The following is a 191129-nucleotide window of genomic DNA, read 5'->3' on the forward strand; positions in this document are numbered from 1 at the left end:
ACATGGTCCGCGAGATTGTGACCGACGGCGAGCACCGCCCACACAGCTCCGAACGTCGCGAGAGTTGCGACCTGCTCAATGCTCGTCATCGGGCACCGCCAGCAGCAGCGTTAGTGCAGAGAAGGTCGACCGGCGACGAGCCCGGCGCGAGGGTCGCCCTCGGCCTGGCTCTGCAGGCCGACCCCGATTACCACTTCGCCCAACTCCTGCACCAGGCCTGCAACGAGGGCATCGATCCGGAGGCGCTCCGCCGCTGCCTGCGCCAGGAAAGGGCGGCGCACGGGACGACCGGACCACGGGCGCCACGCGGGCGGCCGGGGCACCGCCACACCCTGCCACCGGTCGGGGGGCGGGTCGCCGCGCGGCGCTCCAAGGGCGACCGGGCCGGGGGGAACCTCGTGAAGGCACGCCCCGGCGCGGCCGGCGCGCGTGGCCGTATCCGTCGACGCGACGGGCGGCGCGGGAGCAGGAGCGGTCGATGAGAGCCGTGACCCGGTCGCCCGTGCGGACGTTCACCGGTGTGACCCCGCCACCACCCCGCGCCCGCCCCGCCGGCACGGCCGCCCCGGGCGCAGAGGAGGCACCGTATGGCCGTCGTAGTCCCGTCCCCTGCCGGCGACCGAAGGCCCCTTCCGGGCAGAGCCGCGGGAGCCCCGCCGCCCGGCGAGCTGCCTTCCGTCCACGCCCTGCTGATCTGCGCCGACCTGCCGGGACTCGCCATCTCGGCGGAGCACGGGCAGCTCACAGGAAAGGGGCTCGAAGGCTTCTATCAATCGGGCCGCCGGCTCCTCTCCCGGTGCGAGCTGCGGGTGGCCGGCCGCGATCCGGTCGCCCTGCAGGGCAGGTTGCTCTCGTCCGACCGCGCCCGGTTCATGGCCGTGGTGCGTACGCCGGTCTGTGTGGGACCGGACCCCGAGATCGCGGTGGAGCGGCTCCGGCACGCCGACGGCACCGAGCGGATCACCCTGCGCAGCTCGGCCGGGCGCCCGCTGTGGCTGCGTGTGGAGATCGCCCTCGGCACGGACCTCGCCGACCTGGGCGCCGTCGCGGCGGGCCGGGCCGGGCCCGTACTGCCCGCGAGCGTCCATGCCTCCGGGCTGCGCTGGTCGGTGCCCGGAGCCCACTGCCGGGTCACCGCCGATCCGCCTCCCGAGGACGCCCTGGCCTCCGCTGGGCTGCTGCGCTGGGAGTTGGAGCTGCTGCCGGGGGACTCGCGCACCATCGAGCTCCTCGTCCGGACCGACCGTGCCGTACGGCCGCTCGCGAAGGCCGGGGCGGGGCCGCTCTCCGCGGCGACGGCGGAAGGGGACGACCCTCGGGTGCGCGAGCTGCTCCGCACCGGCCTCGACGATCTGCGGGCGCTGCTGGTGCGCGCCCCGGACCACCCCGCCGACGTGTATCCGGCGGCAGGGGTGCCCTGGCGCTGTGGGCTCGCGCCCGCCGAGGCGCTGTGGACGGCTCGGATGACTCTGCCGCTCGGCACCCGGCTCGCCGTGTCCACACTGCGGACGCTCGCCCGTACCCAGCTCACGGGCGCGGGGCCCGACCGGGGGCGGATCCCGGGCCCCTTCAGGGACGCGGGCCGGCATCTCCCGCCGAGCTGCACGGGCGTCGAGGCGACCCTCGCCTTTCCCACGGTGCTCGCGGAGGCGCGGCGCTGGGGGATGGCAGAGCAGGACTTGGAGGAGCTGCTGCCGGTGGCCGAGCGCTGTCTGCACTGGCTGCGCGCCGCCGCCGGGGACGACGGCTTCCTGCGGGACCGGGGCTCCGTGGGGCTGCGGCGCGGTGAGACGCAGGCGCACGCTCACCGCGCCGCGCTCCTCGGCGCCGATCTACTGGCGGGGTGCGGCCGGGCGGGGGTCGAAGGGTGGCGCGAGTGGGCCGGTGCGCTGCGCCGCGGCTTCCGGCGGGACTTCTGGCTCGACGATCGCGCGGGCGGACGTCCGGCGGCGGCCCGCACCGCCGACGGTCGGCTCGTGCCGCACATCGGGGCCGGGGCCGCGCATTTGCTGGACACCGGCCTGCTGGGCGCCGGGCAGCTCGCACCCGGGCTTCTGGACAAGGTGCAGACCCAGCAGCTGGCGCGGCTGCTGGGCAGCCCCGCGCTCGACTCGGGATGGGGGCTGCGCAGCCTGGGAGCCAAGGAGGCCGGGCACAACCCGTTCGGCCACCGCGGTGGATCGGTTCGTGTCCACGAGACGGCCATTGCCGTGGCGGGGCTGGCCGCGGCGGGATACGAGAAGGAGGCGACCTCCTTGCTTCGGGGCGTCCTGGACGCTGCGGAATCCTTCGGCCACCGGCTGCCCGAGATGTATGGAGGCGAGCAGCGCACTTCGGGCAGTGCGCCGGTGGGGCACCCCGCCGCCTGCCGGCCGGCGGCCGTGGCTGCCGCCGCCGGGATCCATCTGATCGCCACACTCGCGGGCATCCGCCCCGACGCCCCCGCGGGCACCGTCGCGCTGTCCCCGGTGCGCTGTGCCCCGCTCGGCGCCGTCCGGATCGCCGGGCTGCGCGTCGCCGGGGAGCCCTTCTCCGTACGGATCAGCAGGCTGGGTCTCGGCATGGTCGAGGAAGCCGCCACCAACCTCCAACTGGGAGTCTGAAGATGAGGCCAGACAGCCACTCGGACAGCCACCCCGGCAGGCCTTCCGCCGACGACTCCGACGAACATCAGGAGGGGAGTGCCACTGCCGATCGCGCACCTGGCAGAGGGACTGTTTATCGTCAGGCAGACGACTATGATCGCGGCATGTCGCCCTACGACCCGTCGGCCTTTCCTCCCTTCGCCGTCACAGTGGATCTGGTCGTGCTCACCGTCCGCCGCCACGCGCTCTGCGCGCTGGTCGTACGCCGTGGCGAGCAGCCGTACCAGGGCCGGTGGGCGCTGCCCGGCGGGTTCGTCCGGGTGGATGAGGATCTCGGGGTGGCGGCGGCCCGGGAGCTCGTCGAGGAGACCGGGCTGTGCGCGCACGAGCCGGGAACGCCCTCCATCGGGAACGGGGCGCACCTCGAACAGCTCGGCACGTACGGAGACCCCAAGCGCGACCCACGCATGCGGGTGGTCAGCGTGGCTCATCTGGCGCTCGCCCCCGACCTCCCCGCGCCCCGGGCGGGCGGCGACGCGAACAGCGCCCGCTGGGCTCCGGTCGAGGCCCTGCTCAGCAAGGACGGCGGATTGGACCGCGAGGACGAGCAGCCCGCCCCGCTCGCCTTCGACCACGCACAGATCCTCGCGGACGGCGTGGAACGCGCCAGGTCCAAGATCGAGTACTCGTCGCTCGCCACCGCTTTCTGCCCGCCGGAGTTCACCGTCGGCGAGCTGCGCCGGGTGTACGAAGCCGTGTGGGGCGTTGTGCTCGACCCCCGGAACTTCCACCGCAAGGTCACCGGCACCCCCGGATTCCTCGTCCCGTCGGGCGGGACCACGACCCGGCAGGGCGGGCGGCCCGCACAGTTGTTCAGAGCCGGCGGGGCGCCCCTGCTCAATCCGCCGATGCTGCGCCCCGAGGTCTGATCGAACCCGATCGAACTCGATCAGGTCTGATCGGGCCCGCGATCTCGGACGTGGCCATTGGTGATGGCGGTGACGCACCGAATGTGGCCGAGGGCGTGAGCGACGTCTGACACCCGTAGTTTCTCCGATCCACCAGAAGTCGGACATGTCGCGTTATCTTGCTGCGGTACGTGTCCTGCCGCCGAGCGGTCTCACCTACCGCGAGAGAAGCGATGCTCCAGGCCATCGGACTCACCAGTTTCCCCCGCCGACAGCTTCCCCCGGCCGTGGACGATCTGACCTTCGAGGCCGGATCGGGCCAGGTCACGGCCCTCCTCGGAGCTCCCGGCTCCGGCAAGACCACGGCGCTGCGGCTGATGCTCGAACTCGAACCCGGCCGCGGCGTCACCTATCTGCGCGGCCGGCCCCTGCACCGGGTCGCCCACCCCGCCCGCGAGGTCGGAGTGCTGCTCGGGGACGTCCCGGGCCACCCGGCGCGTACCGCGCGCGGCCAACTCCGGATGCTCTGCGCCGCGGCCGGAGTGCCCGCCGCCCGCGCCGACGACATGCTCGAACTGGTCGGCCTGGCCGGTCTCGGCGACCAGCGCCTCGGCACGTTCTCACTCGGCATGGACCGCCGACTCGGCCTCGCGTCGGCGCTGCTGGGAGACCCCCACACGCTGCTCCTCGACGAGCCGGCCGAGGGCCTGTCCCCGCGCGAGAACAGCTGGTTGTACGGCCTACTGCGCGGCCACGCGGCCCAGGGCGGCACCGTGCTCTACACCACGAGCGAAGCCAAGGAGGCCGCCCGTACCGCCGACCGGGTGGTCACCATCGAGGGCGGCCGGCTCGTGGCGGACCAGGAGGCGGTCGAGTTCGCCCGCACCCGCCTGCGCCCCAGGGTCGCGGTGAGGACGCCGCACGCGGCCCGTCTCGGCGCCCTTGTCAGCAAGGAGGCCCGGGCCGCCCAGCGCTCCGTAGAGGTGGTCGCCGAGGACGGCAACCGCCTCTCCGTCTACGGCAGCGACTGTGCGCAGATCGGCGAGACCGCCTTCCGGCACGGCATCCTGGTCCATCAACTCGCCGACGAGATCGGCGACACCGGCCCGGCCCCCGCCGTGAAACCGCCCCGCGCCCCCGCCGGCGCGCGAACACCGACCACGGCCCCCGGACCGCCCCGGCAGCCCCTCCGTCCGGCCCGCAGCCCCCTGCGCCCCCTGCGCTACGAACTGCGCCGCCTCCTGGGCACCAGGACGACCTTCCTGATCGCGGCGGCCGTGCTCGCCGTCTCGGTCACCCTCTCCGTGCTGCTCGCGCGCACGGTGGGTACCCCGCTGCCCAGCATGCTCGCCGCTTGGCCGGACATCCTGCCCCTGCCGCCCGCCGCGTTCGGCGCCGGCCTGCTCGGCGCCCTCGCCTTCGGCGACGAGTTCCGCTACCCGGCCCTCGCGTCGGCCCGCGGCACGGTCCCCCGCCGCCTGGGCCTGCTCCTCGCCAAGCTGGCCGTCTCCGCCGCCACCGCGCTGCTCCTGGCGCTCCTCGTCGCGGTGGCCGACGCTGAGGCTCTCCACCTCGTGTACGGCAGGGACTTGCTGCAGGTCCCGGGAAAGTGGCCTTCGCTGGTGGCCAGTTGGGTGGGCCTCGCCGTGGGCTGCGCCTGGGCCGGGCTGCTGGGCGCCGGGGTCTTCCGCGCCACGGCCGCGGGGGTGGCCGCGGTGCTCGCCGTCCCGGTCGTCGTCGCCCCCGCCGTGCAGAAGCTGGTCCTGGCTCCGTCCGCGCGTTCGGTCGCCGGGCTGCCGGGCAGGCTGCGCGAACTGGTGTGGTTGGAATGGCCGTATGAACTCGACCGCTGGCTGCTGGCGACGATGCGACTCATGGCTCAACCGGTCGGTGCGGCGTTGGCGTTGTCACTCTCCGCCCTGCTCTGCGCATATCTGTTCGTCGGCCTCCGCCGCAGGGTTCGTTGGTGACCGACTGTCACTCGATGGCCGTCGAACTGCCCGTAACTCCCCCGAGAACGCCCATTTCTTTCCGATAAGGCGTCAATTGTGAGGGGTGCGGCGATCACCCTTTCGTGTGCTTTTCACCAAAGACCTCAAGGGTCGTGGGAGTCACGCCGACAAAGGTTCCGTGAGTACCCTTGCGCACACCATGATGACCGCCGCCCGCACCGCCGAGTCCGGCCTCGCGGCCCCGGGTGAACTCGACCGATATTCCTACCCGCAGGCGCCCGGCGCCGACCGCGTGGGCCTGCCCTCCTGGGGCGGCGACTCGGACCTGGGCCGGGCGGGCCGCCGCTCCGCGGGCAGCCGCGGCCGTGGGCTCCACGGCCAACTCGTCCAGCAGCTCGGACAGATGATCGTATCCGGCGACCTCGGCGCCGACCGCCCGCTCGTCCCCGAGGAGATCGGCCAGCGCTTCGAGGTCTCCCGTACCGTCGTACGCGAGTCCCTGCGCGTCCTTGAGGCCAAGGGCCTGGTCAGCGCCCGCCCCAACGTCGGTACCCGGGTCCGCCCGGTCTGCGACTGGAACCTGCTCGACCCCGACATCATCGAATGGCGGGCCTTCGGCCCGCAGCGCGACGACCAGCGTCGCGAACTGAGCGAGCTGCGCTGGACGATCGAGCCGCTCGCCGCGCGTCTCGCCGCCGGCCACGGCCGCGAGGACGTCCAGCAGCGCCTCTGCGACATGGTGGAGATCATGGGCCACGCCCTCGCTCAGGGCGACTCCCTCACGTTCTCCCGGGCCGACGCCGAATTCCACTCCCTGCTCATCCAGCTCGCGGGCAACCGGATGCTGGAGCACCTCTCCGGCATCGTCTCCGCCGCCCTTCAGGTGTCCGGCGGCCCGGTCACCGGCTGCGACCGTCCCACCGAGGGCGCGCTCGTGCACCACTCCCGCATCATCGACGCCATCGCGGCGGGCGACGCCGTGGCCGCCGAGACCGCGATGCGTCAACTGCTCACCGTCCAACCGGAGGTGGACCGCGTGGTCCCCGCGCCGCGCGAGCACTGACAGCTGTCCGCAGCCAGGGTGGCTGCTTTGCGGCCCTGCCGCGCCGATCAACCCCCTGTCGCCGGATCCCGTCGGGTCCGGCGACAGGACTGTGGCGTGGCGCGGGTGAAATCCCCGGTGTCCGGCCTCGCGGCGTATGGGGTGTGACTCGGGCCACGAAGATTGGGCGTAACACTCCCCGGAACTGTGCGATGACCTAAGAGGTGACAGCCGAGGAGGAATACAGCCGTCGTTCCCGGCGCTGTAACAAGTCCGAGGTTCAACCCGCGCCGTCGGTACATCCGCAGCCGACGGTCGTCGGCTGCGGCCCGTACCCAGGGCGAAGCCGGAAGCCGTTTCCATCGTTCCGAGAGGTTGTTCGTGTCGGCCAGCACATCCCGTACCCTCCCGTCGGAGATCGCCGGGTCCGAATCTGTGATGGCGCTCATTGAGCGGGGAAAAGCTGATGGGCAGATCGCCGGCGACGATGTACGCCAGGCATTCTTGGCAGACCGGATTCCGCCGGTCCAGTGGAAGAACGTTTTGCGCAGCCTCAACCAGATCCTCGAGGAAGAGGGTGTGACGCTGATGGTCACCGCCGCGGAACCCGCCAAGCGCCCTCGTAGGAGCGTGGCGGCGAAGAGCCCGGTCAAGCGCACCGCGACCAGGTCCGTCGCAGCCAAGACGTCCTCCGCGAAGACCGTATCGGCCGCGGCGCTTCCGGCCGCCGAGATGGTGGACGCCGTGACCGACGAACCCGGTGAGGTAGGGGCCGACGAGGCCGTGGCGCCCGCGCCGGTGAAGAAGGCGGCTGTCAGGAAGACTGCGGCGAAGAAGACCGCAGCGAAGAAGACCGCGGTCAAGAAGACGGCAGCCAAGAAGACGGCAGGCAAGGGCGACGGCGACGCGGACGGCGACGACGGCGCAGAGGAGACCACCCCCGCCAAGGCAGGTGCCGAGGAGGAGGAAGAGGGCGGCGAGGCCAAGGGTTTCGTCCTGTCCGACGAGGACGAGGACGACGCACCCGCGCAGCAGGTCGCCGTCGCGGGCGCCACCGCCGACCCCGTCAAGGACTACCTCAAGCAGATCGGCAAGGTGCCGCTGCTCAACGCCGAGCAGGAGGTGGAGCTCGCCAAGCGCATCGAGGCGGGCCTGTTCGCCGAGGACAAGCTGGCCAACAGCGACAAGCTGGCGCCCAAGCTCAAGCGCGAGCTGGAGATCATCGCCCTGGACGGCGGCCGCGCGAAGAACCACCTCCTTGAGGCCAACCTCCGTCTGGTGGTCTCGCTGGCCAAGCGCTACACCGGCCGCGGCATGCTCTTCCTGGACCTCATCCAGGAGGGCAACCTCGGACTGATCCGCGCGGTGGAGAAATTCGACTACACCAAGGGCTACAAGTTCTCCACGTACGCGACCTGGTGGATCCGTCAGGCGATCACCCGCGCGATGGCCGACCAGGCCCGCACCATCCGTATCCCGGTGCACATGGTCGAAGTCATCAACAAGCTGGCGCGCGTGCAGCGCCAGATGCTCCAGGACCTGGGCCGCGAGCCCACCCCGGAGGAGCTCGCCAAGGAGCTCGACATGACCCCCGAGAAGGTCATCGAGGTCCAGAAGTACGGCCGCGAGCCCATCTCCCTGCACACCCCCCTGGGCGAGGACGGCGACAGCGAGTTCGGTGACCTCATCGAGGACTCCGAGGCCGTCGTCCCCGCCGACGCGGTCAGCTTCACGCTCCTGCAGGAGCAGCTGCACTCGGTCCTCGACACCCTCTCCGAGCGTGAGGCTGGTGTCGTGTCGATGCGTTTCGGCCTCACCGACGGACAGCCCAAGACCCTGGACGAGATCGGCAAGGTCTACGGGGTGACGCGCGAGCGCATCCGGCAGATCGAGTCCAAGACCATGTCCAAGCTCCGTCACCCGTCGCGCTCGCAGGTCCTGCGCGACTACCTCGACTAGAAGCGCGCGCAGACCGACTCGGGCCGGGGGCCCGGAGACCCGTACGAGGGACTCCGGGCCCCCGGTTCTTGTGTGCGCGGGTGCGGCGCGCCCCTGTTCGGATGACTCTGGGTGTGCCATGCACAGCAGAGAGTCAGGAGGCGGTATGTGTCGCTCTTACGCCCGGTCGCTGGTGGGGGGGCTGGCGCTGACGGCCGCAGCCGCTGTGGCACCGCAGGTCTCGGTCGCTCCCGCCGCCGCAGACAGCGTGGTGATCGGCGGTCAGCCGGCGCAGGTCTCGAAGACCCCGTGGGTCGTGGCGGTGGCCAGCCGTGACCGGTTCGGGGGTACACGGGCAGGCCAGTTCTGCGGGGGAGTGCTGGTGGCGCCGAACAGAGTGGTGACGGCAGCGCACTGCGTGAGCCAGGACGTGCTCGGCGTGCCCCTCGGCCGGCTGTCGGACCTGCGGGTGATCGCAGGGCGCAGCGATCTGCGGGAGGCCGGCGGCCAGGAGATTCCCGTGAGTGGCGTACGGGTCAATCCGGAGTACGACGCCACGACGAACTCGGGCGACGTCGCGGTACTGACGCTGTCCCGGGCGCTGCCCGCGGACCACGCCGTCACGATCGCGGCGAAGGCGGACGCGGCGTACGAGCCGGGTACGCCCGCCACGGTCTACGGCTGGGGCGATACGACCGGGCGCGGCGCGTATCCGTACGCGCTGCGGGCGGCGCCGGTGAGTGTGCTGCCGGACGCCGCCTGTGAGCAGGCCTATCCGGGCTTCACGAACGGCAGGTATACGGCAGCCACCATGCTGTGCGCCGGGGACCCGGCCGGGGGTCATGACGCGTGCCAGGGGGACAGCGGGGGACCGCTGGTCGCCCGCGGACGGCTGATCGGGCTGGTGTCCTGGGGAAGCGGCTGTGGCGAGGCTCTGAACCCAGGGGTGTACACGCGGATGTCGGCCGTGACCGCCCGGCTCTGGGCCGCCACGGACTGATCGTGCCGATTACGCTTGCAGCGTACGAGAACGGACGGCCTTCCCTGCACACCCAGGGGAGGTCGTCCGTTGAACGGTCAGTGACCGGTCCGTTGCTCGTCGCGCTTGCGAGGCGTCAGTGTTCCTCGTCTTCTGTGGACGCAGGCACGGCGGTCAGCCGGTCTGATTCGTCCTGTATTTCAGCGGCGATCTTCTTGAGTTCCGGCTCGAACTTGCGACCGTGGTGGGCGCAGAAGAGCAGTTCGCCGCCGCTGGCCAGGACAACGCGCAGGTAGGCCTGGGCGCCGCAGCGGTCGCATCGGTCAGCGGCCGTCAGGGGGCTCGCGGGGGTCAGAACAGTAGTCACGTCGCCTCTTCTCTAGCTCGACGAGCTGTCGTACCAGGGTCAACATCCAACCAGGCCGAAAACGTTCCCGCTCGTGGCTTTTCCTTGAAAGTTCTTCCGAGGTGGCTGTCAGTTGCCGGTCAGCGGCGAAGGAGCCGTATTGCGTCGCTTTACGGTTTCGCGTCGATTATTGGGGTTTGCCCTCCCGGCTGGCTTGCCGGTTGTTGATGAGGACGTGCCCGGAGCCTAAATGGTTCATGCGTAGATGGGAACGTGATGTGTGCGTCACCCTCTTGGGGGATCGAACATGCATACGACTCTGGACTAGCATGAGTTTTCCTGAGGGTGGCGTTACATCGGCTCTACCAGGCCTCGATACCCTCTGACCGGTGACCGACGCCGGACCCCTACCCCATCGGGGCCCATTTCAAATTCAGCGAGGAGCGAACCGCGTGACCGCCGAAACGTCCGTGCCGTCCACTGCGCTACTGACCGGTGCAGACCGAGACGGTTCCAACTACACCGCGCGGCACCTTCTCGTACTCGAGGGGCTGGAGGCCGTCCGGAAGCGTCCCGGCATGTACATCGGGTCGACCGACAGCCGCGGCCTCATGCACTGCCTCTGGGAGATCATCGACAACTCCGTCGACGAGGCCCTGGGCGGCTACTGCGACCACATCGAGGTCATCCTCCATGACGACGACTCCGTTGAGGTCCGGGACAACGGCCGGGGCATCCCGGTCGACATCGAGCCCAAGACGGGCCTGGCCGGCGTCGAGGTCGTCATGACCAAGCTGCACGCCGGCGGAAAGTTCGGCGGCGGCTCGTACGCGGCCTCCGGCGGTCTGCACGGTGTGGGCGCATCCGTGGTCAACGCGCTCTCCGCCCGTCTTGACGTCGAGGTCGACCGCAGCAGCGCGACGCACACCATCAGCTTCCGGCGCGGTGTCCCCGGCATCTTCACCGAGTCCGGCCCCGGCGCCCCCTTCGACCCGGCCAACGGGCCGCTCAAGGGCAAGAAGGTCCCCAGGAACCGCACGGGCACCCGCGTCCGATACTGGGCCGACCGGCAGATCTTCCTCAAGGACGCCAAGCTCAACCTGGAGACGCTCCACCAGCGGGCCCGCCAGACGGCCTTCCTCGTGCCCGGCCTGACCCTCGTCGTACGCGACGAGCGCGCCCTGGACGGCGAGGGCAAGAGCGAGGAGACCTTCCGCTTCGACGGGGGCATCAGCGAGTTCTGCGAGTACCTCGCACAGGACAAGGCCGTCTGCGACGTGCAGCGGCTGACCGGGACAGGCATCTTCAAGGAGACTGTGCCGGTCCTCGACGACCGCGGTCACATGACCGCCACCGAGGTCACTCGCGAGCTCGGCGTGGACATCGCGCTGCGCTGGGGCACGGGGTACGACACCACGGTCAGGTCCTTCGTCAACATCATCGCCACCCCCAAGGGCGGCACCCACATCTCCGGCTTCGAGCGGTCCCTCACCAAGACCGTCAACGAGGCGCTGCGCTCCGCCAAGCTGCTGCGCGTCGCCGAGGACGACGTCGTCAAGGACGACGCCATGGAGGGCCTTACGGCCGTCATCACCGTCCGGCTGGCCGAGCCGCAGTTCGAGGGCCAGACCAAGGAGGTCCTCGGCACGTCGGCGGCCACCCGGATCGTCGCCAATGTCGTCGCCAAGGAGCTCAAGGCCTTCCTGACCTCCACCAAGCGCGACGACAAGCAGCAGTCGCGCTCGGTCATGGAGAAGGTCGTCGCCGCCGCGCGGACCCGCATCGCGGCCCGCCAGCACAAGGACGCGCAGCGCCGCAAGACCGCGCTGGAGACCTCGTCGCTGCCCGCGAAGCTGGCCGACTGCCGCAGTGACGACGTGGAGCGCAGCGAGCTCTTCATCGTCGAGGGCGACTCCGCCCTCGGCACCGCCAAGCTCGCCAGGAACTCCGAATTCCAGGCCCTGCTGCCGATCCGCGGCAAAATCCTCAACGTCCAGAAGTCCTCCGTTTCGGACATGCTCAAGAACGCCGAGTGCGGCGCGATCATCCAGGTCATAGGGGCCGGGTCAGGGCGTACCTTCGACCTCGACGCCGCGCGCTACGGGAAGATCGTTCTGCTCGTCGACGCCGATGTCGACGGTGCGCACATCCGCTGCCTGCTGCTCACGCTCTTCCAGCGCTACATGCGGCCGATGGTCCAGGCGGGCCGCGTCTTCGCCGCCGTACCGCCGCTGCACCGGATCGAGCTGGTCCAGCCCAAGAAGGGCCAGGACAAGTACGTCTACACGTACTCGGACAGCGAGTTGCGCCAGACTCTCCTGGAGTACGCACGCAAGGGCGTGCGCCACAAGGACTCCATCCAGCGCTACAAGGGCCTCGGTGAGATGGACGCCGACCAGCTCGCGGAGACCACGATGGACCCGCGCCACCGCACCCTGCGCCGGATCAACATCGGGGATCTCGACTCCTCCGAGCAGGTCTTCGATCTGCTCATGGGCAACGAGGTCGCGCCCCGCAAGGAGTTCATCACCAGCTCGGCGGCGACGCTCGACCGCTCGCGCATCGACGCCTGAGCCTTTCGGGTCCCGGCGCTCGACCCGCCGGGACCCGACCGCACACCCCGTCACCTAATGGGGTGAAGACATCGGATTGAAGAGTCTGGGATCTTCCCAGTCTGTCCATCCTTGGGCGCGCGGCCAATCCGGCCGCGGACAAGGAGAGTTGTTCGGTGGAGAAGCACGTAGGGCGCGATGCCGCGGCGGTGCGGTTCGATGACCCCTGGTACGACGCGCTCGCCTCGGGGTGGGGCGAACTGGACGGTACGGGTGCCCCGGCCCAGGTCGCGCCGCCCGCCGCCGACACCACGGGCAGCGCGCACGGTCACAGCGCGGCCGAGATCTATCTGGAGGTGCAGGCCAGCGCCGCCTTCCAGGAAGTACGCAGGCGCTACCGGCGGTTCGTCGTCCCGGCCACCCTCGCCTTCTTCACCTGGTACGTCGCCTATGTCGTCGCGGCGACCACCGCCCACGGCCTGATGGCCCGCCCGGTCTTCGGCGCGGTGAATGTCGCGATGCTCGCCGGACTCGGCCAGTTCCTCACCACCTTCCTGCTGACCTGGGCGTACGTCCGCCATGCGCGGCTGCGCAGGGACCGGGCCGCGCTCGATCTGCGCTGGAACACCCAGGAGATGACGCGGGGGGCCCAGCGTTGACCGGCGATCACCAGACCTTGGCGCTGCTGCTGTTCAGCGCGTTCGTCGCGGCGACCCTGGCGATCACGACCTGGGTGAGCCGTAACCGGCACGGCTCGGCGGAGGAGTTCTACGCCGGCGGTCGGCTCTTCTCGCCCATGGAGAACGGTTTCGCCATCGCCGGCGACTACATGTCCGCCGCCTCCTTCCTCGGCATCTCCGGACTGATCGCCCTGTTCGGCTACGACGGCATGCTCTACTCCGTCGGCTTCCTCGTCGCCTGGCTGGTCGTCCTGCTGCTCGTCGCCGAACTCGTCCGCAACTGCGGCCGGTTCACCCTCGCCGACGTCGTCGCCTCCCGGATGAGCGAGCGGCCGGTGCGGATCGCTTCGGGAACTTCCTCCGTCACCGTGTCCGTTCTCTATCTGGTCGCGCAGATGGTCGGCGCGGGCAGCCTGGTCGCGCTGCTGCTCGGCGGCAGCAGTGACGTGGCGCGTACCTGGACGGTCATCGGCGTGGGCGCGCTGATGGTGATCTATGTGTCGCTGGGAGGGATGCGGGCCACCACCTGGATCCAGATCGTCAAGGCAGTGCTGCTGATGGCGGGCGCCGTCACGCTCACCGTGCTCGTCATGGTGCGCTTCCACGGCGACTTCAACCAGCTGCTCGTCTCCGCCGCTGACCGCAGCGGTCACGGCAAGGACTTCTTGTCGCCCGGCCTCAAGTACGGCGGGGGCTGGATCGCCCGCTTCGACTTCATCAGCCTCGGACTCGCGCTCGTCCTCGGCACGGCGGGCCTGCCGCACATCCTGTCCCGGTTCTACACCGTGCCGACCGCGCGCGCCGCCCGCCGCTCGGTCGTCTGGTCCATCGGCCTCATCGGCAGCTTCTACCTGATGACGATCGTGCTCGGGTTCGGCGCTGCGGCGATCCTCGGCTCCGACGCCGTGCGCACGTCGAACGCCGCGGGGAACACGGCGGTTCCGCTACTCGCCCTGAATCTGGGCGGCGGCGCCGGTTCCACCGGCGGAACGGTTCTCTTCGCCGTGGTCGCAGCCATCGCCTTCGCGACGATCCTCGCGGTCGTGGCGGGCATCACGCTCGCCTCCTCCGCATCCGTGGCGCACGACCTGTACGCCTCGCTCAGACGCAAACACGCCAAGCAGCGCAGCGAGGTCGCGGTGGCCCGTACCGCCGCGGCCGGGATCGGGGCGGTGGCCATCGCGCTCGGCCTGCTGGCCCGCGACCTCAACGTCGCCTTCCTGGTCGGCCTCGCCTTCGCGGTGGCGGCATCGGCCAACCTGCCGGTGCTGCTCTACTCACTGTTCTGGCGCAACTTCACCACGCGTGGGGCGGTGTGGTCGGTGTACGGCGGCCTCATCCCGGCGGTGCTGCTCGTGCTGCTCTCGCCGGTCGTCTCCGGCAGCCCCGGAGCGCTCTTCCCCGGCGTCGACTTCCAGGTGTTCCCGTTGGAGAACCCGGGTCTTGTCTCCATCCCGCTGGGCTTCCTCGCGGGCTGGCTCGGCACGGTCCTGTCGTCGGAGCCGCCGGACAGGGCCAAGCACGCGGAGACGGAGGTCCGTTCGCTGACGGGCGCGGGGGCGGTCTGAGGGGGTCTGCGGGGCGCGTACGTGACGCACGGTGAGACCGGCCGGTGCAACCTCTGGGGCCTGTCCGGCGGATGAGGGTCGGCCAACCCCTAGGGCTGGCGCCCGCCTGGGTCGTCGGACGAGCCCGTGGCGAGCAGGGCCTCGATCAGCGCGTCGACGGCCAGCTGCCGGGTCTCCCGCGCGGGCGGTACGGCCTTGAAGGAGTGGCCGAGGAAGTGCCGCAGGCCGCGCCGGTCCAGTTCCACCAGCGCGTAGCCCTGCGGCGCGAAAAGCTTCACCGCCACCCACCGTTCGTCGTGCGGCCACACCTGTACGTCGCCGGCCCCGGCGGGCACGTGCAGCCCCGTCGCCAACAGGCTCCGGGCGAACGTCCAGTTCACCGGGGTGCCGTCGCAGGACACGACAGCGGGGAACGACAGGTGCACGGCAAGCGGGTCGTCGCAGTCGTACGTCAGCGAGACGGTCACGTCGCGCCGGACAGTGAGGCGTTCGGCGCAGAGCCTGGCCGGGATCCGGTGGGTCATACCGGGGAGCAAGGGGCTCTCCTTCTCTTCGTACGAGCCCCCGCCCGTGTCGCCGCACACAGGTACACCTGATCGGCCCGGACCTCATGCGGCCCAGGGCAGGCCCCGCGTGGACGGGTGGCAGCCACACCCGTCGCGGGACCTGACCGGAGCCGCATCACCGGGTGCGCCTGGTGCGATGGCCCCGTACCCGGAACCGGACGCTGAGCGCCAGCTGTCCGGTCCCGGCGGCCGTGCGTGCGGCACGCAGCGGCTCCCCGGAGAGCCCGGCCAGCACCGTGGCCGGGCCGGCCCCCGGCTCCAGGAGCACGGCCAGGGCCAGCCGGGAGCGCCCGCGACGGGCGTTGCCCGACAGGCGTACGTGCGCCCGCGCCACCCCCGGAACTGCCTCGGCGTCGGCCCGCACGGCCCGCGTCAGCGCCCGCGTACTCAGCTGAAGGGCCGGCCGGGGCAGCGCCAGCCTGCGGGGGCGGCGGGCAGGGGCCTGGGCCACGAGCCAGCAGAGCAGCCCCACCATGACCCCGGCCAGCACGCCCAGGGTGCCCGGCGCGTCCCAGTCGGGGGCGCCGGGCCGCAGCCCCTCGCCGGGGCGCGGCCACCAGGAGGCGTCGGTGGCCCAGGGGGCGGGGGAACTCGACTCCCGCGTCAGGCCGGTGACGGTCAGCCAGAGACCGCCGCCCAGCACGGCGATGCCCAGAAGCGCCGCCAGCACCCGGTTGGCACTGTCACGCCGGGGCCTGGTGCGCCCCGTTGGGCTGATGGCTTTCGAGAGCTTGCTGGGCTTCCTGGGCTTCATCGTGCGGTCCCGTCTTCTTCGCTTCTTGGCCGGTGCCGGTGCCGGTGCCGGTGGCGTCCGGTGTGCGCCAGCTCCGGTCCCGGACGACCCGGACCCGCAGTCGACCCGGCCGGGCTGTGCCCAGCGCCAGCAGCGCCGCGTCCAGCCGGGCGGTCACCGCTGTGCGTACGTCGCCCGGATCACCGAATGCCATGGTGACGCGTGCGCCGACCCGCATCCGGCGATGTACTCGGACACGCGCCGCGGTGACCCCGGGCGCATCCAGCGCGGCGTCCCGCAGCAGGCTCTGCGCCCCGCCGCGGTCGAGCTCGGCCCGTACGTCCGGCGACGCCGCGGCCATCGGCAGCCGCCGCCGGGCACCGGGTGCCATGGCGATCACGATCAGCCACACCCCCAGCAGCGCGACACAGGCCCCCGCAGTCGTCACCCGGGCTCCGGTGTAGCCGGTACCCGCGAGGCGGTCCAGGGCCTCTTCCTGCAGCGTTACGGCCGCATCGCCGCCGCTCGTCAGGGCGTCGTACAGGAGAGCGCCGCACAGCGCGGCCCCCGCCAGTGCGAGGAGCGCGGCCGGAAGCCGCCGGGCCGACCACGCCCGCCGCCGGGCGCGGGGCGTGATCGGTCCGGTCGATCCGTCCGGAGCCGGCGCGGCAGCCTGCCGGGGGATGTCCGCCCCGGGACGCAGCCGGGTGATCCTGATCGCAGCCGTGGACACCGTCAGGCCGGTCAACTCGGCCGTCCGGGCCGACACATGGTCCTGCACCCGGGACCCGAGCTCCGTGGTGTCCGCCGGATAGCTCAGGCCGATGTCCAGCGAGACGCGGGCGGAGGCGCCGCGCCGGACCACCGCGGCGCGCTCCGTCGTGCCGCCCCTCCCGAGGCTCTCCTCGGCGGCGCGCGCGACGATGCGCCGTACCGCCCGGTCCGCGATCACTGTCGCGCCACGGTCGGCGGCCTGCCCGGCCGACGCACCCGCCTGTGCGTGCTCCGCCCGTTCCATCAGCGCCTCCGGTCCGCAATGCCGTCCAGGAACTGCCGCAGCTCGGGCCCGTCCACTCCCTGGTCAAGCGCCCGGCCGATCGCGAATCCGATCCCGCCCAGCGCCGCGACCAGCAAGAACGCCCCGAAGCCGCCGAACCAGGCGGCGAAGGCCAGCGCCATGCCGACCAGCAGTCCCAGCTGTGCTCCGCTCATCCGCGTGTGGTCCTTCACTCCACGCGGGCTTCGGCGCCGGTGCTGCTGTCGTCGGACTCCTCGGGCAGGTGCACATCGTCGACGGAGATGTTCACCTCGACGACCTCAAGACCCGTGGTCCGCTCCACGGCGGAGATCACGTTCTCCCGTACGTCACGCGCGACATCCATGATCGGGACGCCGTACTCGACGACCAGGTCGATGTCGATGGCGGTCTGGCGCTCGCCGACCTCGACCTTGACCCCGCGGCCCACGTTGGGGCGCCCGCCGGGCACGCGGTCGCGCACCGCGCCGAAGGTGCGTGACAGACCGCCGCCCATGTCGTGCACGCCCGGCACCTCACGCGCCGCCATGCCCGCGATCTTCACTACGACGACATCGGCGATCGAGGTCTTGCCACGCGTCCCCGCGGGCTCGGCCGCACCGGTCGCGCCGGTCCCGACGGTGGTGCTGTGCCCCGTGCCCTTGCGCGGAGTGGAGGCGCTGACCGAGCCGGCGGAGGCTGTGTGCGTTGTCATCGGTTTTCCTCTCGGAGTTCCCGGCATGTCTGCCCTGTCACTTCGTTGGACACGAAGGGCGGCGGAGTGTCACGCGGATCCGCCGACTTCTTTCCGGGCTGGTTCATCACGCCAGGCGCGTGACGAACGCGGCGCAGCCGTGTCCAAGCAGCAGAACACGCGGGGACGCGCCAATGTGGGCGCGCACGCACCGGCGCGGCAATGCAGAAGCGCAGCAAGCCGGGTACGCAGCAATGCGGGAGCGCGGTAGTGCGGGAACGCAGCAGCGCAGGAATCGAGAGGAGCCGCCGAGTGCCCGGGGACGGGGATGAACCGCCACAGCGCACGCAGGACCGGTCCGGGGCTGACGACGAGGACGCCCTGCTGGCCGTGCGTGCCCGAGAGGGCGACGAAGAGGCATTCGAAGTCCTCGTACGACGGCACGGGCCGGTGCTGCTGCAGCTCGGCGTCCGTATGCTCGGTGACCGGACGGAGGCGGAGGACGCCGCGCAGGACGCCTTCGTCAGCGCCTGGCGCAGGCTGCCCGAGTACCGGGGCGAAGCGGCCTTCCGTACCTGGATGTACCGCATCGTCACCAACCGCTGCCTGAACCTGCTGCGTACGCGGCGGCCGGTGGCGGACCTGGACGCCGTCGCGGAGCAGGCCACTCCGGAGCACACCGGCTCACCCGCGCGTGCGGCCGAGGCGGGCGCGGCCCTGGAGGAACTGTCGGTCGCGCTGGCCCAACTCTCGCCGGAGCAGCGGGCGTGCTGGGTGCTGCGCGAGCTGCACGGCCTGCCGTACGACGACATCGCGGAGGCGGTCGGGATCAGCCATCAGGCGGTTCGTGGCCGGATTTTCCGCGCACGGCGCTATCTGATGGAGGCGATGGGCGCATGGCGATGAACGCGACCCCCGTGCCGCCCGACGGCATCCCGCACGACCAGGAACAGGGCCCGTCCGTCGATCCGGCGGACGACGAGGTGCTGCCGTGCGGCCGTTCCCTGGCCGATGTCTGGGACGACCGGCTGTCCGACGACCCGACCGACGGCCACCCGGCCCACTGCCCGCACTGCGCCGCCGCCCTGGCCGAGCTGCGCGTCCTGGACGACTTCGTCGGCCGCGCCCGTTCGACGGACGCGGAGCTGCCCGACGCGGAGGCGGTCACCGCGCGCGTGATGGACATCGTGCGCCTGGAACTGAGGCCCGGTCGCACACTTCCCCTGGGGGAGCCCGACGAGGACAGCTGGGTCTTCGAATCCGCAGCGGCCAAGGCCTTCCGCGCCGCGGCGGACGCGCTGCCGGGCGTACGGGCCGGCAGTTGCCGCATCGCCCCGGTCGAATCGGAGGCTCGCGTGGAGGTGGCGGTCACGGTCGCCCTGACCTGGAATCTGCAGGAGGCGTCGGACGCGGTACGCGGCCGGATCTTCGCCGCGGCGAGGGACGTGCTCGGCATGCCCTTGCGGTCCGTCGACGTACGCGTGACCGACATCCTCGACGAGGAGCCGGAGCGGGACGGCGGGTACGGGCGGGGCGAAGCGAACGAGCAGGACGGAAGCGACCGATGACAACAGCGCGTCCCACCCGGGCCGATCTGGAACGCCTCGCCGCCGCCGCGGCCCTCGGCGTCCCCGGCGTCGCGTACCTGCGCCCCGGCCTCGCGGACCTCCTGCGTGGCGCCTCTGCGCAGCGGCAGCGAGGCTCCGGCGGCGTACGGGCCAGGGCCATCGGCGATCCCCCGACCTGGCGGATCGAGGTGCATCTCGGGGTCGTACGCGGCTACCGCGCCCTGGATGTCACCCGCGCGGTCCGCGCGGCGGTCGAGGCCGCGGCCACCCGGGCGGGGGCGGGCCGGCCCGCGGCGGTCACGGTGACCGTGACGGGCGTCGTCTGACGGCGCCGGACGGAGTCGGGTGACCGGAGCCCTGGCCCGTCGGCCGTGGACGTCGGCCGTGGGGGCGCGCCGTGGACGTCGGCTGAGGACACCGGCCGCGGGGGCCGGTCCGCGCGGGTGTCCGAGCGCGCCGCTGCCCTGAGCGCTCGGCGCGTGCCCGAGTCCTCAACGCCGGGGGTGCGCGCCGGCGCCGGGGACGCGCGCCCCGCGTTCCCCGGCGCCCGGGAGCGCGCTCTTGCGCTCAGCGCCAGGGGCGTGCGCGGGGCCCGCGGGGGAGGTGCCGCGCGCTCCTGGAGCGATCGCGGTTCCCACCCCGTCCCGGTGTCACCCCGGCGCCGGGGGCGTGCTCTTGCGCTCAGCGCCAGGGGCGTGCGCGGGAGATACCGCGCCGCCCCTGGAGCGCTGCCGCATCCGCTAGCGGCTGGCCGCCCATGTGTAGCGGTGTTCCGGGCGCCCTGTCTCCCCGTACTTCAGGCTCAGCCGCACCCGTCCCGTCCGCTCCAGCAGTTTGAGATAGCGCTGCGCGGTCTGTCGGCTCATGCCGCCGCGCTCCGCGATCTCGTGCGCGGACAGCGGCCCGTCCGCGCTCATCAGCACCCGCCTGACGGCCTCCGCCGTGGTCGGCGAGTGCCCCTTGGGAAGGTCGGGGGAGCCGGACACCGATAGCGCACCGAAGATGCGGTCCACCTCGGCCTGCTCCGCCTCACCGCCACCGTCCAGGGTGCGGCGCAGTGCGGCGTACGCCTCCAGCTTGGTGCGCAGTCCGGCGAAGTTGAACGGTTTCACCAGGTACTGGAGTGCCCCCTGGCGCATCGCCGCCTGGACCGTCGCGACATCGCGCGCCGCCGTCACCATGATGACGTCGGTCTGGAATCCGAGCCCGCGAAGCTCCCGTACGAGCGCGAGACCGTTCCCGTCCGGCAGATGGTGGTCGAGGAGGACCAGATCGACGGAGCGTGTCCGGATCTGCTCCAGCGCCTCGGCGGCGGAATGTGCCCGCCCCGCGACGCGGAAGCCCGCCACCTTGGTCACATAGGCGGCATTGATCTCCGCGACCCGGACATCGTCGTCGACCACGAGTACGTCGATCATCGCGCTTCTCTCACCGTGTTGTGCTCCGCCCCGGCCGGTTCCTCCGACGCTCCGGCCCGTTCCCCCGAGTCATCTGGCGGTTCCCTCGACTCCCTCGACGCGTCCGCCGGTGCCCTCGACCGGTCTGCAGGTTCCCCCGGCAGGTCGGTCAGTTCCTCGGGCAGTACGACGGTGAATTCGGCCCCGCCGTCCGCACCCGCCCCGACCCGGGCGCTGCCGCCCTGCCGCTCCGCGAGCCTGCGGACCAGCGCCAGGCCGAGGCCGCGCTTGCCGTGCGCGGGCAGTTCCTTGGTCGACCAGCCCTCGGTGAAGATCAACTCGCGTTGCCCGGCGGGGACTCCGGGCCCGCTGTCGGTCACCCGCAGGACGGCCGTGCGCCCTTCGGCGCGCAACTCGACCTCGATCCGGGCGTCCGGGGATCCCGCCGACGCGTCCAGCGCGTTGTCGACGAGATTGCCGACGACGGTGACCAGGCCGCGCGGGTCCACCAGGCGGTCGGGCAGCAGCGTCGCGCCCGAGAGTCGCAGCGAGACACCGCGCTCCGCGGCGACCGTGGCCTTGCCGACCAGCAGCGCGGCCAGCAGCGGATCGTGGACCTTCTCGGTGATCTGCTCGGCGGTGGCGCGGTGCACACCGGCGACCTCGGTGACGAACTCGACCGCTTCCTCGTGCATGCCCAGTTCCAGCAGCCCGAGCAGCGTGTGCATCCGGTTGGCGTGCTCGTGGTCCTGTGCGCGCAGGGCATCGATCAGACCGCGGGTCGAGTCCAGCTCGCGACCGAGCTGCTCCAGCTCGGTGCGGTCGCGCAGGGTCGCGACGGCGCCGCCGTCGTCGGTCGGCATCCGGTTGGTGACCAGCACCCGCTGACCGCGCACGGTCAGCAGGTCGTCGCCGATGACCCGGCCCGCCAGCACATCGGCGGTACGGCCCTCGCCCAGCGCGTCGTCCAGGGGCAGCCCGGTGGCCTCGGCGCCGAGGCCGAGCAGCCGCTGCGCCTCGTCGTTCATCAGCCGGATCCGGCCCGTGGCGTCGATCGCCACGACGCCCTCACGGATGCCGTGCAGCATCGCCTCACGTTCGGTGAGCAGCGCGGAAATATCGGAGAAGGCCAGGTCGTGGGTCTGCCGCTGGAGCCTTCGGGAGATGAGATACGCGGCGAGCGCTCCGACGGCCAGTGCGCCGCCCGCGTACGCCAGCAGCCCCGGGATCGCCGCAAGCAGCCGGGCGCGCACGCTGTCGTACTCGATGCCGACCGAGACCGCGCCGACGATCCCGCCGTCCGCGTCGCGCAGCGGCACCTTGCCGCGGGCGGAGCGGCCGAGAGTGCCGTCGTCGATCTCCATGACCTCCCGGCCGGCGAGCGCGTCGCTGGGGTCGGTGGACACCACCCGGCCGATCTGGTCCCGGTCGGTGTGGGACCAGCGGACCCCACGCCTGTCCATGATCACGACGTATTCGGCGCCGGTGACGCGCCTGATACGGTCCGCCTCGATCTGTACGGGCCCGTCGACGCGGGGCTTCGAGTCGGCCAGTGCCTCGGCGAGCCGGGGCCGGGCCGCGGTGGTCTGCGCGATGGCGAGGGCGCGCCGCATCGCCTCGTCGTCGAGCTGGGTGCTGAGGGGGGCGAGGAAAAGGCCGGTGGCCAGCACCGTCACGCCGGTGGCGATGGCCAGCTGCATCAGCAGGACCTGCGAGAAGACGCGCTGGGGCCAGCCCAGACGTAGTCGCCTGCCGGAGGTGGTCGGTGCGGTGCTCATGGACATAGACGGTAGAGCGCTGGACATGCCGATCCGAAATGCGGAGGGCGGGGGGCGGCTCCTACGGACGGCTGGGAGGTGTGCCCCCCCGGTCGGACTCGGCAATGGCCCTTTCGAGGAACTGGAACATCCGGCCCTCGTCGCTGTCAGCCGGCAGCTCGGCCTTCAATGCCCGCGAAGCGGTCCAATAGCGACGAAAGGCGGGGCTGCGAACGAGGTCTCGCGCATGGACGAGCATCTCGCCCTCCGTAATGCTCCCCCACCTCAACATCAAGAGATAGTGACCGAAAGTGAGATTGGCGAACAGATGCTGGCGGATTACGGACGCCGGTTCTCCGGGACAGCCCTTAGGGAAGGGTTATCCATCTGCATCTGAGTGAGCTGTACATGGAGTCCTCGCAGGTCCGCTTCCGTGCTTCGGCGGAGTTCGTCGCGGGAGGCCGAGAGTTCGGCTCGCTGGAGCCCCAGTTCCCTTCGTTGCAAACGCAGTTCGCGTTGCTGGTACAGGAGAGTGATGACCAGTAGAATCAGTGCGGTGCCGGAGAAGACGGCACTGACGCCACCGAAGTAGTCGCCCATGCCACTTCGCTCGGCCGCGACCGCACTGTTTCCGTTGGCCCGTTCGACCTCGTCTATCAACCAGCCGCTGATGGCGACCGAGGCCACGCCCACGAGCACGATGCCGACGGCGATGAGGACGAGCCATGCGGCGATCTTGACCGCCGTACGCAGAGCCGAGTGCCGCATCGAGTCAGCCACCAGCTGCCCCCTTCCTCTTCAATCCCGAGACAATGCCGGACGCCAGTGGGCTGGGGCCACTCTGCAAGGAATGCCGGTGATGCTGCATGGCACCCCAGTAGTGGCCGAAGACTTGACTCTGGCAGAAGCGCCGCATGTGGCCGAGCACCTTGTTCTTGCTCATGATGCCGAGACGGTAGGCGCTCAAAACGATGCACTTCAGGGCGTGGGCGAATAGGAACCAGCGCTGGCGCTCTGGCTGCAATCCCCTCGCAGCGGCCGGTCCAGGGTCGTCCATGACCTTGCAGAGCGGGTCGAAGTGGAGGCGGGCTCGGTCCTCCTGGCTGCTGTCGGCGTCCTCGCGCGTTCATATAGACCAGTGTGTCCAACGCTCATCATCGGCAATCGCTTCCGCTACGGAAGGGGCTGTGGGGCGCGCGGTCCCACGTACTGACCGCTGGGGCGCATGCGCAGCGGCCGTTCCTCGTACTCCTCCAGCGCGTGCGCGATCCAGCCCGCCGTCCGAGCCACCGCGAACACCGTCTCGCCGGCCTCCGCGGGCATCCGTGCGGAGACCGAGAGCACGGCCAGTGCGAGATCGACATTGGCGTGCAGCGGGGTGTGGCGCGCCGCCGTGGTGACGACGTCGCGGGCGGCCGCCAGCGCCGGGGCCGCCCGCGGAATCTTATCCAGGAGCGCGAACAGCGCCTGGGCGCGCGGGTCTTCGGCGGTGTAGATGCGATGGCCGAGCCCCGGGATGCGCTGCCCGTTGCGCAGGTGGTCCGCGACCACGGGGGCCGCGCCGCCCCGCTGGACGACCTCGGCGAGCATACGGTGGGCGAGCCCGCTCGCGGCGCCGTGCAGGGGGCCCTCCAGTACGCCCAGGCCCGCGGAGATCACCGCGTACGGATGGGCCCTGGCGGAGGCCGCGACCCGGGCGGCCAGCGTGGACGCCGCCAGGTCGTGGTCGACCAGGAGGGCAAGTGCCGTGTCCAGTACGGCGAGTGACGCATCGTCGGCGGGCAGTGCGGTGAGTCGCCGCCACAACTGCCTGGCCAGCCGGTCGCCTGCGCGATCGGGCTGCCCGACCGCGGGTAGCGCGCCGACCAGGGTGGGGATCAGGCTGCGGGCACTGCCGATCACGGCCTCGGGGGAGAGGTCGAAGCGCAGCGGGTCGGTGGCCGCCGCCGCGACTGCCGCGACGCGGAGCCGGTCCATCGGCCCACTGTGCGCGGGCAGTGCGGCGACCGTCCTGCGCGCGGCCTCCAGGCTCTCCTGGGGCGCGCTGAACCGGATGCCCGGCCGCGGCACCCCGGTCCACAGCCACTCCGCGACCTCCTCGAAGCCGTAGCGGCCGGCGAGTTCGACCGCGTCGACACCGCGGAAGTAGTAGCGGTTGTCCTCGATGAGCGTGATGCGGGTGCGGAATGTCGGATCGGCGGCGGCCGAGGGCTCGCGGCGGCCGGTGCGCCGGGCCAGGGCGTCCACCTCCCCGGCGTCGAGCGTGCTGCCGCGCCCACCGTGTGCGGGACGGCTGCTCAGCCGCCCGCGGCTCACATAGGCGTACACGGTCTCCGGCTTGACGCCGAGCCGCTCCGCGGCCTCCCGGGTGGTGAGCCGCTCCCCGTCCGCGCCTTGATCCCTCATGTGAGTCACCGTATCCATGTTGATTAGATCAATGTTGACAGAGATTGAGTCAAGGATGGACAGTCAGATCAATGTACGTCTCTACGGGGATGTGCGGGGATGTACGGGGATGCTTCGAGGTTTTCCCAGCTGCTCCGGGAGGAAGAAATGCCCACCAGCACCAGCACCAGCCACGCCCCGCTCGATGTGCCGCGCGGTCTCGCGGGCGTCGTCGTCACCTACACCGCGCTCGGGGACGTCAGGGGCCGCGAGGGCTTCTACCACTACCGCCAGTACTCGGCCGTGGAGCTCGCGCGGAGCCGCACCTTCGAGGACGTCTGGCACCTGATGTTCCACGGGGAGCTGCCCGACGCCGACGGGCGCGCCGCCTTCACCGCCAGGACGGCGGCCTTGCGCCACCTGCCCGCCGGTGTGCGGGACGCGCTGCCCGCCCTGGCCCGTGCCGGCGCCGGGGCGGGTCCGCTCGCCGGGCTGCGCACCGCCCTCTCGCTCCTGGGCGCGGCCTCCGCGTACCGGCCCGTGTACGACCTCGACGCCGACCGGCGCCGCGACGACGCGCTGGCCGCCTGCGCCGCCGTACCCACCCTGCTCACCGCACTGCACCGGCTCGGCCGCGGACTCGACCCCGTGGAGCCGCGCGACGACCTGCCGTACGCCGCCAATTACCTCTACATGCTGACCGGTTCGGAGCCGGAGGCCGCCCAGGTCGAGGCCGTCGAGCCGTATCTGATCTCCACCGTCGACCACGGTTTCAACGCCTCGACCTTCACCGCCAGGGTCGTCGCTTCCACCGGCGCGGACATCGCCGCCTGCCTGGTCGCCGCAGTCGGCGCTCTCTCAGGGCCGCTGCACGGCGGGGCTCCCAGCCGCGCCCTGGACACCCTCGACGCGATCGGGACACCGGACCGCATCGACGGCTGGATCCGCGAACGGGTCCTCGCGGGGGACCGGATCATGGGCTTCGGGCACCCCGTCTACCGCACCGAGGACCCGAGGTCGCGGATGCTGCGCGGGATCGCCGAGCGGTTCGGCGGCCCACTGGTGGAGCTCGCGGTGCAGGTCGAGGCGCGGGTGGAGAAGATCCTCGCCGAGCTCAAGCCTGGGCGTGAGCTGCACACCAACGTGGAGTTCTACGCCGGAGTCGTCATGGAGCTCTGCGGGCTGCCGCGTGAGATGTTCACGCCGACGTTCTGTGCGGCGCGGGTGGTCGGCTGGAGCGCCAATATCCTGGAGCAGGCGGCGGACTCGAAGATCATCCGCCCGGCGGCCCGGTACATCGGCCCGCCCCCGCCGCAGCCCGTACCCGCGCTCTGAGAAAGGCCCCCCGGTGAGCAAGAAGCAGATCCCGGTCATCGTCCTCGCGGGCTTTCTGGGATCGGGCAAGACCACCTTGCTCAACCATCTCCTGGCCCGGAGCAGGGGCACCAGGATCGGCGCGATCGTCAATGACTTCGGGGCCATCGAGATCGACGCCATGGCGGTGGCCGGGCAGCTCGGGGACTCCACGGTCTCGCTCGGCAACGGCTGTCTGTGCTGCGCCGTCGACGCGAGCGAACTCGACGTGTACCTGGAGAAACTGGCCCGGCCCGCGGTCGGCCTCGACGTGATCGTCATCGAGGCGAGCGGCCTCGCCGAGCCGCAGGAGCTGGTCCGGATGATCCTGGCCGGTGAGAACGACCGGGTGGTGTACGGCGGTCTTGCCGAGGTCGTGGACGCCGCCGAGTTCGACGCGACCCGCGAGCGGCACCCCGAGATCGACCGGCATCTCGCCATCGCCGACCTCGTCGTTCTGAACAAGACGGACAGGGTGGCGCAGGAGCAGCTCGACCGCATCATCGCCACCATCGGCGACCTTACCGAGGGCGCGGCCGTGGTCCGTGCGGAGTACGGGCGGATCGATCCGGAGCTGCTCTTCGATCCCGCCGTGCTGCCCGACGGCGGGGAGCGGGCGCGCCAGTTGTCCTTCGAGGACCTGCGCGCCGAAGCGGACGAGGAGCACGGTGATCACGCCGATCACCTGCACGCGGCGTACGCGAGCGTCTCCTTCGTCTCGCACGAGCCCATGAACCCGCGCCGCCTGATGGAGTTCCTCGACTCCAGGCCCGCGGGCCTCTACCGGATCAAGGGGTACGTCGACTTCGGTTCCGCGGACGCCCGCAACCAGTACGCGGTGCATGCTGTCGGCCGGTTCCTGCGTTTCTACCCGGCGCCCTGGGGCCGGGAGGCGCCGCGCCTCACCCAGCTCGTACTCATCGGCTCCGGGATCGATGCCGATGCGCTGGGCAAGGAACTGGCGGAGTGCCGGGAGCCCGGAACGCAGGACGCCCCACATGCTGCCGATGAGCGCAGCATGTGGGGCGTCCTGCGGTACGTACAGGCCGAGGACTGATCCGGCCCGATCGTCTTCCCGGCTACACGGGTCCCGCCAGCGCCGCGACCTCGGCCGGCAGCGGGGTGCCCGAGCCGTCCCGGCGCGGGTCCTGGGCCGGCAGTTCCACCGGTGTGCCGTTCTTCTGGGCCGCGCGTGGTGGCGCCGTCCCCGCCCAGGCCAGGATCAAGGTGTCCTCCCCCCGGAGGAACCGCTGGCAGCGCACCCCGCCGGTGGCCCGGCCCTTGCGCGGATACTGGTCGAACGGCGTGAGCTTGGCCGATGTCTCGGTGTCCCCGAGCAGCGTGCCGCGCGCCCCGGCGACGGTGAACACCACGGCGTCGGCCGCCGGGTCCACCGCGCTGAAGGAGATCACCTTGGCGCCGTCGGCGAGCTTGACGCCCGCCATGCCGCCGGCGGGACGGCCCTGCGGCCTTACCTGCCCGGCCTGGAAGCGCAACAGCTGGGCGTCGTCGGTGATGAAGACCAGGTCCTCCTCGCCCGTGCGCAGTTCGGCCGCGCCGACCACCCGGTCACCGTCCCGCAGGGAGATGACCTCCAGTTCTTCCTTGTTGGACGGGTAGTCCGGGACGACCCGCTTCACTACGCCCTGCTCGGTGCCGAGCGCCAGCCCCGGTGAGGACTCGTCGAGAGTGGTGAGACAGATCAGGGTCTCGTCCGCCTCCAGGGACAGGAACTCCGAAACCGGCGCCCCGCCCGAGAGATTGGGCGCGGACGCGGTGCCGGGCAGCTGCGGCAGGTCGATCACGGCCAGCCGCAAAAGCCGGCCGTCCGACGTGACCGCCCCCACGTCGCCCCGCGCCGTGGCGGGCACCGCCGAGATGATCACATCGTGCTTGGCGCGCCGGGCGTCGTCCATGACCAGCGGCTCGCCATTGGCCGTACGCGCGAGCAGCCCTGTCGACGACAGGAGGACGCGGCAGGGATCGTCCGCGACCTCCAGCGGCACCGCGGCGATCGGTGAACTGCCCGACTCCAGCAGGACCGTGCGCCGGTCCGTGCCGAACTTCTTCGCCACCGCGGCCAGCTCGGTCGAGACCATCTTGCGCAGCTCGACGTCCGACTCCAGGATGCCGGTCAGCTCGTCGATCTCGCCGTTCAGCCGGTCGCGCTCGCTCTCCAGCTCGATCTTGTCGAACCTGGTGAGCCGGCGCAGCGGCGTGTCCAGGATGTACATCGTCTGGATCTCGCTGAGCGAGAACTGCTCGATCAGCCGCTGCTTGGCCTGCGCCGAATTGTCACTGGAGCGGATGAGGCGGATGACCTCGTCGATGTCGAGCAGGGCGACGAGCAGGCCCTCGACCAGGTGCAGCCGGTCGCGCCGCTTGGTGCGCCGGAACTCGCTGCGGCGGCGCACGACCTCGAAGCGGTGGTCCAGATAGACCTCAAGAAGCTCTTTGAGCCCCAGCGTCAACGGCTGACCGTCCACCAGCGCCACATTGTTGATGCCGAAGGACTCCTCCATCGGCGTCAGCTTGTAGAGCTGCTCAAGGACGGCCTCGGGGACGAAGCCGTTCTTGATCTCGATGACCAGACGCAGTCCGTGCATGCGGTCGGTGAGGTCCTTGACGTCCGCGATGCCCTGGAGCTTCTTCGCGGAGACGAGGTCCTTGATCTTGGCGATCACCTTCTCGGGGCCGACGGTGAACGGCAGTTCGGTGATGACCAGGCCCTTGCGGCGTGGCGTCACGTCCTCGATGGTCGCCGTCGAACGGATCTTGAAGGTGCCGCGGCCGTTCTCGTAGGCGTCCTTGATTCCGCCCAGGCCAACGATCCGGCCGCCGGTCGGCAGGTCGGGTCCTGGCACGAAACGCATCAGCGTCTCAAGGTCGGCACCCGGGTGCTTGATCAGGTGCCGGGCGGCGGCGATCACCTCGCCCAGGTTGTGCGGTGGCATGTTCGTCGCCATGCCGACGGCGATTCCGGAAGCGCCGTTGACCAGCAGGTTCGGGTAGGCCGCAGGGAGCACGACCGGCTCCCGCTCCTGCCCGTCGTAGTTCGCCGTGAAGTCGGCGGTGTCCTCGTCGATCGACTCGGTCATCAGCGACGTGGCGTCGGCCATCCGGCATTCGGTGTACCGCATGGCGGCCGGCGGGTCGTCGTTGCCGAGGGAGCCGAAGTTCCCGTGTCCGTCGACCAAGGGCAGCCGCATCGAGAACGGCTGCGCCATCCGGACGAGCGCGTCGTAGATCGACGCGTCGCCGTGCGGGTGGAGCTTACCCATCACCTCGCCGACGACGCGGGCGCATTTCACATAGCCGCGGTCGGTCCGCAGCCCCATCTCGTTCATCTGGTAGACGATGCGGCGGTGCACCGGCTTCATGCCGTCGCGGGCGTCGGGCAGCGCTCGCGAGTAGATCACCGAGTACGCGTACTCGAGGAAGGAGCCCTGCATTTCGTCGACGACGTCGACATCGAGGATCTTCTCCTCGAACGCATCGTCCGGCGGCGGGGTCTTCGTGCTGCGGCGGGCCATCGCGGCTGCGGCTCCTTCGCGGTTCTGTAGGGCAAGTTCTGGGTCTGACGCCGACCATTGTGGACCGGCGCACTGACATCCCCGACCTCGACCCGTCCGAAGCGCCCTCCAGGACGTTCCCTGAGGGCGTATCCGGAACGGGAACTTCGCCAGGTGTCAGCACGCTTGCATACAGTGGCAGGACTTCTCCTTATCGCGATCGAAGGGACGTACATGCCCATGGGTCACACGGCCACAGTGCAGGCCGGCTCCGGCGGCCTGACAGCGACTGAGCACCGGCTGGCCAATGGCCTTCGGGTGGTGCTTTCCGAGGACCACCTGACCCCGGTTGCCGCGGTCTGCCTCTGGTACGACGTCGGTTCGCGGCACGAGGTCAAGGGCCGCACGGGCCTGGCTCACCTCTTCGAGCACCTGATGTTCCAGGGTTCGGCGCAGGTGAAGGGCAACGGCCACTTCGAGCTGGTGCAGGGTGCGGGCGGTTCGCTCAACGGCACGACCAGCTTCGAGCGCACCAACTATTTCGAGACGATGCCCACCCACCAGGTGGAGCTGGCCCTGTGGCTGGAAGCCGACCGGATGGGCTCATTGCTCGCCGCGCTCGACGAAGAGTCCATGGAGAATCAGCGCGACGTCGTCAAGAACGAGCGCCGCCAGCGGTACGACAATGTGCCCTACGGCACGGCATTCGAGAAGCTGACCGCCCTGTCGTACCCCGAGGGACACCCGTACCACCACACGCCGATCGGTTCGATGACCGACCTGGACGCCGCGACGCTCGAAGACGCACGGACCTTCTTCCGTACGTACTACGCGCCCAACAACGCGGTGATCTCGGTCGTCGGCGACATCGACGCCGAGCAGACGCTCGCCTGGATCGAGAAGTACTTCGGCTCCATCCCGTCCCACGACGGCAAGCAGCCCCCGCGTGACGGCTCCCTTCCCGACATCATCGGCTCGGAGCTGCGCGAGGTCGTCGAGGAGGACGTCCCGGCCCGCGCGCTGATGGCCGCCTACCGGCTGCCGCAGGACGGCACCCGCGAGGCGGACGCGGCCGATCTGGCCCTCACCGTCCTCGGTGGCGGCGAGTCCTCCCGGCTGCACAACCGGCTGGTCCGCCGCGACCGCACAGCCGTCGCGGCCGGCTTCGGCCTGCTGCGTCTGTCGGGCGCGCCCTCGCTCGGCTGGCTCGATGTCAAGACGTCGGCCGGCGTGGAGATTCCCGACATCGAGCGCGCCGTCGACGAGGAGCTGGCGACGTTCGCCGCCGAGGGCCCCACGCCCGAGGAGATGGAGCGCGCGCAGGCCCAGCTGGAGCGCGAGTGGCTCGACCGGCTCGGCACGGTCGCCGGCCGCGCCGACGAACTCTGCCGCTACGCCGTCCTGTTCGGCGACCCGCAGCTCGCGCTGACCGCGGTCCAGCGCGTTCTGGACGTCACCGCGCAAGAGGTGCAGGCAGCCGCCAAGGCCAGGCTCCGCCCGGACAACAGGGCGGTCCTGGTGTACGAACCGACCCAGGCCGACGCGGACGCCGCCGACGAGACCGAAGAGCAGGAAGGGGCGGACCTGTGACCGACACCGCTGCCGCCAGCATGACGTTCCACCCGCAGCCCGGTGCGGGCACCGCCACCCCGTGGGCCTTCCCCGCCCCCGAGCGGGGCGCCCTGCCCAACGGCCTGACCGTGCTGCGCTGCCACCGCCCGGGCCAGCAGGTCATGGCCGTCGAGATCTTCCTCGCCGCCCCGCTGGAGGCCGAGCCCGAGGGCCTCGACGGCATCGCCACGATCATGGCGAGGGCCTTCTCCGAGGGCACCGACAAGCACTCCGCCGAGGAGTTCGCCGCCGAGCTGGAGCGCTGCGGCGCCACGCTCGACGCATACGCGGATCACCCCGGCCTCCGGGTCTCCCTGGAGGTCCCGGTCTCCCGGCTGCCCAAGGCGCTCGGCCTGCTCGCCGACGCGCTGCGCGCACCCGCCTTCGCGGACGCCGAGATCGAGCGCCTGGTGGCCAACAGGCTCGACGAGATCCCTCACGAGGCGGCGAATCCGTCGAGGCGCGCGGCCAAGCAGCTCTCCAAGGAGCTCTTCCCGGCCACCTCGCGCATGTCGCGCCCCCGCCAGGGCACCGAGGAGACGGTCAAGCGCATCGACGCCGTCGGCGTCAAGGGCTTCTACGGCGCGCACGTGCGCCCGGCGACGGCCACCGCCGTGGTCGTCGGCGACCTCGAAGGCGTCGACCTGGACGCCGTACTGGCCGAGACCCTCGGGGTCTGGACGGGCAACACCGCCCCGGCCCGCCCCGTGCCGCCGATCACCGCCGACGACACGGGTCGCGTCGTCATCGTGGACCGGCCCGGCGCTGTGCAGACACAGCTGCTGATCGGCCGGATCGGCGCCGACCGGCACGACCGTGTGTGGCCGGCCCAGGTGCTCGGTACGTACTGCCTGGGCGGCACCCTCACCTCGCGTCTGGACCGCGTCCTGCGCGAGGAGAAGGGCTACACCTACGGCGTGCGCGCCTTCGGCCAGGTGCTGCGCTCCGCCGCCCCCTCCTCGGAGGGCGGAGCCACCGGTGCGGCGATGCTCGCCATCAGCGGCTCGGTGGACACCGAGTCCACCGGACCCGCGCTCGACGACCTCTGGAAGGTGCTGCGCACCCTCGCGGCCGGCGGCCTCACGGACGCCGAGCGCGATGTCGCCGTGCAGAACCTGGTGGGTGTCGCGCCGCTCAAGTACGAGACGGCCGCCGCGGTCGCCGGCACGCTGGCCGACCAGGTCGAGCAGCAGCTGCCCGACGACTTCCAGGCCCAGCTGTACGCACGCCTCGCCGAGACGGGCACGGTGGAGGCCACCGCGGCCGTCGTCAGCGCCTTCCCCGATGACCGCCTGGTCACGGTGCTCGTGGGGGACGCTTCGCAGATCGAGGAGCCCGTCAGGGCCCTCGGCATCGGTGAAGTGACGGTGGTCACGGGCTGAGCCCGTCCTGCCGCACTCGCATGGAGGTACATAGCGGGATGTAGAGGGGCCTCGGTGGCCGACAGGCCGCCGGGGTCCTTCCCGTATGTCCGGTTTGTTGCGGTGGTTGCCTGTCTGGTGTGTGGGGTGCGTTACAAAACGCTCTGTCTGTTTGGTGATTGAAAGATGTGCCGTTTAGCGTCGGTCCGGCTGTTCGTCGCATGAGCCGCAGCCGCGGCAACCGGACAGTCATCGCCGAGTCCCCGTCAGGCGCGAGCCTGGGGAGCCGGGGACCCATTCAGTCCCTGGGGTGAATCGGACGCCTCCGTACCGCGGAGGGGCCCGTAGGAGACCTTCCTGCTCCGAACCCGTCAGCTAACCCGGTAGGCGAGAAGGAAGGAAAGGATCAGCCCCTCCATGGCGTTCAGCCGCACCACCGGGAAGCACCGGCGTCCCAGCCGCATGACGCGCAGAAGCGCGAACATCGCAGGCGTTGCCGCCCTCGCGACGACCGGCGTCATCGGAACGCTGGCCTCTCCGGCGCTCGCCGCCGAGGACAAGGGCGCAGGCGCCGCCCACTCCGTCGAGGACACCGGCCTGACCCAGGCCATCGTCATCAACGACTCCCTGGCCGACCAGATAGACGCCCAGGCCCAGGCGCAGCACCAGGCCGCCGAGAAGGCCGAGCGCAAAGCCGCGGCCGAGCGCAGGGCCGCCGCGGAGCGCAAGGCCGAAGCCGAGCGCAAGGCCGAGGCGAAGGCCAAGAAGGAGCGCGACGAGCGCGAGGCCAAGGAGCGCGCCGCCCGTGCGGCCGAGCGCAAGCGCCTCACCTCGTACACGCTCCCGGTCGCCGGCTCCGCCGTGACCACCGGCTACAAGTCCGGCGGCTCGCTCTGGTCCTCCGGCAGCCACTCCGGCGTCGACTTCCGTGCCGCGTCCGGCACTTCTGTCGTGGCCGTCGGCGCGGGCACCGTCGTCGAGGCAGGCTGGGGCGGCGCGTACGGCAACAACATTGTCATCAGGATGAACGACGGCACGTTCACGCAGTACGGCCACCTCTCGTCCATCACCGCCACCGTCGGCCAGGCCGTCACGCCCGGCCAGCAGATAGGCATCTCGGGCTCGACCGGCAACTCGACCGGCCCGCACCTGCACTTCGAGGCCCGTACGAGCGCCGAGTACGGCTCGGACATGGACCCGGTCGCGTACCTGCGCGGACACGGCGTCAACGCCTGACACGGCGCGGCCCCCGCATTCCCGAAGGCCCCGGCTTATTGAGTTCCAGTGGTCGTGGCAACACCCCGGCTCAGGGGATGCGATGGACTTCGAGATCCGTGAGGACCGCAAGCCACAGGGGCCCAGGAAGCTCGCCAGGGAGCGAGCGGCATACTTCCGGCCCATGCGGCAGGGCATGAGTAACACGCAGGCGTGTCGGATCGTCGGGATCAACCGGCGGACCGGGAAGCGCCGGCGATACGGGCGCAACCCGTCGGGCAAGCAGAAGGCGGCTCCACCGGCCAACACGGTGGAGCCGTCCTCTGCACCGTCCCGGTACCTTCGCGAGGAAGAGCGGACCCACATCGCCGACCGGCTACGGGAGAAGGCGACGGTCCGGGCGATCGCCGCCGAGCTGGGTCGCAGTCCCTCCACGGTCAGCCGGGAGATCCGCCGCAACCGGCACCCGGGCAACGGCCACTACCGGCCGCACGCCGCCCAGGCCCCGTGCCGATGCCCGCCGGCCCCGCCCCAAGCCGGGGAAGATCGGCCAGAACCCCGAACTACGGGGCTTCGTCCAGGACCGCCTGACCATGCGGTGGAGCCCTGAACAGATCTGTCAGGCTCTCCGCAGCCGCTTCCCCGAGCGCCCGGAAACGCACGTGGTCCACGAGACGATCTACCAGGCCCTCTACGTCCAGGGCCGCGGTGAACTGCGGCGAGAACTGGCCAGGGCACTACGGACCGGAGCGTATGCGCGACGCCCTGGCCGAGACGGTCCAGACCCTCCCACCCCACTTGATGCGATCCCTCACCTGGGACCAGGGCACCGAGATGGCCGCCCACCACTCCTTCAGCGTCACCACCGGCGTCCCGGTCTACTTCTGCAACCCCGGCAGCCCCTGGCAGCGCGGCTCGAACGAGAACACCAACCGCCTTGCTCCGCCAGTACTTCCCCAAGAGCACCGACCTGGCACTCCACACCCGCGACCACCTCGACACCGTCGCCGCCGAACTCAACAGCCGCCCACGCAAGACGCTCGGCTGGGAAACCCCAGCCGAGCGTCTGTCTAAACTGCTCGCGGCCTGAACAACCGACCACGTGTTGCGACGACTCCTAGAATCCGCCACCTCGTGCGGGGGCCTTCGGCGTACCCGGGTGCGCGCGTACGTGACTCCGCCCGTCCGCGACCTCGCGGAGATGGCCAAAAGATATCCATGAATTCCGGCCGCCCATCGGAAATTCGCGATTGCTGCAATAGAGTCGCAGAACAGGAGTGGATCGACCGCGTTTCGCGGGGATTGAGGCGGAGGTTCGGCCATGCGCATTCCTGCGCATTCGGTATGCACGGCAATCCGTGACGACATCGTCCGCGGTGTCTTCGAGCGGGGCGGCCGGCTCACCGAGGAGCTGCTGGCGCGCCGCTACGGCGTCTCGCGCGTCCCGGTGCGCGAGGCCCTGCGCACCCTGGAGTCCGAGGGGTTCGTCACCACCCGCCGGCACGCGGGGGCCTGCGTCGCCGAGCCCACCGAGCAGGACGCCGCCGACCTCCTGGAGGTCCGGACGCTGCTGGAGCCGCTGGGCGCCGCACGGGCCGCCAGGCGGCGCACCGACGCGCACCTCAAGGTGTTGCGCGGCCTGGTCAGGCTCGGTCAGGAGCGGGCCCGCCGGGGGCAGGGCGAGGATCTGCGCTCACTCGGCGGCTGGTTCCACGAGACGCTCGCCCAGGCCTCCGGCAGCCCCGGCCTGACGGCGCTGCTCACCCAGCTCAGGCACAAGGTCACCTGGATGTACGCCGTCGAGCAGCACGCCCGTCCGGTCGAGTCCTGGGCGGAGCACGGCGCGATCGTGGACGCGGTGGCGCGCGGCGACGCGGAGCGGGCCAGGGCGCTGACCGCGCTGCACGCCGAACGCGCGGTCCCGGCGCACCGGCTGCGCCACCCCGCACCGGAACGGGTGAGGACTTCGCAACACGCCGTAAACACCGCGGGCGGCCACAATTAACAGGCGCGCCGTATATAAGGAACATGAATTGGCGGGGCCATTTTCCTGCTGCCCAAATTCAGCCCGCCCGAACTTGGCCTACCTGAATTGAGTTCGGTCGAATTCGGCCTGCCCGAATTGGGCGCCGAATCGAATCGCGGGTCGTCTCGCGGGTCGTCTCACGTATCGACTCAGGTGCCGTCCCGCGCACGGCCCGCGCAAAAGCGGAAGAGCCGTGGGGGGGGGGGGGGGGGGGCCCCCCACGGCTCTTCCGTACGTGTCGGACTGCGTGTCAGACGGTCTCGGGCAGCTCGTCGAGCCCCTCGGTGACCAGCTTCGCCAGACGGTCGAGGGCGGCCTCGGAGCCATCGGCCTCGGAGGCGAGCACGACCTCTTCGCCGCCCTGCGCGCCCAGACCGAGCACCGCGAGCATGGAAGCGGCGTTGACCGGCTTGCCGTCGGCCTTGGCGATCGTCACGGGAACACCCGATGCGGTCGTGGCACGGACGAAGATGGAGGCAGGCCGGGCGTGCAGGCCCTCGGTCCAGCCGACGGTGACGCGGCGCTCAACCATGCTGTAGCCCTTCATGTTCCAACGGTTGTCTAGACCAGTCTCTCACGGCGTGCGGACTGCGGTGACCCCACCTCCGGCCCCTGTGCGGGAGGCGATCGGCCTTCCTCAGCCTGCCCCGCCCCCTGTGCGCCCGCGACCCGTAGGCTGCCCTCATGCAGCCCCCGCTGGAGCAGGCCGTGCTGGACCAAAACGGGCACCATGCGTACCCGGCTCACTGGGAAGCCGATGTCGTGCTGCGCGACGGAGGTACGGCGCGGATCCGGCCCATCACGGCCGACGACGCACAGCGCCTGGTCAGCTTCTACGAGCAGGTGTCGGACGAGTCGAAGTACTACCGTTTCTTCGCGCCCTACCCCCGGCTGTCCGACAAGGACGTCCACCGTTTCACCCATCACGACTACGTCGACCGGGTGGGCCTCGCGGCCACGGTGGGCGGCGAGTTCATCGCCACCGTGCGGTTCGACCGCATCAACGAGGAGGGCCGCCCCGCATCGGGCCCGGACGCGGACCAGGCCGAGGTGGCCTTCCTCGTCCAGGACGCCCACCAGGGCCGTGGTGTCGCCTCCGCCCTCCTCGAACACATCGGGGCGGTCGCCCGCGAGCGCGGGATCCGGCGGTTCGCCGCCGAGGTGCTGCCCGCCAACTCCAAGATGATCAAGGTCTTCACGGACGCGGGGTACACCCAGAAGCGCAGCTTCGAGGACGGCGTCGTACGCCTCGAATTCGACCTGGAGCCGACCGACCGCTCGCTGGCCGTGCAGCGCGCTCGCGAGCACCGGGCCGAGTCCCGCTCCGTGCAGCGCCTCCTCGCCCCCGGCTCGGTCGCCGTCATCGGCGCCGGGCGCGCACCGGGCGGCGTGGGCCGCACGGTCCTGCGCAACCTGCTCGCCGCCGGGTTCGCCGGGCGCACGTACGCCGTGAACGACGCCTTCCCCGACGACCTCACCGCGGTGGACGGCGTGCCCGCCCACCGCTCCGTCGGCGACATCGGAGAGACCGTTGACCTCGCCGTCGTCGCCGTACCGGCCGAGCGGGTCCCCGAGGTCGTCGCGGACTGCGGCGAGCACGGGGTCCAGGGGCTGGTCGTCCTTTCCGCCGGTTACGCCGAGAGTGGCGCGGCGGGGCGCGAACGGCAGCGGGAACTGGTGCGCCAGGCCCGCTCGTACGGCATGCGCATCATCGGACCCAACGCCTTCGGCATCATCAACACCTCGCCCGCCGTCCGGCTCAACGCCTCGCTGGCGCCCGAACCGCCCGCCGCGGGCCGCATCGGCCTGTTCACCCAGTCGGGCGCGATCGGCATCGCGCTGCTCGCCGGGCTCTACCGGCGCGGCGCGGGCCTGTCCTCGTTCATCTCGTCCGGCAACCGCGCGGACGTCTCCGGCAACGACTTCCTCCAGTACGGGTACGAGGACCCCGACACCGATGTCGTCCTCCTCTACCTGGAGTCCATCGGCAACCCGCGCAAGTTCACCCGCCTCGCCCGGCGTACGGCGGTCGTGAAGCCGGTCGTCGTTGTCAAGGGCGCCCGGCACAGCGGCAGCGCCCCGCCGGGCCACGCGGTGCCCGTGACCCGCATTCCGGACGCCACGGTTTCCGCGCTGCTGCGCCAGGCCGGGGTCATCCGCGTCGACACCGTCACCGAGCTCGTCGACGCGGGACTGCTGCTGGCCGGGCAGCCCCTCCCGGCGGGCCCGCGGGTCGCGATCCTCGGGAACTCCGAGTCCCTGGGGCTCCTCACCTACGACGCCTGCCTGACCGAGGGGCTGCGCCCGCTGCCGCCGCTGGACCTGACGACGGGCGCGACACCGGCGGACTTCCGCGCGGCGCTCGCGGAGGCACTCGCCGATCCGGCGTGCGACGCGGTCGTCGTGACGGCGATCCCTTGGGTGGGTGACAACGGCACGACGGAATCGGGCGACGGCGAGGTCCTGGCCGGCGTCCTGCGCGAAGCCGCCGCGACTGCTCCGGCGAAGCCCGTGGCGGTGGTCCACGTGGAGATCGGCGGTTTGGCGGAGGCGCTGTCGGCGGCGACGAGCACCGCCCGCCAGACGGGCCCGGGACGCGCGGCGGAGCCGGGCAGCCGCCCGGGGACAGGCCTGCGGCCCCCCGTCGGCGCCGCACCGATTCCCCCGGCACCGGCAGGCCCGCCCGCGGGCCCGGCGCCGACAGCCACCGCGGGCGCCTCGGCCAATGCCCCGGCCGCCGCGGCTCCGTCGGCCGGCGGCCCCACGCCGCCGGGCACCGCGCCCTCCGACGGATCCGGGGGAGGGGCAGTCACCGACCAGGAGCCCGGCCGGACCCGCCGCATCCCGGCCTACCCCGCCGCCGAGCGGGCCGTCCGGGCGCTCGCCGAGGCCGTCAGGTACGCGCAGTGGCGGCGGCAGGCCGCCGAGCCGGGGCGGGTGCCCCAGTACGACGACATCGACGAGGCCGGCGCCGCCGCGCAGATCACCGCGGTGCTGGGCGAGGACGCCGACCCGAGGGGGCTGCCCCTGACGGGCGACGACGCCCGCGTCCTGCTCGAACGGTACGGAATCCACGTACGGCCGGCCCTGCCCGCCCCGACCCCCGACGCGGCGGTCGCCGCAGCCGGGCGGCTCGGCTACCCTGTCGCGCTCAAGACCACAGCCCCGCACCTGCGCCACCGCCCCGACCTAGGCGGCGTACGCCTCGATCTCGCCACTGAACAGGAACTGCGCCGCGCCTACGGCGAGTTGACGGACGCCCTCGGCAAGCCGGGCGAGCTCCAGCCGGTCGTCCAGGCCATGGCCCCGCGCGGCGTCGACACCGTCGTACGGGCCGCCATCGACCCGGCGGCGGGCGCGGTCCTCTCCTTCGGTCTCGCCGGGGCCGCGTCCGAGCTGCTCGGCGACACCGCGCACCGGCTCGTCCCGGCCACCGACCGGGACGCCGCCGAACTGATCAGGTCGATCCGCACCGCCCCGCTGCTCTTCGGCTGGCGGGGCTCCGCCCCCGTCGACACGGCGGCTCTCGAAGAGCTGCTGCTGAGGGTCTCACTGCTGGTCGACGATCACCCCGAAGTGATCGGCATCGCACTGGAGCCCGTGGTCGTCGCCCCGCACGGCCTGTCCGTCCTCGGCGCGACCGTCCGGCTCGCACCCCCGCCCGCCCGTGACGACCTCGGGCCCCGCCGTCTCCCCAGTTACTGACGAGCCGGTGGGGCCCCGGAGCCCCGTAGGATGGAGGGTATGGCTAAGACCGGTACGACGACTCAGGGGCTGCGCACGGCGATCGAGCGCAGCGGCTACTACCCGGCTCTTGTGGCCGAAGCGGTGGAGGCCGCTGTCGGCGGTGAGCCGGTCTCGTCGTACCTCGTGCACCAGGAGACGACCTTCGACTCCAACGAGGTGCGCCGCCATTGCACGGTCCTGGTCCTGACCGGCAAGCGCTTCATCGTCAGCCACACCGACGAGCAGGCCGCCGACACGACCTCCCCGACGCCGTACGCCACCACCTCCACCGAGTCCGTGAAGCTCGACCGGATCTCGTCGGTCGTGGTCAGCCGGGTGGTCGCCAACCCGGAGTCGTACACCCCCGGCACTCTGCCCCGCGAGGTCGTCCTGACCATCGGCTGGGGCGCCGTCTCCCGCATCGACCTGGAGCCCGCCGCCTGCGGCGACCCCAACTGCGAGGCGGACCACGGCTACACCGGCAGCACCACCGCCGACGACCTGAGCCTGCGCGTCAGCGAGGCCGGCGACGGCCCGGACACCGTCCGCCAGACACTCACGTTCGCCCAGTCGCTCTCCGAAGCGACCGCGGCGGCCGACCGCTGATGGCGCTGCCCGCCTGGTCAGAACCGGTTCCGCTCGACCTCGGCTCCGCCCCCGTCCCGGCGTACGGCAGCGGCTCGCTCGCCGACCTGCTGCCCACGCTCGCGGCCGGCATGGACGTACCAGGCACGAGCGCCGCGATCCCCGAGCTGACGCCCGCCGACCGCAACTGCGTCTTCCTGATCGACGGGCTCGGCTGGGAGCAGATCAAGGCCCACCCGGACGAGGCGCCGTATCTCACGTCCCTCCTCGCCACCTCCCGCGGCGGCACCGGCCGTCCGCTCACCGCGGGCTTCCCCGCCACCACCGCGACCTCGCTCGCCTCGGTCGGCACCGGCCTGCCGCCCGGCGCGCACGGCCTGACGGGCTACACCGTCCGTAACCCGGACACGGGCGCGCTCATGAACCAGCTCCGCTGGAAGCCGTGGGCCGACCCGCACGTCTGGCAGCCGTACCCGACGGTCTTCCAGCTCGCCGACGCCGCGGGTGTGCACACCGCCCAGGTGTCCGCCCCGGACTTCCAGCACACCCCGCTGACCAAGGTCGCGCTCAGCGGCGGCACCTTCCGCGGCAAGCTCAGCGGCGAGGACCGGATGGACCTCGCAGCCACCCAACTGGCCGCGGGCGACCGCTCGCTGGTCTACACGTACTACAGCGAGGTCGACGGCAAGGGCCACCGCTTCGGCATCGACTCCGACGCCTGGCGCGGTCAGCTGATGTACGTCGACGGGCTCGTCCGGCGCCTCGCCGAGCAGCTGCCGCCCCGCGCCGCCCTCTATGTCACCTCCGACCACGGCATGATCGACATCGCCTTCGACGAGGAGTCGCGCATCGACTTCGACGAGGACTGGGAGCTCAGCGCCGGCGTCGCGCTGCTCGGCGGCGAGGGCAGGGCCCGCCATGTGTACGCCGTCCAGGGCGCCGAGGCGGATGTGCTCGCCGTCTGGCGCGAGGTGCTCGGCGAGCAGTTCTGGGTGGCGAGCAAGGACGAGGCGATCGCGGCGGGCTGGTTCGGTCCGCGGATCGACGAGCGGGTGTACGGGCGGATCGGCGATGTCGTCGCGGCGGCCCACGCCGACGTGGTGATCACCGCGTCGCGCAAGGAGCCGCGCGAGTCCGTCATGGTGGGCATGCACGGCTCCATGACCCCCGCCGAGCAGCTCGTGCCGCTCCTCGAAGTACGTTCGTGACCGGCCCCCGCCGATAGAGGCTCGACCCGCGCAGATCTGAAAGGCCCTCAACTCCTCATGCCTGAGCTGGTGTTCTTCCCCGGAACGATGGACTGCGGAAAGAGCACCAACTTGCTTGTTCATTAGCCACGTCAGGTGTCGAGCTCCGTCGCCCTCCCGCCCTCCCGCCCTCTGTCCGTCTGGAAAGGTCACCGCCGCATCATGTCCGAATTGGTATTTTTCTCCGGAACTATGGATTGCGGGAAGAGTACTTTGGCGCTCCAAATCGGGCATAATCGGTCGGCGCGGGGGCTCCAGGGCGTGATCTTCACCCGGGACGACCGGGCGGGTGAGGGCAAGTTGTCTTCACGGCTGGGTCTGGTGACGGAGGCGGTCGAGGCGAACGAGGGGATGGACCTGTACGCGTACCTGGTTGCTCAGCTGACCAAGGGCGGCAGGGTCGACTACGTGATCGTGGACGAGGCGCAGTTCCTGGCTCTGGCCCAGATTGATCAGCTGGCTCGCGTCGTGGACGACTTGGAGGTGGACGTCTTCGCTTTCGGTATCACGACGGACTTTCGCACGAGGTTGTTTCCTGGTTCGCAGCGACTGATCGAGTTGGCGGACCGCGTCGAGCAGCTTCAAGTTGAGGCTCTCTGCTGGTGTGGAGCCCGTGCCACGCACAACGCGCGGACCATAGAAGGTGCGATGGTCGTCGAGGGGGCTCAGGTCGTGGTCGGCGACGTGAACCGCCCGGCGGGTGAAATCGGTTACGAGGTTCTCTGCCGCCGTCACCATCGACGCCGTATGACTGCTGCGTCCGCTCGCGTGGGCGCACTGTCGCCGGATGTTTTGCCGGTGTCGTCGGCTTGACGCCAGATCTTGTGGGCGGCTGTGGAGCTGTGCCGCGTGGTGGAGTTCCGCTTCGGTGTATGAACCACCACGTCGCTGACCTGGGGATATGAAATGCCAAAATGCAATTTGTTGGCGGCGCCAGGTTGGTTCAGCCTGACGTCGACCGATCACACTCGTTTTTCGTGACGGCCTCGAACGGTGAGGCCGTCAGGGACTGATCATCTGGGCCCCGATCGACCTGTTCCCGATGGCGCACCACGTGGAGTGCGTTGTGATCCTTGAACCCATCGCAAAGGGTGCCTGACCTGCAGGTTCGGGTGGTGTGCGGTGTGGGCGTCGCGGGCGATATCTTGACGCTGAAATGACGCTCTCCGGGGCATCCTGACGCTCGTTCTGATGGGTAGTCAGGTGCTTTGTGTAGCTGGTCAAATGGTCTGCTGGCTGCGCGGGCGTGGCAGGTTGCCATGGACTTCGTGGTGCCAGGCAGTCTTGCTCAGCCACATGTACGTAGTGCCCAGTAGGTTCTTCGTCCACTGAGCCTCTCAGGGTCAGTAAAACCCCGAGCGCCGGACGTTGGCTTGAAATTGGCGTTTTACATGCTCACGCCTAGAAGTGGAGCCGGGTCGTCACGTACGGGCCCTGGCTACTAGACTCATTGGTCGTGTCAGACACCCAGTACGAAGACCTGTTGCAGTTGGTGCTTACCTCGGGGACGGCCAAGTCCGACCGGACGGGCACCGGAACCCGAAGTGTCTTCGGGCACCAGCTACGCTACGACCTCTCGCAGGGCTTCCCCCTGGTCACCACCAAGAAGGTGCACCTCAGGTCCATCGTGTACGAGCTGCTGTGGTTCCTGCGCGGCGACTCGAACATCAACTGGCTGCATGAGCACGGCGTCTCGATCTGGGACGAGTGGGCCGACACAAACGGTGAGCTCGGCCCCGTCTACGGCGTGCAGTGGCGTTCCTGGCCCCACCCCGACGGTCGGCACATCGACCAGATCAGCGAGGTTCTCGCCATTCTGCGCAGCGACCCGGACTCCCGCCGGATGATCGTCTCCGCCTGGAACGTTGCCGAGCTGGACAAGATGGCGCTCGCGCCGTGCCACGCCTTCTTCCAGTTCTACGTCGCGGACGGCAAGCTCTCCTGCCAGCTGTACCAGCGCAGTGCGGATCTGTTTCTCGGCGTGCCGTTCAACATCGCCAGCTACGCCCTGCTGACGCACATGGTGGCGCAGCAGGCCGGCCTCACACCGGGCGACTTCGTCTGGACCGGCGGTGACTGCCACATCTACGACAACCACGTCGAGCAGGTTACGGAGCAGCTGTCGCGCGCCCCGTTCGCATTCCCCGAACTGCGTCTGCGCCAGGCCGATTCGCTTTTCGACTACGCTCACTCCGATGTGGAGATGCTCGACTACCAGCACCACCCGGCCATCAAGGCCCCGGTCGCGGTATGAACGTCGGGCTCATCTGGGCACAGACCCTCGATGGCGTGATCGGCGCGGACAATGCGATTCCGTGGCGGGTGCCCGAGGACATGGCTCACTTCAAGGCGACCACCCTCGGTAGTGCGGTGGTGATGGGGCGCAAGACGTGGGATTCGCTGCCTGCGCGATTCCGTCCCTTGACCGGGAGGTGCAACATCGTGGTGACGCGCGATCCCCAGTGGGCGGCCGAAGGTACGGAGCGTGCCGGGTCCATCATCGAGGCGCTGCAACTCGCAGCCGACCCGTCGGAGCGGGCCGCCCCTGCCACGGTGTGGGTGATCGGCGGCGGTGAGATCTACCGGGCCGCCCTGGCATACGCCACGACGCTCTCGGTGACTGAGGTCGAGGTGACGCTGGACGGCGACACCTATGCCCCGACACCGGACTCGACGTGGGTCGTCAGCGAGGACACAGACTGGCAGTCCTCGACTGCCGGGCTGCGCTACCGCTTCCGCGGATACACCCGGCGTTGCCCCGCAACCCCGGTCGACGCCTGAAACGGTCCGCGATGTCGCGGTAGGACACTCCGGGTGGCCACCTCTCGTCCAGGGGGAGCGGCCACCCGCACTGTCAACAGATGTGGCTGGCTCGTCCGGCGACCACTTGGCTTTCGGCCCACGACTCTTCGTCCACGGGTGACCGCAACACGGTTCGGCCGAGGCCGGTCAAGTGCACGGGCTCCCGTACTGCCTGCAAGGCAACGATGAGTGCCAGCCGCTCGGCTGCGTTGAGACCGCATTCCCATGCCACCGTCACATCGCCGTCGCCTGTGGCTGAGATGAGTTCGTGGACTCGCTGTCGGGGTAGGCCGGGCGTACGCGCACCTCGGGGCCCAGAGGCGCTGACGCCCTCGGGGCGGCTCCCTCTCGCAACAGAACGTCGGCCAGCTCCGCGTCGCTGCTGCGCAGAACATCGAGAGAGAACTGTGCGGTCCTCGTGATCAGCGACCAGGCCAGTCGACCGAGGTCAAGCCTTCCTCAACGCTGCTCAAGGGTGTGCCACCAGCGGAGGCTCTGCCGCGAGACCTCCTGAATCGCTGCCACCTGCGGTCTGCGCTCGGCGTCGCACTGGGCCAGAGCCTTATCGATCCGCCGACTTTGAAACAGCCCTGACCAGGCGGCTGAACACGATCGTCGCACCAAAGCACAACGCGATCAGGCCGAGCAGAACAGTGGGTTGCCACGTCCCGCCATCCTTCGTGGTTACGGTGAAACTTCAGTCGCGCCGACTACCTGATCGTGGACGAGGCACAGTTCCTCGACCCCGATCGGATCGACCAGCTCGCCCGCACTGTCGACGACCTGGACATCGACGTCTTCGCCTTCGGTATCACCACCGGCTTCCGCTCCAAACTCTTCCCGGGCTCGCAACGCCTGGTCGAGCTGGCCGACCGGGTGGAGGTGCTGCAGGTCGAGGCGCTGTGCTGGTGCGGCGCGCGGGCCACGCACAACACGCGGACGACCGGCGCCGAGGTGGTCGTCGAGGGCGCCCAGGTCGTGGTCGGTGACGTCGACCACCTGCCGGACGAAATCGGTTACGAGGTGCTGTGCCGACGCCACCACAGGCGCCGGATGACGTCCGCGGTGGCGTCGGCCGGGGCCCTGCTACCCGATGTACTGCCCGTCGACCCGGTCGCCGGGGCTTCCGGGGTCAACGGGGCGACCGTACGATCGTGAAGACCGCGCCCTCCGGGTCCGCCACGGTCGCCATCCGGCCGCTGGAGCCCTCCCGGGGCGGTTTCAGTACGTGCCCGCCGAGCTCTGTCACCAGGTGCGCCGACGCATCGGTGTCCTCGACCTCGAAGTACGTCATCCAGTGCGCCCCCCTGTCCCGCGGCAGGGCATGGCCCACCCCGTGCACGGAGGCCACCGGGCGGCCGTCCGCGTGCAGGGTCAGATAGTCGAAGTCGGCCGAGACGACCGCCTCCACCTCGTAGCCGAAGACGGCCTGGTAGAACTTGCCGACCGTGGCGGTCTCGCGGGTCACCAGCTCGTTCCAGGTCGGCGTGCCGTGCGTTCCGGCGAGCGCCGTGCCCAGATGCGCGGCGGCCTGCCAGACCCCGAAGACCGCGCCCGCGGGGTCCGACGCGAGGACCAGCCTGCCTGCCTCGCCCGCGTCGAGCGGGCCCACTGCGACCGTGCCGCCGTAACTCCTGATCGCCTCGGCCGTGGCGTCGACGTCCTGGGTGGCGAGATAGGGCGTCCACGCGATGGGCAGGTGTCGGTCGCGCGGCAGCTGCCCGATGCCGGCGATCTCCTTGCCGTCGAGCAGCGCACGTGCGTACGGGCCGAGCTGCTGCGGTCCCGGCCGGAACTCCCAGCCGAACAGTGTTCCGTAGAACTCCTGGGTCGTCGCCAGGCCGTGCACCATCAGGCTCACCCAGCAGGGCGCTCCGGGCGTGCGCCACCGGGTCGCTGCCTCGGTCATCGTCGTTCTCCTCGGACCATTGGAGTGGTCGTGCGGGGACATGGGCGCGCCGTTGTAGGCACTCACCCGTGCAGATGCTTGCATCACCTGTCGCGCGACGCGCCACGGCCGCGCCGTTTTCCGCTGCTTCCCGCAGGAGATTGGCCGATTTGCTATTTCGCGTCCATTGCGGCGCCAATGTCGCGTGGTGTCGGACTCCATGGGAGCTGCGCGAGGATGGCACCCATGAATGCCATCATCACCGCATCCGAACTCGCGAGCGACTTGGCGGGACACCGGCCGCCGGTCCTCCTGGACGTCCGCTGGCAGCTGGGTGGGGAGCACGGCCTCCCCGCGTACGTGGCCGGGCACATCCCGGGCGCGGCCTTCGTGGACCTGGACGAAGAGCTCGCCGGGCCGCCCGGAGCAGGTGGACGCCATCCGCTCCCCGAGGTCGAGGCCTTCGGCGCGGCGATGCGCCGGGCCGGCGTCCGCTCGGACACCCCCGTGGTCGTATACGACGGCGGCCAGGGCTGGGCCGCGGCGCGCGCGTGGTGGCTGTTGCGCTGGACGGGCCACCAGGACGTCCGGGTCCTGGACGGCGGTCTCGCCGTCTGGACGGGCCCGGTCGACTCGGAGGTCCCGGCTCCCGGAGCCGGCGACTTCTTCCCGGTGCCGGGCTCCCTGCCGCTGCTGGACGCTGACGGCGCCGCCGGATTGGCTCGAAGTGGCCTGCTGCTCGATGCCAGGGCCGCCGAGCGGTACCGGGGCGACGTGGAACCGATCGACCGGGTCGGCGGGCACATCCCGGGCGCGGTATCGGCCCCGACCTCAGAGAATGTGGCCCCGGACGGCCGCCTCCTGCCCGCCGCGGCGCTGGCTGACCGCTTCGAGGCGCTGGGCGCGGGCAAGGCCGCGGCGGTCGGCGTGTACTGCGGCTCGGGTGTCTCGGGAGCCCACGAGGTGCTGGCCCTGGAGGTCGCGGGCATCCCGGCGGCGCTGTACGCGGGGTCCTGGTCGCAGTGGTCCGCCGACGGATCGCGCCCGGTGGCCACCGGCCCCGAACCGCAGTAGCGGCAGGGGCGGGGAGGAAACGTCACCCCGCATGAGGAGGTCCCCGTACGCGATGCGTACGGGGACCTCCTCATGCGGGTGTCTAGTCCTGCTTCTTGCGGCGCGTACCGAAGACGATCTCGTCCCAGCTCGGCACGGCAGCCCGCCGACCCGGACGGACCCCGTCGGCCTCCGCCTGACGGTCCGTCGTACCGGTGAGCCGGTCGCGGTGCCCGGCCACGGCGCGCGGCATGAGCACATCGGCGTACGCCGATCCGGCCCCGGCGGAGGCCGCCGGGGCGGCGGGCTCCTCCTCGGGCTCCTGTGCGGACGAGGGCTCGTCCCTCGGCGGCTCAGGCGGCGGCGCGGGCCGCTCCGGCACCACCAGGTCGCCCCGGAAGCTCGGCACGGCCTCCAGCAGGCTGGTCAGAGAGTCCCGCTCACTGGCGGTGATCTCCTCGGGCTCGGCGGCCGAGGGCGGCGCGGGAGCGCTCGGCCGCTCCAACTGGCGCTCCAGCTGGCGGTCGAGGGCACGGTCCAGCGGCCGGTCGAGCGTGCGGTCCAGCGGCCGATCGCGCGGCAGCCTGGCGATCCGCGGGACGAACGGGAAGCTCGGCTCCGGCGAGGCAGTCATCGCCGAGTCGTCCGCCTCGCCGATCAGCGCGCGCGCCTCGCCGTCCACCGCCTGGACCAGGCGTCGCGGCGGGTCGTACGTCCAGCTCGCGGAGTGGGGCTCTCCGGCGACGCGGTAGACGAGCAGGACCTCCCACGTGCCGTCGTCGCGCCGCCAGGAGTCCCACAGGACGGTCTCCTTGTCGGCGCCGCGCAGCAGCAGTCGCTCCTGCACCGCCTCGCCGAGTTGGGGTCCGGTGTTCTCGCCGGGGCGGCGGACGGGGGTCTTCCTGGCGCGCTCGGCCATGAACGCGCGCTCGGCGAGTACGGGGCCCTCGAAGCGGCGGACGCGGTCGACGGGGATGCCGGCCTGCTGGGCGACTTCCTCGGCGGAGGCACCCGCACGTATCCGTGCCTGGATGTCGCGAGGGCGAAGGTGGCTCTCGACCTCGATCTCGATCTGGCCGAGACGGGCGCGGTCGTTGCGCACCGCGGCACGCAGCCGCTCATCGATCGGAAGCGTGTACTCCGTGCTGTCAGCAGCCTTCAGCACCAGTCGTGTGCCGTCATTGGAGACGGCCACGACACGCAGTTCGGGCATGGGGACCTCCCGGGTGGTGCCTGCCGACGTCACGTGCGTCGCTGCTTCCGCTAGTCGAGTGTGGCCTGCCCGGGTGCAGCCTGCCACAACCTTACCGAGTTGCCCGGCGTGTCGGGCATCAGCCCTGGACCGCCGTTATGGCACGGTTACCTATTTGCGACGCAAAGTGACCGACTCGTCACTCTGTGCAGCAGGCGCCCGTGCGGAACCGCGGCGCCGCCGGATCGAGTGCCGCTTTCCGGCCCCCTACCGTAGGTCCCGGACGCCCAAGTGGGAGACCGGCCCCAGGGCTCGCCACAGTACTCCATTCGGGCCACTGGGGTGGACCGGCGCGCCACCGAAGTTCTTCCGGGGCGCGGGAGTTGAACGAATCGATTCGTCTCTCCGTGGGGCCGCCGCGCGTTCCATGGGGTGTCCTGCTTCACAGAATCACCGGAAACGGAACTATTCGCTTCGCCCAATTGTCCTTGTCTGATGCAAGGTGCAACAGATGGGCAAGCAGAGGCTGGGCATGGGCGGTAAGCCGGAAACTGACATAAACGATCAGAAAAAGACGCGGCTCGACCTGAGCGTGCCGCAGGTGGCGGGAAGCGCCCTGGCGGCGGTCGCGGCGGCGGTGCTGGCGTCGACCCTCGGGGTGTACGGGACGATGATCGGCGCCGGAGTGGTGAGCGTCGTGGCGACCTGCGGCGGCACGATCTTCCAGCACCTGTTCCGGCGCACCGGGGAGCAGATCCGTGAGGTCACGGTCCAGGTGAAGCCGAAGGGCCGTCAGGTCCCGGTCCGTGATCCGCGCGGCCCACACGATCCGCATGATCCGAAGGAGTTCGACGACGCGACTCGGGTGATGCGCACGGTGGGCCTGCCCAGCGACATCGCGGGCGCGCCGGACCGTACGCAGCTGCTGTGGAAGGCGGACCTGCCGGACGAGACGGCCGAGGAGTTCACCGACGGCACCACGCACGGCACGCGCGTCCGGGGCTGGAAGCGCTCCGTGATCGCTGCCGTCGTCGTCTTCGTGGTGGCCATGGGCGGGATCACGGTGTTCGAACTGGTCTCGGGCGGCGACCTCAGCGGCGGCAAGGGCACGACATTCTCGAATGTCGTACAGGGCAGGGACCAGAAGAAGGACCCGCCGTCCGACGCGCCGTCCGACGCGCCGTCGGACGCCCCAGGCACCGGTTCGCCGAGCCCGGAAACCGGCTCGGGCGGCGAACCGACACCGGACAAGAGCACCGGGACCGGCGGCGGCGCCCCCTCGCCCGACCCGTCCTCGTCGCCCCCCGACACCGGCGGCGACCCGTCGAAGCCCGTCACACCGACCCCCACGCCGACCCCGACACCGTCCGGCTCCACCGGCGGTGACACGGACGACTCGGACAAGGGCACCGGCAGCACGGCGGACAGCGGCAGTGGCAGCGGAACCGGCAGCGAGCGGGACGCGCAGAACGGCGCCACGCCAGCCCCGTGACTGCCCGTCCCCTGACCACCCGTCACGCGGGCCGCTCGCCCCACGAGCGGCCCGCGCGGAGTCAGTCGCCCAGGACCCGCCGCAGATAGTCGTTGGCGAACAGCCGGTCCGGGTCCAGTCGGTCGCGCAGGGCCGTGAACTCGCCGAAGCGCGGATAGACCCCGGCCAGGTACTCGGCGTCGCGCGTGTGCGCCTTGCCCCAGTGCGGCCGGCCGCCGTGCGCGGTCATGATCTGTTCCACCGCGGTGAAGTACGCCCGGTGCGGGGTGCCCTTGTACAGGTGCGCCGCGATGTACGCCGTCTCCCGGCCGGCCGCCGTGGAGAGCGTCACGTCGTCCGCCGGGGCGGTCCTGACCTCCACCGGGAAGCTGACGCGCAGCGGCGAGCGCTCGATCATCGCCTTCACTTCGCGCAGCGCCGTGACCGCGGCCTCCCGGGGGAGCGCGTACTCCATCTCCAGGAAGCGCACACGGCGCGGGCTGGTGAAGACCTTGTACGGGATGTCCGTGTACGTACGGGCGGACAGGGCCCGGCTGGAGAGCCGGGCGACCGCGGGCACCACGGGCGGCACGGCCCGGCCGAGCGAACAGGCCACCTGGAAGAGGCCATTGGAGAGCAGCTCGTCCTCGACCCAGCCGCTGACCCTGCCGGGCGGGGCGGCGGGGCCCACGCTGCGGTTGTTGCGCTTGGTGTTGCAGTTCCCGGTGTGCGGGAACCAGTAGAACTCGAAGTGTTCGTTCTCGGCGAAGTGCTGGTCGAACTCGGCGGTGACCCGGTCGAAGGCCATCGGCTCCTCGCGGGCGGTCAGCAGGAACACCGGCTCCACGGCGAAGGTGATCGCCGTGACCACGCCCAGCGCGCCGAGCCCGAGCCTGGCCGCCGCGAAGACCTCCGGGTTCTCCTTTTCCGAACAGATCAGCCGCGAGCCGTCCGCGGTGACCAGCTCCAGGGCGCGGATCTGCGCGGCGGTCGACGCCGAGTCGCGGCCGGTGCCGTGCGTGCCGGTGCTGGTCGCGCCGGCGACCGTCTGCTCCATGATGTCGCCCATGTTCGTGAGCGACAGACCCTCCCGGGCCAGGGCCACGTTCAGGCGCTTGAGCGGGGTGCCCGCCTCCACCGTCACGGTTCCGGCCGCGCGGTCGATGTCGCGAATGCCGGTCAGCAGGTCGGGGCGTATGAGCACACCGTCGGTCGCGGCGACCGCGGTGAAGGAGTGGCCGGTGCCGACCGCCTTGACCCTCAGTCCGTCCTCGGCGGCCCTGCGGACCGCCTCGGCAAGCTCGTCGACCGAAGCCGGGGTCACTTCCCGCACTGGGCGGGCGGTGACATTCCCCGCCCAGTTACGCCACGTGCTCGCCGTCCTGGATGTGGTGGCCATCTGCCCCATGCCCTCCCCGAGTCGGTACCGGCCTGCGGAGCCGGCGGTAACCGAGGACCGCCACCACGGCCGCGAGAGCTCCCGCCACGGCGGGCACCGCGTACCCCGCTTCCGCCCCCGCCGCGTCGACCACCCAGCCGGCGGCCGAGGAACCGAGAGCGACTCCGACGGCGAGCCCGGTACTGGTCCAGGTCATGCCCTCGGTCAGCTTGGAGCGCGGTACGTGCTGCTCGACGAGGGCCATGGTGGTCACCATCGTCGGTGCGATGGAAAGGCCCGCGACAAAGAGCGCCACGGCCAGAAAGGGAAGGTTCCCGGCCAGTTGGAGGGGGATCATACTCACGGCCATCGCGCAGACACCCACCAGCCACCTCGTGGAGGCGGCGCCCTTGAGGTGCAGCAGACCGAAAACGGCTCCCGCGAGACACGAGCCGAGCGCGTAGACCGCGAGGACGAGGCTGGCCGCGGCCTTGTGGCCCTCCGCCTCGGCGAAGGCCACCGTGACGACGTCGACCGCCCCGAAGATCGCGCCGGTCGCCACGAAGGTGGCCACCAGTACCTGGAGCCCGGGGGAGCGCAGCGCCGAGCCGCTCGTGTGCTGCTCACGCGGGTGCGGGACGGGCTCGGTCGCGCGCTGCGAGGTCAGCCAGAACACACCGGTCACCAGGAACAGGGCGGCGATCAGCGGGCCCGCCTCGGGGAACCAGGCCGTCGAGAGACCGATGGAGATGATCGGGCCGAAGATGAAGCAGAGCTCGTCGGCGATCGACTCCCACGAGTCGGTTCGCCAGGGTGTAGGTTCGTACCCAACTTTCGAGATTGCGCTCTGACCTGCGGAAACGCCGAAGCCCCGGCCGCATGGCCGGGGCTTCTCGATGTGCAGCCGGGGTTGCCCGACGCAGTGTTGTGTGGGTGGACGGGGGCTGCCCGGCCACGTGATCGGAGCGTACCGTCCTGGGCGCTGCGGAGTGTTCTGCTTGCGGAGCGCTCCGCTGACCTGCGTCACACGCGTGTCACACACGTCAGCGGAGTGACTTGTAGGGCCAGTACCTGTCGCGCGTGGCCGTCGCATCCTTCACCGCACCCGTGGTCGGGGGCTCACTGGAGTGAGGAGCAACTCAGTGCCCCGTTCGTACAGCAGGTAGCATCGCGCGTTCGTACCAGGTCTGCTCGCGATGGAGTGGCTGCCTGTCCATGCGGTACCAGCGATACGGAACATGGGTACATCCGAGGTTGCGTAGAGCCACGATGCGGTGATGCCCGTTGGCCACGTTCAAGGTCGTGCCCCGGGCCATGATCTCCACCTTGGCCCGAAGGCCCTCCCAGCGGATGCTCTCGATCAGTTCCTCCATCTTCGTGCGCTCTTCTGGGTGCCACTCGTACCGGGCCTCGGTGGCCCTCCAGGAGGGGTAGTCCATGGAAGCGATGTCGTCGTCAACGAACCTCGCCAGCGGGACAAGGTGACGCCGTCGAAGGACGTCCGGAGATGGGTTGTTCAGAAACGACTCGTCGTAAGTAACCACTGTCCGCTTTCTCGAACTCGGTCTGCTATCGGGTGAGGTTCTTGTCGCCTGAAGGGGCGGCTAGGCTTCCCGTGTGTGGGTCAGGCTCCCACGCTTCTGAAGGGCTTCTTGTGCGGCCAGTATGAAACGCGCATGGCGGTCGGAATCATGCCTCGCGGGTAGTGGCCGAGTTGCCATGCGAAGCGGTAGCAGTGAGCCAGCCAAGCTAGCGCGATACGGGTGGCGTTGGTGGCGTCGAGCCCGGCCTCGGCCAGGGTTGCGAGGTCTGTGGTCATCTGCTCGTTCATGCGAACCGACAGATGCTTCGGAGCCTTCTTGGGCGGGGTCCGGGAGGATATTCCAGGACCTGCCTCGGTGGTCATTTACCGGAGCTTCTCTCTGAGTATGCGAGAACCCCCTGAAGAAATATCCGTCAGGGGGTTCGCTGCCGTCTATCCGCGCGTGCAGCTATACCTAGCCCGCCGCAGGATGACGCACCGTGGCGGATGCGAGAACTGTCTGCACCTCCGCCACGGTTTCGTAGAGCCATGCTGCTTCCAGAACCGGATTATCCGCCGCCGTGTGCTGCGGCCAGCCCACGTAATGTCCCTCCAGGCGTTCCACCTCCGCGTGGAGGGCGCTGAGCGTGGCCCGAAGGGTCTTAACGACATCTTCCGCAGCTCCTTCGAAATTCTTTGGGTATGTAAGCAGTGCCTTTACACTCCCATCGATATCGCTGGTGACCGGAAGAACACTGCACCCTCCCTTTTCCAGGAGTGAAGCCAATCGCGCAGTTCGGCGCCGCTGGAAGTCGTAGTAAGTGTCAGGCCCGATAGGGCCCCCAGCGTTCACGTTGTACACCCACTTGACCTCTACGAGATCCTCGCTGAATCGTTTGAGTTTGTACCCGTGAGAACCACGAGAACCCGCCGACCACGGCACCTCCTGAGCCTCTGCCAGAATGGCCAGGACTGTAGTACGTTGATACACGTTCTTTCCTCCCTGAATGTAAGCATCCCGTGCCGCGTTCAGTGCGGGTTTGAACGGGACTGTAGCAGAGAATGCTGATCGTTACTTGAGTGTCCTAATAAACTCTCGCTTGGGGCACTTCCCCTTGCCGCTCTCCAAAAAAGAAGCACCCTCCAGGCCAAATTTCTGGAGGGTGCTCATTCAGCTCTTGCACGATCTAGGAGCCTGCGGCCTTCTCTGCGCGTTCCTGAACTTCACGGTGCGTTGCTATGCACTGGAAGTTCACGCACTTCTCGCAATGCTTACATTCCGAGCGATTGGTCCCCTCCGGCAGCCGCTTTCCGCAGTCTGCGCACCGTTTATTTTGGGGCTGGGTTTCCGTATCCATCTGCTCTCCTGTGCTTCGAAACATCAATGACTCGGCAGTCCGCTCTGTTACGAGAACTCAGGCTCGGGCGGGACGGCCCGTAGACCTGGCTCTGTCAGCTGAGCGTGTCCGAGATGTTCACCACGACTTGCGTCGCGTGGTGCTGGTCCAGGGCGTCTGTCTTGGTTGCCGGTTCGGGGCGGTGCCGTACGCGCCAGCCTGCGCGCCAGACATAGGAAACGATCGTGTCTGCTTCGCGGAGTGTGGCCACTTCGTAGGTATCGAACTTGCCCTCACGGCAGACGGTCTTGTGGAGGACCGCATCGTCGGAATCTATGAGGAAGGTGTGCCAGTCCCGTAGGGACTGACGTTTCCCCCCAGCCCTCGCAGACTGTTCACCGAGGCGGACGAGTCTCTTGTTCTGCCACCTGAGTTTCTTCAGTTCGCTTTGCTCGCGCCTGTTTCGGACGAACTCAGCTATCTTTCCCACGGTTTTCCTCCTGCGCTTCCTTACGGGCCTGCATCTCACGGTGCTTCATGCTGCCCCTCCGCTGTGCACACCAAAGGAGCCTATCCGAAGGGACGGACAGGCTCCTTTGGTGTGCATGTGCGGTCTGCGTCACAGGAGGCGGAGCATGCTAGTCCCTGTGAACGAGGCTGCGGAGCTTCTCCCGGGTCTCTTCGTCAGTGGAGAAGAGGACGGTGCCTTGCATGCCTCGGGTGAGGAGAACCTTGTAGGTGTTGCGGATGAGATGTTCGAACTCGTCTTGTTTGGCTCGGGCGACGACGGTGTCTTTGCTGGCCTTTTTGTCGGCGATCCAGAGGCCATCGCGCCAGACGAGGTCGGGTCCGAAGATGACGCCGTTCCAGTCGTATTCGAAGCCTTGGGCGGTGTAGATGCAGCCAACTTGGGAGAATCCGGCGGGGTCGGTTGCCCAGAGGTTCTTGGAGGGGAAGCCGCCGACACTGCGGTCGCCTTGTACGTTCCAGGGGTGTTTCCAGTCCCATACGGGGAGGGTGACGTCGTCGACGAGGCCGACGAAGTTCTTGTCGTCATCGAGGACGGGTTCGCTCCAGGGCCAGCAGAACCCGGCTGTCATGCGGGCCTGCTGCTTGCCATCGGCGGCACCTTGGTGGGAGCGCAGGATGGCTTCCAGTTCCTGGGGTGTTTCGGCGACCTGGACTTGGAAGTTGTCATCGCCGCTCCAGGGGATCGGGCCGCCTGGGGCGAGCCCGAGCAGGCGCAGGACCCATTCCTCGTAGGCGCGGCTGCCGCCGCAGCGGAACTGGCCGTCGAGGTTGACGTGGCGGACGGTAAGGCCCTTCGCCTTGGCGGCGTCGTCGATTTCCTGGGCGGTGCCCATTTCGCCGGGGCGGACGACTTGGTGTTCGTCGAGGAGGAAGACGGGGACGCGGGCGGCGTCGAGGAGTTCCTCGATCTGCTTGCGCTCGCTGCGCTTGTCTTTCGGGGTGAAGCGGTGGTTGGAGGATTCGCGGATGCGGTGGGCTTCGTCGCACAGTAGGACGTCGAGGGCGTTCTTCTCGGCGTGCGTGAAGTTGTTGAAGTAGCGGAACAGCTTTTGGATGCGGCTGTTTCCCTTGCCAGCGACCTTCTGAAGTGTGGTGGTGAACGACTTGGAGCCGGTGACATGGATGCCGGTGTAGTCGTTGCGGTACATCTCGCCGAGGAGCTGGATGGCGATGACGCTCTTGCCGGAGCCGGGACCGCCGGTGACGACGATGACTTCCTTGAAGTCGGACTGCCGGGCCTTCTTTACGGCTCGCATGACGAGCGAGTAGGCGACCTGCTGTTCGTCGAGGAGGTTGTACTGGCTGCGGTCCTTAATTTCGTCGGCAGCAACCTGCATGAGCTGTTTGCTGGGGGCGATGGCTTCAGGGTGCAGGTCGTCGGCGGCCTGGGCTCCGGATGTGGGTGCGAGGCGCTTGGTGAGGTACTCCTGGAACTCGCCCTTGCTGGAGCCGGTGAAGAGCCGTCCGTAATCGTCGTGGGGGAAGTCGAAGAGGGGGTCCACGCCGAAGTTTGTCGCGTTGTGGAGGTAGGCGGCCCCGCTGATGCGGTGTGCGTGGCCGTGCAGCGACTTAGTGAAGTCGGCGATGTGGTCGCAGTAGCGGCGTACCTGGGCGATGGGGTGAAGGCGGGCGATGTTTCCCATGCCCTTGACGACAACAAGGTCCTCGGAATCGGGTACTGGGGTCGCCTCGGTCCACTGCTTCAGCTCGACGACGACGTAAGATGGCTCGCCGGTTGTGGGGTGGGCTCCGGCGAGAAGGGCGTCCACGCGGTAGCTGGAGAGCGGGACCGGGTACTCCACGAAGACTTCGATGTCGCCGAGCCCTGCGTCGATGAGGGTGTTGGCGAGGGCGGGGAGGCTGTTTTGCCAGGACCGTTTTTCGCTCTCACCCGCGTTGTAACCGTGAGTGAATTTGAACTGCACGGCGAGATTCTCGGCGAGTGTGTTCGCGGAAGCTTCCTTGGCAAGGGCACGAGCAGACATACGCAGCAACGACACAGGACATCCCCAGGCAGCACGAAACGACGTGTGCGGGTGAGGCATGTCCGCGCCGATGCGCAGAAGCCCGATGGGCCGCAATCAGAACGCTGATCACTCTAATGGGCGCCACTGACATCCGGGGTGGGGCTGGGGGAAGGTACCTCGGCCCCACCTGCTCGGGCATGTGCTGGTGGGGCTGAGGTATGGGGGGTGGGCTCAGTCCTCGCGGTGGCCGCCGAGTTCGGCAAAGAGCAGGCCCATGGAGAAGCCGTCAGCCCAGTGTGCAGCCTGCGTAGTGACCAGCTCATCGAGTGGGGGCTTGTCGAGTTGGCGGATCTGGATGGCCTGGATGGAGCGCACGGAGGCGACGTGCACGAGGGTTGCTCCGTCGATGCGCTTCTTCCACTGCTCCTCGCGGTCCTCGCCCCAGTGGCCGCCGATGATGCTGTTGGTGGCACCGAGAAGGTTGTGGTCGGGGAGCTTCCCGAAGAGCGACGTCAGCTTGGCCTGCTCGGTATAGACCAGGGCGTACATGAAGCCCTCCATCCACACGTGGATGAATTGCCGGTGAATCTGGGTGGCTCCGGGGCGGGTGTTGCCCCAGAGGCCCTTGGTTTCCTCGGCACGCTGCATGGCCATTTTGTAGACGGCATCGAGGTCGACACGCTCGCCGATTTCGGTGGGGGTGGCCCGTCCGCCGCCTTGGGTGTCCCAGGCGACCGTCATGTCTGTCGCCTCGGCGATCCGCTCGTAGTCGAGGGTCTGGGGCGGGTTGGTGTTCTGTCCGTCGAGACGAGGGTCGTTGCTCATGCGGCCATGGCCCTTTCGTGTGCCTCCCGGATGTTGGCAGGAACGCGGCCACGCAGGTTGATGCTGTACCCGTTGGCCTTCGCCCAGTCGCGGATGTCAGCAGTGCTGGGACCGCTGTTTCCGGTCCTAGCCACCTTGGGGCGGTTGGTGGTGCTCCGGCCGCCCGTCTTGCGTCCGGCCTTGGCATAGGGATCGAGAGCGTCGCGGAGCTTCTTTGCGTTCTTCGTGCTCAGGTCGATCTCGTAGGCTTTTCCGTCGAGGGCAAACGTGATGGTCTCGTTAGCCTCGTCGCCGGAAAGGTCGTCGATGAGAAGGATCTGGACCTTCTGTGCCACTGGAATTCTCCTTGTGCTGATGGGGTGAAGGAGGCTAGCAGCCGCTGTCGTGCGGGCCGCTGGGGATGTATCCGTCGCAGTTGCTTGCTGACTGCGGAAGAGTTGCAACGTCCGTCACTTGAAAGTCTTTACGGACTCCCGCTTTGGACGCTTGGGCGCGTCCTCGGGGCCGCGCTCATAGTCGTCGACCCAAATCTTCTTCCGCAAGGAACTCTTCGGCCCATAGTGCTGCATTCGCCAGAAGCCCTCGACCTCTTGTCGATATTCGAGCTTCCGGCCGGTGCCCTCACTGTCGCTCGAACCTTGTGATGGCTTCGGTCGTGAGACCGCGTCGACCAGGGTTACTTCTGCCCAGTCGGAGGGTCGTCCCTTATTAGTCGCCTTCTTGGCCTGTGAGGCAGTGGGCGGGGAGAGCGATACAGCCGCGAAGCGCGGCAGGGTCATGCGATACCACATGGCGAAGGCTGGGTAGAGGAGTTCGGGCTCGACGGCGCGGCTCTGTCCTCGGAGCAGTAGGCGGACGTCGTTGTCTTCGGTCTCGCTTCCGAATCTCCCGTACAGCACGGGTTGGAGCGGGCCGACGTTTCTGCCGGGAGCCGGTGGTGGGCCTTCCTCGGTCATCGACCATGCAACCACCGTCAGCTTGCCCGAGGGGTCTTGCAGGCTGTCCCAGGAGAAGACCCGAAGGGGGACGTTCATGCCGTGGATGGCGAAGCCCAGCAGTGCGGCGTCCGCGTGGTCGAACCACATGAAGCCCTGGGGGGTCGGGGCGTAGTCGAGCATTCCGGTGTGGTCGTCCAGGTAATCGGCCATCTTGCATGTTTGCCGTACCTGCTGTTCGGAAGCCCAGAACAGCTTGGAGCCATGGAGCATCGGGGACATGGTCTTGCTCGGGTATTGCTCGTAGTGCGCTGTGGTTTCGTCTCGGAGCTTCGGCAACTGGCGAGGGTGCATGTCGTACCTACGGCTGCTTGATGTTGGTACCGGACGTCTTCATCTTCTCTTGGATCTCAGCCCACCGTGCCAGGGTTGCCTTGGCCTGGGGGACCGGCGGCTCCGGGTGTCTGCTAGTCACGCTCACTCCGAGTTCCAGCCCACGTCGAGGCGGTCGATGACCTTGCGGGCGCCGGGCCGGGCGAGCATGGTGCCGTCGGCCTCAACGAACTCGTACAGCCGCTCCTTGAGGTACATAGCCTGCTCGTAGGTGACGGTCATGTCGGCAGACTCGCCCCTAGGACGGCCGCGCCACATGAGGCTGTCCCATGCTTCCTTCGCGGTACGGCGCTCGGGCGTGTCTGGCGCCGTGTCCAGGAACTTACGGAAAGGGCGCAGCATCCCAGGGATGGTCACGGTGCGCTGTGCTTCTGGCACGAGGTCGCTTCTCCTGTCAGTTCCTTGAGGACGCGCTCGGACTCAGCGAGCACCTTTTTGCTGGTAAGGATCTCCTTGGGCAGCTTGAAGTAGTCGCTGCGAGCCTGGTCGAGCCGCTTTTGCGTCGCGGGGCGCTCACGGTTGGTGTACCCGACCAGTGCCAGGCGGGCTGTGGTGAAGGCTCTCTCCCAGTTCTCAATGGTGTTGAGATCATTCACTTTGAGCGACGTCTGGAGCGTCTTCACGGCTTCACTGAGACGTTCTTCTTCGTGGGTGATTTTTTCGGTGTAGAGGTCGATGAACCACTCGCACAGTTCCCCGGTATCGAAGATCACGGTGGTGTTGTATTCGTAGACCTCGGGCGGGAACGGTTCCATGTCAGCGGGTGCTTTGCGCATGAGCGAGCGGTACCGCTTGAAACGGGCCATGGTCAGGCCCGTGACATCGCAGAATTCCTGGGCCGAGATCATGACGTAGTTGCTCAAGGTGTCCTCTGTTCTTGCTGTCTGAAATGGGCCTTCATGCGCTCGGCCTCTTCGAGGAACCACGGGTCATGCCGGTATTCGGAGACCTTGAAGTGAGGGAAAATCTCCTCGAAGCTGCGGGCGATGTCCGCCATGCGCTCGCGCCGGGTCGAGGGGTCGCCCTCCTCCGCGACCTTGCGGAACTCGGCTGCCAACTCCTCACCCTTGACGGTCTGGTGGTAGAGGGAGTTGGGGTGGTCTTTCGTGCGGTTCCATAGGCCGTGCATGGTGCCAACGGCGTTGTTGACGAACGCCCTGTACTTGCTTGGAGGCCACTTGAACTCCGGGACCAACCGCTCGCAGCGGTAGGCGAGTTTGATCATGCGCATCGAGCGGAGTTCGCTCTCGACGCTGTGGTCCCGAAGGACGTTGTTGAACTCGTCGACCAGCTCCATGAGGGCTGGCTCGTCGATCTCGGGGTACCGCTCCTGACGCTTGCCCCAGTTCCAGCCGGGGAGCTTTTCCAGGAGTTCGGCCCTGGACGGCAGTAGCACGCCCTTCTTGTAGTTCGTCTTCTGTGAGGCGGCGAAGCTACCCAGAGCGTCGCCCTGTGGCGTCACGTAGGAGTTCTTCGGGACATCGCCTGTGAACTCCAAGTACGCCTTGAGCTTGCCGTACCGGTCCAGCCAGGACTCAGTAGTGTTGGTGAGGATGTGGAGCTTCAGCGCCTCATGCAGCTTGCTCTGCAAGACCCCGTCCTCGCCCAGAATCTCGATCGCGCTGGGCAGGGAGACCGACCTGTCCTGGCCGGTGAATTCCTGCTCGCCGAACTCCATCCGAGCCTGCGAGAAGCTGGAGTCCATCCGCTCGTCGAAGTCGCGGAGGCTGGAGAGCACGGCCCACACATGCCGGAAGTCGCTGCCCTCCAGGACCGTTTCAGGGCTCTCGCCAGGTGCGAGGTAAACCGGCAAGACGATGACGGACGGCTTGTCCTTGCCCGGGTGCAGACGCAGTGCACGGCCCACCGCCTGGGCGATGGCAATCTTGCTGGTCTTGGGGTCGGCGAACACGACGCTGTCGACCGACGGAACGTCCACGCCTTCGGTCAGAACCTGAATGTTCGAAAGCACTGTTGCGCCTCCCTCATCCGGGTTTGCCAGCTTGGCTAGCACTGCCCGCCGCTCAGAGGGGTTGCTGGTGCCGTCGACATGAAGCGCTTCGATGGGTACCCGAGTGACGGTGGAAGCTGTGCTGCCCAGTGTGTTGGTGAAGACGCGCGAGCGCTCGCGACGGCCGTGGAAGGCGATGATGCGGCGCAGGCCGTACTCTTCGACCGCGCGGGCGACGGCGATCTGGGCGGCGACCTGCGAGGTGGTCAGTTCGTCCCCCCGAGGCAGGCTCGTCTGCTCCAGGAGGACCTGGTGGACTTCCTCGTCGGCCACTAGGACCACTGCCACCCGGAAGTCGGACAGTAGCTTTTTTTGGATCGCGGCGCCGAAGGTGAGTTCGTAGACCCTCTCGCCATACAAGGACGGATCGTCCATGCTCACGACATCCTGCGTGCCGTCGCCAGCCGGGTGCACCTTTGCTGTGGCCGTCAGTGCGATCCGCGTGGTGGCGGGGATGCGGTTGTCGTCGAGCACGAGGGCGTAGGCGTGGCCGCCAGGTCCTGCGGTGCGGTGTGCCTCGTCGAGGACCATGACGTCCAGCGGAGGAAGATCTACGTCTGCTTCGTATGCTTCGGCAACGCGGGCTGCGGACTGGTATGTGCACAGCAGCAGCCTGATCCGGCCTGTCTCAGTGCGGAGGAACGTAGCGATCTTGTCGGAGTCGGTGGTGGCGTTCGCCTCGCCCACAGAAGGGTCGGAGAAGACAAGCAACCCGTCCACGCCGCCTGGCACATCACGCTGCCAGTCCTCGTACGTCTGCCGCAACAGTTCCTTGCTCGGAACCAGCAGCATGACCCTGCCGTCGTCCCCGGCCCGCTCAAGGGCCGCCATCCGACCGATGAGGGTCTTGCCCGTACCGCAGGCAAGTACGGCGAGTGCTCGCCCGGAGGGCCCTATGCTCCGAATCGCTTCCAGCGCTTCGATCTGATGCGGACGCGGTTGCACTGCGCGCTCCGTTCTTTCGTTCGTGATGCGGATGAGATGGCTGGGGGGTGGCCTAGTAGTCGTCGTCCCAGCGCTCGCCAGCGGCGCTCTCGTCGAACCAGTCCGGGGGCGTGGCAGAGTCGGGGTACACGGCCCGCACCTTCTGGAAGTGTTCCTCAGACGCGTCGTGACCGGCCCCGCAAACGGTAGATCAGGGTGCCCGCGCGGGACTCCTGGCCGGTGACCGAACCCTGGCAGGTGTGGTCCTTCTTGTGCCGGTCCAGGCACTCGCGCGGCTCTTCGGTCGTGCTCATATCTCTCTCCCCTGAGATCAAAAGCGGCCTGTGGCCGGTCGTACCTACGGGTGCTTGCGTGCCGGGGTGGTCAGTGCCCGCTGCACGTCCCAGCCCAGCTCCTTGAGGCGGTTGCGGAACGCTTCCTTGGACAGCGACTCGTGCCGGTCCGGGTGGGCGTACCACTCCCGAACTGTCTTGCTCGCGCCGTCCCACTCGAAGGTTTGGGTGTCGGGCTCGCGCGGGCCTCGCCTGGCATCAGGCTTCGGCTTGCCGCGCTTGTGGGCGTCGGGCTTCTGGAAGCGGCCAGCCGGAGTGGTGCGAGGCATCTCCGGGGCCTTGCCGAGGTCGTGGACGGTCTGGCTGACGCTGCCGTCGGACCAGAAGGTTGTCTCGACGGAGTTCGGCCCCCAGACCTTCTTGCCCTTGCCGGAGCTAAGTACAGCCACTGAGTCACCAAGGTTCAGGTCAACGATGATCTTCGTCGTCGGGTGATCACCGGACTCTGCGGGGACGGCGTTCTCGCGCAGCCAGACCGGGTCGTAGTGCCGCCCGTTGGCGTACGCCGCTTCTTCCATCTCCTCGACGATGTTGTGAGGGCCGTGCAGATCGTTCATCGAACGCTTCTCCTTGCAGGGGTATGGGTGATCAGGACGCCTTCTTGGGGACGCGGCGGCCACCGCGCACGGCGGGCTTCGTCAGGGCTTCCTCGACGCCCATGCCCTGGTTCTTCAGCCGGGCCTTGAACGTGGTGAGGCTCAGGCCGTCGATCCGGCTGGGGTGCTCGTACCACTCCCGTGCTGTCTTCGCCGTGCCGTTCCACTCGAAGATGTCCTTGTCGAAGTACTCGCCCACCTTCCGGCCTTGTGTGGGTGTGGAGCTGAGGTACCGGCCGTTGGAGGTGCTGCGTGGCATTTCTGGGGCCTTGCCGAGTCCGTAGCAGTTCTGGTCGATGCCGCCGTCGGGCCAGTAGACAACTTCGATCGACTGCGGCCCGTGGAGCTTCTGCCCCTTGGTGGAATCCAGCCGCTCCATGGAGTCGCCAACACCGAGGTCCACGATGATCTTCTTGACCGGGTTCGGACCCGCCTGGGCCTTGCGCGCGTTGTCCCGCAGCCACTTGCGGTCGTAGTGCTTCCCGTTGCGGTACAGCGCGGCCAGAGCCTCTTCCGCGATCTCGTCGAGTTCGCTCAGCTCTTCGGTGTCGTCCATCGTGCTTCTCCCCACGGTGTGAATTCCGTCCCTGCCAATGCGAGAGGGACGCAAGCGCCCTGCCCGAGCGTGAGTCGGGGTGACTGGCGGTCCAGTACAGGGCTGTCGTACCTAGCAGGTGCTGCTGGAGGGATCGGGCCCCTTGGTGAGCCGCGCGTGGATCTCCTGAAGATCACGGAAGGTGATACCCGTGTCCACGTTCTCTCCGTACTTGCCTTGAGTGACCGGCAGCACCATCTCGTCCGGCTCGGTGTAGCCCTTATAGACATAGATGAGCTGGGCGAGCTTGTCGGCCAGGGTGACAGGCGGCGCAGGCCAAGCGGCGAAGAACTCCGCGTCTGCCTTCTTACGCTCGATTTCCTCGGCGGCCTCGCGGGTGATGGTCCTGACCGCGATGCGGAACGCTTCTACGGCTGACTTCTGGCCGGAGCAGTAGGACCGGCCCCACTTCGAGGCTCCCCAGCCATACTGAATGTCGTCCTTGACCTCGTAGCTCACGCCGTCGTGCCGGAACCAGAGATAGTTGCCCTTGCGCTTCAGCTCAATACCGTCGATGACGTCCACGACGTCATCGGACTCAGGGGTGGTCACAGTGACTCCTTCTTCTCTTGCTGGTTTTCTCGCTCGTACGCAGCTACGAACCGGCGGTCGTCAACCAAACGGTCTTGGATCTGCTCACGCTCTTCGCGGAGTTTGGAAAGCGCGGTTTTGAGGCTGGTCTCTTGCTCAGCGATCCATGCCAGCTTCGCGGTGTCTTCGCGTAGCCGGACAGAGACGATCGCGTACCGGGAGTCCCGGTCGTCCTCTGCGCGGTGGACCTGCGCCAGCTCTAGGCGCTTTTCGAGGAACGGGAGCATTTCGTCGCGGACCCAGTAAGAGTCGAGCGCCCCGTGCCCGCGCTTCTGCGCACTGGTATCCCGCCATTTCTTGCAGACTTCCTTGGGCATGTCCTCATGGCGGGACTTCCACTTGGTCAGGGCGCCCCGGGTGTAGCCCGTCATCTCAAGGATCTCCTCCGAGGAGATCAGCTCTTCCTCGCGGCCCTTGTACTCCTCGCGGTACCACTCGTCGTCTCTTGGCATCGTCAGTCCTCAGTAGCCTCCGGTGAACAGAGGCCAGCGTAACTGTCCACCGGTTCGGAGTACTAGGACAGTCTCTACCGGCTGGGGAAGTACGGACGCACCTCGGCGGGCAAATACCGAGCGGACAGGGTCAGCAGCTCCCGGGCGGCCAGGAGCTTCGCCACCTCGCTCGCCCCGTCCACGCTGGCCTCCAGACGGCTGGAGGCCGTGTAGTAGAGCATCTGCCGGGCCCGGTTGATCAGCTCCATCACGGCCGGGAAGTAGCCGCCCTCCTGGTACAGCAGTCGCGCCGCCGTCGCCGTCTCGGCCTGGTAGAACGCGACCATGCTTCGCATTCCGTACCGTTTCATGTTGGAGATCGCCTCGACGGAGGTTGTCGCCGACAGGTTCTTCGCAATCGAGGTGGCCTCCTCCTCCAGCTCCTGGAGTCTCACCGGCAGTCGCTTCAGCTCCTCGCGCCAGTTGTCGAAGCGGGTATAGGAGTGGCGAGCATCGCGGTACGCCTTCCAAATCGCGCCGCTGCGCCACTCCATCTCCAGCAGAGCGGAAACCAGCTCGGCCTTGCGGACGGGCCACCGACCGGACGACAGCTCCATGTGCATCTCGCCCAGCTCGTCGACCGTCAGCCGCTCCAGCTCCGGGCGCCGCTTAGACTCCAGACGCGTGCGGTGCATCTCCTCGTAGTCGTGCAGAGCCTTCCAGAGCTTGTCGATCTCGGTGGCCTGCGTCTCGAAGTCGGGCAGGGAAGCTGCGTCGACCAGCTCCTTCAGGTGCTCCACCCGTATACGCAGCCACGGGTCGACCATGTTCATGTAGTCCTTCTCGCTCATAGCGTCCTCATCAGGCCAGGGAGCAGCAGCACCGATCTATCACGGGCCACTGACATCTATCCGGGAAATACGAACGGCAGCACAGGAGGGAGACTTGCTCCGCTCGTGCGCTGCCGTTGGTGCCCTGCGCCGGGATCGAACCGGCGCGCAGCCGACCAGGACCAGGGCTGTCGTACCTATGCGGCGAGGTCGTGACCTGCCGGAACCTGTATCTCGACCAGATCTCGCAGCGTGAAGAACGCGATGCCGCTCTCTACCTCGTCCGCCGTGGAACGTCCCTCATCGACATAGCGGACGGCCACCCAGCACGGGCTATTCCAGTCGATCTTGTTCATGATCTTCACGGTGAGGTCGCTGCCGTCTCCGAACATCTCGGCGACGTCGTCTCCGTCCTTCCAGACGTCGAAGACCTCACGCCACTTTCCGTCCACCTTGATCGTGTCGGTCTCCAGCAGCTCCTCGGCGCGCACCGTAACCGTTGCCCACACTCGGCGGGTGGATGCTGCGGCGGCGGGTGCCGGAGACAGCGTGGGGGCGTACGGATGCTTCTTCTTGTTCCTGCGGCGACTCATCTGACGCCCCTCCTCGGTTCCTGATCGTTGGACACGTCACAGCTATCAGCCCCCTGCCGAGCAGTGTTAACGCTCGGGTCGGAGGCGTCGTACCTAGCGCACAGGCTCGTAGCCGGGGCCGCGCAGGTCGAGCTTGATGATCATTTCGTTTGCCTCGTCCACGGCTTCCAGCAGCGTGCTGCTGGCGTAGTCGCCGAAGAAGTTCCCGTCAGGGGCGCCGCTGCTGTACAGGTACCAGCCGCTGTCACTCCGTTCGATCTTGGACCTGCGACGCTTCTCCAACTCGTAGGTCACCCCGAACAGCTCGGTCTGGTACTTGCCACTCGGCTGACGCTCCCAACCGACGCCGCCCTCACCCTCGATGAGCTTCTTGCCACACCACTGGATGCGCTTAGCCACGGAGCAGCTCCAGGTTCGACAGTGAGGCCCACCGGGCTGCGTACTGCTTGGTGGCACCGCCTGGGTCCGACCGGTAGACGCCGAGGTCCCACTCCTTCGGCAAGCCCTCGGCCGGAATGGTCGCCACGACGAACTTCCCGTCCAGCTCCGCCAAGATCAGTCGACGGCCAGCCACCGGGTAGCAGAGCTTCACCTCGAAGCCCTGGACCATCACCGGGTCCTTCACCACAGGGGCGTCGAATCCGGTGGGCGGGATGTAGAGCGGCAGGCCGTTGACGAGCTTGTTAGAGAACGTGCCTCTGGCCTGCGGGATGATCCCCTCGGCGCCAGGCGGATAGTTCTCAGCGTCCGCAGCATCGGAGGCTGCCTGGTAAGTGCGCAGCAGGACGCCCCCCGCGCGCTGAATATGATCCTGCTCTCTGATGGTGGATACCGAGACTTCCTCCACCGCCCTTTCGAATCCCGTCCCACCAGAATGCTGGACGAGGGTGTACATCGTTGCCATGGCTATCTCCCAGAGTTTTCGGGCATGGAAAAGCCCGGCCGGGGATTCGAACCCCTACACCCCATACATCTCGGGACCGGGCTGAGTGAAGCTGTTTTCGGTTAGTCCATGGCCATTGCTTCGAGCCACTGATCCCACGGAATGTCGTCGATCAGGAAAGCGCCAGGCCGACGCATGATCACTCCTGCACGGCGGCGACGAGGTCGGCCTGGACCAACTGGAGAGAGGTGCCGTCGTCCAGCGTCAGCACGTGGCCCTCAGAAAGGTCATCCACGAGTCCGTCCGCCGATGACGTCAACCCTGCGTAGCCACGCAGCTGTGAACGCCTGCCGAGCTTCTCCAGTTCGGTGCGAACGCGCAACTTCAGATCAGACGCCAGCGCAGGCTCTTCAGAGGTGCTGAACTCATCGATCCTGGTGCGGCCGTCAACCGGGCGCCAGGCTTTCGTGATGGTGCGTGTCTCGGCATCCATCTCCTGGACCAGGAGGACCCAGGTAGACCCCAGCTTCCGAGGAGTCCTGTCGAGCGAGACGTCGGCGTCCTCGTTGGCGTTCTTCAGTCCGGCCTCCAGCTCCCCGAGGATGCGCAGACTCTCCGCGTCCTGACAGTTCGCGGCCAGCCGCTTGACTGCCGTCTCGTAGTGTCCCAGCCGGTGCTCCAGCCGGACCTTCTCAGGATCGGTCGTGCCCATTAGAGGCTGATCTCAATCTCGTCGACATCTGAGTGCTCGCGGCCGATCGTGTCGGACTGTGGATCACCGGCGACCAGTTCGATCTCGGTCCCGTCCATCAGCCGGAGCGTGAACGGAATGTCCTGGCGCATATGGCGCACCAGGTCACGAACGTCACCCGCGTTCACGATGAGGGTCTTGCTCTTGTCCGGCAACGCATTCTCCTTAAAGGGATCGAACTCGACTTGATGAGCACCCGGCGGAGGGCTCGAACCTCTGCGCCCCACATTCGCGGGCCGGGCAACTGTCGTACCTACAGCTCGCGCCACTCCTGCGTGGCGGTGTTGAAGTAATGAATCTCCGTGCATCCCGCATTGGGCTTGCCAAAGTCGTCGAGCGGAGCGAAGTCAACCTCCCCGCCTTCGTCATCCTCAGCAGTGACGATGCGCCCGGTGTAATTCAGCACCCCGTCATCGTCGTACATCCGGAACGTTCGTCCCTCGCCTTTCCGCAGCCGCTCCGCCATCTCAAGCGTGATGTTCGACGGCCCGGTGGTGCCCTTCTCGTCGCGCCCTTCCATCGGATCGTGCTCAATGTCGATAGCCCAGCCGTACGCGGCTGGACTGGAGTCGTCGGTCACCATCTGGCGTACCACTTCAGCTCCCGGCATGGTTCTGCTCCTCAGTCCGCTCGGTGTCACACTTCTCGCACAGGCAGTACACGGAGACGATCCGAAGTGCTTCCGTCTCCTCATAGTGAATGTTCCGGTCCTCGCCGCCGCAGTCCCGGCAGCGGTCGGAGTTGTCCCTCACGACAACGAAGCCCTGGTAGTCGTACCTACGAGGCACAGCGGGCACCGCTTTCGCCCTTGATCCAGAACGCCACGCCGACGCCGTCGGGAGTGTAGAAAACCTCACCGGCCGTTCCATTCTCACGCAGGACGTGGCCGACGGCGTTGTCCCCGATCCCGTCGCTGTACCGCTCGATGTTCAGGGCCAGGTCGCACCAGGCACACGAGCACACGACCCACTCGGGGTCATTGCCGAAGTGGGCGCATCGCTCCGCCCACTCATCCATCTGATCGCCGAGGAGTGTTTCCATCGCCAGCACGGCGCCGTCCTCGTCCTCCGCGCACTGCGTTTCGGACGGCGGCTGACCGACCGTGTTGGACGCGATGTGGAAGTGCATGATCAGAACCCCGATCCGTATGAGTCCTGGGCAACGCGATCGTGCTGCGCGCACCAGTCGAGTCCGTTGCCCTTGTCCAGTGCGCAGAACTTCGGCCCGTTCACAGTGCCGTATTCCGTCTGCCAGCCGCACAGCGGCGAGTCCTTCGGAGGCTCCGTATCGACGGTCTCCACGTCCTTGCACCAGGCGTGCCACTTGCCGAACATGTCCGGTCCGGCCGTGTGCTTGTCGATGTCCCCACCGCACTCCGCGCAGTATTCGAACTCGAACAGCTCGGCCAGGAACTGCTGCGCAGAGATGCCGTCGAGGAACAGAGGAAGCTGCTCGCCGCTCATCCGTGGTGTCCGAACTCTTCGGCCTCGGTGCTCTTCATCAGCGACAGTTCCCCTGCGTCCCACACGAACTCGTAGTCGTCAGGTGCCCGGTCCTGGAGGTAGTCGGTGGCCTGGTCGCTCAGTTCACCCTGGCCGACCACTGCCTCCCACGAGTCCTCCGAGGCCGCCGGACCGTTCTGGCGGTAGTCCTCCAGAGCCTGCTCGTACTCCTCGGGCACCACGAAGCCGTACGAGCCAGCCCGGTCCACGACCCGATGGTTGTTGGTCCAGCCCTGGGAACCCTCCAGCCAGCACCCAGCGTCAGCGGCAGTGATCTTGGCATCGGACATGTGTTACTCCTCGTTCGAAGGCAGCCTAAGAGGCCGCACTGACAGCGGTCGTGGACAGACGAGAGTCCCAGGCCGGAGTCGATCCGGCACCATCGCGGCTGGGCTGGGGCGTATGCCTAGATGTTGTAAATGGCGAACTTGTGTTTCAGAAGGAGTGCGCGCAGTTTTTCCTCTTCAACTCCGAGGTCGTCCGCCAGCGCCGTGAACCGAACATCGTGAGGGCGCGGCATGGCTTTCCGCTGCGTCCGAGAGCCTTGGATTAGGTGACTGGCCTCAACTTGTGACCGAAGTTGAATACCTCGACCGCTCAGCTTTCGATTGATAGTGGCCTGGTTCACGCCGTACTCTCGCGCCAAGGCAAGGGTCGAAGTACCTGCGGTGTACTTCTTGGCAATCTGTTTGATCTGCCGTTCCTCAAGTCGCACTTGTGGTCTGCGCCGACGCTTTACGAGATCGACCACGCCGAGGCGGTTGATAACTCGTCGCACCGTAGCTGTCTGTGTCCCGACGAACTGTGCGATGTTGGTGTATGTCCAATCGGTCTCTCGGAACAACCGGATGATCTCAACCTCGCGCTCCCACGCATCCATGAACTATCCTCCGTAGCGAAGCATGCTTCGCGCAGCCTACTGCGGTCAGCGGTAGAACTTCACGTCCCGGATACGCAGGCTCTCGGCACGGTCCAGAAGGTAGACGGGCAACTTCTCCACACCCTCCACCGATGCCCGTCGCAACCGGTGGACGCCGTCGATCAGCATGTAACCGGGCTCCTCTCCTTCCCTGGACAGGTCGGCGAAGACCAGCGGCACGCTGAGGTCGGCCTGCGTGCGGGCGTACTCCTCATCGAAGTCACCGACCAGGAGCGGGATCGTGTTGCCCTGCCGGGTCTCCTCGGGGCTCTTGTCCACTCCGAGCGAGCGCGCCCAGACGGCAACGTCGATCTCCTGGAGCCGGTCGGGGCGCGGCACGTCACGGATGATTTTCAGTGCGGCGTCCACGTCGTAGATGAACGGGCCGAAGTGGTAGAACTGGCCCTTCTCCTGCTGGTCGTCCTGCATGTCGTACCTATCTCCTTTCGGGGAGGCGTTGGCTGTCACGGCTGGGGGAGGCGCGAGTCGAGTGAGTCGAGATCGTTCTGGATGGACCTGATGGCCTCGTATCCCGCCCGCTTGCAGGCGCCAATGAGGTACTGGTCCAGCTCGGAGTCACCACGACCCATGGAGGGCAGGTCGACCTTGTCCGTGGGCGGCAGCGACCCGATGCGGGTGAACGCCTCGACGATCTCCCAGGTCAAGTTCATGCCGCCGCCGGTCAGGGTCAGGCCATACTCCTCGTGCTCCCGTCCGACCTTGACGAGGCAGAGCGGCAGGTCGTGGATGGCCCTGGCGACATCGTGCTCATCCATGTGCGACGGGAGACGGATCTCCCAGTAGATGGACGACGTCGGTCCCTCGTCGGCGTAGGTCTTCGCCTCATCCTCGAAGCGCTCGCACTGCTTGTTCCGGCACACGTTGTAGCCGTCGCTCGGCTCCTCGCACCCGTCGCACAGGAAGGACTCCCAGCACTCCCAGTGGAGCGCACTGGGCCCGTTTTCCTCGAAGTCTCGCGGGATGTCGCTGAAGGGGAAGTAGATGGTGTTGTTCTCGGCGAAGTGACCGAGCTGGTCAACCGGAATACGGGCAACAGGCATGGCTCTCCCTAGTAGAGGACAGGCAGGAAATAGGTAGGCAGACAGAGTTGTCGTACCTACTGTGTGCCCCGCGCCGGATTCGAACCGGTCGTTTTCTCCCCACGAGGCTTTCGCTGTCAGGCGTTGCAGTACAAGCTCCGGCTCCCGTCAGACCAAGGGGGCAGTGAACTTGAACGTCTTGATCACTTGACGGCTCTTCCCCGTGTGCTTCGGGGGCGTGCGGTACAGATGCACCGTGGTTCCATCTACAACCAGGTCTCCACTCCAGGTGAAGTCCATGGTGAAGAATTTGCGCCCTTGACTAGCCCAAGGCTTTGAGGGGCGGAGAGTCATTCCCGACTCCGTCACCTGGTCCACGAGGGCATCACGGCTGTCCATGATGTAATCGTGGTCAGTAATCCTGACCTTCCAACCGGATTGGATACTGTCCTTCAGCTCCTGCGTCGGAGACTTCTCTTCCATGATTTTTCTTCCTTGTGATAGTGCAGGGCTAGTGGTCAGTTCACCGAGATGTTGCCGTGGGAGTTCAGGTAAACCGTGGCATACCAGCGGCGGTTGCTATACGGGTCAGGGCCGACCACCGTCAGCTTGTCCCCCTCAGGAAGCTTGTCCCCCTTGATGGTGGCGTTACTCGGGCCGAGATTTATTGCAGACGTACGGTCGAACGTCACCGACGCCGAGTCCTCCTTGAGAGCACGCTTCAGAGCAGCCTTCGTCGGGATTCGCTTGCCCTGAGCGTCGGACGCACCGACGTTGATGAATGACATTCCCACCCCTTGATGTGTGCACCGAAACATGGGCCGGTGCGTACCCGAGTGCCACCCGCTCTCCCTTGACAGAGATACCGGACTGATCCGGGGCGGGGGCGAAATTGTCGTAACTAGGTCTTTTTCCCGATCAGGTTTTGACTGGTTGAGCGCAGTACGCCATCGCGTCGCGCGCCACACCGACTGCGTATTCGAAGCCGATCAGTCCACAGCATGAATCGCCGTTGAATTCCCATGTGTCACGTTCATCTCCCTCGTCACTCGTCCAGTGCACCGGACGCTCCACTATGTATTCGTAGACATCACCGTCCGCCCAGGACTGATACTCCTCGACAGAGGAAGCAATGTAAGCGGCCGGATCTGTCAAGCCCTCGATCTGTACCGTCTCCGGAAAGATGTACCACAAGGAAACAGGGCCACGCTCCGGGGTGTGCAGATAGGAGATGCCGCCACGCTGTGCTACATATCGGGCAAAGATTCTGACGGCCACATCCCCGGCGTATCTGCGGTTGAGCCTCGCCCACCAGTCGCTAAGTTCATCGCCGGGGGATTCCACGTCCAGATAGGTGGAACCGGGTACCGTCACCACGCTGACTATCTGGTCATACTCTGTGCGCAGATTTTGCGCGTCACAATCGACAAGAAGGCGAACCCGACGCTTTTTGTCGTCGCTGTAAAAGATCTCAACGGAATCGGACACGTGGCAACCTCATTCTGGCAGGAGGAGACCCTCTGGCCCCTCCACATGGCGGAGTCAGAGTCTGGTCAGTGTCGCTCTGAATCAGTTACCTGGCGCTGTCGTACCCAGGTAGACCGGTCAGGCGCAGTAGAGGCAGTTGCACTCGAAGGTTTCGTGCGAGCACGGTTCGCCTTCGCCCTGGTCCTCGCAGGGACGGCCGTTGTCGGCTTGGCACGGAGCCTCGCCGTGGCAGGGAGAGAAGGGCGGGCACGAGATCGGATCGTCGCCGTTGCTGGCCTGGTAGTCAGCCATGGACGGGTCGTCCTCGCGCCGGACCCGCCGCCACGTCCCACCGCAGTGCAGACAGTCCTCCTCCAGCGGAGTGTCACCGCTCTGGAAGTTGTGACCGAAGCTGGACCAGCAGCCGAAGATGACGGGCACGATCGTGTCGGCGTACGCCTCCAGAGCACAGAGCATCAGCCGCAGATCACCGACTCGGGTGTCCGCCTCGAAGTCGTCAGGGTCGCGGCCGTCGAGCTTGCTCCGCTCCCGGATGATGTCGATCTGGAGCTGTTCGGGGCACCGGCCGGTCGTCGCCAGGGTGGCGAAGTCGATTCCCTCGCCCATGGAGGCGTACCAGGATGCGATCGTCTGGGCAGCCTGGTCGGAGATGACCTCACCCTCGTCGTCCCACTTCTGGGACTCCGCGAGAGCTTCGGGCTCGGAGAGATGACGGACTTCGAATGTGCGCACTCTGATCTCCTTCTAGATGTCATGGATGCGCATAGGTGTCGTACCTAGCGCGTGGTGGACCGTGGGGAATCGAACCCCTGCCCTTTCGGGTAACCACTCAGCCCAGCGCTTACGGCGCTACTCGTTGGTGTCGAGCAATACTTCTTCCGTGACCGTGTTGACCACCAGCGCCTCCACACCCGAAACCGCCGCCGCACGAGCGGAGTCCATGGCGTAGTCCTTCGAGTCCGTGAACTCCATCTCACGACCGAGGGTGTAGCTGCCCGTGCTGGATTTGAGCACGGCGAACTTCTCGGATGCCTGCTCTACGGCGTCGTATACCTCCGGCGCCACGTAGTACTCGCGATAGCTCTTCATTCTTGCCGACCCCTGTTCTGCACTAAATCCAGACGACTCGGTTCTGCTCGTTTACCTTTCGCATGACTCAGCGTGGAGTGCGCACCGGGTTTGCGCTTCCTTCAGCTCCGTCAGCTCAAGGCACACGAGATTGGACACCGGAAGGCTTCCCGGCTTGTAGACCCATCCCGTGTATTGCCAAGCCGGGGACTTGAGGACACCGTCCGGCTCGAAGTAGGGAAGACGCGGAGTGATTGTGCCGACCACGACGTAGCGGACACCGTCGATAGTGGTCTCCCACTCTCTGTTGCCGTCCCAGCCCTCCGACGACGTCAGGTCCTTCTCAAACCACTCAGCCACGGTCGCCCCGGTTCTGCCAGAATGCTTCGCTGGCGTACGCCTTCCGATCGTGGTCGTCGAGGCTGTCCACCCACTCGTTGCACTCGCCCTTGAACTCTTCGTACGTGGAGATCGTGATGGCACCCTTGCCGTAGTCGTAGACACTCAGAGATTCGACAGGCACGGAGTCACTGGCGTCGCCGAAGACCTCGATACGTGAGCCGTGCTGCCAGACGAATCGGATTCCCGAGGCGTGCTCGTACACGAGCTCCTCGCTCAACTGCCCGCTGGCCAGAGCCTCCAACGCTGCATCGTCGAACTCCTCCAGGACCTCGAAGGCCGGGTCCTTCGGACCATCCTCGGAGCCGTTGGTGAACTCCTCACGCTTGCTGCGCATGTGGTCGGCGCACAGGTTCTTTTCGGCCTCTCGCCTCTCGCCGTCGGAGAGAGTCCAGGCGAAGGCAATGCGGGCAACGGCTGGAGTCTCGTCATCACAGAACTGGCAGAGCTTCACAGTCATGAAGTGGGTCCTTACTTTCAGATGCGGTCGAGCGGAGCGGTGACCATGCGGCGGCCGTCGTAGTCGATGGTGCCGGGCCCATCCCGGGGGTCGCTCACGTAGTAGACGTACAGCTCGTGAGGGAAGCTCCCGGACCCGGCGGACACCGACATCGATCCCTCACGGAATCCGTAGGTGAACTGGATGCCCTGGTACTCCTCACGGACGTAGCCGTACGAGACCGGACCGTCGAGCTTCTGGATGATCGGCGAAACGCCGGGGACATTGATCTGGACGAAGCTGAACACTTGCTCGTCGAGAGGCTGGGGCATGGTGGTCCCTCCAATCGGATAGTGACGGGAAAGCTGATGAGTACCCGGCAGCGGATTGCGCACCGCTACACCCTGTAAATCCCGGGCCGGGCCCAAAGTTTGTGTGGTTCCTCGCACTCGGTGTTCTTATGGTTACGGTCAACATGCGAGAGAACCGATATCCGCGCCGTCAGACAGCCTCTGTCGCCGTTGGTGTCGCTTCACAGCGATAACGCAGACGAGCTACCTAGGTGTCGTAAACGCGGTTTCTTTTGCGACGGTTGCTGTACCCCTACCCCTGCCCTGTCACCTATTGCGTCGCCGCATCGGTCTCGAACACTAGGGGGCGGTTGTCATGCTCGCTCGCTCCGGCTCGGGTCAGATTTCTGACCTCTCCTTCATCGCTCGCGGCACGTCTCCACCGTCGGCCGAATCGCTTGTGAGGCGAATCGGACTTTTCTGCCTTCCACGCAACCCTGGCACTGCTAGGTGGGATACACCCTGCCCGCAGGAACTCGGATTGGAGTCCAGCTTTTATATGCACTTCTCAAGGAACGTTCGCAGAATTCACCTGTGACATACGCGCCTCCGACCGTCGCACTGACCAGCCTTCTGCACGGCTCCAGATGAGCCCCACCCGATTCGGACCGTAAGGCCCGCCCCGGTTACTGCTGCTGCGCCTAACCCTAGCCCAACTGTCTGCGGGTTGTAAACCCCCAGTCAGTTCACCTAAGTCGGTAAGCAGTTTCCAGCTCTACCAGCCCGGTTCCCGCTTGCCTTGGCCTTACTCTACCACACTGTCTCGTGAGGCGAACCCCCGGTCAGTGCTTTTGGTGCTAACCCCCTTGCGACTTGCGCCAACCTGGCCGCTTGTCGTTCGGTGGTCCGACCTTACCACACTGTCTAGGGGTTGGAACCCTTGGTCAGTCCAGTAAGTGCACCGCCCCTTTCTCGCGCTTCTCGAAAGCCTTCACCCGACGTCATGCGGGTTACTCCGGCCCCTGTGACTTGCGCCTTTCTGGGGTGCCCCTCCCCCTCCGCCGTAGTGGCCGGTTGGGGTGGAACGAGGACGACATTACGGCGGTGTCTCCCCATCGTCAACCCCCGGTCAGTGGTGACGCCGTGACCAGCAACAACGCCACGACGCCACCCGTTGAGATCCGGGGCCCATGCGAGGAATGGCCACTACGGCGCCCCTGTAGCCACCGTTCCCGCCCCATGGCGCCCCCTGCCTTTGTGAGCCGCTGTAAGGCCCGTAGGCGCCGTTCCTCTACCCATGCCAGCAATGGCGCGCGTGCGCGCTCCCTAGGCCCGTGCGCGTGCTCTCTGCCCGTGCGCCATGGGTACGACGTCCGGCCGCTGTAGCGCGTGCCCGTGGGCAGGGGCGCCCCGTGGGGAGTGGCGCGCGTTGGGTGCGCCCCTACTGAACAGCGGGAAAGTTTCGGGGCGTCAGTTGATCAAGGTCGAGGCTGTCATAACCCTATGCAACAAGGGTTGAGCCTGCCCGGGGCGAGTGGTCTACCTATGTACGCGATTCAACAACCATGGCTCTCTGCCTACGGTGCGTGAAAAGGTCACGGCGAAAGGTTTTCGGGGGCAAGCCGTAGTAGTCCCTCTACCTAGGCATATAGCAACACCTAGCGCGTGTGGCCCGTGGGAGCGCCAAGCCTAAAGCTGTGACGCTACGTGCGTAGCAACTCCCCGTGATTGCTGATGGTCCGTTTGTCAGGGGTGACCCCTAGTGCACATTCCGTGACTGTCGGCAGTATCAGTGACCCTAAGCTACTTAGCTCACCTAACCACTGCGTAACTCTGTGCAATGTAAGGTCATTACTCAACGTGTCGAAAATGGCTCACTTGGTGCACAGTGCGTGATGCCTGATGATGCGTCAGCTTGACAGGATGGAATCTGACAGCTGAGTCAAGCCAGTGACTTTGACCAAAGTCTAGTTTGGTAGTAGTCACATGCCACGAAGTCGGGCATTCCGGGATCTCTCGCCTAAGTGGCTGATGATGTGTCAGCTTGTGATGTGCGCCACGAAGGTTGACCTAAGTTCACCCAAGGTGACCCCCCACCCTTAAATGATCACGGCTCGCGAGGCCCCCCTGGTTGCTCTCGCGGCTGGCCACCCTATCAATCGAGGCAGTATCAGCACGCTCCGTCGACAATCCGAAGCGTGACGTCCGCCCAAGCGCATTCTTTCACGGACAGTTGCCGACGACCCGTCAGTTATGGCGGTCTGTCGTCAAGGGGGAAAGTCAAGCACTACTTTGAGTTAGGTGTACCTGAAAGGTCGTCAGGTCAGCTCTTGCTTTAGTTTCATGTGCTTTGTCGGCGTAGAACTAAAAGATTCCTTTAGTTCGAAATAGCCGTAGGCTGAGGGCAGTTAGCCGAATGTCCCGGAGGAGACTTATGAGTACCGCTACCGACTTCTGGAAAGCCGAGCAGCCAAGCCTTCCCCGCCTCGGCACCGCCTGGGATATCGGGCGGGACCTCGGGGTGAGCGGGCAGCTTCTCGAAGCGTGGTCGGTGCGTTACGACGTCTTGACCTATCGAGCTGGTGTGCCATCGGTGGGCTACTTCCCACCACCGGTCATGCGCCTCAGCGAGCGGGAGGTATGGCTGACGGAGCAAGTCCTGCGCTGGCACGGCTGGATGCTCGATCACGATGAGGACTTCGCGGCCTACCGGCTACGCAGGGCACCGCACAAGCTCACGGCCTGGAGGGAGACGAAGACGTATGCAGAGTGGCTCGTAGACCCTCGGTGCCCTCTGGTGTACGTGAGTACGCTGACTGGTCGGCTCGGCCGTGGATGGACTCCGGAGCACGCCATCTCGACGGACGTTCAGCAGAAGCTCGGACACGAGGGAAACCCGCCAAGAGCGAAGCCGCCCTCTTGAAGATTATGAAAAAGGTCCTCCCCGCTTCCATTCGGGGAGGACCTGAGGCCATCTCCGCTGATACCAGAGGTGGACTGTGCACCCCAACCTAGCCTGAAGTCTCGCAGCTCATCCAGTAGTCGGCCCAGAGACGGGAGCCTCGGGTGATCCCCTCGATGCCGGGCGTGCCGTCGGCGGCTAGATCCGCCCAGCGAGAAGCTTCAGCTTGGGTGAGTACGGCTACAGCCCTGGGGCTAGCCGTTCGGAAGGCTGGCATCTTGTGCGCCCAACGGGCGGCCTCGGCAGTGGAGTGGCCTCCGTCAGAGATAAGGCGGGCGGCCCACAGGGCGGTATCGGCCCAAGCGGGGCCCGTCGCGGCCCAGGCCCAGTCGATGACGCGGGCCTGGCCGGTGAGCATAAGGATGTTGGTAGCGGCGAGATCGGTATGCAGCAAGGTCTCACCGTGCAGGAGGGGTTCGTCGTCGTCGGCGCAGTAGTAGCCCCAGCGGTCCCAGGCGCTCAGCAATGGAAGAGGCGGGGCGGTGGTGCCGGAGAGGACGGTTAGTGCGTGGGTGACTGACTCCAGGTCGGGGGAGTTGGGGGCGTAGTCGGCGTGGGTGCCCGCGATGGCCTCGAACGCGATCAGCAGCCACCCGGCCGTTTCTACGCGCCACAGGGTGCGTGGGCAGAAGTTGGGAAGGTGGCTGCTGATCCGGTGCTCCAGGTCGAGTTCTTCGGCCTGGGGGTCGTTCGTCAATGCTCCCTTGACGAACACCTGGCGGCCGTCCGGAGTCGCCAGTACGGCCGCCATGGCGGAGGCGCCCCCACCTGACATGTCATCAGCGGTCACCAGGCTATTGCCAAGGTGCGGGGCGACAGCCTGGTGTGCCTCGCGGGGTAGGTCGCCCCAAGGGGTGCGTTGTGGAGACATAGTCCAGGCTACTTGGGTGGCCTCGGCGGGAACGGCGGGTTCTTGTCCGGTGTCACCGGCCCCGGCGGACGAGGCTGCGGCGAGGGGGTCTTCGGGCCGGACGGGGGTCTCTTCTCGGCAGTTAGCATGTCGCCGACAGTAGCGGCGCGTATGCCTCCGGTGTGGGGAAAGCTGCTACTTCGGGGCCGGTGCGGGCTTGCGTCGGATCTTGCGCAGCAGTACTCCGAAGACGGGGAGGGTGAGCCCGATGAAGAGGAAGACGATCGCGAGGCCGGAGAGCGCGGGTGACAGCTTCTCCTCCACCTTCAAGGACCAGGCTGACCCGGTGGTGAGTGCGATGAGGAATCCGCCCTTGGAGATTGTGTAGCCGATGCCGAAGACGGCCGCTATTGCGGAGGAGCCGTAGCCGATCGAGGACCACGGTCGTCCGGGCCAGTTGAAGGTGGCGCTCTTCGTGCACATGAAGGCCAGTTCAGCGCAGGTGATGAAGACGTAGCCGAGGTAGACCAGGAGGTAGATCCTGATGGGCACGTGGCTGGCGAAGGCTGTCGTGAATTCCGTGCCGGGGAGGTTGGCGTTGAGCCACAGAGGGATCATGACCAGCAGCACGGCAGCAGCGACTGTGGCGCGCTGGTAGATCGCGGTGCGTAGGTAGTGGGGGTCGTAGGCGATGTCGACCATGGTGAGTTGCAAGCTGGCGCACCAGGCGATGGCGCATATGTGGGCGGTGAGTTTAGGCAGGTTGTCGACGCCGGTCAGTTCCTCGACCCAGTGGGAGATGGCGGGGATGGCGAAGAAGACGCCGACGGTGCAGATGCCGAAGGCGAAGGTGATGCACTTGTTCGCGATGGTGGGGGAACGGCGGACTCGATAGAGGCAGGCTGCGGTCACGATGACGCCGAGAACGGTGCAGAAGCCGAAGATCATGCCGTCGAGCGGGGTGGAGGACGTGCTGTTCAAGGGGGGTTACAGACCTTCCAGGGAGTCGGCGGCGTACTTCGCGGCCTCTTCCATGCTCCTTCGCCGTCGGTAGCGGCGGTTAACCTCGCCGGAGTCGGGTTCGGTCTCGATCTCTTCCGCTGGGGTGTTGCGGTCGAGGCCGAGCTGTTCCCGGCGGTCCTGGATCTGTTCGAGCAGGGCGTCGAGGTCGGCTGGGGGTAGGCCGTCTAGGTGTCTGACGATGTCAAGGGCCTGATGGTTGCGCTCCAGAGCCGAAAGAGCGCCAAAGTCGTCCCAGCCTGGAAGAAGGAAAGCGCTCGGCGCGTCCAGCACGGCGCTGAGTGCTGTGAGGGTGGCGACAGTGGGGTTGTCATCTTCGCCCCGCCTGAGTTTTGAGAGCGCGCCGACTGAGCCTCCGCGTGTGTGGCCGGGGAGGTTCTGGATGGCGGTCGAGAGTGCCCGGTTTGAAGGTAGCTCGCCGTCGGGTCCGGGACGGCGTCTGAGTAGGTAGGCGAGCTTGGCGGCAAGGGTCAGCATCTTGGTGAGGGGGCCCCTGCTGTGGTGTAGACCTGTGTCATTGCACCCCGTCGAACCATCACGGAATCTCCAGATCGTAGTTAGATGGCATCGCTGATTACTTTAGTTGACAGCTCTGTTGCGCGCCGTAACATGATCCGAACGGTGGGTCATGGTGCTGCGGGGGCGCTCTGACCTGCATGTCCGGCGTGTCTCCGACTCACCTGCCGAGCTGGAGCGCGTGGCATACACCTGTGGGGGGTTGCGCGTGCCAGGAGCGCGTTCGAATGGACATTCGATACAGTGGGCGACCTCTGGTTCCGTCGATGACGTCAGCGACCAGAGTGAAGGGGGCTGCTCATGCCTCAGCCCCGGAGGGCCGGGTCAGGGAGCTGGCGAGAGGACAAGGGGTAATCCAGTGGCCGAGGTGGAGCTAAGTTCGGGCTCCTCCGAGGCGGAGATCCTCTTCATGCTGGAGCGGCTGGACGGCTGCCGGATTCGATTGAACCGAACGACCGGGGAGGTACGTGTTGTCGTCGACGAGGAGTGGCTGGAACGGGTTTGGGGCCTCGATGAGGAGTCCTGAAGCCGTGATCCGCCTGCCCGAAGTGGGCCCGGCACCCTGCGACTTGTTCGGCGGGGTTCCTGGTCAGCCCCGGCGGATTTGCCCTTCAGGGAACCGTGATCCTGTGGTTAAGGTGTGCGGCAGTAGCGGATGTGAAGATTCCGCGAAGAATGAGGGGGCGCGGCGGATGGGGGCGACGGAACTCAGGAGCGGGTCGAGTGAGGCCGAGATCGCGTACATGTGCGGTCGGCTTCCGTCTCGGGGGTACCGGGTGAACCGGCTGACGGGTGAGGTGCTCGTGGCGGTGCCGGAGGAAGACTTGGCGGACATGCTCGATGCCGATCACACGATGGGTGTCTCCTGACGGTGGCGCTGTGGGGCCTTTGGCGGTCGTCCCGGATGGGCCGGGACGGAGCCAGGGGCCCTGTTGTATGTGTGGGGCACGGGGCGGGTTGTGCGGAGCGGACTGCCTTTTACGCAACTGTGACCGTCAGAAGTTGCTTAAGTGTTGAGATGTTGGATATCAACTCCTCAGCACTTGTTATAGTTCCGGTCAACCTAATAGTTGAAGCTGTCGCCAGGCCAGCGAGCCACGGTGCGCCGCCGCGTTGAAGGGTAGAGATCGATGAAGAGGACCTGCAAGCACCGGCTGCCTGACGGCGCCCTTTGCGGGGCAGTCGTCGAGGGGCGCCCGTTCAGGGTCGAGCTGAACATGGACGAGGTCCGTGACCTCTGGCGCTGCGGAACGCACGTCTTCGAGCTGGAGCGCGCTCTGGTGGAGATGCTCGCGGATGGCGAGAAGGGCAAGCCGACCCGCGTGAAGCTCTTCCGTGATGACTCCGGCGTCCTGGCGACGAGTGAGGACATCCGTGAGTGGTTCCTGATGCTGCTCAAGAACGGTTCGGACCAGTTGTCCGAGGACCAGGCTGCCATGGCGAGGGGTTTGGACGGGGGTGCTCCAGGGCGCCTGAAGAACGAACTGGTCGATCTGTGGAAGCGACTGCGTCCTCAGGTCAACGCCCCTGAGAACTGGGAAGACGTGACCCCGGAGGATGTCCGCAAGGTGCTGCGCGATTCGCTCCTGACCGCGCCGGAGCAGCTCACGGTTGACGAGCGTCGGCTGGTGATGGGGCTGCGTGATGAGGAGACGTTGTCGCCGACTGCGCTGACCTTGTTCGGTCGTCTTCACTCGGCGCCGCGCATCGTGAGGCGGTCCTGACTGTCGCGGCTGTGGTTTGAGTATCGGGGGGCTCGCCCATGTGAGGCGGGCCCCTTTTTGGCGTCTTCTGTGGCGACTAGAGCACAACAAGTCCTCATTACTTGAGCATAAGGTTCTCAACTGTTAGGGTCGAGTCGTTCCGACGGCTAGGCGCTGTCAGGCATCCCCGGGGTCCGGCACATCAGGGCACTCGGCGGACGGGAGAGGACCACCGGAATGAGCGGCAAGACACCCTTCAAGAAGGCGCAGCGCGCCGTCGACCAGTGGCTCCTGACGAAGAAGGACCGGACCCGCGAGGAGTACGAGCGCGACATCTCCCGTTACGTACGCCACTGCGTGGCCCTGGGCATCAACCCGCTCAAGGCGCGGCCGGACACGGCAGCCACCTTCATCACCGCGCTGCGCGATGAGTACGGGCTCAAGCCCCGGACGCGCCTTCGCGCCTACAACGTCGGCTCGGCGTTCTACAACTACGCCGTCCGCTGGGAGTACGCGAAGCGCAACCCTTTCCAGGATGTCGAAAAGCCCAAGATCGTCGATGAGCCGGAACTGGGCATGTCGATGGACGAGGCGGTGCGCTTTCTCAAGGAGGCGTTCTATACCTCGGAGCGGCTGTACGCCCTCGTGGTGACTCTGCTCCTGCTCGGTCTGCGCATCTCAGAGCTTCTCGGGGCCGATATCGAGGACATGGGCATGGTCCAGGGCCAGCGGGTGCTCTGGGTCCTGCGCAAGGGGCGCGACGAGAAGCTGGCCATGCCCCTCCCGGACTTCGCCTTCGCGGCCCTCCTGGTCTGTATTGGCGACCGGACCAAGGGGCCGATCTTCATCACCGGTTCAGGCAAGCGCCTGTCCCGGCAGGGAGCCCACGACACGATCGTCCGGCTCGGGCGCCGCTCCGGCGTTCCGCACATCCACCCGCACCTCATCCGCGCGACGACGACCGTCCTCCTGCTGGAACTGGAGCAGGCCCTGCACCTTGTGCAGGAATTGATGGATCACAACGACCCACGGACCACCATCGGTTACAACAAGGCCCGGAAGAGGATCAAGAACTCGCCGGTCTTCGCCCTGGAGCGCGCCCTCGTGGAGGCATCCCAGTGACCGCTACGCACCAGTCCGCCTACCACGAACTCGTGGGACCCCTCAGTAAGCAGGTCCGGGCGACCTGTACCTGCGGGTGGGAACAGGATCTGGTGGACTGCGGAAGCCAGCTCCGTGCCTACCTCCTTTATGCCGACCACCTCCGCGAGGAAGCCGTCGCCGATTCGCAGCGGGCGGCCAGCAACAACAGCACCCAGCACGACAGGAGAGCAGCATGATGTACGACCCCATGACCCGCGTGAAGGAGTTCCACGACGCCTTCGGTGTGGAACGCGAGCACACCACGGAGGACAAGGAGAACCTCGTCTCCCTGCGCCGGGTGCTCATCGAGGAGGAGACCAAGGAGGCCGCCGTCGAGCTGAACCGCCTTGCCCGGCGGGTCGAGCGCAGCCAGCATGGCAGGAGCGCCAGGGTCGCGCTGGCCAAGGAGCTGGCGGATCTGCTGTACGTCACCTATGGCACGGCCGAGGTGCTGGGCATACCGCTGACAGACGTCTTCGAGGAGGTCCATCGCAGCAACATGTCGAAACTGGGTCTCGACGGCCGCCCCGTCCGGCGCTCCGACGGGAAGGTGCTCAAGGGCCCGAACTATACCGAGGCCGATGTCGATAAGATTCTCTTTCAGTAATTCAGCACAGGGGAACATGGCATGGTGATTATCGAGCGTCTTGATCTGTGCGTCTCTTACCGGGAGGCCACGGATTCCTTGCACGAGTACGCGCAGATCGCGACACGCCTCGGGCAGGCGCCGCGCTACGGAGTGCGTATCGGCAAGCGTGTGTACGTGAAGGGGAGGCTGCGGTGGCCGGTTTATCTCGTCGATGACCAGGCCGAGCCAGAGCCGAAGAGGACACTGAAGTCGGTCTGTTGAAGATTTCCGGGTCAACCGGTGAAGCCCCTGCATCTCACGATGTGGGGGCTTTCGCTTACCTGATTGCACGACCCGAATTCTAGACTTTGAGGTGTACTCGTCGGCCCGCCTCCCGCTAGGAGCCCTAATGGCAAAGAAGTACGCCAAGCCAAAGCCGCTCCCGCGATCGGGAAGCAACTTCAGCAACAACAGCCCCTACACCAAGCGGCAGATCGACCGGCTCCAGTCCCAGTCACGTAAGAACGCCAGCCCCAAGGTGAAGTCGAAGCTCGACGCGTTCGAGACCGACGGCGACAGCGGCGCCCTGCTCAGTTTCGACACCTACCCGGATCACACCGTCAACCCGGCCCGGCCGCGAACCGTGGCCGCTGGGTACGACTACAGCACGCACACCCTGCGCCTGGAGTTCCGCAACGGCGAAGGGGGGCAGGGCAGCCACGGTGGCGCTGTCTACGAGTACTACCGGGTCTCTGAAGGGCAGTGGCGTCACGTTCGCAAGGCCACCTCGGAGGGCCGGTACATCAACTCCACGCTCAACAGCCACCCCTACCGTCGGATCGCCTAACGAAGGAACACCTCGTGAGCCCTGAAGTCATAGCAGCATTTCTGGGCGGCGGCGGAATCGCTTCGCTGGCCGCCTGGACCAAGGTGTGGCAGGACAGGCGTGCCACAGCCAATCAGGAACAGCGGGATATCCGGGAGGAGCAGGAGACCGCCCTCAACCAGTTGCGCCGCTACGTGCGCGAGCTGGAGGAGCTGATCCGCTTCTACCGCGAGAGCAGCATCGACTACTCGGTGCAGCTCCGTTCCCAGGGAATCGAGCCTACGACAACGGCTCGGATGCCGCAGTCGCTTCTCCAGCAGGACTGAGCTGATAGCGCGGATACCAGATTGGTCATGACCCCGATTACGTTGCGGGGCATGACCAATTTCTTTTGCCGACTGGTCGGTGTGAACCGGGGACAGAAGTTCCTGTTCACTACCTGGACCCAGGAAATGTCAGCACCCTACCGGCGCTGTGACCGCACCTTCGTCATGCGAGTAGGTGGGCTCAAGGCTGTGGCGCTGGGGCGTTATCACCGGGTCCTGGCCGATGAGGATGCGGCCATGATGCATGTCTTCAGGACGTCAGGGAGTCCCATGGTCCGAGGAGACGCGGATGCCTGAGCCCGAGGAGTACCGGGAGGTTGTCGAGGATTCGGTGCGCCGAATTGTTGCTGACGTCTCTACGGATCTGGACGATGAATGGACGCTGCTGCAAATGCTGGGAGTGGAGAACTGATGACCCTTGTCCGACGGCTTCGTGAGCTGATCCCGGGCCACCGCTACCGCGACCGCATCGCACGCAGGACGATGCTCATGGGGGAGGCCGACATCATCGAATGGGCCGACCAGGGAGTTACCCAGCTTTCCCGTGCGCTGGCAGAGCTGCGCAAGAGTTCCGGAAAGCCGCAGCTCGAAGAGGCCACCGACGGTCTGGTGGTCGTAGCAGTGGTGCTCGAAGAGCTGGAAAGGCGCCACCGTCTATGACGTCGTAACACTTCCTTTCTGAACGCTCATAGCCTCAATTCCTGAATGGGAATAGAGGAGTACGAACCAATGGGTGATGGCGGAGAACTGCACAAGGACGTCCTGGACGACTACATTCCCGCTTCGGCTGAGAATGAGATCAGCCAGGAAACCGTCGATCGGATCATCGACAAGATGCTGCTGGTGATCGACGAGCTGTCCGGCCACCCGCTGCGGCACTACCAAGTTCCACTGGCCCGGCGAATCCTCGAATCGATGATCCTCGGTGATGCCAAGACGATCACGTCCTGCATGGCCCGGCAGTCCGGCAAGACCGAGACGATCGTCAACACCATCGCCGCCGCAATGATCATGTTCCCCCGGCTCGCTCCGATCTTCCCGCACCTCATGGGCCGGTTCGCGGAGGGCGTGTGGGTCGGAGCCTTCGCGCCGGTCGACGACATGGCGGACAACCTGTACGGGCGCTTCGTCTCCCGGCTCACCTCGGAACGGGCGCAGGCGATCATGGAGGACCCGGAGATCGACGACAAGGTCGCCGGGAAGGGCCGGGAGCTGAAGCTCTCGAAGTCAGGCTCCCTCGTGCGCAAGCAGACCTGCCACCCCCGGGCGCAGATCGAGGGCCGCACGTACCACGTCGTCCTCGTCGATGAGGCGCAGGTGGCCGACGAGCGCGTCATCAACAAGTCGATCTCACCGATGCTCGCCAGCACCCGGGGCACCATGGTCCTCACGGGAACCCCCTCGTACGTGAAGGGGGTCTTCTACAAGGTCATCCAGCAGAACAAGCGCTTCGCCAGCAAGCGCGGTGAGCGGCAGAACCACTTCGAGGCGACCTACCGGGACGTCGCCAAGGCCCACCCCGACTACGGCGTCTATGTCGAGGCCGAGAAGCTCAAGATCGGCGAGGACAGTGACGAGTTCAAGCTGAGCTACCGGCTCATCTGGATGCTCGATCGCGGAATGTTCACCACGGGCGAGAAGTTCGAGCGGCTCTGCGACACCTCCATGCAGGTCGTCCGGGCCTGGAACCGCACTCCGGTGCTCGTCGGCATCGACCCGGCCCGCAAGCAGGACTCGACCATCGTCACCGTTACCTGGGTCGACTGGGACCACCCGGACGAATTCGGAATGTACGAGCACCGTCTCCTCAACTGGCTGGACCTGAGCGGCCTGGAATGGGAAGAGCAGTACTACCGCATCATCGACTGGCTGAGCGCGTACTCCATCTATGCCATCTGCATCGACGCCGGAGGTGTCGGAGACGTGGTCGCCTCACGCCTCAAAGTTCTGATGCCAGGAGTTGAGATCATCGAATGCAAGTCGGACCTCGGCGCCCAGTCGAAGAGATGGAAGCACCTCATGGAACTCATGCGGCAGGGAAAGATAGCCTGGCCCGGACATTCCAAGGCAAGGCGCCTGAAGGTATGGAAGAGATTCCAGACACAGATGGAAGACGCTGAGATGCGTTTCCAGGGACCAAATATCGTGGTCGAGGCTCCGGATGAAGTCGGGGCACATGATGATTACGTCGACTCACTTGCCCTCGCGACGTGGGCATCGGCGGAGCTTTCCATGCCGGAAGTGCAGTCCGACGAGAACATGTTTTACCGGTAAAAGCGAAGCGCCTCGGATAATTCACGGTGAACACCGTCGTGACGAGGAGGCAGTATGGCGACCCCGCCGGAACCGACCATTGAAGAGCTGAAGGCTCAAGTTGCCGCGCTGACCACCGAACGGAATCAGCTCCGGCTCGACAAGACCACCCTGACCACCGAGCGGGACCAGGCCCGGGGCGAGCGCGACAAGGCCCTGCTCGGGTGGCGGCCGAACAACTTCTACGACCCCAAGGGCGACCGCCCCGGTGACCCGTTCCTGACCAAGGGGTGGGAGAACCTCACCCCCGACACCCGCCTGCCGAACTACCCGAAGGCATTCATCGGCACCTTCGGCGGCACGCAGGGCGGGGCGACGCCCGCGATCACCTTCACCTGGACCAAGCCCTCCGCAGGCAACCCCGCCAGCTACGAACTCCAGCTCCACGAAGGCGAGATCGGGGTGAACCCGGCCGATCCGTCCAGGGTTTTCCGTATCCCCGTGGTCGGGAACCTCGTCACGTACAAGCTGACACTGACCGGGCACAAGATCAGGGCCAAGCAGTACCGCTTCACGCTGGTCGCCATCGACGCCGCCGGTCGGCGCTCCACTCCGGCCATCGCACTGGTCGCCGCCTGATGAGCTACGGCCAGCCCCCGGCCGGGTTCGAGAACGACCCGTGGTGGATACCGGGCTGGTCGGCGCAGCACCCCATCAAGGGGGCGGAGGTCCCGCCCGAGGGGAGCCTCTTCCCGGGCCACATTGACCAGGTGAAGATCGCCGCCACCTACCTGTGGGGCTCCGACGCCGAGGTTTACCGCGCCAGCATCCTGGTGCGGGCCAACGCCCCCCTCACAGACACCACTTCCGGCATTCGCGTCCTGCCCAAGACCGCCCGTATCCCCGTTCGCGCGGGGGTGCTCGCCCTTACGCTGCCCGCCTCGGACGGGCCGACCCTGGCCAAGCCCTTTTCCTACTCGGTGTGGGAGGTCATGCCCGGTGGGCGGCGGTTCGTGATCAGCGTTCCCTCGGGGGTGGGGGACACCGTGCAGAAGCTCCACGCCCTGGAGGTCGACGAGTCCTACCAGCAGATCCCTGTGCCCCGGCTCAACAGCCGCACCTACAAGTGGATGAACTGGTAGGCCCCCGCCTACGGCGGCCTGGCCGCCGTAGGCTTCGTTCATGCACGCAGCCACCACCGTCATCCGCAACGCCGCACCCGGCGACGGCGCCCGTGTCGCAGCCCTGGCCGCACTTGCCCTGGGCGCCGCTGCCCCCGAGGGCCTCGCCGCCGTGATCGACACGAGTGGTGGGCGCATCCAGATCCCTCACGGCGAAGCGCTCTGTCAGGTGGCGGTGGACGCTCAGGGACAGGTGGCCGGGATGGTGTACTCAGCGCCGCCCGTCGAGTGGATCGAACAGCACCCCGCCTCCCTGCACCGCACGCTCGCCCGTACCTTCACCAAGGTCGAGCTGCTGGCCGTCGTCGAGAGCCAGCAGCACAGCGGGATCGGCAGCGCACTGCTGACGGGGCTGGAGGACGCGGAGCGCGAGCGCGGTGTGCAAATCCTGTTCGGCGACATCAGGGCCGAGGACCGGTCGATGCGCCGCTGGTGCAAAAAGCGCGGCTTCGCCGTCGCAGCTCCCGGGGAGCCCGTCGCCCTGCGCAGCACCTGGGGCCCGCTGACCCTGGTCGACGGAGACGACGGCTACCTTCTGATCGCCAAGGCCGTTCAACCCGGCTACGGAATAGAGCGAGTTCAACTGGCTGATGGCAGCTTCTGCCTCGTCGTCGAAAAGCAGGGCGGCTAACACCCATATGGAATGCGGCTGGAGCATGAGGTGAGTGCACTCTCACGAATGAGGTATTGATATGCCTTCCAGCCCGCTCGCCCCGGTTCCGGGCGTCCCTGAGAGGGGTCGACCGGAGTACACCAACAAGACAGGGACCAACCCTGCCCGCAAGGGTCGTCTGCGCTTCGAAGAGGGCGTGGGCACCGACACCGACGTTCCGCATGACTTCGGCGTCGGCGTGCTGTCCGGCTACGAGACCGCGCCTGGCCGCGCCAACCACAACAAGGTCATCTGGAAGAAGCCCGCAGAGGAGACCCTCAAGGCGCGCGCCCACGTCGGCTCCGCCTCTTGGCCGGAGGCGCCGGAATTCCTCCAGCCCTTCGCGGGCGGCGCGGGTTCCGGTGCAGAGCTGAAGTTCCAGGCTGCCATCCGTGACGGCGGCCATCAGTTCCGGAAGAACTACGCCAAGATCACGGACTGACCCTTCAGACCCGCACAAGGCCCTGCTCTCAGATACCGGGAGCGGGGCCTTTGGCATGAGCGCTCTTTAACAGATACGCCGATAGGGCCTCAAGAATTGGGTTCGGATCTGCTGTCGAACCCAAAAGAGGCCGTATGTCGTCGGTTGCTTTCTATCCTCCGGCCATGCGGGCGGCCTCCAGTGACCTCGCGATCAGCATTAGCCCCTTGGGGCTGGTTGAGCTGAGCGATGAAGAATTTTCCGTGCACGGACAGCGTCTCAGCCGGTACTCCACCAACTGGGCGTTCTACCTCGGCTTCCACCACTCCTACCGCAGAGAAGCGGGGGAGACGCAGAACACCATCAACTACACCGGCGCCTTGTGCCGGTACGTCAATCACTTCGTCTTCGGGCGGGGCATCCAGTTCGAGACGAAGAAGAAGTACGACCACATCATCCCCGCCCTTTTGCGCCGGGCCTGGGAGGAAGACAACGACAAGAAGTCCATCCTCTACGAGATCGGCGAGAACGGCGGCGTAACCGGCGACGCCTTCGTCAAGGTCGCCTACGAGAAGCCATGGGATGACAAGGCAGGCCGCAAGCACCCCGGCCGCGTCCGAATCCTTCCGCTGTCCAGCGCACACGTCTTCCCGGAATGGCATCCGCACGATCGCGAAAAATTGGTTCGCGTGAAAATCAAGTACAAGTTCTGGGGCACCTCCACCGATGGAACCCGGACCACGTACACCTACACGGAAATCCTCACAGACGACCGGATCACCGAGTACATCAATGACGATCTCGTGGACGACCGGGCGAACCCGCTCGGAGTCGTACCTGTCGTCCACATCAAGAACATCGGTGTTTCCGGATCGCCCTGGGGCAAGAGCGATGTCGACGACGTCATTCCGCTGAACCGTGAGTACAACAACATCACGAATGACATCGCGGACATCATAAATTACCACGCCTCACCGGTCACGATCATCACCGGGGCGAAGGCCACGAATCTGGAGAAGGGCCCGAAGAAAGTCTGGGGCGGCCTTCCGAAAGACGCGAAGGTCTTCAACCTCGAATCGTCCGTGAACCTTCAGGGCCCGCTCGAATACCTGGGCATCCTGAAAAACAGCATGCACGAACTCAGCGGCGTCCCCGAGACCGCCCTGGGCAAGATGCAGCCGATCAGCAACACCAGCGGCGTCGCCCTGGCAATTCAGTACCAGCCCCTCATGCAGCGCACCACCCTCAAGCAAATGCAGTACGCGCTCGGGTTCAAGCGGATCAACGAGCTGATCCTGCTGACCCTGTACACCTACGAGCCGACCACGCGCGCCTTCGACCCCTCCACCGAGGGAATCAAGAAGCACGAAACGCAGCCCGACCTCATTGACATCACGGACCCCCAGGCGTACCTGGCAGACATTGTCTGGCCGAGCCCCCTGCCGGTGGACAACATCGTCAAGCTCAACGAAATCCAGCTCAAGATGGCCCTCGGGCTTGAATCGAAGCGCTCCGCACTCAACGAACTCGGCGTCGAGTTCCCCGACGAGAAACTCCGTGAGATCGAAGAGGAGCAGAAGCAGGACGTCCTGGCCCAGGGAGTCCTGGAATTTATCAAGGCAGCTATCGACGCTGGTATTTTCGGAGCCGTAGGAATCCAGCCCGATTCCGACCCCAGCAAGAAGGAGCCGGGCAACTCCGGTTCCGCACCGAATCCCGGCGCGACAGGCATGGGCCTGAAGACCGGGATGGACGCCAAGAAGATATTCGACCAAGTCGTGACCATGGCCCACGGTATGAAAACGCCGGAACGCCAGGAGCCGAATAACGAGACGACCACTCCCAACAACGACGCGAGGACGTAATGCCGAACAGCACTCTCCCCAACGCAGCAGCCGCAGCCGGGACCACCGAGGGAGGCACGGGCGAAACCATCACTGTCAACGTCCCGGCCGAGACCCCCAAGCCTCCGGAGACGCGGACCTTCAGTGAGGACGACCTGAACCGGGCCCGCCAGCAGGAGCGCGAGAAGCTCTACGGCCGCCTGGAGACCCAGCAGGAGACGCTCAACCGCCTCCAGGCCGACCTCGAAGCCCGCGAGGCCGCACAGAAGGCGGAGGAGGCGACCGCCGCCGACGCCGTCGCCACGGCGGAGAAGGAAGTGGAGGACAAGCGCCAGCGGGAGCTGTCGGCCAAGACGCTGCTCGCGGAGAAGGAGACCGAGTGGGAGGCCAAGCTCACCGCGCTCCAGACGCAGATAGCCGAACGGGACGCCCTGGCCACCAAGGAGAAGGAGTTCGCCGATCTCCAGCAGTACCAGGCCCAGGCCCTGACCTCCGCCGCCAATGAGATCGCCCCGGAACTCCACGACCTCGTCAGGGGCAACACACGCGAGGAGATCGACGCGTCGGTGGCCGCCATGAAGGCCAAGTCGGCCGCCATCGTCCAGAGCCTCCAGAGCGCCCAGACCCAGGCCCGCTCCCAGATGCAGGGCACCCAGCCCACCGGATACGGCATCGGCTCCGGTGGCGCCATGGGCGAGACCCGTCAGCTCTCTGTCGACGACATCAAGAACATGCCGATGTCGAAGTGGGCCGAGGTCCGAAAGCAGATCCCCGGCGTCGGGCAGTCCCCCAACAACCGAGGCATCTTCGGCTGACCCCACCCTTCCAAAGCCCCACTCCTCTTCACAGGGGAGTGGGGCTTTCTGTTTTCTATGGCGGAGTTAACACCATTTCCTGGGGCGGACTCAGACTGAATCCGAACGGAAATAGTGCGCCCTGGTGACTCCAATCAAGGAGGCGTGCCAGTTAGAGCGCGAGACCGGTCAATATCGTCTACATCAGAAGGACCACGATATGCCCTCTGCGATCACTGGTACTGGCCAGCTCGGTGCGAATCCGACGGCATACCCGGGTTCCAACACACAGCTCACCCCGGCCATCCAAACCATATGGTCAAAAGAAATCCTATTCCAATCCATGCCGATTCTTCGGTATGAACAGTTCGCTGTGAAGAAGACCGAGCTGGGGGTCGCTCCGGGCCTTTCGATCAACTTCATGCGGTACAACAACCTCGACGGTGCAAAGCAGCTCGTCGAAGGTGTCCGTATGGAGACCCAGGCTCTTTCGGCAAGTCAGTTCTCCATCACCGTGGCTGAGCACGGCGCCGCAGTGGCCGTCTCCGAACTGCTGCTCAACGCGTCCTTCGACGACGTCATGGCCAGCGCCTCCCGACTTCTGGGGAGGAACATGGCCATGTACCTCGACGGCCAGAGCCGCGATGTTCTGCTCGGCGCCACCAGCGTCCTCTACGGGTACGACAAGTTCGGCACCACGGGTAACGCGATCACCCGTATCTCCCCGTACGACAAGGGCGCCCCGGCCACCGGCCGCGACACCCTCACCGCGCACTACCTGACCTCGGCCGTCATCAAGGACGGCGTCGAGACCCTCGCCAGCAAGAACATCCCGCGCCTCGGCGACACCTACGTCTGCTTCATCCACCCGCACCAGTCGCGCTGGCTGCGCGAGGACCCGTCCTGGATCGAGGCCACCAAGTACGCCCAGCCCGGGAACTTCAGCCTCGGCGAGGTGGGCCGCATCGACGACGTGATCTTCATCGAGAGCACGCAGATCAAGCAGGTCACCAACTCGGCGAGCAAGACCGTCTACCAGAGTTCCATGATCGGCGACAACGCCTTCGGGCACGCGATCAGCCTGCCGGTGGAGCTGCGCGACGGTGGTGTCCTGGACTTCGGCCGCGAACACGCGCTTGCGTGGTACAGCATCTACGGCATGGGGATGATCACGGACCAGTCCGTTGTCACCCTTGAGACCAACTGACCGTCGGCAGACAAACAGCAGCCCCGCTCCCGCACCTACGTGCCCTTGGGAGTGGGGCTGCTGTTTGTTGCTTTTGATCAGATCTGCCCGAACTCGTTGTGCTTCACCGCGTCAACGAAGGACTGCCATGCAACGCCAGAGAACACGAAGGCGCCCTTGGAGCGTTCCTTCGAGTCCCCCACCGCAACGTCTGCGCTGGCCACGGGCTGGCATTCGACGCACTGGGCTCCGGCGTCGCCGCTGTAGGAAGACTTGATCCACCGATCTGCCGGAAGGTCGTGCCGCATCATCAAGGTGCCTCTTACTTGTTGTGAAGATCCCGCATGACCTGCGAGATCAGATCCATGGACTGCCGCGACGATAGAGCCGCAGCGCGTAACTGGTCAAAGGCCCGCCGATACCGCTCGACAGGACCATCTTCCTCCAGATATAGCGACCCGTCGAGGTAGTCGAGACCGACGACGTCCAGCTCCATCGGGTCCGGGTACGAATAGACGGTGAATGCTCCGCTGAAGCCAGCGTGACTGCCGTGCGCATTCGGGATCACCTGGACAGAGATGGACGAATGGTCGTTCGCTTCCTGGAGATGCTGCAACTGCTCCGCCATCACCTTGGGGCCTCCGATCTCCCTTCGGAGGATCGCCTCATCCAAAATGCAGACGTACTGCGGAGGGGCCTCACGGTCGAAGATGGACTGGCGCTCCAGTCGGAGTTCAACTTCCGCGTCGATCTGCTCAGGGGTGAGCGGATGACTCGCGCCCCGCAGGACATCGGCGGCGTACCCCTTGATCTGAAGTAGCCCTGGGACGACCACAGGTTGGAACGCCAGGACCCGTACGGCGTCAGCCTCCAGGGTGAGTCGCTCCTGGAAGTGGGGCGACAGGATTTCGTCGTACTGCTGCCACCAGCTCTTGCGCTTGCCCTCGCGCGCAAGCGTGAGCAGGGCGGTCTTGAGCTTCTCGTCCTCGACGGCATAGAGGGCGAAAAGTGCCTTCAGTTCCAACGGCCTGATGCCCTGTCGAGCGTTCTCGATGCGGGAGATCTTGGTCTTGTCGCCATCGATGTGCTCGCCAGCGTGGTCCATGCTGACGTTGGACGCCTCCCGCAGGCGCTTGAGTTCGGCTCCAAGTCGCCGTCGGCGCACAGTTGGGCGCGGGTGTGCTGGCATCTTCACTCCTTCACCGCGTATGTCGATGTCCAGTGTGCCGTACACGGCTCCTCCAAGGATCGGCATATGCCAAGTTGATGATCCGATGCAGCTCAATCTCCAACATTGAAGCAGAAGTTGTTGCGCTCAGGTTGGTTACGGGTGCACTCTGTTGCGTAACTTGCTGCACTCACAGTCCAACTAGCCGCGCTGCAACGCCTGTTCGATGTCGGTGAGCGTGGAGTCGGATCGGTTCTGGAGGCGACGTGACACCCCCTCATGCGCACGAGACCTACGACGAGTTCAGACTCCCTCTGACCGTTGACCCGAGAGACTTGCACCGCATCAGGCGCATCGTGCGGGCGCATCTGCTGTTATGGCAGCTCGGGGCCCTGGTTGACGACGCGCAGAAGATCGTCACTGAGCTGCTGGCCAACGTGTACAAGCACGCCGGGCGGCAAGCTGTGCTCAGTCTCCAAGGCTCTCGTGGAGAGCTTCGGATCACAGTCAGCGACCGATCGCCGGACATGCCAATCGTCAAGGAGCCGGACTGGGACTCGACGACCGGCCGGGGATTGTTCCTCGTCGAGGCGCTCGCCGAGGACTGGACGTGTGTACCCACCCCAACCGGTAAGGACGTTCAGGTCACCCTGGTTGTTCTTCCGGAACAGCTGTTACGGAGCCGCGTCAGCCTGGCGAGGTGTACCGCATGATTGCGCCCGCCCAGGCAGCGCTCATTGGCCTCGTCGCGACGCAGTACAGCGCCGTCTTCGCCGGGGTGGACAAACGCCGTCACCACCCGCTTTTCGAACAAGCGGTTCTCGCCTCCCCCCAAGAGGCGATGCACTGGCTGGACGAGCGACTGGCCCGCTTCGACGTGGACCACCCGGAGCCGAGCGAGAGGCGTGCGCTGCTGCGGAGCCTGCGTGGTGACCTCCGACGCCGCGAAGAGTGGCTGGTTGGCAAGGCCCGGCGTCCCTACGCCATCGCTACGGAGACTCACACCGTCAAGCTGGAGGGGCGCCTGTGCCCGGTTCGGACTCTCCCCCTTCTCGCTTCGTGCCTGCTGCTGGAGACGTCATGACTCTCTCCAGGGCCAGCATCAAGGCTGATCTCAACGAGTACCTGGAACAGCACCCGGGCGAGAGAGCAGTGTTGAGGAACCTCCTTGACCAGCTTGATCAGCACTTCCACGAGACTGACACAGCCTGTGCCGACTGTCCCGTGATCCTCACCGGCACGGTTGTCGTCAATGAGCTGCGGGCGATCTTGCAGTTCTTCAATCCGTACACCCATGTCTGGGCGATCCGGGAAGAATTCGCTGATCCGGACTCCGAGAGCATGATTCATAGTGCCCATCGGGCCCTCGTCAGCTCGACGGGCATCGAGGGGATATGGGTACAGCAAGATCTCCGCTGCCCTCTGCTGATTGATGTCAGCTATATTCCAGCCGACTTGAGACGATGCCAACCCCAACGGATCTGCTACACGTACCACTATCTCTTCCGGACTCTCGCGGCTCAGCTTCCGGAGTGCACGACTCCATTGCTCGCGGCGAAGTGGACTCCGATAGCCGAGGTCCGGAATTCGCAACTGCGCCAGAGGGTCGCCGAGGCGACGATGAGCCACCACTGATTCATATCGGGCTCGGGTGCCTGTTCGTGATCCTGGCCTGGCTGCTGGTGAGCCTCGCGGTCACCCTGTACGTCGACAGATATGGCTACTTGTAGGGGAGATGGTCGGATATGACACCGCTTCAGCTCTGCGGTGATATTGAGTGGATTGAGGGTCACTGCTTCAAGTGCGAAGAGCCCACCTGGGTCACCGACGTCGGTGATTTCCAATTCGGGAACACCTACAGTGCCTTCTCTGCCTGCCCGTACTGCTACTTCAGGCTCTGGCAGATGCACTGGGCCAAGGTGCTGATCAAGGCCCGCGAAACGCGAGCAATCAGTGCCCCGGGACTGGCGTTGCTCCCTGGTCCACTCCCCAACCTCCAGCAGCGCTCGGCATAAGGAACCGCAGATGAACAGTCGACACTTCCATGCTTTCAGTTGGTCGGGTGAGCTGCGACCCGATGCTGCGGAACGCCGGAAGCCTGAATCGGTGACTCCGCCGATGGTCAGGCGTGGATGGCTTCAGAAGCCGTCGCAGATGCTCAGCGGTACTTATGGGACACCTAGGGACGCCATTGCCTGGGTGGTCTTGCGACTTGGTGTGGCGCCACCGGCACCGCTGGACGTTGAACCGTCGGTGATTGAACAGGTGGCCACCGTGAAGGTGGTTGCCGGGATGGATTTTTCGTGCGACTACAGGGCCACCACGGGGAAGCATGTATCGCTTGCGCTGATTTTGTGTCCGCGTGAAGGGATTACCTGCCCCGCCGGGCAATCAGAGGAGGGAGAGGAGGATTGATCACGGACCTTGACTCTCTCCTGTTTCCATGCGGGCGCTGTGGCTGCCTCGTAGTGGCCTCTACCCTGCGGCTCCTGGAATACAGCGTCTCCAGGCAGGACGACCCCGACGAGGAAGTGCACATCAGCTCGTTGCAATGTCAGGACCAGGTCGCCTGCGCGGCCCGGCGCTGGAGTCAACACACCCCGTGCCGATGGGAGATTTACGCCAGCCCGCTCCACAAGCTGACCGAGGGTGCGCCGCTCTTTCGATGCATGGGGTGCGACGCGGTCCGGACATTGGACGAGATTGTCGTGGCGGTCGTGAGCGACGAGGAAGGAACATTCCTGGAGATTTCCTGCAAGAACTCCCAGGAATGCCTCCTCTACCAGTCGTCGGCGGAATGGCGGGCCGTGCAAGAGAGGGCCCGTGAACGACTGGACGACGAAGAAGGCCAGTAACTCCATCACAGAAGGAGCAAGTTGAACCAGTTCTGGACACCGCGACGCAAGAGCGATTTCACGTCCCTCAACAATACCTTCCGGCCCTACGACGAAATCGATGCACTTGCAGAAGCAGTCGGTGTTGGCGATGGGCCGGTCGACCGGACGGTCATCCATCTCTCCGCTTTCCGCTGGCACTTTGAGGCCGAGGGGAAGACGGGATGGGACGCCATCAAGGTGATCGCTGGCAGGGTCGCCGAACGCTTCGGCAGGAAGCGCGCGCCCGAAGGCCCCGCGTGATGAGGAACAGCGCACCCGCCAAGCAGCTCCGTGTCCCATCGGAGCTTTCGAACTTACCTCGGAGGACGCAGTGACTGATCTCGGCACCCTCACCGTTCCCAAGAAGACGACGCTCGATGTCGGGAACGGCGTGTCGTTCAGCACCAACGGCCACTACTTCACGGCCCCCTCGGATCTGGACATCGACGCCTACATCGAGTCCCTCACCGCCCCGCTGTCGGCGATCGTCCAGGTCACCAAGCGGTGTGACATGGACTGTGACTTCTGCTCCGAAACGCTCCAGCGGCCGGACCCCACGCTCGACCAGCTCGACGTCATGCGCAAGAACCTGAAGGGCGTGAAGCGGGTCTTCCTCTCCGGCGGGGAGCCGCTGATGCGGAAGGACTTCTCCGAGATTGTTGAGGAGTGGCACCGGGACTTCATCCTCGCCGTCCCGACCAACGCCACGCACGGCCACGTCCATGCCGAGAGGATCGCGGGCAAGATCGCCTACGCCAACATCGGCCTCGAAGGGCCGCGCGGCGTGACGAACCGCGTGCGCGGCGATTACGACACGGTCATGCGCGGCGTCCGGGCTCTCCAGGAGGCCGGAATCCCTCTGGCCCTCTCGACAGTCGTGCTGCGCTCGTACTCGGAGTACCTGCCCTTCACCGTGCAGATCGCAGATTCCCTCGGCGCGGGCAAAGTGAAGCTCATCATGCCGCTTCGGAAGGGCAACGCCCTCGACTTGGCCGAGCACGAGTTCATGAGCGATGAAGAGGCTGACGGGGTGTACCGCCGGATCTCGGAGCTGCGCACCACGCTCATGTGGCGGCCCGCCGTCCGCCTCACGAAGTGGACCCCGGAGAACGAGGGCCACATGATCTGCATCGAACCCAACGGGGTCGCCAACGCTTGGCCCGTGTACGACGCCAAGGACCTCTTCGAGCCTCTCGGCAACGTGACGGAGGAGCCGATCACCGAGCTGTGGAAGCGTTACCGGTTCAAGCGCAACCACGTCACGAAGTATCTCGGCAGGTCCATCCTGGCGGCCAACTACGCGGAGCCCGCAGATGCGTGAGCTGACCAGCCTCCTTCACCCCAAGACGCCGTTCGGAGCGGAGCAGCGGCCCTTCGGGCACAAGATGCACCTCCTCACCGGCATGGCGTGTCAGTGGGCCGAGGTCGATGGTGATCCCGTTCTGGTAACGGCCGGTGCTGTCTTCATGCCGGTCCACCGAACCAAGGAGCGCCTGATCGAGCCGGACGTTGTTCAGTTCGGCTACCGCTTAGCTGTCAGCGAGCAGCCCGGGGACAACGGCGCGATGCTCCGCTTCATCGACGGCATCCTCGTGCAGGCCAGGCGGCACTCCGCCGGAATCGCCTGGCACTCATTCCAGGACGATCTGCACGTCATGCTGACGCTCGCGACGGAGAGGCTCCCCGGCATCATCGGTGTCGGCGAGGCGTGGCAGGACCGCGAGCACCGGGAGCGTGGCGTCGTACCGATGATCGACACGGCCGCTGATGCCCATTTCGACGGCCTGCTCCCCGAGGCCATGGGTCTCCAGGGACTGGAGGTCAGCGCGGCCCTGCACACCTACCAGCACCCCAGCACGGTGCAGACCATCGCCATGGAACTCTTCGCCGAGGAGACCCGTGAGCGGGCGGTGGAGGAACTCGGCGCCGGGACACTGACGTCGGCGGCGGCCGTCAGCCTGTTGGGCGGCAAGCTTCTGGGCCGTCTGACGTGGGACAAGGGCTTCGATCTCGGTCACGTGGTCGACAACGTCGCCTGGGACCGCTTCCCCTCCATTTTCACCAACAACACGAGCCCCTCCCAGTAGCGTCACCCAGCAGGGGCCGACCAGACCGGTCGGCCCCTGCCTGTGTGAGGAGAAGCATGATCACGGTCAGCAATATCGGCAATCCATCCTTGCTTCCCAACAAGCCGGCAGGAGTTCGCCGCGTCGCATCGATCGACTTGGAGTGGACGAAGAACTACCGGATCAAGAACGGGAACCGCCCCTTCTGCTACTCGGTCGTCTACCTCGACCTGCCAGACCAAGATGCACTGGTCGATCTGGAGGACGTGGACTTCGCCTTCACCAGCGTCTACGTCGAAGATCCGGACGAAATGCAGGAGTTGATCAAAAGCGCGGCCGAGGCGGTCGGCCAGGCCACCGAACAGTCCGACATTCTGGTGGGCCATCAGTTCTGCGCCGACCTTGGAGTCCTGGCGAACGCCAGCGACACACCGAACGCTGCGATCGACGACGCGAGGGCCACCTGGAAACGTCGTCGCACGCCGGACCCCGGAGATCCAGTGTTCGTCGACACGAGGTACGACGCAGGACACCTCCTGAACGGCGCCTCGCGGCGCCTGGTCGACGTGTGTGAGGAGTTGAAGCTCGATGTCACCCAGCCCGAGCTGCGCAGCACGTCGATGACAGCGCTCCACCGCAAGTGGCTCGACCGCGACGACGTCGAGGCTCGGGAGCGCATCAGCACGTTGAACGTTCGCCATTCCCTGTCTACGGCCTACGTAGCTGTCCACTCGGCCGGTCTCGGCCGTTGGGACCCCGTCCACGGACTCAACGTCAACCGGAAGCTCGCAGCCGGTGCAGACGGGGCCTGGCAGTGGCTCCAGTCGTCCACCTTCACCAACCTTTTGGAGGACTCATGCCCATCCGGGACTGCGCCGTCGTCGCCGTCGAAGGCGTCCAGGCAGGCGGGAAGACCACGCTCGTCCACGCGCTGACAGCGCACTACCGCGAGCAGGGCATCAACGTCACGGCCATGGACGAGCCAGCCCGTTACAGCCCGTTCCTTGAAGACATCGTGCTTCACAATGTCGGCACCTTCGACCTGGTGGCAGAGCTGGACGCCTTCGCCCAGCAACTCTCCGTCCCCATGCGGGCAGCCCGCCACCACAGCCTCCTGATCGCCGACAAGACACCCGCCAACGTGATCGCCTACGCCCGGACGGTCCTTGACCTCTCCGAGCCTGGTGTCGGAGCAATCATCGCGGCCATGGAAGCCCTGTGCCGGGCCTGGATGCCCCTCGCCTACGACGTCGTGATCTTCAGTCGTGACCGCTTCGACCAGAAGTCTGGTGGGGACCGATTCCGGGAAAAGGTCTTGACGCTGCGCGACGAGGTCGAGGCGGCCGTCTTCAAGGCCACCGTCGACAGCGGAGTCAAGGTTCTCGAACTGCCGACCGAGCTATCCACCGAAGGGCGTGTCGAATGGATAGCCGGGCAGCTCGACGGCCTGGGGCTCGCTGCGGCCTGAGCAGATGACGCTAGGGTCCTCCTTCTTAGAACAGATCCGCCTGGAGGACTCGCGTGCCACAGCTCCCTGTCCATGAAGTGATGCTCATCCTCGAACGGGGCGAGGACCTCCTGCTCGCCGAACGCGCAGGCGGCTACGCCGCTGGACAGCTCAACCTGCCCAGCGGCAAAGTCGAGTCCGGGGAGGACGTCTTCACCGCCGTTGCCCGAGAAGGCCGCGAGGAAGTAGGGGTCGACGTACCCCGAGATTCCCTCCGCATCGTCCACGTCATGCAGTACATGAACCCCGAAGGCGGCGTCCGACTGAGCTGGTTCCTCGCTACCTCCCACTGGGAAGGCGAGCCAGTGAACGCGGAGCCGACTAAGTGCGCCGGAATCAAATGGTGCAAACGGACTGAGATTCCGGACAACACCTACGAGTCCAACGCTCTGGGAATCCAGCATTATCTGAAGGGCGAACAGTTCTCAGTGCACGGCTGGGCGCGCACCCTCTAGGCGGACATTACTGCCTAACTCCTCATGCGAATCCCTGCGAAGATGAACTTCGCAGGGATTTTGCTATGTGAGGAGTTCTAAATGACGAACACCGTAAAGCGTTCCGTGACCAGCCCGCGAGACACTACGGGCCGTGTGAAGCAGACGCTGGAGAAGAACCGCGACCTCGCCGAGAAGGAGGCCGCCAAGGCGCAGCTCGTCGAGGCGCAGGTCGCCGATGACGTGCGAGCTGAGATCGTGGACCTCACCGAGCCGCCGGAGGAATTCGCGATCGAGGAGGCTCCGGTTGTCGTAGGCGAGTCCACCCGGGAGCTGCGCGTGGTCGAGGACCTGGAGAACGTGACGATCGGCTACGGAAATACCTTCAGCTTCGAAGCGGGTCGTACCTACAAGGTCCCGGCCTTCGTCTACAACCACCTGGCTGAGAAGGGTTATGTGTGGGGCTCCTGACCCACGCATATGAAATGGGGAGTTGCTCTCGCAGTTCTCCCCGACGCCCAGTCACGGAGGAATAGACATGCCCATCGATATCGGCGAGACATATCAGCTCGCATCGGCTGAGGGCATCGGTATCGGCTATGGGAAGCTTGACCAGGGAATCGTCGTCGAGGTCGTGGACCTGCTGCCGCCCGGGGAGCGCCCGAACCCGAGCGAGGAAGAGGACTATGTGGTCTTCCTCTTCCTTGACGACCGCACGCCGACAGGAGAGCCCATAGAGCGGCTCATCGGCTACGGGGAGACGTTCTTCAGCGAGCACTTCGCGCCCTACGTTGCGCCCCCGGTTGATCCGGAGCCTGATCCGGACCCTGAGCCCGATCCTGAACCACCGCCGGAAACCGTACCGGGGAGTGAGTCGCAGGAATCCGAGGAACAGCCCCCGGTGGTGACTGAGTGACCTCGTTCATTCCCAGGCAGGTGGGCGACGATGTCACGCGCGCGATCGTTGCCTCGACCGAATACGACAACGCGACCGTCGTCAACTACCTCCACAACCTGTGGTCGGTACGGCAGGAGCGGCAGGCGTTCCTGGCAGCACTGCCCAAGCCGTTCCTCCAGGCGCTGGTCACGCTGGTCTCCGGCGCGGGGGGAGTGGCCGCGTTCGCGTCCGAAGTCGCCGCTCTGCCGACACGATCGGTGGCCCGCTACGTTCATTTGCTTACCAGGGACCCCGGCCGGGACGTCACGCTCGCCACCCTGGCCCAGAGTGAGGTCGTCGCCGACGGGTACCTGCCGCAGGCGCTCAAGCTCGGTGCCGTCACGATCGACGAGCAGGGCCGCACCGCCGTGTCCAACGCGGTGGACATCCAGTTCGGGCCCGTTACCTCCGGCTCGGTGGAGACCGTCGTCTCCGTGACCCATGTAGCGCTGGTCTTGAAGGCCACGGATGACAAGAGCCGTGTGCTGTCCGTCATCGAGCTGGCCGAGCCCTTCGGGCTCCGCGTCGGGGAGTCCGTGTCGATCAAGGCGGCGGCGCTCAAGTGCGGGGTGATGTGAGTGGCCAGCCGCATCACGGTGGGGTTGCGCGAGCTGTGGCTGGAGTCCCTGATCGACCAGGTGTCTTCTGCTCCGGCCGCACGGGTCGAGCGCTGGTACGCCCTCCTCACTCACCGGCTCTGGCGCTACGGGGGCGTGTCGGCGTGGCTGGAGTGTCTGGATACGGCGTTCCTGACTGCCCTCCAGCAGGGCTTCGCGGCATCCCCGAGCGCTCTCCTGGCTAAGAGGCAGGGTGCTGAGCCCGTATCGGTGTGGGTGGGGCTGCTGAAATCGGACCCGCCAGACACGCTCGTCTCTGGTGCCGATCTGGTGGCCAACCATCACCTCGTCGCGGCGGGGTACGCACCTCAGCGGCTGCTGTGCGACGGCGGGCTCAGTATCGAGCCGGACGGCACCGTGTCGGTCGTGAACAGTAACTTGCTCGTCTTCGGGCCCTTCACGGGCGCCATGGGGTCGGCGGCCTCGGTCACCCACCTTGCGATCATGCCGGGGGACTGGCAGGCAGCTACAGGAATGCCGCTCGCCTACATTGCAGCCGACACCGTCGCGGCAGCGGCGAAGGGGGACTGCCTCATGATTCCGCCGGGCGCCTTGCGTATCGAGGTGCCTGCCGGTCTGGCGCCGGAGGCCGAGCGCGTCGCGATGCTCCAAGCAACCGTCGAGGTGCCGGGGCTTCCCGAGCCGATGACGGGAGCCATGCGGCAGATGAGCAAGGCGATCTTCACCAGTGCAGGGCTCGACGGCCTGCTGTACCAGGCACACGACGACGTCATCACCGCGCTGGCGGCGGAGTGGGCGTCGCGCCCTGATCTCGTCTCCTCCATCCTGTCCCGCCGATCGGCCGCCCCGCGCAACTACCAGTTCGCCACCACCAAGTATCTGCGCCTGCTGACGTCGGCCCCTGCGCCCAACCCCAGCCTCGCCCAGGTCACGGAGAGGGAACTGGTCGCTACGGGCTACATGCCGCAGATCATCACCCTGACCGGGGCCGGAGCCAGCGCGACGAACCCCTCCAGGCTGACCTTCGGCGCCTTCACCGACCTTGACGGTTCCGGCCAGGCGGTCACCCACATCGCTGTGACGTCTAACGCGGCCACCGGGCGGGTCATGGCCGTGCTGCCACTGACCGACGCAGTCAAGGCAAAGCGCTACGAGACGCTCTCCGTCCCGGAGAACCTCATCCAGTTGGGAGTCGGCTGATGGCAGACGAGACGCGCATCATGAGCCGTGTCAGGTCCCTCCTCGGAGACTTCGGCACCGAATTCCGCGACGTTCTGACCGGCGTCGGAGAGCTGGACGAGTACGACCTGTCTGAGACCAACACCACGGTCAGCAAAGCCTTCCGACTCCAGAACGGCCAGAGCACCGACCTCATACCCGGCTCCGACTACACGGTGGTGCCCCGGGAAGGGCGTGTCATATTCCGCGACGGGATCGGCGTTCTCCCGATCGGCGCCGTGGTCATTGTGGAAGGCCGGGCCAACGGCATGTTCGACGACGACGAGTTGGCTATCCACCTCCACGACGCTGTACTCCAGCACTGCTCCGACCGCGTCATCACGGTCCGGTACAGGTCGAAGGAGGGCTTCTACCGCTACGAGGACGAAGCACTCGGAGTCGCCAACCTTCCCGAGGTCGAAGAACTCCCGCTCGCCACCCTCGCAGCGATCAATGCCCTGTGGGCCGTCGTTACCGACGCCGCCTCCGACGTCGACATCCATACGGCTGAGGGCACGCACATCAGCCGCTCCCAGCGGTACACCCAGCTCCTCGTACAGATCGAAAACCTGGAAACCCGATACAAGGAGCTGTGCCAGCAGCTCAATGTCGGCCTCTATCGAATCGAGCAGGCGACGCTGCGCCGGGTCTCGCGCTACAACAACAGGCTGGTGCCGATTTTCACCTCGCGCGAGTACGACGACTCGGCTTACCCGACCCGGCAGTTGCCTCCCATCGACAAGCGCAACGAGGACGCCAGCGGAATCCCCTCGCCCGTCATCTCCGGGCTTACCGGGTGAGGGCCGACTGGAAGAGAGGACGTTTCACTGCGGCCTACGAGTCCTCGCGCATCGACAAGGGGCTGAGGGCCTGGCAGCGCCTCAAGGGCGACACAGTGAACTGGTTCCGCTTCTCTGCCGAGCAGTCGACCATGCACGATGTGTACGACGAGGGCGCCGGAGGCGGCCGGGCCTTTCACCCCCCGATCTCGGTCCCGATCATGGACGCCTCACGTGATCAGGGGGCAGCCGACCGGACGCCGCAGGGCATGTACCAGGTGGCCCCGCTCTACGTCGTCGCCTCGCTACGGCAGCTTGCCCGGGTGGGGATCACGCAGCCCGACATCGACAACTACAGGTACCTGAAGGACTGGCTCGGGTACGGGAGCCGACTCTTCAAGATCGATGAATTCCAGGCGCTCGGGCGGCTGAGACGGCACGACTTCGTCGTCTCCCTCAAGCTGCAAGAGATAAAGCCAGACGAGATAACTGCCGACCCCATGTTTGAGGAGTATCGGCGCTTCCATCTACGGCATATTCAGCAGCCTCGATAAGTTAACAGCTTGCCGGATTGCGGTGTGATTCTTGATCTGCCAGAACCGTCTGCGCAGAGGTCAATTTCATGCCATGGCTCCTTAATGAAGATGCCGCGATGCGGCGGAAGCTCCAGGGTCTTACCGTCACTGACGGCACCCTGGAGCTTCGCGTTGGTGTGCGTTTTTCCTTCCCCGAGGGCGAGCTGGCTGATCAGACCTTCCCGCTGATCATTATCGAACGTACGAAGGCCCATCGGGACCCGCGCAGGGAGGCCCGAGGTCGGGTGCAGCTTGGCTACGCCCCCGAGGGGTTGGCCGACTGGGGTGACATGACGAACCCCTCAGAGTCTCCGTATTTCACGAACAACCCCATCCCCTATCTGGTCGACTACCAGGTCACCGTCATGGCCCGAAAGCAGAGCCATATCACGAACCTGACGGCGAAACTGGCGGCCGTCGAATACCTTCCCGTGCGCTTCGGATATCTGGAAATCCCCGAAGACGGCACGATCCGCAGTATGGAACTTTCTGGCGGTCCGGAGTTCCACACCGGCTGGGACGAATACCAGAAGCGCCTCTTCCAGGTCGCCTACCTGGCGCAGATCACATCCGAGGTCCTCGGTGCTGTCTACGTGCCCACGAAGGTCGAGGAAGTCATTACCGATATCCACGACACCCAAGACCCCTGGCCGTCCTAGAAGGAGCACGATGGCAAGTTACAAGCGTCCCGGAATCTTTGTCGACGAAACGCTCAACCCGATCGTGGTCAACGAAACACCCTCGGGCGAGTTCGTGGCAGCGTTCGTAGGAGAGCACGACTACGGTCCGGCCACCCCTACCCTGATCCGGAACTGGTCGGAATTCATCAGCCTGTTCGGCGGATTCGGAGACGGCACTCACCTCCTGCCCTTCGCCGTACACCAGTTCTTCGCCAACGGTGGCAGGGCCTGCTACATCGTGCGTGCCGTCGCAGCCGACGCCACCTCGGCCGAGGTTGTCCTCAAGGACCGCCAGTCCGGTGAGGGTGTCACTCCGAAGGACGTCCTGCGCCTCAAGGCAAAGGCCCCTGGCGCTTTCGGAAACGGCATCGAGATATCCGTTGTCGACGCCGGTACTGGGCCTGGTCGCTTCAACCTGACGCTCAAGGTCGGCGGGGACACCGCAACGGGCCCGCAGGAACGCTTCAACGACATGTCCTGCGACCCCACCGACGTGCGCAACGCCGTGGCGATGCTCAACTCACCCACCACAGGCTCCAAGTTCATCGAGGCGACCTATCTCGGCGGTATGCCGTGGAAGGCAGAGAAGACCCCCTCTGTCACCGTGGACCAGCTCCTGGCAGGCGGTACCAACGGCACGGCCGCTCCCGACCTCTCGGCCTCAGCCGAACTGCTGGAGGGAACCAACGAGGTCCTCAACGTCAACCTCCCCGGAATCTCCGACGCCGCCGTCATCAACCCCGTCATCGACTGGGCGGAGCGCTACGGCTACGCGTTCCTGGTCGTCGACACCCCGGCACTACCGGACGGCACGCCGACCGAGACCGCTGTCAGCAAGTTCATGGAGCTTTCGCCGCTCGGCAACACCAGCACGACGCCCGTGCCCCTTCGGGTTTCGTCCTACGCCGCTGTGTACGGACCGTGGGTCCTCACCGCAGACGCGGCCGTCGCTGCGGTTGGAGCCACGCGGCTCCTGCCCCCGGGCGGGGCGCTGATGGGGCAGTTCGCCAAGTTCGACATCGACTACGGGCCCCATCGGACCCCGGCCGGTCAGGAGGCAGCGCTGCGCAGTGTCTACTCGACGCAGTTCCGCTTCACCGACGCGCAGCTCGACAGCCTGAACCAGGCCGGGATCAACGTCATCCGGCGCGTACCGAACGCGGGATTCTGCGTCATGGGTGGCCGCACCGTGAAGGCCGGATACCCGGACCGCTACATCAGCGTACGGCGCTTCCTCATCCACGTACGGAAGCTGCTTGTCGAGTCGACATCCTTCGCGATCTTCCAGCCGAACACCCAGGACCTGTGGGCTTCGCTGGCCGCGATCGTCACGCAGCGGCTCACGGAACTCACCCAGGCCGGACAGCTCAAGGGCAACTCTCCAGAGACCGCCTTCCGAGTCGTCTGCGACGAGTCCAACAACACCGAGCAGACCGTTTCCAACGGAGAGGTCCACATCGACGTTGGAATCGCCCTGACCCGGCCCGCCGAGTTCATCGGAATCCACATCGGCCAGTTCGAGGGCGGCGGCACCGCCACCGAGACCCTGTAACGAAGGAGTTGCCACATGGCAGGAAAGACCAGGGCGACGGTAAGCCAGAAGTCGTCCCTCGCCTCCATTTCGACCGACCCCTTGAGGTCGTTCAAGTTTCACGTCCAGATCAGCGGCCCGCAGTCGCTTCAGAACGCCTACCCGAAGCTGGGATTCATGGCGGTGAGTGGTCTGTCGATGACCACCGACGTCATCGCTTACCGGACCGGTGGACTCAACACCACAACGCAAAAGCTCCCCGGCCAGAGCGACTTCAGCCCCGTGACTTTCTCTAAAGGACTGTGCCCTGGAGACCAGCAGCTCCTGGACTGGATGTACCAGCTCTTCAACGTGATGCAGGGGGTGGGGAAGACGTATGACACAAATACCGATTTCCGGGCCACCATCGACATCATGCTGATCGACCACCCGGTCACGAAGGGAACGGCGAATGTGATGGCCGTCTGGCGTCTGTACAACGCGTGGCCGACGGCGATTGCCTTCGGTGATCTCGACGCCGGACAGAACATGTACGCGGTTCACCAGATGACATTCGCGCACGAAGGATGGGATTTCAAGGTTTCCCCGAACTCGAAGTCCGGCGTCACCCTCTAACGCCCAGTAGCTAACACCACCGGAGAAATCAGATGAGTACCGAAAAGCTGGCATACAACTGGAACTTCGACGACCAGGGGGCAGGCCCCTCCATCAATCCGATGGAAAACGCGCCAGCGGCCAACGCATCCATGCAGCAGGTGCTGGCCGACTCCGCCGGGCCTGCCCCCGCCCAGCCGATGCCGAGCGCCACTCTGTCCACCCTCCCCATCGGCATCGACATCAACGGCAAGCTCATACGGGAGGCCGAGATCCGGGAGCTGACCGGAGCCGACGAAGAGGCCATCGACCGCGTCAATCGCAACTCCATCAAGTTCTTCGACAAGTTGCTCCAGCTCGGTGTCGTCAGCCTGGGCTCTGACGTACCGACCGCTGAGCAGCTCAAGCAGCTCTACGTCGGGGACCGTGACTCGCTCATGCTCGACATCCGGTGCGCCACATTCGGCTCGGAGCTGGAGATGGTCGGCGTCCGGTGCCCCGGCTGCCAGGACCTCGTGGACTTCACCGTGGACCTCTCCTCGGTCGAACGACGGGGGCTCCCTGATGGCCCGCACACGGTCGAACTGCGCGACGGGCGGATCGCGACCGTCAGCTTCCCGACCGGCGAGGACCAGGAGTACATCCTCGACGAGACGGACGCCACCACGGGCCAGACCAACACCCGGCTGTTGGAGCGCTGCCTGACACACATCGACCTCCCGGCCGCCGGAATCCGCATTCCAGGCAGCGCAGACACCGCGCTCAAGCTGGGGATCGCCGACCGCCGGAAGATCCTCATGTACCTCGCCGACCATGCGCCCGGCCCGCAGACGATGGACCTCACCGTCGAGCACGACGGCTGCGGAGCGGAGGTTCCGCTGCCCCTCACGGTGGCGGACGTGTTTCTCGATCTCTGATGTCGAAGCGACCCTGACGGACTTCGAGTCACTCGTCTACGCCTACGGCTGGCCCCCCAGCGAAAACAAACGTCTCACGGTGCGCGAGCGCCACTACTGGCGCGACCTGGCGCTCTGGAACAAGGAAAGAAAGGAGGTGACTGCTGCGAATGCCGTCCAATGACGAAAGGACCAAGGGCGAGCCCAATGTGGCCGGTCGCCTCCTCGGCACCCACTCGGTGGCCAAGTCAGTCGAGGATCTCGAAGCCCAGATCAAGCAACTCGCCAAGAACGTCGGCAAGATCAACCACGCATTCCAGGGCGTCGGCGCGTCCATGGGATCAGGCTTCGGCAGCAAGCCATCCAACTTCCCCACCGCCAACGCCCCCTATGCGGCTGGCCAGTCACAGGCAGGCGGCGCGGGCCCGAACGCGCCTGGGTCCGGCGAACAGCAGGCTGCTCAGATCATGCAGCAGCGCATGGGCGCCCGTCGTGCCTCACAGAACGAGAGGACCACCCAGGCCGCCGACGAGCGCCGCCGTCGAGAGGATGAGACACGGCGCCAGCGCGAACAGGCGCACCGCGACCGCACGGAAGCCAACCAGCGCCGAGCCGACGAAGCGCAGCGTCAGCAGCAGGCCATGCGCGACGCGCAGGAGCAGGCCCGGCGTGCCCGGGATGAGTCCAACGCCAGGGCTCGCGCAGCGCTCACGATGCGTGTGGGAGGAGCGGGTGGCATCCCGCCGCGCCCGACCTACCGACCCACAGCGGGTACTCCCAGTGGCGGGGGAGGCAGCACCAGCCTGCTCGGCGGTGGGTGGGCAGTTCCCGGAGGCTCTGGGGGTGGAGGTGGCGACAACCCCCGTCTCTCGTACGGCATGGGCCAAGCGGCAGGCAAGGCCGTGTCCTGGGGGGCCGGGAAGTTCACCGCCCGCACCGACCACATGCGCGACCAGGCCAACGAGATGGACCGCTACGCCGCGTTCGCGTACAGCAACTGGGGCGACACCGACAAGGGCTACTGGTCGCAGAAGAACAAGCTGCGCAACGACGCCATGCACTCCTCGACCGCCCTGTCTACCGAGGACCTCAACACCGGCCTCTTCGAGGTGGACAAGCGCCTCGGCATGGGCCGTGGCATGGCTGAGCGTCGTACCTTGCACAAGCAGGCTTCCGGCTACGCGCTTCTCGATCCCTCCATGGGTGTTGCCGACTCCGCTCGGATGATGACCAGCATGTACACGCCGCAGGCGTCCATGCAGTACCAGGTCATGGGGATGGGGTCCACCATCGGCGCTGGCGGCAGCCGGATGTCGCAGTCCCAGCTCAACTCGAACGTCCTGGACCAGGTCTTCCGCAAGGGCTACTCGTCCAAGAACGTACAGGCCGCATCCGAGCAGGGTGGATCACTGCGGGTCACGCTCGAAGGCCAGGCGCGGCAGATGGGCCAGGACCAGGAGTGGGTCGAGCAACGCCTGAGCCAGCTCCAGTCGCAGTCCCGCTGGCAGGAGAAGACCGGCGGGACGAACGCCCAGTACGACAAGCTCCTCCAGGATGCGGGCGGTACCGGCGACCTCGCCCAAGAGGCACGGAAGAAGCTCCAGGACGGCGGCCTGGACGTCGACAACCTCGTCAACCAGAGCAAGCGCAAGGAGGGCGAAGAGCGCCGCCACGACAGCCAGATGATGGACGCCTTCGCCCCGGCGCTCCAGAAGACGACCGACGTCGTCATCGATTTCAAGGAAGCCCTCAACTCCATACTGGAACTGCCCGGACTCAAGCACGTGGTCGGTGGAGCCCAGGGCATCAACGCCGGTACGGGTGGGCGGGCGATGAGCACCTTGAGCGGCGCAGGTACCGGCGCACTCATGGGCGCGGGTATCGGTTCCGTCGTTCCTGGTATCGGCACCGGGATCGGCGCGGTGGCCGGTGGTGTGATCGGCGGCGTCGCGGGCCTGATCGGGGGCGGCGCGGAGGGGGGAGGCGGGTCCATCGGGGGAGGAGCCTCCAAAGGCTCCGGCAACCCGAAGACACGGGCCAACCTCAATCAGGGCTCCGCGAACTCAGCCATCCGCGCTGCCATGACGCAGATCGGCGTGGACTACTCCTGGGGCGGAGGCGGCCCCAAGGGGCCCTCTCGTGGATTCGCTCAGGGCGCCAAGACGGTCGGATTCGACTGCTCGTCGCTCATGCAATACGCCTACTCGAAAGTCGGCGTCAAGATCGGCCGGACGACGCAGCAGCAACTCACTGAGGGTAAGGGAGTCAGCTTCAAGGACCGCCGCCCCGGAGACTTGATGTTCCCGAACAGCGGTCACGTCGTCATGTATCTCGGCAATGGGAAGATCGTCCATGCTCCGCGCACTGGACAGAAAATCAGGGTCGACCCCGAAGACCACTTCGGCAAGTACATAGCTGTCCGTCGCCTGGTCGCGGGTGGCGGCGACACATTCGCCACTGATGAGGACGGATCTACCTCGTCCGAAGCGGGTGCGGGAAACGACAACTCCGCGAAGACCGGCGCGGACACTATGGGCTCCGTCACCAATGCCTATGGCAGCGTCAACGAGGTCGATGCCATCGCGGCGGCGCTCGGTGCAGGGGGCCAGGGACCGGCAGGCTCGGGTGCCTCTGCGAAGAGCAGGGACAGTGGCGACGAGAGCCTGGTCGGCGCCGACGTCGACACAGGGAAGTACAACTGGGGTGCCATCAAAGGGCGTTATACCAAGGTTCCGGCACCGCCCGGCTGGGTCAAGGCCGCGATCCAGCGTGGCATGGCAGCCAAGAGCGTGTCCGGCGCGGAATGGGCCCGGGGCCTGGCCACGATCGCCTACCGGGAATCCGGATACCGCAAGGACGCGCGGAACGACTGGGATTCCAATGCGAAGAACGGCGATCCAAGCGTCGGCCTTTTCCAGGTAATCGGGAGCACTTTCAAGTCCTACCGGGCGAAGTCTCTGCCGAACAGCCAGAGTGATCCGGCCGCCTCCGCAGCAGCCGCAATCGGCTGGATCAAGGCCAAGTACGGCGGCATCGGGAAGGTGCAGCAAGCCAACCCCAACAAGCCGCCCAAGGGTTACGCAGTGGGGGCCTGGGACCTTCCCGGAAATGAGATCGCTCAGGTCCACAAGGGCGAGATGATCGTCCCCGCCCGGACCGCACAGACCATCCGCAACGCCCTGCTCCAGGAGTCCATCCCGGTCCGGTCGACAAGCAACGACGTTGTCCAGGGCCCCAAGCGCGGAGCGACTGGCAGTGGCGCCGTAAGCATCCAATTCGCGCAGGGCGCCATCAGCGTAATCGTGCAGGGAGCAGCCAATAAAAGCTCGGCGGCGCTGGCGGGACGGCAGATAGTCGACGCCATCGCAGCAGACAAGCGCATCAAGGAAATCGGGGCGGGTTCGTAATGTTCTCAAGCATCCACAAGGAACTCAACGCCGACCAGGACAGCAATGGACAGGTCGACCCCAGGCAGCTTCCTACCGGTGGCATCGGATGGTGGGGCGGGGACATTGGCTCCGGCAAGGACGACTTCCTTACATTCCCCCAGGGATGGATCGTCACCGATACCTCCCAGCTCCCGAAGAAAGACAGGAACCCGTACTACTTCAAGTTCCACTACAACCCCTCGACCGTGAACGTCACGCACGGCCTCGACATGGCAAACATGACCCCCGCTGAATGGCAGCGATCCGAGGCCGACACGGGAACCGCGATCCTCCCGATCAACTCCTCGTGCTCCTTCAGCCTGTTCTTCGACCGCACCTACGACATCCTCAGCAGGCGGAAGACTCCACAGTCCCGGTACGGCGTGATGTTCGATATCAACGCTCTGTACAACGTGGTCGGAGTCAACTCGAAGTCACGGACCAGCAGCGCTGCGGGAGAGAGCAGCGACAGCGAGAGCGAACCCTCTTCGGACGCTGGCCAGGTACCGGACACAGTCACCGGACCAATGCAGATGCGCCCGATCTACGCGCACTTCGGAGGCGGCGATGCTCTCTTCTACTACGGCTTCATCAGCAATATCAGCATCGACTACGTGCATTACACGCAGGCGTTGATACCTCAGCGAGCGGGGATGAGCCTCACACTAACGGGACTCCCGCAAACTAACTAGGGTAATCCACATGATCAGCAGTAACTCACGCTACGCGGCTAACCCCGTCGAGATCGTCACCGGCCCCGACGGGAATACTCGCCGTGTCATTGTTCCCATAGCGCCGGGGCCGATCCGGGCCAGAGTTATCAAGTATCGCTGGAACGAAGATGACCGAGTGGACTCGGTGGCGTCTGACTATTACCAGGACCCAACGCAATGGTGGCGCATAGCCGAGGTGAATCCCGAGGTGCTCGACTGGACATCAATATCCCCCGGCACCATCGTCAGGATTCCCAATGCCGATTAAGACGTTCGCCCCGCACGCTGAAATCGTTTACCCGAGAGTTACCTCTGCGCGCCAGTACATCACGCAGATGGACGGTCACTTCCGCGAGAGTGCTCATTCTGTCGTCGAAGTCACGGTCCAATTCTCGGTGCCCAGGTCTGCGAGCGTTCAGGGGTGGTTGCTGCAATCGGTGGGCCTCCTGACTGAAGGTACTCCGGTCCACGTCGTGTACGGGTCCGGCCCGCACCAGAATGTCGATTACTACGGCTACGTACACTCGTACCGTATATCGACGGCGGAAACCGATCCTAAATACACCATGAATGCGGAGGTCTCAGTCACCTACACCCTGACGGGAGCCTCCAGCGATATGCAGTCCCAGAGGAGCCGCGCCTGGCGCGCGGTATCTCCTTCCTACATCGCCCGTACCGTATGCCGGTCCTATCGGCTCGCACCCTTCATCCAGCGGGGCGCTACCCGGCTGGCGGAGAGGGCCCAGAACTCCCAGAGCGACTTCGCCTTCCTCCGTGACATGGCAGAAGAGCTTGGCCTCCGACTGGTCGTCGACAACACTTCCGTTTATCTGACCGAACCGCTGGTGTCTTTGCGTCGCGGCCGAGAGATTCCCAGCTTCCACCTCACCAAGATCAGCGGAATCCGGGACTCGGTCTACTCCTTCGACGTGCTGACCGGCGAACTGGAGCCTGGCGGCGGCAAGCGGACACGAGTCGAGTCGTTCGGCTACAACCGGCACACCAAGTTCCTCTCCCGCACGGTGGCGCGAACCTCCGCTCAGGCGCGGTACACGTCGTACACCACCGCCCTGCCCAGTTCCTCCCAGAAGGAGGCTGGAGGCCGGGCTGCTGGCAAGGCATCAACGTCGGCGCTCTGGGTCCAGGCCCAGTCGAGAGTGCGGGGCGATGGCCGCCTCAAGGTAGGGCACGAGGTGTGGTTCCAGGGTGTCGGCATGGGACCGAAGAACATCGGCACCTGGATGGTGCGCGAGGTCGCTCATCACCTGGAAATCCACCCGACCGATTCACGCCTGTCCACGTTCCGGAGCGACCTCGTCGTGGGCCGCAACCGTCCCGACGGCCTCGACGTAATCCGCCGGGACGACCTGACCGCCACCATCACGGCCTCCAGTCTGTCGACGGGCCGCTGGCACGCCCAGCACATCGGAGAGCGCTGATGCATCAGACGGGAACGTTCCAGGCGGTCGTGTCGAACACGACCGATCCACAAGAGCGCGGTCGCGTCCGCCTGCAAGTGCCTCAGCTATCCGGGACCGCGACACAGCCATGGGCACGCCCTGCGTTCGACGGAACACGGGTACCCGCCGTGGGGGAAGACGTCTGGGTCTTCTACGAAGGCGGCGACCCGGACCGGGCTGTCTACATGTCGAACCCGACGGCTGAAGACTTCAACGACTACGACCCCATCGAACCGCTCGTCAGTACGCAGAAGTCCTCAATCACTTACCGCGACGCGCAGACGGTGTACTACCTGTTCGGCGACGCGATATGGCCGTCGGTCTCCCTGGTCGTCCCTCCCTCTGGAAGCATCTTCGTTTCTACCTCCGGCACCGTCTTCCCGGGGAAGCAGCTCACCTCCGAAGCCTCCGTTGCCTGGGCAATCTACGACGACGACCTCAAGGCGTACGTGTACAACCTCGGACGCCTCGGTGAAGTGCGGCGACGGGGCACCAAGGTTGGCGCTACGGCGCCCGGTGTCAACGGAACGATGATGACCCGGCGGTACCTGGCCAAGGGACTCACCCCAGGTAACCGCATCCGGGTACGGCCCATGTACTGGTTCGCGAACAGCGAGGCATCTGAATACGCGAAGATCTCCGAGGGCACCCTGGTTGTCGAGCCGGTCCCGCTCTCCCCGTATCCGCCGATCTCAACCCAGCAGACGCGTCAGCCGAAGTACCTGAACAGCTCGTACGCCAACTTCCCCGAGGACGAGCTGGCCGAGATCCCGGCCGTGGTGCCGCCCTCGGGCAAGATGTTCGTCTCCATATCCGGCTTGCTGTCTCCCTCGTCCGCAACCGTCGGCGACGACATCTTCTACTCGTGGACAGCCTCCGGCAGCAGCGGCTGGACCGACAACGTCTCCCACCAGGTGAAGCAGCTCGTCACCACGAACTTCAACGCGGTCTGCGCAGGCACCCGGCGGACCCTGCTGACCGGGATGACCCCAGGCGACGTCGTGCGATTCCGGCCCGTCTACGGCACCGACAGCTCACTCAGCAGCACAACCTTCACGGCCACCTCCGGACAGCTCGTCGTCGAGCCGGTCATCGACGCGCCGGACCTGCCCGTGCAGCAGTCAACGCAGAAGACGCAGCCGATCCTTCTCGGCGGATCGAACTGGATCGACTTCACCGAGCCCCAGTGGCAGCCCGTCACAACGAAGGTGCCACCCACAGGAAGCCTCCTCGTCAGCATCAGTGCTTCCATGTGGTCCCAGGAATCAGATACGAGCGAACTGCGCATCGGTTGGAAGGTCACCGGGGATTACGGATGGAGCGGTGACGGCGTCGTCCAGGCCCTGATGACCAAGGGCAGGACATGGTCGGCCTGCGGGACGAAGCGGCATCTGCTGGAGGGCCTGACGCCGGGTTCTACGGTCACGATCACACCCCAGTACTGGTGCTCGGCGAACTCGACCAGCGGGAGCACCCAGACCAACATCGTCTCGGGCGGGCAGCTCGCCGTTGAGCCAGTACGGGCTGGAAATGCCGCTCGGCTGGCTCAGCAGCTCGCTTCGCAGGAGAACGAGACCGCCCACTTCCAGGTCGTCGCCAACGCCACGGTTCGGGACTCCTTCCGCCCGGCGGACGGCGACGCCTACGTCATGGCGGACTCGGAATCGATCCTCGCCAAGGTGAACGGGAAGTGGCTCACCGTCGCGGAGAAGCGCCCCTACATCCTGGTCCACAAGGACAGCTTCTTGGTGACGACGACTTCCGACTACTTTCCGTGGACCAGCGTCCTCTCACAAAACGAGAACGGCCTCTACTCCCCACAGGACCCTGACGCGCTGTACACCACCAGGGACGGAATCTACGAGCTCAACGTGAACTGTCGGTGGGGTAATGCCACGACAGCTAACCGCGCGTGGTTGCAGGTGGGCGGAAAAGAATTCCGTGTGTGGTCGCTGGAGGCGGCCAGCTCCAATGCTCAGGGCGTCTCCGGCACCGTCATTGCCGCACTCAAGTCAGGGTCGCAGATCAGGCTGGCTATGCGGGCGGGAGCGAATGGAACGGCTACTGATATCCGTATGTCCGTAGAATACAAGGGCCCCTGCACGAGCGGAAAGTATGACAATGTCTAAGCAACTGGCAATCCCCTTCGCTCTCGACGCAACTGGCAAGGTCGCCAGTGTTGAACACCCGGATCGGCAGCTCTCTCAGCGGGTGCGGGCAGTCGTTGCCGTCGCGCCCACAGAACGGGTCATGCAGCCCGAGTTCGGTACAGACTTGCGGGCCTTCCTGTTCGCTGCGAATGACGCGATCACCAGGGACGCAATACGCCGCACCGTGCAGACATCCGCCAGCAGATGGGAGCCGAAGGCGGTGGTGAAGTCGATCGAGCCGATCGTAAAAGACGAGGAGCAGGGAATCGCTGACGTCTTCGTCGACATCGGTTACTCGAACACAGATCCCGAAGCGACCGGCGACCGCTTTGAGGACATCGTGGTCCGCCCGGGAGGCGGCGTCGACACTTACTAATAGCTTTCCGGGTCGGGGGCACAGAATTGGGAGAAACACGACCCCAGAGATCAGGAGCACGCATGGCGGAGAGTGAGCCCGTAAAGCCGTCCGTCGACTACACGTCGAAGGATTTCCAGGGCTTCCGTCAGGCCATGCTCGACCACGCAACCCAGATCTTCCCGGAATGGACGGGTCGCAACACAGCGGATTTCGGGGTCACGCTCGTCGAGCTTATGGCGTACCTGGGGGACATCCTTTCCTACTACCAGGACGCTGCCTCGCGTGAAGCCTTCCTCTCGACAGCCACCCGCCGGGAGTCGATCCTCGAACTCGCGCGGATGCTCGGGTATGAACCGGACGTAGCAGCCCCTGCGGCGGGGACGGTTGTGCTGGCCACGGAGGAGTCCCAGGCCACCGCAGTCCTCATCCCGACAGGCACCAAGCTGACGACGGACTTCGTCGAGGCGCTGGACCGGCCGCTTGTCTTCGAGACCACACAGGACTTCACGCTCGCCCCATCCGGCGGGTCGGCCAGCATCCCCGTGCTCGAAGGCGAGACGGCAGGGACGGCACCGCTGCGCATCCTGCGGAACACCGCACAGGAGCAGGAGATCCTGACCGAAAGCCTGGGTACGTCAACTGGGTCCGTGGAGCAGACGTTCATCCTCTCCGAGGCCCCGGCCATTCTCGACAGCATCCGCCTGTTCATTGAGGAGGGCAGCGACGCCGTGGAATGGCGGCAGGTCAGCTCTCTCCTGGAGTGGGGGCCGCTCGACAAGGTCTTCCAGGTCCTCTCTTCACTGGACGGCACGACCGCAGTCATCGTCGGCGACGGCCTCACCGGATCGGTGCCCGCAGTGGGACAGCCCATGTATGCCGCCTATCGCACGGGCGGCGGGGCCATCGGCAACGTCCAGGCGAACACCCTGGTCGACATCATGGACGGCCTCGCAGGCGTGTACATCGCCTCCTCCAGCTCGATGACCGGGGGACGCGATGCAGAGTCACTGGAATCGATCCGCTCGAACGCGCCTAAAGCTCACCGCACTCAGGACCGCGCTGTCTCGCTGCGGGACTACGCAGACGTGGCGCTCTCTGTTCCCGGCGTCGCCAAGGCCAAAGCGCTTTCGAACCAGACGACGTCCGTGAACATCCGCATCGTCGGAGCCGCCAACGCCATCCCTAGCCTGGACCTGATCGACAAGGTCGAGCGCTACATCCAGGATCGCGCGGTCGCCGGAGTCAACGTCTCCGTGTCACCGGGCGACCTGGTCAAGGTCAACATGGGGAAGTCGGACGACCCCATCATCCTGGGGCTCTACCCCAACCACCGCCGCGAGGACGCGCTGCGTGCGGGAAAGCAAGTCCTCCAGGAGCTGCTGTCGGACGCCAACAGCTCCTTCGGCATGAACATCCCCATCTCGCGGGTGTACCGAATCCTCGACCAGATCCCCGGAGTTGAGTACGCCCGGGTCCCCTTGTTCGCCCGCGCTGATGGAGTGCAGTCCGGTCCCCAGGACGTCATTTGCCGCGACTGGGAGATACCCGTCCCGGGCGATCTCTTCATCGTCACCGACGGAGGTCTCTAATGCCCAGTCAGTACCCCAAGGCCGTCCGGCGCTGGCCGCAGCACGCCAATCAGCGTGACTACGTGATGGCTGAGGATGTCAACGAAATCCAGGACGAGGTCGCCGGAATCAGCACCACCCTCGGAGTCATGCCCCAGGAGTACGTGAACGCTGACGGAAAGAGCACAAAGTACACGACAGTCGACTCGCGCCTGGACAACATCCAGCGAGAGCAGGAGCGCCTGAAGTACTACCAGGACGGACTGCTCGACGCAGCCAGGACAGGTTGGAATCTGCCGGTTGCCAACATTCGGTCTTCCGGCACGCTCATTCCTCAGACCATCAATCAGAACCATCCCAACGATCCTCGATCTGACTGGTACCCATGCAAGATGGACCGTCCGGTCATCGACCCGCTGGGAATGGCCAAGAAGCCCACCTACACCTTCACCTGCCCGCAGACCGGCTGGTGGATCATCAGTGCCCGCATCACGATGCATATCGCGGACATCATTCCCGGCAAGACGAAGTCCACGGACCACTCGATGTTCAGCCGGATCAACATTCTCGGAGTAAGCACGGATGTCGCCACGGACGGCTCGACGGCCCCTCTCAACACGGCCGGATACCTCCGCACGAATCCCGTCTACGCAGGCCCCTGGTACCAGGGTGAGAAGCTCCAGTTCGAAGTGCGGCAGATGGGAAATCGGCTCATCGCGAATGCGCCGGTCAACGACCCCATCGGGGCGTGGACGGCCTTCTCATGGGTCGGCTTCACGTATATCAGGGCGCTGCCCGCGCAGATGACGACCCGCCCGCCGTGGGACGTCGACCCGCTCGACATCTGATCCCAGCCGAACGGAGGACAGCTTTCCATGGCCCAGTACGGTCTCGACTTCTACGCCCAGTCCAAGTACGGCGTGGACGTCCGCATCGAGTACAGCGTCGAGCCTTTCTCGGCCGTGCCTGCTGGCGCAGGGATGATCCTGCTGAAGTGGTCGGCCTCCAAGGAAGCTAGCTGGACCACGCTTCGTGTCGTCCGGAACTCGCGTGGAGTTCCCGGCGATGCAGACGATGGTGACGTACTGCTGGAATCTGCACATGAGGGCCTGGTGGCCAGCCATCTCGACACGGATCTCGTCCACGGCAGGTATTACTACTACGCCGTGTTCGTCGCCGCCCCTTACCCCGCTTGGTCATCTGCGGCGATGTATCAGCCAGGGGACTGCGTTACCTACTCCGGCGTGAACTACATCTGCCAGACCGGCCACAGCGGGACCGTTCCCGGGGGTGCCTCGAACGCCTGGAGCGTCACCACAACCACGAGCGACTGGGTGCGGGCGGGGAACACAGCCAGCCTGTCCGTCGGTGACCACAAGTACGCAGAGCGCATGTACGGGCTGATCCCTCCTGCCTACCGGACGGCCATGGAGGAGATCACCGGTCTCGAAGAGGGCATCACGAACGAGGCGCTCTACAAGTACCTCAAGATCCCCGGCTTCGAGTTCGACGTCCTGAAGACGGAACTGGACAACGCCACGCGGATTCGCGACCAGGACTACACCACCATCACGCACACCGAGAGGGCCGCCGACACTCTGGGACTTGAGCGCCCGCTCTCCAATCGCCCGGTGCTCCGGCGGAACCGCGTGAACAACTCCACGCTGACCAACCGCAGGAAGGGCTCCAACGACGGGCTCAAGCAGATCATCCGCGATATGACCGGATGGGACGCGGAGATCGACCGAACCTCCAATCTCCTGGTGGACCAGGACCAGTCCGGCATCTGGCATCCCGTTCATCAGGAATGGAAGGCCGGAGTCAGGTACGCGGCGGGAGAGTACGTCAGTTACGGCGGTCTCATCTACCGGGCAAAGACGTCGGTGCGGCAGATCGCTGCACAGAGTCTCCTGCCACCGCTTGCCATCCAGAGCCAGGGCAAGGTCACCGCTCAGACCGACAAGATCGGCGCGCGAGCCTTCGCGGGCAGCTTCAAGGACGGCGATTCGTTCACCCTGAAGTTCACGCTCGACACGGCCGCCACCTATGACGTCGCAGCGGTCTACTCCAGGTCCTACGACTACGGGATCTGGACCACCACACTCGACAGTCTCGGAGCCATCCACACCTTCGACGGATACTTCCGCACCGTGGCAGCAGCGACCGTGAACCTCGGCCGGGTCCAGCTCGCTGCGGGAGACCACACGCTCAAGTTCACAGCCAAGGGCAAGAACGCCGCCTCCACCGGCTGGCAGATGGCCGTCAACAGCTTCACCTTCACTCCCACCGACACAAGGCTTTCGCCCGTCCCGCCGAACGGCCAGCCGGACTCCACCCTGTTCTGGGAGCCGGTCACGCTCACCCCCAGGGACTGGTCCCTCCAGAGCAACACGGTCACGCTCGACCCGTCGACCTGGTGGCTGCGCAAGGACGGCTCGGCAGCACGCATGGCACCAGGAATGCTCGGCATCCAGAGCGGCATGACCCCTGTGAACGGGTCGCAGTACGCCGGAACCTCGCTCACTTTCACTACCCCCGGAGCCAGCGAGTCGTACACGCTGGCCTCCATCTCGCCCGCTCAGACGCGCGTGTGGGACGCCGCCGTCACCTATCGCATCGGCAATCTGGTCACATACGGCGGACGGACCTGGGAAGCCATTGCCACCGTCGGCAACGGTCAGATACCCGGCAACGCGAAGGACTTCTGGCGGCCCTCCCTCGTGACGGCCAACCAGGTCACACCGGACGCCAGCCTGGTGACCAGCTACGGCGTCCCCATTCCCCGGGTGTACGACTGGACACCGGAGCGCGACTACGCACCCCGCAATGTCGTGGTCTATGGCCGCTACCGCTTCGAGGCAGTCGTACCGAGCCGTGGGATCAGGCCGCCGGGCGGCCCGCAGGACAACTCGGCATGGTCCTTCGCTGGCGGCGACGTGGAGATGGTCACGGCCAGCGCCTACGCACGTCTGGCCACAGGCGCCAAGATCACCAACCTGGCCTGCGAAATCGCCTGGTACGACGACAACTCCAAGCTCATGGCCAACATCGACTCCTCCAGCCGGTCCTCCGGCGGGGTCCTGTACGACCGCTTCGACATGGACCGCGACGACGTCAAAACCACATTGATCGGCGCCTCCGACTCCGAAACGTGGAGCACTTACGGCGGCCGGTGGGTGGTGACGGGCGGAGCGATCCGTGCCGAAGGAACCGTAGGCGCCGGAGGAACGTACGCCACCGTCCTCATCTCCCGTCCCGCATCGATCAGCTCCGACACCACCGGAGTGAAGCCCTTCACAATCTCAGGGACCTTCCTTTCCAAGCCAGTTGACCCACTGGCCATGCAGGGAATCCTCTTCCACTGCACCGACCCCGTGGCGCTCGGCTCCTTCACCCTGGCCGCACGTGACGGCCTCTACCGCGTCATCCTGTCCAACGGCAAGTACCAGGCCACCAGGCTCGGCGCGGCATACCCCGAGTTCAAGGACGGCGAACGCATCACCGTCTCCTACAGCGGCACGAAGACGATCTCGATCAAGAAGTCCACAGGCAACGGCTACGGAGTAACGGAGGTCCTGCGTTACTCCCAGCCCACCGCCACGGACATGGTCGGCACGTACTTGGGCTTCGCAGAGATCAAGAGGTAACCGACGTGAACTACATGATCATCAACGACGGCGCCTACCTCGATGCCTTCGACACCCCACTGCGGCTGAACGTCCGCGTCCCCGCCCTGCACGGCGGCGTACGAGCGCCCCTGGCCGGGACAGCTCGCCTCTTCGCCGCATCCGCCTTCGGCAGCTTCACCGACTTCGGATTCACCCCGTACAACACACTCAACGACACCGACCGGTCACCCCTGATGGACCCCGTCACACTCCTGGTCGCCGCCACAGGGACACAGGACGCGAACAACGGGTGGAGCAAGGCATATGTGACCTCGACAGTGCCCCAGGGCCGGAACACCGGCGCCCTCGGTAGTACCTACCGTGGTGCGCGCTACGCCGAAGTCCGGGTACGAATGCCCGCGCTGGCCCTGGGAGCCGCGCCACAGATCAACTCGGTGATGGTGGAGCGCCAGCAGTCGCTCAACCTGCTGAGCCACGACGCCGCCTACCAGCTCCGCTCGTGCTGCTACACCGGCAGCAAGTGCGAAGTCGCACTTTCGGGGGACCGGTTCGTCGTCGGCTCTCGGTCCCTGAAGTGCTCGGTCACCGACGCATCCACGACCGGCTGGATTGGACCCGCTCCGACCTTCGCGGCGCTGGCGCCCATCAAGCCCAGCTCACCCACGCTCGTCTTCTCGGCGTCGCTGGCCACCGCAGCCGCCGAGCAGTTCGTGCTGAAAGCGTCCTTCTACGATGCCGCCAGAACGCTGATCTCCAGCCAGGACAGCACGCTCCTCGTCACCCGGGGAAACTACGAGTGGGCGGCGAAGGGCTTCACCTTCCGCCCACCGACCAACGCCGTCTTCGCCAGCGTCGTCCCCTCCCTCCAGCCGTCCGCCACCCTGACGGTGGGATCGGACTTCTTCGTCGATGCCCTGGGAGTCCGCTATCAGTCGCTCCGGTCCGTCACACCCGCGATGCCGGGATACCGCGCCGCCCGGCACATGTACATCGACCTCAAGGCCAACCGGGTCAACCTCGCCCGGAATCCGTCCGTGACGGACAACAACCCGGTGTGCTGGCTGTCGCACGTTCCCGGCATCCCAAGCACTCCCGCGCTCGTACGCAACTACACCGGCCGCACACGCCCCGGCGCTGCGGAGTACACATCAACGCTGACCGGCGCGACGACCGTGTACGCCGAGGGAACGCGGATCGGGCTGGGCTCCAACGTCAGCTCGCAGGCTTCCGGAACGCCTCTTGAGATCATCAATCTGGGGCGCCGCCACATCCTGTCGGCCTATATATCCGAGCAGGCCGCCAACACCATTCCGGTGCGGGCGTTCGTCGAGATCACCGAGGACATCCCTGGCAAGGGACTGGTGCGGACGGTGTACCGAGGCGAGTCGACGGCCGAAGTGCGCGAGCAGCATCCTGAACGCATCGAGGGAAGTTGGGCACGGATCTCCGTGGCATTCACGCCTCCGGTCGGTACGAACCGATGGGTTTCGGCATGGGTCGGCCCTGACCCGGAGTACTACCAAGGCAACGTCACCTCCAGCTTCTTCCTCGACGACATCCTGCTGGAGGAAGGCAGCACGCTGCTGCCCTACTTCGACGGCGGTGGACACCACCCGGACTACCTCTGGGAGGACTGGGACGCCACCGAGCACTCACGCTCACACCTCTACAGGGAACGCCGCACCCTTCAGCGGAGACTGAAGCAAGTCATCGGCGACCACATTGAACACGGCACCCCCTACGACCTGCGGTACGCGAGTGCACCCAAGCCCGCGCAGACGGACCCGTTGCCGATCCAAGCCGCCAGCTAACTGCCGCTGTCGACCTACAGCAACAGTCAAGTCGTGAGGACTTGTTGGCTAACAGGTCATAACTTAGGGTGGGTGTGCCCATCCCAGCTATCCAGGAGCACCATGGCCAAGCGCACCGTGGCAGTCGCCGGAAACGGCACCGTCAGCAAGAACGCCGTACACGACCTCCTAGCTGACTGGCTCGGCTACGAGGAGGTGGGGGAGGACTACAACCCGACGGAGCGCGCGGACGAAGTCCATTTCCTCTTTCTCGCCCACCCGGACCTCATCTCGAAAACCCTTCAGTACGTCTACAACTGGACGGGCCGGGCGAATATCGAATACACCGCCCTCTACTCGAAGCGGCACAGTGCTCAGAAGGCCGTAGAACTCATCGTCGAAAACTCTGAGGAGGCGCTCGCGTCTGGAGGCGCCGCAGAGATCTACGCAGACGCCATCGAGTACCTGCGCGGGCGGGAGGGGGAAAAGACCCTCATCATTCTTTCGGACACCGACGGGGATGACGGAAAGGATGCGGGATGCGACGAATTCATCATCGACGCGTCCAAGGCGGGAATCGAGGTCCTGGACCTCGGCTGTGCGCTCGTCACCTACCCCGTGCAGAAGGCCATCGAGCGTGCGCTCGGCGGCCAGGAGGACGAGGAGCCGGAGGGCGTGGCGGCCGGGCCTGCACCGGCCTCGGAAGACCTGCAAGACGACATAGCCGAGGCGCACCGAGCGCAGGAGGCGCAGCCCCCGGCACCGGCCGCAGACCAGGTGCCCCCGCCGGACCTGGCGTCCCTCGTCCTCAAGCTGGCGGCGGCCGTCGAAAGCGTCATTGCCACTGTCGAATCCTGCCTCGTCGCCGACTTCTACGACGAGAAGCAGGCGCTCGACAGTATCCGCACCATCCTGACGCCCGTACGGGAGGTCGTCCCGGAGCCGGTCGTCGAAGGTCCGTACCCGGTCGAGGATGAGGGCGAGGCGGAGCCTGAGAGCAAGGCCGCTGGCCCGAAGGACGCGGGCTCCAAAGAGGTACGCAAGGGCTGGTTCAACACGGAGCTGAACGAGTACCTGCCGTTCCGAGGCCGACCCCGCAGGGACGTGGACAAGCACGACATCGTCCAGGACGACGACGGAAAGTGGATCAAGTATCAGCCAGAAGCGGCATAGCTGATCCGTACATGGAAGAACCCCCAGGCCGGGGAGAGGCGGCCTGGGGGTTCTTTGTGTGAAACGCAACTGAGAACACTATAGGGGAGGAATTCCGAGAAGCGCAATAGCAGACTCGGCAGCGAATGCGTAGCAACTAATCCAACAATGTTGATGTGGGGCGCGTCACATACGAGCTGCGGAATGAAAGCCGGGGCTCCGGGGTTTCTCTGGCCGTTACCCACAGCGCGGGTCACTGTTCCGGCAGGTCAACTGCTCAGTCGGCTGCGAAGCTGCCGCCTCGCTGAAGAAAAACAACCTCGGGATATCAACTCCATGCGCTCCTGAGCCTGCGAAGGATGGGCGAAGCCCCCACAGCCGCACTGCGAGCGGGTGGCGAAACATCGTGGTCGGCCACAGGTCTGTCGGCTGTCGCGAAGAAGGGGCTGCGCCCCTATCGCCGCGCCTTCGGCTTGCGAGGGCATGGGTATCAACAAGCCTCAGATAGATGGTCAACAGTTGAGAAGATTGGCATCTGTTGGTTAGTGTTCGGGACGCGCCTCAACAGCGCGGGGAGAGAGGACCTGAACATGACCAACACCTGGCAGCCACGGCGACTGGAGAAGAAACCCTCCCGCCAGCACTCCACCACCGACGATGCTCTGAACCCCATGCAGGCCATCCAGAGCACCTTGTGGGACGCCCCGGAATCCGCGCCCCAGCCCAAGAAGCGTCAGAAGCCTGTCGAGGAGTGGAAGGCCAATGACCTCATCAACCACTGGTCGGCACAGGTAGCGCGAGCACGCTGGACGGACCACCTGATCGGCCACACAAACCGGGCCGCACTCGGCAAGCTCTTCCGCGAAGCGCTCGGCAAGGACCACACACCGGCCGCGCTCAAGTCAACAATCGACGCCTTCTTCGCCAACGACCGCTACCACAACGCGAACCGGCCCTGGGCTCTCTACCAGTCGGTCATCAACGACCTCCTGGCCAAGGCCGCGCCTACGCCCAAGGCCGACCCCTGGGCGCAGGCTCAGCAGACAGAAGTCCCCAAGGACATCACCGAGAACTGGGGCGGCTATCCGACGGAGCCCCACGACCCCTGGGCCCCGGCGGTGAAGCGGTGAGGACAGCCGACTCCTCCTACTACTGGAGGCAGATGAACCTGCCCGGCCGTAACTGGGGTGTGAAGCTCGGCGACCTGGACGACCCCTTCCAGGAGCTGATCGACTTCCACCTGGACTGGCAGAACCGATACGTCCACCAGGACACCCCCCTCAGCAAGTTCCCCACCGACCGCAGCCGCATCGGGCGGGGGGTGATGCTCTCGGGTGACCCCGGCCTCCGCAAAACGACCCAGGCGTGTGCCGCCATGGTGTCCATCTGCCGCAGGTACCAGGTGGACGGCTACTTCGTCCGCTTCGGCGACTACGTCCAGGACAAGACCAAGAGCTTCGCCAGCCACAACAAGGTCGACAAGGGACTGGGCGGAGAGGCCGCCGTCGCGCAGACAGAGCGGTTCAGCGAGCTGGAACACCGTCTCTACACCGTTCCGGTGCTGGTCCTCGACGACGTCGGCAAGGAGCACCGCACCGCGAGCGGCTACGCCGCCCAGCAGTTCACCACTCTCCTGCGCCACCGGCACGACGCCATGCTGCCCACCATCGTCACCACGAATCTGCGCGGAGGTGAATGGGCCAGCGCCTACGACGAAAGCGCCGCCTCATTCGCGATGGAGGCATTCGACATCGTCTACATCAAGGGGCAGGACTACCGTGCAATACGGTGACATCGGCACCCAGTCGCAAACCATCCAGGTCGTCTTCGAAGGACTTCTCGCCGTCCTGAAGGAGAAGCCCAAGCGACGCTTCCGGCGCCACCGCTTCGGCACCCGCATCGGCGACTATGAGCCCAACTTTCTGATCGATGTACTCACCGAGCAGATCTGGAACACCGAGGGCCCGGCCGTCGAAGTTGTCACCTTCCTCGGTGAGAAGTTCGCGGGCGAGGTGGAAAGCTTCCTCGACGAACTCGGCTTCCCCTGCCAGGGCGTGTACTTCACCCACCCCAACGTGCTCGCCCAATCCCACGCCTACCGTCAGGACGTCGTGGGCGTCTATGACCCCGAACCCACCCGGTGGCTGCGCTACGGACGCCTCGGCAAGCTCACCTACCCCAAGCAGCTCCTCATGATCGGCTCCTGATGGCCCACGTCGAGCACAAGCTCATCGCCAAGCTCATCCAGACCGGCGAACTCGGCACCGCCATCCGCTCCGGGATCAAACCACGCCACTTCCACGACACCGACCGGCGCCACGTCTACGCCTCCCTGCTCGCCTACCAGCAGGAGTACGGCTGCTGCCCCACAGCCGACGTCGTCGCCAAGGACTACCCCACCTTCAAGCTGTCGATCACAGTCGACGAGCCTCTCGCGTACCTCATCGACTCCATCCGTGAGACCAAGCGACGCGCCCTGACGGAGAAGGGCCTGACCCTGGCCGCCGAGTCCTGGGAGGACGGCGACACCGAGGAATCCGTCCGCCTCGTCCGCGAGATGCTCCAGACCATCGCCGACGACGTCCCCACCGGCATCGACTACAACCTGACCGAGAACGGGGACGAACGCCTCGAACGCTACGAGCACTACAAGGAGCTGGACGGGTCACTCATCGGCCTGCCCACCGGCTTCGAGTCCCTGGACAAGGCGACCCAGGGGCTTCAGCCCGGCCAGCTCATCGTCTTCACCGGCCTCGCCAAGTCCGGTAAAACGCAGCTCGCCGTAGCCGTCGCCCAGCACATCAACTCCCTCGGGCACACCGTGCTCGTGTTCTCCTTCGAGATGATCGCAAGCGAACTCGGGGAACGCGTGGACGCCATATCCGCCCGGGTCTCCCTGTCGAAGCTCAGGTCCGGCGAGCTGAACTCTCTCGAATTCAAACGGCTGGAGAAGGCCGTCAAACAGATGGAGGAGAACGCCACCCCCTTCATCATCAGCGAGGACGTCAAGGCCCACACCACCATCGGCAGCATCCAGGCGAAAATCGACGAGGTGAAGCCGGACGTCGTCGTCATCGACGGAATCTACTTCCTCCGTGACGAGATCACCGGTGAGAAGATGACGAACTCCGCGCTCACCAACATCTCGCGCGGCTCCAAGCAGCTCGCGCGGGCCTGCGGCATTCCTGTCATCGTCACGACTCAGTCTCTCCGGTCGAAGATGGGAGCCGGAGGGCTGTCCGCTGGCTCTGTCGGGTACACCAGCGCATTCGAGCAGGACTGCGACGTGCTGATCGGCATGGAGAATACCGACAACGCCAAGGAGTCCAAGCTCAAGATCATGGCTTCGCGTAACTGTCCCAACGACGAATTCCTCCTCGTGTGGGACTACGACACCTCAACGTTCGAGGAAGCCAAGATCAACTTCGGATCGTACAGCCAGGGAGAAGACGTTGACGTCGAGGAGTGGTTCGACCGCCGGGCGGCGTGACGACCTCATCCCGGGAGACGTCCCCTCCGCCCTGGCCGAGCTGGGTGTCGAGGTCCTGGGCGACGACGGCGACAACTACAAGATCCGGTGCCCAGCACACGCCGAACGCACCGGCCGGATGGACCGCAGGCCCTCGTGCTACGTGCACGTGCACTCAGGGCAGTTCATCTGCTTCTCCTGCGAGTGGGCCGGGAGTTTCGCACGATTCGTTGCGTACATGCAGGGGACCGACTCCGCCCACGCCAATGCCTGGATCGCGGCCAAGGGGACCATCGGCCGGGCACTGCGGCTGCTGAAGGGCGACGAACGACATGCCGAAGTCGAGCCAGGTGAGACGGTGACCGAGGCACAGATGGTCCTGTTCACGACACCACCCGAACCCGCCCGGCGGCGGCGAGGGCTCACCCTGGACGCCTGCGAGCAGTTCGGCGTCCGATGGGACCTGGAACGCCGATGCTGGATACTGCCCATCCGCGATCCCGAGGGAACTCTTCTCGGGTGGCAGGAGAAGTCGAAGCGTCACTTCCGCAACTTCCCCGATGGGGTGGAGAAGGGCACTGCCCTCTTCGGTTCCGACGTCGCCTTCGACGGGCCGCTCATCCTGGTGGAGTCCCCACTCGACCCGGTCAGGATGTACTCAGTCGGTGTCCACGGAGGCAAGGCCACTTTCGGAGCACACGTCAAGCATGAACAGATGCGGCTGGCCATGGAGTTGTCGGACACCATCATTCTGGGGCAGGACAACGACACGGCTGGCAGGCAGTCCAGAAACAAGCTCTACTACCGGTATCGCTACCAGGGCGCCGCGCTTAAATTCTGGAACTACCTGGACACAGGAGCCAAGGACCCCGGGGAAATGACCGGCATGGAGATATGGGACTGCCTCGACGCCTCCTATTCACCACTTAGGCGAAAGCTCAAATAGCCTTATCCGGTGTTCACCGGGAAGCTGCACCCCTATCAGGAGCAGGACGTCTCTCGCATCGTCGAGAGGGGCTCGATGCTGTGCGCCTACAGCATGGGCATGGGGAAAACGGTGCTCAGTATCGCCGTGGTCGAGGAATGGCTCGCCCAGGAGGGCGTGACCACCTGCATGGTCGTGGTTCCCGCCTCCCTCAAGTGGCAGTGGGCCGCCGCGATATCCCGCTTCACCGACGTGCCGAGCAAGAGACGACCGGTGGGGCGGGCCTTCATTGACGTACCCGACGACAGCGCGTGCATCGTGGTGGACGGAACGAAGGCCCAGAAGGAAAAGCAGTACCAGGCGATCCTGGACACACGTCCCGACTACGTAGTGCTCAGCTACGAGAACGTCGTGAACGACTGGCGCACCGTACGCAAGATCCGGCCGGACGTCCTGATCGGCGACGAGATCAGCTACGTGAAGAGCTTCCGTGCCCAGCGCACGAAGAAGATCAAACGCCTGACCGCCAGGTACCGGCTTGGTCTGTCCGGGACGGTCATCGACAACGGCCAGCCCGAGGAACTGTTCAGCATCTTCGAGTGGATTGACGAACAGGTCCTCGGCCGGTGGGACCTGTTCGACCGGGCCTTCATCCACCGTTCCCGCTCCGGCATCCCCGTCGCGTACCGCAACCTCCCGCTGCTGCACACGAAGATCAGCGAGGCCATGATCCGTCGTACCTACCGCGACGCCGACGTGGCGCCGTACATGCCGAAGGTCAAGGAGTCCGTCCTCCCTGTCCGCCTCGGCCCCCGGGCGCTCTTCGCCTACGAGCAGATCGCCCAGGACCTGCTGAAGGAACTTGAAAAACTCGGCGGATCGGGCTCCCTGGACCTCGCCGCCGTGTACGCCGGTCGGTCGGACAGCGGGAACACCGCACAGGGCAGGGTCATGGCCCGGCTGTCGGCTCTTCAGATGCTCATCAACCACCCGGCGCTGCTGAAGGACTCAGCCCGCTTCTACGCGGCCGGTGAGGGCGGCAGCAAATACGCCGCACGCCTCGTCGACCGGGGTGCCCTGGACGGCGTTGACAGCTCGCCCAAACTCGACGCCGTGGTGCGCTACTTGAAGAAGCGGCTCATGGCCGACGACAAGCTCAAGGTCATCCTCTTCAGCTTCAACAAGGGTGTCCTGCCACGCGTGGCCGCAGCACTCGCCCAGTGGCAGGCCGTCTACTTCACGGGCGATCTGAACGCCAAGGCCAAGGCGGAAGCGAAGGCGATCTTCGCCTCCGAACCGCAGGTGCGCCTCTTCCTCGCCAGCGATGCCGGGGGCTACGGCCTCGACCTCCCGGAAGCCAGTCTCCTGATCAACTACGACCAGCGGGATTCCTCTGGCGCCATGGACCAGCGCAACAGCCGTCACGTCAGAGCCAGTTCGCTTTTCGCCGAGGTCGAGGTGGTCAACGTCGTCGCCGAAGACACGATCGAGGAACGGCGCATGGAGCGCCTCGCGGTCAAGCGCCGGACCAACAGCGCGATTCTTGACGGCCGAGGGGCGGATGTGGACGGGCGTGTCGTCAACGATGTGGAATCTCTGCGCGCGAACCTGACCAGGTCCCTGAGTGGCCTGCGTCACACCGCCTGAAACTCATGCCGCGTCAGTTCTGGCATATGCGCCCGGCACAAGTTGATACCCGCAAAGCGACGACAAGTCGTCGCGAGTGCGTGACCTGTCGATTTCGCCATTGGCGACTTTGGGCTGCCTGTCGCAGGCGCACATCCCGGACCGGCCGTCAACAGATGAGAAGCTGGTGAGAACTTAGGCATCTGTTGTAGTGTTCTTTCAGCCGCAGGGAAAGCGGAATGGCCGCCCGAGAGCGGCAGTTCCGCACTCCTCAACGGCAGCACAGACACCGAACAGCGGGAGATTCCATGGAGTTCAGCGACGCCCCCTTGGCCAGTTCGACCAACGCCAACACGACCGAGTCCGACTTCAACCGCAAGGCTGCTCAGTGGGCCCTGGTCAAGGACCGCGTGGAGGCGCAGCAGAACCTCCTCGACACGCTCAAGGAGGACATGGTCGAGGACCTCAAGGATTTCGGCGTCCGGGACGACAAGGGCAGTTACGTCATCGACCTCGGCCGCTCCTACGAGGTCAACGGCAAGGCATTCACCGGCCTCAAGTACCAAAAGGGCACCACCCGGATCGCCGACCAGGACACGGCAGAGCGCCTGGCCAAGGAGAAGGGGCTCCACGGACGGCTCTTCCCCGCCCAGCCTGCCTTCGACGCCCAAGAGGTCTACGTCCTCTTCCAGGAGGGCCTGCTCACCGAAGAGGAAGTCGATGAAATCTTCCCCGAAAAGGTGACGTGGAGCTTCGTGCGAGTGGGGGCCAAGTAGATGACCCGCGACTGGGAACGAGAGTTCGCCGTCATCGCCGGAGACGCAACCCCTCAGGCGCCCGCGTACTACCCAGGCTCATCCAGGCGCATCCGCAACGTCGACCCCCACACCATGCGCCTGGTCGAGACGAACGCAACTCCCGAGGTCCTCTGGGACTCCAAGCCCCGCGTCTACCGAGTCGGCGGCGAGCTTCAGGAATTCTTCTCCATCGGCCACCTCTCCATGGCCCTGAACCGGCGGCCGGTCACCATCCGGAAATGGGAACGCCTCGGCATCATCCCGGCGCCCACCTTCGTCATCCGTGGGAAGACCGAACGCGGCAACCGGCGCCTGTACACCAGGGCCCAGGTCGAGGGAATGGTCCAGATCGCCCAGGAGGAAGGAATCCTCCACCACGAGGGCGAGGGCATTCACATCTCCGCCACCAAATTCTCCGAGCGAGTCATCCGGCTCTTCAAGGGCCTTTCCAGCACCGGAGAAAGCGACGCCGCATGATCCAGCGAAAGAGCGTGACCGAGCGGTTCAACCTCGGCAGTTACGAACACATCGAAGTGACGGCCGAGGTCCAGTTCGACCCGGCGACGGACGGCATCACGGACGTCGAGAACGCGCTCGACCGCCTCCTCGCCCGCGAGCGCCTCATGGCGAAGGAGTTCACCACCGAGGACAACTCCTTCGCCCGTGTCCACCCCGCACTGACCAAGCCGCACACCAAGAGGAGCTGACGTGGCCCGCACCGCAGCATTCGACGAGGACGAAGAGTTCGACACCCGACCCAAGCGGCGCCGCAGCCTGGATGAGAACGACGAGAGCGAGGCACGCCCCAAGCGCCGCCGCAGCCTCGACGACGGCGAGGAGGAGAGCCGTCCCAAGCGCCGCCGCAGCCTCGACGACGAGGACGATGAGGAGCCTCGTACCCGCAAGCGCGGTCGCCCGGCGCCCGACGAGGAAGCGGACGAGGAGAGCCGTCCCAAGCGAAGCCGCCGTACCCGGGCCGACGAAGACGAGGACGAGGACGAGGAGCGCCCGAGCCGCGCGAACGCTGCCGCCGCACGGCGCAACGCCGCCTCCGGCTGGGACGAATTCGACAACGCCACCAGCGGCGGCAACAACACCGACTTCGAGGCGAAGAAGGAACTCAAGCTCCAGGTCACCAACAAGCAGCAACTGCTGAAGGTCCTGAACTCCGCACCCTTCGACTCCATGGGCCTGCACTACATACAGGAGATCAAAACCGGCAAGCGCAGCTTCCGGTGCGGCGGAGAGAAGTGCCCCCTGTGCGACGACCTCGACCACTACGCACGCAAACTGGCGTACTTCAACATCGCACTGTTCAACGAGGACACCGATCAGTGGGAGAACCGCGTCTGGGAGGTCGGCGTCAAGGTCGGCCGCAAGCTCAAGGCCATCAACGACGACAAGAAGCGGGGCCCGCTCGACAAGGACAGTCTGTACTTCTCGATCTCCAAGACGGGAAAGGGCACCAACACCGAGTACCACCTGGAGACCGTCAAGGCCCGCGACCTCGACGAGGACTGGGACATCGACGAGGTCGATGACAAGACCCTCAAGACCCTCAACGACGCGCTGTACACCGAGCCCTGGGAGCGCTTCAGCAACCCGCAGGAACTGAAGCGCGTCGTGAACCGGCTCCTGGACGACGACGGCGACGAGGACGGCTACTAACCCCGGCCCCCGCCAGCGTCAGCTCAAGCCCGCCTCCCTGCATCCCAGCAGGTCAGGGAGGCGGGCTTTTCACACCCTGGAAGCCCCCATGCCCCACGTCATCCTGAACCGGGAAGACCTCGCCGACGCAGTTGCCTACTTCAAGCAGCACGACGCCTTCACTTTCGATGTCGAGACCGTGGGAGCGTTCCGAGGCGTCCCGAGCCAGAACCAGATCACCTGGCTCTCCATGGCCACACACGGCGCCGCCGTCGCCATCCCGATGGGCCACCCCAACGGCGACGTCCTGATCTCCAGGGCCACCCGCAAGAAGAACCGCGACACCGGCAAGTTCACCCCCATCCCGGCCGTCTGGGACGAACCACCACCCCAACTGCGCCCCGGCCAGGTCTTCGAAGCCCTCCAGCCGCTCCTCTTCGGCGAGCAGTACCGGAAGATCGCGCACAACGCCGTCTTCGACCTCGTCTCTGTGGCCAAGTACTACGACGGCCAGCTCCCCGTCCCCAAATACGGCTGCACGCTGGTCGGTTCCTGGCTCCTGGACGAGAACCGCCTCAACGGCCTCAAGCCGCGCGTCGTGGACCAGTACGGCCACAAGTACGACACCGAGAACGTCGGCCGCCAGGTCGAGATTCACTCCTTCTCGAAGGTCGCCCGCTACGCCGTCCTCGACGCCAGGTACACCTGGCTGCTGTGGAAGCGGATGGTGCCGCTTCTCCAGGCCGAGGGCCTCTCGCGCGCCATGAGCCTGGAACTCCAAGTGCTCGAAACCCTCCTCGACATGGCACTCACCGGCGCCCCGGTCGACCTCGACGCACTGCACGCCCTCGACGCCACTCTGACCGTGGAAGTCGCCCGCATCATCGAAGAGGTCTACAAGGCGGCGGGCCAAGTCTTCAACATCAACAGCACCAAGCAGAAAGCCGACGTGCTCTTCGGCAAGAAGGCAGCCGGGGGCCAGGGCATCAAGCCCAGCAAGCTCACCAAGGGTGGCCGGACAAAGAAGCGCGAAGGCACCAAGCCGACCATCTACGACTACAGCACCGACGCCGAAGAACTGAAGAAGCACGACAACAACAAGGTCTGCGCCACCCTCCTTGAATACCAGGAGGTGAACAAACTCCTGGGGACGTACGTCCACGGCTACCTCGGTGACGAAGCCGAAGGCAAGCCGTCCATCATCTTCAACGGGCGTATCTACCCCACGTTCAAGCAGTACGGCACAGTCTCCGGACGGTTCTCGGCATCCGAGCCGAACCTCCAGAACGTTCCCGCCCCCAGTTCCCCACTCGGGGCAGCAGTCCGAGGACTGTTCGTCGCCCCGCAGGAGAAGGTGACGGTAACCCAGAACGAGGAGTCGGTAGAACTCGGCTGGAAGCTCCTCATCGCCGACTACGGGCAGATAGAACTGCGCGTCATGGCGCACTTCCTCGGATACGGGGCCTGGTACGACGGCTTCTTCGCGGGCATCGACGCCCACACCGCCACCGCCAGTGCCGTCTTCGGGGTCAGACCCGACGATGTGACCAAGGATCAGCGGAACGACAGCAAAACCCTGGCGTTCGCCACCCTCTTCGGCGCGCAGGCCGCCACCGTCGCCAAGGCGATGCACTCCACCGTCCCGCAGGCGCAGGCATTCCTTGACCTACAGGCCCGCAAGATGCCGGAGGTCGGGAAATTCCAGAACTGGCTCATCCGCGAGGCGCTCAAGCACGAGATACCCCACATACGCACCCTCGTCGGGCGCAAGCGCCGCCTCCCCGACCTTGCCAGCCCTGTCGACTGGATTCGAGAGAAGGCCGAGCGGCAGCTCCTCAACAGCCTCATCCAGGGCTCAGCAGCCGACCTCAACAAGATGGCGATCATCCGCATGGGGCACCTGTGCAGGCTGAACAAGGACTGGCTGCGGCTCTCACTCACAGTTCACGACGAACTCGTAGTGCACTGCCGAGAGGACAAAGCCGAGGAGGGCTCCTCCCTGCTCCAGACAGCGATGATCGGACCAGGAATCCAGGAAGTTCTGAAAGTGCCAATCACCGCAGACGTCAAGGTCTGCGACCGATGGTCGGAGGCGAAGTAATTGAACATACAGAAAATTCCCGTCGAAGCGATCCAATCAGAACTCCTCATGGACATGTGTGAGGAGGGCAACCCCAAACTGATGGCCAGCTTGAAAAGCCTCGGACAGCCCGGCAGGAGCCCCGAGGTCATGGAGATGGAAATCTCCGCATCCCGCCGTCGAGCGGCTGTCGTCACGCCGCTGAACGAACTACTCAGCGTTTATGCGCACCTTCTCTCTCAGGGGATGTTCAAGGTTATCCTGGATCACCCCGCCCTCCATTCGCTGAGCGAGGAGGAGAAAGAAGAATTCGTGCACGACCATGCGGATCTCTTCTTCGCCACATCGAGTTCCGTGCTCGCGAATCTCTTCGACAAGAACATCATCCGATACACGAAAGCGGGGGAGAGTTCCGGTGAGTGATTTCTGGGCCCGAGCCGTCGGCGGATCAGGAGCAGCACCTCCGCCGCCCACCCCCTCCCAGGCGCCCGCACCCGTCCAGCCAGCGCCCTCGCAGCCTCTGCTCAAGGCGCAGTCCGCAGCGGATGTCTCCCGGTGCCCCAACTGCGGCTCCGGCAACTACATGGCTCCGCCGAACACCCAGAACTACCGCTGCTACGACTGCGGCTACCCCAAGCTCCAGTCGACCTCGGGAATGATCGCGTCCTCCTCCGACGGCCCGCCGCGCCCGGCCCGGGGACAGGTCTCGGGCAGCACAGCCCTCAACACCATCGTCGGCCGCGTCGGCTAGGAACGAAGGAACCGAATGACCCTCATTGACAACCACGGTGACCTCACCGACCCGTACAAGGCGTACATCACCAAGTCCCGCTACGCGCGCTGGCGTGAGGACCTCGGCCGCCGCGAGACCTGGACGGAGACCGTCGACCGCTACTTCGAGTTCATGACCGGCCACCTCAGGGACAAGCACGGCTACGTCCCGGACAAAGCCCTCGCCCACGAGCTGCGCCACGCCGTGCTCCATCACGAGGTCCTGCCGTCGATGCGCGCCCTCATGACGGCCGGAGAGGCACTCGACCTCTCCCACGTCGCCGGGTACAACTGCGCCTACACACCCCTGGAGGACCTGCGGTCCTTTTCCGAGGTCCTCTTCATCCTCCTCAATGGCACGGGTGTCGGTTTCAGCGTCGAGGCACAGTACGTGGACCAGCTTCCCGTCGTCGCCCACCCGAAGCCCGACCCCTCTGCTCGCATCACCGTCGCGGACAGCAAGCTCGGGTGGGCCGAGGCGTACGACGCACTGCTCGACCTCGTGTGGGTGCAAGGCCGCGTCCCCGAGGTCGACTACTCGCTGGTGCGGCCCGCTGGTGCCCGGCTGAAGACCTTCGGCGGCCGGGCGTCGGGCCCTGAGCCGCTGAAGGATCTGTTCACCTACACCGTGGAGCTGCTGAGGGAGGCGCAGGGCCGGAAGCTGCGGCCGATCGAGTCGCACGACCTGGCGTGCAAGATCGCTGACGTGGTAGTCGTGGGCGGTGTCCGGCGCTCGGCCATGATCTCCCTGTCCGATCTCGCCGACACGGAGATGGCTACCGCGAAGTCCGGCCAGTGGTGGCTCGACCACCCGCACCGCAAGCTCGCCAACATCTCGGCCGTCTACGAGGACGGCGTCAGCAGGGACCAGTTCGACGCGGAGTGGCAGAACCTCAAGGACAGCGGCAGCGGTGAACGCGGCATCTTCCACCGGGACGCCGCACGCCGGATCGCCTCGAAGTGGGGTCGCCGAGAAGCGGACACGGAGTACGGCACCAACCCGTGCTCGGAGATCATTCTGCGACCCCGCAGCTTCTGCAACTTGTCCACGATCGTGGTGCGCCCGCAGGACGGCATCCACGACCTGAAGCGCAAGATCACCCTGGCCTCGATCCTCGGCACCTGGCAGGCGACGCTCACCGACTTCCCCTTCCTGCGTGAGGAGTGGTCCCGCAACGCCGAGGAGGAGCGACTGCTCGGTGTCTCCATGACGGGCATCTTCAACAGCGCGCTGCTGACCGACGGCCACGGCCGTGATCTGAAGAACGACGTCCTGGCGAAGCTGCGCGAGGAGGCCCGCGTGGCGAACGAAATCGAGGCCGAGCTGATCGGCATATCGCCCTCGGACGCGATCACCGCCGTCAAGCCGGAGGGTACGACCTCGCAGAAGACCGGCGTGCCGTCCGGACTGCACCCCCCGCACAGCCGCTTCTGGACGCGAACGGTGCGCAACGACGTGAAGGACCCCATCAGCGATTTCCTGCGGGAATCGGGTGTTCCGCACGAGAAGGACGTGATGAATTCCCAGAACTGGGTCTTCTCCTTCCCCCAGCGCGCCGCCGAGGACGCGATGACGCGCGAGGACCTGACGGCTATTCAGCATCTGGAACTGTGGCTCGACTTCCAGCGCCACTACTGCGAGCACAAGCCATCGGTGACCGTGTCCGTCCGGGATTCCGAGTGGGACGCGGTGCGCGAATGGGTGTGGGAACACCTGGAGGAAATGTCCGGGGTCTCCTTCCTCCCGTTCTCCGAGCACACCTACGCTCAGGCGCCTTACCAGGAATGTGACGAGGCGACGTACCGTGAGCTGACGAAGACGATGCCCAACCTTTTGTGGTCTGACCTGTGGTTCTACGAGAATTCGGACCACACCACAGGAACGCAGGAGTACGCGTGCTCGGCGGACGGCTGTGATGTGAAATAGAAGGAGGTCTTGCGGTGAGCGGGATCAGTGCAGCTATCGCGGATGCCTTCGAGGAAGTCGCCTCCGGCCTGGAAGAGCGTGTCGAGCACTTCTCCTCGGCCTACGCCACGGACGACGACGCGGTGAAGGCGCAGGTCCTGTCTGAAGTCATAGACGAGCTGCGCCGGGTGGGCGGCGATCTCGCCGGGTAGCGACTCCTGACGAGGAAAACCCCGGGACTACGGGCCCGGGGTTTTCCATGCCCAGGCTCTTTACTCTTTCGTGACCTTGCGTAGCAACTCCGGCCTGAGACATCCGGGTTGGGCCCCGCATAGTCTCTCCACATCGCAGCAACAGATGAGAACTTCCTCAACTGTTTCGCATATGTGGGGGAGGTTGGATTCATGGCCCTGACCGGAGAAGCGGTCGCGCTCATGGCCAAGATCAACAAGCAGTACGGGGAAGGCTCGCTCGTTATCGCCAGCACCCTCAAGGATTCCGGGCAACTCGCCACCGGAATCCTCAGCCTCGACCTCATCCTCGGCGGCGGCTTTCCGCGCAACCAGTGGAGCGAGGTCATCGGGATGGAGGGCTCCGGCAAGACGACCGTCTGCCATCGAGCCGTCGCCCACAACCAGCAGCTCGACCCCAACTTCGTGACCCTGTGGATCGCTGCCGAGGCGTACGACGCCGACCAGGCCAAAATGCTCGGAGTCAACGTCGACCAGGTCATCGTGCACGCCACGAACCGGATGGAAGAGGCGTTCCAGGTCATGATCGACGCGGCCGAGGCCCGCGCCGTCGACCTGATCGTCCTCGACAGCTACCCCGCACTCGTCCCGGACGGCGAAGCCGAGAAGGACATGGACGAGGCCAGCATGACCCTCGGCGCCCGGCTCTTCGGGAAGTTCTTCCGCAAGGTCGGCAAGGAAACCGGCAGAGCACTGTCCGACACACAGCGCCCGGTTACCGGCCTCATCATCAACCAGTGGCGGGAGAAGATCGGCGGCCGGGTCATGAACGGCCAGGTCCCCAAGACCACCCCCGGCGGCCTCGCCAAGAACTTCGCCTACTACAGCCGTGTGGAAGTCGCGCGAGCCGAATGGATCGACGAGGCCCGGCCCGGCAAGGGGAAAGCCCGCATAGGGCAGGTCGTCAAGTTCAAGACGATCAAGAACAAGCAGATCGCGGGCCAGAAAGTCAGCCAGAGCGACTACTACTTCGAGGACGCAGCCGTCCTCGGGTTCCGGGCAGGCGAATTCGACGTCGTCAAGGACCTCATCACCTGGTCCGTCTACTACGACGTCATCGACCGTCGCGGCGCCTACTTCCAGTTCGGAGAGCAACGCTGGAAGGGCAAGGACCCGATGATCGACGCGATCCGCCAGGACCTCACCCTCCAGGAAGACCTCACAACGAGCATCCTTCGCACCTCGGACCCGCGCATTCACCAGGACACCCCGAAGAACCTGGAGCACTTCGCGGAGGAGACCGAGGCCGAGGCCGCATGAAAAGCCCCCTCAAGCGCTCCCAGGACCAGGAGAAGAAGCTGGCCGACCGGTACGACGGCACCGTCAACTCCGGCTCCGGAAACGGCTGGATACACAAGAACGACGTCCGGTCCGAGCGCTTCTCCTTCGAAGCCAAGACGACTGAGAAGAAGTCGTACTCCCTCAAGGTCGACGAACTCATCAAGGCGGAGAAGAACGCGCTGATATCCGGCCGGGAGATGGTCTTCGCCGTCGAACTCGGCGGCCGGAACTGGATGGTCCTCAGTCAGGAGACCTTCGACACCCTCCTGGACACCTAGTGGCCCTCTACTCACGAAAAGCCGCACCTGACTGGAGCGCCGGAGACGACCTCGACGGCGAAGCCAAATGCAGGAAATTCCCGACCCCGCACACAGCGGGAAGCGACGCCTGGTTCGACGACATGGAACACGCCGCTGACGTCTGCAACGGCACCACCGACGGAATCGTCTGCCCGATGCGCGCCTCCTGCCTCGTCCAGGCCCTGACGAACTGCGAACGGTTCGGCTGCTGGGGAGGGCTCAACCAACAGCAGCTCGGCTGGATGCGCAAGAAATTCCGACAAACGCCGGAGAAGTGGTCGCTCGAACACGCCCCGCCTCTCGGCCTGTTCAGCGAAGGGGAGTGACCAGAATGGACACCACCAGCGAATTCTGGTCCCGGGTCGACAGAACAGAAGACTGCTGGACATGGACCGGCGGAACCCGAGGAAACGGCTACGGAACCTTCTGGGTCGACCGGAAACGTTACTACGCCCACCGCTACAGCTACTTCCTGACCCGCGGTCAGATGCCGACAGGCGTCATTCTTCACGCCTGTGACAATCCGATCTGCGTCCGCCCGGACCACCTCTCCGAAGGCACCCAGGCCGACAACGTCATCGACATGTGGGCCAAGGGGCGCGGCGTACCTCCGCCCGTCCACTTCGGTGAAAACCACCACCACGCCAGGCTCACCGAAGCCGTCGTGCTGGACATACGCAGGCAGTACGCCAGCGGCCAGTACTCCCAGCAGAAGCTGGCCGAGGAATACGGAATGGGACGCGCGTCCATCGGGGACATCGTGCGCTGCCACACCTGGCGCCACGTCGGCGGCCCCACCCCACAAAGGACCGCAGCATGAAGGCCCCACGCACCCGGCGCAAGACAGTAGCCGCCCCGTCCAGCCTCGACGACCTGTTCACCTCACGCGGCAAGGACAAGACGTTCCTCGCCGAGGCCAAGGCATACGTGGTCGACAAGAACGCCAACGACGACTCACGGCGCCAGGACATCATCCACCCCTCGGAAGTCGCCAAAGCCGACTGGTGCCCCCGCGCCACCTACCTGCGCATCGAGACCGGCATCCACCACAAGCAGAAGTTCGCGTTCCAGAGCCTGAACATCTTCGACAGCGGCCACGAGGCGCACCGGAAATGGCAGAACCGAGCGTGGGAAACCGGCTGGCTGGAAGGCAACTTCAAATGCCTCAACTGCGAGCAGGTCTGGTGGGTCAAAAGCCCCGGAACCTGCGACCGGTGCGGCTCCACCGCACTCGAATACGCCGAAGTCCCCCTCCGCGCCATCTCCACCCACCGCATGTCCGGTCACGCCGACGGCCTCCTCACCCCCATCCGCAAGATCCTCGAAATCAAGACCGTGGGGGAAGGGACCTACCGCTACGAAAACCCCCAGCTCCTCGCCCGGCACTCACACAAGGACGCCGACGGCCGCCCCTACGTAGACGTCAAGGGCCTGTGGACCGACACCCGCGTTCCCTTCCCCTCGCACATCCGGCAGGTCCAGATCTACATCTGGCTCGCCAACCGCTTCATGGGCCTCGACGTCGATGGAGCCGAGTTCATCTACGAATCCAAGATGAACCAGGACGTCAAAAGCTTCACGATCAAGGCGAACTTCGACGTCATCGCCGACCGCATAGCCACCTGCGAGGAAATCAACCAGCGGCTCGGGAAGAACGATCCACCAGCCTGCCCCAAGGAAGGCTGCAAGGAATGCAACGCCTACGAGGAGAGCGATGAAGGCGTTCGAGGAGGACGACGCGGAGCCGACACTGGCGCAGAAGACAGTGAGGCGCCTGAGAGTGAAGGGCTTGAAGCTCCCGCAAAGACCAGGCGAGGACGCTCCCGAACTTCCGCCCGACCTGACGGAACTCCCCGACGACGCACTGATGTCGACCTTTGTGGAGCTGACGAACTGGAGCGAGTTCGCCGGAACTCGGCTCGCGCAGGCAGCAGTCGACGAAAAGCAGGCTGAAACCGACCTCGACCGGTACCGGGCCATCGCCGCAGTCAAGGCCAAGAGTGAGAAATCTGTCACCGCGCAGAAGGCCGCAGCAGCAGCCGACCCCGAAGTCCACACCTTCATGGACATCTACAACACGGCCTACGCGACCAGAAAACTACTCGAATCCATTTACAACGGCCTCAACGCCAAGGCCGCAGTCGTATCAAGGGAATTGACCCGCCGAGTAGGACGCAATGACCGGGAAAGCCGCGCCCAGCGCTGGTCGTCATGAAAGGACCCCAGGTGCACAACGGACAGATGTACCTCCACAAGAGCCACAAGAAACTCGCCGTCCTGCGGCCGTCGGAGAAGAACTCCGCCTTCAAGTCGGCCTTCATCTACAACCTCGGCACCGGAAAGCGCACCGCCGTCTACATCCGCACCGAGAACCTCACCAAGAACTACCGGCCCCTCTCCAACTGACCTACCAGGAGACCCCCATGACCACACGCTTCCGCCTCAGCAGCAACGGCAACCAGCACCACCTCATGATCGACTCCACCCCCGAAGCCATCGCACCCGTTCGCGGCCTCGCCCGGATGGACGGCTTCGCCCTGTCCCTCGTCCTCAACGAGAGCGACACCCAGCGACTGCGCACCGCCATCCAGGACCAGGACGTGACCACCCTCAAGGCCCAGCTCGCCGACGCGACCAACGCCTGCAAGCAGGCCAAGGCAGCCAAGGAGACCCTCAAGATCGTCGCCGACGACCTGCGCACCGCCAACCGCCGTGCGGCGGAGCGAACCCACGCCGACAAGACGGCCCAGGCCGACAAGGAACGCACCAGCGCCAAGACGATCGGCGCCCAGGCCCAGGAGATCACCCGGCTCAACGAAATGATCCAGCGCGAACGCACCCTGACGGGCACCGCCCAGCACGACTGCGACATGTACCAGAGGGAACTCGGCCGCCACAAGACGCGCTTCGCCCAGCTCCACGAGAAGCACCAGGTCCTCTCTGACGGCTACCAGCGCCTCATCGATCAGAGCACCAAGCTCGTGGCCACCTCCCGCCCGCGCTTCTCCTTCGACACCGCGATGTCCAGCGAGCTGGAGCGCCTGCGCAAGGACCTCAAGGCCGCACTCAGCCAGCGTGACGCGGCGCAGGCCAACGCGGCAGCGAGCACGGTCGCCTACCAGGCACTGCTCACCCGCTGGGAGGCCCGCACGTGAAGCACCAGAGCGCCACCGCCTGCGCCTGTGGCTACGACATCAGCGAGGACGAAGTACGGGCGTACTTCGACGGGGAAGCCACCTGTGAGCGCTGCCTCGACGCATTTCTCACCACCAACCGCCCGGAGCAGTCATGAGCAAGCTGGCCAGTGCCCTCGTCGCCCCCGGCCAGGTATGGGCCGACGCCGACAGCCGCCGTCGCGGACGCACCGTACGCGTGGAGAGGGCCGAGGAGCACCGCGTCCACGTCCTCGTCCTCACCAACTCCCACACCACGCAGAACGCCGTGGACGCCGGGAGCCGCCACCTCGACCAGCGCGGCCTTACCTCCTCCATTCTGAGGAAGCGGTTCTCCTCCGACTGCTACACCCTGCTGCGCCCGCCCACCACAGCAGTCAGCCGGATGCCCGGCACCTGCATCGACCTCCAGAAGCACGACTGGCAGCCCGCCTTTGTCATGGCCCCCTCCACACGCGCCGCCCACGCCGTGCTCGTCTGCCGCAAGTGCAGCGCCCACACCACACGCAGGTCCCCCTACGTTCCGGGCGCCGCCCTTGAGGGAGACCTGGCCGCCTGATGCTCCCCGACAACAACGCCACAGCCGGTACAACGGCCTTCCCCTACGTCGGCATCGACCAGTCCTACTCCGGCTTCGGGTTCGCCGTCTACTGCCATCCCAGCGAGACCTACCAGACCAAGACAGGCAAGTGGGAGGCCAAAAAATTCCTCTCCCAATCCGACCGGCTCGACAAGATTTTCCGCGACGTGCAGATGATGCTCTCCGGCGTCCACTGCTCCTTCGGCGGCATAGCGTCCGTCGCGATGGAGGGATACTCCCACGGCTCGAAATTTCAGCGCGAAGCCCTCGGCGAACTCGGTGCAGTAGTCAAACTCGCCATCGCCGAGATAGCCGGAGTACGCCCCTGGCGGCATCCCGTCATTGTTCCCCCGCCCACACTCAAGAAATACGTCACAGGCAAGGGAACAGCCACCAAGCAGGAGATGATCGACACCGTCGCCAGACGATACGGCGCCATCTTCTACAACGACAACCTCGCCGACGCCTACGCCCTCGCACGCGTCGCCTGCACCCTCCAGACCGGCAGGGGAAACGAGCACGAACTCGCCGCAGTGAAAAACCTCAAACAGCCAGGACCAGCCCCACAGAAACAGGCCGCCTGACACCAAGACCCCCGCCGACCAGCGGGGGTCTTCTCGTATTACCACAAAGGACAAGTGCCTCCCTATTCTCAATATGTCACTACCAAAAAACCACTCTCAGAAGAGACACAGATGAAGAGAAAAGAGGGAGAGGACATCACCGTACTGGTGAAATCCTCCACAGCAGCGACCAGCCTCGGCTCCATGCTGGCCCGCAGCATTTACGAAGGAAAGCGCGTCACCCTCCGTGCCGTCGGAGCATCCGCAGTCAACCAGGCGGCAAAGTCCATTGCCATAGCCCAGGGATTCGCCGGACCCCGAGGACACGACCTGTGGGTAAAGCCGCACTTCTTCGACAGTGACATCGCAGGAAAGAAAGTGACAGGCGTCGCATTCCGCGTCGTAGACCACGCCTGACATGCGCCGACAGAAGAAAACCAAACGAGGCACAAACAACAGACAGTACCCCGAACGCACGGGCCATGAGGAGGCCACATGAGCGAGCACATCATCTCATCCGGACAGTTCCCCACCATGGGGAAGTCCATGGCCCTGGCGTCCACCTTCGTCAAGCCGCAGGGCGGCACCCCCGTCTCCAAGAAGGGCAACGCCAAGGGCGGCAGCGCCTACCCCGAGCCCGCCACCGGCATCCGCGCCCGCAAGCTCGACCGCACCGGCATCGGCTCCATCAAAGCCGACCGCCACGTCTCCAACGTCCCCGAAGCAGCGGCCACCGGCCGCGCCGTCACCCGCATCCCGTCGAAGTTCAACTTCAACACCAGCGGGAAGTGACCCGTGCTCCCCCTCATCCTCGCCGCAGCCCGCGCCGCACTCCCCGCCGTCGGACGCGCCGTAGCAGGCCGCGCCGCCGCCGGAACCGCAGGCCGCGCCGCCACCGGAGGCGGAGCATCCCGACTGCTCTCCAGCGCCCAGTTCGGCGCCGGAATGGCCGCAGGCTCCCACTCCTCAGACGGCGGCAGCACAGACCAGACACCCCCGACGGAGTCCAACCCCGTCTACAACCGCTAGGAGACGAAATGGCGAACCTGCTCAGCTTCGGCTCCGGCGTCCTCAACGGCACCCAGTTCGGCAAGCTCGGCCGCGAACTGACCAACATGCAGAGCGGCACCCAGCCCATGGAGCGCACCTCCATGACGGGAAACGTCGTCGGCGGGTTGCAAAAGACGGACTCCCAGCACCGCGACGGCGTCCTCGCCCGCATCACCGAGATCCAGGGCGAAGCCCGCACCCGAGGCATCACACCCGAGCAGGTCGTCAAGAACCGCCAGAGCGCACAGACCAGCGCCGACACCGTCACCCGCTACGCCGGTTCCAACCCCATCCGCAACGCACAGGCGCGGAGCAGACCGTGAGCGACATCTTCTACTCCACCCCCTACCAGCTCCCCGGCGCCGGAAGCGCAGTCGTCGGAGGCGGCGGCAGCACGCAGCTCACCGGCGCCCAGGCCATCTCCCAGGCACGCCAGAACCTCTCCGCCCCCCGCCTCGGCGACGCCGAATACCCCGACGGCTACCTCGGAACGATCAACTCCCGCCGCTCGGACCGCCTCAACAACAGCGGCCCCAGGACGACCGAGCGCAACCACACCCGGCCCTACACACGGGGCGTGCACAAAGGCTCCCGGCTGGGCGCCAAGGACTACCAGTGGCCCCTGGACTTCCACCCCATGACCGGCATCGAGCACCAGATGCGCGGCCAGAAGTGGACCGCCACCGGCAGCCCCGAAGGCACCCACCTCGTGAACTCGGGCAAGACCCGCATCCCGGCCGCCGCCAGCGACCTCGATCAGACCGCCCAGCGCCGCACCGAGCTGCGCGCCCTGCTGCCGGAGTGGAGGTAGCCGATGGAGTACGCCCCCCGCCCCTGGTCCACGAGCCGTGAACGGCAGGTCGACGACATGCTCGCCGCGTTCACCGGCCCCGTCCACCAGGGGACTTGGTGCCCGCCCAGGCCCGTGTACGGAATCCACGGGAAGCGGAAGTTCGCCCCCACGCTCGCTGACGCACTGGCCGTCGATTCCGTGTACCCGACGTCGCAGAAGGAGAACGGCCATGCCGGATAGGCAGAAGCAGCCGATGAGCATGTTCGACCGGCGGCGCAGCGGCCGGGGCGACAACGTCAAATTCACGGTGGACGACGACAAGCTCATGGCCCAGTCACGCCTGGCGAATGTTTTCAACGACCGCTCAACTCTGGGCTCCACCAGGCGCACCACCGTCGCCGTACCCCGACCAAAGAAGGTGCAGAACTGATGGCGTACATCCCCCGCGCGCCCCTCACCACCGAGTTGGGCTACGGCACATCCGACGGCTCCATCCGAAAGGCCGCGCCGGACCGAGGCGGCACCGTCGAACGGCTCACTGAAGAGTCCCGCGAGTCAGTTCTCGACCACCGGTCCTACGGCTCACTCGGCGTTGGCGACGACGCAGGGTCCATACACATCAACCGCTACCCGGTGCGCTCTCACCGGTACGCGTAGGAGACAAGAAAGGAGAACCATGGGAACACGATGGATACCCGGCGCCGAGCGGCTCGGAGACGGCTCAATCGGCGGCAGCATGGACACCCCGGGCCTGCCACCGCGTGTCACTTGGCACAGCACCGAAAGCGGCAACGGCAACGCTGCCTTCAACGCAGTCCGTGACTACCTCATCAATATCGGCGCCGAGCCGCACATCCTCTATGACCCGGCAACTGACCGCCTCGGCCAGTACGGACCACTGGATCAGTCTGCGCGAGCCCTGCGAAACGACGGCACCAGCCGGACCAACCGCACCGGACACGTCAATATCCAGATCGAGGTCCTCGCACGGGCGAAGACCCCCTTCACCGGCTACTGGAAGCCGGGAAAGAATTTCCGCGCTCTCATGGCCGCCATCCGCTCCTGGAAAATCCCTGACCGCTTCCCCATGGGCGCGCCCCCGGTGTACCCGGGCGGCACGAAGCGCACCCGCGCGGTGTGGCTTAACCAGGCCGGACACTACTGCCACGCCAATGTTCCCGGAAACGATCACGGCGACCCTGGTGCCATCAGCGTGTCCAAGCTGTTCGCTGCGGCGGGCGGCTCGAAGCCCGGCAAGAAGTGGATCGTCAAGGCCGGGCAGACGATGGGCGCCATCGCTGCGGCGGTCGGCATCACGCTGGCTTCGCTGATCGGGGCCAACCCACAGGTCAAGAACCCTGACCGCATTCAGCCGGGCCAGGAACTGAACCTTCCCGAGGAGGCCAAGCCTCCCAAGCCGACCACCCCCACCAAGCCGAAGCCCACCAAGCCCACCAAGCCGACCACGGCGCCCTACCCGGGCCGCGACAAGGTCAGCTACCAGGCCAGCGGCCCTCACGTACTGGCCGTGGACAAGGCACTCGTCCGCAAGGGATACGGCCGCTACCTCTCTTCGGGACCTTCGAGCTATTACGGAAAGACAACCCGGGCCGGGGTCAAGGCATTTCAGATAAATCAGGGCTGGACCGGTGCTGACGCTGACGGAAACGTCGGGCCGGAAACATGGCGGAGGCTACTGCGTTGATTGACTACATCGAGAAGAACCCGATTCTCAGCCGCACGGTCGTCGTGGGCCTGCTCACGGCACTCGTGCACTTCGTACCGGGCCTCGCAGGAGTGGAGGCGAATGAGGCCGTCGTCGGCGGGATCAACACCCTCCTCGTCCTCAGCGTCGGCCTGGAGTCCCGGACCAAGGTGACGGCCAACCAGCACGTCCTCGTGGACGCGCGCAAGCAGCTCTAACTCCTCAGCGAAACACGGACGGCCCCGGCTAACTCCAAGCCGGGGCCTCTCCATAACCCAAAAAGAGCTTCGGGCGAATACATCGCAGGGAGAGCCGGGGCCGACCACGCCCCCTACGTCAGGTAACCCCTATGACCCGGAAGTTCGTTTTCGCATTTCTCCCCGCCCTCGCCGCCACGGCCGTAGTGCTCTCGACCGGCACGGCATCAGCCGCCACAGCCAAGACATACACCGTGCAACCGGGCGACACCCTCAGCCGCATCGCCGACAAGCAGCTTGGCGATGCCAGCAAATGGCAGGCCCTCTACGCCACCAACCGCACCACCGTCGGGAACGACCCGAACGTCATCGTCCCCGGCCAGAACCTCCGCCTGACCACCACGGCCAACTCCGCCCCCTCACCCACGCGGCCGAGTACGAACCCCGTTCCCCAGCCCCCTGCCCCGACGGCTCCCAACACCTCGCCCACCCGCTGGGACCGGCTCGCGCAGTGTGAGTCCACGGGCAACTGGAGCATCAACTCCGGCAACGGCTACTACGGCGGTCTACAGTTCTCCCTCCCCACTTGGCGCGCGTTCGGCGGCAACGGAATGCCCCACCAGCAGCCCAGGGCCGAACAGATACGCATCGCGGAAAAGGTCCTCCGCGTTCAGGGCCCCGGCGCCTGGCCCCACTGCTCCTACGAAGCCGGTATGCGCTAACCACCTGCTAACACACTGATCGGCCCGGCCCTTAATTTTAGGGTCAGGCCGATCAGCGTTTACCAGGAGAATCCCCGTGGTTGAAGAACAGATACGAATCCTGCTCTGCAAAGACTGCAAGAGCATGGAGGAACTCCCCGACCACCAGGGGAACCCGCGCGAGGATTTCCTTCTGGAGAACCTGGTATCCCGCCACACCTACCCAGACGGCAACCGCCATTTCGGTCAGCTCATGGCCGTCTCTAAGAAGCACTGGGACAACCCGGAATACCAGACCGAGATCGTCAAGAAGATCAACGAGCAAATGCACAACGGCGGCTCCGAGGGCCTGGGCACCGACTTCTACACCACCAAGGCCACCTTCCAGGAAGACGCCATGTCCTGCTGGAAGACACACAACCGCACCCTCGACTGCGGCGACTTCCGCACCACCAAGGTCCTGCTCACCCCCCACACCAACGCCGAGCGCAAGGCAGCCGGACTCCCCAAGTACCGCAGCGCCAAGGACCGCTACCTCTGCGACTTCTGCCCCGTCATGAACCGCGTGCGAACCGACCACTTCGCCAAGACCGCCCCAAAGGAGTAGCCATGCCCCAGCCCAGCGTCGGACGCGTCGTCCACTACCGCACCTACGGCACCCCAGGCGGCGAGTTCCTGCCGGAGTGCCGCGCCGCGATCGTCACCGAGACCGACAAGCACCTCGACACCGACGGCCGCACCCGCATCGGCCTCGCCGTCCTCAACCCCGAGGGCCTCTACTTCAACCGAGGCTGCCCCCAGGACAACGACGCCACGCGCGTCGGCACCTGGCACTGGCCCGAGCGCACCGAGGAGCACTGATGCCCGCAGCCAAGAAGACCACCGCCAAGAAGCCCAGCGCGGGAGAGACCGCAGCCAAGGGCGGCAAGTGGACCGGCGGCAAGACCAAGAAGGGCTACGGCTCCGTCCGTGACCCCAAAACGGGCAAGGTCACCTACGCCCACCGGCTCGCCGCCGAAAAGAAGCTCGGCCGCAAGCTGCGCACGGATGAGACCGTCGACCACAAGAACGGCAGCTACACCGACAACAGCCCCAGCAATCTCCGCGTCGTCTCCCGCGCCGAGAACACGAGGCTGCGCCACGAACGCGACAAGAAGAAGACCTCCAAGTCGTGAGTCCTGCCTACGGCTTGACGGCCTGAACAATGAGCGTGCCCAATCCCTCACCCCGGGGCGCTGGCAGGCACGAAGCATCGACGTTCACGAAGCCTTCGCGCTTCAGGAGGTCGGCCCACATCTCAGGCGGGAAGCACCAGCGGTCGACGGTCATCTCCCGGCCTCCCGGCCCCTTGCCGTACATGGGCTGGCGCCCATACAGGTCGCTGTGGGTCTCTCCCTGGGAGAAGGTGAAAATACCGCCGGGACGAAGGCGCTCAAAGGCCAGAGGGAGAAGTTCTTCTGGATTGGCGAACCACACTACGCCCCAGATCGAATAGATGGCGTCGTAGAACTCCTCGGTCGCCGACAGGTAGGCGCACGCCTCGCTCTCGACGAAGTCCAGGTTCGGCTCACCCGACCACCACCTACGTGCTCGCGCGACTTGCACGGGTGAGAGGTCCAGAGCGGTGACCCTGACCCCCCGGCCTGCCAGGAAGGCAGCCTCCCGGCCCTCAGCAGCACCCAGCTCAAGTGCGTCCTTGGGGGTTCCCAGCAGCTCCACCCCGGGCCCGTGCCCCGCGTACTGGGTCCACTCGAACGACTCGGCCTTCGGCGCCGGGCTCAAGTCGTCCCTGTCAGGCTTGTACCGGTCCCAGAACAGGGCGGGATTCTGAGGCGCATGTGACATGAGTTCCTCGAAGGGGGAGCGGCGGCAGTTGTCCAGTCGGCGGACACCGTAGCCGCTCCCCTTCCCGGTGCGCGGGCGAACGCAGGACCCTCACGCCTACGAGGAGAAGACACCCATGCCGAAGGCGCGGGAGCCCTCCGAGGAAGACTCCCGCGCCCGCTGGGTGCATCAGTGGCAGTTCTCGCCCGGCCTGCACGGACCGCACTTGGCGTAGTCCCGCTCCCACAGCTTCCAGTCCACCTCGAAGCCGTTGTCAGCGATGATCTGTGCCGTCCGCTCTACGGACCCGTCGAACTTGAACTCGATCTCCGGGATGTGCTCCAGGAACTTGCCGTCGAAGTGCTCGGCGCAGAACTCCCGGTAGTTCCTGGTGTCCAGGATGAAGACGTGCACCGCGATGTCGACGAGCCGACCGCAGCACATCTCCAGGCCCTGCCCCCACTTGTCGATGGCGGTGATCAGGTAGGAGACGGCCGCGTGGAACAGTCGAGTGGCCATCACCTCATCGAACGGGTAGTCGCGGATCAGGAGTGCGACCTCCCGGTCCCACACCTCCGGCTTCACGTAGTCCCTGGGATCGCGGACACGCGTTTCCACTGCTGTCACCATGCTGACCTCCATGACCCTCGTCGGTCCGGCCCGTCGGGGGCCGTGACACAACTTCACCGCAGTCCGAGACAGCGCAGTAGTCAACTTGCCACCCGTGCAAGCCGTTTGCAGATGCTGCACACGCTGTCGACGGAACCCGTCAGAGCCCCTTAACGTGGAAAGGCCCAGCCCCCGGTCCGTGGGAGGCGCGATGCGCACGACCGACCTGCTGTGGAGCAATACCAAAGCCGCATCCCACATCGCACGCCGCGATCCCGGGGGCCTGATCAAGATGGCGCGCGTGGGCCTCGGCTGGCGACAAGAAGACCTCGGCCGCAAGATCGGCTGCTCAGCCTCCACCGTCTCCCGCCTGGAACACCGAGGCGCAGCCGCCGACCTCGCCCTCCTGCGCACCGCCGCGCAAGCGGTAGGCATCCCGAAATCAGTTCTGGGCGAGGCACTCGGCCTGGCACCCCCTAGAGCCACTAGAGTTGCGGAAGATGGTCCACATCTCGCCCAGGAGGACCCCATGCGACGCCGCACCCTGCTCGCAGCCGCTGGACTCGCAGTCCCCGCCCAGCTCCTGGTCGGAGTAGACGACGCCCTCGCCGAAATGCCAGCCCCGTCCGGGTCGCCCACCCCGCTCGACGCACGCCTGGCCGACGCCCGCGCCCTCTTCGACACCGGCAACCACGCGAAACTCCTCAAGGTAATCCCCGACCTCCTCGCCTCGGCACAAGCCGCGACCGGAACCCGTACGGACATTTCCTACGCCCGTCTCTCCGCTTGCTATGCCCTGGCCTCGCAGGTCCTCGTGAAAATCGGCAAATACGACCAGGCCCGGCTTACCGCCGACCGAGCAATGACTTTCGCCGACCTATCAGGATCGCCGCTGACGGCCGCCGCCGCAGCACGCGAACTGAGTATCGTCCTGCGCCACCAAGACAAGCCCGAGGCAGCCCAACGGCTGATTCTCAACGCAGCAACGCAAGTAGAGAAAACGGGCCTGACTACCCAGGCACAGGCAGCGGCATACGCACAAATGCTCTGCACAACCTCATACACGGCCGCACGAGCGGGACAGCGCAGTCAAGCGGTGGACATGATCCGCGAAGCAACCCGAGCCGCGCGCCGCCTGCCCGCGCAAGCACCCTCCGGCCGCCTGTTCTCGATCACCCCCGCCTCGGTCAGCCTCTACGAGGTCGGGGTCCACTGGGCCCTGGGCGACGCGGGAGCGGCCCTGCACGTCGGCGAGCGACTCCAGCCACAGCAGTTCCAGACCGCAGAGCGCCGTGGACGGCTCCACACCGACCTCGCCCGCGCGTGGTGGCAATGGGGCAAACCAGAACAAGCGACCCGGGCCCTCCTGGACGCCTACCGCGTAGCGCCCGCAGAAGTCCGCGACCGGCCAGCAATCCGCAGCATCGTGACACAACTCAACGAGAACCACCGCCAGGTCACCGGAGTACGCGAGCTGTCCCACGCAGTCCACCAGCCCACAGGGGCGAGCACCGCCTAAGATCCCCCGGCAGCGTGTCAGTGCAGGCAGATACCCTCACACCATGGAGAAGGCGACAGAGCCCGAAACACCCGGGATCTACACAGGCGTACTAGGCATCGTGCAGTGGCTCGACATGCTCACGAACAATGCCAAGAACAACGCCAGGGACCGCTACCCGGGCTGGGCCCACCACCACATCGGCGAGATCCTCAAGACCTACGGTCGGGTCTTCCACCCGGAAAGCGCCCTCCCCGTCGAGAACCCCGGTCCCTCCAGGCGCTGCTTCCACAACTCGATGGAAGCCACCTTCGCCCACGACCACCTCACCTACGTCGAGGGCTTCGCCAGCGCCTTCTTCCCCACCGAACACGCCTGGTGCGCCGACGCCAGCGGCTCCCTCTACGAGCCGACCTGGGACAAACCCGGCACCGCCTACTTCGGCATCCCCTTCAAATGGGAAGCCGTCGCCCAGGCCAACGAAACCAACCATTTCATCGGCGGCGGCTTCGTCCTCGGCACACCCCTCATGATCGAGTGGATGCAGCACGGCTTCGACGAATCCCTTCTCGTGGACATCGGCGAACCGCTTCCCACAGCGACGAACGCATAAGGCAAGAAGATGGAATTCAAGTACCCTCACTGCGCAGCCTGCGGCGACCAGCTCAAGGCCGTGGAAGCAGTCACCCCAGGCAGCACAGTCCCAGGGGAACGCATCTGGCACCACCAATCGGGAGTGCCCAACCACGCCGCAGACCCCGTGTGGGTAGCCAAAGCCCCCGTGTGCGACTTCTGCTGCAACGCTCCAGCCACCCAGGTCTACCTCACCAAACCTGAAGCGCAGACCGGACGCGTCACTGACAACTTCCTCGACGAACCCTGGGGCTCCTGCGAGACCTGCACGAGCTTCATCGAAGCTGAGACGCTCCCCAAGCTCGTCCGCCGCTCATGCGACGCCTTCAAGGAAGTACACGCACTTCCCGTACTTCCCGCTGAAGCGCGAGCCGAGATTTACCGACGCCACCAGCGTTTCGTGCGAAACCGCGTTACAGGACCGATGACCCTGGAATTGGATAGCTAACACTTCCGCGAGGGCCACTCATAGCGTCGCACCTATGAGTGGCCCTAATGCTTTCTACGAACGCCTCACCGAGTCCCTCACGGAAATCCCCGACCCCGAATACGGGGCCAGCGGGTATTTCTCCGAGCCCTCCCGAGAACTCGACCCGAACCTGTTCGACGGCACGCACCTCAAGCCGAACGTACGGGAATGGATACTCCACACCCTGCGCGAGTTCTTCCTCGTCACCCCCGGCTTCGACCAGTGGGCTGAGGTATGGCTCGCCGGATCAGGCATCACCTACCAGTGGGCAGCCGACCGAGGAAACGGGGACCTCGACGTCCTCCTCGGCGTGGACTTCGCACAGTTCACCCACCACAACGACCGCTACGCCGGACTCACCTCCGAAGAAGCAGCCAAGTACGTCAACGAGAGCCTGCGCAACGCCCTGTGGCCCAAGACGGCCAACACCCAGATCGGCGACCGCATCTACGAGGTCACCTTCTACTGGAACGCCGCGCACGGCGTCAAAGACATCACCGCCATCAACCCGTACGCGGCATACTCCCTCACCCGCGACGACTGGACCGTCACCCCGCCGAACCTCCCCAACGACGTGCGCTCCAGCTACCCCGACAGCTACCGCAGCGCCGCAGACGAAGACGAGCACCAGGCCAAGCACCTCCTGGACCGCTACCGCTTCCTCTCCGCCAGCCTCAACGCCGTCGCCAAGGGCTCCCCGGCCTGGATGAACTGCGCTACCGAACTGCGCACCGTCATCGCACAGGCAACCAGCCTCTTCGACGCCATCCACCTCGGCCGACGCCAGGCATTCAGCCCCCAGGGCACCGGCTACTCGGACTTCAACAACTTCCGCTGGCAGGCCGCCAAAGAAACCGGCACCGTCACCACCCTCCGCCAGCTCAAGGAAGTCGGCACCACAGCAACCCAGTTCACCGACATCGCGCTGTACGGACAGGTCATCGACGACGCCCAGACCGCCCTCATCAAGGCCGCTCTCTGGAGCCAGAAGTGAACATCGCCATGACCATCGACGGCGCACTGCGCAACCCCACCACCGACGGCGTCATCCCACTCGGCGGCACGCTCTACCACGCCCTCACCGCACAACACAGCCTCTACCTACTCAGCGACGAACTCGACTACCTCCGCACCCAGAACTGGCTACGCCTCAACAGCCTCACCCGGCACATGCGCGTCATCCAACCCCGACGCCCCAACGACTGGCGAACGGCCACCCAGCTACGCCTCGACGCCATCGGCTACCTCACCGGAACAGGAACCAAGGTCGACCTCATCATCGAGCCCGACCCCGCCATCACAGCCGAACTCCTCGGCCTCGGACACCCGGTAGCCACCCTGTCACTGCCCCACTTCGCCAAGCCCCAATGGCGCCCGGACTACACCCAGTCCCCACGCCCCTGGGACGCCCTGGTCGACGAAGTGGAAACCCAGGCACAGGCATACGCCGCCGACCCCCGCCGTACAGCCGAACCCCTCTAGGACACCCGATGCATCTCTACCAAGCAGGCACGGAATTCCCCGTCTACCGCCGCCTGCTCACCGCCGAAGGCTCCCTCGACCAGAGCCTCAGCTACTGGGGCCTACGCAAGCGAAACAAGTTCACCAAGCCGTACCTCATCGCCGACCACTACGACCCACAAGCCCACGTCCTGCTCGACTCCGGCACCTACGCCCTCAACAACAACCCCGCAGCCGCCCCCGACGAAGACGAACTCAACGAGATCGCCGACCACTACTACGACGAAATCGTGGCGCCGAACCTCGAACGCCTTGACTACTTCGTGGAGTTCGATGCAATCCGCCTCAACCCAGACCACCAGATGAAGCGCCTGCCCTGGCTGGAGGAGCACCGCGCAAAGGCCGTCATCGTCTGGCACCCCGGCCAAGACCTCATCGCCATCTGCGAAAACTGGCCCAACGTCGCGATCCCCAAGGACGCCATCGACGACCACCTGGCCCACCGACTCACCCGCGTCGCCAAGGACACCGGGGTACGACTCTTCGGACTCGGCATCACCAAGCCCGAACTCCTCCAGTCCGTACCCTTCCACGCCGTCACCAGCACGAGCTGGCTCTCACCCAGCCAGTTCGGCGACACCATCTGGTACTCCGGCGGAGAGCTGCGCCGCTACCCGAAGAAGATGAAGGACCGGGCCCGCAAGCGCCACCGCCAAGAGTTCATCGACGCTGGGTACGACGTCGACCTCATCGAGGAGGACGACTCCACCGAAGTACTCCGGCTTTCCATCCACGCCTGGTCCCGCTACGTGGAAAAGCTCAACGCCACCCGCAGGGGAGTAACTCCCAACCCCTCAACGCCTCCCGAGCAGAACACGGACCCGGTAGCTCCGGCAGTTGATACCCAAGCTCTCGAAGCGCGGCACGGTGAAGTAACTACCCTCGCCCCCTGGAACCAACCAGAGCCCCCGGTGATCCGCTCCAAGGAGCACATCACCGACCTCCAAGCCACGCTCCTAGAGATGCAGACAAGCCGCGTCTTCTCACGCCGTCGCGTCGAGGAGACCTACGGCGACGGCGAACTCGACCCCGTCCTCTCCGAGGAACTTGACCGCCTCACCAAGATGATCGGCGCAAAAGCCAAGGCAGACGAGGCTTCCGTCTCCATCTCCATCAAGGCATCTCAAAAGGGCGCCGCAGAGACCGGCCTCATCTCCCGGCTCTTCGGACGCGAGGACGCAACCCAGCCGAGAGCACTCCCGGCCGCCTTCCACCCCCAGCAGGACATGAACATCGTCGACGCCGACGTGATTGAGGACTGACATGCCGACTAACTACGCAACTGACACCGAAGCCTGGAACCACACTCGTGAGGACGACGAGCCGAACGAGCAGCCCTGCCCCCGCTGCCGAGGCCGGTACCCGAAGATCGACGCCTGCATCGAGTGCGAGGGCAACGGCACAGTTCTCGTTTGAAGGCGTTGCCATTCCGCAACTCTGAGTAGTAACTCCTGCTTGGGACAACGGCACCGGTCCGGTGATCGGATGACACTCCCCAGCGATGAGGAGCCTCCCAAGTGCAGGAAGAGCGCTACGCCCAAGTTGTCCCGCTTCGCCCGCAGCGACAAGGCATCGAAACCCAGTGGCGCACCGATGAGCTGCCGCCGAGTCACTGGGGACGCCTCCTGGAGATCCTCTTCGCCCCTGACGCAGAAGCAGACGAGCAGTCAGCAGCCTAGCTACGTAACGGTTTACGACCGCACTCAGCTCAGAACGACCGTAGACTGTGCCCACACAGAACGGCCCCCACAGTGCGGATACACCGTGGGGGCCAGTCACACCAGCCACGAAAAGGACCTGATGTGAGCACTCAGTCAACCATGCCTGCGCCCACCCTCGCCAGCGCCATCGACCTGGCCAGGGCTAGCGGGATGCACCCAGAAGTCGTACGAGTCGGGCTGTACCTCCGGGTCTCAACACAAGATCAGCTACTCGGCTACGGCCTCCAGGTACAAGACGAAGAGAACCACGCCTACGTCGGCAACAAGTCAGGACTCAACTGGGTCGTAGTCGACATCTACCGCGACGAAGGCGAATCAGGAGCCTCCGAAACTCGTGGGGAGATGCTCCGCCTCGAAGCTGACGTCAAAGCAGGAAAACTCGATGTCGTCGTAGTTCACCGCTTCGACCGAATCGGCCGCACCGGCAAAGCCTTCTGGCGCTGGGTATGGGCCATTCAAGACGCTGGTGCCGCCCTGGTCTCCGTGACCCAGGAGATCGACACCACAACCACCATGGGAACGATGGCGCTTCAGCAGTACGCCTCCTTCTCAGAGATGGAATGGCGCACGATCAAGGAGCGCACGGTACGCGGCATCAACTACAAGGCAAGTCGCGGGGGCTGGCCCTCGGGTCAACCCCCCTACGGCTACCGACTCGAAGGCAAGGGCCAGCGCGGGTCATACGTCATGGCTGACCCTGGTGAGTCCCGCGTCTTGAAGCTTGCCGGAGTCTTCATCGTCGACCTCGGAATGTCCTGCCCAAAGGCCGCCACGGTCCTAAACGCGCTGGGCTACCGCACCCGCAACGGCAAGCGCTGGACTGGCGACAACCTCCGCTCCATCCTCCAGGGGAACAGCCTCCTCGGCCGCGTCATCTTCCGAAACCCGGACCGCAAGGGACAAACGAAGAATTCCCTGGTCGTCGACCGCAACGGAAACCCCACTCTCGGTCCTACCTACGAAATCCCCCTCCCTCCGATCGGTATCCCAGCCGAACGCCGGATGGCCATCCGCGCGACACTGTCCACCACAGCCAAGAAGAAGACGCTGAGCGGACACACCTACTTCCTCTCCGGCCGCGTCTTCGGCAAGTGCAGCAAGCACTACACCGGAGGCTTCGTCAGCGCCACGCAGACCTCCAGCTATCGGTGCAGCGGGCGCCGTAGTAAGGGCGGCTGCTCTGACGGTTACTACCCTGCCACCGACATTGAGCACCTCGTGTGGGCCGAGATCGTCGGCGTCCTCGGGGACCGGAACATGCTCACCCGCCTCGCTGAGGAATGGGCTGGAGCAACAATCGACGACACCGAGGACTACGAAACGCGCGTCAGGGACTTGACCAAGCAGATCGACGAGAAGGTCAACCTAGTAACCGTCAAGCTCGTCGAATATGCGGAAGCCGGAGTAGACGCCGTCGTCGTCGCCGCTGCTCAGAAGAAGATGAAGGAGGACATCGAAGAGCTGACCAAGCAGCGCAACATCGCTGCTGATCGGCTCGAAGAGATCTCCGAAGTAGCAGAGCGGAAGCAAAATGTACTGGCCCTTGCCGACATGGCGGCAGACCGGCTGATGGACCTTTCCCCAGCGCGTAAGGCCGAGGTCGCTGACTTGCTGGATATCAGGGTTGAGATCACCGAAGAGGCGACACGAATGCGCACTTCGTACGTCTGCCCGGGGGAGGAGTACTTCAAGGCGTCGGGCCGCATGGTGCCCGACGCACTCAGCGACCGCCAGTGGGACCGACTGGTAGAGGCGTTCCCGAAACTCAGCGGGGACAGGAGGGTCGACTCCCGCAGGGTCATTGACGCCATGTTCACCAAGATCCGAGCCGGAGTCTCCTGGGCCGAGCTGGACGCCTCGCCCGGAACGCCCTACTGGCGAACGGTGTCCAACACGCTCAAGAGGTGGGTGGAGTCAGGCTTCCTCGAAGCTCTCCTGGACGCCCTGGGGCCTTACAGCGGCACGCAGGCGCCAGCGGCCCCTCACCTTCCTTCGATGCGCCTGACAGGCGTCCTGGACCCCCGTGTAGGGGCAGTGACGGTGGGCGGCGAGGGCAACCCTCACGCCGCTACTGGATTTGCGACAGTCCTCGCACCTACAGGAACCGACTCCCAGGAGTACGCGGTGTGCAGCTCGCGCGGGGACCCGCGGTAGATCTCGGCCCAGCGCGCCCTGACCATCGAGCCGACGCTCGGCACACAGCCGGCGCCCGCCGCGAAGACGAACAGGGTCCAGTCGGGCAGCCCCAGCTGGGCGCAGATCAACAGGCCCGCGACCGCCGCGACCGCGACCAGGGTGACCGGCCGCAGCACCCGCCGCTGCCCGTACCGGTCGACGTACTGGGAGATCCGCGGCCCCACCACGGCCGCCGCCATCGCGAGGGTGGCCGCGAGGGCGCCCGCGAGCCCGTACCTGCCGGTGAGCTGGGAAATCATCGTCACAATGCCGATGCCCATCATGGACAGCGGCATCCGGCCGAAGAAGCCGGCCGTGGAGAAAGCGAGGGCGCCGGGGGCCGCGAAAATCGCGCGATAGGGACTGGGCAAGAGGCGCTCCGGTAAGGCATGGAGATGGGCGGTACAGCTTACGACCTCGGGGGCAAAAGCGCGCGCTCCCGACGTCCTGCGACTCCGCCTCCGGCGTTGTCGTCGGTCGACGACGCTCCGCGGCGCCTCCCTCCTCCGCCTTGGACGCGAAGCCGCAGGACGCCGCTCGCTGATCCACGCCCCATTGCCCCCGAGGTCGTTACGGCCGGGAAACCGTGCGTCGCGCCGTGACGGGTGTCGGGTGCGGGTCCTTCAGACGCGAGTGGCAGGATCGGTCACATGCCCGATCAGCCTGACGCAGCCCCTTACGACGCCCTGTTGCTGCTCTCCTTCGGCGGCCCCGAAGGCCCGGACGACGTGGTTCCGTTCCTTGAGAACGTCACCCGCGGCCGGGGCATCCCCAAGGAGAGGCTCAAGGAGGTGGGGCAGCACTACTTCCTTTTCGGCGGGGTCAGCCCGATCAACGAGCAGAACCGCCTCCTGCTCGACACCCTCCGCAAGGACTTCGCCGAGCACGGTCTGGACGGCCCGGACGGGGTGCCGATCTACTGGGGCAACCGCAACTGGGCGCCCTATCTGACCGACACCCTGCGCGAGATGGTCACCGACGGCCGCCGCCGCATCGCCGTTCTCGCCACGAGCGCGTACGCCTCGTACTCCGGCTGCCGTCAGTACCGGGAGAACCTCGCCGACGCGCTCGCGACGCTGGACGCGGAGGGTCTGGAGCTGCCGCGCGTCGACAAGCTGCGGCACTACTTCAACCACCCGGGATTCGTACGGCCGATGGTCGACGGCGTCCTGAAGTCCCTGGCCGAGCTGGACGAGGGTGTACGGGCCGGGGCGCACCTCGCTTTCACGACGCACTCCATCCCGACCGCGGCCGCCGACACCTCGGGCCCGGCCGACGGGCACGGCGACGGTGGCGCGTACGTCGCACAGCACCTGGACATCGCCCGGCTCATCGCCGACACGGTCCGCGAGCAGACGGGCACCGAGCACCCCTGGCAACTCGTCTACCAGTCGCGCAGCGGCGCCCCGCACATCCCGTGGCTGGAGCCCGACATCTGCGACCACATCGAGGATCTGCACGCCGCGGGCGCGCCCGCCGTCGTCATGGTGCCCATCGGCTTCGTCTCGGACCACATGGAGGTCCTGTACGACCTGGACACCGAGGCCACCGCCAAGGCGGCCGAACTGGGCCTGCCCGCCGCCAGATCCGCGACCGTCGGCTCCGACCCGCGCTTCGCGGCGGCCGTCCGCGATCTGCTGCTGGAGCGCGCGGCGGCCGAGCGGGGGCGCGCGGCGGAGCGCTGCGCGCTGGGGACGCTCGGGGCGAGCCACGACGTCTGTACCGTCGGCTGCTGCCCGGCCAGGGCCCCCAGACCCGCCGCCGCGGGCGTCGACAGCCCGTACGTGTAGGCCGACCGCCCGTCCCCGCAGGGCGACACCCCGTAGGCGCCCGTCCGCACCCCGAGGAGAGCCGTGACCGACCCGCTCCTGCCCGAGCTGCTCGAACTCGCCCTGGAGGCCGCACGCCGGGCCGGGGCGCTGCTGCGTGACGGCCGCCCCGCCGACCTGGGTGTGGCCGCCACCAAGTCGAGTCCCATCGACATCGTCACCGAGATGGACATCGCCGCCGAGAAGCTGATCACCGGCTTCCTCGCCGAACACCGGCCCGACGACGGGGTCCTGGGGGAGGAGGGCGCGGCCACCGAGGGCAGCAGCGGGATCCGCTGGGTCATCGACCCGCTCGACGGCACGGTCAACTACCTGTACGGGCTGCCGACCTGGGCCGTTTCCATCGCGGCCGAGCGGGACGGCGAGACGGTGGTGGGGGTCGTCGAGGCGCCGATGCGCCGCGAGACCTACCGGGCGGTGCTCGGCGGCGGTGCGTACGCCAACGACGTGGCCCTGCGGTGCCGGCCCGCGCCGCCGCTCGACGAGGCGCTGGTCTCGACGGGCTTCAACTACGTCGCCACGGTCCGCACGCACCAGGCGGATGTCGCCCAGCGACTGATTCCCCGGCTGCGGGACATCCGGCGCAGCGGCTCGGCGGCGATCGACCTGAGCGATGTCGCGGCGGGCCGGCTGGACGGCTACTACGAGCGCGGGCTCAGCCCTTGGGACCTCGCTGCGGGGGATCTGATCGCTCGGGAGGCGGGGGCTTTGACGGGAGGCCGGCCGGGACGGGTCCCCTCGGGAGAGCTGACGATCGCGGCCTCGCCCGGGGTCTTCGAGCCGCTCCAGGCGCTGCTTGAGGACTTCGGGGCGTGGCACGACTAGAAGGCCGATGAAGATCTTGCTCCGGCCGCCCGGATCACCCCGGATTGCCAGTAAATGTCAATCCCGTCGAACTGGTGTAATGCGGGCGTGATTTTAAGATCTTCAGGACACTCCCAGGGGGTGTTCGGCCGATGTCCGTGAGTGAGGGAGCGGGGTCTGGTGGGTGGAGCCGCAGGGCGGAGGAGGGAGTCGACGCGGAGCGTCGGCGACCGACGGCAACGCCGCGGATGTGCGTGCGGACCCCGCGACGCCACGGAGACCGGCCGGACACCCCTGAGGCGGGTCGCCTGCGGCGGGCTTGTCCCCTGCCCGCCCCTTCCCTCAACCGGGGCTCCGCCCCGGACCCCGGTCCTCAAACGCCGGACGGCTGAAGGCGCGAAAGGACCCCGCCCCTTCACACCGGCGCGGGGTCCTTCGTTGTACGGGGTCAGGCGGTCGCGGCGCCGACCTGCACGCCGTGCTCCGCCGCGAGTCGGTGCAGATCGTCCAGCTCTGCCTGCTCGACCTCCGCCAGGAAGTCGTCGCCGGCCTCGCGAGCCAGCGTGAGGTCCGATTCCGTGGCCTCTATGCGCTGCAGAAGGCCTGCGGTGAAAGCGTCCATGGGTGCGCCCCCTCGTCATGGGTCGGTGGCACGGGGGTGTGCCGAGGGTGATGGATCACATGCGCCCTCCGCCACTCCCTCTGGGGGACAGAGCGGGTTGTGGCGTGCCACGCACAGGGCGTGATCGTGGGGTGTGCAGTCGTCCTCCCCATGGCTGGGCTCAGGAAAACCTCAACCGGCCCGGGAATCGCGCAGGCCCCGTCGGGGCCCGCCACGGGCCTGGCGCCCTCCGTCCCGACCTACTGCCTTACCGCCGGTTTATGGCCGAAAGGGGCAGGATGGCAGCGCACAGCCAATGGCACAGACCTGCCCCGCAAGGGGCTCAGAGGAAGGACAGCGACGTGCGCGTACTCGTCGTCGAGGACGAGCAACTGCTCGCCGATGCGGTGGCCACCGGACTTCGCCGGGAGGCTATGGCCGTCGACGTCGTGTACGACGGGGCGGCCGCCCTGGAACGTATCGGGGTCAACGACTACGACGTCGTCGTACTCGACCGGGACCTCCCGCTCGTGCACGGTGACGACGTCTGCCGGAAGATCGTCGAGCTGGGCATGCCCACCCGAGTCCTGATGCTCACCGCCTCCGGTGACGTCAGCGACCGCGTGGAGGGTCTGGAGATCGGCGCGGACGACTACCTGCCCAAGCCCTTCGCCTTCAGCGAGCTGACCGCGCGGGTACGGGCCCTGGGGCGTCGTACGACCGTCGCGCTGCCGCCCGTCCTGGAGCGCTCCGGCATCAAGCTCGACCCCAACCGCCGCGAGATCCACCGCGACGGCCATGAGATCCAGCTGGCGCCGAAGGAGTTCGCGGTGCTCGAAGTCCTGATGCGCAGCGAGGGCGCCGTCGTCTCCGCCGAGCAACTCCTGGAGAAGGCGTGGGACGAGAACACCGACCCGTTCACCAACGTCGTGCGCGTCACGGTGATGACGCTGCGCCGCAAGCTCGGTGAGCCGCCCGTCATCGTCACCGTGCCCGGCTCCGGCTACCGGATCTGACGCCCGGTGGCCGCGAGCCCGGCGCCTCCGGCAGCGCCGCCCAAACCGACCTGGGACCCCAGGGGGCAGGACCCCGCGTTCCCCTGGGTGCGCCCGACCATCCGGATACGGCTCACGCTGCTCTACGGCGGCATGTTCCTGATCGCCGGCATCCTGCTGCTCTCCATCATCTATCTGCTCGCCGCGCAGGCCCTCGCGGTGGGCAGCGACCTGCCCTTCAAGATCGTGAGCGGCCAGGTCAAGAGCACGGTGTGCGCCCTGCCCGACAGTGCGACGCCCGACCAGTTCAACGCGGCGATGAACGCCTGCGTCAACGACCAGCGCCAGCACGCCCTCGACCAGCTGCTCACCCGCTCGCTGCTGGCCCTCCTGGGGCTCAGCGTCATCGCCTTCGCCTTCGGGTACGCGATGGCGGGCCGCGTCCTGTCGCCGCTCGGGAGGATCACCCGTACCGCCCGCAGGGTCGCGGGTACTGACCTGTCCCGCCGCATCGAGCTCGACGGCCCCGACGACGAGCTCAAGGAGCTCTCCGACACCTTCGACGAGATGCTCGACCGCCTGGAGCGGGCGTTCACCGCCCAGCAGCGGTTCGTCGGGAACGCCTCGCACGAGCTGCGTACGCCGCTCGCCATCAACCGGACCCTGCTGGAGGTCCACCTCTCCGACCCGGGGGCGCCCGCGGAGCTCCAGCAGCTCGGCAAGACGCTGCTGGCCACCAACGAGCGCAGTGAGCAGCTCGTGGAGGGCCTGCTGCTGCTCGCCCGCAGCGAGAACCAGATCGTCGAGCGCAAGCCCGTGGATCTCGCCGAGGTCGCTTCGCGCGCCATCGACCAGGCGCGCGCCGAGGCGGAGGCCAAGGGCGTGGAGATCCGCGGGGAGCGTGAGCCCGCGGTCGTCCAGGGCAATGGCGTCCTGCTGGAGCGGATCGCCCTCAACCTCGTACAGAACGCCGTGCGCTACAACGTCCCCGGGGAAGGCTGGGTCGAGGTGACCACCGACATCGAGCACGGCCAGGCACTCCTGGTCGTATCGAACACGGGTCCAGTGGTTCCCGCGTACGAGATTGACAACCTCTTTGAGCCGTTCACACGCCTGCGTACGGAGCGGACCGGCAGTGACAAGGGTGTGGGCCTCGGCCTGTCCATCGCTCGCAGCGTCGCGAGGGCCCACGGAGGCCGTATCATCGCGGAGCCTCGCGAGGGCGGTGGCCTCGTCATGCGTGTCACCCTTCCGGTCTGAGACGTTCGCGATGCTGTTTCCTGTTCGCTTTGCGCGGAATTTTCGGGACTCGTTCCCGGACGATTCGTGTGTGATCGATCACAGGGGCAAATTTCAGGCCATCCACTCTCCGTCATCACGAAATCCCAGGCAAACCCGGAAAAGTCCGGGTTTCCTAGGGGTGAGATCACGGGAAGTACACGGGGTGGCGCCCGTGAAGTGCGACATTCGGACCGTGTACGGTCCCGATCGCCATCCAAACCGATCGCTCGGCACGAGCTCGGTTGGGTGTCGATTGAGTAACAGACCTTGATGTGAGGCAAAATCTCCGCTTCAGGTCGGGCACAAGTCCGGCCTCTCACGCGTTACGGCGCTGAGACACCGCAACCACCCAGAGGGGGAGAGCGACATGGCAACGGATTACGACACCCCACGCAAGACCGATGACGACGTCGACCAGGACAGCCTTGAAGAGCTCAAGGCTCGTCGTAGCGACAAGACCGCATCGGCCGTTGACGTGGATGAATTCGAGGCGGCGGAAGGGCTTGAACTGCCCGGTGCCGACCTCTCCAACGAAGAGCTCGCCGTACGGGTCCTGCCCAAGCAGGCCGACGAGTTCACCTGCATGAGCTGCTTCCTCGTGCATCACCGCAGCCAGCTGGCCAGGGAGAAGAACGGCCAGCCGATCTGCCGCGACTGCGACTAGGTCGGGTCGGCCGTGGCAGGCGCGACACCGTCCTGGAAGAAGCGCCTCCGGCGGAAGGATTCTCCGGAGGCGCCGCACGACGTGAGCGCGGCCGTCGGCGCACGTGACGACGAGCGGGGCCTGCCGGCCTCGCTCGAAGAAGCGGAAGGGCCCTCAGCGCGGGCCCGGCGCCTGGCGGCGGTCAGGCAGGGCGTACGGAAGGGCGGCGAGAGCGCGAAGGCCGGGATCGGTCATCTCGCCGACCGGCTCGTGGAGCTGGCGCCGCGTGTTCCCGTACGCGATCTGGCGACGCTGCAGAAGCACTTTCCGGGCCTCGGTCCGGAGCAGCTCGCCGACAAGCTGGTGGCCGGTGCGGCCAACGGCACCTCCACGGTGGGCGCGGGTATCGGAGCGGCCGCGATGCTGCCCGTGCCGCCGGCGATGCCGGCCGAGCTGGCGGCCGAGATCACCGGCGTCGCCGCGATCGAGCTGAAGCTCATCGCGGAGCTGCACGAGGTCTACGGCATGCGCCCGCACGGCGGGCTCAAGGACCGCAGTACCGCGTATCTGAACTCCTGGTCCCAGGAGCGGGGTATCGACGTGACCAAGCCGGCCACGTTCAACGCGGCCATGGGCGGCCAGATGAAGCGCCAGCTGCGCCAGCAGATCATGAAGCGCACGGTCCGCAACCTGCCGAACCTGATGCCCTTCATGGTGGGCGCGGCCGTCGGTGCCGTGATGAACCGGCGCGACACCAGAAAGCTCGCCGACCGGATTCGCGACGACCTGCGCAGAACGCAGATCCCCTGGGACGCCCTGCGTGAGCTGCCTCCGCTGGAGCAGCCCGTCATCGAGCCGCAGCCCGGCCGCAAGGAGCTGGAGGGCTAGGGGGCGCGTACGGCGGTGAGCGCCGCCGCCAGGGCCTCGGGGTCGCGCGTCGAGAGGTACAGATACGGCGTCGGGTCCTGCGGGTCGGTGACCTCGACACGCAGCGCCGTCGGGATGTAGCTGCGCAGCAGCATGTGGGCGCGCGTATCGGCCTTGTGCGACCGCCAGGCGCGGGCCTCTTCGGGGTCGAGCACCTGAGCGTCGCCCAGGGCGGAGAGCGGGATACGGGCGTCGCCCGCGATCAGCGCGTCCGCGACGACCCGGATGCGCGGAGAGCCGTACGAGCTCACCGCGACAGCGGCCAGTGCGCCACCGCCGATCAGACCGGCGAGCAGCGGCAGCGGGCCGAGCGGCAGCAGCATCAGTGCGAACGCGACCCCGACCAGTGCGGCGATGCCCCACCAGGAACGGGGGGCGGTCAGGCGTTCTGTGTACCGCGGGGCGGAAGGCTGCATGAAACCAAGCTTGGCACGGCGCGACCTGCCGGTAGCCGCGCGGGTAAGGTCAGCGCCTGTGAGTACTGAGAACTCCCGGGGGAAGACCCCCGGATCCCGGGCCGGATCTGCGGCGCTGACGCCGCCGGCCGAGGCCATAGCCCCGGTCAGGCATCCTGACGCCCCACCGCCCGGAGAACTGCTCGGCGCGCACTACGAGCACTGTTTCGGCTGCGGCGACGGTCAGCCGCACGGCCTGCACCTTCAGGCGCGGGCGGCGCAAGGTGTGCGCGTCACGGCCGAGTTCATGGTCAAGGCCGCCCACCAGGGCGCGCCGGGCTTGGCGCACGGCGGGGTACTGGCCACCGCACTCGACGAGACGCTCGGCTCGCTGAACTGGCTGCTGCGGGTGATCGCGGTGACCGGCAGGCTGGAGACCGACTTCGTACGCCCGGTACCGGTGGACACCCTGCTGCATTTCGACGCCGAGGTGACCGCGGTGCACGGCCGCAAGATCTACTCCACGGCGACCGGCCGGATCGGCGGCCCCGACGGGCCCGTCGCGGTCCGCGCCGACGCCCTCTTCATCGAAGTCAAGGTCGACCATTTCATCGACAACGGACGCCCGGAGGAGATCCGGGCGGCGATGGCCGACCCCGACCAGGTCAGGCGCGCTCGCGCCTTCGAGGTGAACCCATGACCCGTAACCCTGTCGACGTACTGATTCGCCTGGTCGACCCCGAGGTGCCGATCCCTTCGTACGGACATCCGGGCGACGCGGGCGCAGATCTGGTCACCACCGAGGCGGTCGAGCTGGCTCCGGGGGAAAGAGCGGTACTGCCCACCGGGGTGTCTGTCGCGCTCCCCGACGGGTACGCGGCCTTCGTGCACCCGCGATCCGGTCTTGCCGCCCGCTGTGGAGTCGCCCTCGTGAATGCCCCGGGGACGGTGGATGCCGGGTACCGTGGGGAAATCAAGGTGATCGTGGTGAATCTCGACCCGCGCGAAAGCGTGCGGTTCGAGCGCTTCGACCGGATTGCCCAACTGGTCGTCCAGCAGGTCGAGAAGGTGCGCTTCCATGAGGTCGCGGAGCTTCCCGGCTCGGCGCGGGCCGAGGGGGGCTTCGGGTCCACCGGTGGCCATGCCGCGGTGGACGGCTCAACGGGTGGGAATCGATACGCATCGGTCGTATCCGACCGGGAAGGACAGTGACGTGTTCGGACGTCGCAAGAAGAGCGAATCCGCCGATGGCACGGCGGGCGAGGCCGAGCAGGTCGGCGATGAAGTCGAGACCCGTGAGGTCGCGGACGGCGAAGGCGGCACGCGCAGGGTGAACCTGCCGCCGAAGCCCCGCCCCGACGGTCCCTGGGACGTGTCGGAGGTCCACGAGCCCGGCGATGGCCGGGTGGACCTGGGCGGCATCTTCGTGCCCGGAGTAGAGGGCATGGAGCTGCGGGTCGAGGTCGCGGGTGACGCGATCGTCGCGGCGACGGTCGTGCTGAGCGACAGTGCCGTGCAGCTGCAGGCCTTCGCCGCACCCAAGAAGGAAGGCATCTGGGGTGAGGTCCGCGAGGAGATCGCCTCGGGCATCACCCAGCAGGGCGGTGTCATCGACGAGGTCGAGGGCCCGCTGGGCTGGGAGCTGCGGGCCCAGGTGCCCGTGCAGCTTCCGGACGGCACCGGCGGCGTACAGCTGGTGCGGTTCATCGGTATCGACGGGCCGCGCTGGTTCCTGCGCGGAGTGATCTCCGGGCAGGGTGCCGTGCAGCCGCAGGCCGCCGGTGTGCTGGAGCAGATCTTCCGGGACACCGTGGTCGTACGGGGCGAGGGGCCGATGGCGCCGCGCGACCCGATCGTCCTCAAGCTGCCCGAGGATGCCCAGATGGTGCCCGAGGGCGTACAGCAGGAGGAGCAGGAAGGGTCCCGCTTCTCCGGTGGCATGGGACAGCTGCAGCGCGGTCCCGAGATCACCGAGGTGCGCTGAGGCGCCGAACGCTGACCTGAAATCGCTGTGGCCGGTGGGCCGTACTCCCTCGTTCGGAGTGCGGCCCACCGGCGTTTTCGCAGGTCGGCGCGGGTCAGGCCGGGTAGTCGTAAGGAAGCCGTCAAGGGGACGCCAATGGCCGTAAGGGAGGTGTCAACGGAAGGCGAATCGGCACCGTGACGAGGTTTCCTCAAGAGGTCCGAACATCCAGATCTCATCTAGGAGCACACGATGGCCGACCTGGCCTTCGTCGTCACCACGATCGCGGTCTTCGCGCTGGTGGCTCTCATCGCCAAGGGGGTGGCGAAGCTGTGAACGCCGAGAACATCGTCGGCCTCGCCGTGGCCGTCAGCCTCCTGGGATACCTGATCCTCGCCCTTGTGTACCCGGAGAGGTTCTGAGCCCCGTTATGAGCCCCGTCCTCGCTGGTGTGCTCCAGTTGCTCGCGCTGTTCGTGGCGCTGGGTCTGGCATACCGTCCGCTCGGCGACTACATGGCCGGCGTCTACAGCTCGACGAAGCACCTGCGCGTCGAGAAGTGGATATACAAGGTCATCGGCGCCAACCCGACCGCCGAGATGCGATGGCCCGCGTACCTGCGCGGCGTCCTCGCCTTCTCCGCCGTCAGCGTCCTCTTCCTCTACCTGCTGCAGCGCATCCAGGGCAGCCTGCCCGGATCGCTCGGCTTCTCCTCCATCGACCCGGACCAGGCGTTCAACACCGCCGCGTCGTTCGTCGCAAATACCAACTGGCAGTCGTACTACGGCGAGCAGGCCATGGGCCACGTCGTGCAGACCGGCGGCCTGGCGGTGCAGAACTTCGTCTCGGCGGCCGTCGGCATCGCCGTCGCCATCGCGCTGGTACGCGGCTTCGCCCGCTCCCGCACCGGTGAGCTCGGCAACTTCTGGTCCGACCTGGTGCGCGGCACGGTCCGCATCCTGATCCCCATCGCGGTGATCGGCGCGATCCTGCTGGTCGCCTGCGGCGCCATCCAGAACTTCGCCGGGATCCACGAGGTCGGCCAGTTCTCCGGCGGCACCCAGCAGTGGAACGGCGGCGCCGTCGCCTCCCAGGAGGCGATCAAGGAGCTGGGCACCAACGGCGGCGGTTACTTCAACGCCAACTCGGCCCACCCCTTCGAGAACCCCAACCCGCTGTCGAACCTGCTTGAGATCTTCCTGATCCTCGTCATCCCGTTCGCGCTGACCCGTACCTTCGGCCGGATGGTCGGCAGCGTCCGGCAGGGCTACGCGATCCTCGGCACGATGGTGACGATCTGGCTCGGCTTCACCGCTCTGATGATGTGGACCGAGTTCCACCACGGCGGGCCGGCCTTCGACCTCGCGGGCGGCGCGATGGAGGGCAAGGAGACCCGGTTCGGCATCGGCGGCTCGTCGATCTTCGCGGTGGCCACCACGCTCACCTCGACCGGCGCGGTCAACTCCTTCCACTCCTCGTACACCGGCTTCGGCGGCGGCATCACGATGCTGGGCATGCAACTCGGCGAGATCGCACCCGGCGGCGTGGGCTCCGGCCTCTACGGCATGCTGATCATGGCGGTCATCGCGGTGTTCATCGCGGGCCTCATGGTCGGCCGTACGCCGGAGTACCTCGGCAAGAAGATCGGCACCCGCCAGATCAAGTTCGCCGCCTGCTACATCCTGATCACCCCGGCGCTGGTGCTCTGCTTCACCGCCGCGGCGATGGCCCTGGACACCCCGGGCAACTCGATGACCAACTCGGGCGCGCACGGCTTCTCCGAGATCCTGTACGCGTACACCTCGGGGGCCAACAACAACGGCTCGGCCTTCGCGGGACTGAACGCGGACACGCAGTGGTTCAACAGCACCATCGGCCTGGTGATGCTGCTCGGCCGTTTCCTCCCGATGGTCTTCGTCCTGGCGCTCGCCGGATCGCTCGCCGAACAGACGCCGGTCCCCGCGACCGCGGGCACCCTGCGCACCGAGAAGCCGCTCTTCACCGGGCTGCTGGCCGGCACGATCATGATCATCGCCGGTCTGACCTACTTCCCGGCGCTCGCGCTGGGTCCGCTCGCCGAAGGGCTCGCGTCATGAGCACCAACACTGTGACCCGGGCACCGCACCCGGACCTGCCCACCGGGCACAAGCCCGAGGCCGACGGCCGCGTCGGCGCGGGTCTCTTCGACCCCAAGCAGCTGGTCAAGTCCTTCCCGGACGCGCTACGCAAGCTCGATCCGCGGGTGATGATCAAGTCGCCGGTGATGTTCGTGGTGCTGATCGGCTCCGTGCTGACCACGGTCTACGCGATTCTGGACCCCACCGACTGGTTCGGCTGGGCGATCACCGCCTGGCTGTGGCTGACCACGATCTTCGCCAACCTCGCGGAGGCGGTCGCCGAGGGGCGCGGCAAGGCCCAGGCCGAGACGCTGCGCAAGGCCAAGACCGACACGGTCGCGCGACGCGTCGTCGGTGTGAACGAGGAACGGGTGCCGGGCGCGGAGCTGCGCATCGGTGACCTGGTCGTCTGCGAGGCCGGCGACATCATCCCGGGCGACGGTGACGTCGTCGAGGGTGTCGCTTCGGTCGACGAGTCGGCCATCACCGGCGAATCGGCCCCCGTCATCCGCGAGTCCGGCGGCGACCGCTCGGCGGTCACCGGCGGTACGAAGGTGCTCTCCGACCGCATCGTCGTCAAGATCATGACGAAGCCGGGGGAGACCTTCATCGACCGGATGATCAACCTGGTCGAGGGCGCGGCCCGGCAGAAGACGCCCAACGAGATCGCGCTGAACATCCTGCTCGCCTCGCTGACGATCATCTTCCTGCTCGCGGTGGTCACGCTCCAGCCGTTCGCGATCTACGCGGACGCCGAGCAGCCGATGATCGTGCTGGTCGCGCTGCTGGTCTGTCTGATCCCGACGACCATCGGCGCCCTGCTCTCCGCGATCGGCATCGCCGGCATGGACCGGCTGGTACAGCGCAACGTGCTGGCGATGTCCGGCCGCGCCGTCGAGGCCGCAGGGGACATCTCCACACTGCTGCTCGACAAGACCGGCACCATCACCCTCGGCAACCGGCAGGCCGCCGAGTTCCTCCCGGTCGAGGGCGTCACGGACACCGAACTCGCGGACGCCGCCCAGCTGTCCTCGCTGGCCGACGAGACGCCCGAGGGGCGCTCCGTCGTCGTACTGGCCAAGGAGAAGTACGCGCTGCGCGAGCGCCTTCAGGGCGAACTCGTCGACGCCGAGTGGGTCGCCTTCACCGCGCAGACCCGGATGTCGGGCGTGGACGTGGCCGGGCGCAAGGTCCGCAAGGGCGCGACCGGATCGGTCGTGGCCTGGGTCAAGGAGCGGGGCGGCAGCGTCTCCGGGGACGCGCAGGCGCTCACCGACCGGATCTCGCAGGCAGGCGGCACACCGCTGCTGGTGGCGCTGGAGGACGAGCACGGAGCGCGCGTACTGGGCGTCATCCACCTCAAGGACGTCGTCAAGGAGGGCATGCGGGAGCGGTTCGACGAGCTGCGCCGGATGGGCATCAGGACCGTCATGATCACGGGTGACAACCCGCTCACCGCCAAGGCGATCGCGGACGAGGCGGGCGTCGACGACTTCCTCTCGGAGGCGACTCCCGAGGACAAGATGGCGCTCATCAAGCGCGAGCAGGCCGGCGGCAAGCTCGTGGCGATGACGGGCGACGGTACGAACGACGCCCCCGCGCTGGCGCAGGCGGACGTCGGCGTGGCCATGAACACCGGCACCTCGGCCGCGAAGGAGGCCGGGAACATGGTGGACCTGGACTCCAACCCGACCAAGCTCATCGAGATCGTCGAGATCGGCAAGCAGCTCCTGATCACCCGGGGGGCGTTGACGACGTTCTCGATCGCCAACGACGTCGCGAAGTACTTCGCGATCATCCCGGCCATGTTCGCGGTGGTCTACCCGGGCCTGGACAAGCTCAACATCATGGACCTGTCCTCGCCCAGGTCCGCGATCCTGTCCGCCGTCGTCTTCAACGCGCTGATCATCGTCGCGCTGGTGCCGCTGGCCCTGAAGGGCGTGCGCTACCGCCCCATGAGCGCGGACCGGATGCTGCGCCGCAACCTCGCGGTGTACGGACTGGGCGGGCTGATCGCCCCGTTCGTCGGCATCAAGATCATCGACCTGCTCATCTCCCTCATTCCTGGCATCGGGTGACGTCATGAACAACCAACTGGGCAACACCGCACGGCTGCTCGGAGCAGCGCTGCGTGCCCTCCTCGTCCTGACCGTCGTCTGCGGAGTCGTCTACCCGCTCGCCGTCACCGGCGTCGCGCAGGCCGTCTTCCCAGGCAAGGCGAACGGGTCCGAGGTCAGCAGCGAGGGCAAGGTCGTCGGCTCCGAGCTGATCGGGCAGCGCTACGACCTGCCGCTGAAGAAGGGGCAGGAGACGCCGGACCCCGACCTCAAGTGGTTCCAGCCGCGCCCGTCCAACGGTCTCGGCGCCAACAGCGTCAATACGCAGTACAAGCTCATCCTGTCCGGCGCGACCAACCGCTCGGGAGACAACGAAGAGCTGATCCAGTGGGTCAAGGACGCCCAGGCCGCCGTCGTCAAGGACAACTCGGTGGGTGACTACCGGGTCAAGCCGTCCGACGTACCCGCCGAGGCCGTCACCTCGTCGGGCTCCGGCCTCGACCCGCACATCTCGCCCGCGTACGCACAGCTCCAGGTGCACCGCGTGGCCGAGAAGAACGCCCTCGACGTCAAGCGGGTCGACAAGCTGGTCGAGGAGCACACCGACGGCCGGACCCTCGGCTTCGTCGGTGAGCCCCGGGTGAACGTCCTGCAGCTCAACATCGCCCTCAAGGAGCTCGTCGCCATGGGCTGACACCCCGGCCTCGCTTCCTCGCGGCCCGCAGTGATCCGTCTCGTACGGACCATCGCGGGCCGTTTGTCCTGTACCCGCCGGGTAGTGGCGGCGCCCATCAGAATCGCGTCAAGGTGCTGCTCAGAGACCACCCCCGCCCGTTTTGCCGGATTCCGGGGATGTAGCTTCGAAGCAGCCGCCCCATCGGGCCGCAGCGGATTTCTGAAAGACAATGAGGCCATGGGACGCGGCAAGCTTCGGATCTACCTCGGTGCGGCTCCCGGCGTGGGCAAGACGTACGCCATGCTCTCCGAGGCCCACCGGCGCGTCGAGCGGGGCACCGACTGCGTCGTCGCCTTCGTCGAGCACCACGGCCGCCCGCGCACCGAAGTCATGCTGCACGGCCTGGAGCAGATCCAGCGCCGCAAGATCGACCACCGGGGCGCCGCCTTCACCGAAATGGACGTCGACGCCGTCCTGGAACGCCGCCCGGCCGTCGCCCTCGTCGACGAGCTGGCCCACACCAACGTCCCCGGATCGCGCAACGCCAAGCGCTGGCAGGACATCGAAGAGCTCCTGCAGGCCGGCATCGACGTCATCTCCACGGTCAACATCCAGCACCTGGAGTCACTCGGTGACGTCGTCGAGTCGATAACCGGCGTACGGCAGCGGGAGACCGTCCCCGACGAGGTCGTCAGGCGCGCCGACCAGATCGAACTGGTCGACATGTCGCCCCAGGCGCTGCGCCGCCGGATGGCCCACGGCAACATCTACAAGCCCGACAAGCTCGACGCCGCCCTGTCGAACTACTTCCGCCCCGGCAACCTCACCGCACTGCGCGAACTCGCCCTCCTGTGGGTCGCCGACCGGGTCGACGAATACCTCCAGCAGTACCGCGGCGAGCACAACATCCGCTCCACCTGGCAGGCCCGCGAGCGCATCGTCGTGGGCCTCACCGGCGGACCCGAGGGTCGTACCCTCATCCGCCGCGCCTCACGGATGGCAGCCAAGGGCTCGGGCAGCGAGATCCTCGCTGTCTACATCGCCCGCAGCGACGGCCTCACCTCGGCCTCGCCCAAGGAACTGGCCGTACAGCGGACCCTCGTCGAGGACCTCGGCGGCACCTTCCACCACGTCATAGGCGACGACGTGCCGAACGCGCTGCTGGAGTTCGCCCGCGGGGTCAACGCCACCCAGATCGTGTTGGGCTCCAGCCGCCGCAAGACCTGGCAGTACATGTTCGGTCCCGGCGTCGGCGTCACCGTCGCCCGCGACTCCGGGCCCGACCTGGACGTCCACATCGTCACCCACGGCGAGGTGGCCAAGGGCCGCGGTCTGCCCGTCGCCCGCGGCGCACGCCTGGGCCGCGGGCGGATCATCTGGGGCTGGCTGGTCGGCGTGGCCGCCCCCGTGCTGCTCTCGCTGCTGCTCACCGGCATGGAGAACGGTCCCGGCCTCGCCAACGACGTCCTGCTCTTCCTCTTCCTGACGGTCGCCGCGGCCCTGCTCGGCGGACTGCGGCCCGCGCTCGCCTCGGCCGCCGTCGGCTCGCTGCTGCTGAACTACTACTTCACGCCGCCCACCCACACGCTGACGATCAGCGACCCGAAGAACATCGTCGCCATCGTGATCTTCTTCGCGGTGGCCGTCGCGGTCGCCTCCGTGGTGGACCTGGCGGCCCGGCGCACCCACCAGGCGGCCAGGCTGCGCGCCGAGTCGGAAATCCTCTCGTTCCTCGCCGGCAGTGTGCTGCGCGGCGAGACGACCCTGGACGCCCTGCTGGAGCGGGTACGCGAGACCTTCGCCATGGAGTCCGTGGCGCTGCTGGAGCGCACGAGCGACATCGAGCCCTGGACCTGCGCGGGCAGCGTCGGCCCCAAGCCGCTGGGCCGCCCCGAGGACGCCGACGTGGACATGCCCGTCGGCGACAACATGGCGCTCGCCCTGTCCGGCCGCGTCCTGCCCGCCGAGGACCGCCGGGTGCTCGCCGCGTTCGCCGCCCAGGCCGCCGTCGTACTCGACCGACAGCGCCTGGTCGGGCAGGCGGAGGACGCCCGCAGATCCGCCGAGGGCAACCGCATCCGCACCGCCCTGCTCGCCGCCGTCAGCCACGACCTGCGCACCCCCCTCGCCTCCATCAAGGCCGCCGTGACGTCGCTGCGCTCCGACGACGTCGCCTGGTCCGACGAGGACGAGGCCGAGCTGCTCGCGGGCATCGAGGAGGGCGCCGACCGGCTCGACGCCCTCGTCGGCAACCTCCTCGACATGTCCCGCCTCCAGACCGGCACCGTAACTCCGCTGATCCGCGAGACCGACCTCGACGAGGTGGTCCCGATGGCGCTGGTCGGCGTCCCCGGTGAAAGCGTTCACCTGGACATCCCGGAGTCGCTGCCGATGGTGGCCGTCGACCGGGGGCTCCTGGAGCGCGCCGTCGCCAATATCGTCGAGAACGCCGTCAAGTACAGCCCGGACGCCACCCCCGTCAGCGTCGCCGCGAGCGCCCTGGGCGCACGCGTCGAGCTGCGGGTGACGGACCGCGGCCCAGGCGTCCCCGACGACGGCAAGGAGCGGATATTCGAGCCGTTCCAGCGCTACGGCGACGCCCCGCGCGGCTCCGGGGTGGGCCTCGGCCTCGCCGTCGCCCGCGGCTTCGTCGAGTCCATGGGCGGCACTCTCACCGCCGAGGACACCCCCGGCGGCGGCATGACCATGGTCCTCACCCTCAAGGCGGTCGCCGGACACACTCCGGCACGCCCCGACCTCCCCGCCCAGGTGACCTCGTGACCGTTTCCCGTACGCCGTGCGGATCCCCGACAGCCCTTACGCCCCGCAGAAAGGCAGGCCCCCGATGACCCGGGTGCTGGTGGTCGACGACGAGCCGCAGATCGTTCGCGCCCTCGTGATCAATCTGAAGGCGCGCAAGTACGAGGTGGACGCGGCCCACGACGGAGCGACCGCGCTCCAGCTCGCCGCCGCCCGGCACCCCGACGTGATCGTCCTGGACCTCGGGCTGCCCGACATGGACGGCGTCGACGTGATCAAGGGGCTGCGCGGCTGGACCCGCGTGCCGATCCTCGTGCTGTCCGCACGCCACACATCCGACGAGAAGGTCGAGGCGCTGGACGCCGGGGCCGACGACTACGTCACCAAGCCCTTCGGCATGGACGAGCTGCTGGCCAGGCTGCGCGCCTCGGTCCGCAGGGCGGAGCCGGTGGGTACCGCCGAGGGCGACGTGATCATCGAAATGGACGACTTCACCGTCGACCTGGCCGCGAAGAAGGTCCACCGCGACGGCCGCGACGTACGGCTGACCCCCACCGAGTGGCACCTGCTCGAAGTGCTCGTACGCAACACCGGCCGCCTGGTCAGTCAGAAACAGCTCCTCCAGGAGGTCTGGGGGCCCTCCTACGGCACGGAGACCAACTATCTGCGGGTCTACATGGCCCAGCTGCGCCGCAAGCTGGAGGCCGACCCCTCGCACCCCAGGCACTTCGTCACCGAGCCCGGAATGGGATACCGCTTCGAGCGGTGATCCGTGCGGCCCACTCCCCGGTACGCTTCTGGTATGAGTGCCGTACCTCGTTCGGAGAAGCCTGCCGGCCGGTTCCGCCGCATGTTCGACCGGCTGTCCACCTCGCAGGACGATCTGCACTCCGCGGAGCTGCAGGAGGACGCCCAGGCCGCGGGGTGCTCACGCATCTGCGACTGCGACGACCGCCAGATCGTCAAAGTGACTGGTACGTTGCGCACGGTCACCCTGCGCCCGCGGTCCGGCGTGCCCGCCCTGGAGGCGGAGCTGTTCGACGGCACCGCGCCCCTGGATGTGGTGTGGCTCGGCCGGCGGTCCATCGTGGGCATAGAACCGGGACGCAGGCTCATAGCCTCGGGCCGGATATCCATGAGTCACGGACGTCGTGTGCTGTTCAACCCCAAATACGAACTCCGACCGCTCGGACAGGAGTAGCCGGTGACGTCTCTCGACAAGCCGACCACCACGGATCAAGACAGCAGCGAGGCCGAAGCCGCGAAAGCCGTCACGGAGGCCGCACTGTTCGAGGCCTTCGGCGGGGTCAGAGGCATGGTGGAAACCGTGCTTCCCGGCCTGTTGTTCGTGACCATCTTCACGATCGACAAGGACCTGCACGTCTCGGCCATCGCCGCCCTCGGGGTGTCCCTGCTGCTCGTCGCCGTACGGCTGGTCCGCCGGGACACCGTCAAGCACGCCTTCAGCGGGGTCTTCGGCGTCGCTTTCGGTGTCGTCTTCGCGATGATGACCGGCAATGCCAAGGACTTCTACCTGCCCGGCATGATCTACACGCTTGGCCTGGCCGTCGCGTACATCGGCACCACGCTCGCCGGTGTCCCGCTGATCGGCCTGATCCTCGGCCCGGTCTTCAAGGAGAACCTCTCCTGGCGCACCAGGAACCCGGGCCGCAAGAAGGCGTACGCCAAGGCGAGCTACGCCTGGGGGCTGATCCTGCTGGCCAAGTGCGCGATCCTCTTCCCGCTCTACTGGTGGGCCGACACCGCGCAGCTCGGCTGGGTGCTCGTCTCGCTGAAGATCCCGCCGTTCCTCCTCGCGGTCTATCTGACCTGGGTCTTCCTGGCGAAGGCGCCGGCGCCGATCGACGTGTTCGCCGAGATGGAGGCGAAGGAGCAGGCAGAGAAGGAGCGCAAGGCGGCCCAGACGCGGAGCAGCGAAGCCTGATCGCCCGTACGTGAACGAGGTGGGGCCCGGAACCTGGTCGGTTCCGGGCCCCACCTGCGTATCTACGTGCGGGGAATGTGTCAGCCCGACGCGTCCAGCTTGCGGACCGAAAGCAGGTCCTCCAGCTGCTCCTCGCGCGCCTGCGCCGCCACGAACAGCAGCTCGTCGCCCGGCTCCAGGGTCTCCTCCGGGGTCGGAGTGAGCACGCGCGTACCGCGGATGATGGTGACCAGCGAGGTGTCCTCGGGCCATGCCACATCGCTGACCTGCGTGCCCGCCAGCGCCGACTCGGGCGGCAGGGTCAGCTCGACGAGGTTGGCGTCGCCGTGGCTGAAGCGCAGCAGCCGTACGAGATCACCGACGCTCACCGCCTCCTCGACCAGTGCCGACATCAGGCGCGGCGTGGAGACCGCGACATCGACACCCCAGGACTCGTTGAACAGCCACTCGTTCTTGGGGTTGTTGACGCGGGCGACGACCCGCGGCACCCCGTACTCGGTCTTGGCGAGCAGCGAGACGACCAGGTTGACCTTGTCGTCACCGGTCGCCGCGATCGCCACGTTGCAGCGCTGGAGCGCCGCCTCGTCCAGCGAGGTGATCTCGCAGGCGTCGGCCAGCAGCCATTCGGCGAGCGGCACCCGCTCCACCGAGATGGCGGTCGGCGCCTTGTCGATCAGGAGCACCTCGTGCCCGTTCTCCAGCAGCTCGGCCGCGATGGAACGTCCCACCGCTCCGGCCCCGGCAATAGCGACCCGCATCACTGACCGCCTTCTTCGGGACCCTGCGCGCAGGCGCCCTCGACCTTCGCGATGTCCTCGGTGTGCATCATGACGTGCACCAGATCGCCCTCCTGCAGCACGGTCTGAGAGGTCGGCAGAATCGCCTCGCCCAGCCGGGTGAGGAACGCGACACGTACGCCGGTCTCCTCCTGCAGCTTGCTGATCTTGTGGCCGATCCAGGCGGGCGAGGTGTGCACCTCGGCGAGCTGCACACCGCCGCTCGGGTCGCGCCACAGCGGCTCGGCCCCGGACGGCAGCAGCCGCCGCAGCATCTGGTCGGCGGTCCAGCGGACCGTGGCGACGGTGGGGATGCCCAGGCGCTGGTAGACCTCGGCGCGACGCGGGTCGTAGATACGGGCCGCGACGTTCTCGATGGCGAACATCTCGCGGGCCACCCGGGCGGCGATGATGTTGGAATTGTCACCGCTGCTCACCGCGGCGAACGCACCGGCTTCCTCGATGCCCGCCTCGCGGAGGGTGTCCTGGTCGAAGCCGACCCCGTTGACACGGCGGCCACCGAACCCGGAGCCCAGACGGCGGAAGGCCGTGGGGTCCTGGTCGATCACGGCGACCGTGTGCCCCTGTTGCTCCAGGGTCTGCGCGAGTGCGGCTCCCACTCGTCCACAGCCCATGATGACGACGTGCATCGTCCCGTTACCCCGCACTCCTGGTCGCCCGGCTGACCTGCACAAACACCCTGTTCACATCTTCCTTCTCGGCTCACCGGGGTGGTGCGGGGCAGAAGTGCCCAACAGTGCCCCGCCCCTGTCTCGGTCCACCGTAGCGGCAACTCCGAACGGGCCATCGACCACGCCGTCCATCCCGGTGGAATTCGGGCGCGACGGACGGCGGGAGAAGGACAGCGACAGGAGATTCCGTGCCCGTGGGGGGTGGTGGATGAGCGCTGTCCATACGGAACGCTTACGATCCTCTGCGTGTCCAAACTGACCGACGTGCCCAAACGGATCCTGATCGGCCGGGCGCTGCGCAGCGACAAGCTGGGAGAGACCCTTCTCCCCAAGCGCATCGCACTTCCCGTCTTCGCCTCCGACCCGCTCTCCTCCGTTGCGTACGCCCCCGGGGAAGTGCTCCTGGTGCTGTCCATCGCGGGCGTGTCGGCCTACCACTTCAGCCCGTGGATCGCGGTCGCTGTCGTGGTGCTGATGTTCACCGTGGTCGCCTCGTACCGGCAGAACGTGCGCGCGTATCCGAGCGGCGGCGGTGACTACGAGGTCGCCAACACCAACCTCGGTCCCCGCGCCGGTCTGACCGTCGCCAGCGCCCTGCTCGTCGACTACGTCCTCACCGTCGCCGTGTCGATCTCCTCGGGCATCGAGAACCTCGGCTCCGCGATCCCCTTCGTCATCGAGCACAAGGTGCTGTGCGCCGTCGGCGTCATCGTGCTGCTGACGGTCATGAACCTGCGCGGCGTACGCGAGTCGGGCAAGCTCTTCGCGATCCCGACCTACGTCTTCGTCGCGGGCGTCTTCACCATGATCGCCTGGGGCGCCTTCCGCGGAATCGCGCTGGGCGACACCATGCACGCACCGACCTCCGACTACGAGATCAAGCCCGAGCACCAGGGCATCGCCGGCTTCGCCCTCGTCTTCCTGCTGCTGCGCGCCTTCTCATCCGGCTGCGCCGCGCTCACCGGCGTCGAGGCGATCAGCAACGGTGTCCCCGCCTTCCGCAAGCCCAAGAGCAAGAACGCCGCCACGACGCTCGCCCTGATGGGCGGCCTGGCCGTCACCATGTTCTGCGGCATCATCGGCCTGGCCATGGCCACCGACGTGAAGATGGCCGAGTTCCCGGCGAAGGACCTGATCCACAACGGTGTCGCGGTCGGCGCGGGTTATGTCCAGGACCCGGTGATCTCGCAGGTCGCAGCCGCGGTCTTCGGCGACGGCACGTTCCTGTTCATCGTGCTCGCCGCCGCCACCGCGCTCGTCCTGTTCCTGGCCGCGAACACGGCGTACAACGGCTTCCCGCTGCTCGGCTCGATCCTCGCGCAGGACCGCTACCTCCCGCGCCAGCTGCACACCCGCGGCGACCGCCTCGCCTTCTCCAACGGCATCGTGCTGCTCGCGGGCGCCGCGATGCTGCTCGTGTGGGTCTACGGCGCCGACTCCACCAAGCTGATCCAGCTCTACATCGTCGGTGTCTTCGTCTCCTTCACGCTCAGCCAGATCGGCATGGTGCGGCATTGGAACCGACACCTGCGGACCGAGAAGAAGCAGGCCGAGCGCCGCCGCATGATGCGCTCGCGGGCGATCAACACCTTCGGCGCCTTCTTCACCGGCATGGTGCTCGTCATCGTGCTGGCCACCAAGTTCACCCACGGCGCCTGGGTCGCGCTGCTCGGCATGGTGATCTTCTACGGGACGATGAGCGCGATCCGTAAGCACTACGACCGGGTCGCCGAGGAGATCTCGGCCGACGAGGGCCCGTCCGACGACAGTGTCCGTCCGTCCAGGGTCCACTCCATCGTCCTGGTCTCCAAGGTGCACAAGCCGACGCTGCGGGCCCTCGCCTTCGCCAAGCTGACGCGCTCCGACACCCTGGAGGCGCTCAGTATCAGCGTCGACCCGGTCGAGACGAAGGCGCTCAAGGACGAGTGGGAGCGGCGCGGCATCAATGTGCCGCTGAAGATCCTCGACTCGCCGTACCGCGAGATCACCCGGCCGATCATCGAATACGTGAAGGGTCTGCGCCGCGAGAGCCCGCGCGACGCCGTCAGCGTCTACATCCCCGAGTACGTGGTGGGTCACTGGTACGAGCACCTGCTGCACAACCAGAGCGCCCTGCGGCTCAAGGGACGGCTGCTCTTCACACCGGGTGTGATGGTCACCTCGGTCCCGTACCAGCTGGTGTCCTCCGAGGCCGCGAAGAAGCGGGCGAAGAGGCAGCAGAACTGGAGCGCGCCGGGCGCGGTGCGCCGCGGACCGGTGGACCGCCGGCCCAAGGAGCCCTCGGGCAAGAGCTGACCGACGCGCGCCTCACCGGCGCCGCTTCGCTGTGGTGAACGGCCGGACCACACCCACGTAGACTGGTGGGCTGTAGTCCGGCCGTTCCCCCTTGATCCTCTGGAGTCACCCCGTCATGCAGTCAGAATCCAAGGAAACCAAGGAAACGCAGGACGTGGCGGGGGCCCCGGTCGTGGACACCACCGACGCGACGGAAGCGCCGGACGCTTCGACTCCGTCGGAGGCCAAGGCGCCGTTCGTGCCGGACTCCCTGGTCGGCACGGAGTACGAGGTCGAGGTCGGCCCCGTCGCCCACGGCGGCCACTGCATCGCCCGCACGGCCGCGGGCCGGGTGCTGTTCGTACGGCACGCCCTGCCCGGTGAGAAGGTCGTCGCCCGTGTGACGGACGGCGACGAGACCTCCCGCTACCTGCGCGCCGACGCGGTCGAGGTCATCGAGGCCTCCAAGGACCGCATCGAGGCGCCCTGCCCCTACTCGGGCCCCGGCATGTGCGGCGGCTGCGACTGGCAGCACGCGAAGCCCGGCGCCCAGCGGCGGCTCAAGGGCGAAGTCATCACCGAGCAGCTCCAGCGGCTCGCGGGCCTCACGCCGGAGGAGGCGGGCTGGGACGGGACGGTCATGCCGGCCCCCGGCGACAAGCTGCCCCAGGGCGAGGTGCCCGCGTGGCGCACCCGCGTCCAGTACGCCATCGACGCCGACGGCCACGCCGGACTGCGCAAGCACCGCTCGCACGAGGTCCAGCCGATCGACCGCTGCCTGATCGCCGCACCGGGCGTCAGCGAACTGGGCATCGAGAAGCACAAGTGGCCGCAGCTGTCCTCGGTGGAAGCCATCTCCGCCACCGGCTCCGGCGACCGCCAGGTCATCCTCACCCCGGAGAAGGGCGGCCGGCTGCCGCTGGTCGAGCTCGACAAGCCGGTATCGGTCCTGCGCGTGGAGGAGCACGACGGGGGAGTGCACCGGGTGCACGGCCGCGCCTTTGTCCGCGAGCGGGCCGACGAGCGGACGTACCGCGTGGGCATGGGCGGCTTCTGGCAGACCCACCCACAGGCACCGGACATCCTGCTCAAGGCCGTCATGCAGGGCCTGATGCCGCGCAAGGGCGAGTCGGCCCTCGACCTGTACTGCGGCGTCGGCCTGTTCGCGGGCGGCATCGCGGAGCGCATCGGAGACAAGGGCGCGGTGCTCGGCATCGAGACGAGCAAGCGCGCGGTCGAGGACGCCAGGCACAACCTCCAGGACATGGACTACGTACGCATCGAGCAGGGCAAGGTCGAGCAGGTCCTGCCGCGCACGGGCATCGCCAAGACCGACCTGATCGTCCTGGACCCGCCGCGCGCGGGAGCGGGCAAGCAGACGGTCAAGCTCCTGTCGGCCCTGAGCGCCCGCCGCATCGCCTACGTGGCCTGCGACCCGGCGGCGCTGGCGCGGGACCTGGCGTACTTCCGCGAGGGCGGGTACAAGCCGCGGACGATGCGGGCGTTCGATCTGTTTCCGATGACGTCGCATGTTGAGTGCGTGGCGATCCTTGAGCCCGTTGCGAAGAGCGTCTGACCTGCGGCTTTATGTATCAGGCTCGTTTCTCGACCTGTTTCCCCTGTGTAACAGGTCGGTCGGTCCGAGGCGCTGTGACCTGCGCTTTTGGAGCGAGGGCGGTGTCGAAGGTTGTCGCGGGGAGTGCCTCGCGAACGTTCTTGACGCTCAAGTGGCGCTGGCTTTGATGGCTTGTTGAGCCTATGAGCTGCACCGAAGTCGCCCAGGCCCGTCCGGAGCGCCCCCGGACGGCCTCCAGCGCACCCCAGGAAGGTCAGCCGCCTGCTCGGACACTGACGGTGTGGCGCGCTGCCTCGTGCGCCCTGCGAAATTGTGCACGTTCGTGCCATCCTGCGGCTGTGGAGCGCCCGTCCCCCGACCGCTCAGCCGGATCGGACACCGGAGAGCGTCGCCGCCAGCGACTGGAACCAGGCGCCGTGGGAGAACGGTTCCGGCGGGCCCACCTCCATGCCGAGTTCGGCGGCAGCCAGGGCGTAGTCCCCCTCGTCCAGGGGGAGGGCGAGCAACTCGTGCAGTTCACCCACGAGGCGGGCGACCAACTGCGGGTTTGTGGTGTCGGCGTAGTCGGCGACCGCGGCGTCGTGGCCGAAGAACTCGTCGACGATGTCCTGCGAGAACCAGCCCCCCAGCAGTTGCGCGGTCTCCGGGTAACGCGCGTGCCACTCCCAGTGCGTCTGCGGGGACGATGGCTCGGGGACGTCGCCCTCCTCGATGCTTCTCTTCAAGTGGTCGGCCAGCACTGCCAGCCAGTCACCGATGTCCGACTGGGGCTTTCCGGTGTCCGGGATCGAGTAGAACTCACCCAGCTCCTGCCGAATGCGGCCCGGAGGATTACGGCTGTACTCGCGCAGCTGTCGCTCCGCCTCCGCGACGGCCGCAGGGCGGGTATGCCAGGTGTGACGGAGATACGCGTCCAGGGCGCGACTGCGCTGCTCCGGGGTGTCGTCCGCCGACTGACCCAGATACGCGCGCATCACCTGGTCCAGCTCGCCGTACCGCCGGTCGTGTTCGAGGGGCTTCATGGACATGTGCGTATGACCCCTACAGGTAGAACGGGACGGTCGTGTGGACGACGAAGCCGAGCGGACTCGTCGCCTCGCGACGCAGCACCACGCGCGCCGCGCGCACGTCGACGGGGCCGCGCCCGGCCAGCAGGTCGCCCTCCATCTGGACCCGGCCCACGGGCTCCTCACGGGACGGCCAGGCTGCCTCGAGGGTGAGGCGGACCCGGGTGTTCTGGGCGAGCCAGCGGTGGACGGCCTGTTCGTTGGCCGTCACCACCTGCTGGGTGGCCCACTGGGCGGTCTCCCGGTCGGGATAGGAGGCGGAACGGGTCAGCACGGGGGCATCCTCTCAAATTGCCTCGTCAGGAGCCGAACTCCTTCGGGTGGCAGGCGGTTCAGTAGTCGGCGAAGTTCCAGAACATGCCCACCTCGGTGTCCGAGACGACGATCAGGCCGTAGTCCTCCGAGTACACGCTCAGCGGGCTGTACGCCCAGCCCGACGATGTGAAGTCGAGCGTGCCGCTCACGTGACCGGGCTTGTTGACGTTGGTGTGGAAACTGGCGGAGTCTCCGTAGCGCGTGAGGATCGTGCGCGCCATCGCCCGGAGCTCCGCCTCGCTTTCGGCGAAGCGACTCAGGTTGGACAGGGTGCAGCCGTCGTCCGTAAGGGCGAGGAGCAGGTTCTCGGCACTGTCCCGATCGATCTCCTGGAGACGCCTCGCGATGTACTCCGGCGGGTGGGCGACGAAGGGATACGTGAGGGATGCCTCGCGCTCCGGGTTCTGAGCCGCGTCATCGAGACCGGTCCAGCCGCGGGGGTCCGGGGCCCGTGCCATCAGAGCGAGGACGTCGAGGACCCAGTTCTCGTGGCGGCGCGGGCCCGTGGCGTCGTACGGGTACGCGTCCTCGTACAAGTGGCGTACCGCGGCTTCCCAGGACGTTTGGTCGACGGACATGTGGTGCTGGCCTTTCTCAGCTTTCGCTAGGACTTGGAGGGCATCGACGTCATGACGGTGAACGGAGGGTTGCGGCTGCTGTCGTAGCGGATACGCGTGTCGACGCCGCTCACGTCGTACGCCTGGGCATTCAGACCGCCGTGCTTGTACCCGGACAGGGGGTCGTTGGGGTCCACCGGCTGCTTGCTCACGCTGCGGCCACTGGTCTCACCGCTCGGCACCGTGTCGTAGAACGACTTGACGTCGCCGTCGGAGGCCGGCGGAGGCCCCTTGATCCATGCCTCGATGGCGGCCTTGTTCGTGTTGAGGTTGCGCTCGGTCAATTCCTCGGCGCGCTGGTAGCTCGGGAAGGCGGAGGAGCCGCTGGGCATCGGCTTGCCGTGGGGCCAGGCCGCTGTCGGGCCCCCTGACTGCTGGTCACGCAGGCGCTGCGCCAACTGCTCGTCCGTCTTGCCGACGTGCTTGTCCAAAGTATGGCCGTTCGCCATGTATTCGTTGGCGGCGAGGTTCAGGTCGTAGTTGCCGTTCGAATCGACCTTCAGCCAGACCTTCGAGTCCTTGAATTCCTCCAGGGCCCGGGTACCAAAGCCGTGTGAACGGGCGACGCCGGCCTCGAACTTGGGTGCGCTCCGGAATGCCTCGTCCAGCGGCTCCCTCAGCGCCTCCATGCGCGTGGTGAGGCCACCCAGGATGCCGGTGTACTTGTCGACGATCCCGTTCAGCTTGCTCGTGTCGATGTTCAGGACCGTCTTGACGTCGAACGACAGGATCAGGCCCGCGCCCTTGCCGATCACGGAGGTGACGGTGCCGAGGATGCTCTTGGGGTCCTTGGGCTTGGCGAGATCTTCGATGATCTCCTTTGCGGCTTTCCACATGGCGCGGTGGAGCTCGTCCGCGACATCGCGGTTGAGGTCGACGGCGGCCTCGGCGTACTCGCGCAGGATAGTGGCGATTTTGTCCGCAGTGTCCTTCAGCACGGCCAGAACCGGCTCACTGCCCGTGGGAACCCGCGGCGTGCCCGGACCTGAGTTGGCGGTCTGCCCCCATTGGTAGCCGTGCCGCTGCTGCCCCCACGCCGTCCCTCCCCACAGGGCGCTGCAGAAGGTCCGCATCGCGGCTTCCCAGTCCGCCTGCTGGTGGTTGGTGATGGCACCCACCGCCTGGGTGAGCTGGTCCGCCCCCAACGTCGCGGTGATGGATACGTTCATCCAGCTGTGACAGAGCGAGTTGAGGTAGTGCTGTTGCGGGAAGGGGTGGACGTCCGCCATCCTTCCGATCCGGAACACGTTCTTGCACAGTGGCTGGAGGAGGTCCCGGACGATTTCGGGTATGCCCTCCATCAGGCCGCGCAGGATGTCGTCGCCGCCGTCGTCGTCGCCCCACTTGATATCGGGTACCGAGTCGAAGTTCGGGGCCTTGGAGATGACCGCGGGCCGCGGGCGCTGCTCGGCCGTCTTCCCCGGCTTGGGGTGGGCCGCCACGTCTGCCCTGGTGTAGGCGTTGGCCGTCTCGGTGAACCCGACTGCGACACCGCCGACGCTGAGCACGGACCGGCCCCAGACCTCCAGCCAGCGATTGCCGATCTTCTTGTACGCCCGGGCGAACTTCTCGGCCTCGGTGCCGGCACCGCCTGCGTCGGGGTACTTGCCCAGCTCCTCGAGAAGCGTCTTGGCACCCCGCACCAGGAAGTCCTGCTGCGCGGCGACCCGACCGGAGACCGACCAGAGGTCACTCGGCTTGACGTCGATGGTGCCGCTACCACCCGGCTGCTGGGCGGGTGAGGAAGGGCCGGCCATCAGGCACCGCCTCCCCAGCCTTCGAGTACGGACCTGTTGGCCGCGGCGTAGTTCAGGTGCCCCTTCACCACGACCTCGTGGAGCCAAGCCTGGGTTGCCTTGAGGTCGCCGGCGGAGTGGCTCCACTTGTCCAGCTCGTCGATGAACGCTTCGCGTGCCTCACCGTCCCAGCTCAGCACGGCTTTGGCGGTCCGCTCGTACAACGTGTCCAGCTTCTCGTTGAGGACGCGGAGGATGCCCTCCAGGTCGCCCGAAAGCTGTTGCAAAGTAGCGAAATTAACGGTGATGCGGTCTTCGTCCGGCACGGTGATGCCCCCCCTAGAAACAGTCACCAATGATGCTACTCATCACCTGAGCGGAGTCCGGTGCGGGCACCGGGTCGCATGTCGACCACATGTCTGCCCAATTCGAAGCCTGGCCCCTCAGCGGCAGGGGTGATAGAGGTGTGCGTGTGCGTGACACTCCATGTCTGTGAAGTTGTGTCCGTGTTGCTAGGGTTGGTCGGCTTGCAACACAGGTTCGAACGTGGGGGGGGGCCGACATGGGTGATGAGCCCAAACTCGCTTATACATCGCCGCAGTTGAAAAAACTGGCGGACGATCTGGATGACATGCACGAGTATCTCGGCAAGCAGTTCAAGCGCATGGACGAGATCGTCGACGGCATCGAGACCGGCTGGCAGGGCCCCACTGCCACGTCCTATCGATCGCTCCACCGCGGCGCCGCGGAGGATGCCGTTCGCATCGGGCAGACCATTCAATTCCTGGCGGAGGCCATTCGTCTGAGCGAAGGAGGCTTCACGGACCAAGAGCTCGAGACTCTTGAACAGTTCCGCAGAGTCCAGGTCGACATTGATATAGAAGCAGCCGCAGACGCCCTGTCCACGCCGTCGAACCAGCAGCCTCGCAGTCGCCTGCAAGACCTCTGAAGCATCGGGGCCGTCCCCTCGACATGGCCGGAGGTCATCCACGGTGCCGTCTCCGGACGAGGTCGACCGGGTGTGATCGCCTGCCGCGCACCGGCCACTCGTGGGCGGATGACTGCACCGTCCGTTCCCACGACCGGCCATGCGCAACTCTTCGCGGCTGTACTTCTCCAGCGGTTCAGCTCCACCCAGCGTGGCGCGCACCTCGCCCGTCGGCTCTTGCTGCACCAGCTCGACGCATGGGGCGTGCCGCACGGCAGCGAGGCATCCGACACCGCCGCGCTGCTCGTCGCGGAACTCGCAGCCAACGCCGCCACGCACGGCCGCGTTCCGTCCGGTACATCGAGGTCGCCGCTGAGGTCCTCGGCCGGACCCTGTTTCCCGCGCGTTGCCCCGGCCCTACGTGCCGATCCGGCGCAGGGCGAGGAGCGTCGCGTCGTCGGTGCGGGTCGTCCAGGCGGGCCGCGAGGTGGTCGACGTAGTCCTGGAGTCCGGCGTGGCCGGCGCCTGGGGCGGCTTCCCGGAAACAGTGTTGCGCAGCTACGAGAAGGCGGCGCGTGTCATGGTCCGGGTCGGCCGGACGACGTTCGGTCAGGCAGTCCGAGCACATCAGGGCGAGGTCACCGATCTCCTGCGGCGTCGCGATGGCGGTGCAGGTCGCGCCGGGGCAGGACACCCATAGAGAGCCCGGGCCCGCCGCTGTGGGTCGGTAGCTGGGTGGCGTGACCATCGTGCACCAGGACGGGGCGAGATCTCCCGCGCAGGCCCGGCGAAGCAGCGCGCATGCCCGCGCTGAAAATCCTGCCTGAACAAGTGGCGCCTCGTCGAGGCATGCGAGGGGGCGGTACGTGTGCCGGTCACCCGAATCGTCGGCCGGTCGGACGGAACCGGCGTCGGCGACGCCTTCCCTGGCGGCTTCCCGGTCGTCGCCAAGCCCCGCACCGGCTTCGAGTCCCGCGGTGTCACCGTCGTCGAGAGCCGAGCCGGCCTCGCCCGGCTCCCGTTCGTCGTCGAACTCGCCGTGAACGCAGTCCTCCACGGCGTCCCCGGACGGGGCTTCGCCCCGCCCCTTTCCCACCACGAGAGCCTGGGCGTCGTCCGAATCGCGGTGACCGACCTTCACCCCGCCGGTTGGCGCGACCGGCTCACGATCCGGACGAGGGCGGAGGCCACAGAGTGCTCCTCGTTGACGCGCTCGCCGCTGACTGGGGCCTGCGCGACCGCACCGGCCCGGCAAGACGGTCTGGGCGGAGTACGCAACGGCTCCCTACTTCATCCGGTTCGTCAAGGCCAGCAGGTATGGCGTTCGGTTGACCGGGCTGTCGGCCCCGAAGCCCCGACCAGGGCGTTACGGACTTGGGCGGCGCGGTATTAGGGTTGCTCTCCGAGCAGTGCCCTGACCGCTTTCGAGGGGGAAACGGTCGTCGCAGGGGCATCGGGGGTGAGGGGAGCCGCCGTGCAGGCGCTGTACGCCGTCAGTTTCGACATCCGGTCCGCCCAGGAGCAGTCGGGCCGCGTCTACGAGAGCCTTCGCGGCCATCTTGCCGACTGGCTCGGCCACCACGGACGTATACCGGCACCTTCGGTGACCGAACTCGACCGGGATGGCCGGGCGGTGCTTGTTGGCAAGTTTCCCGGCCATGGTGACCGCACAGTGAGCTGGACCGTGGCGGGTGACGAACTCACCCGCGCCCTGCGCATGACCATCCACCAGCCGCTGTCCACGGGACCGGCCCAGTTCGTCACCCGGGTCACGGTCTCCCAGTCGGACGAAGGCGGTGGCGGGCTCAGGATCGTCATGGGCAGGGAGATCCCCGACGGCTGGATAGCACCGGTGCAGGATCCGCAGCTCAAGCGCCCGAACCTGCTGCGGGCGGTGCTCGGCGACCAGGGGCTCGAAGTGCGGGTGCTGAGCCAGCTCGCCATGGGGCGGTACGAGAGGATCCGGGAGGAGAGTCACGCTGACGTACTCCTCAATGTCCTGGCGCTGCGCACGCGGCTCCCCATTCTCCTGATACATCCCAGGGACCAGGCGGGATGGAGCGCGGCGGCCGACGCATCCGGACAACTGGCCGGCCTGTCCCAGGTGGTGACCCTGAACTACGTGACCGCGCAGGCCGTCCGGCGGGCCCACGAGCAGGTAGCCGTACCCAGCGGTGGCGCCCGGCTGGGTCTGGCCCGACCTCGACCTGGAACACCCCGCTCACTCGCGTGAGGAGGTGTCCCAGGCGTCCTTCGTGGAACGGCGGCTGATGCTGTCGCTCGCCCATCTCTCTGTCATCGCCCGTGGCAGTGACACGGCGTGGGAGCGTGCGCGGCAGGCTTCGTACCGCGCGGGAGCCCGCAGGGCGGCGGAGCAGTTGTCGCGCGCCCAGGCCGCCGGAGACAAGACCGCTCAGCTCGAAGCACTGCAGAAACGTGTCCGGCAGCTTGAAGAGGACGCCACATCCTGGGAGGACGTGGCGCAGCGCTGCATGGAGGAACGCGACAAGGCCCGAGACGATGCCGCCACCGCTGAAGCCCTGCGTCAGGACCGGGACTACTGGAAGAACGAGTACCTGGACCTGTCTAAGGGCGGGAGCGGGCAGGCGGCTACATTCGACGCCTGGAGCGAGATCCCTCCTCTGGGATCGGACGCCGTGCCCACTTTCGAAGCTCTCGCCAAGGCGTCGGAGGAGCACATCGTGTTCACGGCGAGAGCGGCGCGCGCCTGGAAGGACTCCCGCTACCCGTCCCCCAGGAGATGACCGACCGGCTGACCGCTCTCGCGCAGGCTGCGATGGACCTGTACTCCAGTTCCGGCAGGATGCCCCGGCTGGCCCAGTGGTTTTACGACAACCACGGACTGAAATTCGCGCCCAACGACGAGAAACTCAGCAAGGACAAGGACAAGCGCTACTTCACGTGCGACGGGAAGCGCTGGGACGGACTGCCGCACATCAAGGTCCGGGACGCCGTCTCGCCCAACGAGGTCGGACGCATCTACTTCGCCCGCGATTCCGAGCGGAAGCGGTTTATCGTGAATCACGTGGGACTACACCTGTAGGCGCTCCCAGCAGGCACCTTGCACCTGCCGGCATCCGTAGTGACCACCCGGGCACCGTGCGACGGTGGATCCTGAGGTTCCCCCGAGATGCGGAAGATGGTGACAGAGGGTCAGATGGTTCTCATGAGAGGAACATCGGCCATGGCTGCCCCCAGAAAGTACTCGCTGGAGTTGCGTGAGCGTGCGGTGCGGATGTAT

At 66.5% G+C, this 191129-nt stretch carries 221 protein-coding genes, 4 pseudogenes and 1 riboswitch; of the genes and pseudogenes, 154 read left to right on the forward strand and 71 right to left on the reverse strand.

Annotated elements, in window-relative coordinates; translation table 11 throughout:
* The 7 genes from QMK30_RS15675 to QMK30_RS15705 all read left to right on the forward strand — a co-directional run.
* Nucleotides 1-482, forward strand: a 482-nt coding sequence (locus QMK30_RS15675; protein WP_283518566.1) for a DUF4192 family protein, incomplete at its 5' end; no start/stop codon positions are given.
* 105 nt (nt 483-587) lie between these two features.
* On the forward strand, nt 588-2603 hold the full coding sequence (locus tag QMK30_RS15680; RefSeq protein ID WP_283518567.1) for a glycogen debranching N-terminal domain-containing protein: 2016 nt from the start codon (nt 588-590) through the stop codon (nt 2601-2603).
* Between the two features lie 146 nt (nt 2604-2749).
* The gene (locus QMK30_RS15685) at nt 2750-3514 is read left to right on the forward strand and encodes an NUDIX hydrolase (RefSeq protein WP_283518569.1); all 765 of its coding nucleotides are present in this window, start codon (nt 2750-2752) and stop codon (nt 3512-3514) included.
* A 212-nt stretch (nt 3515-3726) separates the two neighbouring features.
* On the forward strand, nt 3727-5463 hold the full coding sequence (locus QMK30_RS15690; protein ID WP_283518571.1) for an ATP-binding cassette domain-containing protein: 1737 nt from the start codon (nt 3727-3729) through the stop codon (nt 5461-5463).
* Nucleotides 5464-5623: 160 nt separating this feature from the next.
* Entirely contained in the window at nt 5624-6508 is an 885-nt protein-coding gene (locus tag QMK30_RS15695; RefSeq protein WP_283518573.1) for a FadR/GntR family transcriptional regulator, read from the forward strand.
* 360 nt (nt 6509-6868) lie between these two features.
* On the forward strand, nt 6869-8446 hold the full coding sequence (locus tag QMK30_RS15700) for an RNA polymerase sigma factor (protein ID WP_283518574.1): 1578 nt from the start codon (nt 6869-6871) through the stop codon (nt 8444-8446).
* 145 nt (nt 8447-8591) lie between these two features.
* A complete protein-coding gene (locus QMK30_RS15705; RefSeq protein WP_283518576.1) occupies nt 8592-9425 on the forward strand; it encodes a S1 family serine peptidase in 834 nt (277 codons plus the stop codon).
* A gap of 115 nt (nt 9426-9540) precedes the next feature.
* Here the strand turns inward: QMK30_RS15705 and QMK30_RS15710 are convergent, their stop codons facing one another.
* The gene (locus QMK30_RS15710; protein WP_283518578.1) at nt 9541-9771 is read right to left on the reverse strand and encodes a DUF7455 domain-containing protein; all 231 of its coding nucleotides are present in this window, start codon (nt 9769-9771) and stop codon (nt 9541-9543) included.
* A gap of 431 nt (nt 9772-10202) precedes the next feature.
* Here QMK30_RS15710 and QMK30_RS15715 point away from each other — a divergent pair, with 431 nt between their 5' ends.
* The 3 genes from QMK30_RS15715 (at nt 10203) to QMK30_RS15725 (ending at nt 14550) form a co-directional block, all read left to right on the forward strand.
* The gene (locus QMK30_RS15715; RefSeq protein ID WP_283518580.1) at nt 10203-12323 is read left to right on the forward strand and encodes a DNA gyrase/topoisomerase IV subunit B; all 2121 of its coding nucleotides are present in this window, start codon (nt 10203-10205) and stop codon (nt 12321-12323) included.
* A 155-nt stretch (nt 12324-12478) separates the two neighbouring features.
* Nucleotides 12479-12961, forward strand: coding sequence for a DUF485 domain-containing protein (locus QMK30_RS15720; RefSeq protein WP_283518582.1), 483 nt, complete (start codon nt 12479-12481; stop codon nt 12959-12961).
* On the forward strand, nt 12958-14550 hold the full coding sequence (locus QMK30_RS15725; RefSeq protein WP_283518583.1) for a monocarboxylic acid transporter: 1593 nt from the start codon (nt 12958-12960) through the stop codon (nt 14548-14550). The genes QMK30_RS15720 and QMK30_RS15725 overlap by 4 nt, the downstream gene beginning before the upstream one ends.
* Before the next feature lie 89 nt (nt 14551-14639).
* Here the strand turns inward: QMK30_RS15725 and QMK30_RS15730 are convergent, their stop codons facing one another.
* From QMK30_RS15730 to QMK30_RS15750, 5 genes are all read right to left on the reverse strand, one after another.
* Nucleotides 14640-15086 (reverse strand): SsgA family sporulation/cell division regulator, encoded by a 447-nt coding sequence (locus QMK30_RS15730; protein WP_283518584.1) that lies wholly within the window; start codon nt 15084-15086, stop codon nt 14640-14642.
* 145 nt (nt 15087-15231) lie between these two features.
* On the reverse strand, nt 15232-15786 hold the full coding sequence (locus tag QMK30_RS15735) for a hypothetical protein (protein WP_283518585.1): 555 nt from the start codon (nt 15784-15786) through the stop codon (nt 15232-15234).
* 13 nt (nt 15787-15799) lie between these two features.
* Nucleotides 15800-16867, reverse strand: coding sequence for a DUF6286 domain-containing Asp23/Gls24 family envelope stress response protein (locus QMK30_RS15740; RefSeq protein ID WP_283518586.1), 1068 nt, complete (start codon nt 16865-16867; stop codon nt 15800-15802).
* A complete protein-coding gene (locus QMK30_RS15745; RefSeq protein ID WP_283518588.1) occupies nt 16867-17061 on the reverse strand; it encodes a hypothetical protein in 195 nt (64 codons plus the stop codon). The genes QMK30_RS15740 and QMK30_RS15745 overlap by 1 nt, the downstream gene beginning before the upstream one ends.
* Nucleotides 17062-17075: 14 nt before the next feature.
* Nucleotides 17076-17579: an Asp23/Gls24 family envelope stress response protein gene (locus tag QMK30_RS15750; protein WP_283518590.1), complete on the reverse strand. Its 504-nt coding sequence runs from the start codon at nt 17577-17579 to the stop codon at nt 17076-17078.
* Nucleotides 17580-17870: 291 nt separating this feature from the next.
* On the opposite strand from QMK30_RS15750, the gene QMK30_RS15755 reads away from it, so the two are divergent.
* From QMK30_RS15755 to QMK30_RS15765, 3 genes are read left to right on the forward strand one after another with little or no spacing between them, the layout of a single operon-like run.
* Entirely contained in the window at nt 17871-18464 is a 594-nt protein-coding gene (locus QMK30_RS15755; protein WP_283518591.1) for an RNA polymerase sigma factor, read from the forward strand.
* A complete protein-coding gene (locus QMK30_RS15760; protein ID WP_283518592.1) occupies nt 18455-19126 on the forward strand; it encodes a hypothetical protein in 672 nt (223 codons plus the stop codon). The genes QMK30_RS15755 and QMK30_RS15760 overlap by 10 nt, the downstream gene beginning before the upstream one ends.
* Nucleotides 19123-19452 carry a hypothetical protein gene (locus QMK30_RS15765; protein WP_283518594.1) on the forward strand — a complete coding sequence of 110 codons (330 nt, stop codon included), beginning with the start codon at nt 19123-19125 and terminating at the stop codon, nt 19450-19452. The genes QMK30_RS15760 and QMK30_RS15765 overlap by 4 nt, the downstream gene beginning before the upstream one ends.
* A gap of 414 nt (nt 19453-19866) precedes the next feature.
* Here the strand turns inward: QMK30_RS15765 and QMK30_RS15770 are convergent, their stop codons facing one another.
* The 6 genes from QMK30_RS15770 to QMK30_RS15795 all read right to left on the reverse strand — a co-directional run bounded on the left by QMK30_RS15770 (nt 19867) and on the right by QMK30_RS15795 (nt 24686).
* Entirely contained in the window at nt 19867-20544 is a 678-nt protein-coding gene (locus QMK30_RS15770; RefSeq protein WP_283518595.1) for a response regulator, read from the reverse strand.
* A complete protein-coding gene (locus tag QMK30_RS15775; RefSeq protein ID WP_283518597.1) occupies nt 20541-22301 on the reverse strand; it encodes a sensor histidine kinase in 1761 nt (586 codons plus the stop codon). Before QMK30_RS15775 ends, QMK30_RS15770 begins: the two co-directional genes overlap by 4 nt.
* Before the next feature lie 61 nt (nt 22302-22362).
* Nucleotides 22363-22575 carry a DUF6082 family protein gene (locus tag QMK30_RS15780; RefSeq protein WP_283518598.1) on the reverse strand — a complete coding sequence of 71 codons (213 nt, stop codon included), beginning with the start codon at nt 22573-22575 and terminating at the stop codon, nt 22363-22365.
* A 44-nt stretch (nt 22576-22619) separates the two neighbouring features.
* Nucleotides 22620-23060 carry a DUF6082 family protein gene (locus QMK30_RS15785; RefSeq protein WP_283518599.1) on the reverse strand — a complete coding sequence of 147 codons (441 nt, stop codon included), beginning with the start codon at nt 23058-23060 and terminating at the stop codon, nt 22620-22622.
* Complete coding sequence (locus tag QMK30_RS38795; RefSeq protein ID WP_502963149.1) at nt 23053-23337, reverse strand: DUF6082 family protein; 285 nt, start codon at nt 23335-23337, stop codon at nt 23053-23055. Before QMK30_RS38795 ends, QMK30_RS15785 begins: the two co-directional genes overlap by 8 nt.
* A 116-nt stretch (nt 23338-23453) precedes the next feature.
* Nucleotides 23454-24686 (reverse strand): citrate synthase, encoded by a 1233-nt coding sequence (locus QMK30_RS15795; protein ID WP_283518602.1) that lies wholly within the window; start codon nt 24684-24686, stop codon nt 23454-23456.
* A 147-nt stretch (nt 24687-24833) separates the two neighbouring features.
* Between QMK30_RS15795 and QMK30_RS15800 the strand changes: the two genes are divergently transcribed.
* Together QMK30_RS15800 and QMK30_RS15805 are read left to right on the forward strand one after the other, a co-directional pair.
* The gene (locus QMK30_RS15800; RefSeq protein WP_283518603.1) at nt 24834-26000 is read left to right on the forward strand and encodes a citrate synthase; all 1167 of its coding nucleotides are present in this window, start codon (nt 24834-24836) and stop codon (nt 25998-26000) included.
* Between the two features lie 13 nt (nt 26001-26013).
* The gene (locus QMK30_RS15805; RefSeq protein ID WP_283518605.1) at nt 26014-27075 is read left to right on the forward strand and encodes a CobW family GTP-binding protein; all 1062 of its coding nucleotides are present in this window, start codon (nt 26014-26016) and stop codon (nt 27073-27075) included.
* A gap of 22 nt (nt 27076-27097) precedes the next feature.
* On the opposite strand, the gene QMK30_RS15810 is transcribed toward QMK30_RS15805, so the two are convergent.
* Nucleotides 27098-29551: a DNA gyrase/topoisomerase IV subunit A gene (locus tag QMK30_RS15810; protein WP_283518607.1), complete on the reverse strand. Its 2454-nt coding sequence runs from the start codon at nt 29549-29551 to the stop codon at nt 27098-27100.
* A 213-nt stretch (nt 29552-29764) separates the two neighbouring features.
* On the opposite strand from QMK30_RS15810, the gene QMK30_RS15815 reads away from it, so the two are divergent.
* From QMK30_RS15815 to QMK30_RS15835, 5 genes and pseudogenes are all read left to right on the forward strand, one after another.
* Nucleotides 29765-31120: a M16 family metallopeptidase gene (locus QMK30_RS15815; protein WP_283518887.1), complete on the forward strand. Its 1356-nt coding sequence runs from the start codon at nt 29765-29767 to the stop codon at nt 31118-31120.
* A gap of 20 nt (nt 31121-31140) precedes the next feature.
* Entirely contained in the window at nt 31141-32523 is a 1383-nt protein-coding gene (locus QMK30_RS15820) for a M16 family metallopeptidase (protein ID WP_283518889.1), read from the forward strand.
* A 222-nt stretch (nt 32524-32745) separates the two neighbouring features.
* A riboswitch (cyclic di-AMP (ydaO/yuaA leader) is annotated at nt 32746-32906 on the forward strand.
* A gap of 13 nt (nt 32907-32919) precedes the next feature.
* Entirely contained in the window at nt 32920-33738 is an 819-nt protein-coding gene (locus QMK30_RS15825) for a M23 family metallopeptidase (protein WP_283518609.1), read from the forward strand.
* Between the two features lie 82 nt (nt 33739-33820).
* Nucleotides 33821-34807: pseudogene (locus QMK30_RS15830) on the forward strand (IS30 family transposase).
* Nucleotides 34808-35038: 231 nt separating this feature from the next.
* Nucleotides 35039-35722 (forward strand): GntR family transcriptional regulator, encoded by a 684-nt coding sequence (locus QMK30_RS15835; RefSeq protein WP_283518610.1) that lies wholly within the window; start codon nt 35039-35041, stop codon nt 35720-35722.
* 271 nt (nt 35723-35993) lie between these two features.
* Here the strand turns inward: QMK30_RS15835 and QMK30_RS15840 are convergent, their stop codons facing one another.
* A complete protein-coding gene (locus QMK30_RS15840) occupies nt 35994-36275 on the reverse strand; it encodes an HPr family phosphocarrier protein (protein WP_283518890.1) in 282 nt (93 codons plus the stop codon).
* Between the two features lie 152 nt (nt 36276-36427).
* Here QMK30_RS15840 and QMK30_RS15845 point away from each other — a divergent pair, with 152 nt between their 5' ends.
* The 7 genes and pseudogenes from QMK30_RS15845 to QMK30_RS15875 all read left to right on the forward strand — a co-directional run.
* Nucleotides 36428-39448 (forward strand): bifunctional acetate--CoA ligase family protein/GNAT family N-acetyltransferase, encoded by a 3021-nt coding sequence (locus QMK30_RS15845; RefSeq protein WP_283518613.1) that lies wholly within the window; start codon nt 36428-36430, stop codon nt 39446-39448.
* 39 nt (nt 39449-39487) lie between these two features.
* Entirely contained in the window at nt 39488-40075 is a 588-nt protein-coding gene (locus tag QMK30_RS15850; protein ID WP_283518615.1) for a DUF5998 family protein, read from the forward strand.
* The gene (locus QMK30_RS15855) at nt 40075-41262 is read left to right on the forward strand and encodes an alkaline phosphatase family protein (RefSeq protein ID WP_283518616.1); all 1188 of its coding nucleotides are present in this window, start codon (nt 40075-40077) and stop codon (nt 41260-41262) included. Before QMK30_RS15850 ends, QMK30_RS15855 begins: the two co-directional genes overlap by 1 nt.
* Before the next feature lie 201 nt (nt 41263-41463).
* Nucleotides 41464-42114, forward strand: coding sequence for a thymidine kinase (locus QMK30_RS15860; RefSeq protein WP_283518618.1), 651 nt, complete (start codon nt 41464-41466; stop codon nt 42112-42114).
* A gap of 643 nt (nt 42115-42757) precedes the next feature.
* Nucleotides 42758-43555 (forward strand): thymidylate synthase, encoded by a 798-nt coding sequence (locus tag QMK30_RS15865; RefSeq protein ID WP_283518620.1) that lies wholly within the window; start codon nt 42758-42760, stop codon nt 43553-43555.
* Nucleotides 43552-44082 (forward strand): dihydrofolate reductase, encoded by a 531-nt coding sequence (locus tag QMK30_RS15870; RefSeq protein ID WP_283518622.1) that lies wholly within the window; start codon nt 43552-43554, stop codon nt 44080-44082. The genes QMK30_RS15865 and QMK30_RS15870 overlap by 4 nt, the downstream gene beginning before the upstream one ends.
* Before the next feature lie 723 nt (nt 44083-44805).
* A pseudogene (locus QMK30_RS15875) lies at nt 44806-45261 on the forward strand (thymidine kinase); the annotation flags it as partial.
* Here QMK30_RS15875 and QMK30_RS15880 read toward each other — a convergent pair.
* Nucleotides 45236-46012 carry a VOC family protein gene (locus QMK30_RS15880; RefSeq protein WP_283518624.1) on the reverse strand — a complete coding sequence of 259 codons (777 nt, stop codon included), beginning with the start codon at nt 46010-46012 and terminating at the stop codon, nt 45236-45238. The pseudogene QMK30_RS15875 and the gene QMK30_RS15880 overlap by 26 nt on opposite strands.
* A 225-nt stretch (nt 46013-46237) precedes the next feature.
* Between QMK30_RS15880 and QMK30_RS15885 the strand changes: the two genes are divergently transcribed.
* Nucleotides 46238-47065 (forward strand): sulfurtransferase, encoded by an 828-nt coding sequence (locus tag QMK30_RS15885; protein WP_283518625.1) that lies wholly within the window; start codon nt 46238-46240, stop codon nt 47063-47065.
* Nucleotides 47066-47147: 82 nt separating this feature from the next.
* On the opposite strand, the gene sepH is transcribed toward QMK30_RS15885, so the two are convergent.
* Complete coding sequence (gene sepH, locus QMK30_RS15890; RefSeq protein WP_283518627.1) at nt 47148-48257, reverse strand: septation protein SepH; 1110 nt, start codon at nt 48255-48257, stop codon at nt 47148-47150.
* 490 nt (nt 48258-48747) lie between these two features.
* Here sepH and QMK30_RS15895 point away from each other — a divergent pair, with 490 nt between their 5' ends.
* Nucleotides 48748-49728 (forward strand): hypothetical protein, encoded by a 981-nt coding sequence (locus tag QMK30_RS15895; protein WP_283518628.1) that lies wholly within the window; start codon nt 48748-48750, stop codon nt 49726-49728.
* Between the two features lie 61 nt (nt 49729-49789).
* On the opposite strand, the gene QMK30_RS15900 is transcribed toward QMK30_RS15895, so the two are convergent.
* From QMK30_RS15900 to QMK30_RS16085, 38 genes and pseudogenes are all read right to left on the reverse strand, one after another.
* On the reverse strand, nt 49790-51106 hold the full coding sequence (locus tag QMK30_RS15900; protein WP_283518629.1) for a D-arabinono-1,4-lactone oxidase: 1317 nt from the start codon (nt 51104-51106) through the stop codon (nt 49790-49792).
* Nucleotides 51069-51884, reverse strand: a pseudogene (locus tag QMK30_RS15905) (MFS transporter); the annotation flags it as partial. The pseudogene QMK30_RS15905 and the gene QMK30_RS15900, both read right to left, overlap by 38 nt.
* Nucleotides 51885-52224: 340 nt before the next feature.
* Nucleotides 52225-52524, reverse strand: coding sequence for a ParB N-terminal domain-containing protein (locus QMK30_RS15910; protein WP_283518630.1), 300 nt, complete (start codon nt 52522-52524; stop codon nt 52225-52227).
* Nucleotides 52525-52709: 185 nt separating this feature from the next.
* Nucleotides 52710-52991 carry a hypothetical protein gene (locus tag QMK30_RS15915; RefSeq protein ID WP_283518633.1) on the reverse strand — a complete coding sequence of 94 codons (282 nt, stop codon included), beginning with the start codon at nt 52989-52991 and terminating at the stop codon, nt 52710-52712.
* Between the two features lie 91 nt (nt 52992-53082).
* A complete protein-coding gene (locus QMK30_RS15920) occupies nt 53083-53598 on the reverse strand; it encodes a hypothetical protein (protein WP_283518634.1) in 516 nt (171 codons plus the stop codon).
* A gap of 461 nt (nt 53599-54059) precedes the next feature.
* The gene (locus tag QMK30_RS15925; RefSeq protein ID WP_283518635.1) at nt 54060-54434 is read right to left on the reverse strand and encodes a hypothetical protein; all 375 of its coding nucleotides are present in this window, start codon (nt 54432-54434) and stop codon (nt 54060-54062) included.
* A 148-nt stretch (nt 54435-54582) separates the two neighbouring features.
* The gene (locus QMK30_RS15930; RefSeq protein WP_283518636.1) at nt 54583-56460 is read right to left on the reverse strand and encodes a DNA/RNA helicase domain-containing protein; all 1878 of its coding nucleotides are present in this window, start codon (nt 56458-56460) and stop codon (nt 54583-54585) included.
* Nucleotides 56461-56673: 213 nt separating this feature from the next.
* Nucleotides 56674-57267: a hypothetical protein gene (locus tag QMK30_RS15935; protein WP_283518637.1), complete on the reverse strand. Its 594-nt coding sequence runs from the start codon at nt 57265-57267 to the stop codon at nt 56674-56676.
* On the reverse strand, nt 57264-57602 hold the full coding sequence (locus QMK30_RS15940; protein ID WP_283518638.1) for a histone-like nucleoid-structuring protein Lsr2: 339 nt from the start codon (nt 57600-57602) through the stop codon (nt 57264-57266). The genes QMK30_RS15935 and QMK30_RS15940 overlap by 4 nt, the downstream gene beginning before the upstream one ends.
* 114 nt (nt 57603-57716) lie before the next feature.
* Nucleotides 57717-58541, reverse strand: coding sequence for a hypothetical protein (locus QMK30_RS15945; protein ID WP_283518639.1), 825 nt, complete (start codon nt 58539-58541; stop codon nt 57717-57719).
* A gap of 138 nt (nt 58542-58679) precedes the next feature.
* Nucleotides 58680-58817 (reverse strand): hypothetical protein, encoded by a 138-nt coding sequence (locus QMK30_RS15950; RefSeq protein WP_283518640.1) that lies wholly within the window; start codon nt 58815-58817, stop codon nt 58680-58682.
* 131 nt (nt 58818-58948) lie between these two features.
* Nucleotides 58949-59458 (reverse strand): hypothetical protein, encoded by a 510-nt coding sequence (locus QMK30_RS15955; RefSeq protein ID WP_283518641.1) that lies wholly within the window; start codon nt 59456-59458, stop codon nt 58949-58951.
* Entirely contained in the window at nt 59455-61551 is a 2097-nt protein-coding gene (locus tag QMK30_RS15960; protein WP_283518642.1) for a DEAD/DEAH box helicase, read from the reverse strand. The genes QMK30_RS15955 and QMK30_RS15960 overlap by 4 nt, the downstream gene beginning before the upstream one ends.
* A 155-nt stretch (nt 61552-61706) precedes the next feature.
* On the reverse strand, nt 61707-61844 hold the full coding sequence (locus QMK30_RS15965) for a hypothetical protein (protein ID WP_283518643.1): 138 nt from the start codon (nt 61842-61844) through the stop codon (nt 61707-61709).
* Between the two features lie 44 nt (nt 61845-61888).
* Nucleotides 61889-62440 (reverse strand): hypothetical protein, encoded by a 552-nt coding sequence (locus QMK30_RS15970; RefSeq protein ID WP_283518644.1) that lies wholly within the window; start codon nt 62438-62440, stop codon nt 61889-61891.
* Nucleotides 62441-62471: 31 nt separating this feature from the next.
* Nucleotides 62472-63035, reverse strand: coding sequence for a hypothetical protein (locus QMK30_RS15975; protein WP_283518645.1), 564 nt, complete (start codon nt 63033-63035; stop codon nt 62472-62474).
* A gap of 111 nt (nt 63036-63146) precedes the next feature.
* Nucleotides 63147-63626, reverse strand: a complete 480-nt coding sequence (locus QMK30_RS15980) for a hypothetical protein (RefSeq protein WP_283518646.1) — start codon at nt 63624-63626, stop codon at nt 63147-63149.
* A complete protein-coding gene (locus QMK30_RS15985) occupies nt 63623-64117 on the reverse strand; it encodes a hypothetical protein (RefSeq protein WP_283518647.1) in 495 nt (164 codons plus the stop codon). The genes QMK30_RS15980 and QMK30_RS15985 overlap by 4 nt, the downstream gene beginning before the upstream one ends.
* Nucleotides 64118-64191: 74 nt before the next feature.
* Entirely contained in the window at nt 64192-64947 is a 756-nt protein-coding gene (locus QMK30_RS15990; RefSeq protein ID WP_283518649.1) for a hypothetical protein, read from the reverse strand.
* A 176-nt stretch (nt 64948-65123) separates the two neighbouring features.
* Nucleotides 65124-65519 carry a hypothetical protein gene (locus QMK30_RS15995; protein ID WP_283518650.1) on the reverse strand — a complete coding sequence of 132 codons (396 nt, stop codon included), beginning with the start codon at nt 65517-65519 and terminating at the stop codon, nt 65124-65126.
* A gap of 93 nt (nt 65520-65612) precedes the next feature.
* Nucleotides 65613-65918 carry a hypothetical protein gene (locus QMK30_RS16000; protein ID WP_283518652.1) on the reverse strand — a complete coding sequence of 102 codons (306 nt, stop codon included), beginning with the start codon at nt 65916-65918 and terminating at the stop codon, nt 65613-65615.
* The gene (locus QMK30_RS16005) at nt 65911-66423 is read right to left on the reverse strand and encodes a hypothetical protein (RefSeq protein ID WP_283518653.1); all 513 of its coding nucleotides are present in this window, start codon (nt 66421-66423) and stop codon (nt 65911-65913) included. Before QMK30_RS16005 ends, QMK30_RS16000 begins: the two co-directional genes overlap by 8 nt.
* Nucleotides 66424-66601: 178 nt before the next feature.
* A complete protein-coding gene (locus QMK30_RS16010; RefSeq protein WP_283518655.1) occupies nt 66602-67114 on the reverse strand; it encodes an aspartate-semialdehyde dehydrogenase in 513 nt (170 codons plus the stop codon).
* Nucleotides 67114-67308 carry a hypothetical protein gene (locus QMK30_RS16015; protein WP_283518657.1) on the reverse strand — a complete coding sequence of 65 codons (195 nt, stop codon included), beginning with the start codon at nt 67306-67308 and terminating at the stop codon, nt 67114-67116. The genes QMK30_RS16010 and QMK30_RS16015 overlap by 1 nt, the downstream gene beginning before the upstream one ends.
* A gap of 98 nt (nt 67309-67406) precedes the next feature.
* Nucleotides 67407-67763: a hypothetical protein gene (locus QMK30_RS16020; RefSeq protein WP_283518658.1), complete on the reverse strand. Its 357-nt coding sequence runs from the start codon at nt 67761-67763 to the stop codon at nt 67407-67409.
* Nucleotides 67764-67930: 167 nt separating this feature from the next.
* On the reverse strand, nt 67931-68281 hold the full coding sequence (locus tag QMK30_RS16025) for a hypothetical protein (protein WP_283518660.1): 351 nt from the start codon (nt 68279-68281) through the stop codon (nt 67931-67933).
* Nucleotides 68282-68283: 2 nt separating this feature from the next.
* A complete protein-coding gene (locus tag QMK30_RS16030; RefSeq protein WP_283518661.1) occupies nt 68284-68616 on the reverse strand; it encodes a hypothetical protein in 333 nt (110 codons plus the stop codon).
* Nucleotides 68613-68945 carry a hypothetical protein gene (locus QMK30_RS16035; protein ID WP_283518663.1) on the reverse strand — a complete coding sequence of 111 codons (333 nt, stop codon included), beginning with the start codon at nt 68943-68945 and terminating at the stop codon, nt 68613-68615. Before QMK30_RS16035 ends, QMK30_RS16030 begins: the two co-directional genes overlap by 4 nt.
* A gap of 116 nt (nt 68946-69061) precedes the next feature.
* Nucleotides 69062-69535, reverse strand: a complete 474-nt coding sequence (locus tag QMK30_RS16040) for a hypothetical protein (protein ID WP_283518664.1) — start codon at nt 69533-69535, stop codon at nt 69062-69064.
* Nucleotides 69536-69580: 45 nt separating this feature from the next.
* Nucleotides 69581-70003 (reverse strand): hypothetical protein, encoded by a 423-nt coding sequence (locus QMK30_RS16045; protein WP_283518665.1) that lies wholly within the window; start codon nt 70001-70003, stop codon nt 69581-69583.
* Between the two features lie 35 nt (nt 70004-70038).
* The gene (locus QMK30_RS16050) at nt 70039-70635 is read right to left on the reverse strand and encodes a hypothetical protein (RefSeq protein ID WP_283518666.1); all 597 of its coding nucleotides are present in this window, start codon (nt 70633-70635) and stop codon (nt 70039-70041) included.
* A 147-nt stretch (nt 70636-70782) separates the two neighbouring features.
* Complete coding sequence (locus QMK30_RS16055; RefSeq protein WP_283518667.1) at nt 70783-71097, reverse strand: hypothetical protein; 315 nt, start codon at nt 71095-71097, stop codon at nt 70783-70785.
* Between the two features lie 35 nt (nt 71098-71132).
* On the reverse strand, nt 71133-71402 hold the full coding sequence (locus QMK30_RS16060; protein WP_283518668.1) for a hypothetical protein: 270 nt from the start codon (nt 71400-71402) through the stop codon (nt 71133-71135).
* 130 nt (nt 71403-71532) lie between these two features.
* Nucleotides 71533-72102 (reverse strand): hypothetical protein, encoded by a 570-nt coding sequence (locus QMK30_RS16065; protein ID WP_283518669.1) that lies wholly within the window; start codon nt 72100-72102, stop codon nt 71533-71535.
* A 117-nt stretch (nt 72103-72219) separates the two neighbouring features.
* A complete protein-coding gene (locus tag QMK30_RS16070) occupies nt 72220-72834 on the reverse strand; it encodes a hypothetical protein (protein ID WP_283518671.1) in 615 nt (204 codons plus the stop codon).
* A 117-nt stretch (nt 72835-72951) separates the two neighbouring features.
* On the reverse strand, nt 72952-73191 hold the full coding sequence (locus QMK30_RS16075; RefSeq protein WP_283518672.1) for a hypothetical protein: 240 nt from the start codon (nt 73189-73191) through the stop codon (nt 72952-72954).
* A gap of 331 nt (nt 73192-73522) precedes the next feature.
* Nucleotides 73523-74029, reverse strand: coding sequence for a hypothetical protein (locus tag QMK30_RS16080; protein WP_283518674.1), 507 nt, complete (start codon nt 74027-74029; stop codon nt 73523-73525).
* A gap of 17 nt (nt 74030-74046) precedes the next feature.
* On the reverse strand, nt 74047-74340 hold the full coding sequence (locus QMK30_RS16085) for a hypothetical protein (RefSeq protein WP_283518676.1): 294 nt from the start codon (nt 74338-74340) through the stop codon (nt 74047-74049).
* A 2392-nt stretch (nt 74341-76732) separates the two neighbouring features.
* Between QMK30_RS16085 and QMK30_RS16090 the strand changes: the two genes are divergently transcribed.
* A complete protein-coding gene (locus tag QMK30_RS16090) occupies nt 76733-77221 on the forward strand; it encodes a hypothetical protein (RefSeq protein ID WP_283518677.1) in 489 nt (162 codons plus the stop codon).
* A gap of 88 nt (nt 77222-77309) precedes the next feature.
* Here the strand turns inward: QMK30_RS16090 and QMK30_RS16095 are convergent, their stop codons facing one another.
* From QMK30_RS16095 to QMK30_RS16105, 3 genes are all read right to left on the reverse strand, one after another.
* On the reverse strand, nt 77310-78050 hold the full coding sequence (locus tag QMK30_RS16095; protein WP_283518679.1) for an aminoglycoside phosphotransferase: 741 nt from the start codon (nt 78048-78050) through the stop codon (nt 77310-77312).
* Between the two features lie 255 nt (nt 78051-78305).
* Nucleotides 78306-79091 (reverse strand): hypothetical protein, encoded by a 786-nt coding sequence (locus QMK30_RS16100; protein ID WP_283518681.1) that lies wholly within the window; start codon nt 79089-79091, stop codon nt 78306-78308.
* 6 nt (nt 79092-79097) lie between these two features.
* Nucleotides 79098-79607: a hypothetical protein gene (locus tag QMK30_RS16105; RefSeq protein WP_283518683.1), complete on the reverse strand. Its 510-nt coding sequence runs from the start codon at nt 79605-79607 to the stop codon at nt 79098-79100.
* A 397-nt stretch (nt 79608-80004) separates the two neighbouring features.
* Here QMK30_RS16105 and QMK30_RS16110 point away from each other — a divergent pair, with 397 nt between their 5' ends.
* The 19 genes from QMK30_RS16110 (at nt 80005) to QMK30_RS16200 (ending at nt 92564) form a co-directional block, all read left to right on the forward strand.
* Complete coding sequence (locus QMK30_RS16110; protein WP_283518684.1) at nt 80005-80172, forward strand: hypothetical protein; 168 nt, start codon at nt 80005-80007, stop codon at nt 80170-80172.
* A gap of 604 nt (nt 80173-80776) precedes the next feature.
* A complete protein-coding gene (locus QMK30_RS16115; RefSeq protein WP_283518686.1) occupies nt 80777-81370 on the forward strand; it encodes a hypothetical protein in 594 nt (197 codons plus the stop codon).
* A 216-nt stretch (nt 81371-81586) separates the two neighbouring features.
* On the forward strand, nt 81587-82471 hold the full coding sequence (locus QMK30_RS16120) for a tyrosine-type recombinase/integrase (protein WP_283518688.1): 885 nt from the start codon (nt 81587-81589) through the stop codon (nt 82469-82471).
* Complete coding sequence (locus QMK30_RS16125) at nt 82468-82689, forward strand: hypothetical protein (RefSeq protein WP_283518689.1); 222 nt, start codon at nt 82468-82470, stop codon at nt 82687-82689. The genes QMK30_RS16120 and QMK30_RS16125 overlap by 4 nt, the downstream gene beginning before the upstream one ends.
* The gene (locus QMK30_RS16130) at nt 82686-83099 is read left to right on the forward strand and encodes a pyrophosphohydrolase domain-containing protein (RefSeq protein WP_283518690.1); all 414 of its coding nucleotides are present in this window, start codon (nt 82686-82688) and stop codon (nt 83097-83099) included. Before QMK30_RS16125 ends, QMK30_RS16130 begins: the two co-directional genes overlap by 4 nt.
* Nucleotides 83100-83120: 21 nt before the next feature.
* Nucleotides 83121-83342 carry a hypothetical protein gene (locus QMK30_RS16135; protein ID WP_283518692.1) on the forward strand — a complete coding sequence of 74 codons (222 nt, stop codon included), beginning with the start codon at nt 83121-83123 and terminating at the stop codon, nt 83340-83342.
* A gap of 127 nt (nt 83343-83469) precedes the next feature.
* Complete coding sequence (locus tag QMK30_RS16140) at nt 83470-83907, forward strand: KTSC domain-containing protein (RefSeq protein ID WP_283518694.1); 438 nt, start codon at nt 83470-83472, stop codon at nt 83905-83907.
* Between the two features lie 14 nt (nt 83908-83921).
* Nucleotides 83922-84212, forward strand: coding sequence for a hypothetical protein (locus QMK30_RS16145; RefSeq protein ID WP_283518696.1), 291 nt, complete (start codon nt 83922-83924; stop codon nt 84210-84212).
* 51 nt (nt 84213-84263) lie between these two features.
* A complete protein-coding gene (locus QMK30_RS16150; RefSeq protein ID WP_283518697.1) occupies nt 84264-84509 on the forward strand; it encodes a hypothetical protein in 246 nt (81 codons plus the stop codon).
* Nucleotides 84502-84624 (forward strand): hypothetical protein, encoded by a 123-nt coding sequence (locus QMK30_RS16155; RefSeq protein ID WP_283518699.1) that lies wholly within the window; start codon nt 84502-84504, stop codon nt 84622-84624. Before QMK30_RS16150 ends, QMK30_RS16155 begins: the two co-directional genes overlap by 8 nt.
* Nucleotides 84624-84872: a hypothetical protein gene (locus QMK30_RS16160; protein ID WP_283518701.1), complete on the forward strand. Its 249-nt coding sequence runs from the start codon at nt 84624-84626 to the stop codon at nt 84870-84872. The genes QMK30_RS16155 and QMK30_RS16160 overlap by 1 nt, the downstream gene beginning before the upstream one ends.
* Nucleotides 84873-84941: 69 nt before the next feature.
* Nucleotides 84942-86486 carry a phage terminase large subunit family protein gene (locus QMK30_RS16165; RefSeq protein WP_283518703.1) on the forward strand — a complete coding sequence of 515 codons (1545 nt, stop codon included), beginning with the start codon at nt 84942-84944 and terminating at the stop codon, nt 86484-86486.
* A gap of 54 nt (nt 86487-86540) precedes the next feature.
* Nucleotides 86541-87104, forward strand: a complete 564-nt coding sequence (locus QMK30_RS16170; RefSeq protein WP_283518705.1) for a cell division protein ZapB — start codon at nt 86541-86543, stop codon at nt 87102-87104.
* Nucleotides 87104-87607, forward strand: coding sequence for a hypothetical protein (locus QMK30_RS16175; RefSeq protein ID WP_283518707.1), 504 nt, complete (start codon nt 87104-87106; stop codon nt 87605-87607). Before QMK30_RS16170 ends, QMK30_RS16175 begins: the two co-directional genes overlap by 1 nt.
* 40 nt (nt 87608-87647) lie before the next feature.
* The gene (locus QMK30_RS16180; RefSeq protein ID WP_283518708.1) at nt 87648-88277 is read left to right on the forward strand and encodes a GNAT family N-acetyltransferase; all 630 of its coding nucleotides are present in this window, start codon (nt 87648-87650) and stop codon (nt 88275-88277) included.
* Nucleotides 88278-88338: 61 nt separating this feature from the next.
* Nucleotides 88339-88740 (forward strand): hypothetical protein, encoded by a 402-nt coding sequence (locus QMK30_RS16185; protein ID WP_283518709.1) that lies wholly within the window; start codon nt 88339-88341, stop codon nt 88738-88740.
* Nucleotides 88741-88904: 164 nt separating this feature from the next.
* Nucleotides 88905-90584 carry a phage portal protein gene (locus QMK30_RS16190; protein ID WP_283518710.1) on the forward strand — a complete coding sequence of 560 codons (1680 nt, stop codon included), beginning with the start codon at nt 88905-88907 and terminating at the stop codon, nt 90582-90584.
* Entirely contained in the window at nt 90584-91378 is a 795-nt protein-coding gene (locus QMK30_RS16195; RefSeq protein ID WP_283518711.1) for a hypothetical protein, read from the forward strand. The genes QMK30_RS16190 and QMK30_RS16195 overlap by 1 nt, the downstream gene beginning before the upstream one ends.
* A 199-nt stretch (nt 91379-91577) precedes the next feature.
* Complete coding sequence (locus QMK30_RS16200; RefSeq protein ID WP_283518712.1) at nt 91578-92564, forward strand: N4-gp56 family major capsid protein; 987 nt, start codon at nt 91578-91580, stop codon at nt 92562-92564.
* Nucleotides 92565-92641: 77 nt separating this feature from the next.
* On the opposite strand, the gene QMK30_RS16205 is transcribed toward QMK30_RS16200, so the two are convergent.
* The gene (locus tag QMK30_RS16205) at nt 92642-92854 is read right to left on the reverse strand and encodes a DUF397 domain-containing protein (protein ID WP_283518713.1); all 213 of its coding nucleotides are present in this window, start codon (nt 92852-92854) and stop codon (nt 92642-92644) included.
* A gap of 11 nt (nt 92855-92865) precedes the next feature.
* A complete protein-coding gene (locus QMK30_RS16210; protein WP_283518714.1) occupies nt 92866-93777 on the reverse strand; it encodes a helix-turn-helix domain-containing protein in 912 nt (303 codons plus the stop codon).
* 200 nt (nt 93778-93977) lie between these two features.
* On the opposite strand from QMK30_RS16210, the gene QMK30_RS16215 reads away from it, so the two are divergent.
* The 72 genes from QMK30_RS16215 (at nt 93978) to QMK30_RS16575 (ending at nt 149619) form a co-directional block, all read left to right on the forward strand.
* Nucleotides 93978-94424, forward strand: a complete 447-nt coding sequence (locus QMK30_RS16215; protein ID WP_283518715.1) for an ATP-binding protein — start codon at nt 93978-93980, stop codon at nt 94422-94424.
* On the forward strand, nt 94421-94795 hold the full coding sequence (locus tag QMK30_RS16220) for a hypothetical protein (RefSeq protein WP_283518716.1): 375 nt from the start codon (nt 94421-94423) through the stop codon (nt 94793-94795). The genes QMK30_RS16215 and QMK30_RS16220 overlap by 4 nt, the downstream gene beginning before the upstream one ends.
* Nucleotides 94792-95346 carry an NUDIX hydrolase gene (locus QMK30_RS16225; protein WP_283518717.1) on the forward strand — a complete coding sequence of 185 codons (555 nt, stop codon included), beginning with the start codon at nt 94792-94794 and terminating at the stop codon, nt 95344-95346. Before QMK30_RS16220 ends, QMK30_RS16225 begins: the two co-directional genes overlap by 4 nt.
* Nucleotides 95347-95736: 390 nt before the next feature.
* Nucleotides 95737-96126 (forward strand): hypothetical protein, encoded by a 390-nt coding sequence (locus tag QMK30_RS16230; RefSeq protein ID WP_283518718.1) that lies wholly within the window; start codon nt 95737-95739, stop codon nt 96124-96126.
* A gap of 53 nt (nt 96127-96179) precedes the next feature.
* A complete protein-coding gene (locus tag QMK30_RS16235) occupies nt 96180-96566 on the forward strand; it encodes a hypothetical protein (RefSeq protein ID WP_283518719.1) in 387 nt (128 codons plus the stop codon).
* A 21-nt stretch (nt 96567-96587) separates the two neighbouring features.
* A complete protein-coding gene (locus QMK30_RS16240; protein ID WP_283518720.1) occupies nt 96588-96848 on the forward strand; it encodes a hypothetical protein in 261 nt (86 codons plus the stop codon).
* Between the two features lie 70 nt (nt 96849-96918).
* Nucleotides 96919-97908 (forward strand): radical SAM protein, encoded by a 990-nt coding sequence (locus QMK30_RS16245; protein WP_283518721.1) that lies wholly within the window; start codon nt 96919-96921, stop codon nt 97906-97908.
* Nucleotides 97901-98674 carry a hypothetical protein gene (locus QMK30_RS16250; RefSeq protein ID WP_283518722.1) on the forward strand — a complete coding sequence of 258 codons (774 nt, stop codon included), beginning with the start codon at nt 97901-97903 and terminating at the stop codon, nt 98672-98674. The genes QMK30_RS16245 and QMK30_RS16250 overlap by 8 nt, the downstream gene beginning before the upstream one ends.
* A 56-nt stretch (nt 98675-98730) precedes the next feature.
* Nucleotides 98731-99588 (forward strand): hypothetical protein, encoded by an 858-nt coding sequence (locus tag QMK30_RS16255; protein WP_283518723.1) that lies wholly within the window; start codon nt 98731-98733, stop codon nt 99586-99588.
* On the forward strand, nt 99510-100121 hold the full coding sequence (locus QMK30_RS16260) for a nucleoside/nucleotide kinase family protein (protein WP_283518724.1): 612 nt from the start codon (nt 99510-99512) through the stop codon (nt 100119-100121). Before QMK30_RS16255 ends, QMK30_RS16260 begins: the two co-directional genes overlap by 79 nt.
* An 80-nt stretch (nt 100122-100201) precedes the next feature.
* A complete protein-coding gene (locus tag QMK30_RS16265) occupies nt 100202-100615 on the forward strand; it encodes an NUDIX domain-containing protein (RefSeq protein ID WP_283518726.1) in 414 nt (137 codons plus the stop codon).
* A gap of 81 nt (nt 100616-100696) precedes the next feature.
* Nucleotides 100697-101065, forward strand: coding sequence for a hypothetical protein (locus QMK30_RS16270; protein WP_283518727.1), 369 nt, complete (start codon nt 100697-100699; stop codon nt 101063-101065).
* 67 nt (nt 101066-101132) lie between these two features.
* Entirely contained in the window at nt 101133-101510 is a 378-nt protein-coding gene (locus QMK30_RS16275; protein ID WP_283518728.1) for a hypothetical protein, read from the forward strand.
* Complete coding sequence (locus tag QMK30_RS16280) at nt 101507-102109, forward strand: phage tail fiber protein (protein WP_283518729.1); 603 nt, start codon at nt 101507-101509, stop codon at nt 102107-102109. Before QMK30_RS16275 ends, QMK30_RS16280 begins: the two co-directional genes overlap by 4 nt.
* On the forward strand, nt 102110-103309 hold the full coding sequence (locus tag QMK30_RS16285) for a hypothetical protein (protein WP_283518730.1): 1200 nt from the start codon (nt 102110-102112) through the stop codon (nt 103307-103309).
* Nucleotides 103309-104127, forward strand: a complete 819-nt coding sequence (locus tag QMK30_RS16290) for a hypothetical protein (protein WP_283518731.1) — start codon at nt 103309-103311, stop codon at nt 104125-104127. Before QMK30_RS16285 ends, QMK30_RS16290 begins: the two co-directional genes overlap by 1 nt.
* On the forward strand, nt 104124-104660 hold the full coding sequence (locus tag QMK30_RS16295) for a hypothetical protein (protein ID WP_283518732.1): 537 nt from the start codon (nt 104124-104126) through the stop codon (nt 104658-104660). Before QMK30_RS16290 ends, QMK30_RS16295 begins: the two co-directional genes overlap by 4 nt.
* A 68-nt stretch (nt 104661-104728) precedes the next feature.
* Entirely contained in the window at nt 104729-105340 is a 612-nt protein-coding gene (locus QMK30_RS16300) for a hypothetical protein (protein ID WP_283518733.1), read from the forward strand.
* 10 nt (nt 105341-105350) lie between these two features.
* The gene (locus QMK30_RS16305; RefSeq protein WP_283518735.1) at nt 105351-106913 is read left to right on the forward strand and encodes a phage tail sheath family protein; all 1563 of its coding nucleotides are present in this window, start codon (nt 105351-105353) and stop codon (nt 106911-106913) included.
* A gap of 15 nt (nt 106914-106928) precedes the next feature.
* The gene (locus QMK30_RS16310; protein ID WP_283518737.1) at nt 106929-107507 is read left to right on the forward strand and encodes a phage tail protein; all 579 of its coding nucleotides are present in this window, start codon (nt 106929-106931) and stop codon (nt 107505-107507) included.
* Nucleotides 107508-107539: 32 nt separating this feature from the next.
* Nucleotides 107540-108403 (forward strand): T4 family baseplate hub assembly chaperone, encoded by an 864-nt coding sequence (locus QMK30_RS16315; protein ID WP_283518739.1) that lies wholly within the window; start codon nt 107540-107542, stop codon nt 108401-108403.
* A 149-nt stretch (nt 108404-108552) separates the two neighbouring features.
* The gene (locus QMK30_RS16320; protein ID WP_283518741.1) at nt 108553-111789 is read left to right on the forward strand and encodes an NlpC/P60 family protein; all 3237 of its coding nucleotides are present in this window, start codon (nt 108553-108555) and stop codon (nt 111787-111789) included.
* Complete coding sequence (locus QMK30_RS16325; RefSeq protein WP_283518743.1) at nt 111789-112502, forward strand: hypothetical protein; 714 nt, start codon at nt 111789-111791, stop codon at nt 112500-112502. Before QMK30_RS16320 ends, QMK30_RS16325 begins: the two co-directional genes overlap by 1 nt.
* 10 nt (nt 112503-112512) lie before the next feature.
* On the forward strand, nt 112513-112791 hold the full coding sequence (locus QMK30_RS16330; RefSeq protein ID WP_283518745.1) for a LysM peptidoglycan-binding domain-containing protein: 279 nt from the start codon (nt 112513-112515) through the stop codon (nt 112789-112791).
* Complete coding sequence (locus QMK30_RS16335; protein ID WP_283518747.1) at nt 112781-113962, forward strand: hypothetical protein; 1182 nt, start codon at nt 112781-112783, stop codon at nt 113960-113962. Before QMK30_RS16330 ends, QMK30_RS16335 begins: the two co-directional genes overlap by 11 nt.
* A complete protein-coding gene (locus QMK30_RS16340; RefSeq protein WP_283518749.1) occupies nt 113962-116112 on the forward strand; it encodes a phage baseplate assembly protein V in 2151 nt (716 codons plus the stop codon). The genes QMK30_RS16335 and QMK30_RS16340 overlap by 1 nt, the downstream gene beginning before the upstream one ends.
* Complete coding sequence (locus QMK30_RS16345) at nt 116105-116509, forward strand: GPW/gp25 family protein (RefSeq protein WP_283518750.1); 405 nt, start codon at nt 116105-116107, stop codon at nt 116507-116509. Before QMK30_RS16340 ends, QMK30_RS16345 begins: the two co-directional genes overlap by 8 nt.
* Nucleotides 116510-116571: 62 nt before the next feature.
* Nucleotides 116572-118080, forward strand: coding sequence for a baseplate J/gp47 family protein (locus tag QMK30_RS16350; RefSeq protein ID WP_283518751.1), 1509 nt, complete (start codon nt 116572-116574; stop codon nt 118078-118080).
* Nucleotides 118080-118907, forward strand: coding sequence for a hypothetical protein (locus QMK30_RS16355; RefSeq protein WP_283518752.1), 828 nt, complete (start codon nt 118080-118082; stop codon nt 118905-118907). Before QMK30_RS16350 ends, QMK30_RS16355 begins: the two co-directional genes overlap by 1 nt.
* A 27-nt stretch (nt 118908-118934) precedes the next feature.
* A complete protein-coding gene (locus tag QMK30_RS16360; RefSeq protein ID WP_283518753.1) occupies nt 118935-121706 on the forward strand; it encodes a hypothetical protein in 2772 nt (923 codons plus the stop codon).
* Nucleotides 121707-121711: 5 nt separating this feature from the next.
* The gene (locus QMK30_RS16365) at nt 121712-123499 is read left to right on the forward strand and encodes a hypothetical protein (RefSeq protein ID WP_283518754.1); all 1788 of its coding nucleotides are present in this window, start codon (nt 121712-121714) and stop codon (nt 123497-123499) included.
* A gap of 102 nt (nt 123500-123601) precedes the next feature.
* On the forward strand, nt 123602-124651 hold the full coding sequence (locus QMK30_RS16370; protein ID WP_283518755.1) for a hypothetical protein: 1050 nt from the start codon (nt 123602-123604) through the stop codon (nt 124649-124651).
* 569 nt (nt 124652-125220) lie between these two features.
* The gene (locus QMK30_RS16375; protein ID WP_283518756.1) at nt 125221-125760 is read left to right on the forward strand and encodes a hypothetical protein; all 540 of its coding nucleotides are present in this window, start codon (nt 125221-125223) and stop codon (nt 125758-125760) included.
* Nucleotides 125757-126422, forward strand: coding sequence for a P-loop NTPase family protein (locus QMK30_RS16380; RefSeq protein ID WP_283518757.1), 666 nt, complete (start codon nt 125757-125759; stop codon nt 126420-126422). The genes QMK30_RS16375 and QMK30_RS16380 overlap by 4 nt, the downstream gene beginning before the upstream one ends.
* A complete protein-coding gene (locus QMK30_RS16385; protein ID WP_283518758.1) occupies nt 126409-126837 on the forward strand; it encodes a hypothetical protein in 429 nt (142 codons plus the stop codon). The genes QMK30_RS16380 and QMK30_RS16385 overlap by 14 nt, the downstream gene beginning before the upstream one ends.
* On the forward strand, nt 126837-128120 hold the full coding sequence (locus tag QMK30_RS16390; RefSeq protein WP_283518760.1) for a DnaB-like helicase C-terminal domain-containing protein: 1284 nt from the start codon (nt 126837-126839) through the stop codon (nt 128118-128120). Before QMK30_RS16385 ends, QMK30_RS16390 begins: the two co-directional genes overlap by 1 nt.
* Nucleotides 128083-129045: a CHC2 zinc finger domain-containing protein gene (locus tag QMK30_RS16395; RefSeq protein WP_283518761.1), complete on the forward strand. Its 963-nt coding sequence runs from the start codon at nt 128083-128085 to the stop codon at nt 129043-129045. Before QMK30_RS16390 ends, QMK30_RS16395 begins: the two co-directional genes overlap by 38 nt.
* 9 nt (nt 129046-129054) lie before the next feature.
* Nucleotides 129055-130671 carry a DEAD/DEAH box helicase gene (locus tag QMK30_RS16400; protein WP_283518762.1) on the forward strand — a complete coding sequence of 539 codons (1617 nt, stop codon included), beginning with the start codon at nt 129055-129057 and terminating at the stop codon, nt 130669-130671.
* Between the two features lie 287 nt (nt 130672-130958).
* Entirely contained in the window at nt 130959-131426 is a 468-nt protein-coding gene (locus tag QMK30_RS16405) for a hypothetical protein (protein ID WP_283518763.1), read from the forward strand.
* Nucleotides 131427-131924: a MerR family transcriptional regulator gene (locus tag QMK30_RS16410; protein ID WP_283518765.1), complete on the forward strand. Its 498-nt coding sequence runs from the start codon at nt 131427-131429 to the stop codon at nt 131922-131924.
* On the forward strand, nt 131921-132154 hold the full coding sequence (locus QMK30_RS16415; RefSeq protein WP_283518766.1) for a hypothetical protein: 234 nt from the start codon (nt 131921-131923) through the stop codon (nt 132152-132154). The genes QMK30_RS16410 and QMK30_RS16415 overlap by 4 nt, the downstream gene beginning before the upstream one ends.
* A 1-nt stretch (nt 132155) precedes the next feature.
* The gene (locus tag QMK30_RS16420) at nt 132156-133115 is read left to right on the forward strand and encodes a hypothetical protein (protein ID WP_283518767.1); all 960 of its coding nucleotides are present in this window, start codon (nt 132156-132158) and stop codon (nt 133113-133115) included.
* 88 nt (nt 133116-133203) lie between these two features.
* On the forward strand, nt 133204-135195 hold the full coding sequence (locus tag QMK30_RS16425; protein WP_283518769.1) for a DNA polymerase: 1992 nt from the start codon (nt 133204-133206) through the stop codon (nt 135193-135195).
* Nucleotides 135196-135597, forward strand: a complete 402-nt coding sequence (locus QMK30_RS16430) for a hypothetical protein (protein WP_283518770.1) — start codon at nt 135196-135198, stop codon at nt 135595-135597.
* Nucleotides 135590-135925, forward strand: coding sequence for a TFIIB-type zinc ribbon-containing protein (locus QMK30_RS16435; protein ID WP_283518772.1), 336 nt, complete (start codon nt 135590-135592; stop codon nt 135923-135925). The genes QMK30_RS16430 and QMK30_RS16435 overlap by 8 nt, the downstream gene beginning before the upstream one ends.
* Nucleotides 135926-135940: 15 nt before the next feature.
* Nucleotides 135941-137872, forward strand: coding sequence for a glycyl radical enzyme family protein (locus tag QMK30_RS16440; protein WP_283518773.1), 1932 nt, complete (start codon nt 135941-135943; stop codon nt 137870-137872).
* Nucleotides 137873-137886: 14 nt separating this feature from the next.
* Complete coding sequence (locus QMK30_RS16445) at nt 137887-138063, forward strand: hypothetical protein (protein WP_283518775.1); 177 nt, start codon at nt 137887-137889, stop codon at nt 138061-138063.
* A gap of 192 nt (nt 138064-138255) precedes the next feature.
* Nucleotides 138256-139362 (forward strand): ATPase domain-containing protein, encoded by a 1107-nt coding sequence (locus QMK30_RS16450; RefSeq protein ID WP_283518777.1) that lies wholly within the window; start codon nt 138256-138258, stop codon nt 139360-139362.
* On the forward strand, nt 139359-139661 hold the full coding sequence (locus QMK30_RS16455; protein ID WP_283518779.1) for a hypothetical protein: 303 nt from the start codon (nt 139359-139361) through the stop codon (nt 139659-139661). Before QMK30_RS16450 ends, QMK30_RS16455 begins: the two co-directional genes overlap by 4 nt.
* A complete protein-coding gene (locus QMK30_RS16460; RefSeq protein ID WP_283518781.1) occupies nt 139661-140008 on the forward strand; it encodes a WhiB family transcriptional regulator in 348 nt (115 codons plus the stop codon). The genes QMK30_RS16455 and QMK30_RS16460 overlap by 1 nt, the downstream gene beginning before the upstream one ends.
* A 5-nt stretch (nt 140009-140013) precedes the next feature.
* Complete coding sequence (locus QMK30_RS16465) at nt 140014-140502, forward strand: HNH endonuclease (protein WP_283518783.1); 489 nt, start codon at nt 140014-140016, stop codon at nt 140500-140502.
* The gene (locus tag QMK30_RS16470) at nt 140499-141635 is read left to right on the forward strand and encodes a hypothetical protein (RefSeq protein ID WP_283518784.1); all 1137 of its coding nucleotides are present in this window, start codon (nt 140499-140501) and stop codon (nt 141633-141635) included. Before QMK30_RS16465 ends, QMK30_RS16470 begins: the two co-directional genes overlap by 4 nt.
* Complete coding sequence (locus QMK30_RS16475; RefSeq protein WP_283518786.1) at nt 141550-141897, forward strand: hypothetical protein; 348 nt, start codon at nt 141550-141552, stop codon at nt 141895-141897. The genes QMK30_RS16470 and QMK30_RS16475 overlap by 86 nt, the downstream gene beginning before the upstream one ends.
* Nucleotides 141894-142088, forward strand: coding sequence for a hypothetical protein (locus QMK30_RS16480; RefSeq protein WP_283518788.1), 195 nt, complete (start codon nt 141894-141896; stop codon nt 142086-142088). The genes QMK30_RS16475 and QMK30_RS16480 overlap by 4 nt, the downstream gene beginning before the upstream one ends.
* A 17-nt stretch (nt 142089-142105) precedes the next feature.
* Nucleotides 142106-142837: a hypothetical protein gene (locus QMK30_RS16485; protein WP_283518790.1), complete on the forward strand. Its 732-nt coding sequence runs from the start codon at nt 142106-142108 to the stop codon at nt 142835-142837.
* Entirely contained in the window at nt 142834-142974 is a 141-nt protein-coding gene (locus tag QMK30_RS16490; protein ID WP_283518792.1) for a hypothetical protein, read from the forward strand. The genes QMK30_RS16485 and QMK30_RS16490 overlap by 4 nt, the downstream gene beginning before the upstream one ends.
* Nucleotides 142971-143414: a hypothetical protein gene (locus QMK30_RS16495; protein ID WP_283518794.1), complete on the forward strand. Its 444-nt coding sequence runs from the start codon at nt 142971-142973 to the stop codon at nt 143412-143414. Before QMK30_RS16490 ends, QMK30_RS16495 begins: the two co-directional genes overlap by 4 nt.
* Nucleotides 143414-144019, forward strand: a complete 606-nt coding sequence (locus tag QMK30_RS16500; protein WP_283518796.1) for a hypothetical protein — start codon at nt 143414-143416, stop codon at nt 144017-144019. Before QMK30_RS16495 ends, QMK30_RS16500 begins: the two co-directional genes overlap by 1 nt.
* Nucleotides 144020-144073: 54 nt before the next feature.
* A complete protein-coding gene (locus QMK30_RS16505) occupies nt 144074-144415 on the forward strand; it encodes a stage V sporulation protein S (protein ID WP_283518798.1) in 342 nt (113 codons plus the stop codon).
* A 78-nt stretch (nt 144416-144493) separates the two neighbouring features.
* Nucleotides 144494-144790, forward strand: a complete 297-nt coding sequence (locus QMK30_RS16510; RefSeq protein ID WP_283518799.1) for a hypothetical protein — start codon at nt 144494-144496, stop codon at nt 144788-144790.
* Between the two features lie 3 nt (nt 144791-144793).
* Complete coding sequence (locus QMK30_RS16515) at nt 144794-145027, forward strand: hypothetical protein (protein ID WP_283518801.1); 234 nt, start codon at nt 144794-144796, stop codon at nt 145025-145027.
* 8 nt (nt 145028-145035) lie between these two features.
* Nucleotides 145036-145371: a hypothetical protein gene (locus QMK30_RS16520; protein WP_283518802.1), complete on the forward strand. Its 336-nt coding sequence runs from the start codon at nt 145036-145038 to the stop codon at nt 145369-145371.
* On the forward strand, nt 145368-145859 hold the full coding sequence (locus QMK30_RS16525; protein ID WP_283518804.1) for a hypothetical protein: 492 nt from the start codon (nt 145368-145370) through the stop codon (nt 145857-145859). The genes QMK30_RS16520 and QMK30_RS16525 overlap by 4 nt, the downstream gene beginning before the upstream one ends.
* 3 nt (nt 145860-145862) lie before the next feature.
* Nucleotides 145863-146081, forward strand: coding sequence for a hypothetical protein (locus tag QMK30_RS16530; protein WP_283518806.1), 219 nt, complete (start codon nt 145863-145865; stop codon nt 146079-146081).
* Nucleotides 146071-146271 (forward strand): hypothetical protein, encoded by a 201-nt coding sequence (locus QMK30_RS16535; protein WP_283518808.1) that lies wholly within the window; start codon nt 146071-146073, stop codon nt 146269-146271. Before QMK30_RS16530 ends, QMK30_RS16535 begins: the two co-directional genes overlap by 11 nt.
* Nucleotides 146271-146498: a hypothetical protein gene (locus QMK30_RS16540; protein WP_283518809.1), complete on the forward strand. Its 228-nt coding sequence runs from the start codon at nt 146271-146273 to the stop codon at nt 146496-146498. Before QMK30_RS16535 ends, QMK30_RS16540 begins: the two co-directional genes overlap by 1 nt.
* Nucleotides 146499-146517: 19 nt before the next feature.
* Nucleotides 146518-147546, forward strand: coding sequence for a peptidoglycan-binding protein (locus tag QMK30_RS16545; RefSeq protein WP_283518811.1), 1029 nt, complete (start codon nt 146518-146520; stop codon nt 147544-147546).
* Nucleotides 147543-147764 carry a hypothetical protein gene (locus tag QMK30_RS16550; RefSeq protein ID WP_283518813.1) on the forward strand — a complete coding sequence of 74 codons (222 nt, stop codon included), beginning with the start codon at nt 147543-147545 and terminating at the stop codon, nt 147762-147764. Before QMK30_RS16545 ends, QMK30_RS16550 begins: the two co-directional genes overlap by 4 nt.
* 131 nt (nt 147765-147895) lie before the next feature.
* Nucleotides 147896-148465, forward strand: coding sequence for a transglycosylase family protein (locus QMK30_RS38470; protein WP_349362076.1), 570 nt, complete (start codon nt 147896-147898; stop codon nt 148463-148465).
* Between the two features lie 76 nt (nt 148466-148541).
* Entirely contained in the window at nt 148542-149051 is a 510-nt protein-coding gene (locus tag QMK30_RS16565; RefSeq protein WP_283518815.1) for a hypothetical protein, read from the forward strand.
* 2 nt (nt 149052-149053) lie between these two features.
* On the forward strand, nt 149054-149305 hold the full coding sequence (locus QMK30_RS16570; protein ID WP_283518817.1) for a hypothetical protein: 252 nt from the start codon (nt 149054-149056) through the stop codon (nt 149303-149305).
* Nucleotides 149305-149619, forward strand: coding sequence for an HNH endonuclease signature motif containing protein (locus QMK30_RS16575; RefSeq protein WP_283518819.1), 315 nt, complete (start codon nt 149305-149307; stop codon nt 149617-149619). Before QMK30_RS16570 ends, QMK30_RS16575 begins: the two co-directional genes overlap by 1 nt.
* 7 nt (nt 149620-149626) lie before the next feature.
* Here QMK30_RS16575 and QMK30_RS16580 read toward each other — a convergent pair whose 3' ends face one another.
* Together QMK30_RS16580 and QMK30_RS16585 are read right to left on the reverse strand one after the other, a co-directional pair.
* Entirely contained in the window at nt 149627-150289 is a 663-nt protein-coding gene (locus tag QMK30_RS16580) for a class I SAM-dependent methyltransferase (RefSeq protein WP_283518821.1), read from the reverse strand.
* A gap of 168 nt (nt 150290-150457) precedes the next feature.
* On the reverse strand, nt 150458-150898 hold the full coding sequence (locus QMK30_RS16585) for a UCP032817 domain-containing protein (RefSeq protein ID WP_283518823.1): 441 nt from the start codon (nt 150896-150898) through the stop codon (nt 150458-150460).
* Between the two features lie 190 nt (nt 150899-151088).
* On the opposite strand from QMK30_RS16585, the gene QMK30_RS16590 reads away from it, so the two are divergent.
* The 8 genes from QMK30_RS16590 (at nt 151089) to QMK30_RS16625 (ending at nt 158873) form a co-directional block, all read left to right on the forward strand.
* Nucleotides 151089-152396, forward strand: coding sequence for a helix-turn-helix domain-containing protein (locus tag QMK30_RS16590; RefSeq protein ID WP_283518825.1), 1308 nt, complete (start codon nt 151089-151091; stop codon nt 152394-152396).
* Between the two features lie 43 nt (nt 152397-152439).
* Entirely contained in the window at nt 152440-152988 is a 549-nt protein-coding gene (locus QMK30_RS16595) for a hypothetical protein (protein WP_283518826.1), read from the forward strand.
* Between the two features lie 9 nt (nt 152989-152997).
* Entirely contained in the window at nt 152998-153456 is a 459-nt protein-coding gene (locus QMK30_RS16600; protein ID WP_283518828.1) for a hypothetical protein, read from the forward strand.
* 34 nt (nt 153457-153490) lie between these two features.
* The gene (locus QMK30_RS16605) at nt 153491-154471 is read left to right on the forward strand and encodes a hypothetical protein (RefSeq protein WP_283518830.1); all 981 of its coding nucleotides are present in this window, start codon (nt 153491-153493) and stop codon (nt 154469-154471) included.
* Nucleotides 154468-154959 carry a hypothetical protein gene (locus tag QMK30_RS16610; RefSeq protein ID WP_283518832.1) on the forward strand — a complete coding sequence of 164 codons (492 nt, stop codon included), beginning with the start codon at nt 154468-154470 and terminating at the stop codon, nt 154957-154959. Before QMK30_RS16605 ends, QMK30_RS16610 begins: the two co-directional genes overlap by 4 nt.
* An 8-nt stretch (nt 154960-154967) precedes the next feature.
* Nucleotides 154968-156260, forward strand: a complete 1293-nt coding sequence (locus QMK30_RS16615; RefSeq protein WP_283518834.1) for a hypothetical protein — start codon at nt 154968-154970, stop codon at nt 156258-156260.
* A gap of 1 nt (nt 156261) precedes the next feature.
* Nucleotides 156262-156414, forward strand: coding sequence for a hypothetical protein (locus tag QMK30_RS16620; RefSeq protein WP_283518836.1), 153 nt, complete (start codon nt 156262-156264; stop codon nt 156412-156414).
* A gap of 455 nt (nt 156415-156869) precedes the next feature.
* Nucleotides 156870-158873, forward strand: a complete 2004-nt coding sequence (locus tag QMK30_RS16625; protein WP_283518892.1) for a recombinase family protein — start codon at nt 156870-156872, stop codon at nt 158871-158873.
* Here the strand turns inward: QMK30_RS16625 and QMK30_RS16630 are convergent.
* Nucleotides 158822-159439 (reverse strand): annotated as a pseudogene (locus QMK30_RS16630) (MFS transporter); the annotation flags it as partial. The gene QMK30_RS16625 and the pseudogene QMK30_RS16630 overlap by 52 nt on opposite strands.
* A gap of 105 nt (nt 159440-159544) precedes the next feature.
* Between QMK30_RS16630 and QMK30_RS16635 the strand changes: the two are divergent.
* Nucleotides 159545-160684, forward strand: coding sequence for a ferrochelatase (locus QMK30_RS16635; RefSeq protein WP_283518838.1), 1140 nt, complete (start codon nt 159545-159547; stop codon nt 160682-160684).
* Nucleotides 160685-160747: 63 nt separating this feature from the next.
* Nucleotides 160748-161548 (forward strand): inositol monophosphatase family protein, encoded by an 801-nt coding sequence (locus QMK30_RS16640; protein WP_283518840.1) that lies wholly within the window; start codon nt 160748-160750, stop codon nt 161546-161548.
* Between the two features lie 427 nt (nt 161549-161975).
* Here the strand turns inward: QMK30_RS16640 and QMK30_RS16645 are convergent, their stop codons facing one another.
* A complete protein-coding gene (locus QMK30_RS16645; RefSeq protein ID WP_283518842.1) occupies nt 161976-162149 on the reverse strand; it encodes a hypothetical protein in 174 nt (57 codons plus the stop codon).
* Between the two features lie 341 nt (nt 162150-162490).
* Here QMK30_RS16645 and QMK30_RS16650 point away from each other — a divergent pair, with 341 nt between their 5' ends.
* From QMK30_RS16650 to QMK30_RS16665, 4 genes are all read left to right on the forward strand, one after another.
* Complete coding sequence (locus tag QMK30_RS16650) at nt 162491-163144, forward strand: response regulator transcription factor (RefSeq protein WP_283518844.1); 654 nt, start codon at nt 162491-162493, stop codon at nt 163142-163144.
* 6 nt (nt 163145-163150) lie between these two features.
* Nucleotides 163151-164383 carry a sensor histidine kinase gene (locus QMK30_RS16655; protein WP_283518846.1) on the forward strand — a complete coding sequence of 411 codons (1233 nt, stop codon included), beginning with the start codon at nt 163151-163153 and terminating at the stop codon, nt 164381-164383.
* 388 nt (nt 164384-164771) lie between these two features.
* Nucleotides 164772-165068 carry a DUF4193 domain-containing protein gene (locus QMK30_RS16660; protein WP_214929381.1) on the forward strand — a complete coding sequence of 99 codons (297 nt, stop codon included), beginning with the start codon at nt 164772-164774 and terminating at the stop codon, nt 165066-165068.
* Nucleotides 165069-165080: 12 nt separating this feature from the next.
* Nucleotides 165081-165935, forward strand: coding sequence for a hypothetical protein (locus tag QMK30_RS16665; RefSeq protein ID WP_283518850.1), 855 nt, complete (start codon nt 165081-165083; stop codon nt 165933-165935).
* On the opposite strand, the gene QMK30_RS16670 is transcribed toward QMK30_RS16665, so the two are convergent.
* A complete protein-coding gene (locus tag QMK30_RS16670) occupies nt 165932-166390 on the reverse strand; it encodes a DUF3093 domain-containing protein (RefSeq protein WP_283518852.1) in 459 nt (152 codons plus the stop codon). The two genes, QMK30_RS16665 and QMK30_RS16670, sit on opposite strands and share 4 nt — an antisense overlap.
* Nucleotides 166391-166526: 136 nt before the next feature.
* Between QMK30_RS16670 and QMK30_RS16675 the strand changes: the two genes are divergently transcribed.
* The 11 genes from QMK30_RS16675 (at nt 166527) to QMK30_RS16725 (ending at nt 177886) form a co-directional block, all read left to right on the forward strand.
* Nucleotides 166527-167069, forward strand: a complete 543-nt coding sequence (locus QMK30_RS16675) for a PaaI family thioesterase (protein WP_283518893.1) — start codon at nt 166527-166529, stop codon at nt 167067-167069.
* Nucleotides 167066-167581 carry a dUTP diphosphatase gene (dut, locus tag QMK30_RS16680; RefSeq protein ID WP_283518854.1) on the forward strand — a complete coding sequence of 172 codons (516 nt, stop codon included), beginning with the start codon at nt 167066-167068 and terminating at the stop codon, nt 167579-167581. Before QMK30_RS16675 ends, dut begins: the two co-directional genes overlap by 4 nt.
* A gap of 1 nt (nt 167582) precedes the next feature.
* A complete protein-coding gene (locus QMK30_RS16685) occupies nt 167583-168353 on the forward strand; it encodes a DUF3710 domain-containing protein (protein ID WP_283518856.1) in 771 nt (256 codons plus the stop codon).
* A gap of 311 nt (nt 168354-168664) precedes the next feature.
* Nucleotides 168665-168754, forward strand: a complete 90-nt coding sequence (gene kdpF / locus QMK30_RS16690; RefSeq protein WP_283518858.1) for a K(+)-transporting ATPase subunit F — start codon at nt 168665-168667, stop codon at nt 168752-168754.
* Nucleotides 168755-168762: 8 nt separating this feature from the next.
* On the forward strand, nt 168763-170427 hold the full coding sequence (gene kdpA / locus QMK30_RS16695; protein ID WP_283518860.1) for a potassium-transporting ATPase subunit KdpA: 1665 nt from the start codon (nt 168763-168765) through the stop codon (nt 170425-170427).
* Complete coding sequence (gene kdpB, locus QMK30_RS16700; protein WP_283518861.1) at nt 170424-172526, forward strand: potassium-transporting ATPase subunit KdpB; 2103 nt, start codon at nt 170424-170426, stop codon at nt 172524-172526. Before kdpA ends, kdpB begins: the two co-directional genes overlap by 4 nt.
* Before the next feature lie 4 nt (nt 172527-172530).
* Nucleotides 172531-173199 carry a potassium-transporting ATPase subunit C gene (locus tag QMK30_RS16705; RefSeq protein ID WP_283518863.1) on the forward strand — a complete coding sequence of 223 codons (669 nt, stop codon included), beginning with the start codon at nt 172531-172533 and terminating at the stop codon, nt 173197-173199.
* A 219-nt stretch (nt 173200-173418) separates the two neighbouring features.
* On the forward strand, nt 173419-175962 hold the full coding sequence (locus QMK30_RS16710) for a DUF4118 domain-containing protein (RefSeq protein WP_283518864.1): 2544 nt from the start codon (nt 173419-173421) through the stop codon (nt 175960-175962).
* A 64-nt stretch (nt 175963-176026) separates the two neighbouring features.
* Nucleotides 176027-176710 (forward strand): response regulator, encoded by a 684-nt coding sequence (locus QMK30_RS16715; RefSeq protein ID WP_283518895.1) that lies wholly within the window; start codon nt 176027-176029, stop codon nt 176708-176710.
* Between the two features lie 33 nt (nt 176711-176743).
* Complete coding sequence (locus QMK30_RS16720; RefSeq protein ID WP_283518865.1) at nt 176744-177142, forward strand: OB-fold nucleic acid binding domain-containing protein; 399 nt, start codon at nt 176744-176746, stop codon at nt 177140-177142.
* Between the two features lie 3 nt (nt 177143-177145).
* Complete coding sequence (locus tag QMK30_RS16725; RefSeq protein WP_283518866.1) at nt 177146-177886, forward strand: DUF3159 domain-containing protein; 741 nt, start codon at nt 177146-177148, stop codon at nt 177884-177886.
* Nucleotides 177887-177966: 80 nt separating this feature from the next.
* Here QMK30_RS16725 and QMK30_RS16730 read toward each other — a convergent pair whose 3' ends face one another.
* Together QMK30_RS16730 and QMK30_RS16735 are read right to left on the reverse strand one after the other, a co-directional pair.
* Entirely contained in the window at nt 177967-178644 is a 678-nt protein-coding gene (locus QMK30_RS16730; RefSeq protein WP_283518868.1) for a potassium channel family protein, read from the reverse strand.
* A complete protein-coding gene (locus tag QMK30_RS16735; RefSeq protein ID WP_283518869.1) occupies nt 178644-179312 on the reverse strand; it encodes a potassium channel family protein in 669 nt (222 codons plus the stop codon). The genes QMK30_RS16730 and QMK30_RS16735 overlap by 1 nt, the downstream gene beginning before the upstream one ends.
* 288 nt (nt 179313-179600) lie before the next feature.
* Between QMK30_RS16735 and QMK30_RS16740 the strand changes: the two genes are divergently transcribed.
* Together QMK30_RS16740 and QMK30_RS16745 are read left to right on the forward strand one after the other, a co-directional pair.
* Nucleotides 179601-181649 carry an APC family permease gene (locus QMK30_RS16740; protein ID WP_283518870.1) on the forward strand — a complete coding sequence of 683 codons (2049 nt, stop codon included), beginning with the start codon at nt 179601-179603 and terminating at the stop codon, nt 181647-181649.
* A gap of 115 nt (nt 181650-181764) precedes the next feature.
* Entirely contained in the window at nt 181765-183204 is a 1440-nt protein-coding gene (locus QMK30_RS16745; protein ID WP_283518871.1) for a class I SAM-dependent RNA methyltransferase, read from the forward strand.
* Between the two features lie 362 nt (nt 183205-183566).
* Here QMK30_RS16745 and QMK30_RS16750 read toward each other — a convergent pair whose 3' ends face one another.
* From QMK30_RS16750 to QMK30_RS16770, 5 genes are read right to left on the reverse strand one after another with little or no spacing between them, the layout of a single operon-like run.
* Nucleotides 183567-184232, reverse strand: a complete 666-nt coding sequence (locus QMK30_RS16750; RefSeq protein WP_283518872.1) for a contact-dependent growth inhibition system immunity protein — start codon at nt 184230-184232, stop codon at nt 183567-183569.
* A 13-nt stretch (nt 184233-184245) separates the two neighbouring features.
* Nucleotides 184246-184545: an RNase A-like domain-containing protein gene (locus QMK30_RS16755; RefSeq protein ID WP_283518873.1), complete on the reverse strand. Its 300-nt coding sequence runs from the start codon at nt 184543-184545 to the stop codon at nt 184246-184248.
* Nucleotides 184546-184603: 58 nt separating this feature from the next.
* Nucleotides 184604-185164, reverse strand: a complete 561-nt coding sequence (locus QMK30_RS16760; protein WP_283518875.1) for a hypothetical protein — start codon at nt 185162-185164, stop codon at nt 184604-184606.
* A 26-nt stretch (nt 185165-185190) separates the two neighbouring features.
* Complete coding sequence (locus QMK30_RS16765) at nt 185191-186960, reverse strand: RNase A-like domain-containing protein (protein ID WP_283518877.1); 1770 nt, start codon at nt 186958-186960, stop codon at nt 185191-185193.
* The gene (locus QMK30_RS16770; RefSeq protein ID WP_502963150.1) at nt 186960-187292 is read right to left on the reverse strand and encodes a WXG100 family type VII secretion target; all 333 of its coding nucleotides are present in this window, start codon (nt 187290-187292) and stop codon (nt 186960-186962) included. Before QMK30_RS16770 ends, QMK30_RS16765 begins: the two co-directional genes overlap by 1 nt.
* A 209-nt stretch (nt 187293-187501) precedes the next feature.
* Here QMK30_RS16770 and QMK30_RS16775 point away from each other — a divergent pair, with 209 nt between their 5' ends.
* The 6 genes from QMK30_RS16775 to QMK30_RS16805 all read left to right on the forward strand — a co-directional run bounded on the left by QMK30_RS16775 (nt 187502) and on the right by QMK30_RS16805 (nt 190931).
* Complete coding sequence (locus QMK30_RS16775) at nt 187502-187888, forward strand: WXG100 family type VII secretion target (RefSeq protein WP_283518879.1); 387 nt, start codon at nt 187502-187504, stop codon at nt 187886-187888.
* 385 nt (nt 187889-188273) lie between these two features.
* On the forward strand, nt 188274-188567 hold the full coding sequence (locus QMK30_RS16785; protein ID WP_283518899.1) for a hypothetical protein: 294 nt from the start codon (nt 188274-188276) through the stop codon (nt 188565-188567).
* A gap of 168 nt (nt 188568-188735) precedes the next feature.
* Nucleotides 188736-189260, forward strand: coding sequence for a hypothetical protein (locus QMK30_RS16790; RefSeq protein ID WP_283518881.1), 525 nt, complete (start codon nt 188736-188738; stop codon nt 189258-189260).
* Between the two features lie 66 nt (nt 189261-189326).
* Nucleotides 189327-190100 carry a hypothetical protein gene (locus QMK30_RS16795; protein WP_283518883.1) on the forward strand — a complete coding sequence of 258 codons (774 nt, stop codon included), beginning with the start codon at nt 189327-189329 and terminating at the stop codon, nt 190098-190100.
* A gap of 4 nt (nt 190101-190104) precedes the next feature.
* Complete coding sequence (locus tag QMK30_RS16800; protein ID WP_283518885.1) at nt 190105-190632, forward strand: hypothetical protein; 528 nt, start codon at nt 190105-190107, stop codon at nt 190630-190632.
* Nucleotides 190629-190931, forward strand: coding sequence for a hypothetical protein (locus tag QMK30_RS16805; RefSeq protein ID WP_283518886.1), 303 nt, complete (start codon nt 190629-190631; stop codon nt 190929-190931). Before QMK30_RS16800 ends, QMK30_RS16805 begins: the two co-directional genes overlap by 4 nt.
* Nucleotides 190932-191129 lie beyond the last annotated feature (198 nt).

Origin of the sequence: Streptomyces sp. H27-C3 (assembly GCF_030063415.1) — a bacterium.
Taxonomy (GTDB): domain Bacteria; phylum Actinomycetota; class Actinomycetes; order Streptomycetales; family Streptomycetaceae; genus Streptomyces.

Coding starts and splice junctions, on each gene's coding strand:
- QMK30_RS15680 (WP_283518567.1), top strand. CDS start 588: ATGGCCGTCGTAGTCCCGTCCCCTGCCGGCGACCGAAGGCCCCTTCCG.
- QMK30_RS15685 (WP_283518569.1), top strand. CDS start 2,750: ATGTCGCCCTACGACCCGTCGGCCTTTCCTCCCTTCGCCGTCACAGTG.
- QMK30_RS15690 (WP_283518571.1), top strand. CDS start 3,727: ATGCTCCAGGCCATCGGACTCACCAGTTTCCCCCGCCGACAGCTTCCC.
- QMK30_RS15705 (WP_283518576.1), top strand. CDS start 8,592: ATGTGTCGCTCTTACGCCCGGTCGCTGGTGGGGGGGCTGGCGCTGACG.
- QMK30_RS15740 (WP_283518586.1), bottom strand. CDS start 16,867: ATGGAACGGGCGGAGCACGCACAGGCGGGTGCGTCGGCCGGGCAGGCC.
- QMK30_RS15745 (WP_283518588.1), bottom strand. CDS start 17,061: ATGAGCGGAGCACAGCTGGGACTGCTGGTCGGCATGGCGCTGGCCTTC.
- QMK30_RS15750 (WP_283518590.1), bottom strand. CDS start 17,579: ATGACAACGCACACAGCCTCCGCCGGCTCGGTCAGCGCCTCCACTCCG.
- QMK30_RS15760 (WP_283518592.1), top strand. CDS start 18,455: ATGGCGATGAACGCGACCCCCGTGCCGCCCGACGGCATCCCGCACGAC.
- QMK30_RS15765 (WP_283518594.1), top strand. CDS start 19,123: ATGACAACAGCGCGTCCCACCCGGGCCGATCTGGAACGCCTCGCCGCC.
- QMK30_RS15770 (WP_283518595.1), bottom strand. CDS start 20,544: ATGATCGACGTACTCGTGGTCGACGACGATGTCCGGGTCGCGGAGATC.
- QMK30_RS15775 (WP_283518597.1), bottom strand. CDS start 22,301: ATGAGCACCGCACCGACCACCTCCGGCAGGCGACTACGTCTGGGCTGG.
- QMK30_RS38795 (WP_502963149.1), bottom strand. CDS start 23,337: ATGGACGACCCTGGACCGGCCGCTGCGAGGGGATTGCAGCCAGAGCGC.
- QMK30_RS15795 (WP_283518602.1), bottom strand. CDS start 24,686: ATGAGGGATCAAGGCGCGGACGGGGAGCGGCTCACCACCCGGGAGGCC.
- QMK30_RS15800 (WP_283518603.1), top strand. CDS start 24,834: ATGCCCACCAGCACCAGCACCAGCCACGCCCCGCTCGATGTGCCGCGC.
- QMK30_RS15810 (WP_283518607.1), bottom strand. CDS start 29,551: ATGGCCCGCCGCAGCACGAAGACCCCGCCGCCGGACGATGCGTTCGAG.
- QMK30_RS15815 (WP_283518887.1), top strand. CDS start 29,765: ATGCCCATGGGTCACACGGCCACAGTGCAGGCCGGCTCCGGCGGCCTG.
- QMK30_RS15820 (WP_283518889.1), top strand. CDS start 31,141: ATGACGTTCCACCCGCAGCCCGGTGCGGGCACCGCCACCCCGTGGGCC.
- QMK30_RS15825 (WP_283518609.1), top strand. CDS start 32,920: ATGGCGTTCAGCCGCACCACCGGGAAGCACCGGCGTCCCAGCCGCATG.
- QMK30_RS15835 (WP_283518610.1), top strand. CDS start 35,039: ATGCGCATTCCTGCGCATTCGGTATGCACGGCAATCCGTGACGACATC.
- QMK30_RS15840 (WP_283518890.1), bottom strand. CDS start 36,275: ATGGTTGAGCGCCGCGTCACCGTCGGCTGGACCGAGGGCCTGCACGCC.
- QMK30_RS15845 (WP_283518613.1), top strand. CDS start 36,428: ATGCAGCCCCCGCTGGAGCAGGCCGTGCTGGACCAAAACGGGCACCAT.
- QMK30_RS15850 (WP_283518615.1), top strand. CDS start 39,488: ATGGCTAAGACCGGTACGACGACTCAGGGGCTGCGCACGGCGATCGAG.
- QMK30_RS15855 (WP_283518616.1), top strand. CDS start 40,075: ATGGCGCTGCCCGCCTGGTCAGAACCGGTTCCGCTCGACCTCGGCTCC.
- QMK30_RS15860 (WP_283518618.1), top strand. CDS start 41,464: ATGTCCGAATTGGTATTTTTCTCCGGAACTATGGATTGCGGGAAGAGT.
- QMK30_RS15870 (WP_283518622.1), top strand. CDS start 43,552: ATGAACGTCGGGCTCATCTGGGCACAGACCCTCGATGGCGTGATCGGC.
- QMK30_RS15880 (WP_283518624.1), bottom strand. CDS start 46,012: ATGACCGAGGCAGCGACCCGGTGGCGCACGCCCGGAGCGCCCTGCTGG.
- QMK30_RS15885 (WP_283518625.1), top strand. CDS start 46,238: ATGAATGCCATCATCACCGCATCCGAACTCGCGAGCGACTTGGCGGGA.
- sepH (WP_283518627.1), bottom strand. CDS start 48,257: ATGCCCGAACTGCGTGTCGTGGCCGTCTCCAATGACGGCACACGACTG.
- QMK30_RS15895 (WP_283518628.1), top strand. CDS start 48,748: ATGGGCAAGCAGAGGCTGGGCATGGGCGGTAAGCCGGAAACTGACATA.
- QMK30_RS15900 (WP_283518629.1), bottom strand. CDS start 51,106: ATGGCCACCACATCCAGGACGGCGAGCACGTGGCGTAACTGGGCGGGG.
- QMK30_RS15910 (WP_283518630.1), bottom strand. CDS start 52,524: ATGGACTACCCCTCCTGGAGGGCCACCGAGGCCCGGTACGAGTGGCAC.
- QMK30_RS15915 (WP_283518633.1), bottom strand. CDS start 52,991: ATGACCACCGAGGCAGGTCCTGGAATATCCTCCCGGACCCCGCCCAAG.
- QMK30_RS15930 (WP_283518636.1), bottom strand. CDS start 56,460: ATGTCTGCTCGTGCCCTTGCCAAGGAAGCTTCCGCGAACACACTCGCC.
- QMK30_RS15935 (WP_283518637.1), bottom strand. CDS start 57,267: ATGAGCAACGACCCTCGTCTCGACGGACAGAACACCAACCCGCCCCAG.
- QMK30_RS15950 (WP_283518640.1), bottom strand. CDS start 58,817: ATGACCGTCACCTACGAGCAGGCTATGTACCTCAAGGAGCGGCTGTAC.
- QMK30_RS15965 (WP_283518643.1), bottom strand. CDS start 61,844: ATGAGCACGACCGAAGAGCCGCGCGAGTGCCTGGACCGGCACAAGAAG.
- QMK30_RS15970 (WP_283518644.1), bottom strand. CDS start 62,440: ATGAACGATCTGCACGGCCCTCACAACATCGTCGAGGAGATGGAAGAA.
- QMK30_RS15975 (WP_283518645.1), bottom strand. CDS start 63,035: ATGGACGACACCGAAGAGCTGAGCGAACTCGACGAGATCGCGGAAGAG.
- QMK30_RS15985 (WP_283518647.1), bottom strand. CDS start 64,117: ATGCCAAGAGACGACGAGTGGTACCGCGAGGAGTACAAGGGCCGCGAG.
- QMK30_RS15990 (WP_283518649.1), bottom strand. CDS start 64,947: ATGAGCGAGAAGGACTACATGAACATGGTCGACCCGTGGCTGCGTATA.
- QMK30_RS15995 (WP_283518650.1), bottom strand. CDS start 65,519: ATGAGTCGCCGCAGGAACAAGAAGAAGCATCCGTACGCCCCCACGCTG.
- QMK30_RS16005 (WP_283518653.1), bottom strand. CDS start 66,423: ATGGCAACGATGTACACCCTCGTCCAGCATTCTGGTGGGACGGGATTC.
- QMK30_RS16010 (WP_283518655.1), bottom strand. CDS start 67,114: ATGGGCACGACCGATCCTGAGAAGGTCCGGCTGGAGCACCGGCTGGGA.
- QMK30_RS16020 (WP_283518658.1), bottom strand. CDS start 67,763: ATGCCGGGAGCTGAAGTGGTACGCCAGATGGTGACCGACGACTCCAGT.
- QMK30_RS16025 (WP_283518660.1), bottom strand. CDS start 68,281: ATGCACTTCCACATCGCGTCCAACACGGTCGGTCAGCCGCCGTCCGAA.
- QMK30_RS16030 (WP_283518661.1), bottom strand. CDS start 68,616: ATGAGCGGCGAGCAGCTTCCTCTGTTCCTCGACGGCATCTCTGCGCAG.
- QMK30_RS16035 (WP_283518663.1), bottom strand. CDS start 68,945: ATGTCCGATGCCAAGATCACTGCCGCTGACGCTGGGTGCTGGCTGGAG.
- QMK30_RS16040 (WP_283518664.1), bottom strand. CDS start 69,535: ATGGATGCGTGGGAGCGCGAGGTTGAGATCATCCGGTTGTTCCGAGAG.
- QMK30_RS16045 (WP_283518665.1), bottom strand. CDS start 70,003: ATGCAGGACGACCAGCAGGAGAAGGGCCAGTTCTACCACTTCGGCCCG.
- QMK30_RS16050 (WP_283518666.1), bottom strand. CDS start 70,635: ATGCCTGTTGCCCGTATTCCGGTTGACCAGCTCGGTCACTTCGCCGAG.
- QMK30_RS16055 (WP_283518667.1), bottom strand. CDS start 71,097: ATGGAAGAGAAGTCTCCGACGCAGGAGCTGAAGGACAGTATCCAATCC.
- QMK30_RS16060 (WP_283518668.1), bottom strand. CDS start 71,402: ATGTCATTCATCAACGTCGGTGCGTCCGACGCTCAGGGCAAGCGAATC.
- QMK30_RS16075 (WP_283518672.1), bottom strand. CDS start 73,191: ATGAAGAGCTATCGCGAGTACTACGTGGCGCCGGAGGTATACGACGCC.
- QMK30_RS16080 (WP_283518674.1), bottom strand. CDS start 74,029: ATGACTGTGAAGCTCTGCCAGTTCTGTGATGACGAGACTCCAGCCGTT.
- QMK30_RS16085 (WP_283518676.1), bottom strand. CDS start 74,340: ATGCCCCAGCCTCTCGACGAGCAAGTGTTCAGCTTCGTCCAGATCAAT.
- QMK30_RS16090 (WP_283518677.1), top strand. CDS start 76,733: ATGAGTACCGCTACCGACTTCTGGAAAGCCGAGCAGCCAAGCCTTCCC.
- QMK30_RS16105 (WP_283518683.1), bottom strand. CDS start 79,607: ATGCTGACCCTTGCCGCCAAGCTCGCCTACCTACTCAGACGCCGTCCC.
- QMK30_RS16115 (WP_283518686.1), top strand. CDS start 80,777: ATGAAGAGGACCTGCAAGCACCGGCTGCCTGACGGCGCCCTTTGCGGG.
- QMK30_RS16120 (WP_283518688.1), top strand. CDS start 81,587: ATGAGCGGCAAGACACCCTTCAAGAAGGCGCAGCGCGCCGTCGACCAG.
- QMK30_RS16130 (WP_283518690.1), top strand. CDS start 82,686: ATGATGTACGACCCCATGACCCGCGTGAAGGAGTTCCACGACGCCTTC.
- QMK30_RS16135 (WP_283518692.1), top strand. CDS start 83,121: ATGGTGATTATCGAGCGTCTTGATCTGTGCGTCTCTTACCGGGAGGCC.
- QMK30_RS16140 (WP_283518694.1), top strand. CDS start 83,470: ATGGCAAAGAAGTACGCCAAGCCAAAGCCGCTCCCGCGATCGGGAAGC.
- QMK30_RS16150 (WP_283518697.1), top strand. CDS start 84,264: ATGACCAATTTCTTTTGCCGACTGGTCGGTGTGAACCGGGGACAGAAG.
- QMK30_RS16155 (WP_283518699.1), top strand. CDS start 84,502: ATGCCTGAGCCCGAGGAGTACCGGGAGGTTGTCGAGGATTCGGTGCGC.
- QMK30_RS16160 (WP_283518701.1), top strand. CDS start 84,624: ATGACCCTTGTCCGACGGCTTCGTGAGCTGATCCCGGGCCACCGCTAC.
- QMK30_RS16165 (WP_283518703.1), top strand. CDS start 84,942: ATGGGTGATGGCGGAGAACTGCACAAGGACGTCCTGGACGACTACATT.
- QMK30_RS16170 (WP_283518705.1), top strand. CDS start 86,541: ATGGCGACCCCGCCGGAACCGACCATTGAAGAGCTGAAGGCTCAAGTT.
- QMK30_RS16175 (WP_283518707.1), top strand. CDS start 87,104: ATGAGCTACGGCCAGCCCCCGGCCGGGTTCGAGAACGACCCGTGGTGG.
- QMK30_RS16180 (WP_283518708.1), top strand. CDS start 87,648: ATGCACGCAGCCACCACCGTCATCCGCAACGCCGCACCCGGCGACGGC.
- QMK30_RS16185 (WP_283518709.1), top strand. CDS start 88,339: ATGCCTTCCAGCCCGCTCGCCCCGGTTCCGGGCGTCCCTGAGAGGGGT.
- QMK30_RS16190 (WP_283518710.1), top strand. CDS start 88,905: ATGCGGGCGGCCTCCAGTGACCTCGCGATCAGCATTAGCCCCTTGGGG.
- QMK30_RS16195 (WP_283518711.1), top strand. CDS start 90,584: ATGCCGAACAGCACTCTCCCCAACGCAGCAGCCGCAGCCGGGACCACC.
- QMK30_RS16200 (WP_283518712.1), top strand. CDS start 91,578: ATGCCCTCTGCGATCACTGGTACTGGCCAGCTCGGTGCGAATCCGACG.
- QMK30_RS16205 (WP_283518713.1), bottom strand. CDS start 92,854: ATGATGCGGCACGACCTTCCGGCAGATCGGTGGATCAAGTCTTCCTAC.
- QMK30_RS16220 (WP_283518716.1), top strand. CDS start 94,421: ATGATTGCGCCCGCCCAGGCAGCGCTCATTGGCCTCGTCGCGACGCAG.
- QMK30_RS16225 (WP_283518717.1), top strand. CDS start 94,792: ATGACTCTCTCCAGGGCCAGCATCAAGGCTGATCTCAACGAGTACCTG.
- QMK30_RS16230 (WP_283518718.1), top strand. CDS start 95,737: ATGAACAGTCGACACTTCCATGCTTTCAGTTGGTCGGGTGAGCTGCGA.
- QMK30_RS16250 (WP_283518722.1), top strand. CDS start 97,901: ATGCGTGAGCTGACCAGCCTCCTTCACCCCAAGACGCCGTTCGGAGCG.
- QMK30_RS16255 (WP_283518723.1), top strand. CDS start 98,731: ATGATCACGGTCAGCAATATCGGCAATCCATCCTTGCTTCCCAACAAG.
- QMK30_RS16260 (WP_283518724.1), top strand. CDS start 99,510: ATGCCCATCCGGGACTGCGCCGTCGTCGCCGTCGAAGGCGTCCAGGCA.
- QMK30_RS16265 (WP_283518726.1), top strand. CDS start 100,202: ATGCTCATCCTCGAACGGGGCGAGGACCTCCTGCTCGCCGAACGCGCA.
- QMK30_RS16270 (WP_283518727.1), top strand. CDS start 100,697: ATGACGAACACCGTAAAGCGTTCCGTGACCAGCCCGCGAGACACTACG.
- QMK30_RS16275 (WP_283518728.1), top strand. CDS start 101,133: ATGCCCATCGATATCGGCGAGACATATCAGCTCGCATCGGCTGAGGGC.
- QMK30_RS16290 (WP_283518731.1), top strand. CDS start 103,309: ATGGCAGACGAGACGCGCATCATGAGCCGTGTCAGGTCCCTCCTCGGA.
- QMK30_RS16300 (WP_283518733.1), top strand. CDS start 104,729: ATGCCATGGCTCCTTAATGAAGATGCCGCGATGCGGCGGAAGCTCCAG.
- QMK30_RS16305 (WP_283518735.1), top strand. CDS start 105,351: ATGGCAAGTTACAAGCGTCCCGGAATCTTTGTCGACGAAACGCTCAAC.
- QMK30_RS16310 (WP_283518737.1), top strand. CDS start 106,929: ATGGCAGGAAAGACCAGGGCGACGGTAAGCCAGAAGTCGTCCCTCGCC.
- QMK30_RS16315 (WP_283518739.1), top strand. CDS start 107,540: ATGAGTACCGAAAAGCTGGCATACAACTGGAACTTCGACGACCAGGGG.
- QMK30_RS16320 (WP_283518741.1), top strand. CDS start 108,553: ATGCCGTCCAATGACGAAAGGACCAAGGGCGAGCCCAATGTGGCCGGT.
- QMK30_RS16325 (WP_283518743.1), top strand. CDS start 111,789: ATGTTCTCAAGCATCCACAAGGAACTCAACGCCGACCAGGACAGCAAT.
- QMK30_RS16330 (WP_283518745.1), top strand. CDS start 112,513: ATGATCAGCAGTAACTCACGCTACGCGGCTAACCCCGTCGAGATCGTC.
- QMK30_RS16335 (WP_283518747.1), top strand. CDS start 112,781: ATGCCGATTAAGACGTTCGCCCCGCACGCTGAAATCGTTTACCCGAGA.
- QMK30_RS16340 (WP_283518749.1), top strand. CDS start 113,962: ATGCATCAGACGGGAACGTTCCAGGCGGTCGTGTCGAACACGACCGAT.
- QMK30_RS16345 (WP_283518750.1), top strand. CDS start 116,105: ATGTCTAAGCAACTGGCAATCCCCTTCGCTCTCGACGCAACTGGCAAG.
- QMK30_RS16350 (WP_283518751.1), top strand. CDS start 116,572: ATGGCGGAGAGTGAGCCCGTAAAGCCGTCCGTCGACTACACGTCGAAG.
- QMK30_RS16355 (WP_283518752.1), top strand. CDS start 118,080: ATGCCCAGTCAGTACCCCAAGGCCGTCCGGCGCTGGCCGCAGCACGCC.
- QMK30_RS16360 (WP_283518753.1), top strand. CDS start 118,935: ATGGCCCAGTACGGTCTCGACTTCTACGCCCAGTCCAAGTACGGCGTG.
- QMK30_RS16370 (WP_283518755.1), top strand. CDS start 123,602: ATGGCCAAGCGCACCGTGGCAGTCGCCGGAAACGGCACCGTCAGCAAG.
- QMK30_RS16375 (WP_283518756.1), top strand. CDS start 125,221: ATGACCAACACCTGGCAGCCACGGCGACTGGAGAAGAAACCCTCCCGC.
- QMK30_RS16390 (WP_283518760.1), top strand. CDS start 126,837: ATGGCCCACGTCGAGCACAAGCTCATCGCCAAGCTCATCCAGACCGGC.
- QMK30_RS16405 (WP_283518763.1), top strand. CDS start 130,959: ATGGAGTTCAGCGACGCCCCCTTGGCCAGTTCGACCAACGCCAACACG.
- QMK30_RS16410 (WP_283518765.1), top strand. CDS start 131,427: ATGACCCGCGACTGGGAACGAGAGTTCGCCGTCATCGCCGGAGACGCA.
- QMK30_RS16415 (WP_283518766.1), top strand. CDS start 131,921: ATGATCCAGCGAAAGAGCGTGACCGAGCGGTTCAACCTCGGCAGTTAC.
- QMK30_RS16425 (WP_283518769.1), top strand. CDS start 133,204: ATGCCCCACGTCATCCTGAACCGGGAAGACCTCGCCGACGCAGTTGCC.
- QMK30_RS16440 (WP_283518773.1), top strand. CDS start 135,941: ATGACCCTCATTGACAACCACGGTGACCTCACCGACCCGTACAAGGCG.
- QMK30_RS16450 (WP_283518777.1), top strand. CDS start 138,256: ATGGCCCTGACCGGAGAAGCGGTCGCGCTCATGGCCAAGATCAACAAG.
- QMK30_RS16455 (WP_283518779.1), top strand. CDS start 139,359: ATGAAAAGCCCCCTCAAGCGCTCCCAGGACCAGGAGAAGAAGCTGGCC.
- QMK30_RS16465 (WP_283518783.1), top strand. CDS start 140,014: ATGGACACCACCAGCGAATTCTGGTCCCGGGTCGACAGAACAGAAGAC.
- QMK30_RS16470 (WP_283518784.1), top strand. CDS start 140,499: ATGAAGGCCCCACGCACCCGGCGCAAGACAGTAGCCGCCCCGTCCAGC.
- QMK30_RS16475 (WP_283518786.1), top strand. CDS start 141,550: ATGTCGACCTTTGTGGAGCTGACGAACTGGAGCGAGTTCGCCGGAACT.
- QMK30_RS16480 (WP_283518788.1), top strand. CDS start 141,894: ATGAAAGGACCCCAGGTGCACAACGGACAGATGTACCTCCACAAGAGC.
- QMK30_RS16485 (WP_283518790.1), top strand. CDS start 142,106: ATGACCACACGCTTCCGCCTCAGCAGCAACGGCAACCAGCACCACCTC.
- QMK30_RS16495 (WP_283518794.1), top strand. CDS start 142,971: ATGAGCAAGCTGGCCAGTGCCCTCGTCGCCCCCGGCCAGGTATGGGCC.
- QMK30_RS16500 (WP_283518796.1), top strand. CDS start 143,414: ATGCTCCCCGACAACAACGCCACAGCCGGTACAACGGCCTTCCCCTAC.
- QMK30_RS16510 (WP_283518799.1), top strand. CDS start 144,494: ATGAGCGAGCACATCATCTCATCCGGACAGTTCCCCACCATGGGGAAG.
- QMK30_RS16520 (WP_283518802.1), top strand. CDS start 145,036: ATGGCGAACCTGCTCAGCTTCGGCTCCGGCGTCCTCAACGGCACCCAG.
- QMK30_RS16530 (WP_283518806.1), top strand. CDS start 145,863: ATGGAGTACGCCCCCCGCCCCTGGTCCACGAGCCGTGAACGGCAGGTC.
- QMK30_RS16535 (WP_283518808.1), top strand. CDS start 146,071: ATGCCGGATAGGCAGAAGCAGCCGATGAGCATGTTCGACCGGCGGCGC.
- QMK30_RS16540 (WP_283518809.1), top strand. CDS start 146,271: ATGGCGTACATCCCCCGCGCGCCCCTCACCACCGAGTTGGGCTACGGC.
- QMK30_RS16545 (WP_283518811.1), top strand. CDS start 146,518: ATGGGAACACGATGGATACCCGGCGCCGAGCGGCTCGGAGACGGCTCA.
- QMK30_RS38470 (WP_349362076.1), top strand. CDS start 147,896: ATGACCCGGAAGTTCGTTTTCGCATTTCTCCCCGCCCTCGCCGCCACG.
- QMK30_RS16570 (WP_283518817.1), top strand. CDS start 149,054: ATGCCCCAGCCCAGCGTCGGACGCGTCGTCCACTACCGCACCTACGGC.
- QMK30_RS16575 (WP_283518819.1), top strand. CDS start 149,305: ATGCCCGCAGCCAAGAAGACCACCGCCAAGAAGCCCAGCGCGGGAGAG.
- QMK30_RS16580 (WP_283518821.1), bottom strand. CDS start 150,289: ATGTCACATGCGCCTCAGAATCCCGCCCTGTTCTGGGACCGGTACAAG.
- QMK30_RS16585 (WP_283518823.1), bottom strand. CDS start 150,898: ATGGTGACAGCAGTGGAAACGCGTGTCCGCGATCCCAGGGACTACGTG.
- QMK30_RS16590 (WP_283518825.1), top strand. CDS start 151,089: ATGCGCACGACCGACCTGCTGTGGAGCAATACCAAAGCCGCATCCCAC.
- QMK30_RS16595 (WP_283518826.1), top strand. CDS start 152,440: ATGGAGAAGGCGACAGAGCCCGAAACACCCGGGATCTACACAGGCGTA.
- QMK30_RS16600 (WP_283518828.1), top strand. CDS start 152,998: ATGGAATTCAAGTACCCTCACTGCGCAGCCTGCGGCGACCAGCTCAAG.
- QMK30_RS16605 (WP_283518830.1), top strand. CDS start 153,491: ATGAGTGGCCCTAATGCTTTCTACGAACGCCTCACCGAGTCCCTCACG.
- QMK30_RS16615 (WP_283518834.1), top strand. CDS start 154,968: ATGCATCTCTACCAAGCAGGCACGGAATTCCCCGTCTACCGCCGCCTG.
- QMK30_RS16620 (WP_283518836.1), top strand. CDS start 156,262: ATGCCGACTAACTACGCAACTGACACCGAAGCCTGGAACCACACTCGT.
- QMK30_RS16625 (WP_283518892.1), top strand. CDS start 156,870: ATGCACCCAGAAGTCGTACGAGTCGGGCTGTACCTCCGGGTCTCAACA.
- QMK30_RS16635 (WP_283518838.1), top strand. CDS start 159,545: ATGCCCGATCAGCCTGACGCAGCCCCTTACGACGCCCTGTTGCTGCTC.
- QMK30_RS16645 (WP_283518842.1), bottom strand. CDS start 162,149: ATGGACGCTTTCACCGCAGGCCTTCTGCAGCGCATAGAGGCCACGGAA.
- QMK30_RS16660 (WP_214929381.1), top strand. CDS start 164,772: ATGGCAACGGATTACGACACCCCACGCAAGACCGATGACGACGTCGAC.
- QMK30_RS16670 (WP_283518852.1), bottom strand. CDS start 166,390: ATGCAGCCTTCCGCCCCGCGGTACACAGAACGCCTGACCGCCCCCCGT.
- dut (WP_283518854.1), top strand. CDS start 167,066: ATGACCCGTAACCCTGTCGACGTACTGATTCGCCTGGTCGACCCCGAG.
- kdpA (WP_283518860.1), top strand. CDS start 168,763: ATGAGCCCCGTCCTCGCTGGTGTGCTCCAGTTGCTCGCGCTGTTCGTG.
- kdpB (WP_283518861.1), top strand. CDS start 170,424: ATGAGCACCAACACTGTGACCCGGGCACCGCACCCGGACCTGCCCACC.
- QMK30_RS16705 (WP_283518863.1), top strand. CDS start 172,531: ATGAACAACCAACTGGGCAACACCGCACGGCTGCTCGGAGCAGCGCTG.
- QMK30_RS16710 (WP_283518864.1), top strand. CDS start 173,419: ATGGGACGCGGCAAGCTTCGGATCTACCTCGGTGCGGCTCCCGGCGTG.
- QMK30_RS16715 (WP_283518895.1), top strand. CDS start 176,027: ATGACCCGGGTGCTGGTGGTCGACGACGAGCCGCAGATCGTTCGCGCC.
- QMK30_RS16720 (WP_283518865.1), top strand. CDS start 176,744: ATGAGTGCCGTACCTCGTTCGGAGAAGCCTGCCGGCCGGTTCCGCCGC.
- QMK30_RS16730 (WP_283518868.1), bottom strand. CDS start 178,644: ATGCGGGTCGCTATTGCCGGGGCCGGAGCGGTGGGACGTTCCATCGCG.
- QMK30_RS16735 (WP_283518869.1), bottom strand. CDS start 179,312: ATGCACGTCGTCATCATGGGCTGTGGACGAGTGGGAGCCGCACTCGCG.
- QMK30_RS16745 (WP_283518871.1), top strand. CDS start 181,765: ATGCAGTCAGAATCCAAGGAAACCAAGGAAACGCAGGACGTGGCGGGG.
- QMK30_RS16750 (WP_283518872.1), bottom strand. CDS start 184,232: ATGTCCATGAAGCCCCTCGAACACGACCGGCGGTACGGCGAGCTGGAC.
- QMK30_RS16760 (WP_283518875.1), bottom strand. CDS start 185,164: ATGTCCGTCGACCAAACGTCCTGGGAAGCCGCGGTACGCCACTTGTAC.
- QMK30_RS16765 (WP_283518877.1), bottom strand. CDS start 186,960: ATGGCCGGCCCTTCCTCACCCGCCCAGCAGCCGGGTGGTAGCGGCACC.
- QMK30_RS16775 (WP_283518879.1), top strand. CDS start 187,502: ATGGGTGATGAGCCCAAACTCGCTTATACATCGCCGCAGTTGAAAAAA.
- QMK30_RS16805 (WP_283518886.1), top strand. CDS start 190,629: ATGACCGACCGGCTGACCGCTCTCGCGCAGGCTGCGATGGACCTGTAC.